This window comes from Streptosporangium sp. NPDC001559, from assembly GCF_042893955.1.
In the GTDB taxonomy this organism is placed as follows: Bacteria; Actinomycetota; Actinomycetes; order Streptosporangiales; family Streptosporangiaceae; genus Streptosporangium.
This window is the reverse complement of the sequence record NZ_JBIAVG010000015.1, coordinates 1-228044: the sequence shown is the minus strand read 5'-3', so window position 1 is coordinate 228044 and position 228044 is coordinate 1. Positions and strand designations below refer to the sequence as shown.

The 228044-nt window shown below is 70.1% G+C and carries 208 protein-coding genes, 4 tRNA genes and 3 pseudogenes (1 of these 215 running past the window's edge); 113 read left to right on the top strand and 102 right to left on the bottom strand.

What is annotated here, in order from left to right:
- The 6 genes from ACFYY8_RS30545 to ACFYY8_RS30520 form a co-directional block, all read left to right on the top strand.
- A protein-coding gene (locus ACFYY8_RS30545) for an amino acid ABC transporter permease (protein WP_390046853.1) crosses the window boundary here: on the top strand, positions 1-80 show its end. Its footprint begins 748 nt before the window's first position; only the last 80 of its 828 coding nucleotides appear in the window; its start codon lies beyond the left edge, outside the window; the stop codon is at positions 78-80.
- Positions 77-838, top strand: a complete 762-nt coding sequence (locus ACFYY8_RS30540; protein WP_390046851.1) for an amino acid ABC transporter ATP-binding protein — start codon at positions 77-79, stop codon at positions 836-838. The genes ACFYY8_RS30545 and ACFYY8_RS30540 overlap by 4 nt, the downstream gene beginning before the upstream one ends.
- A gap of 134 nt (positions 839-972) precedes the next feature.
- Entirely contained in the window at positions 973-1872 is a 900-nt protein-coding gene (locus ACFYY8_RS30535; protein ID WP_390046849.1) for a transporter substrate-binding domain-containing protein, read from the top strand.
- Positions 1873-1905: 33 nt separating this feature from the next.
- Positions 1906-2766 carry a helix-turn-helix domain-containing protein gene (locus ACFYY8_RS30530; protein ID WP_390046847.1) on the top strand — a complete coding sequence of 287 codons (861 nt, stop codon included), beginning with the start codon at positions 1906-1908 and terminating at the stop codon, positions 2764-2766.
- Between the two features lie 138 nt (positions 2767-2904).
- On the top strand, positions 2905-3396 hold the full coding sequence (locus tag ACFYY8_RS30525) for a helix-turn-helix domain-containing protein (RefSeq protein ID WP_390046845.1): 492 nt from the start codon (positions 2905-2907) through the stop codon (positions 3394-3396).
- Between the two features lie 115 nt (positions 3397-3511).
- Positions 3512-4975 carry an FAD-binding protein gene (locus ACFYY8_RS30520; RefSeq protein WP_390046843.1) on the top strand — a complete coding sequence of 488 codons (1464 nt, stop codon included), beginning with the start codon at positions 3512-3514 and terminating at the stop codon, positions 4973-4975.
- Positions 4976-5461: 486 nt separating this feature from the next.
- Here ACFYY8_RS30520 and ACFYY8_RS30515 read toward each other — a convergent pair whose 3' ends face one another.
- The 3 genes from ACFYY8_RS30515 to ACFYY8_RS30505 all read right to left on the bottom strand — a co-directional run bounded on the left by ACFYY8_RS30515 (position 5462) and on the right by ACFYY8_RS30505 (position 8820).
- Entirely contained in the window at positions 5462-5749 is a 288-nt protein-coding gene (locus ACFYY8_RS30515; RefSeq protein ID WP_352014484.1) for a carbohydrate-binding protein, read from the bottom strand.
- Between the two features lie 1162 nt (positions 5750-6911).
- Complete coding sequence (locus tag ACFYY8_RS30510; protein ID WP_390046840.1) at positions 6912-7586, bottom strand: response regulator; 675 nt, start codon at positions 7584-7586, stop codon at positions 6912-6914.
- 31 nt (positions 7587-7617) lie between these two features.
- Positions 7618-8820: a sensor histidine kinase gene (locus ACFYY8_RS30505; RefSeq protein WP_390046838.1), complete on the bottom strand. Its 1203-nt coding sequence runs from the start codon at positions 8818-8820 to the stop codon at positions 7618-7620.
- Positions 8821-9026: 206 nt separating this feature from the next.
- On the opposite strand from ACFYY8_RS30505, the gene ACFYY8_RS30500 reads away from it, so the two are divergent.
- Positions 9027-9713, top strand: coding sequence for a hypothetical protein (locus ACFYY8_RS30500; RefSeq protein WP_390046836.1), 687 nt, complete (start codon positions 9027-9029; stop codon positions 9711-9713).
- A gap of 101 nt (positions 9714-9814) precedes the next feature.
- Here the strand turns inward: ACFYY8_RS30500 and ACFYY8_RS30495 are convergent, their stop codons facing one another.
- Entirely contained in the window at positions 9815-10231 is a 417-nt protein-coding gene (locus tag ACFYY8_RS30495) for an SRPBCC domain-containing protein (protein WP_390046834.1), read from the bottom strand.
- A 103-nt stretch (positions 10232-10334) separates the two neighbouring features.
- Here ACFYY8_RS30495 and ACFYY8_RS30490 point away from each other — a divergent pair, with 103 nt between their 5' ends.
- From ACFYY8_RS30490 to ACFYY8_RS30475, 4 genes are all read left to right on the top strand, one after another.
- Positions 10335-10796 (top strand): MarR family winged helix-turn-helix transcriptional regulator, encoded by a 462-nt coding sequence (locus ACFYY8_RS30490; RefSeq protein ID WP_390046832.1) that lies wholly within the window; start codon positions 10335-10337, stop codon positions 10794-10796.
- Positions 10797-10857: 61 nt separating this feature from the next.
- Complete coding sequence (locus ACFYY8_RS30485) at positions 10858-11358, top strand: SigE family RNA polymerase sigma factor (protein ID WP_390046830.1); 501 nt, start codon at positions 10858-10860, stop codon at positions 11356-11358.
- A complete protein-coding gene (locus tag ACFYY8_RS30480) occupies positions 11355-12509 on the top strand; it encodes a hypothetical protein (RefSeq protein ID WP_390046828.1) in 1155 nt (384 codons plus the stop codon). Before ACFYY8_RS30485 ends, ACFYY8_RS30480 begins: the two co-directional genes overlap by 4 nt.
- A gap of 432 nt (positions 12510-12941) precedes the next feature.
- Positions 12942-14144, top strand: a complete 1203-nt coding sequence (locus tag ACFYY8_RS30475; RefSeq protein ID WP_390046826.1) for a methyltransferase domain-containing protein — start codon at positions 12942-12944, stop codon at positions 14142-14144.
- A gap of 38 nt (positions 14145-14182) precedes the next feature.
- On the opposite strand, the gene trpS is transcribed toward ACFYY8_RS30475, so the two are convergent.
- Positions 14183-15298, bottom strand: coding sequence for a tryptophan--tRNA ligase (gene trpS, locus ACFYY8_RS30470; protein ID WP_390046825.1), 1116 nt, complete (start codon positions 15296-15298; stop codon positions 14183-14185).
- A 212-nt stretch (positions 15299-15510) separates the two neighbouring features.
- Entirely contained in the window at positions 15511-16464 is a 954-nt protein-coding gene (locus ACFYY8_RS30465; protein WP_390046823.1) for an acyl-CoA desaturase, read from the bottom strand.
- Positions 16465-16738: 274 nt separating this feature from the next.
- Here ACFYY8_RS30465 and ACFYY8_RS30460 point away from each other — a divergent pair, with 274 nt between their 5' ends.
- The 4 genes from ACFYY8_RS30460 (at position 16739) to ACFYY8_RS30445 (ending at position 22072) form a co-directional block, all read left to right on the top strand.
- Positions 16739-18037: a cytochrome P450 gene (locus ACFYY8_RS30460; RefSeq protein WP_390046821.1), complete on the top strand. Its 1299-nt coding sequence runs from the start codon at positions 16739-16741 to the stop codon at positions 18035-18037.
- On the top strand, positions 18034-19605 hold the full coding sequence (locus ACFYY8_RS30455; protein ID WP_390046819.1) for a peroxidase family protein: 1572 nt from the start codon (positions 18034-18036) through the stop codon (positions 19603-19605). The genes ACFYY8_RS30460 and ACFYY8_RS30455 overlap by 4 nt, the downstream gene beginning before the upstream one ends.
- Positions 19602-21746 carry a hypothetical protein gene (locus tag ACFYY8_RS30450; RefSeq protein ID WP_390046817.1) on the top strand — a complete coding sequence of 715 codons (2145 nt, stop codon included), beginning with the start codon at positions 19602-19604 and terminating at the stop codon, positions 21744-21746. Before ACFYY8_RS30455 ends, ACFYY8_RS30450 begins: the two co-directional genes overlap by 4 nt.
- 65 nt (positions 21747-21811) lie before the next feature.
- On the top strand, positions 21812-22072 hold the full coding sequence (locus ACFYY8_RS30445; protein WP_352014471.1) for a hypothetical protein: 261 nt from the start codon (positions 21812-21814) through the stop codon (positions 22070-22072).
- Positions 22073-22217: 145 nt separating this feature from the next.
- Here the strand turns inward: ACFYY8_RS30445 and ACFYY8_RS30440 are convergent, their stop codons facing one another.
- On the bottom strand, positions 22218-23804 hold the full coding sequence (locus ACFYY8_RS30440) for an FAD-dependent oxidoreductase (RefSeq protein WP_390046814.1): 1587 nt from the start codon (positions 23802-23804) through the stop codon (positions 22218-22220).
- Positions 23805-23944: 140 nt separating this feature from the next.
- On the opposite strand from ACFYY8_RS30440, the gene ACFYY8_RS30435 reads away from it, so the two are divergent.
- Positions 23945-24787, top strand: coding sequence for a M55 family metallopeptidase (locus tag ACFYY8_RS30435; RefSeq protein ID WP_390046812.1), 843 nt, complete (start codon positions 23945-23947; stop codon positions 24785-24787).
- 247 nt (positions 24788-25034) lie between these two features.
- Here ACFYY8_RS30435 and ACFYY8_RS30430 read toward each other — a convergent pair whose 3' ends face one another.
- From ACFYY8_RS30430 to ACFYY8_RS30395, 8 genes are all read right to left on the bottom strand, one after another.
- Positions 25035-25571 (bottom strand): NUDIX hydrolase family protein, encoded by a 537-nt coding sequence (locus ACFYY8_RS30430; protein WP_390046810.1) that lies wholly within the window; start codon positions 25569-25571, stop codon positions 25035-25037.
- Positions 25572-25737: 166 nt separating this feature from the next.
- Complete coding sequence (locus ACFYY8_RS30425; protein ID WP_390046808.1) at positions 25738-26499, bottom strand: maleylpyruvate isomerase family mycothiol-dependent enzyme; 762 nt, start codon at positions 26497-26499, stop codon at positions 25738-25740.
- A gap of 200 nt (positions 26500-26699) precedes the next feature.
- The gene (locus ACFYY8_RS30420) at positions 26700-28181 is read right to left on the bottom strand and encodes a multicopper oxidase family protein (RefSeq protein ID WP_390046806.1); all 1482 of its coding nucleotides are present in this window, start codon (positions 28179-28181) and stop codon (positions 26700-26702) included.
- A 40-nt stretch (positions 28182-28221) separates the two neighbouring features.
- A complete protein-coding gene (locus ACFYY8_RS30415; RefSeq protein WP_390046804.1) occupies positions 28222-29583 on the bottom strand; it encodes an FAD-binding oxidoreductase in 1362 nt (453 codons plus the stop codon).
- Entirely contained in the window at positions 29580-30818 is a 1239-nt protein-coding gene (locus ACFYY8_RS30410; RefSeq protein ID WP_390046802.1) for an acyl-CoA dehydrogenase family protein, read from the bottom strand. The genes ACFYY8_RS30415 and ACFYY8_RS30410 overlap by 4 nt, the downstream gene beginning before the upstream one ends.
- An 86-nt stretch (positions 30819-30904) precedes the next feature.
- Positions 30905-32305 carry a condensation domain-containing protein gene (locus ACFYY8_RS30405; protein ID WP_390046800.1) on the bottom strand — a complete coding sequence of 467 codons (1401 nt, stop codon included), beginning with the start codon at positions 32303-32305 and terminating at the stop codon, positions 30905-30907.
- 7 nt (positions 32306-32312) lie between these two features.
- The gene (locus ACFYY8_RS30400) at positions 32313-33470 is read right to left on the bottom strand and encodes an epoxide hydrolase family protein (protein ID WP_390046798.1); all 1158 of its coding nucleotides are present in this window, start codon (positions 33468-33470) and stop codon (positions 32313-32315) included.
- A gap of 29 nt (positions 33471-33499) precedes the next feature.
- On the bottom strand, positions 33500-34879 hold the full coding sequence (locus ACFYY8_RS30395) for an FAD-dependent oxidoreductase (protein ID WP_390046795.1): 1380 nt from the start codon (positions 34877-34879) through the stop codon (positions 33500-33502).
- Between the two features lie 322 nt (positions 34880-35201).
- On the opposite strand from ACFYY8_RS30395, the gene ACFYY8_RS30390 reads away from it, so the two are divergent.
- On the top strand, positions 35202-35906 hold the full coding sequence (locus ACFYY8_RS30390) for a DUF2306 domain-containing protein (RefSeq protein ID WP_390046794.1): 705 nt from the start codon (positions 35202-35204) through the stop codon (positions 35904-35906).
- Positions 35907-35963: 57 nt separating this feature from the next.
- Here ACFYY8_RS30390 and ACFYY8_RS30385 read toward each other — a convergent pair whose 3' ends face one another.
- Positions 35964-37145: an acyl-CoA dehydrogenase family protein gene (locus tag ACFYY8_RS30385; protein WP_352014449.1), complete on the bottom strand. Its 1182-nt coding sequence runs from the start codon at positions 37143-37145 to the stop codon at positions 35964-35966.
- Between the two features lie 290 nt (positions 37146-37435).
- Between ACFYY8_RS30385 and ACFYY8_RS30380 the strand changes: the two genes are divergently transcribed.
- From ACFYY8_RS30380 to ACFYY8_RS30370, 3 genes are all read left to right on the top strand, one after another.
- Entirely contained in the window at positions 37436-38752 is a 1317-nt protein-coding gene (locus ACFYY8_RS30380) for an extracellular solute-binding protein (protein WP_390046792.1), read from the top strand.
- A 26-nt stretch (positions 38753-38778) separates the two neighbouring features.
- On the top strand, positions 38779-39699 hold the full coding sequence (locus tag ACFYY8_RS30375; protein ID WP_390046790.1) for a TIGR03619 family F420-dependent LLM class oxidoreductase: 921 nt from the start codon (positions 38779-38781) through the stop codon (positions 39697-39699).
- 132 nt (positions 39700-39831) lie between these two features.
- Positions 39832-40173, top strand: coding sequence for a VOC family protein (locus tag ACFYY8_RS30370; protein WP_390046789.1), 342 nt, complete (start codon positions 39832-39834; stop codon positions 40171-40173).
- 98 nt (positions 40174-40271) lie between these two features.
- Here the strand turns inward: ACFYY8_RS30370 and ACFYY8_RS30365 are convergent, their stop codons facing one another.
- On the bottom strand, positions 40272-41048 hold the full coding sequence (locus tag ACFYY8_RS30365) for a DUF2306 domain-containing protein (protein WP_390046787.1): 777 nt from the start codon (positions 41046-41048) through the stop codon (positions 40272-40274).
- 223 nt (positions 41049-41271) lie between these two features.
- Positions 41272-42822 carry an MFS transporter gene (locus ACFYY8_RS30360; protein WP_390046785.1) on the bottom strand — a complete coding sequence of 517 codons (1551 nt, stop codon included), beginning with the start codon at positions 42820-42822 and terminating at the stop codon, positions 41272-41274.
- Between the two features lie 202 nt (positions 42823-43024).
- Between ACFYY8_RS30360 and ACFYY8_RS30355 the strand changes: the two genes are divergently transcribed.
- The 3 genes from ACFYY8_RS30355 (at position 43025) to ACFYY8_RS30345 (ending at position 44837) form a co-directional block, all read left to right on the top strand.
- Positions 43025-43393 (top strand): YciI family protein, encoded by a 369-nt coding sequence (locus ACFYY8_RS30355; RefSeq protein ID WP_390046783.1) that lies wholly within the window; start codon positions 43025-43027, stop codon positions 43391-43393.
- A gap of 185 nt (positions 43394-43578) precedes the next feature.
- The gene (locus ACFYY8_RS30350) at positions 43579-44367 is read left to right on the top strand and encodes an SDR family oxidoreductase (RefSeq protein ID WP_390046781.1); all 789 of its coding nucleotides are present in this window, start codon (positions 43579-43581) and stop codon (positions 44365-44367) included.
- 98 nt (positions 44368-44465) lie between these two features.
- A complete protein-coding gene (locus ACFYY8_RS30345) occupies positions 44466-44837 on the top strand; it encodes a YciI family protein (protein WP_390046779.1) in 372 nt (123 codons plus the stop codon).
- A gap of 51 nt (positions 44838-44888) precedes the next feature.
- Here the strand turns inward: ACFYY8_RS30345 and ACFYY8_RS30340 are convergent, their stop codons facing one another.
- Positions 44889-45545, bottom strand: a complete 657-nt coding sequence (locus ACFYY8_RS30340; RefSeq protein WP_390046777.1) for a response regulator — start codon at positions 45543-45545, stop codon at positions 44889-44891.
- The gene (locus ACFYY8_RS30335) at positions 45542-46693 is read right to left on the bottom strand and encodes a sensor histidine kinase (RefSeq protein ID WP_390046775.1); all 1152 of its coding nucleotides are present in this window, start codon (positions 46691-46693) and stop codon (positions 45542-45544) included. Before ACFYY8_RS30335 ends, ACFYY8_RS30340 begins: the two co-directional genes overlap by 4 nt.
- 164 nt (positions 46694-46857) lie before the next feature.
- Between ACFYY8_RS30335 and ACFYY8_RS30330 the strand changes: the two genes are divergently transcribed.
- Complete coding sequence (locus ACFYY8_RS30330; RefSeq protein WP_390046773.1) at positions 46858-47625, top strand: DUF2306 domain-containing protein; 768 nt, start codon at positions 46858-46860, stop codon at positions 47623-47625.
- Here ACFYY8_RS30330 and ACFYY8_RS30325 read toward each other — a convergent pair.
- The 3 genes from ACFYY8_RS30325 to ACFYY8_RS30315 form a co-directional block, all read right to left on the bottom strand.
- Positions 47511-48773, bottom strand: coding sequence for a M28 family metallopeptidase (locus tag ACFYY8_RS30325; RefSeq protein WP_390046771.1), 1263 nt, complete (start codon positions 48771-48773; stop codon positions 47511-47513). The two genes, ACFYY8_RS30330 and ACFYY8_RS30325, sit on opposite strands and share 115 nt — an antisense overlap.
- 18 nt (positions 48774-48791) lie before the next feature.
- Positions 48792-51020 carry an NACHT domain-containing protein gene (locus ACFYY8_RS30320; protein WP_390046769.1) on the bottom strand — a complete coding sequence of 743 codons (2229 nt, stop codon included), beginning with the start codon at positions 51018-51020 and terminating at the stop codon, positions 48792-48794.
- Positions 51021-51385: 365 nt separating this feature from the next.
- Positions 51386-51967: a TetR/AcrR family transcriptional regulator C-terminal domain-containing protein gene (locus ACFYY8_RS30315; RefSeq protein WP_390046767.1), complete on the bottom strand. Its 582-nt coding sequence runs from the start codon at positions 51965-51967 to the stop codon at positions 51386-51388.
- 59 nt (positions 51968-52026) lie between these two features.
- Between ACFYY8_RS30315 and ACFYY8_RS30310 the strand changes: the two genes are divergently transcribed.
- Positions 52027-53262: a beta-ketoacyl-[acyl-carrier-protein] synthase family protein gene (locus ACFYY8_RS30310; RefSeq protein WP_390046765.1), complete on the top strand. Its 1236-nt coding sequence runs from the start codon at positions 52027-52029 to the stop codon at positions 53260-53262.
- A gap of 14 nt (positions 53263-53276) precedes the next feature.
- Here the strand turns inward: ACFYY8_RS30310 and ACFYY8_RS30305 are convergent, their stop codons facing one another.
- Positions 53277-54152, bottom strand: coding sequence for a class II glutamine amidotransferase (locus tag ACFYY8_RS30305; protein ID WP_390046763.1), 876 nt, complete (start codon positions 54150-54152; stop codon positions 53277-53279).
- Between the two features lie 143 nt (positions 54153-54295).
- Here ACFYY8_RS30305 and ACFYY8_RS30300 point away from each other — a divergent pair, with 143 nt between their 5' ends.
- From ACFYY8_RS30300 to ACFYY8_RS30275, 6 genes are read left to right on the top strand one after another with little or no spacing between them, the layout of a single operon-like run.
- Entirely contained in the window at positions 54296-55072 is a 777-nt protein-coding gene (locus ACFYY8_RS30300) for a GntR family transcriptional regulator (protein ID WP_390046761.1), read from the top strand.
- Positions 55063-55290: a 4Fe-4S dicluster domain-containing protein gene (locus ACFYY8_RS30295; protein ID WP_352014431.1), complete on the top strand. Its 228-nt coding sequence runs from the start codon at positions 55063-55065 to the stop codon at positions 55288-55290. The genes ACFYY8_RS30300 and ACFYY8_RS30295 overlap by 10 nt, the downstream gene beginning before the upstream one ends.
- A gap of 16 nt (positions 55291-55306) precedes the next feature.
- On the top strand, positions 55307-56743 hold the full coding sequence (locus ACFYY8_RS30290) for an ABC transporter substrate-binding protein (protein ID WP_390046759.1): 1437 nt from the start codon (positions 55307-55309) through the stop codon (positions 56741-56743).
- Positions 56740-57597, top strand: coding sequence for an ABC transporter permease (locus ACFYY8_RS30285; RefSeq protein ID WP_390046757.1), 858 nt, complete (start codon positions 56740-56742; stop codon positions 57595-57597). Before ACFYY8_RS30290 ends, ACFYY8_RS30285 begins: the two co-directional genes overlap by 4 nt.
- On the top strand, positions 57594-58331 hold the full coding sequence (locus ACFYY8_RS30280) for an ABC transporter ATP-binding protein (protein WP_390046756.1): 738 nt from the start codon (positions 57594-57596) through the stop codon (positions 58329-58331). The genes ACFYY8_RS30285 and ACFYY8_RS30280 overlap by 4 nt, the downstream gene beginning before the upstream one ends.
- A complete protein-coding gene (locus tag ACFYY8_RS30275) occupies positions 58331-60988 on the top strand; it encodes a fumarate reductase/succinate dehydrogenase flavoprotein subunit (protein ID WP_390046754.1) in 2658 nt (885 codons plus the stop codon). The genes ACFYY8_RS30280 and ACFYY8_RS30275 overlap by 1 nt, the downstream gene beginning before the upstream one ends.
- A 56-nt stretch (positions 60989-61044) precedes the next feature.
- Here the strand turns inward: ACFYY8_RS30275 and ACFYY8_RS30270 are convergent, their stop codons facing one another.
- From ACFYY8_RS30270 to ACFYY8_RS30260, 3 genes are all read right to left on the bottom strand, one after another.
- Positions 61045-61254, bottom strand: coding sequence for a DUF397 domain-containing protein (locus ACFYY8_RS30270; protein WP_390046752.1), 210 nt, complete (start codon positions 61252-61254; stop codon positions 61045-61047).
- Positions 61247-62083 carry a helix-turn-helix domain-containing protein gene (locus tag ACFYY8_RS30265; protein WP_390046750.1) on the bottom strand — a complete coding sequence of 279 codons (837 nt, stop codon included), beginning with the start codon at positions 62081-62083 and terminating at the stop codon, positions 61247-61249. Before ACFYY8_RS30265 ends, ACFYY8_RS30270 begins: the two co-directional genes overlap by 8 nt.
- 126 nt (positions 62084-62209) lie before the next feature.
- Positions 62210-62485: a GntR family transcriptional regulator gene (locus tag ACFYY8_RS30260; protein WP_390046748.1), complete on the bottom strand. Its 276-nt coding sequence runs from the start codon at positions 62483-62485 to the stop codon at positions 62210-62212.
- 907 nt (positions 62486-63392) lie between these two features.
- On the opposite strand from ACFYY8_RS30260, the gene ACFYY8_RS30255 reads away from it, so the two are divergent.
- From ACFYY8_RS30255 to ACFYY8_RS30230, 6 genes are all read left to right on the top strand, one after another.
- Complete coding sequence (locus tag ACFYY8_RS30255) at positions 63393-63614, top strand: hypothetical protein (RefSeq protein ID WP_390046613.1); 222 nt, start codon at positions 63393-63395, stop codon at positions 63612-63614.
- Positions 63611-64102, top strand: a complete 492-nt coding sequence (locus tag ACFYY8_RS30250) for a hypothetical protein (RefSeq protein ID WP_390046746.1) — start codon at positions 63611-63613, stop codon at positions 64100-64102. Before ACFYY8_RS30255 ends, ACFYY8_RS30250 begins: the two co-directional genes overlap by 4 nt.
- 798 nt (positions 64103-64900) lie before the next feature.
- Complete coding sequence (locus ACFYY8_RS30245) at positions 64901-65134, top strand: hypothetical protein (RefSeq protein WP_390046744.1); 234 nt, start codon at positions 64901-64903, stop codon at positions 65132-65134.
- A 12-nt stretch (positions 65135-65146) separates the two neighbouring features.
- On the top strand, positions 65147-65371 hold the full coding sequence (locus tag ACFYY8_RS30240; protein ID WP_386195493.1) for a BldC family transcriptional regulator: 225 nt from the start codon (positions 65147-65149) through the stop codon (positions 65369-65371).
- 30 nt (positions 65372-65401) lie between these two features.
- Positions 65402-65593: a hypothetical protein gene (locus ACFYY8_RS30235; RefSeq protein ID WP_390046742.1), complete on the top strand. Its 192-nt coding sequence runs from the start codon at positions 65402-65404 to the stop codon at positions 65591-65593.
- Between the two features lie 905 nt (positions 65594-66498).
- Entirely contained in the window at positions 66499-67521 is a 1023-nt protein-coding gene (locus ACFYY8_RS30230; RefSeq protein WP_390046740.1) for a ParB N-terminal domain-containing protein, read from the top strand.
- 30 nt (positions 67522-67551) lie between these two features.
- Here the strand turns inward: ACFYY8_RS30230 and ACFYY8_RS30225 are convergent, their stop codons facing one another.
- A complete protein-coding gene (locus ACFYY8_RS30225; RefSeq protein ID WP_390046738.1) occupies positions 67552-68160 on the bottom strand; it encodes a CGNR zinc finger domain-containing protein in 609 nt (202 codons plus the stop codon).
- Positions 68161-68186: 26 nt separating this feature from the next.
- On the opposite strand from ACFYY8_RS30225, the gene ACFYY8_RS30220 reads away from it, so the two are divergent.
- Together ACFYY8_RS30220 and ACFYY8_RS30215 are read left to right on the top strand one after the other, a co-directional pair.
- Complete coding sequence (locus tag ACFYY8_RS30220; RefSeq protein WP_390046736.1) at positions 68187-68666, top strand: GNAT family N-acetyltransferase; 480 nt, start codon at positions 68187-68189, stop codon at positions 68664-68666.
- Positions 68663-69940: an MFS transporter gene (locus ACFYY8_RS30215; RefSeq protein WP_390046734.1), complete on the top strand. Its 1278-nt coding sequence runs from the start codon at positions 68663-68665 to the stop codon at positions 69938-69940. Before ACFYY8_RS30220 ends, ACFYY8_RS30215 begins: the two co-directional genes overlap by 4 nt.
- Positions 69941-70044: 104 nt before the next feature.
- Here the strand turns inward: ACFYY8_RS30215 and ACFYY8_RS30210 are convergent, their stop codons facing one another.
- Positions 70045-72918, bottom strand: a complete 2874-nt coding sequence (locus tag ACFYY8_RS30210; RefSeq protein ID WP_390046732.1) for a DUF6493 family protein — start codon at positions 72916-72918, stop codon at positions 70045-70047.
- Between the two features lie 512 nt (positions 72919-73430).
- Positions 73431-75545 carry an elongation factor G gene (locus ACFYY8_RS30205; protein WP_390046729.1) on the bottom strand — a complete coding sequence of 705 codons (2115 nt, stop codon included), beginning with the start codon at positions 75543-75545 and terminating at the stop codon, positions 73431-73433.
- A 726-nt stretch (positions 75546-76271) separates the two neighbouring features.
- Between ACFYY8_RS30205 and ACFYY8_RS30200 the strand changes: the two genes are divergently transcribed.
- The 3 genes and pseudogenes from ACFYY8_RS30200 to ACFYY8_RS30190 all read left to right on the top strand — a co-directional run bounded on the left by ACFYY8_RS30200 (position 76272) and on the right by ACFYY8_RS30190 (position 78430).
- Positions 76272-77006: a nuclease-related domain-containing protein gene (locus tag ACFYY8_RS30200; protein WP_390046726.1), complete on the top strand. Its 735-nt coding sequence runs from the start codon at positions 76272-76274 to the stop codon at positions 77004-77006.
- Positions 77007-77064: 58 nt separating this feature from the next.
- Positions 77065-77966 (top strand): annotated as a pseudogene (locus ACFYY8_RS30195) (carbamoyltransferase C-terminal domain-containing protein).
- The gene (locus tag ACFYY8_RS30190) at positions 77963-78430 is read left to right on the top strand and encodes an NUDIX hydrolase (protein ID WP_390046724.1); all 468 of its coding nucleotides are present in this window, start codon (positions 77963-77965) and stop codon (positions 78428-78430) included. The pseudogene ACFYY8_RS30195 and the gene ACFYY8_RS30190 overlap by 4 nt, the downstream one beginning before the upstream one ends.
- 511 nt (positions 78431-78941) lie before the next feature.
- Here ACFYY8_RS30190 and ACFYY8_RS30185 read toward each other — a convergent pair.
- Positions 78942-81938 (bottom strand): tetratricopeptide repeat protein, encoded by a 2997-nt coding sequence (locus tag ACFYY8_RS30185; protein ID WP_390046722.1) that lies wholly within the window; start codon positions 81936-81938, stop codon positions 78942-78944.
- Positions 81939-82179: 241 nt separating this feature from the next.
- Here ACFYY8_RS30185 and ACFYY8_RS30180 point away from each other — a divergent pair, with 241 nt between their 5' ends.
- From ACFYY8_RS30180 to ACFYY8_RS30170, 3 genes are read left to right on the top strand one after another with little or no spacing between them, the layout of a single operon-like run.
- Positions 82180-83391 (top strand): hypothetical protein, encoded by a 1212-nt coding sequence (locus tag ACFYY8_RS30180; RefSeq protein WP_390046720.1) that lies wholly within the window; start codon positions 82180-82182, stop codon positions 83389-83391.
- 11 nt (positions 83392-83402) lie between these two features.
- The gene (locus tag ACFYY8_RS30175; protein WP_390046718.1) at positions 83403-83963 is read left to right on the top strand and encodes a hypothetical protein; all 561 of its coding nucleotides are present in this window, start codon (positions 83403-83405) and stop codon (positions 83961-83963) included.
- Positions 83960-84892, top strand: coding sequence for a carbohydrate kinase family protein (locus ACFYY8_RS30170; protein WP_390046716.1), 933 nt, complete (start codon positions 83960-83962; stop codon positions 84890-84892). The genes ACFYY8_RS30175 and ACFYY8_RS30170 overlap by 4 nt, the downstream gene beginning before the upstream one ends.
- Positions 84893-84968: 76 nt before the next feature.
- Here the strand turns inward: ACFYY8_RS30170 and ACFYY8_RS30165 are convergent, their stop codons facing one another.
- Positions 84969-87095, bottom strand: a complete 2127-nt coding sequence (locus tag ACFYY8_RS30165) for an ATP-binding protein (RefSeq protein WP_390046714.1) — start codon at positions 87093-87095, stop codon at positions 84969-84971.
- A gap of 844 nt (positions 87096-87939) precedes the next feature.
- Between ACFYY8_RS30165 and ACFYY8_RS30160 the strand changes: the two genes are divergently transcribed.
- Both ACFYY8_RS30160 and ACFYY8_RS30155 read left to right on the top strand, forming a co-directional pair.
- Positions 87940-88461: a SigE family RNA polymerase sigma factor gene (locus ACFYY8_RS30160; RefSeq protein ID WP_390046712.1), complete on the top strand. Its 522-nt coding sequence runs from the start codon at positions 87940-87942 to the stop codon at positions 88459-88461.
- The gene (locus tag ACFYY8_RS30155; protein WP_390046710.1) at positions 88461-89657 is read left to right on the top strand and encodes a hypothetical protein; all 1197 of its coding nucleotides are present in this window, start codon (positions 88461-88463) and stop codon (positions 89655-89657) included. Before ACFYY8_RS30160 ends, ACFYY8_RS30155 begins: the two co-directional genes overlap by 1 nt.
- 4 nt (positions 89658-89661) lie before the next feature.
- On the opposite strand, the gene ACFYY8_RS30150 is transcribed toward ACFYY8_RS30155, so the two are convergent.
- Entirely contained in the window at positions 89662-90507 is an 846-nt protein-coding gene (locus ACFYY8_RS30150) for a LysR family transcriptional regulator (RefSeq protein ID WP_390046889.1), read from the bottom strand.
- A gap of 69 nt (positions 90508-90576) precedes the next feature.
- Between ACFYY8_RS30150 and ACFYY8_RS30145 the strand changes: the two genes are divergently transcribed.
- The 5 genes from ACFYY8_RS30145 to ACFYY8_RS30125 all read left to right on the top strand — a co-directional run bounded on the left by ACFYY8_RS30145 (position 90577) and on the right by ACFYY8_RS30125 (position 94571).
- A complete protein-coding gene (locus ACFYY8_RS30145; RefSeq protein WP_390046709.1) occupies positions 90577-91230 on the top strand; it encodes a type 1 glutamine amidotransferase domain-containing protein in 654 nt (217 codons plus the stop codon).
- Between the two features lie 186 nt (positions 91231-91416).
- Positions 91417-91620 (top strand): hypothetical protein, encoded by a 204-nt coding sequence (locus ACFYY8_RS30140; RefSeq protein WP_390046707.1) that lies wholly within the window; start codon positions 91417-91419, stop codon positions 91618-91620.
- Between the two features lie 55 nt (positions 91621-91675).
- The gene (locus ACFYY8_RS30135; RefSeq protein ID WP_390046705.1) at positions 91676-92134 is read left to right on the top strand and encodes a GNAT family N-acetyltransferase; all 459 of its coding nucleotides are present in this window, start codon (positions 91676-91678) and stop codon (positions 92132-92134) included.
- Positions 92135-92374: 240 nt separating this feature from the next.
- Entirely contained in the window at positions 92375-92752 is a 378-nt protein-coding gene (locus ACFYY8_RS30130) for a hypothetical protein (RefSeq protein ID WP_390046703.1), read from the top strand.
- Entirely contained in the window at positions 92742-94571 is a 1830-nt protein-coding gene (locus tag ACFYY8_RS30125) for a caspase family protein (RefSeq protein ID WP_390046701.1), read from the top strand. The genes ACFYY8_RS30130 and ACFYY8_RS30125 overlap by 11 nt, the downstream gene beginning before the upstream one ends.
- Before the next feature lie 186 nt (positions 94572-94757).
- Here ACFYY8_RS30125 and ACFYY8_RS30120 read toward each other — a convergent pair whose 3' ends face one another.
- The 5 genes from ACFYY8_RS30120 to ACFYY8_RS30100 form a co-directional block, all read right to left on the bottom strand.
- A complete protein-coding gene (locus ACFYY8_RS30120) occupies positions 94758-95528 on the bottom strand; it encodes an ABC transporter ATP-binding protein (RefSeq protein WP_390046699.1) in 771 nt (256 codons plus the stop codon).
- On the bottom strand, positions 95518-96603 hold the full coding sequence (locus ACFYY8_RS30115; RefSeq protein WP_390046697.1) for a FecCD family ABC transporter permease: 1086 nt from the start codon (positions 96601-96603) through the stop codon (positions 95518-95520). The genes ACFYY8_RS30120 and ACFYY8_RS30115 overlap by 11 nt, the downstream gene beginning before the upstream one ends.
- Positions 96596-97675 (bottom strand): ABC transporter substrate-binding protein, encoded by a 1080-nt coding sequence (locus ACFYY8_RS30110; protein ID WP_390046695.1) that lies wholly within the window; start codon positions 97673-97675, stop codon positions 96596-96598. Before ACFYY8_RS30110 ends, ACFYY8_RS30115 begins: the two co-directional genes overlap by 8 nt.
- Positions 97676-97913: 238 nt before the next feature.
- The gene (locus ACFYY8_RS30105) at positions 97914-98510 is read right to left on the bottom strand and encodes a hypothetical protein (RefSeq protein ID WP_390046693.1); all 597 of its coding nucleotides are present in this window, start codon (positions 98508-98510) and stop codon (positions 97914-97916) included.
- Positions 98511-98592: 82 nt separating this feature from the next.
- On the bottom strand, positions 98593-99978 hold the full coding sequence (locus tag ACFYY8_RS30100) for an MFS transporter (protein ID WP_390046691.1): 1386 nt from the start codon (positions 99976-99978) through the stop codon (positions 98593-98595).
- Between the two features lie 103 nt (positions 99979-100081).
- On the opposite strand from ACFYY8_RS30100, the gene ACFYY8_RS30095 reads away from it, so the two are divergent.
- Complete coding sequence (locus tag ACFYY8_RS30095; RefSeq protein ID WP_362913613.1) at positions 100082-101005, top strand: helix-turn-helix transcriptional regulator; 924 nt, start codon at positions 100082-100084, stop codon at positions 101003-101005.
- 20 nt (positions 101006-101025) lie between these two features.
- Here ACFYY8_RS30095 and ACFYY8_RS30090 read toward each other — a convergent pair whose 3' ends face one another.
- The 7 genes from ACFYY8_RS30090 to ACFYY8_RS30060 all read right to left on the bottom strand — a co-directional run bounded on the left by ACFYY8_RS30090 (position 101026) and on the right by ACFYY8_RS30060 (position 107851).
- On the bottom strand, positions 101026-102258 hold the full coding sequence (locus tag ACFYY8_RS30090; protein WP_390046689.1) for an MFS transporter: 1233 nt from the start codon (positions 102256-102258) through the stop codon (positions 101026-101028).
- Positions 102255-102659, bottom strand: a complete 405-nt coding sequence (locus ACFYY8_RS30085; RefSeq protein ID WP_390046687.1) for a DUF2237 family protein — start codon at positions 102657-102659, stop codon at positions 102255-102257. The genes ACFYY8_RS30090 and ACFYY8_RS30085 overlap by 4 nt, the downstream gene beginning before the upstream one ends.
- Positions 102656-104182, bottom strand: a complete 1527-nt coding sequence (locus tag ACFYY8_RS30080) for an amidase family protein (RefSeq protein WP_390046685.1) — start codon at positions 104180-104182, stop codon at positions 102656-102658. The genes ACFYY8_RS30085 and ACFYY8_RS30080 overlap by 4 nt, the downstream gene beginning before the upstream one ends.
- Positions 104179-105417 (bottom strand): DUF1116 domain-containing protein, encoded by a 1239-nt coding sequence (locus ACFYY8_RS30075; protein WP_390046683.1) that lies wholly within the window; start codon positions 105415-105417, stop codon positions 104179-104181. The genes ACFYY8_RS30080 and ACFYY8_RS30075 overlap by 4 nt, the downstream gene beginning before the upstream one ends.
- An 87-nt stretch (positions 105418-105504) precedes the next feature.
- Entirely contained in the window at positions 105505-106197 is a 693-nt protein-coding gene (locus tag ACFYY8_RS30070) for a GntR family transcriptional regulator (RefSeq protein WP_390046681.1), read from the bottom strand.
- Positions 106194-107141: a polysaccharide deacetylase gene (locus tag ACFYY8_RS30065; protein WP_390046679.1), complete on the bottom strand. Its 948-nt coding sequence runs from the start codon at positions 107139-107141 to the stop codon at positions 106194-106196. The genes ACFYY8_RS30070 and ACFYY8_RS30065 overlap by 4 nt, the downstream gene beginning before the upstream one ends.
- 8 nt (positions 107142-107149) lie before the next feature.
- Positions 107150-107851: an aspartate/glutamate racemase family protein gene (locus tag ACFYY8_RS30060; RefSeq protein ID WP_390046676.1), complete on the bottom strand. Its 702-nt coding sequence runs from the start codon at positions 107849-107851 to the stop codon at positions 107150-107152.
- Between the two features lie 316 nt (positions 107852-108167).
- Here ACFYY8_RS30060 and ACFYY8_RS30055 point away from each other — a divergent pair, with 316 nt between their 5' ends.
- From ACFYY8_RS30055 to ACFYY8_RS30030, 6 genes are read left to right on the top strand one after another with little or no spacing between them, the layout of a single operon-like run.
- On the top strand, positions 108168-109568 hold the full coding sequence (locus ACFYY8_RS30055; protein ID WP_390046674.1) for a nucleobase:cation symporter-2 family protein: 1401 nt from the start codon (positions 108168-108170) through the stop codon (positions 109566-109568).
- A gap of 48 nt (positions 109569-109616) precedes the next feature.
- Complete coding sequence (locus ACFYY8_RS30050; RefSeq protein ID WP_352014383.1) at positions 109617-110834, top strand: aromatic ring-hydroxylating dioxygenase subunit alpha; 1218 nt, start codon at positions 109617-109619, stop codon at positions 110832-110834.
- 21 nt (positions 110835-110855) lie between these two features.
- On the top strand, positions 110856-111050 hold the full coding sequence (locus ACFYY8_RS30045; protein ID WP_390046672.1) for a ferredoxin: 195 nt from the start codon (positions 110856-110858) through the stop codon (positions 111048-111050).
- 9 nt (positions 111051-111059) lie between these two features.
- The gene (locus ACFYY8_RS30040) at positions 111060-112385 is read left to right on the top strand and encodes an NAD(P)/FAD-dependent oxidoreductase (RefSeq protein WP_390046670.1); all 1326 of its coding nucleotides are present in this window, start codon (positions 111060-111062) and stop codon (positions 112383-112385) included.
- Positions 112382-112876 (top strand): hypothetical protein, encoded by a 495-nt coding sequence (locus ACFYY8_RS30035; RefSeq protein ID WP_390046668.1) that lies wholly within the window; start codon positions 112382-112384, stop codon positions 112874-112876. The genes ACFYY8_RS30040 and ACFYY8_RS30035 overlap by 4 nt, the downstream gene beginning before the upstream one ends.
- A 37-nt stretch (positions 112877-112913) precedes the next feature.
- Positions 112914-113672, top strand: coding sequence for an enoyl-CoA hydratase-related protein (locus ACFYY8_RS30030; RefSeq protein WP_390046666.1), 759 nt, complete (start codon positions 112914-112916; stop codon positions 113670-113672).
- A 78-nt stretch (positions 113673-113750) separates the two neighbouring features.
- Here ACFYY8_RS30030 and ACFYY8_RS30025 read toward each other — a convergent pair whose 3' ends face one another.
- From ACFYY8_RS30025 to ACFYY8_RS29935, 19 genes are all read right to left on the bottom strand, one after another.
- Positions 113751-114053, bottom strand: coding sequence for a type I-E CRISPR-associated protein Cas6/Cse3/CasE (locus ACFYY8_RS30025; protein WP_390046887.1), 303 nt, complete (start codon positions 114051-114053; stop codon positions 113751-113753).
- Complete coding sequence (gene pqqE, locus ACFYY8_RS30020; RefSeq protein WP_390046664.1) at positions 114050-115123, bottom strand: pyrroloquinoline quinone biosynthesis protein PqqE; 1074 nt, start codon at positions 115121-115123, stop codon at positions 114050-114052. The genes ACFYY8_RS30025 and pqqE overlap by 4 nt, the downstream gene beginning before the upstream one ends.
- Positions 115111-115350, bottom strand: coding sequence for a pyrroloquinoline quinone biosynthesis peptide chaperone PqqD (gene pqqD, locus ACFYY8_RS30015; RefSeq protein ID WP_390046662.1), 240 nt, complete (start codon positions 115348-115350; stop codon positions 115111-115113). The genes pqqE and pqqD overlap by 13 nt, the downstream gene beginning before the upstream one ends.
- Entirely contained in the window at positions 115347-116018 is a 672-nt protein-coding gene (gene pqqC, locus ACFYY8_RS30010; RefSeq protein ID WP_390046660.1) for a pyrroloquinoline-quinone synthase PqqC, read from the bottom strand. Before pqqC ends, pqqD begins: the two co-directional genes overlap by 4 nt.
- A gap of 35 nt (positions 116019-116053) precedes the next feature.
- The gene (locus tag ACFYY8_RS30005) at positions 116054-116194 is read right to left on the bottom strand and encodes a hypothetical protein (RefSeq protein ID WP_390046658.1); all 141 of its coding nucleotides are present in this window, start codon (positions 116192-116194) and stop codon (positions 116054-116056) included.
- A 57-nt stretch (positions 116195-116251) separates the two neighbouring features.
- Positions 116252-117601 (bottom strand): glucose/sorbosone family PQQ-dependent dehydrogenase, encoded by a 1350-nt coding sequence (locus ACFYY8_RS30000; RefSeq protein ID WP_390046656.1) that lies wholly within the window; start codon positions 117599-117601, stop codon positions 116252-116254.
- A gap of 193 nt (positions 117602-117794) precedes the next feature.
- Entirely contained in the window at positions 117795-118811 is a 1017-nt protein-coding gene (locus ACFYY8_RS29995; RefSeq protein ID WP_390046654.1) for an NAD-dependent epimerase/dehydratase family protein, read from the bottom strand.
- A 4-nt stretch (positions 118812-118815) separates the two neighbouring features.
- Entirely contained in the window at positions 118816-120072 is a 1257-nt protein-coding gene (locus tag ACFYY8_RS29990; protein ID WP_390046652.1) for a hypothetical protein, read from the bottom strand.
- Positions 120069-121346, bottom strand: a complete 1278-nt coding sequence (locus ACFYY8_RS29985) for a phenylacetate--CoA ligase family protein (RefSeq protein ID WP_390046650.1) — start codon at positions 121344-121346, stop codon at positions 120069-120071. The genes ACFYY8_RS29990 and ACFYY8_RS29985 overlap by 4 nt, the downstream gene beginning before the upstream one ends.
- A gap of 2 nt (positions 121347-121348) precedes the next feature.
- Positions 121349-122035 (bottom strand): hypothetical protein, encoded by a 687-nt coding sequence (locus tag ACFYY8_RS29980; protein ID WP_390046648.1) that lies wholly within the window; start codon positions 122033-122035, stop codon positions 121349-121351.
- Complete coding sequence (locus ACFYY8_RS29975; RefSeq protein ID WP_390046646.1) at positions 122005-123240, bottom strand: ATP-grasp domain-containing protein; 1236 nt, start codon at positions 123238-123240, stop codon at positions 122005-122007. The genes ACFYY8_RS29980 and ACFYY8_RS29975 overlap by 31 nt, the downstream gene beginning before the upstream one ends.
- A complete protein-coding gene (locus ACFYY8_RS29970; RefSeq protein ID WP_390046644.1) occupies positions 123237-124286 on the bottom strand; it encodes a glycosyltransferase family 2 protein in 1050 nt (349 codons plus the stop codon). Before ACFYY8_RS29970 ends, ACFYY8_RS29975 begins: the two co-directional genes overlap by 4 nt.
- 3 nt (positions 124287-124289) lie before the next feature.
- Entirely contained in the window at positions 124290-125033 is a 744-nt protein-coding gene (locus ACFYY8_RS29965) for a hypothetical protein (RefSeq protein WP_390046642.1), read from the bottom strand.
- Positions 125011-126390, bottom strand: a complete 1380-nt coding sequence (locus ACFYY8_RS29960) for a phenylacetate--CoA ligase family protein (RefSeq protein ID WP_390046640.1) — start codon at positions 126388-126390, stop codon at positions 125011-125013. Before ACFYY8_RS29960 ends, ACFYY8_RS29965 begins: the two co-directional genes overlap by 23 nt.
- Positions 126387-127172, bottom strand: coding sequence for a hypothetical protein (locus ACFYY8_RS29955; protein ID WP_390046638.1), 786 nt, complete (start codon positions 127170-127172; stop codon positions 126387-126389). Before ACFYY8_RS29955 ends, ACFYY8_RS29960 begins: the two co-directional genes overlap by 4 nt.
- Position 127173: 1 nt before the next feature.
- Positions 127174-127536 (bottom strand): YybH family protein, encoded by a 363-nt coding sequence (locus ACFYY8_RS29950; RefSeq protein WP_390046636.1) that lies wholly within the window; start codon positions 127534-127536, stop codon positions 127174-127176.
- A gap of 27 nt (positions 127537-127563) precedes the next feature.
- Positions 127564-128550: a hypothetical protein gene (locus tag ACFYY8_RS29945; protein ID WP_390046634.1), complete on the bottom strand. Its 987-nt coding sequence runs from the start codon at positions 128548-128550 to the stop codon at positions 127564-127566.
- On the bottom strand, positions 128540-130069 hold the full coding sequence (locus ACFYY8_RS29940; RefSeq protein ID WP_390046632.1) for a hypothetical protein: 1530 nt from the start codon (positions 130067-130069) through the stop codon (positions 128540-128542). The genes ACFYY8_RS29945 and ACFYY8_RS29940 overlap by 11 nt, the downstream gene beginning before the upstream one ends.
- 9 nt (positions 130070-130078) lie before the next feature.
- Positions 130079-131056: a UDP-glucuronic acid decarboxylase family protein gene (locus tag ACFYY8_RS29935; protein ID WP_352014354.1), complete on the bottom strand. Its 978-nt coding sequence runs from the start codon at positions 131054-131056 to the stop codon at positions 130079-130081.
- A 767-nt stretch (positions 131057-131823) separates the two neighbouring features.
- Here ACFYY8_RS29935 and ACFYY8_RS29930 point away from each other — a divergent pair.
- Together ACFYY8_RS29930 and ACFYY8_RS29925 are read left to right on the top strand one after the other, a co-directional pair.
- Positions 131824-132618 carry a class I SAM-dependent methyltransferase gene (locus tag ACFYY8_RS29930; protein WP_390046629.1) on the top strand — a complete coding sequence of 265 codons (795 nt, stop codon included), beginning with the start codon at positions 131824-131826 and terminating at the stop codon, positions 132616-132618.
- Between the two features lie 333 nt (positions 132619-132951).
- Complete coding sequence (locus ACFYY8_RS29925) at positions 132952-133764, top strand: hypothetical protein (protein WP_390046627.1); 813 nt, start codon at positions 132952-132954, stop codon at positions 133762-133764.
- 250 nt (positions 133765-134014) lie between these two features.
- Here ACFYY8_RS29925 and ACFYY8_RS29920 read toward each other — a convergent pair whose 3' ends face one another.
- From ACFYY8_RS29920 to ACFYY8_RS29905, 4 genes and pseudogenes are all read right to left on the bottom strand, one after another.
- Positions 134015-134737 carry a PP2C family protein-serine/threonine phosphatase gene (locus tag ACFYY8_RS29920; protein ID WP_390046625.1) on the bottom strand — a complete coding sequence of 241 codons (723 nt, stop codon included), beginning with the start codon at positions 134735-134737 and terminating at the stop codon, positions 134015-134017.
- The gene (locus tag ACFYY8_RS29915) at positions 134734-134955 is read right to left on the bottom strand and encodes a hypothetical protein (RefSeq protein WP_390046623.1); all 222 of its coding nucleotides are present in this window, start codon (positions 134953-134955) and stop codon (positions 134734-134736) included. The genes ACFYY8_RS29920 and ACFYY8_RS29915 overlap by 4 nt, the downstream gene beginning before the upstream one ends.
- A gap of 452 nt (positions 134956-135407) precedes the next feature.
- A pseudogene (locus ACFYY8_RS29910) lies at positions 135408-135554 on the bottom strand (GntR family transcriptional regulator); the annotation flags it as partial.
- A 21-nt stretch (positions 135555-135575) separates the two neighbouring features.
- Positions 135576-136064, bottom strand: coding sequence for a DUF5919 domain-containing protein (locus ACFYY8_RS29905; RefSeq protein ID WP_390046621.1), 489 nt, complete (start codon positions 136062-136064; stop codon positions 135576-135578).
- A gap of 397 nt (positions 136065-136461) precedes the next feature.
- On the opposite strand from ACFYY8_RS29905, the gene ACFYY8_RS29900 reads away from it, so the two are divergent.
- The 8 genes from ACFYY8_RS29900 to ACFYY8_RS29865 all read left to right on the top strand — a co-directional run bounded on the left by ACFYY8_RS29900 (position 136462) and on the right by ACFYY8_RS29865 (position 142076).
- Positions 136462-137118, top strand: coding sequence for an HAD family hydrolase (locus ACFYY8_RS29900; RefSeq protein ID WP_390046619.1), 657 nt, complete (start codon positions 136462-136464; stop codon positions 137116-137118).
- Positions 137027-138304 carry a helix-turn-helix domain-containing protein gene (locus tag ACFYY8_RS29895; protein ID WP_390046616.1) on the top strand — a complete coding sequence of 426 codons (1278 nt, stop codon included), beginning with the start codon at positions 137027-137029 and terminating at the stop codon, positions 138302-138304. Before ACFYY8_RS29900 ends, ACFYY8_RS29895 begins: the two co-directional genes overlap by 92 nt.
- 895 nt (positions 138305-139199) lie before the next feature.
- On the top strand, positions 139200-139421 hold the full coding sequence (locus tag ACFYY8_RS29890; protein ID WP_390046613.1) for a hypothetical protein: 222 nt from the start codon (positions 139200-139202) through the stop codon (positions 139419-139421).
- Entirely contained in the window at positions 139418-139921 is a 504-nt protein-coding gene (locus ACFYY8_RS29885; protein ID WP_390046611.1) for a hypothetical protein, read from the top strand. Before ACFYY8_RS29890 ends, ACFYY8_RS29885 begins: the two co-directional genes overlap by 4 nt.
- Positions 139922-140004: 83 nt before the next feature.
- A complete protein-coding gene (locus ACFYY8_RS29880; protein ID WP_390046609.1) occupies positions 140005-140310 on the top strand; it encodes a hypothetical protein in 306 nt (101 codons plus the stop codon).
- Positions 140311-140699: 389 nt separating this feature from the next.
- Positions 140700-140933: a hypothetical protein gene (locus tag ACFYY8_RS29875; protein ID WP_390046607.1), complete on the top strand. Its 234-nt coding sequence runs from the start codon at positions 140700-140702 to the stop codon at positions 140931-140933.
- Positions 140934-140945: 12 nt separating this feature from the next.
- Positions 140946-141173, top strand: a complete 228-nt coding sequence (locus tag ACFYY8_RS29870; RefSeq protein WP_352015947.1) for a BldC family transcriptional regulator — start codon at positions 140946-140948, stop codon at positions 141171-141173.
- A 66-nt stretch (positions 141174-141239) separates the two neighbouring features.
- A complete protein-coding gene (locus tag ACFYY8_RS29865) occupies positions 141240-142076 on the top strand; it encodes an SAM-dependent methyltransferase (protein WP_390046605.1) in 837 nt (278 codons plus the stop codon).
- Between the two features lie 82 nt (positions 142077-142158).
- Here ACFYY8_RS29865 and ACFYY8_RS29860 read toward each other — a convergent pair whose 3' ends face one another.
- Both ACFYY8_RS29860 and ACFYY8_RS29855 read right to left on the bottom strand, forming a co-directional pair.
- Positions 142159-142602, bottom strand: a complete 444-nt coding sequence (locus ACFYY8_RS29860) for a hypothetical protein (RefSeq protein WP_390046603.1) — start codon at positions 142600-142602, stop codon at positions 142159-142161.
- Positions 142603-142683: 81 nt separating this feature from the next.
- A complete protein-coding gene (locus ACFYY8_RS29855; RefSeq protein WP_390046601.1) occupies positions 142684-143238 on the bottom strand; it encodes a cysteine hydrolase family protein in 555 nt (184 codons plus the stop codon).
- A gap of 462 nt (positions 143239-143700) precedes the next feature.
- Here ACFYY8_RS29855 and ACFYY8_RS29850 point away from each other — a divergent pair, with 462 nt between their 5' ends.
- Genes ACFYY8_RS29850 through ACFYY8_RS29835 form a run of 4 tightly spaced genes read left to right on the top strand, consistent with a single transcriptional unit; the run spans position 143701 to position 146826 of the window.
- Positions 143701-144222, top strand: coding sequence for an EF-hand domain-containing protein (locus ACFYY8_RS29850; protein ID WP_390046599.1), 522 nt, complete (start codon positions 143701-143703; stop codon positions 144220-144222).
- 47 nt (positions 144223-144269) lie between these two features.
- Positions 144270-145325, top strand: a complete 1056-nt coding sequence (locus ACFYY8_RS29845) for an isocitrate/isopropylmalate family dehydrogenase (protein WP_352015952.1) — start codon at positions 144270-144272, stop codon at positions 145323-145325.
- Entirely contained in the window at positions 145322-145945 is a 624-nt protein-coding gene (locus tag ACFYY8_RS29840) for a cysteine hydrolase family protein (protein ID WP_390046597.1), read from the top strand. Before ACFYY8_RS29845 ends, ACFYY8_RS29840 begins: the two co-directional genes overlap by 4 nt.
- Positions 145918-146826, top strand: a complete 909-nt coding sequence (locus tag ACFYY8_RS29835; protein ID WP_390046595.1) for a class I SAM-dependent methyltransferase — start codon at positions 145918-145920, stop codon at positions 146824-146826. Before ACFYY8_RS29840 ends, ACFYY8_RS29835 begins: the two co-directional genes overlap by 28 nt.
- 105 nt (positions 146827-146931) lie before the next feature.
- Here the strand turns inward: ACFYY8_RS29835 and ACFYY8_RS29830 are convergent, their stop codons facing one another.
- The 4 genes from ACFYY8_RS29830 to ACFYY8_RS29815 form a co-directional block, all read right to left on the bottom strand.
- Positions 146932-150060, bottom strand: coding sequence for a DEAD/DEAH box helicase (locus ACFYY8_RS29830; protein WP_390046593.1), 3129 nt, complete (start codon positions 150058-150060; stop codon positions 146932-146934).
- A 127-nt stretch (positions 150061-150187) separates the two neighbouring features.
- Positions 150188-150535 (bottom strand): Imm8 family immunity protein, encoded by a 348-nt coding sequence (locus ACFYY8_RS29825; protein ID WP_390046591.1) that lies wholly within the window; start codon positions 150533-150535, stop codon positions 150188-150190.
- Between the two features lie 69 nt (positions 150536-150604).
- On the bottom strand, positions 150605-152122 hold the full coding sequence (locus tag ACFYY8_RS29820; protein WP_390046589.1) for a hypothetical protein: 1518 nt from the start codon (positions 152120-152122) through the stop codon (positions 150605-150607).
- Positions 152123-152124: 2 nt separating this feature from the next.
- Positions 152125-156492 carry a LamG-like jellyroll fold domain-containing protein gene (locus tag ACFYY8_RS29815; RefSeq protein WP_390046587.1) on the bottom strand — a complete coding sequence of 1456 codons (4368 nt, stop codon included), beginning with the start codon at positions 156490-156492 and terminating at the stop codon, positions 152125-152127.
- A 295-nt stretch (positions 156493-156787) separates the two neighbouring features.
- Here ACFYY8_RS29815 and ACFYY8_RS29810 point away from each other — a divergent pair, with 295 nt between their 5' ends.
- The 3 genes from ACFYY8_RS29810 (at position 156788) to ACFYY8_RS29800 (ending at position 164270) form a co-directional block, all read left to right on the top strand.
- On the top strand, positions 156788-163174 hold the full coding sequence (locus ACFYY8_RS29810) for an RHS repeat domain-containing protein (protein WP_390046585.1): 6387 nt from the start codon (positions 156788-156790) through the stop codon (positions 163172-163174).
- A gap of 263 nt (positions 163175-163437) precedes the next feature.
- Positions 163438-163923: a hypothetical protein gene (locus ACFYY8_RS29805; protein WP_390046583.1), complete on the top strand. Its 486-nt coding sequence runs from the start codon at positions 163438-163440 to the stop codon at positions 163921-163923.
- Complete coding sequence (locus ACFYY8_RS29800) at positions 163914-164270, top strand: hypothetical protein (RefSeq protein WP_390046581.1); 357 nt, start codon at positions 163914-163916, stop codon at positions 164268-164270. Before ACFYY8_RS29805 ends, ACFYY8_RS29800 begins: the two co-directional genes overlap by 10 nt.
- Here ACFYY8_RS29800 and sigJ read toward each other — a convergent pair.
- The gene (sigJ, locus tag ACFYY8_RS29795; protein WP_390046579.1) at positions 164251-165186 is read right to left on the bottom strand and encodes an RNA polymerase sigma factor SigJ; all 936 of its coding nucleotides are present in this window, start codon (positions 165184-165186) and stop codon (positions 164251-164253) included. The two genes, ACFYY8_RS29800 and sigJ, sit on opposite strands and share 20 nt — an antisense overlap.
- A 138-nt stretch (positions 165187-165324) precedes the next feature.
- Between sigJ and ACFYY8_RS29790 the strand changes: the two genes are divergently transcribed.
- Positions 165325-166482 carry an NAD(P)/FAD-dependent oxidoreductase gene (locus ACFYY8_RS29790; RefSeq protein ID WP_390046577.1) on the top strand — a complete coding sequence of 386 codons (1158 nt, stop codon included), beginning with the start codon at positions 165325-165327 and terminating at the stop codon, positions 166480-166482.
- On the opposite strand, the gene ACFYY8_RS29785 is transcribed toward ACFYY8_RS29790, so the two are convergent.
- A complete protein-coding gene (locus ACFYY8_RS29785; RefSeq protein WP_390046575.1) occupies positions 166475-167128 on the bottom strand; it encodes a response regulator in 654 nt (217 codons plus the stop codon). The genes ACFYY8_RS29790 and ACFYY8_RS29785 overlap by 8 nt on opposite strands.
- Complete coding sequence (locus ACFYY8_RS29780) at positions 167116-168264, bottom strand: sensor histidine kinase (RefSeq protein ID WP_390046573.1); 1149 nt, start codon at positions 168262-168264, stop codon at positions 167116-167118. The genes ACFYY8_RS29785 and ACFYY8_RS29780 overlap by 13 nt, the downstream gene beginning before the upstream one ends.
- A 131-nt stretch (positions 168265-168395) precedes the next feature.
- Between ACFYY8_RS29780 and ACFYY8_RS29775 the strand changes: the two genes are divergently transcribed.
- The 4 genes from ACFYY8_RS29775 (at position 168396) to ACFYY8_RS29760 (ending at position 170615) form a co-directional block, all read left to right on the top strand.
- Positions 168396-168782, top strand: coding sequence for a DUF6069 family protein (locus tag ACFYY8_RS29775; RefSeq protein WP_390046570.1), 387 nt, complete (start codon positions 168396-168398; stop codon positions 168780-168782).
- Between the two features lie 152 nt (positions 168783-168934).
- Positions 168935-169570 carry a hypothetical protein gene (locus tag ACFYY8_RS29770; RefSeq protein WP_390046568.1) on the top strand — a complete coding sequence of 212 codons (636 nt, stop codon included), beginning with the start codon at positions 168935-168937 and terminating at the stop codon, positions 169568-169570.
- A gap of 109 nt (positions 169571-169679) precedes the next feature.
- Positions 169680-169967, top strand: coding sequence for a hypothetical protein (locus tag ACFYY8_RS29765; protein ID WP_390046566.1), 288 nt, complete (start codon positions 169680-169682; stop codon positions 169965-169967).
- A 363-nt stretch (positions 169968-170330) separates the two neighbouring features.
- A complete protein-coding gene (locus ACFYY8_RS29760) occupies positions 170331-170615 on the top strand; it encodes a hypothetical protein (RefSeq protein ID WP_390046564.1) in 285 nt (94 codons plus the stop codon).
- A 344-nt stretch (positions 170616-170959) separates the two neighbouring features.
- On the opposite strand, the gene ACFYY8_RS29755 is transcribed toward ACFYY8_RS29760, so the two are convergent.
- On the bottom strand, positions 170960-171475 hold the full coding sequence (locus ACFYY8_RS29755) for a GNAT family N-acetyltransferase (protein ID WP_390046562.1): 516 nt from the start codon (positions 171473-171475) through the stop codon (positions 170960-170962).
- A 457-nt stretch (positions 171476-171932) separates the two neighbouring features.
- On the opposite strand from ACFYY8_RS29755, the gene ACFYY8_RS29750 reads away from it, so the two are divergent.
- A complete protein-coding gene (locus tag ACFYY8_RS29750; RefSeq protein ID WP_390046560.1) occupies positions 171933-174806 on the top strand; it encodes a BTAD domain-containing putative transcriptional regulator in 2874 nt (957 codons plus the stop codon).
- A gap of 49 nt (positions 174807-174855) precedes the next feature.
- Here ACFYY8_RS29750 and ACFYY8_RS29745 read toward each other — a convergent pair whose 3' ends face one another.
- A complete protein-coding gene (locus ACFYY8_RS29745) occupies positions 174856-175308 on the bottom strand; it encodes a winged helix-turn-helix transcriptional regulator (RefSeq protein ID WP_390046558.1) in 453 nt (150 codons plus the stop codon).
- Between the two features lie 84 nt (positions 175309-175392).
- Between ACFYY8_RS29745 and ACFYY8_RS29740 the strand changes: the two genes are divergently transcribed.
- A complete protein-coding gene (locus ACFYY8_RS29740; RefSeq protein ID WP_390046556.1) occupies positions 175393-176583 on the top strand; it encodes an MFS transporter in 1191 nt (396 codons plus the stop codon).
- On the opposite strand, the gene ACFYY8_RS29735 is transcribed toward ACFYY8_RS29740, so the two are convergent.
- Genes ACFYY8_RS29735 through ACFYY8_RS29720 form a run of 4 tightly spaced genes read right to left on the bottom strand, consistent with a single transcriptional unit; the run spans position 176572 to position 178599 of the window.
- A complete protein-coding gene (locus ACFYY8_RS29735) occupies positions 176572-177018 on the bottom strand; it encodes a nuclear transport factor 2 family protein (protein ID WP_390046553.1) in 447 nt (148 codons plus the stop codon). The two genes, ACFYY8_RS29740 and ACFYY8_RS29735, sit on opposite strands and share 12 nt — an antisense overlap.
- A gap of 13 nt (positions 177019-177031) precedes the next feature.
- Complete coding sequence (locus tag ACFYY8_RS29730) at positions 177032-177214, bottom strand: ferredoxin (RefSeq protein WP_352015979.1); 183 nt, start codon at positions 177212-177214, stop codon at positions 177032-177034.
- A 25-nt stretch (positions 177215-177239) separates the two neighbouring features.
- Positions 177240-178136 (bottom strand): pyridoxamine 5'-phosphate oxidase family protein, encoded by an 897-nt coding sequence (locus ACFYY8_RS29725; RefSeq protein ID WP_390046551.1) that lies wholly within the window; start codon positions 178134-178136, stop codon positions 177240-177242.
- Between the two features lie 10 nt (positions 178137-178146).
- A complete protein-coding gene (locus ACFYY8_RS29720) occupies positions 178147-178599 on the bottom strand; it encodes a VOC family protein (RefSeq protein ID WP_390046549.1) in 453 nt (150 codons plus the stop codon).
- Positions 178600-178701: 102 nt separating this feature from the next.
- Between ACFYY8_RS29720 and ACFYY8_RS29715 the strand changes: the two genes are divergently transcribed.
- Positions 178702-179304: a CGNR zinc finger domain-containing protein gene (locus ACFYY8_RS29715; protein WP_390046548.1), complete on the top strand. Its 603-nt coding sequence runs from the start codon at positions 178702-178704 to the stop codon at positions 179302-179304.
- Positions 179305-179432: 128 nt separating this feature from the next.
- A complete protein-coding gene (locus ACFYY8_RS29710) occupies positions 179433-180095 on the top strand; it encodes a DUF2306 domain-containing protein (RefSeq protein WP_390046546.1) in 663 nt (220 codons plus the stop codon).
- Here the strand turns inward: ACFYY8_RS29710 and ACFYY8_RS29705 are convergent.
- The gene (locus ACFYY8_RS29705) at positions 180092-180706 is read right to left on the bottom strand and encodes a hypothetical protein (protein ID WP_390046544.1); all 615 of its coding nucleotides are present in this window, start codon (positions 180704-180706) and stop codon (positions 180092-180094) included. The two genes, ACFYY8_RS29710 and ACFYY8_RS29705, sit on opposite strands and share 4 nt — an antisense overlap.
- A gap of 193 nt (positions 180707-180899) precedes the next feature.
- Here ACFYY8_RS29705 and ACFYY8_RS29700 point away from each other — a divergent pair, with 193 nt between their 5' ends.
- Positions 180900-182966: a histidine kinase gene (locus ACFYY8_RS29700; protein ID WP_390046542.1), complete on the top strand. Its 2067-nt coding sequence runs from the start codon at positions 180900-180902 to the stop codon at positions 182964-182966.
- Entirely contained in the window at positions 182956-183609 is a 654-nt protein-coding gene (locus tag ACFYY8_RS29695; RefSeq protein WP_390046540.1) for a response regulator, read from the top strand. Before ACFYY8_RS29700 ends, ACFYY8_RS29695 begins: the two co-directional genes overlap by 11 nt.
- A 31-nt stretch (positions 183610-183640) precedes the next feature.
- Here ACFYY8_RS29695 and ACFYY8_RS29690 read toward each other — a convergent pair whose 3' ends face one another.
- Positions 183641-184297 carry a response regulator gene (locus tag ACFYY8_RS29690; protein ID WP_390046538.1) on the bottom strand — a complete coding sequence of 219 codons (657 nt, stop codon included), beginning with the start codon at positions 184295-184297 and terminating at the stop codon, positions 183641-183643.
- Positions 184294-185406: a sensor histidine kinase gene (locus ACFYY8_RS29685; protein ID WP_390046536.1), complete on the bottom strand. Its 1113-nt coding sequence runs from the start codon at positions 185404-185406 to the stop codon at positions 184294-184296. The genes ACFYY8_RS29690 and ACFYY8_RS29685 overlap by 4 nt, the downstream gene beginning before the upstream one ends.
- Positions 185407-185641: 235 nt before the next feature.
- Here ACFYY8_RS29685 and ACFYY8_RS29680 point away from each other — a divergent pair, with 235 nt between their 5' ends.
- Positions 185642-186325, top strand: a complete 684-nt coding sequence (locus ACFYY8_RS29680; RefSeq protein WP_390046534.1) for a response regulator — start codon at positions 185642-185644, stop codon at positions 186323-186325.
- Entirely contained in the window at positions 186319-187518 is a 1200-nt protein-coding gene (locus ACFYY8_RS29675; RefSeq protein WP_390046532.1) for a sensor histidine kinase, read from the top strand. Before ACFYY8_RS29680 ends, ACFYY8_RS29675 begins: the two co-directional genes overlap by 7 nt.
- Here the strand turns inward: ACFYY8_RS29675 and ACFYY8_RS29670 are convergent.
- Positions 187467-188165, bottom strand: a complete 699-nt coding sequence (locus ACFYY8_RS29670) for a hypothetical protein (protein WP_390046530.1) — start codon at positions 188163-188165, stop codon at positions 187467-187469. The genes ACFYY8_RS29675 and ACFYY8_RS29670 overlap by 52 nt on opposite strands.
- A gap of 256 nt (positions 188166-188421) precedes the next feature.
- Here ACFYY8_RS29670 and ACFYY8_RS29665 point away from each other — a divergent pair, with 256 nt between their 5' ends.
- Together ACFYY8_RS29665 and ACFYY8_RS29660 are read left to right on the top strand one after the other, a co-directional pair.
- Positions 188422-189246 carry a HEAT repeat domain-containing protein gene (locus ACFYY8_RS29665; protein ID WP_390046528.1) on the top strand — a complete coding sequence of 275 codons (825 nt, stop codon included), beginning with the start codon at positions 188422-188424 and terminating at the stop codon, positions 189244-189246.
- 269 nt (positions 189247-189515) lie between these two features.
- Positions 189516-189818 (top strand): hypothetical protein, encoded by a 303-nt coding sequence (locus ACFYY8_RS29660; RefSeq protein WP_390046526.1) that lies wholly within the window; start codon positions 189516-189518, stop codon positions 189816-189818.
- Between the two features lie 95 nt (positions 189819-189913).
- Here the strand turns inward: ACFYY8_RS29660 and ACFYY8_RS29655 are convergent, their stop codons facing one another.
- Entirely contained in the window at positions 189914-190510 is a 597-nt protein-coding gene (locus ACFYY8_RS29655; protein WP_390046524.1) for a CGNR zinc finger domain-containing protein, read from the bottom strand.
- Between the two features lie 100 nt (positions 190511-190610).
- Between ACFYY8_RS29655 and ACFYY8_RS29650 the strand changes: the two genes are divergently transcribed.
- Both ACFYY8_RS29650 and ACFYY8_RS29645 read left to right on the top strand, forming a co-directional pair.
- Entirely contained in the window at positions 190611-191381 is a 771-nt protein-coding gene (locus tag ACFYY8_RS29650) for an SDR family NAD(P)-dependent oxidoreductase (RefSeq protein WP_390046522.1), read from the top strand.
- A gap of 41 nt (positions 191382-191422) precedes the next feature.
- Complete coding sequence (locus ACFYY8_RS29645) at positions 191423-192214, top strand: glycoside hydrolase family 16 protein (protein WP_390046885.1); 792 nt, start codon at positions 191423-191425, stop codon at positions 192212-192214.
- Positions 192215-192321: 107 nt separating this feature from the next.
- On the opposite strand, the gene ACFYY8_RS29640 is transcribed toward ACFYY8_RS29645, so the two are convergent.
- Positions 192322-192771 carry a hypothetical protein gene (locus tag ACFYY8_RS29640; protein ID WP_390046520.1) on the bottom strand — a complete coding sequence of 150 codons (450 nt, stop codon included), beginning with the start codon at positions 192769-192771 and terminating at the stop codon, positions 192322-192324.
- 329 nt (positions 192772-193100) lie between these two features.
- Positions 193101-193859 (bottom strand): hypothetical protein, encoded by a 759-nt coding sequence (locus ACFYY8_RS29635; RefSeq protein WP_390046518.1) that lies wholly within the window; start codon positions 193857-193859, stop codon positions 193101-193103.
- 330 nt (positions 193860-194189) lie between these two features.
- Here ACFYY8_RS29635 and ACFYY8_RS29630 point away from each other — a divergent pair, with 330 nt between their 5' ends.
- Positions 194190-194840 carry an SRPBCC family protein gene (locus ACFYY8_RS29630; RefSeq protein WP_390046516.1) on the top strand — a complete coding sequence of 217 codons (651 nt, stop codon included), beginning with the start codon at positions 194190-194192 and terminating at the stop codon, positions 194838-194840.
- A 667-nt stretch (positions 194841-195507) separates the two neighbouring features.
- On the opposite strand, the gene ACFYY8_RS29625 is transcribed toward ACFYY8_RS29630, so the two are convergent.
- Complete coding sequence (locus tag ACFYY8_RS29625) at positions 195508-195840, bottom strand: hypothetical protein (protein ID WP_390046514.1); 333 nt, start codon at positions 195838-195840, stop codon at positions 195508-195510.
- A gap of 363 nt (positions 195841-196203) precedes the next feature.
- On the opposite strand from ACFYY8_RS29625, the gene ACFYY8_RS29620 reads away from it, so the two are divergent.
- The 10 genes and pseudogenes from ACFYY8_RS29620 (at position 196204) to ACFYY8_RS29575 (ending at position 203421) form a co-directional block, all read left to right on the top strand.
- Positions 196204-196371 carry a hypothetical protein gene (locus ACFYY8_RS29620; protein ID WP_390046512.1) on the top strand — a complete coding sequence of 56 codons (168 nt, stop codon included), beginning with the start codon at positions 196204-196206 and terminating at the stop codon, positions 196369-196371.
- Between the two features lie 130 nt (positions 196372-196501).
- A complete protein-coding gene (locus tag ACFYY8_RS29615; RefSeq protein WP_390046510.1) occupies positions 196502-196819 on the top strand; it encodes a hypothetical protein in 318 nt (105 codons plus the stop codon).
- 184 nt (positions 196820-197003) lie between these two features.
- Positions 197004-197315, top strand: a complete 312-nt coding sequence (locus tag ACFYY8_RS29610) for a hypothetical protein (RefSeq protein ID WP_390046508.1) — start codon at positions 197004-197006, stop codon at positions 197313-197315.
- Between the two features lie 87 nt (positions 197316-197402).
- Positions 197403-198200: a DUF6461 domain-containing protein gene (locus tag ACFYY8_RS29605; RefSeq protein ID WP_390046505.1), complete on the top strand. Its 798-nt coding sequence runs from the start codon at positions 197403-197405 to the stop codon at positions 198198-198200.
- A gap of 617 nt (positions 198201-198817) precedes the next feature.
- Positions 198818-198985, top strand: a pseudogene (locus ACFYY8_RS29600) (IS5/IS1182 family transposase); the annotation flags it as partial.
- 198 nt (positions 198986-199183) lie between these two features.
- A complete protein-coding gene (locus tag ACFYY8_RS29595) occupies positions 199184-199960 on the top strand; it encodes a CPBP family intramembrane glutamic endopeptidase (protein WP_390046502.1) in 777 nt (258 codons plus the stop codon).
- Positions 199957-201213, top strand: coding sequence for a sensor histidine kinase (locus tag ACFYY8_RS29590; RefSeq protein ID WP_390046500.1), 1257 nt, complete (start codon positions 199957-199959; stop codon positions 201211-201213). The genes ACFYY8_RS29595 and ACFYY8_RS29590 overlap by 4 nt, the downstream gene beginning before the upstream one ends.
- The gene (locus ACFYY8_RS29585; protein WP_390046498.1) at positions 201177-201821 is read left to right on the top strand and encodes a response regulator; all 645 of its coding nucleotides are present in this window, start codon (positions 201177-201179) and stop codon (positions 201819-201821) included. The genes ACFYY8_RS29590 and ACFYY8_RS29585 overlap by 37 nt, the downstream gene beginning before the upstream one ends.
- Positions 201822-201838: 17 nt before the next feature.
- A complete protein-coding gene (locus ACFYY8_RS29580; RefSeq protein WP_390046497.1) occupies positions 201839-202240 on the top strand; it encodes a hypothetical protein in 402 nt (133 codons plus the stop codon).
- Between the two features lie 110 nt (positions 202241-202350).
- The gene (locus ACFYY8_RS29575) at positions 202351-203421 is read left to right on the top strand and encodes a Fic family protein (RefSeq protein ID WP_390046495.1); all 1071 of its coding nucleotides are present in this window, start codon (positions 202351-202353) and stop codon (positions 203419-203421) included.
- Between the two features lie 737 nt (positions 203422-204158).
- Here ACFYY8_RS29575 and ACFYY8_RS29570 read toward each other — a convergent pair.
- Positions 204159-204234, bottom strand: a tRNA-Lys gene (locus ACFYY8_RS29570).
- 116 nt (positions 204235-204350) lie between these two features.
- Between ACFYY8_RS29570 and ACFYY8_RS29565 the strand changes: the two genes are divergently transcribed.
- Complete coding sequence (locus tag ACFYY8_RS29565) at positions 204351-204992, top strand: exonuclease domain-containing protein (protein ID WP_390046493.1); 642 nt, start codon at positions 204351-204353, stop codon at positions 204990-204992.
- On the opposite strand, the gene ACFYY8_RS29560 is transcribed toward ACFYY8_RS29565, so the two are convergent.
- Complete coding sequence (locus tag ACFYY8_RS29560) at positions 204983-206140, bottom strand: acyl-CoA dehydrogenase family protein (protein ID WP_390046491.1); 1158 nt, start codon at positions 206138-206140, stop codon at positions 204983-204985. The genes ACFYY8_RS29565 and ACFYY8_RS29560 overlap by 10 nt on opposite strands.
- Positions 206141-206260: 120 nt before the next feature.
- Between ACFYY8_RS29560 and ACFYY8_RS29555 the strand changes: the two genes are divergently transcribed.
- A complete protein-coding gene (locus ACFYY8_RS29555; RefSeq protein ID WP_390046489.1) occupies positions 206261-206731 on the top strand; it encodes a PspC domain-containing protein in 471 nt (156 codons plus the stop codon).
- A gap of 1 nt (position 206732) precedes the next feature.
- On the opposite strand, the gene ACFYY8_RS29550 is transcribed toward ACFYY8_RS29555, so the two are convergent.
- Both ACFYY8_RS29550 and ACFYY8_RS29545 read right to left on the bottom strand, forming a co-directional pair.
- Entirely contained in the window at positions 206733-208028 is a 1296-nt protein-coding gene (locus ACFYY8_RS29550; protein WP_390046487.1) for an MFS transporter, read from the bottom strand.
- Positions 208029-208187: 159 nt separating this feature from the next.
- Positions 208188-208538, bottom strand: a complete 351-nt coding sequence (locus ACFYY8_RS29545) for a metallopeptidase family protein (RefSeq protein ID WP_386191984.1) — start codon at positions 208536-208538, stop codon at positions 208188-208190.
- 34 nt (positions 208539-208572) lie between these two features.
- Here ACFYY8_RS29545 and ACFYY8_RS29540 point away from each other — a divergent pair, with 34 nt between their 5' ends.
- The 4 genes from ACFYY8_RS29540 (at position 208573) to ACFYY8_RS29525 (ending at position 210543) form a co-directional block, all read left to right on the top strand.
- Entirely contained in the window at positions 208573-210093 is a 1521-nt protein-coding gene (locus ACFYY8_RS29540; RefSeq protein ID WP_390046485.1) for a metallophosphoesterase, read from the top strand.
- A gap of 92 nt (positions 210094-210185) precedes the next feature.
- Positions 210186-210258: transfer RNA gene (locus ACFYY8_RS29535), tRNA-Glu, on the top strand.
- A 108-nt stretch (positions 210259-210366) separates the two neighbouring features.
- Positions 210367-210441, top strand: a tRNA-Asp gene (locus ACFYY8_RS29530).
- A gap of 28 nt (positions 210442-210469) precedes the next feature.
- A tRNA-Phe gene (locus tag ACFYY8_RS29525) sits at positions 210470-210543 on the top strand.
- A gap of 437 nt (positions 210544-210980) precedes the next feature.
- Here ACFYY8_RS29525 and ACFYY8_RS29520 read toward each other — a convergent pair.
- The 4 genes from ACFYY8_RS29520 to ACFYY8_RS29505 form a co-directional block, all read right to left on the bottom strand.
- Positions 210981-211997, bottom strand: a complete 1017-nt coding sequence (locus ACFYY8_RS29520; protein WP_390046483.1) for an SDR family NAD(P)-dependent oxidoreductase — start codon at positions 211995-211997, stop codon at positions 210981-210983.
- A 35-nt stretch (positions 211998-212032) separates the two neighbouring features.
- Positions 212033-212371, bottom strand: a complete 339-nt coding sequence (locus ACFYY8_RS29515) for an ArsR/SmtB family transcription factor (protein ID WP_390046481.1) — start codon at positions 212369-212371, stop codon at positions 212033-212035.
- Entirely contained in the window at positions 212368-212817 is a 450-nt protein-coding gene (locus ACFYY8_RS29510) for an SRPBCC domain-containing protein (protein ID WP_390046479.1), read from the bottom strand. Before ACFYY8_RS29510 ends, ACFYY8_RS29515 begins: the two co-directional genes overlap by 4 nt.
- A 267-nt stretch (positions 212818-213084) precedes the next feature.
- On the bottom strand, positions 213085-219606 hold the full coding sequence (locus ACFYY8_RS29505; protein WP_390046477.1) for a metallophosphoesterase: 6522 nt from the start codon (positions 219604-219606) through the stop codon (positions 213085-213087).
- 453 nt (positions 219607-220059) lie between these two features.
- On the opposite strand from ACFYY8_RS29505, the gene ACFYY8_RS29500 reads away from it, so the two are divergent.
- Together ACFYY8_RS29500 and ACFYY8_RS29495 are read left to right on the top strand one after the other, a co-directional pair.
- On the top strand, positions 220060-222306 hold the full coding sequence (locus ACFYY8_RS29500; RefSeq protein WP_390046475.1) for a tetratricopeptide repeat protein: 2247 nt from the start codon (positions 220060-220062) through the stop codon (positions 222304-222306).
- A 77-nt stretch (positions 222307-222383) separates the two neighbouring features.
- Complete coding sequence (locus tag ACFYY8_RS29495) at positions 222384-222989, top strand: DUF1707 domain-containing protein (RefSeq protein ID WP_390046473.1); 606 nt, start codon at positions 222384-222386, stop codon at positions 222987-222989.
- 654 nt (positions 222990-223643) lie between these two features.
- On the opposite strand, the gene ACFYY8_RS29490 is transcribed toward ACFYY8_RS29495, so the two are convergent.
- Positions 223644-224846, bottom strand: a complete 1203-nt coding sequence (locus tag ACFYY8_RS29490) for an IS701 family transposase (protein ID WP_390046471.1) — start codon at positions 224844-224846, stop codon at positions 223644-223646.
- Positions 224847-225547: 701 nt separating this feature from the next.
- Here ACFYY8_RS29490 and ACFYY8_RS29485 point away from each other — a divergent pair.
- Positions 225548-226228 (top strand): SDR family oxidoreductase, encoded by a 681-nt coding sequence (locus ACFYY8_RS29485; protein ID WP_390046469.1) that lies wholly within the window; start codon positions 225548-225550, stop codon positions 226226-226228.
- A gap of 13 nt (positions 226229-226241) precedes the next feature.
- Here the strand turns inward: ACFYY8_RS29485 and ACFYY8_RS29480 are convergent, their stop codons facing one another.
- Positions 226242-227663: an aminoglycoside phosphotransferase gene (locus tag ACFYY8_RS29480; protein ID WP_390046467.1), complete on the bottom strand. Its 1422-nt coding sequence runs from the start codon at positions 227661-227663 to the stop codon at positions 226242-226244.
- Positions 227660-228044, bottom strand: a 385-nt coding sequence (locus ACFYY8_RS29475) for an alpha-glucosidase C-terminal domain-containing protein (RefSeq protein WP_390046465.1), incomplete at its 5' end; no start/stop codon positions are given. The genes ACFYY8_RS29480 and ACFYY8_RS29475, both read right to left, overlap by 4 nt.

Genomic DNA, 228044 nt, shown 5'->3' with positions numbered 1-228044 from the left:
TGGTCGCCTCCCTGTGGTATCTGGCGCTGGTCAGCCTGGCCTCGATCGGCCAGCACTACCTTGAGCGGGGGCTGCGGTGAAGGGCGCGGTGAGTGTCAGGGGTCTGCGCAAGTCGTACGGCGCGACCCCGGTGCTGCGGGGCATCGACCTGGATGTGGCGCCTGGCGAGGTGGTCTGCTTCCTCGGCCCGTCGGGCGGCGGCAAGAGCACGTTGCTGCGCTGCATCGCCCACCTGGAGACCGTGGACGCCGGACTGGTCGCCGTGGACGGGGAAGTGGTCGGCTACGAGCCGAAGGACGGCAGGCTGGTCGAGTCGTCGCCGAAGCGGCTGGCCATGACGCGCCGCAAGATGGGCATGGTCTTCCAGCAGTTCAACCTGTTCGCGCACCTCACGGCGCTGGAGAACGTCATGCTCGGGCCGGTGAAAGTCCTGCGGCGGGACCGGCCCGAGGTCGAGAGGCGGGCACGGGACCTGCTGGGGCGGGTCGGGCTGGCGGCGCACGCGGACAAGCGCCCGGCACAGCTGTCCGGCGGCCAGCAGCAGCGGGTGGCGATCGCCCGCGCGCTGGCCATGGACCCGTCGGTGCTGCTGTTCGACGAGCCGACGAGCGCGCTCGACCCCGAACTGGTCGGCGAGGTCCTCGGCGTCATGCGCGACCTGGCCGGTCAGGGCATGACCATGCTCGTCGTCACCCACGAGGTGGGGTTCGCGCAGGAGGTGGGGGACACCGTGGTGTTCCTCCACGGCGGTGTCGTCGAGGAGCAGGGCCCGGCACAGCAGGTACTGCGTTCGCCCACGTCGGAGCGGACGGCGTCGTTCCTGGCCCGCGTCCTGTAGGGCCCCGAGAGGCACCCCGAAGCGCACAGCCCCGGAACCCGAGGTTCCAAGGCACCCCGAGGCAAGGCCCCGAGCCACCCCCCCCACGGGCTGCGAAGTACAGCCCGGCATGAGTTCGCAGAGCAAGGAGTGACATGTCAGTCATCACCCGTGGTTGTGTCCTGGTCGCGGCCGTGGCCGTACTCGCCGGGTGCGGCACCTCGACACCGGAGGCGTCCCCGTCCTCGGCCGCGCCCGCCCCGGGAGCCTCAGAGGCGCCGGCGGCGTCCGGCGCGGCGGCGCTGGTGCCCGACCGGATCAAGCAGGCGGGGGTCATCAACGTCGGCACGACCCTGCCGAACCTGCCCTACCTGCTGACCGACTCGGCCAACAACATCACCGGGGGCATCACCCCGGAGGTCGGCAAGGCGGTCGCCGCCAAGCTCGGCCTGGAGTACAAGATCCAGAACGTGGCCTGGGAGGCGCTGCTGCCGGGCGTCGCGGGCGGGCGGTACGACATGGCCGACGACGGCATCTCCGACACGCTCGAACGCCAGCAGATCGGCTACTTCGTCGACTACATGCAGTCCTCGCAGGTCCTGGTGACCAGCAAGGACAAGGCGGCGACGATCAAGTCGCTGGACGACGTCTGCGGCAAGAAGGTCGCCGCGATCCGTGGCACGACCGACGTGCAGGTGGTCAAGGACGCCTCGAAGAAGTGCGCCGACGGTGGCAAGCCCGCCGCGGAGGCGGTCGAGTTCCCCACGGCCCAGGACGCCGACCTGGCGCTGCGCTCGGGCCGGGTTGACGTGGAGGTGCTGGTCGCCGAGACCGCCAAGTACGCCATCAGCCAGGGCTCGCCGGTGGCGATCGTGGCCGAGGGCTTCGCGCCGACCTACGTCGGCATGTTCGTCGCGAAGAAGGACAAGGCCTTCGCCGACGCCCTGCTGGCCGCGCTGAAGGAACTCAAGGCGGACGGCACGCTCGACAAGATCCTCGACGGGTACGGTCTCAAGCCCATCGACGAGCCCGGAATCAACCTCGCCACCTCCTAGGGCCGGGTTCCACACGCAGAGGGGGTGAGCCGGATGTTGCCGATGCATGAGATCGAGGTGCCGGTACCGATGGGGCTCTCGCCCTTCGCCGTCGGTACCTTCGACGAGATGGGGTCGTGGTCGCGGGCCGCCTTCCCGCACCGTCACGTGTTCTACGAGATTCTCTACGTGAGCGCGGGAAGCGGCACCCACACCGTCGACTTCAGGTCGTCCCCGATCCGGCCCGACACGATGTACTTCATCGCGCCGGGTCAGGTTCACCACTGGACGTACGAGGTGCCCATGCAGGGCACGCTGGTGCTGTTCACCGAGGAGTTCCTGCTGTGGCAGGAGGAGCCGCCCTTCTTCCACGGTCTCAGCGAGCGTGCCGAACTGCGCCTGTCCGGGGTGGAGGCGGAGCGCATGGCGCGGTTGCTGGGGCTGATGTGCGAGGAGTACCGGGGGCGGGGCGCCGGGTTCGCCTCGATGCTCCAGTCGTACCTGCAGATCCTGCTGGTCACCAGCGGACGTCTGCTTGAGGCGGGCAACGGCGGCGGGGCCGTCACACGCTCCTCGGTGCTGGCGCGGGCCTTCACCCGGCTGGTCGCCAAGCACGTGATCGACGTCCGTTCCGTCCGGGCCTACGCGGAACGGCTCGGCGTCACCTCGGGGCACCTGGCGGAGACGGTCAAGGAGGCGACGGGACGCAGTCCGGGTGAGGTGATCAGGGACGCGCTCACGCTTGAGGCCAAGCGGCTGCTGGTGCAGAGCGACCTGTCGGTCGCGCAGATCGCCCGCGCGCTCGCCTTCGACGACGCCTCCTACTTCGGCCGGTTCTTCAAACGGGAGGCCGGGGTGACGCCGGGGGACTTCCGTCGGGAAATCCGGGAAAAGTACCAGCCTGGCCGTACCTAGTGCCTGTTCCCGCAGGTGAACACCTCCTTAATGTGGGAGAAATCCCAGTGTTGAGGAGGTCCGTGTGACTCGTGAGGTGACGACCGGCGGACACATCGGCGAGACGGACAGGGGCGTCGGTTCCTGATGGGAGAGACGATGTCGGTGACGTACGTCTCCGCCGAGGACACGGGGATGCTGGTGCTCAGACTGCCCGGGCACCTGGCGGCGGACTCCGCGACCGTCGAGCGGTTGAAGGACGCCGTACGGCACACCGCCGCCGGCTTCGTCGAAGCCGGTCCCGACGAGGATCCCCGTGGTGGCCTGCTGCCCAGGATCCGTGCCTACATCGACGACAACCTGGGCGATCCGGGCCTGTCACCGGAGTCGGTGGCCTCGGCGCACCACATCTCCACCAGCTACCTCTACAAGCTGTTCGCCCGGCAGGGCGTCTCGGTCGCCCGCTGGATCAGGCAGCGCCGCCTGGAACGTTGCAGGAAGGACCTGTCCGACCCCCGGCTCGGCGGCAGAGCCGTCGGCGAGGTGGGCGCGCAGTGGGGGTTCGCCGACTCCTCCTACTTCAGCAGGGTCTTCAGGCAGACGTACGGCTGCTCGCCCCGGGCCTACCGGCACGGCCTCAAGGCCTCCTGAGGCCGGTTTCGAGGCGTCCCGATCCCCGGAAAACGGTTGTGCACGTGGATGCGAGATGCGCAATGTCACGAAAGGCGCGTTGTCCACATATAGCTTGATCACTAGCGTCTCAGGCGTGGTTACACGACGACGATTCCTCGGCACGCTCGGTGCGAGCGCCCTCATTGTCGGCTTCGATCCTGTGGAGCGGGCGTGGGCGACCGGCCCCGGCTCCGGTGGACTCCAGCGCATCCCTCACCTGGACGGCGTCCTGCTCACCGATCTCGCCACCCGTCAGGCCGACGGCCGTGACCTCGGCAGGATCGTGAAGCGCCTACCCCGCGCGGTGCTTCGGCCCGGGTCCGTCCGCGACATCCAGAAAATGGTCCGCTTCTGCCGCGAGCACCGCATCCCGGTCTCCACCCGCGGCCAGGGGCACTCGACCCACGGGCAGGGGCTCACCGACGGTCTCATCATCGAGAACCGGTCGCTGTCCGCCATCCACTCGATCGGCCCCGACTCCATCACCGTGGGCTCCGGCGCGCTGTGGCGGGAGGCGGCCGACGCCGCCGCGCCCCGCGGTCTCACGCCCCCGCTGTTCACCACCTACGTCGGGCTCTCGGTCGGTGGAACGCTCTCGGTCGGCGGTGTCCCCGCGCAGAACAACTTCGGCGTGCAGATCGACCACGTCCGCGAGCTTGAGGTCGTCACCGGCGACGGCCGCCTGCACCGGTGCTCGATGGACCGCGAGCGGGACCTGTTCGAGGTGATGCTCGGCGGTCTCGGTCAGTGCGGCGTGATCACCCGCGCCACGCTCGACCTGGTGCCCTCCCGCTCGCTGGCGCGCAACTACATGATCCGCTACCCGGTCGCCGAGGTGGCGAGGGCCTGGGACGACCTGCACATCCTGCTGGACAGGAACGAGGTCGACGGGTCCTACCTGCTGATGTCCGTACCCGACGGCACGAACATCACCTGCCAGCTCAACGTGGTCGTCTTCCACGACGCCGACACCCCGCCCAACGACCAGCGCCTGCTGCGTGACCTGAGCGTCTCCCCGGCCTCCGCGGAGATCGAGAACAGCACCTACCTGGGGTGGGTGAAGCGCTACGACCCGGTCATCGAGCAGTGGCAGCGGCTGTGCGCCTGGGACGACCTGATCAAGCCGTGGTTCGACGTCATGCTCCCCGGGGAGTCGGCCGAGGCCTACGTCTCGGAGGTCATGCCGTCGCTCACCGCCCGCGACTACGGCCCCCCGACCGGCATCGGCTTCCTGTTCCCGCAGCGGCGGGCCAAGCTGACCAGGCCGTTCTTCCGGGTTCCGCCGGGCGACAGCGAGTACGTCTACCTGTTCGACATCCTCACCTCCTCTCCCGCGCCCGGCCCCGACGCGGCCTTCACCGCCGAGATGCTGGAGCGCAACCGCCGTCTGCACGCCAAGGCGCGGGCGATCGGCGGTACCCGCTACCCCATCGGCTCCCAAGACTTCACCAGGGCCGACTGGCGCGCCCAGTACGGCGACCGGTGGAACGACCTGGTGCGCCGCAAGGCGAAGTACGACCCCGACCACATCCTGACCCCCGGCCCGGGGATCTTCTGACCACGTCCGCGTCCCGCTCCGTGAAGAGCGGGACCCGGGCGGGTCCAGGGCCTCAACGGACAGGCCGACGCACGGCCCACGGCTGCTCCGGCACCCAGCGCGGGCCCCTGACCCCTCCGGCCTCCAGGAGGCCCGTGAACCCGGTCGGGAGCGAACGGCCGACGGTCGCGGGGCCGTACGGTCCCGGCCGTGGAGGTCCCGTGGACGAGGTCGATCTGGGCCGGGGCCTGTGTGAGGAACGGGTCTCCGGCATCGTCACCCGCCCCTCCGGTCTGACGCCGGCGAGTACCGCGGTCATACCTGGACGCTCACCGGGGAGGGCACCCCGGTGAGCGTCTTCGGCGAACCAGCGGAGTCGGTCCGTTGGCCGCCCGGACGGGAGGGGTGGAGGCGGCGGCAGGGTCGGGAAGCCCGGTCATCCGCCTTCACCCCATGGCTGTGACGCTCATCCACGAGCCGCCCGTGCTGAGGTCGGGCGGGGCGTCATCAGGTGATGAGCCGCCACAGAGCGGGGGTGGTCGACGGATCACCACCGTCCGCCGACGAATGGGCCTGGACGCACTTGTAGGTGCAGCCGTCGCAGGTGACCAGATCGCCGGCCGTGTAGTTGCGTGAGGCCGACCATAACGGCCACACGACACCCGGATTGGTGATGCGCGCCGGGCGTGAACCCCCGACGGGAGCGGCCAGGGCAGCGGCCACGCCGTACAGGATGACGCCCACGGAGACCATCGCGAATGTCGCGACGGCGGAGGGCACGCGGTCTGGTTTCATGTGACTCCTCGGGAGAGGGGAGAGCGAGCGTCCCCACACTGCCCTGGGCCCCGGGGGTATGAGGAGCCATCGCTTTTGCATATCCCCGTTGTATGGTTCGCGCATCGTCACGATCGCCTGTCCCGTGCGACGCACGGCCGACGGCGCCCGACCGGTTCCCGCCCGGCGGGATACGCCGTTCACGCTGGTCACAGCGGTCGCGTCAACCCTCACCGCCTCACGGGTCCCGCACCGCCCCGGCCGCGCCGAGCGTTCCGGCGGCCCTCGAACACTCACGTTCGCGGCCATACCGTTTGCCCACTCTCACGCGCGCATTACCCCCCTCACACCAACGCCGGCCACCGCCGTCCCATGGGGTACGGTGACCGGCTTACCAGGCCTTCTACACGACGGCCGCGTTAGGCGAGGGTCCACTGGGTGCCGATGGGTCTCCTTCCGAAGCGGTTCCCGGAGGGGGAGAGCCTCCGTGCGCCGGGAGCGCTCGCTTTCCCGCTGTTTCTGCGGGCTCCGACGGTGAGTTGTTCGGCCCTGGTGCCGCACCGTGCGGTGATAGAACCTTCTCCGCCATTGTTTCTGAGGATTTCGGCGCGGTTTTCATGCTTTTCTGAAAACGCTCCACATATCGCGGACGGCGTGGGGGCCGGTGTGCTCTCGGTGGCCGGATCGACTGCTTTCCTCATGTCGCTCTCCTGGTGGAAGGCCCGTGACATGCGCGACATGCCACGGGAGGGGTAAAGGGGATGCAGGTGAAGAATGGCAGTACATAGATATACACCATGGTGTACGAAACGGCCAAGATCGCGATCGAAATGGATTTTTATCCGCATCGGGAGTCGTTTGAATCCATTCGAATTCGATTTCAGAGAAGCTGAAACGCCTCCATTGCCGCGTCCAAAACCGGGCCACTCCGTCGGCCCGGGCGTTCCCCTCGCGCACGCCCTGCCCGGCGTCCTCGCCCCGAGCCCCGGGTTATGCCCCCTCACGGACGCGAACCTCGTTCGAGCGGGCGCTCGACGTCCTCGTTTCCAACGATCGATCAGAGCGGTTCGGGAGCCACCGCGGTCCAGGACACGGTGGCGAGGACCCCGGCGGCCCGGTGGGGAGTCGCCGGTCACGGGCCGCGCGTGCGCGTGCCGTGCGTGACCGAACGTGGGCGGCCCCGTCAGCCGTGCTGTTCGCCGGGGCGAACCAGTCCGCTCTCATAGGCGTAGACCGCCGCCTGGACGCGCGTGGTCAGGCCGAGCTTCATCAGGATCCGGGACAGGTGGGTCTTGACGGTGGCCTCGCCCAGGTGGAGCCGACCGGCGATCTGGATGTTGGTCAGCCCTCGCGCGAGCAGCTTCAGCACGTCCGTCTCGCGGCCGGTGAGCGTGTCGAGCCCGCTCGACCGGTCCGCGCTCCTCGCGGGGGCCGGCCAGTCGGCGAACGCGGCGATCACCCGCAGTGTGACGGCCGGATCGAGCAGCCCGTCTCCGGCCGCGACCGTCCTCAGCGCGGTGACCAGTTGTTCGGGCGGCGCGACCTTCAGCAGGAAACCGCTCACCCCGGCACGCAGCGCCGCGGTGACGTACTCGTCCTCGTCGAAGGTCGTCAGCACGATGACCTTGCTGTCCGGGTGGTCGCGGACGAGCCGGTGGGACGCCTCCAGCCCGTTCATGCGCGGCATGCGCACGTCGATGAGCACGACGTCCGGACGGGTGCGCGCGACGAGTTCGAGGGCCTCGGCCCCGTCGGACGCCTCGCCGACGACCTCGATGTCGGGCTCGCCGCTGAGCACCAGCCGCAGGCCGGTACGGATCATGGCCTCGTCGTCGACGAGGGCTACGGTGATCGGCATCGTGCCGTCCTTGTCAGGCGCGGGGGACTTGTCAGGTTCGGGGGAGAGGGAACCGGGCACGTACGGCGAAGCCGCCGTCCGGTTCCGGGCCGGTGTGCAGACTGCCCTGGACCATCGCCAGCCGTTCCCGCATGCCGACCAGGCCGTGGCCGGTCCGCCTCCCGTTGGGCGGGGTGGCGGGAGGGAGGCCGGTGCGGGCCTTCGCTGTCCTGGTCCGCGTCCCGTTCGCCGAAGGGGTGGGAGCGGGGGCGTTGTGCACTTCCATGGTGAGCGCCCGGTCGGTGTAGTCGATGGCGACCGAGGCCGGCGCTCCGCCCGCGTGCTGCAACACGTTGGTCAACGCCTCCTGAAGCACCCGGTACGCGGTGACGTCCAGCACCGGAGGCAACCGGGGCAGGTCGGAGGGAGCGTCCAGGGTGACGGCCAGCCCCGCGGCGCGTACGTCGGCGATCAACTCGTCGAGCCTGGCCAGCGACGGCATGAGGGCGAGCGGCTCGCCGTCGACGCGTTCGCGCAGGATGCCCACCAGGCCGCGCATCTCCTCGACGGTCTGCCGCCCGAGGCGCTCCAGCCCGGCCACGACCTCCTGCTCGGCCGGGCGGTCGGCGAGCAGCCTGCGCAGCGCGCCGAGCTGCAGGGTCATCACGCTGACCGAGTGCGCGACCGCGTCGTGCACCTCCCGGGCGATGTGCGTACGCTCCTGCACGACGGCGGCCTTGGCGACGACCTCGTTCTGGGCGTCGAGGGCGGCCGCGAGTTCGGCCAGCTTGACGGCCCGCTCGCCGTTGCGCCGCGCCAGCAGCCCCATGGACCAGCCCGGCAGCAGGATCAAGGGTACGAACAGCAGCTCCCACGGTGAAGCCGTGACGGCGGCGGTACCGGCGAAGGACGCGCCCGCGACGCACAGCGCCACGACCGAACGCCACCGTGGCTCGCGCCAGCCCGCCCAGGCGACCGCCCCGAGCAACCCGAGCATCGTCGCGCCGCCGACCCCGGGCGCTCCGAACACCACCATGCCCACCGGCAGGCAGACGGCTGCGACGATCGTGCCCGCCAGCGGCCACCAGGCCGCCGGTACCAGGCCGACGCCCATCACCACGCCCGAGACCCAGACGGCCGTGGAGGTCGCGTCGAAGAAGTCGTCCAGCCGGACCTCCACCACGGCCAGTACGGCGACCAGAGGTCCGAACACCATCGGGATGAGGCGTACGTTCCTCAGCCGGCTCATCGTCATGACCACCGATGGTAATCACGCCCGCCGCCCGCCGACTCCGCCGAACGACGGACCCTGGCAGCTCGGGGCATCCGTCGAACAGCGGACCCGGCCGCGGGCGGGTCCGCCCCGAAGGGGATTCATCACGGTGCGCGATGGCTGACCCGCCCGCCCCCGTCCCGGAGAGAGGGTGAAGCCCGCCAAGAAAAAGCACCAGGAGGTAAGAAATGACTCCCCTCACCCCATCCCCGGAGACCGAAGCCCGCGTCGCGGAGCCGGCGGCCCGGTTCCTGCGGCCGGCCGGTGGCGTCGCGCTGGTCGCCGGGCCCGTGCTGGTGTTCGCCGGGATGATGGCCTGCCCGCCGCAGAGCTCCGACTCGACCGCCGACTACGTCACCGCACTGGCCCGCGACTTCTTCCTGACCGAGCTGTCGGCGATCCTGCTGCACTACGGGCTGGTCGTGGGCGCGCTGGGCGCGCTGGCCGTGCCCGGGCTGGTGCGCGGGCGCAAGGGCCGCCTGCTCACGGTGGCCGGGGCGCTGGCCGCCGCGGTGAGCATGCTGAACGTGTCCGGCGCCGTGCGGGACGACTGGTGGCGCATGATCCTGGGCCGGCAGCTTGAGATGGACGCCGCGGTGCGCCTGTCCGACGCCGTGGACAAGGCCGCGTTCATGCCGCTGTGGAGTGGCACGGAGATCTTCGCCTTCCTCGGCCTGCTGGCCCTCAGCGTGGGGCTCGCCCGAGCGGGCGTGGCCGGATGGTGGCTCACCGCGGTCTACGTCGCGGCCTTCGCCGGAATGATGTTCATCCCGATCCACCTGACATATGTGGCGGGCACGGTCTTCACCCTGATGTTCCTGCCGCTCGCGGTCGCCGGCGTGCGCGTGCTGCGGCGCGAGCGGGCCGGTGCGTGACCACGATCCGCTCGCGCCGCGTACCTTGACGGTCTCGGAGCAGGGCGGGAAGCCACCGGCCCGATCGCCTTTCTGCCGTCGGTTCCCGCGTGCCCGTTCGGTCAGGCCGCGGCGAGATAGGTGGTCAGGCTGTCGAGCAGGAAGTTGCTGCCCTGCTCGGCCTGGTCGCGGTCTTCCGCGGCGTCGAAGGTCTGGAAGAGGCTGATCCGGGTGCGCTCGCCGTCGGCGGCCAGGTCGAGGGTCATCAGGACGGGCTCGTCGCGGCCGGGCACGTTCATGCCCATCACCAGGCGCTTGTTCTCCACGACCTCGACGTAGCCGCCCGTCAGCGGGACGCGGGCGCCGCCGGGGATGACCATGACCGAGCTCCAGGCGCCGCCGGGCCGGACGTCCAGGACGACTTCCTCGGCACTGGCCCACACGGCGTATTCGTCGGCGACGGTCCATGCGGCCCACACCTTGTCGGCAGGGGCGTCGAGGGTCCGGGTGATGGTGTAGTCGAAGCCGGCGGTGCTCATGGTGGGTCTCCTTCGTCTGTGCCGGAGGTTGGGGATCAACTGATCTCAAGGTATAGTAATGATCAGTGATAGTCAATGATCGTGAATAAACTTGGGAGTCGAGATGGATGCCGCCGCAGAGGAGCCGGACTTGGGGATGCTGGTCGGGCAGCTGGGCCGGGCGCTGCAGGAGGAGCTGTTCGCTCGACTCGCCGAGCAGGGCCACCCCCAGGTGCGGCCACGGCACGGCACGGTGCTGGCGGTACTGCCCGCCTCGGGTGTGCGGGCGACCGAGCTCGCGCAGCGGTCCGGGCAGCACAAGCAGATCGTCGGGGTCATCGTCGACGAGCTGGAGCGACTCGGCTACGTGCGCAGGGAGGCCGACCCGGCCGATCGGCGCGCGAAGCTCGTCGTCCCCACCGAGACCGGTCTGGACGAGATCGACAAGGCCCGCGCCATCCTGGCCAGGATCGAACGGCGGCACCGCCAGGAGCTGGGAGACGACGACTACCGGATCTTCAAGGCCGCCCTCGGGCACATCGCCCGTTCCCAGCGGGCTTGGCAGGCCCACGACCGGAAGGGCTGATTCAACAGTTCGGCCTCCTCGGCCGTCTATCCCGTGACGGGACGAGGAAAGGCAGGGGCCGGTGGAAGACGATTCCCGCTTCGAGGAGTTCGCGGCGGAACGCGCTGATGCCCTGCTGCGCTACGGCTACCTGCTCAGCGGCAATCCGCACGACGCCGCCGACCTCACGCAGGAGGCGTTGATCCGGCTGCACCAGGCCTGGCCACGGGTACGGCGGAAACAGGCTCCCGAGCCGTACGCCAAGATGATCATGGCCAGGCTGCACGTCAGCATCTGGCGGGTGCGCAGACGCGAGGCGCCGGACTGGGCGCTGCCCGAGACGGCGCGTTTCGACAGCCCGCCGTCCGACAGCGACGAGGGGCTGTGGCAGGCGCTCGCCACCCTGCCGCGCAAGCAGCGGGCCGTCCTGGTGCTGCGTTACTACGAGGACCTGTCCGACACGGAGATCGCCGACGTGCTCGGCGTCTCCCGGGGGACGGTACGCAGCCACGCCTCACTCGGCCTGGCCAGACTCCGTTCCGTCCTGCCCAGTCCCTCAGCGATCAACGGGAGCCCCGCATGACCGACCGGTTGGAATCCCGTCTGCGCTCGGCACTGGGAACCGCCGCCACCCGCGCGCCGCAGGCCCCGGCGAGGTTCTCCGCCGAGGTGGTGCTCCGGTCGCGGCGCCGTCGTACGCGCAGGAACGCGCTGGTGGCGGGCGTCTGCGTCGTCGCGGTCGCCGTGCCGGTCGCGGTGACGGTCGCCCGCGACACCGGGGGAGGCGGCATCGCCGCCGTCGTCGCTGCGACCCCCGTGACCCCCGTGACCCCCACTGCCTTCGAGGCCCCGCTCAGGAACCCGGACCCCATCGGGAAGCGCCTGACGATCGACAACCCCTCGGAGGGCCGTCCCCTCTCGCTCTGGTACGCCAGGGCGAAGGACGGCGCCACCGTCTTCTGCCGGAAGCACACCTCCAGGGCCGGAGGAGGAACCGAGTTCTGCGGCGAGGGGCCGGCGATCGACGGCGCGGAGGCGACGGACCAGGGGTCGACGGAGTCGTTCCCGCCCCCCGTCACGGGGAAGGTCCTGCACTACGGCACCGCCCAGGCCGGGATCACCCGGGTCGTGGCCGTGCTCAAGGGAGGCGGGCGGGTCACCGGCACGCTACGGATACCGCAGGACGCTCCCCAGGCCGTCTGGACCGTGACCGTTTCCGCGAAAGAACCGGTTACCGCGTTCGAGTTCCTGGACGGCCGGGGCAAGACGGTCAAAAGGATCGAGCGGCAGCCCCCGACGTTCCCCGAGACCGACGCGAAGCCGGTCGGCTCGACCGTGGAGACGTCCGGCGGCCTCGTCGTGGGCCTCTACGAGACGCCTGACAGGTCGCTGATCTGGAAGCTGGAGGGGCGGGCCGTCGCCATGAACACCCTCTCACCGGGAGGGCCGCTGACCGACATGGGCGGCAGGCCCATGAAGGTGGAGCTGAGGGAGCACGAAGACCGCTGGTTCGGCATCACCGGCGCCGGGACCGCCCGCGTCGCGCTGGTCTTCCGGGACGGCACGACGGTGACCGCCGACACCAGGCCGGAACCGTGGCAGGCGGGCGGCTTCCGGATGTTCGCCGGGATGCAACGGCACACCGACGACATCTACGCCGAGGGCTTCGAGCTCATCGGCTACGACAGGAGCGGTGCGGAGCTCTGGCGCGAGGACCACGGCCCCACACGCTAGAGGCACGAGGCAGCCGTACGGCAGGGCGGTCAACGGGGGCGGCCGTCCTGCCGTACCCGGTGTGAACCCGGCGAGATCCGGCAGCCGGGAAGTCGTGCCGACGCCCGCCGGAGAGGTCGAGGAACGGCACCAAAAAGAACCATAAGCCACCATGATTTCCGGGTTGCCGTGGAAAACAAGGTGAATTCCATCCTCAATGGACTTCCTGTGTCCAGGGCCCGGAAACGGCGGGAAGAAAAGCGACGTAAACCTTTCCTGGGAATCCATGTGTCACCGTCGTGACCTGTCCCTACGCTGGGTGCGAGTGCTCTGTTTCGGGGGCGGGACACGGGAAGAGGAGTAAATGGGAGACCGTAAGGAAAGGTGCGAGCCTCGCATTTCCGGGGTGACGCCGTCACGGCCGGACGGTGACGCTCATCGGGGCCAGAGGAAATGACGACCTCGCACCAGGACCGGCGGGCACTGCGTGACATGTTGCGGAAGTCGGGCGTGTTGACCCCCGACTGGGGGGCCGCCTTCGAGGTGGTTCCCCGGCATCTCTTCCTGCCCGAGGTGATGTGGCCCTCTACCGAGGAGGGGCACACGGCCGTCTCCAGGATCCACGACCCCGACGGGTGGTGGCACTGGGCCAACGCCGACGTGCCCATCGTCACCCAGTGGGACGACGGCACCCACCTCGGTCTTCGTCACGGCGTGCTGGCCACCAGCTCCAGCTCGATGCCGACCGCGGTGTTCTCCATGTTCGCCGAACTCCTGGTGTTCGAGGGCGCGAAGGTCCTGGAGATCGGCACCGGCACCGGCTGGTGCGCCGCCCTGCTGTCGGCCCGGCTGGGTGAGAGGAACGTGGTGTCGGTCGAGATCGACGAGGAGGTGGCCGACACCGCGCGCAGGTCACTGGCCGCCGCGGGCTGGCACCCCGAGATCGTCGTCGGGGACGGCCTGCTCGGCAGCCCGGAGCACGCGCCGTACGACCGGGTGCTTGTGACGGCGGGGGTGCGTGAGGTTCCGCGCGCGTGGATCGAGCAGACGAGACCGGGTGGGGTGCTGGTGATGCCGTGGGGCACCCACTACACCGGGCAGAACCCGCTGGTGCGGCTGGTCGTCAACGACGACGGCAGCGCGGGAGGGCGTTTCTCCAGCGCCGCGCGGTTCATGCATCTGCGGTCCCAGCGTGACCGCCGGGTCGCACGGGCCGACTACGTCCCCGGCGACGAGTGGCCGGGGGACACCCGCCGGTCGTTCACCGATCTGCCGGTGGACGAGGTCATGGACGACTCCGGCTACGCGGTCTTCGACTTCGTGGCCGGTCTGCTGGTGCCCGGGTGCGTCCACGCCCACGGCCGCACCCGGTCCGGCAACCGGACCATGTGGCTGTACGGCCTGGACGACCTGTCCTGGGCCGCGGTGTTCTTCGACGAGGAGTACTCCTTGGAGTCGCGGGTCTTCCAGGGCGGGCCGCGCGACCTGTGGGACGAGGTCGAGGCCGCCCACCGGTGGTGGACGGAGCAGGGACGGCCTCGGCACGAGGAGTTCGGGCTGACGGTCACCGCGGACGGCCGCCAGGAGGTGTGGTTCCGGGAGCCCGCCGTCCTCCTGCCCCGATCCGAGACCGCGCCGGCTGAGGCGGGCGGCTGACGGGACACCGATCCCGGTGTCCCGTCAGGTCGGGGCAGTCAGTAGTGGCTGTTCATGGCGGCGCGTACCTCGGCGAGGGTGGCGTCGGCCACGGCCCTGGTCCGCTCGTTGCCCTCGCGCAGCACCCCGCGGAGGTGGGCGCGGTCCCGGGCGTACTCGGCCCGGCGGGCCCTGATCGGCGCCAGATACTCGTTGACCGCCTCGGTCACGGTCCTCTTCAGCGCGGCGGCCCCCGCGGAACCGATCTCCTCGGCCACCCGCAGCGGAGAGCGGTCCAGGCACAGGGCCGCCAGCAGGACGAGGGAGGACACCTCGGGGCGGGCGACCGGGTCGTAGGTGATGTGCCGCTCGGCGTCGGTCTTGGCCCCCCTGATCAGGCGGGCGGTCGCGTCGGCGTCGGCGGACAGGGCGATGGCGTTGCCCCGGCTCTTGCTCATCTTGGTGCCGTCCGTCCCCAGCAGGAGCGGGGCGTTCGACAGCAGCGCCTCGGGCTGGGGGAACACCGCGGTGCCGTCGCCGTACCGGTCGTTGAAACGGCGGGCGACGGTCCGGGTGAGCTCCAGGTGGGGAAGCTGGTCCTGGCCGACCGGGACCAGGTTGGCCTTGCAGGAGAGGATGTCGGCGGCCTGGTGGACGGGATAGGTGAACATCAGGCCGTTGACGGACGACTGGCGCGAGTGGGCGATCTCGTCCTTGACCGTGGGGTTGCGGTTGAGCTCGGAGACGGAGACGAGGCTCAGGAAGGGCAGCATCAACTGGTTGAGCGCGGGGACGGCGCTGTGGGTGAAGATCGTGCTGCGCGCCGGGTCGATGCCGATGGCGAGATAGTCCAGCACCAGTTCCTCGACGTACTCGGTCAGGTTGTCCGCCACGTCACGGTCGGTCAGGACCTGGTAGTCGGGGATGATCACGAACATCTCCACCCCGAGGTTCTGCAGCCGCACCCGGTTGTGCAGCGTGCCGAAGTAGTGCCCGAGGTGCAGCCGCCCGGTCGGACGGTCGCCCGTCAGCACCCGGAAACGTCCGGGGTCCTTGAGGATCAACTCCTCCAGGACGGCGCTGCGGGCCTGCGCGGCGGACGTGCCGAGGGTGTCGGGAGCTTCCTGCGCTTCCGGTGTTTCCGTGGAGGGGGCCGTGGTCTGGACGGTGCTCATGAGGTCTCCTGGTGGGTCGGTCGAGCCGTCGGGATGACACGAGCCCTGGTCCAGGAACACGAAAGGGCCGTTCATCCGAACGGCCCGGTCATGCGCGAGAGGTGCCGCTCCTACGAGGAGCGCCACCAGCTCAGACATGATGAGAAGTACACACCCCCATGATAACCACCGGCCCACCATGCCTTCGGCCGCCGGTGCCGTACGCCCGGAACCTAGAGGTCGGGCCTGTGGGGCAGGCGGTGGGCGGTGAGGCGGTGGGGGTTGGGCCAGTGGACGTCGTCGGCCCAGTCGGCCAGTTCGAACCAGCGGATCAGGCGGGCGCTCGGGTCGAGTTGCCCCCTGAGGACCCCGTGCCTGGCGCAGGTGGGTTCGGCGTGGTGCCAGTTGTGCCAGCCCTCGCCGAGGGTCAGCATCGCCACCCAGCGGACGTTCGACGAGCGGTCCCTGGTCGCGAACGGGCGGTCCCCGAAGGTGTGGGAGACGGAGTTCACCGACCACGTGACGTGGTGCACCACGGCGTAGCGGACCAGGCCGCCCCAGAACAGCGCGCTCAACGCCCCCTGCCACGACATCGACCACAGCCCGCCGACGACCGTGGGCAGTGCGAAGGACAGCGCCACGACGGCCGGGTAGGCGGCGTCGAAACGCCGGACGTCGGGGTCGGCCAGCAGGTCGGGCACCCAGTGCGACCGGCTCGACCGGCGGCGGGCGGTGTAGAACCAGCCGACGTGGGCGTGGGCCATGCCGCGCAGCAACGCCAGGCCGCTCTCGCCGTACCGCCACGGGGAGTGCGGGTCGCCCTCGCGGTCGGCGTACTTGTGGTGGCGGCGGTGCTCGGCGGCCCACAGCGTGACCGGTCCCTCGACGGCCATGCCGCCGGCCAGCATCAGCGCGATCCGCAGCGGCCTGCGGCACCGGAAGGAGCGGTGGGTGAACAGCCGGTGGTAGCCGATGGCGATGCCGAAGATGTTGACGAAGTACATCACGACCGCGATGACCAGGTCGCGCGGCCCGACCCCCCACCCCCACGCGACCGGTACGGCCAGCGCCAGGAGCGCCGCGGGAAGCACCACGAGGACGACGAGGTAGGCGGCCCTGCGGCCGGTGGGGACCGTGACCGTCTCCGCCGTCCGCTGGTCGGGGCGTGAGTCGGGCGACGGGGCCACGTTTTCTCCCTGCGGTCGGTCGGGGCGGTTTCGGACCCCTTATTGAACGTCCGTATTCCGGCGCCGTGGCAGTCGCCCGAAAGTGACATGATAATCACTTAGAGGCAGCAAAACACTCCATAGAGTAGCCATCGGTGAATCCCTCGCGACCCTCCTAAATTGTTGTGGCCACCCGATGTGACGACCCGTGTTCGCTCCGGCTTTCCAGGGGTCCGGAGAGACTCCGGAAAGCCCCGGAGAAATCCGGGGAGACCGGGGGAGAAGGGGCCAGGACATGGGCGCTGTCGACCAGACGACCACCGGTGACCACCTGAGGAGATACGACGAGACCCTGGCCGACGATCCGGTGTCCGCGCTCGCCCTCGTCCTGCGGTGGCTGCGCGCCGACTGGCGTGACTTCCTCGCGGAGCTGCGCGAGCACAGGCCGGTCTTCGTCACCCCGGCCTTCACGGTGGTGACGAGATACGCCGACGTCGTGGAGGTGCTCTCCCGCGAGGAGGTCTTCACGGTGCGCTCCTTCGGGCCGCGCCTTGAGGCCGCGCTCGGCGCGCCCTTCATGCTCTCCAGGGACGCCACCCCGATGAACTGGCGTGACAAGGGGCTGATGCGGGTCATGCTCCCCCAGGAGGACGCCGCCCGGGTGCGCGACACGGCCGGACGGCTGGCCGACGAGGCGCTGGACGCCGCCTGGCCAGGAGGCCGGGTCGAGGCGGTCCACGAGCTGTTCCGGCACGTCGCCCTCGGGGTCTGCGCCGAGTACTTCGGCCTGCCCGGCCCCGACCCGGCGACCCTGTCACGCTGGACGAGGGCCGTCATCGTGGACGGCTTCGCCAACTTCCAGGGCGACCCGGAGATCCAGGCGGCGGCCGTCGCGGCGGGCTCCGAGCTGATCGCCCACCTGCACGGCGGGCTCGCCGAGCGCAGGGCCGCGCTGCGAGCCGGGCTCGACCTGCCCGACGACGTCTTCACCAGGCTCATCGGAACCGTGCTGCCCCCGGGCACCGGGTTCGACGACGAGCGGGTCGTGATCAACATGGCCGGGCTGCCCCTGGGGTTCGTCGAGAGCGGCCCCGGAGCCATGGTCGAGGCGGTCGAGCAGCTCATGCTGCGCCCCGAGGTGTACGGCCAGGCGGTCGAGGCGGCGGCGGAGCCGGACCCGGCGCGGTTCGACTCCTACGTCTGGGAGGCGCTGCGGTTCAACCCGTTCTTCAAGCTGCTGGCCCGGGTGTGCGTGCGCGACCACGTCCTGGCCGCGGGCACGCCGCGCCGTACGGTGATCCCGGCGGGGACGTTCGTGCTGGCCGCGCCCGCCTCGGCGATGTTCGACGCCGACGTGGTCGAGGCGCCCGGGGAGTTCCGTACCGACCGGCCCGCCCACCACCGGCTGTTCTTCGGCCACGGCCACCACGCCTGCCTTGGCACGTCCCCCGCGAAGGTGATCATCTGCGAGGCCGTACGGCGGCTGCTGCTGCGGCCGGGGGTGCGGCGGTCGCCGGGGCCGGAGGGCGAGATCGTCCGCGCGCACGGCATCTTCCCGGACAGGTTCGTGCTGACCCTGGGAGACGCCGGATGAGAGCGCGTGGCATCGCCACCGACGGGGCCTCGAACCGGTTACGCTTCCTCGCCCTGACCAGGGGGCGCGCCCTGTGGGAGGCGGCCCAGGCCATGCCCCCCGTGCAGCGCCGCCTCAACGCCACGCTGATCGACCACGCGATCCGCGAGATGCCGCCACGGCCGGAGCCGCTCAGCGCCATGGCCGACTACACCTCGTGGGTCTCGCTGACCGACCGCACCTACAGCGGCAGGCACCTGCCGCCGGTCGTGGCCGACGACAGCCGCAGGCCGTCCCCCGAGCGGGCCGCCGACCTGTTCGCCCGGGGTGACGCCATGATCCCCTGCCCCCGTTCGACCGTGCTGTTCGCCTACTTCGCCCAGTGGTTCACCGACGGCTTCCTGCGCGGCGACGGCAACGTGCCGCGTGACCCGCGCAGGAACACCTCCAACCACCACATCGACCTCAACCAGCTCTACGGCCTGACCCCGGCGGCGACGGCGGTGTTACGGTCCTTCGAGGGCGGGCGGCTGAAGAGCCAGATCATCGAGGACGGGGAGTTCCCGCCGTACCTGTGCGAGGACGGCGAGATCAAGCCGGAGTTCGCCCCGCTGAAGGTGGTCCGCTTCGCGGAGGTCGACGCCGCACGACGTGACACCCTGTTCGCCGTCGGCAGCGACCGGGGCAACATCCAGGTCGGGTTCACGATGCTCACGGTGCTGTTCCTGCGCGAGCACAACAGGGTGGCCGCCCTGCTGGCCGAGCAGAACCCGCGCTGGGACGACGAACGGCTGTTCCAGACGACCAGGAACATCCTCATCGTGCTGCTCATCAAGCTGGTCGTCGAGGAGTACGTCAACCACATCACGCCCTACCACTTCCGCTTCACCCTCGACTCCCGACTGTCGGCGAGGCTGGCCCACGCGCCCTGGCAGCGGGAGAACTGGGCGTCGGTCGAGTTCAACCTCGTCTACCGCTGGCACGGGCTCATCCCCTCCCGGCTCTCGGTCGGCAACGCCGACCTCCCGCTGGCGCGGACCCTGTTCGGCGCCGAGCTGATCCCCGGCCCCGGGATCGGCAGGCTCTTCGAGGACGCCTCCCGGCAGCGCGCAGGCCGGATCGGCCTGTTCAACACCGACCCCGGCCTGCGGGAGGTGGACGTGGCCAGCGTCGCCGAGTCACGCGCCCTCGACCTGGCCCCCTACAACGCCTACCGAGAACACTGCCGGTTCCCCAGGGTGCGGCGGTTCGAGCAGATCACCGGCGACAGCAGGGTCGTCGAGGCGCTGCGCGAACTGTACGGCGGTGTCGACGACGTCGACCTGTACGTCGGGTTGTTCGCCGAGGAGCACGCCTCCTCGGAGGCCATCCTGCCGCCGCTGCTGACGAAGATCATCGCCATCGACGCCTTCTCCCAGGCGCTCACCAATCCGCTGCTGGCGCCGAGGGTGTTCAACGCCGCGACCTTCTCCCCACTCGGCCTGCGGATCATCGCGACCACCGGGACGCTGTCCGACGTGCTCAACCGCAACATCCCGGAGGAGCCACGACCCCGCTACGTCAGCATGGGCCGTGAGGTGGGGAGATGAGCGGGCGGAGCCGTGACCACGCCGCGCTGCTGCGGGCCGCGGCCTGCGAACTCGTGGACATCGGCGTCACGATCCACGAGGTGTCGACGCACGCCACGACCACGCTCACCGAGAGCGCCGCGCCGGGAGCCGTGGTTCGCGCGCCCGCCGTCGCCTACCGGGCGGAACGCGCGCTGCTGCGCGCCGTCACCAACGTTCAGGGGCTCGGCTACGCCTTCACGGGCGGGCCGCTCGGGAGCCTGGCCGCCAGGCTCGGTGTGCTGGGCGGCGCGGAGAGCCTCACCGTCCGCGTCCTGGCCACCTCACTGCGGCTACGCATCGCGGCCGCCGCCGTCGAGCATCCCGAACTGGGCGACGACCCCATGCTGACCAGGCTCGTCGAGGCCGCGGCGGCCGACCGCGACCTTGAGGCGGTACGCGCGCTGCGGGTCCTGTTCAAGGACCGCGGCGCGGTGCGCACGCTCAGCACGCTCGCGCCGATCTTCGGTGAGGTGCTCGCCCTGCGGGCCCTGCTGGACGAGAACCCGTTCAACGACGAGGCCGCCTGGCTGATCGCGACAGGCCGGGGCTTCGCGTCCGCCGATCCGATCACCGGCCTCGGCAACAGGGCCGTCGCGGCCCTCGACACCGGCGAGGGAGCCGCCCGCCGCGTCGACCTGGCCACCGTCGAGTCCGTACGGCTGAGCCAGCGGGGCTCACTGCTCGGCTTCCTGCGCAACATCGGCCTGCTCGGCACGACGGGCCGGGTGCTCATCCAGAGCGTCGAGGACGACGAGGGGGCGGTGCGTCACGTCGTCCAGGCGCCCGGCATGCGGGTCGGGCTGCCGGACGACGACTCGCCGCAGGACCTGCTCGGCGCCTTCAGCAGCGCCGTACTCGACAGCAGTCCCTACAGCCGGGCCCTGATCAGGGCCGTGGAGGACTACGGCGTGCCGCGCGGTGAGGAGCTGGCGCTCATCGGGCACAGCGCGGGCGGCGCGGCCGTGATGAACCTCGTCCAGGACGCCGCGTTCTGCGCCCGCCACACCGTCACCCACGTCGTGTCCGTCGGCGCGCCCATCGACTTCAAACGGCCCGCCGACCCGCGTGTCCGGGTCGCCAGCGTCACCAACCAGCACGACATCATCCCCACCCTCGACGGGCAGGGCTCGGGCACGTGCTTCGACCTGCACCCCGACTGGTACGTCGTCGACTACTTCGACCCGACCCACCTCTTCCCGCGCTGCCACAGCATGGAGCACTACATCGCGAACCTGGCCGACGACCTGCCCGAGGCGCGGGAGCGGATCGACACCGAACTGGCCCGCTACCGGGGGCGGGTCGTGCGTTCGCAGGCCTACCAGCTGTTCGACCGGGCTCCCCGCCCTGAAGGGTTCCCGTTCCTGACGGTGCCCACCTACCTGGCCGAGACGCAGGAGGGGGCGGTCGAACTGCCGGTCAGGTGCCAGGACGGCGGTTCTCTGACCGCCTACTTCGCCGCGGACCCGGCCGCCACGGCCGCCCTGCTCGTGGGCACCGGGCTCGGGCCCGCCGTACGGGTCGGGGGGCGTGCCCTGATCGCGGTGCACGCCTCGTGGAACCGGCGGACCAGTCTGGGCGAGTACCACGAGGCCCATCTGGGGGTCGTGGTGCCCGACCCGTGGCGTTCGCGGTCGATCCGGGTCTGGCCCGACCTGCCGCGTGGCGCCGACCGGCGGCGTTCGGGCACCTTCCTGGCCGGTTCCGTGGTGGACACCGACGTCGTCCGCGCGGTCGCGCCCCGGCTGTGGGGCGGCGAGCCGTACGTCATGCCGGTCGAGTTCGACCTGACCGGCGGGGCGGTGCGGGTCACGGTCGGAGAGCTCACCGACCGGGTCCTCACCCTGACCGGCTCCCTCGGCCCGTGGGTGCCCGCGAGCGACCGCGACCTGGTCGCCTACGCGCGTCACGAGGGGGCGACGTTGCGCTCGTGCGTGCGGACCCGGGGTTTCGGCCGGGTGCACCTGGCCCCCCGGGTGCGGCTGGTCGTCGGGCGCTCGGCCAATCCGCTGACGGGGCGGCTGCGTGAGCTGGGGCTCGACGGCGCCCGCCCGTTGCTGTGCCTGTCCACGATCGCCAGGCGGACGCTCCAGGAGGCGTGCGTCCCGGTGCGGACGGTCTGACCGCCCTGAAACCGGAGAACCGGAGGCGGCCCGACTGCCCCGGGACCGGAGAACCGGAGGAACGAATGCCTTCTTCCCCCGACAAGCCGGACGCGCCGCAGCGGATCGCCGCGCGGGTCGAGCTGCTGCGCTCCGACGTCCGAAGGCTCGCCGACTGTGCCGAGCGTCTGCGCAGGATCGAGGCGGAGCTTGAGGAGGGCGGTGCGGCGCCGCCGTGGCTGCGCGAGTCGGTACGGGCCCACCTCGACGCGTGCGCGGTGGCCGCGGCCGACCTGACGGAGGCCGAGGCCAGACTGAGCCGCTACGCCGAACGACTCGGCGGCTGACCGCCCGAGGCGGCGGTGGGGGCTCGGTACGGCGGTGAAGGCCGGGCGAGGGGCGAGGCGTTCGGTACGGCGGTGACGGTTCCTGGCGGTGGGAAGCACCCGGGTACGGCGCCCGGCGCCGGGGGAGAGACGCCGGGCGCCGGGGTCAGGACGCCTCGTGGATGGCCTGGGCCGCCTTGAGCCCGGACTCCAGGGCTCCTTCGATCCAGGCGTGCCACAGCGAGCAGTGCTCACCGGCGAAGTGCACGCGACCCTCTGGGGCGATGATCGCGTCGTGCAGACTCGTCTGCTGGTGCGGCTCGAACAGGGCGAAGGCCCCCGCCGCGTAGGGGTCGTCGTACCAGGCGTGCGTCACGCCGAACTCGATGTGGTCGTGGATCTCGGGGTGGATCTTGGCGACGTCCTCAAGCGCCTGCTCGACCCGCTTCTGCGGCGACATCGCGCCCCACCTCAGGGCGTCCTGCCCCCAGGTGTAGCTGGCCAGCAGGACCGAACGCTCCTCGTCGCGGGCGTTGTGCGAGGGGTAGCAGATGCGGCGGATCGGCAGGTCGGTGACCGTGGTGCCGCCGACGATGCCGTCCGTCCGCTCCCAGAACGGCCGCCGCACCTGGAAGAGGATCTTGGTGGAGGCGTTGTAGTTCAGCTCGCGGATGGCGCGCTGCTTGCGGCGGGAGAAGGCGGGCCTGGTCTCCACGTCACGCAGCACCGAGAACGGGATCGTGCAGATGGCGTAGTCGCCGGTCAGCGTCGTCCTGCCGGAGGCCGTCCTGACGTGCAGGGTGACCGAGTGGTCGTCCTGCTCGATGGCGGTGACCTCGTGGCCGAACCGGATGTGGTTCCTCAGCTCCCGGTAGAAGGCGGTCGGCAGCAGGTCCGTGCCGCCCTCGATCTCCTGCATGTCCTCGAACGCCCGGCCGATGATCTCGCGGAACTGCTCGATGATCGCCGCGTTCAGGTTGGACTCCCTGAAGCTCATGACGCCGTACAGCTCGATGGCGCCCTCGGAGAAGCCGCGCTCGCGCAGGAACCCGCGGATGGAGTAACGGTCGTACTCGGCGCAGATGCGGTCGAGCGCGGCCTCGCCCTCCTGGGCGTACAGGTCGTGGATCTCCTGGGTTGCGGTGCGCCACAGGTCCTCGTAGGTGCGGCCACGCTCGTGTTCGGCGAGCTCGAAGTCGATGACGCCGGGGTTCTCGTTCAGCTCCCTGACGGTGGTCCTGACGCCCTGGATGTAGGCGAGAGTGTTTGGATTTCCCATCACGAAGGGCCGCAGGGTGAGCCCGAAGCGCTCGCAGTAGGCCAGGGTGAGGTCGTGCACGCGCGGGATGCGCATCGCTCCGGCCTCGGCGTACAGGCCGGGGGCGAAGTCCCGCAGGGTGAGGACCCGTCCGCCGACCCGCTGCTGGGCCTCCAGGACGACGGGCTCGTGTCCCTGGCGCATCAGCTCGTAGGCGGCGACGAGGCCGGCCATCCCGCCGCCGATGACCAGCACCCGCTTGCGCGGGGTGCCGCCGGAGGTCAGGCCGTGCTCGGCGGTCGCTACCAGGGCGGCGGGGACTCGCAGCTCGTGACTCGGTCTCGGGGCTCCCGCCTCGATCAGCTCTTCGGGCGTCGCCGTACCCAGAACCGGCGGTTTGTTGGTGTTCAGAGCTTCACACCCCCTATGTTCACGTAAAGCGACAGTAATATCGCTGTCAGTAATCTCACCTACTGGGGAGAACGTCAAGACCATCCGGAACATCCATCACGCGAAGGAGCAACGGAGTCATCTCCAAATGAGAGCCGTACGGCTTGGCGGGCGGAACGTATCCCTCGGGACCGTTCGCGGTGAGGCTGGACGGTGTCGTCCGTGGAGCGTGAGGAGTCCTGAACATGAGGGTCTATGTGTCCATCGACATGGAGGGCGTCGCCGGGATCGCGACCATGGACCAGGTGGTCAGAGGCGGACACGGCTACCCCGCCGCACAGCGCCTGATGACCGCCGAGGCCAACGCCGCCATCGCGGGCGCCTTCGACGCGGGCGCGGAGAGTGTCCTGGTCAACGACAGTCACGGCACCATGGACAACCTCATCCACGAGGACCTCGACCCCAGGGCCAGGCTCATCTTCGGCTCCCCCAAGCTCGACTGCATGGCCGAGGGGATCAGCGAGGAACACGACGTGGCGCTCTTCCTCGGCTACCACGCGGCGGCCGGTGAGCCGGGCGTGCTCGCGCACACCTACTCCTCGCACTTCACCGAGGTCCGCCTCAACGGCCTCGTCGTCTCCGAGGCCGAGGTCAACGCGCTGCGGGCCGCCGCGGTCGGCGTGCCGGTCGGGCTCGTCACCGGTGACGACGTCATCTGCGCCACCATCAGGGACCGGCTGCCCGGCGCGCGGACCGTCGAGGTGAAGACCGCGCACGGCTACTTCGCCGCCGACAGCCTCTCGCCGACCGTGGCGCGCGAGCGCATCAGGGCGGCCGCGGCCGAGACAGTCGAGAAGGCCGGGGAACTGCCGACCATCCAGGTGCCCGACGAACTACACCTGGAGATCGACATGCCGAGCGCGGCGGCGGCGGAACAGGGCGCGATGATCCCCGGGATGACCCGCACCGGCGACCGTACGGTCGGGGGCGGCCTGTCCAGCCCCCGGGAGGTGCTGGGGGTCGTCAACGTCTGCTACCAACTCGCCGCGGCCACGGCCAAAGCCCGCTCGATCTTGTTTGATCGGTGACTTTTGCGCCGCCTGCGGCGTCGCGGGCTTGGGTGCCGTGCCTCTTTGCGCCGCCTGACGGCGGCGCGGGCTTGGGCGCCTCAGGTCGGTGTCTTCCCTCGTCGTTCGTCCGCTGCGCTCCCTCACTCCTCAGTCCAGACACCGACGCGCCCAAGCCGACACTCCTCACGCATGGCATCGGTAAAGCACAAGCCGGACACCCCTCACACACGGCACCGGGAAAGCTCTGGCGCCGGGCGTCTGAGACTTAGGACAGGCAGCCTACGTGGGCCAGGGCCTGCTTGAGGAGGGTGCCGTGGCCGCCCTGCATCTCCTGCTGGACCAGGGGGGAGGCCGCCTCCTCGGGGGTGAACCAGACCAGGTCCAGGGCGTCCTGCCTGGGGCGGCAGTCTCCGGCGACCGGGACGACGTAGGCGAGGGAGACCGCGTGCTGCCGGGGGTCGTGGTAGGGCGTGACCCCCGGCGTCGGGAAGTACTCGGCGATCGTGAAGGGCTGCGGTGAGGCGGGCACGCGCGGCAGCGCCACCGGGCCGAGGTCCTTCTCCAGGTGGCGCATGAGCGCGTCGCGGACCCGTTCGTGCAGGAGCACGCGACCGGAGACGAGGGCACGGCTGACCGTGCCGTCGGCTCCGATGCGCAGCAACAGGCCGACGTGCGTGACCACCCCCGTGTCGTCCACCCGGACGGGGACGGCGTCGACGTAGAGGATCGGCATCCGGGCGCGGGCGGCCTCAAGCTCGTTGGGAGAGAGCCATCCGGGCGCGGTATCGGTCATTTCGGTCATTGATCGATCGTACTTCGCGGTTGGCACATGGACACGCAGGCACCCTGGGGCGTGGCGAACCGGATATGCCCAGGTCATGTGGGACATGTCAGGGGTTGGTAAAGGCACACGGGTCATACGGGATGTGTCCAAGGGGGCACGGAGTGCCGCAGGGGGCTTTCGTGAGTCACGGTGTCTCGGCGGATCGCCCCTGGGCGTCGGCCAGCCATCGCCTTGCCTCGGGGCCGCTGGCGAGGAGGTCGACCGCCTGTGCTCCGTGTCCGGTCACCAGCAGGCAGAAGTCCTCGGCGGCGCCGACGATCTTCTGCGGGGACTCGGTGGGGCCGTGGTCCCACAGGGCTCCCGAGGGGGCGGTGAGGAAGACGTGCAGGCCGGGACCGGGTGGGGTCCAGCCGGTGGGGCGGTAGCGGGCGCTGTCGGGCAGCAGCCCGAACTCGATCGCGTGCCTGACCCGGTCCGTCCGTTTCCTGCTCAGCCCGAGCGCGTCCGCGATGTCCTGGTCGTGGCGGAACAGCTCGGTCATCGCGGCGCCGGCGAGCGCCGAGGCCTCCAGCGGGCCGCCCAGCCACGGCACCGTACGGTCCGGCGGGAGGGCGGCCAGGACGGCGGCGGTGTTCTCGCGTTCGGTGTGCCAGCGGGGGAACAGCGCCCCCGGCGGTTCGAGCAGGTAGCCGGAGAGCGACGCGCGCAGCCTCGCCTCCAGGTCGAACCTGGGCTGCGTGGTCAGCGCGGTGAACGCCACCGGGTCCGAGGCCGCCAGGCCGATCAGCCGGTAGAGGGCGGCGAGGTGGGCGATCTGGTGTCCGACCGTCCAGCCGGGTACGGCGGTCGGCGTCGCCCACCCGTCGGCGTCGAGATCGACGACCGTCCGGTCGAGCTCCTCGGCCTCGGAGCGCAGGTCGTCGGTCACGTCCCTCAGGTCGCTCATGGCGGATTCCTCATCAGTTCTGGGAGTCGGGGAAGGTCGTCGCGGTGACCCAGAGCCCTCATCGGTTCCGGGAGCGGGCATCCGGCAGGCTCCCGGTGGCCGCCGACGGGCCTTCGGCATGGCTTTCGGTGGGGTTTCCGGCGGGCTTTCGGCATGGTTTTCAGCGGGGCTCACGGCATGGCTTTCGGCGGGAAACGGGGTCAGGGGACGATCTCCATCTGCGCCATCATTCCGCCGACCGAGTGTTCGAGCATGTGGCAGTGGTAGAGGTAACGGCCGAGGAATTCGCCGAAGGTGACCTGGATTCTGACCGAGGCGCCCGCGGGCACCAGCACGGTGTCCTTCAGCCCCGACTCGCCGGGCAGCGGAGGGGCGCCGTCGCGGTCCAGGATCCTGAACTGCACCAGGTGCAGGTGGAGGTTGTGGTCGAGGGACACGTCGGTGTCGAGGTTGGTGACGCGCCAGATCTCCGTGCTTCCCCGTCTGACGCGGGCGTCCACCCGGTCGGGGTCGAAGACCTGGCCGTTGATGTAGGCGGCGCCGCGGATCATGTCCACCTTGAGGGTGATCTCCCGGTCTGTCCGCCCGCTGCCGAGGGCGGGCAGCGGCGGCAGCGGGCGCAGCACGTCGGGTACCCGACTGTCGTCGGCCGCCCTGGTGACCACGTCGAAGCGCAGGACCGGGCCGCTGACGTCGTTCAGCACGACCTGGTCGCCGACCCTGCGGGGGCCGAAGTCGACGACCACCTCGGCCCGTTCGCCGGGGGAGAGCACCACGACCTCCCGCCGCACCGGGGCGGGCAGCAGGCCGCCGTCCGAGCCGATCTGCGTCATCGTCATGTCACGGTCGAGGCTCAGGTGGAAGGTCCGGAAGTTGGACACGTTGAGCAGCCGGAACCGGTATTTGCGCGCAGCCACCGGGAAGTACGGCCGCGGCCGTCCGTTGGCCAGCAGCGTCGTGCGGTTCGGGGTGTCCTCCGGCGCGTAGATCAGGGAGCCGTCGGAGGCGAAGTGGGCGTCGGTGAGCATGATCGGCACGTCGTGGTCCCCGGCGGGCAGCCGCAGGCGCCTCTCGTCCCGGCCCTCGACCAGGTAGAAGCCGTGCATGCCCCGGTAGACGTGTTCGGCCTCCATGTGGTGGGTGTGGTCGTGGTACCAGAGCGTCGCCCCCGGCTGGGCGTTCGGGTACTCGTAGAACCGTGACCGGCCGGGCTCGATGAGGTCCATCGGATAACCGTCGCTGTCGGCCGCGACGTGCCCACCGTGCAGGTGGGTGTTGACGGCCCGGTCGAGACTGTTGCGGTAGCGCACGACGACCCGCCGCCCCTGCCTGACGCGCAGGGTCGGGCCGACGAAGGCGCCGCCGTACCCGAGGACCTCGGTGCGCACGCCGGGCAGCATCTCCACCCGGGAGGCGCGGATGTCCTGGTGGTAGACGTCCACGTCGCGGTAGGAGGCGACCGGGGCGAGCACGCGGGGCACGGGCATCCGCACCCGGAACGGGGCCGGGCCCGAGCCTCCGGCGGGCGTCGCGCCGTGGGTCATGTGCGTCCGCCGGTGGGAGCCGAGGCCCGCGTCGGCCATGGCGGGGGAGGCCTCCTGCCTGGGCAGCAGCAGCGTCCCGCCGACCATGCCGCCGAGCGTGAGGCCTCCGGCCGTCAGCAGGCGTCGTCTGTTCAGCATCTTCTCCCCAATCGGGTCATACCGGTTCCACCTGGGCGTCTCACGGATTGCGGTGGGCCGTCGCACCGGGGGCGATGTCGTCGCGGAACAGCCCGGCGGGATCGACCCTGGCCCTGACGCGGTCGACGGCCGCGACCCGCTCGGGACTCAGATGGCGCTGGGGCTGGGAGACGCTCTCCACGAACGAGGGCGCGGTCAGGCCGGTGTCCCACGGCCGCAGTACGGCCCGCGTCCGCGCGCAGTGGCCGACGAGGGCCTCCGGGGTGAGGCCGCCGAACGGCACGCCCCCGCCCATGTAGGCGAAGCTCGCGTCGAGGCGGTCGAGCGCCCCGCCCTCCCGTTCCGGTACGGCCAGCGCCCCGCCGAGCTGGCGCAGTTCGGCGTTGGTCAGCGGCGACCCCGGCCCGGAGACCCGCAGGAACTCCCCGGCCGCCTCCTCAGGCAGGTCGTCCAGCAGCATGTGGTCGCCGAAGATGGGGAACGGCTCGGTCGGGTCCATGTGGGTCAGCGTCACCTGGCGGGGCGGTGCCGTACCCCAGGTGTCGAGGATCGGCGGGGCGAGCGCGCGCAGCGGGCCGAGGAGGTCCTCGGCGACCGCCTCGTCCCCGGGGCCGCCGAGGACGACGCCGTCGACGCAGAGCACGCTCCGCCCGCGCAACGGCTCCGGGACCTCGGGCAGCGGCGGCAGGTTCATCAGCCGCAGCGTCGTGGTCGCCTCGCGCGGTGCCTTGCGGGTCCAGTCCAGCCACAGCGGCAGCAGCCGTCCGGCGTGTACGGCGGGCCAGTACGCGGCGCCGGTGACCACCCGTTCCACGGGGAACAGGTCGAACTCGACGGCGGTGACGACGCCGAACCCGCCCCCGCCGCCGCGCAGCGCCCACAGCAGCTCGGGATCGGAGGAGGCGTCGGCCCTGCGCGGTTCGCCGTCCGCGGTGACCAGTTCGACCGCCCTGACGGAGTTGGCGGCCAGCCCGGTGTGCCGCCCGTAGAGGCTCACCCCGCCGCGCAGCAGGTAGCCGACGACGCCGACGAGTGGGGAGGAGCCGTGCGGGGCGGCCAGGCCGTACGGTTCGGCGGCCTCGACGACCTGGCCCCAGCGCGTCCCCGCGGACACCCGGGCGACGCGGGCCGCCGAGTCGATCTCGACGCCGCCGGACAGTTCGGTCCTGAGCAGCAGCGCGTCGCCCATCGGGCGGGCGGTGGCCGAGCCGTGGCCGGTCGAGTGCACACGGACCCGCAGGTTCTCCGAAACGGCGTGGGCGAGCGCGGCCCTGATCCCCCCGACGTCGCGCACCGTCGCCGCGACGGCGGGTTCCGCGGGCGCGGCCAGGTTGAAGACCCGCGTCGCCTCCGCGTAGCCCGCCTCGCCCCGGCGAGCGAGGCGGGCCTCAGGAGCGGTCATGGCGCGGTGAAGTGGACGCGGGTGAACTCGCGGTTCGCCACGGTCGGCAGGAAGACCGCGAATCCGGCGTGGCTGTGCAGCATGGACATGTCCCGCCACACCCGTTCGAGGCGTTCGCCCTGGCGGACGGAGCTGGACCCGGCCGTCGGGAACAGGTAACTCTCCACCGCCGTCCAGCACAGCCGGATCGTGTGGCGGCAGATCGTGGTGATCCGCAGGTCCTGTTCCCTGGTGAACGCCTCGGGGCCGAGCGCGCACAGCTCCTGCCACTGCCTGATCGCGCCCTGCACCCCGGCCTCGGCCGCGGCGATCATGCCGGCGGCCTCGGCGTACCAGAACTGGTAGTCGGGGTCCTCGGCGCGGCCGACGATGGGCGGCAGCAGCGTGTTCCTCGACCGCATCAGCTCGCCGTAGACGTCGAGGGCGCCCTGGGCGATGCCGACGGCCAGCGACGCGATCTCCAGGACCATGTAGCTGAGCGGACCGCCGCCGTACTGAGGGTTGCCGTGCAGCTCACGGCCCGGGGTCCCGCCGGCGACGGTCGCCTCGCTCAGGTGCGTGCCGGGCAGCGCGAAGGAGGCCGGGATGCGGCCGTTCTCCATGGTGACGCTGTGCGACCCGCTGCCCTTGAGGCCGAGCTGCCGTCCCCAGTCGTCGACGAGGCGCCACTGGTCACGGGGGGCGATGAACAGCATGGGCGCGGGCGGCCCGTCGCCGGTCTGGGCCAGGGCGTGGCCGATGAAGTGCGTCGCGTACGGCGCGCCCGAGCAGTAGTTCCAGGTGCCGTTGAGCACCCACCCCCCGTCGGCCGCCGGTACGGCGGAGCCGCTGGGCACGATCGTCGCCGGGCAGACGAAGTCGCCGTCCCGGAAGATCTCGGCCTGCGCCTCCTCGCCGAAGAGCGTGGCGGCGGCGATGGCGTGGGTGGCGCCCAGGCAGTACATCCAGGCCGTCGAGGGGCAGCCACGGGCGAGCGTCGTCACCACCCGCATGAAGGTGTCGATCCCGAACTCGTAGCCGCCGTAGCGGCGGGGCACCAGGATGCGGTGGAAACCGGCCCTGGCGAACTCCTCGTGCGTCCGCCGGGAGTAGTGGGTGCGCTGCTCGGTCTCCGCCTGGAGACCGACCAGCGTGGGCGCGATCGCCTCGGCCCTGGCCAGCACCTCGTTCGGGGTGAGGCCGGGCTCGGGCGGAGCCGGGAAGCCCTGTCCCGGGGCGTTCGTGACGGCCGTCATCGCTGATCGGCTCCTTCCGTTCTGAGGTCTCGGTCCTGGGGCAGTGGGTTCCGCAGGGGGTTCCGGGGCGGTGGGTTCCTTCCGGTTCAGTCCCGGGGGAGCGGGGCGCCGGGGGCGGCGACGGCCTCGGTGAGCAGGCGGCCGTACTCGGCGACCAGGCCCGCGATCGTGTCGTGGTCGTACAGGGCGTTCTTGTACTGGACGCTGCCCACGATCTCGCCGGTCGGGTGGAGGTTCAGGGTCCACAGCGCGCCGTCGGGCACGTCGGAGCCGACGGACTGGTCGAGCAGGCGCAGCCGTACCTCCGTGTACTCCAGGTCGCCGATCACCTCGCCGTCGAGCACGAACGGGAACGGGAAGACCTGGAAGACCCAGGGCGCCCGGTCGGCCTCCATGGCGGGCCGCATCAGTTCGGGCGCCTGCCCGAAGATCCGCAGGGTCGGGATGTCGTGTGAGTACCCCTCAAGGCAGGTCGTCCTGGTCCGTTCGACGACCTGGCGGAAGGTACGGCAGGCCGCCAGGTCGGTCCGCAGCGGCAGGAAGTTGAAGCAGGAGCCGACCATGTCCCCGAACCCGTCCCGCTCCCGGCCCCGGCCGGGGGTGAAGGTCGGCACGGTGATGTCCGTACGGCCGGTCTCCCGGTGTTCGAGCAGGTAGAAGGCGGAGAGCAGCACCATGAAGAGCGTGCCGCGCACCGTCTTGGCCAGGGCCGTCGCCCGGGAGATCGTCTCGGCGCCGATCAGGAAACGATGCACCGACGTCTCCTGCCCGGCCTCGGCCGACCGGGGCCGGTCGGTGCGCACCGTGAAGATCTCCGCGCCGCGCAGGTTCTCCCGCCAGTAGGCGTGGTCGGCCTCCGCGCCCCCCTCCTGCGCGGAGGCCAGCTGCCACTGCGCGTACTCCCGGTAGGGGCGCGTCTCCGGCAGTGCGGCGGGGACGCCCTCGCGCCGCGCCGCGTAGTACCGGGCGACGTCCCTGATGATCAGCCGCATGGACCACCCGTCGGTCGCCGTGTGGTGTGTGATGATCACCAGGATCGCGTCCTGGTCGTCGAACCGGCCCAGTACGGCCCGCAGGTGCGGCAGCGTCCCCGACTCGATGGTGGACGCCTCGACCTCGTCGAGCAGGTCGTCGACCACCGCGTCCCGCCGTTCGGGGGCGGTTCCCGACAGGTCCCTGACCTCCAGTTCGACCGGGCAGGGCGGCAGGATCTCCTGATGGCGGGAGCCGTCCCGCCTGACGATCAGGGTGCGCAGCGCCTCGTGCCTGACGACGACGTCGGCGAGGGCGCCCCGCAGGGTCTCCTCGTCCACGCCGCCGCGTACCCGCCAGCCGTGGACGAGGTGGTAGCGCGGGCCGAACGGGCCGCCGTCGTCCCCCTGGTCGAAGACGCAGACGAACTCCTGGTTGAGGGAGAGCGGCGCGCTTGTCGTGGCGGTCGCCCCAGCTGCTCCGGTGGCCCCGGTGACGGTGTCCGAAGTGGTCATGGCGTCCTCACCGCAGCGGGCGGGCGAAGGCCCGCACGTCCTCGACGAACAGTCCCGGCTGCTCCATGGCCGCGAAGTGCCCGCCCCGGTCGAACTCCGACCAGTGCGACAGCGTCGGCAGCACCCGTTCGGCGAACGAGCGGACCGGAAGCACCACGTCGGAGGGGAAGACCGCGACCCCGACGGGGGCCCGCAACGGCCAGGGGCCGCCCCAGGTCCGCAGGAAGTCGGCGGTCAGGTGGTTGGACTCGTAGTAGAGCTGGGCGCTCGACCCGGCGGAGGCGGTCAGCCAGTAGATCGAGGCGACGGTCAGCAGGTGGTCGCGTTCGACGGCGTCCTCAGGCGACTTCGCCGAGTCGGTCCACTCCTTGTACTTCTCCACGATCCAGGCGAGCTGCCCGGCGGGGGAGTCGGTCAGCGCGTACGCCAGCGTCTGCGGCCTGGTGGACTGGATGAACCGCCAGCCCGCCCCGTCCTGCTCGAAACGCGCCGCGAAATCGAGGCGCGCCAGGTCGGACTCGCTCAGCTCGCCCCACTCGGCCGGGTCCTGCGGCGGGAACGCGGCGAACATGTTGACGTGGACGCCCAGCACGTGGTCCGGGTCGGCCAGCCCGACCTCCAGCGAGATCGGCATGCCCCAGTCGCCGCCCTGCGTGAGGTAGCGGTCGTAACCCAGGCGCCGCATCAGCTCCACCCACGCCCGCGCGACCCTGCGGGTCGACCACCCCGGCTCGCCCGGGTGGCCGGAGAAGCCGTACCCCGGGATGGAGGGGACCACGACGTGGAAGGCGTCGGCCGGGTCGCCGCCGTGGCTCACCGGGTCGGTCAGCGGCCCGACCACGTCGAGGAACTCGGCGTAGGAGCCGGGCCAGCCGTGCGTGATGACCAGCGGTACGGCCGTGCTCTCCGGGGAGCGGGCGTGCAGGAAGTGCACGTCGACGCCGTCGATCTCGGTGACGAACTGGGGGAAGCGGTTCAGGCGCTCCTGCGCCGCCCGCCAGTCGAAGCCGGTGCGCCAGTACTCGGCCAGCTCCCTGAGGTAGTCCGGGGGGACGCCGCGCTCCCACCCGGCGCTCGGCGGTTCGCCGGGCCAGCGGGTCCCGGCCAGTCTCCGGTTCAGGTCGTCGATGTCCGCCTGGGGGAACTCGACTCGGAAGGGACGCATCGAAGTGCCTCTCGGTCGGTGCGGAGTGGTCAGCGCCGTGATTCCTGCAGGCCGGCGGGGACGGCCGGGGCCGGGGGCCGCCGTGACCCGCGCAGCACCCGGACGACGTGGCGGGGCAGCATGAGGGAGGTGGGCGGGTCGACGAGCCCGGCGACCCTGATGAAGGCGTTGGCGAGCGTGGGGTCGTTGACGGCGGCGTCCTGGAGCCTGGCCACGTACGCGTTGACGAGCCTGACCTTCGCCGAGCGCTTTCCCCGCACCCCGGCGTAGCCCAGGTCCGACCCGGCGGCCAGTTCCCACGGGGAGTCGATCTCCCGGGAGAGGTCCCTGAAGTACGCCTTGGCGTCCGGTTCCGTCCCCCGCTCCAGGTGGCGCCGCAGGACGAGGGACCCGAGCGCGGAGACCGTCATGCCCTGGGCGTAGACCGGGTTGAACGTGCACACCGCGTCGCCCATGACGAGCAGGCCCGAGGGGAAGTCGGTCAGCCGTTCGTAGTGCCGCCGCACGCTGGCCGGATACTTGAACGTCACCGGGTCGTCGAGCGGTTCGGCGTCCTTGATCGACTCGTGGATGTCCGGGATGGGCAGGGATCTGGCGAAGTCGAGGAAGCCGTCGGGGTCGGTCGGCGGATGGTCGCCGAGGATGCCGGTGAGCGAGAGTTCGACCAGGCCCTCGCCTCCGGAGATGGGGAAGAAGAACGCCCCGCGCGGGGTCCGCGGGGTGGCGGCCGGGATGATCGCCAGGTCGCCGCCGAACGGGTCGGCGCGCAGCCGGTAGTGCCTGGTCGTGTAGGCCAGGTCTATCTTGATGCGCTCCTCCTCGGGACGTCCGTAGCCCAGCTCCTCAAGCCACAGCGGGGTGCGTGACCCCCGGCCCGTGGTGTCGAGCACCAGGTCGGCGTCGAGGGTCTCCGCCGGGGCGCCGCCGTCGTGCCGCTGCACCCGCGCGCCGGTCACCCGGCTCCGGTCGGCCGTCGTCTCAAGGCCGAGGACGTCGTGGCCCTCGACGAACCGCACGTTGGGGATGGCCTGGACCCGCAGGCGCACCTGGTTCTCCAGCACCGGCCTGGTCGCGGGGACGCACCCCAGCCCCGAGTGGGACGGGGCGATCCGCCGGCCGTTGAACAGCCAGCGGATGTCGCCGTTGAAGTCGCCGGGCCGTACGCCCGCCGCGACCAGGTTCCCGGTGAGGCCGGGGAAGTGCTCCTCCAGGATCTGGTGACCCCTGGCGACCAGGCCGTGGGCGTGCCTCCCGTGCGGGACACCCGGCCGGTAGGCGGTCACCCCGGCCAGCCGGTCACGATCGACGAGCAGCACCTCGGTGAACCGTTCGGAGAGCACCCGGGCGGCCAGCAGGCCCGCCATGCTCCCGCCGAGCACCACCGCGCGGGTTCCCGCTCCATCGGCCATCAGGGGTTCACCTCACAAGTTCGACTCCGTGGCCTGGGTACGGCCGGGCACGCGGAAGGGACAACCGAAATGGATTTCCCCATGGATTCCCGTGCGCCCTCTCCGCCACTGCATGGTCGCACCGGGGACCCGGGTGAGACATCTTCTGAATTGCTCCGGACCATCGCTTTCCAGGTGCCGCCGACGAACATGGCAATACGGGAGATGCGTTTTCCGGGAAGCGGACGTGAAACTCCCATTGGCGCCTTCAGCCGCGATCTTTCTCTCCCCGGACGACGTTTTCGGCCCTGGGCGGGGCCGCCTAGGAAAAGGTGGAAAAGCAGTGACGAAGAAATCCGAAGGGACCCTGGTCGACGGGCTGGAGGACAGGGAGGGGGGCGTCGCGCGACGTTCCCCGTGGCCGTGGTGGCGCAGCCCGTGGCTGTACGGGCTCGGCGCGCTCGTCGTGTTCAACCTGATCTACGCGCTGCCGCGCTACCTGAGCTTCGACCCGGTCCTGTCGCGCACCCGCATCGACCCGGGCTTCGCCCTGCACTACCCGGTGGTCGTGGCACACGTCGTCGCGGGCAACGTGGCGCTGGTGACGGTCTTCGTCCAGCTGCTGCCGTGGGTACGGCGCCACCGTCCCGGCCTGCACCGGATCTCCGGGCGGGTCTACGTCTTCGCCGGGGCGCTGCCCGCCTCGCTGCTGTCGCTGGTGCTGCTGCCGTACTCGACCGCGCCGATGGGCAAGCTGGGGCTGGCCACGATGGCGGTGCTGTGGATCGCGACGTCACTGGCCGGGCTGCGGGCCGCGCGGCAGCGCCGCTACGTGGACCACCGGCGCTGGATGGTCTACAGCTTCGCGCTGGCCATGGGCACCTCGTGGGGCCGGGTGATCAGCCAGTTCGCCATCCCGGGCAACGGCATCGACGTGGCGGTCTTCTTCGACATCTCCTCGTGGATGGGCTGGGTGGTCAGCCTCGTCGCGGCCTACCTGTGGCTTGAGCGGACCACCCCCAGGAGGCGTGTCCCCGCCGGACGGTAGGGCCGTTCGCGTCAGGGGTCCTCACGGGAGATCTCCCGTGAGGACCCCTTCGGCGGTTCAGAGGTAGACCGTGTTGGGCTCAAGGCCGCACAGGACCCGGCCGTACAGTTCGAGGTTGGTGTTGGGGTGCATGATGGCGTGCAGGTTGAGGGTCTGCACGTCACGCTCGATGCGCTGGATCGGGACCGAGGTGTAGACGGACGAGCCGCCGCTGGCGGTGTTGAGGATGTCGACCGCCTCCTTGGCCCGCCGGCAGACCGCCCCCAGGTCGAGCCGGACACGGGCCCGCTCCTCAAGCGTCCACGGCTCGCCGGTCGGCCCCTTGGTGTCCACCAGGCGGGCCGCGCGGAAGGCGTGGAACTCGGCTTCGTCGATCTTCGTGACGGCCTCGGCGACCTGGAGGTGGGTGAGCGGGGCGTCCTTCTGGCTGTCGTAGTTCGTGTAGCTGATCTTCCGGCCGGGCAGGCGCTCGAAGAAGGCGTCCCTGGCGGCCCTGGCCAGGCCCAGCGCCGTGGCGCCGACGGTGGTGCAGGCGGTCGGCATGAACGGCGCGCGGAAGATCGGGGAGTCGGCGTTGAGCTTCGAGGAGATCCGGCCCTGGAGCACCGGCCCCATGGCCAGCACCCGCTCTTGGGGGATGAACAGGTCATGGGCGACGGTGGTCACGCTGCCCGAGCCGCGCAGCCCCGAGGTGTGCCAGTCGTCGATGATCCGCAGGTCGGGCAGCGGGATCGCGACCATGATCGGTTCGTAGCCGCCGTCGGCGGTGGCCAGGACCGCGGCGTTGGTGTTCCAGTGGCTCTGCTGCGAGCCGGTGTTGAACGACCACTTGCCGTTGAGCACCACACCGTCCTCGACGGGTACGGCGACCGCCGTCGGGCTCAGGATGCCGCTGACCCGGACATCGGGGGTCGAGAAGACCTCGTCCTGTACCTCGTCGGGGAACAGCCCGACCATCCAGGTGCTGATCGCCCAGACCGCGACGGTCCAGGAGTGCGAGCCGTCCCCCCTGGCCAGTTCGGCGAGCACCTCGACCACGGTGCCCATGTCGGACTCGTAGCCGCCGTACCTGGTGGGGACGCGCATCTTCAGGATGCCCGCCTCGGTCAGCGCCTCGATCGACTCCTCGGGCAGGCGCCTGTTCTCCTCCGCCCACAGGGCGTTCTTCTGGAGCAGGGGCACCAGTTCGGACGCCCGGCGGACGAGCTCCTCCCTCGACGGCGCCTCGGTGATTTCCATCGGTCCTCCTCGGGAAAACTGCGGCAGGTTTCGGTGCACGTTGACCCTGACAGTCGCATTCACCGTGACGCATCTCCCTGATTGCCCACCTCCCCCACCGTTCGCATGAGAGAACAAACGCCGCAACCAGGAAGATGCCTTTTCCCGGAACGGCCCGCATCATTGGCTTCGAGTTTGTTTTCCCCGCGATTCCGGCCATCCCGGGAAAACCTCTGCCACGGGGTCGCGCGCGGAATCATCCGCCAAGGGACCGTCCCCGAGGACCACCCAGAGATGAGGGAGCACGCCGGATGAGGATCGTCATCGACGCGTGGCTGCACTACTACAAGACCCCGCGTTTCCTGGACAGCACCAGGGACGCGATCAGAGGCTTCAACGAGGCGCACCCCGGCTACGAGGTCAGGCTGCACGAGCACGACTACGTGCGGATGCCCCTGGAGATCGCCCGCGCGGTCGAACGGGGCGTCATCCCCGCCCTCGGCCAGTACTACTCGACGTCGAGCCAGGTCGCCTTCGACATGGTGCGGAACGACGGCTCACCGCTGTACACCTCGATCGCCGACGCCATCGGAGGCCGTACGGAGATCCTCGGGGAGCCGGTCGTCGACCACGACGTGCTCTCACACGCCCGCCACTACTTCACCGCCTCCGACGGGCGCACCGGCCTGTCCCCGCTGTCCTCGACGACCCTGCTGTACGCCAACATGACGCTCCTTGAGGCGGCGGGCATCACCGAGGTGCCGCGGACCTGGGCGGGGATCGACGCCGCCTGCCGGGCCCTGGCCAAACTGCCCGACCCGCCCGCGCACGCGATCACCTGGTGCAACCACGGCTGGATGTTCATGCAGGCCGTCGCCGCGCAGGGCGGCCACCTCGTCAACCGGGACAACGGCAGGGCGGGCGTCGCCGACACCGCCACCCTCGACTCCGACGAGATGATGGCCTTCGTCGACTGGTGGCGGCGTCTGCACCGGGACGGCCACTACCACTACACCGGCACCCGGATGGACTGGGTCGGCAGCTTCGGAGTGTTCGCAGAACAGCAGGTGGCCTTCATGTTCACCTCCTCGGTCGACGCGCCCCGGCTGGTGCAGGTCGGTAAGGACCGGGGGTTCGTCGTCAGGGCGAGCCGCCTGCCGTACAACGACGACGTGCCCTATGTGGGCAACGTGCTCGGCGGGGACGGGATCTTCCTGGCCGACGGCCTCGACGAGGAGGTCAGGGACGGCGCGCTGGCCTTCCTGCAGTACCTCAACAACCCGGCCAACGCGATCGACAGGCACCGGCGCACCAACTACATGCCGATCACCTACTCCGCGGTCGAACTCCTCCAGGAGCAGGGCTGGTTCGAGGAGAACCCGCACCGGAGAGTGGCCATCGACCAGCTCGAAGGCTCAGACGACTCGCCCGCGGCGCTGGGCGCGCTGGTGGGAGAGCTGCCCAGGCTCCAGGACGTGATGACCTACGCCATGCACGACGTGCTGCTGTCCGGCGCCGACCCGGTCGCCCGGTTCGCCCAGGCGAACGCCGAGGGGCAGCGGCTCATCGACGACTACAACGCGCACCGGGGACCGGGCAGGGACCCCGGCAGCTACCGGGTGCACTGACTTCTGACGACCGGAGGGGAAACACCGTGAGGTTCGGCTTGGGACTGCCGCAGAGCAGCGGCTTCGACCTGCGCTTCGACGTCGCGAGGATCGCGAGGGGAGCAGAGAGCGCCGGTTACTCCAGCCTCTGGGTCTACGAGCGGGTGCTCTTCCCGCTCGAACCGGCCGAGGGCATGAACGGCGTGCCGGGGCTGCCGTGGATCGACCACTACCGGGAGTGCGCGGACGCGCTGACCGTCCTCACCCTCGCCGCCGCGGTGACCGACACCGTACGGCTCGGCACCGGCATCCTGGTCGCGCCGCTGTACCGTTCGCTGCACCTGGCGCGGGCGTTGGCGACGCTGGACCGGGCCAGCGGGGGCCGGGTGGTCGCCGGGTTCGGCAGCGGCTGGTCCTCCGACGAGTACCGGGGGATGGAGGCCGACTTCGCGGCGCGGGGCCGTACCCTCGACGAGACCCTCGACGCCTGCCGTGCCTTCTGGGGGCGCGACCCGGTCTCGCACCGGGACTCACGGCTCAGCGTCGAGGGCGCCCTGGTCAGCCCGAAACCGGTCGCGCGGATCCCGGTGCTGCTGGGCGGCCGTTCCGTCAGGGCCATAGAGCGGGCCGCCCGCAAGGCCGACGGGTGGCTGCCCTCGGGGCTGCCCGCGCCCGTGGTCGCCGAGCTGTGGGACAGGATCAGGCAGCGGGCCGTGGAACACGGCAGGGACGCCGACGCGCTGGAGCTCATTCCCCGGGCCGCCGTCGTGCTGTCCGAGACGCCCGCCCCCGCCGGGCGCAGGCCGTTCCAGGGGTCGATCGGGCAGGTGGTCGAGGACGTGGCGGCGCTGGTGGAGGCCGGGGCGACCGAGATCCTGCTCGACCTGGTGCCCTCGGCGAAGGGCGGCGAGGAGCTGCTCGAACGGGCCCTTGAGGTGTTCGAGGCGGTGACGGACGCCGGCTTCTGAGCCGTTCTCCTGACCGGGTTCCGGGGCGTTCTTCCCGGGGCCCGGTTTTTTCCGCGCCGGATGTCAAAGAACGGTCCACGGCTCCGACCCACAGGTAGAGGGGCCCACAGGGGGCCGCACTGAGGAGGAGACATGTCCGCACAGAGCTTCGCCGGCATTCTGCTGGGTACGGCTGACGCCGAGCGGCTGCGCGAATGGTACGTCCAGGCGTTCAACCCGAAGACCGAGGGCCCCGCCCTGTTCTTCGGCGACGTCGCCCTGTTCTGCGACCAGCGTGACGACGTCGCGGAGAAGAACTCAGAACCCGGCAGGCACATTCTCAACTTCAACGTCGAGAACGCCGCGGAGACCGCGGAGCGGCTCAACGGGCTGGGGGTGACGTGGCTGTCCGAGCTGAGCGAGAACGACCACGGGTGGATCGGCACGGTGGTCGACCCGGACGGCAACTACGTCCAGATCATGCAGCAGAAGTAACGCGGCGGACGTGGACCTCGGGCAGGGCGGGCCATGCGCGCCCGGCCCGAGGTCCCGTCGGCGGAGGCCCACCTCCGTGACGGCGGCTTTACGGCGGCTCAGCTCTGTGACGGTACGGCGCGCCTGGGCCTGCGGCGGCCTCCCCACGGCAGCCCGGAGGTCCGGTCGAGCCACCACTGGGCGACGCCGAGGTGCACGATGAAGGGCAGCCAGCCGATCAGCTCGAAGCACAGGTTCATGTCGGCGCCGGGGATGCTCGACACGTAGATCGCGATGGGCCTGCTGTAGATGTTCGTCAGCGACAGCGCGAAGCTGTAGGTCATCCAGCGGCGGTGCTCGGCCCACCGGTGCTTGCGCCCCATCCGGTAGCCGACGAGCGTGATGACCAGCCACAGGGCGGCCGTGATGTACAGACCCGTGCTGCCGGGCTGTACGCCGCCGTCGCGGACGTTGCGGATGCGCATCAGGACGATGGCGACGATCGAGGTGGGGACCGCGCCCGCGAAGACGAACAGCCGCCCGCTGATCCGGTGCACGGCCGGGTACCGTCTGCGGACCAACGGCCACACCTGCAGGCAGGCCGTCGCCATCGCGATGCTGGCGGTCACGATGTGGGTGACGACCAGCGCGTAGTGCAGGGGGATGCTCTGGACGAGGTGCACGGTCGCGGTGCGCGGGTCCAGCCTGATGTAGGGGCCCCAGATGTAGGTCAGGAACACCCCGACGAGGATGACCAGCGGGATCATCCACGGCCTTCGCCACCACCGGGGCCTGGGCGAGATCCGCCTCGCCCGTTCGGTCAGCCTCCGGTCGAGCTCGGCCATCTCGTCCGGCGCGTCGCGGACGTCGAATGCCTTCTCCGGTGATTGCGTCACAGTCGACTCCCTCTCTGGAAGATCTCGGCGGGGGACGCGGACGGCTTTTTTCGGCCGGGGCGTGAATCCCTCCGAGGCCGTTCACGAATGCGCGCCGAAAAACGCCTTATCGGCGTTCGAACACGGCGTGGGAATGTCGCGCCTCGATGGTCCCACCGGGATCGTGGCGGCGTTTCTCTGAAAATGCGGAGTTGTGTTCTCCGGAAACAGGCCGATTTCCGGGTCAGGGGCGGCGCAGGGTGGCCGCCGTCAGGGCCGCCAGGCAGACGAAGACGACGACGCCGATGACGCCGACGGTGTTGAGTCCGGCGGTGAAGGACTCCCGCGCGACGGCCAGCAACCGGGCCGCGGGTTCGGCGGGCAGCCCCGAGGCCACCGAGACGGCCCCGGCGAGGGTCTCCCCGGCCTGTCCCGCCTGGTCACCGAGCCCGGTGGGCAGCGCGTCCGCGATGTGCGAGCGGTAGACGGCGGCGCCGACCGTGCCCATGAGGGCCATGCCGAGCGTCCCACCGAAGTGCAGGCTCGTCTCGGAGATCGAGGCGGCGGAACCCGCCCGCCCTGGAGGCACGGAGCCGACGACCAGGCCCGTCCCCAGCGAGACCAGTGGGCCGTCGCCGAGCGCGATGACCGCGATGCCGAGGACGGCCAGGGCCAGCCCGCCGGGGCCGTCTGAGCCGCCGGGGCCGCCGGGGCCGCCGACCAGGGCGACGAGCGCGAACCCGGCGGCGGACAGCGCCAGGCCGCCCGCGATGGCCGTCCCCGGCCGCATCCCGCGGACCAGGGCGGGCGAGAGCACGGCGCCCACGGCCAGCGCCAGGCCCATGGGCGCGTACCACAGGGCCGCCGTCGCCGGGGACAGGCCGAGCACCGACTGGAGGTACTGGCTGACCAGCAGCCCCGTCCCGGCGATCATCGCGCCGCCGAGCAGCATCGTCACCAGGACGACGCCGAAGGAGCGTTCGGTGAACAGCCGCAGGTCGAGCAGGGGACGCTCAAGGCTGAGCTGGCGCCGGACGAAGGCGAACCCGAGGAGCAGGCCGGCGGCGAGCGCGGCGAGGGGTACGGCAGGCGCGGTGTCGTCGCCGACGGCCAGCTCCTTGACCCCGTAGACCAGGGGCAGCACGGTCGCCAGCGACAGGGCGACGCTGACGAGGTCGAGGCGCCCGGCGTCCGGGTTGCGGTACTCGGGCAGCAGGAGCGGCGCCAGCACCAGCAGCAGCGCCATGACGGGGACGCCGAGCAGGAAGACCGAACCCCACCAGAAGTGTTCGAGCAGGACACCGCCGATGACGGGGCCGAGCGCGGCGCCGCCGAACTGGCAGGCGGCCCACAGCGAGATGGCCAGGCCACGCTGTCCGGCGTCGGCGAACATGTTGCTGATCAGGGCCAGGGTCGAGGGCATGAGGGTCGCGCCCGCGACGCCCAGCAGGGCACGGGCGGCGATGAGCATGCCGGGGCTGCCGGAGTAGGCGGCCAGTACGGAGGCCAGGCCGAAGGCGGCCCCGCCGATGAGCAGCAGCCTCCTGCGGCCGATCCGGTCGCCGAGGGTGCCCATGGTGATGAGGAACCCGGCCAGGAGGAAGCCGTACACGTCGGCGATCCACAGCTGTTCGACACTGCTGGTCCCCAGGTCGGCGCTGAGGTGGGGCACCGCGAGGAACAGGACACCGATGTCCAGCGCGACCAGCAGGGTGGGCAGGGCCAGCACCGCGAGCCCGGTCCACTCCCTGCGCCCGGCCCTGGGCGGTGCCTCCTTCGTCGTCTCGTCATGCATGGGGGCTTGTCACTCCTCGTCCGGTCGGATGGCGGTTGATGAGGACGGTGCCGAAGGCACCCCTCATGGACAGATCGGAGCCGGATCGAGGATCTCGACGTCCTCCTTCGAGAGATTTGCCGGGTTTCGCGGCTGGATGACAAGAACGGGACGTCCGCTCCGACATGTCTACGGAACCGGCGCGAACGCTAGGAGCGAAGACGTGAAGTACCTGCTGGCGATCTACGAGAACCCCGGAGTCTGGAACGGCCTGCCGGAACGGGTCCGCGCCGACGTGCACGAGGGCCGTCACCGGTTCGTCGAGGAGATCGGCGCCAGCGGGGAACTCCTCGGCAGGATCACGCTCGGGGACCTCTCGCACGGCGCCGTCGTCCAGGTACGTGACGGACTGACCTGGGTCACCGGCGGCCTCCACGCCGGGCGCGCCGACCACCTCGTCGGCTGCTACGTCGTGGAGTGCGAGAGCAGGGAACGCGCGCACGCCATCGCCGCGATGATCCCGGACACCGGGATCGAGGGACTGGGCATAGAGGTCCGGCCGATCGCCTTCTCGGTGGGCGCGGGTGTCTGAGAAACGCCTTTCCGCACCGCGCCTGAGCATCGGGAAACGCGTGTTTCCGCTTCGGCGGGAGGTCTTTTCACGGGGGTCGGAAATCTTGGGCGCGAGGCCGGGAAAACCCGGCTCCGTGGCCGGGAAAGGAATCGCGAACATCGAGGAAGGGCCCGTTTCCCGGGTCCTCGACCGGAGGTGGAACCGTGAACGTCCCTGAACTGCTGTCGGGAAAGGTGGTCCTGGTCGCCGGAGTCGGCCCCGGCCTCGGGCGGGAGCTGGCCGTACGGTGTGCCCGCGCGGGAGCGGACCTGGTGCTGGCCGCGCGCACCGCGTCCCTCCTTGAGGTGGTGGCCGACGAGGTCAAGCAACTCGGCCGCCGGGCACTGGCCGTACCGGCCGACCTGACCGACGAGGCGGAGACCGAGAGCGTGGTGCTGGCGGCGCTTGAGACCTACGGGCGGGTGGACACGCTCATCCACAACGCCTTCGCCGCGCCGCGGCACCTGACGATGGTCGAGGTCGGCCTCGACGAGGTCCGCGAGGGATTCGAGATCAACGTCTACGCGGCGTTGCGCCTGGTCAGGCTGCTCGCGCCGACTCTGGTCGAGAACCGGGGCTCCGTCGTGATGGTCAACTCCTCGGTCCTGCGGCACTCCATCGAGCGCTGCGGCTCCTACAAGATGGCCAAGGCCGGGCTGCTCGCGCTCGCCCAGATGCTCTCCACCGAACTCGGCCCGCAGGGGGTGCGCGTCAACAGCGTCGCCCCGGGGCCGATCCTGATCGACACGGTGAAGGCGTTCGTCGAGGAGATCGCCACCGCCCGCGGCGTCCCCGCGACGACGGTCTACGACGAGATGACGAGCTCGATCGACCGGCGCAGGCTCCAGGAGCCCGAGGAGGTGGCCGACGCGGTGATCTTCCTGGCCTCCGACATGGCCCGTGCGATCACCGGGCACTGCCTCGACGTCAACGGTGGCGAGTACCACAGCTGACCCTCCCGAACTCGTCGGCGCCGGGATGTCAAAACCCCGGCCCCGGCTCCGACCTCTCCATGGAAGACATCGAAAGACCAATCGGAGGAGCGAGTCATATGTCGAAGTTCATGCTGATCATGCACACCAGCCCCGCGGTCATGGAGAAGCTGTCCGAGGCCGAACTCAACGAGATCATGAGCGGTCACGGCACCTTCCAGGAGACGATCAAGGAGACCGGGGAGTTCGTCTCGACGCACGCGCTCGGCGACACGTCCAACAGCGCGGTGGTCAGCGTCGCCGACGGCACCACCGTCGTCAAGGACGGCCCGGCCGTGGTGAGTGAGCTGGGCATCGGCGGTTACTACATCGTCGAGTGCGAGAACAAGGACCGCGCCTACGAGGTCGCCGCGCTGATCCCGGACGCGAAGATCGACGGCCTGGCCGTCGAGGTCCGCCCGATCCTGTTCTCCGCAGGCGCCAACCTCTGAGCACCTTTCCGTGACGCGTTCCCACCCGGCTCGGGGCGGGTGGGAACGAACTCACCTTCTGTCGGCGAAGCCGGTGCGGTAGGCCCATACGACCGCCTGGGTGCGGTCGCGTACGCGTAGTTTGTACAGGATGTGTTTGATGTGGGTCTTCACGGTCTCCAGGGAGACGTGCATCGACCGGGCGATCTCGATGTTCGACAGGCCCTCGGCGAGGGCGCGCAGCACGTCGGCCTCGCGTTCGGTCAGCTGAGCCGCGAGAGCGGCGTCCCGGCCGTCGGCGCCGCGCCGGGCGGCGAGCGTCTCAAGCAGCCTGCGGGTCACCGAGGGCGCGACGAGCGCGTCCCCGCCCGCGACCGTGCGGATGCCCTCGACCACCTGCTCCGGGGTCGCCCGTTTGAGCAGGAAGCCGTCCGCCCCCGCCGCGATGGCGTCGTCCACGATCTCGTCGAGGTCGAAGGTGGTGAGCACCAGCACCCGGGGCCTCGGCTGGGGCCAGGAGGTGATCTCCCGGGTGGCGCGGACACCGTCGTGGCCGGGCATCCGCACGTCCATCAGCACGACGTCCGGCCTGCTCGCCCTGACCCCGTGTACGGCCTGCGTCCCGTTGGCCGCCTCTCCCACGACGACGATGTCCCTCTCGGCGCGGAGCAGGGCTCGTAGACCCCCTCTGACCAGCGCGTCGTCGTCGGCGAGGAACACCTTGATCATGGCCGTGCCACCGGCAGGACCACCCGGACGCCGAAGCCGCCCTCGACGGGGCCCGCCTCCAGGTCGCCGCCCTCAAGCCGGGCCCGTTCCCGCATGTTGACCAGGCCGCGCCCCGGCACCGGCTCGGGGAAGCCGTCCCCCTCGTTGGTCACCTTGAGCAGCACCCGGTCCCCGGTCTGCGTCAGGTCGATCCGGATGCGTCCACGGGAGGTGTGCCGCAGCGCGTTGGTCACCGCCTCCTGGGTGATCCGGTAGACCGCCCGCGCTCCGCTGGCCGGGAGCTCGACCTCGCCGGTGTTGAGTTCGACCTCCCGCCCGGCGGCGCGCACCCGCCCGGCGAGGTCGGCGAGGTCGGCCGTCGTGGGGTCGACGTTCGTGTGCCCCGAACCGTCGGCGGCCGGGTCGAGGACGCGTAACAGACGGTCGAGTTCGTCGAGCGCGCCCCGGCCGAGGGTCTCGATGTGCCCGAGCGCCTCATGGCCGAAGTCCGGGTTCTCCGCGAAGACCCGCCTGCCGACCCCGGCCTGCATGACCATCACGTTGACCGCGTGGCCGAGGGCGTCGTGCAGTTCCCCGGCCAGCCGGGCGCGTTCCTGGAGCAGGACCCGTTCGGCGAGCGCCACCCGCTCCCGCGCCTCGCTCACGGCCCGCGCCTCGGCCGCCGCGGCGTACGCGCGGCGGCTCAGCGCGGCGTCACCCCCGATGGTCGAGATCAGGAAGCACATGGTGATCCCCGACAGTTCGAGCAGGCTCACCTGGCCACGGTCGAACACCACGTACCCGAGGACCGCCAGCCCGCCGGACAGGGCGGCCACCAGCCTGCGCGGCCAGTCGCGGTACAGGGAGAAGCAGGTGAACAGGGCGATCCAGGCGGGCCACTGCACGACGGTCACCGCGTATCCCGCCGCCTCGTTGACGATCAGCAGCGCCGAGACGACGGCGACCACCGGCAGCGGGAAGACCTGCCGCCACAGCAGGGCCAGCGAGGCGGCCGTGACCAGGACGAGCCCGGGGAGGTCGGCCTCCCGGTAGGGCGGCCCCGCGGCGGCCAGCAGGCTCGCGACGGCGGACCCGGCGGTCAGGGCTCCCGCCAGCCAGCGGTCGGCCCCGGCGGGCCGGGTACGGCGGAAGCCGCCGGTCAAACGCATGGCCCCATCTTTCCCCGAACCCGGGCAGGTGGGTCAACCATTCTCCCTCGGATGAGGGAGGCGCCCTCACCAGGAAGAGGGGCGACCGCCGCGCCCCGGGGACCCTACGTTGTGGACGGCCTTGGAGGGCCGTTACGGACGGTCGATCGACGATGGGGGCGTTCATGAGAAGGACAGTCGGACTGTGGTGGGTCGTCCTCACCGCGGTGGGAATCGCGGTGTACGCGCCGCTGCCGTACCTGACGGACACGCTGCGGCACCTCGCGCGGAGCGACGTCGGGATCGCGGCCACCTACGTCGATCAGCCGGGCTGGGCGCAGGCGGTCCTGTACGTGCACATCTGCTTCGGCGGCCTGGCGCTGCTGGTCTCACCCACCCAGTTCGTCGTACGGCTGCGCACCCGCTTTCCCGGGTTCCACCGGCTCTGCGGGCGGGTCGTGATCGTCGCCATGATCGTGGCCGGGGTGGCGGGGCTGGTGATGGCTCCGGCCAACATGGCCGGTCCGGTGGGAACGGCGGGCTTCGGGACGCTGGCCGTACTGTGGACGACCTTCGCCGTCGCGGCCTACCGGGCGATCAGGCGCGGTGACGTCGCCGCGCACCGCCGCTGGGCGACACGGGCGTTCGCGCTGACGTACGCCGCGGTGATGCTCAGGGCGTGGCCGCTCGTCCTCGTTCCGCTCCAGACCGCGTTCGGCGTGGACGAGGTCACCGCCTTCGACCGCTCCTACCTGGCCGACTCCTTCCTGAGCTGGGTGCCGAACCTGCTGTTCGCCGAGGTCCTGCTGCGGCGGAGCCGCGGACGCCGGGACGTTCGTCAGGAGGACGGGTCCTCGCGGGCCAGCCTGCGGATGACGGCCTCGGCCAGTTCGGCGGCGGAGACCACGCTGTCCAGGTCGACGTTGTCGGGGACGTCGGAGTCGAGGTGGTAGTGGGTGATGAGCTTGTCGTGGTCGAGCGAGACGATCGTGGCGACGGGGTACCCGTGCCGCCGGGGGACCTCGCTGTCGGTGCTGTTGCGCGAACGCAGTCCCCGTAGGAGCGGCACCCCGATGTCGCGCGCGCACTCCGCGACGAACCGGCGGAACGGCTCGGGATAGTCGCGCATCAGCACGGGTCCCTCACCTTCGAGGAGGGCGAGCCTTCCCGAGCCGACGCTTTCGAGGTTGACGAAGCAGGTGCCGGAGCCGAGATCGGGGAAGTGCCTGCGGGCGAACCCGCGGATGCCCTCCTGCAGGGCCTCCTCGGCGCCGGCGGACAGCAGGACGACCCGCAGCCCGGAGACCGGGTCCCGCTGGAGCGCCCGCGCGACGCAGACCAGCGCGGCCACCCCGGAGAGGTTGTCGTTGGCCCCCGGTACGGCGGGCCTGCGGCCGATGTCGGCCAGGAACGCCAGATTGACCGCCGTGATCACCGTTCCCAGGCCCCCGAGCCTGCGGTCGCCGCTCGCGGCGCCCACGGCGACCAGGGCCGGGCCCAGGATGACCGGCCACCAAGTCGGCGGGTTCTCCTTGGCGGCGGCGATGACGGCGGGGAAGTGGCGGGCGACCCAGCGGAGCACCCGCTGGTCGAAGATCACTCCCGACGGGGCGGCGTCGTGGTGGGCGAGGACGACCACCGTCCGGTTCGCCGTCGGGTCGCCGCCGTGCGCCACGACGTTGTGGGCGCGCCGGTGGGGGAGCGCCACCCGGCGGAACCAGCGGGCGCCTCCCGCGACGTCGTCGGCGATGGCCGCCGACGCCGCCGCCGCGACCACCGCGGCGCCCCAGCGGGCCGCGGCCCTCCGCGCGCCGCCGTACGGGCCGCCGCCGTGCGGGGAGGGCCGCGTGCCGTACCGGGAGAGGAGCCCCGCGGCGAGTCCGGCGGCGCTGAGCAGGCCGATCGGCAGCGCGTAGGAACTCGTCGCGCGCACCGGCTCGACACCGGCCCGGTAGCCGAGGCCGCGCAGCCGTTCCGCGAGCGCGGCGGCCACCCGCTTCTCCCCGGGCGAGGTGGGAAGCCGGGCGATTCCTGCGTAGGCGCGGATCACCTCGTCACAGGTCCGCCGCCGCCACCCGTCCGGTAACCGGTCAGTCGTCATGGCCCGCCTCACCCGTCTCTAGTTGTGCCACGTCAGGAGGTACTCCTGGAACCTCACATGGCGGAACTGGTAGACGGCGCCCACCCGGCGCAGGAGACCACGCCGGTGGGTGTCGTCCAGGAAGTCCATGAACCGCCACGGCAGCCTGCCCAGCAGGGCGAGCCACGCCTTCGCCACCGCGTAACGGCCCCACACCGACGTCGTCAGCCCCATGAGGTGGTCGGCGAGCGCGTACCCGAGCCCGAAGACCGTCGCCGGGAGCACGGCCGCCCGGACGCCGTACGCGAACGTGTAGGCGATGCCCGTGGTGACGGAGATCGTGGTGAACAGCGTGAGACTGCGGGCGAGGGCCGCGAGCCGTTCGGCGCGCCGGGTCGAGCGCGGGCTCAGCGCGAGGGTGACGTCGGTCGACACGTCCAGCCAGATGTTCAGCCCGTCGATCACCCCGAACGCGAGGCCGACCAGGATGCCGACGAGCACGCCGAACCACGACGCCGAGATCGCCCAGGCCGTCACCCCGACCCCGACGCCGGTGACACACCCGATGGCGACGTGGCGGACGAACGCCACGGCGCCCCGGCGGGAGGCGAACCTGACCTCGCTCGGCTCGGACCGGGTCGAGATGGTCAGGTATCCGTCGGCGAGGCCGACCGCGAGGCCGAGGCCGACCCCTTCGGCGACCGCCCGGTACAGGCCGCCCGTCTGGTAGACCACGAATCCCTGGATCAGCCCCGTCACCATGCCCAGGACGCGGCCCGCGCCCAGCGCCAGCCTCCGTTCGAGGGGCGTCTTCTCGTTCAGGCCGATGAGGGGCGTGAGGAGCCCGCCCCGCGTCCCGGACTCCCGCAGCCCGCGCAGCCAGGCGTTCATCGGCCCCTTCAGGATCCCCTCAAGGCTCCACCGTTCGGTACGGCGGTCGCCCGCCAGGAGGAGTACGGCGACGGCGAAGACGACGGCGGCGACGGGGCCGAAGACGAAGCCCACGACACACGCTCCGGCGACGGCGGCCGGGGCGTGCACGACGGCCGCCGGGGCCGCGGTCTCCAGGTGCCACCACGCGATGTCCGGCCGGTCCCGGCCGCTCAGGTTGCGGGCGAGGAAGGTCAGCCAGACCTGGACGTCGTCGGCCTGCGGGCCACGTCGTTCGTCGGGGTAGGCGGCCCGGATGAGCTCGCCGAGCAGGTGCTCCTCGACCAGTCCGGCCGTGGCGAGACGCGGCTGGAGCAGGATCGCCGCGTCCCCCGGCCGGTCACCGTAGATCGCACGTGCCAGCGTCACCATGAGCGGCGTGCGCAGCGCCGTGGCGACCGGCCCGTCGGGGTTGTCCCGCATCTCGGCGAACACCGGGTCCCAGCGGCGCACGCGGGGCCTCGCCGTGGCCCCCCGGAGATACTCCTCGACCCTCGCGCAGCCGAGGGGCTGCAGCACGACGGCCGCCCCACGGGTGACGGCGTCGCCGGCCAGTACGGCGGCGCGGTACTCGTTCGTCCTGCTCGTCAAGACGATCTGGCGGTCCCGTCCCAGCCAGCCGTTGACGTCGGTGATCGCCTGGGGCCGGGTGGGTTCGGCGAGTTCGTCCAGGCCGTCCAGGATCGGAAGGATCAGGTTGTCGTGCAACAGGCGCCTGGCGAGCTCCCGCGCGTCCCGGTGCCGGGGCGAGCCGAGCTGGTAGTTCGTCGCCAGCTGGTCGGCCAGCCACTCCTCCAGCGGGATCTCGGCCGGGTTCCACCTGTTCAGCGGGATCAGGACCGGGACGGGCCGTCCGGGCACGCGGCGTTCCAGCAGCTCCAGCAGGAGGGTCAGGGCGAGGACCGACTTGCCGGAGCCGAGCGGTCCCAGGATCACCAGCCGTCCGCCGGGCAGGCCCTCGAAGAAGTCGGCGACCTGGGCGAGGTCGCCGTCCAGAGGCACGTCGGCACGGGCGGCCCGCGCGTCCCCGGCTCTGGCGGCGGGCAGCGCGTAGATGGGGTCGGTGAGCTCCTCCTCCTTGGTCCAGCTGACGTTCAGCGGCCAGGGGTCGTTGAGCCTGCGCAGGGCCGCCTCCGCCTCCCACTGCTCACGCACCGCCCCGGCCAGCTGGTCGGCGACCTTGAGCAGCGCGTCCGCCTCGGACGCCGGGGAGGGGCCACCCGCCCGGTGCCCGGAGAAGCGTTCCAGCTGGGACAGGAGCAGGCCGGCCGCCGCCGTGAGCACTCCCAGGACGGCGCCCCACCCGGCCGCCTGGTCCTGTCTGACGAAGAAGATCAACACTGAGATGAGGACGGCGGACCCGCACACCAGGGAGAAGACCGTTATGAAGATCCTTCTGGCCCACGATCGCCTTTTGGGGACCATTCCCACTCCTTGGCCGGCCCCGTACGGAATCTGCGGACAATGCAATCAGGTGGCCCACCCTGATTCAAGGAGTTTTTCCCGTTCTGTCCTGGCGGATCGTGGATTTGTGTCGGCCTCGCGGGCCATGGCGGGGGTTCCGCCTGGTCAGCGGGTTGAGCGGGAGCCTTTCCGCGGTGCCACCGGGCCTGTACGGGATTCCGTACCCGGGCGCCCTCTCCGGCGAGCGCCATTTTCCCGATAATCCGGAAATATCGGGTTTTGTGGGAAAGGTGGGGCTTCTACTTCTCGCGGACCGTCAGAACCCCGGCGAGGTCGATGTCGCTTGAGCGGCCGCCGAAACCGGACTCGGAGATCAGCCGGGCCCCGAGGACGGCGCTCCAGAAGGTCCGCGCCTCGACGGCGGCGGGACGGTCGACGACCCAGCCGTGGCGGTCGAGCACCACGGTGAGATAGCGCTCCGCCAGCCGGAACAGCAGGGTGAGGTTGTGCTGCGCCACCGGCCGCAGCTCGGGCCTGAGCCGTGTCGTCGACATCGCCTGGACGGCGACCGGTACGGCGGGCAGCGCCAGCGCGGTGCGGGCCATCGCCTCACGGAACGCCCTGGGCGTGCGTTGCCGGTGCCCGACCGGCTCCAGCCGTTCGGCGTCGCGGAGCAGCATCAGGAACGCCGCGTGGACGAACAGGGCGTCCTTGGACCCGAAGTAGTAGGTGATCTGGTTCGGGTGGGCGCCGGCCGCCGCCGCGATCTCGGCCACGCTCACCGAGCCGAAGGGATGCTCGGCGAAGAGCGCCACGGCCTGGTCGAGAAGCTGCGCGCGGGTGCGTCGGCCCCGGCTCCGGGGAGGGTCGCTCGTGGGCATGCTGTATTTGTATGCGATACAACTATGCGGGAGCAAGCCGGAACACCGAGGGGATCAGCATGAGCGTTCAGGACGTCGTCGTCACCGGTCTGGGGGCGACCACGCCTCTCGGCGGGGACGTCGCCTCACTGTGGGAAGGGCTCCTCGCCGGGCGCTCCGGCGTCCGCCGGATCGACGACCTCGTGGCGCCCTTCGCCCACGCCGGCGAACTGCCGGTGCGGATCGCCGCCCCGATGGCGGTCTCCCCCGACGAGGTGCTGCCCCGTGTCACGGCCCGGCGGATGGACCGCTGCCAGCAGGCCGTACTCGTCGCCGCGCGGCAGGCCTGGGCCGACGCCGCCATGCCCGAGGTCGATCCCGACCGTCTCGCGGTGGTGGTCGGCACCGGCATCGCCGGCATCGGCACCCTCCTGGAGCAGGACGACCTGATAGAGGAGAAGGGGCCCCGGCGGATCGCCCCGCTCGCCGTCCCCATGCTGATGCCGAACGGCCCGGCCGCCTGGATCAGCCTGGAGTACGGCGCCAGAGCCGGCGTGTACACACCCGTCTCCGCGTGCGCGTCGGGTGCCGAGGCCCTCGCGTTCGCCGCCAGGCTCATCCGGTCCGGCGAGGCCGACGTCGTCATCGCCGGTGGCACGGAGGCCGCCATCACGCCGTTGACCATCGCCGGGTTCGCCCAGGCGCGCACGCTGTCGAAGCGCAACGACGCCCCCGAGCGCGCCTCACGGCCGTTCGACGTCGACCGCGACGGCTTCGTGCTCGGCGAGGGCGCCGGTGTCATGGTCCTGGAGCGGGCGGACTTCGCGGCCGCGCGGGGCGCCCGCCCGATCGGCCGGTTGGCGGGCTTCGGCATCACCTCGGACGCCCACCACATCACCGGCCCCGACCCGACGGGCGCGGGCCAGGCCCAGGCGATCCTCAGGGCCGTCTCCTCCGCCGGACTCCGGCCGGAGGACGTCGACCACGTCAACTGCCACGCGACGTCCACCGTCGTGGGAGACGTGGGCGAGGCGGCCGCGATCCAGCGGGCGCTCGGGAACGACGTCGTCCTCACCGCGCCCAAGTCCAGCCTCGGCCACCTCGTCGGCGCGGCCGGTGCGGTCGAGGCCATCGTCACCCTGCTGTCGGTCGCCAACAGCGTCATCCCGCACACCCTCAACCTCGACAGGAAGGCCCCCGAGGTCGAGCTTGAGGTCGTCAGCGGTGAGCCCCGCAAGCAGCATCTCGGCGCGGCGGTGTGCAACTCCTTCGGGTTCGGCGGTCAGAACGTCTCCCTGCTCTTCACCGCCCCCTGACCGTTCCCGACCGGTCAGCGGACCCCGGCTCGCTGGGAGGCGGCGGCGCCGGGGCGCAGGTCGGCCAGGGTCAGCGGACGCGCCGGGGGGTCGGTCAGCAGCGCCGTACGGACGAGGCCCAGATCGGGGCCGTTGTGCAGGAGTTCGCCGGGCTCCATCAGCCGCCAGCCGGGATTGTCGTCCATCCGCTCGCTGGCCACGACGAGCGCGGGCGCCCGCGACAGGTCGCCGGAGTGCACCCGGATGCGCCCGCCGGTTCCCGTGTGGTCGAGGTGCCGGTCACCGTGCCTGCCGCCGGGGGCGCGTTCGAGCACGTACAGCTCGTGGGTGTCCGGGTAGCGCAACGCCCACAGTTCGCCGGGGGTGGCGAGGATGAGGTTGAGCGCGTACAGCGGCAGGTGTTCGGCGATCCACCGTACGGCCCGGCCGAGCCCGGCGGCCACGTCCCCGCCGTTCGCCCGGATCTCCTTGGTGACCAGGGCGAACACCCGTTCCGAATCGGTCTCCCCCTTGACCAGTGAGCGCGCGTCGCCGAGGTGTTCGTCGAGCAGGTCGAGGCCCTCGACGACCCCGTTGTGCGCGAACAGCCGTCCGTCCTGCTCGAAGGGGTGGGTGTTGCGGACGTCGAGGCCGCCGGTCGAGGCGAATCTGATGTGGGCCACGAAGGCGGCCGAGCGCACGGTCCTGGCCTCCTCGGCGAAGCGCCGGTCGGCGTAGGCGGCGACGGGCTCCTTGCGCACCTGCGGCTCGCCGTCCTCCTCGAAGTAGCCGAGACCGGTGCCGTCGGGGTCGCGGTGCCCCTGGACGCTGAGGCTGTCGGGGGCGTCGAGCAACCAGAACGTGGCGCGGGTCCGTCGTGGCGCGCTGGTCATCCCGAACAGACGGCACATTCCGCCCCCCTTCTCTTAGGAGACCTTCCCCCGGCGTGGCAGATCTTGCCCGGTCGGCGGTGAAAGTCCAGGTGGGGAAGTGCCCTGGGTGGCGCAATCCGACCGTTATGCCATTTTCCCTACTCATTTAATAGGCTTTTCCTGTGAGACAGTCCGACGGCCGCGCGAGAGCGGCAACGGTGGCGTCCCGGAGCAGGGCCGACCGCGCCAGACAGGTGGCCGACCTGCTGCGGCGGGAGATCGTGCACGGCGGGTACGGCGCCGGGCGGCTCCCGCTCGAAGCCGCGCTCGCCCGCGAGTTCGGGACCTCGCGCAACGCCATCCGCGAGGCCCTGGACCTGCTGCGCGGCGAGGGGCTCGTCGAACGCTGCCCCGGCGTCGGCACCACGGTAGCCGTCGAGAAGTACCCCCACGACCTGCACCGGCTCCTCGGCCTCGCCGAGACCCTCCACGAGCACGGCCGGGTCACCAACGAGGTCCGCACGATGAGCCTCATCGCCCCGCCCGCCGCCGTTGGACGCAGGCTCGGCCTCGCCGCCGGGGAGCAGGTCGTCTACCTCGAACGGCTGCGCAGCCTCAACGGCCTGCCGCTCTCCCTCGACCTGACCTACCTCGTCCGTGACGTCGGCGAACCGCTGTTCGACGCCGACCTCGAAGGCAACGACATCTTCGTGCTGCTCGAACGCGTCGCCGGCCAGCCCCTCGGTACGGCGGAGCTGACCATGGAGGCCGTCAACGCCGACGCCCACACCGCCGCCGTGCTCGACGCCCCACGCGGAGCCGCCCTGCTCATGATCGAGCGGCTCACCCACCTGTCGGACGGACGCCCCGTCGACCTGGAGTACGTCCGCTTCCGCGGGGACCGCCTGACCATGCGCGGCCACCTGCACCGCGGCCGGGAGGAGGACACATGCCCCTGATCAACCAGCGCGTCGAGGTCCCGGTGACCATCGACGAATCCCTGTGCATCGACGGCTGCACGCTCTGCGTCGAGGCCTGCCCGCTGGACTCCCTCGCCATCAGCGACGAGACCGGCAAGGCCTACATGTACGTCGACGAGTGCTGGTACTGCGGCCCCTGCGCCGCCCGCTGTCCCGTGGACGCGGTCACCATCAACATCCCCTACCTGCTGCGCTGAAGGACCTGACCGTCAGATGAGACCTCTCCGTACGGCGGCGCTGGCCGCCCTGACGCTCCTGCTCTCCGGCTGCTCGGTCGCCGGTGCCGGCGGCTCCGGCGGCTCCGGCTCCTCCGGGGACGGGAAGATCCACCTCGTCGTCGGCTACCAGTCGAAGACGATCAACACCGTGACCGCCGGGACGCTGCTGCGCTCACTCGGCTACCTGGAGAAGCGGCTCGGCGACCGCTACAGCGTCGAGTGGCAGGACCACGACACCGGCGCCCCCATCACCGCCAAGATGGTGGCCGGGAAGATCGACATCGGCTCGATGGGCGACTACCCACTGCTGATCAACGCCTCCCGCACCCAGCAGACCCCCTCGGCCCGCACCGAACTGGTCTCCATCACCGGCTACAACCTGCGCGGCGCGCTCAACATGGTCGTCGTCGCCAAGGACTCGCCCGCCAGGACGCTGGCCGACCTCAAGGGGAGGAAGATCTCCGCGAGCGTCGGCTCCGCCGGGCACGGCACCCTGGTCCAGGCGCTGGAGAAGGCGGGCATCGACCCGGCGACCGGCGTGGAGACCGTCAACCAGCAACCCCCGGTCGGCGCCTCGGCGCTGGAGTCCGGCGGAGTCCAGGGCTACGCCCAGTTCGTCGCCTGGCCCGGCCTGCTGGTCTTCCAGGACAAGGCGCGCCTGCTCTACGACGGCGCCGCCCTGGACGTGCCGACCTTCCACGGCGTCGTGCTGCGCCAGGCCTACGCCAAGGAGCACCCCGAGGTGGTCGACGCCTTCCTCAAGGCGCAGCTCGACGCCACCCGCTACCTGCACGAACACCCGCTCCAGGCCGCGCTGGCCGTGGCGGGCCAGACGGGACTGCCCCCCGAGGTCGTCTACCTCTACAACGGCCCCAACGGCATCTCCACCTTCGACGTCACCCTGAAGCCGCGACTCAAGGCCGCCCACGAGCACGACGTGCCCTACCTCAGACGCATCGGCGACGGCTTCTCCGGGGTGGACGTCACGACGTTCGTCAACGACACCTACCTCCGCAAGGCGTACGGCCCGGCCTACGAGACCGACCTCGCCTCGACCGTCAACCCCGCCGCGATCACCGGCACCGACCCCGTCTGCGACGTCCCCGTCAAGGACCCGGCGACCGCCTCCGAGCTGTGGCTGTCCGGCCAGGAAACCACCCGGCCCGCCGCGACGCCCACCTGCCTGCTGCGGCAGATCGCCGAAGCGGGCACCGCGAAGGTCCGCGCCGCCTACGTCCCCGACACGGCCACCGGGACCCGCTGGTTCGCCGACCGGGCCGTCTGGGTCAGGGACCCCGACGGCGGGAGGAACGCCGAGTTCCTGCCCTTCACCACCGAGGACGGCGCCAGGGCCTACCGCGACGCCCACCCCGGCACCGAGGCCGTCACCTACGACGACGCTCTCAAGGCCGTCCTCAGGGCGTCCCGGTGACCGGCCCCGCGCGCCAGAGCGTCCAGGACCGCCCGGTGGCCCGCCCCGCCGTACGGCGCGGGCGTCCCCAGGGTCACCCGGCCGTGCGGTGGGCGACCAGGATCGGCTGCCTGCTGGTGGCGGCCGGGCTCTGGCAGGCGCTCACCGCGACCGACGCCCGGCTGTGGCTGAGGTTCGACCGGCTGCCGGGGCCCGGTGAGGTCGCCGCGCGCTTCGCCGCCCAGCTCACGACCCGGCTGTACTACCTCGACCTGCTGCAGAGCCTCATCCGCATCCTCACCGGCTTCGCGCTGGCCGCCGTCGCCGGGATCACCGTCGGCGTGCTGATCGCCCGCTCCCGCCGCGCGGGCGACGTGCTGCTGCCGCTCCTTGAGGCCGTACGGCCCATCCCCGCCATCGCCCTGGTGCCTATCGCGATCCTGCTGTTCCCCACCGACGAGCAGGGCATCGTGTTCATCACCTTCACCGCCGCCTTCTTCCCCGTCATGGTCAGCACCCGGCACGCCGTACGGGCGCTGCCCACGCTGTGGGAGGACGCGGTCAGGACGCTCGGCGGGAGCCGTCGCCACGTGCTGTGGAACGTCGTGCTGCCCGGCACCCTGCCCGGCGTCTTCGGCGGCCTCTCGGTCGGCATGGGGGTGGCGTGGATCTGCGTGATCTCCGCGGAGATGATCTCCGGCGAGTTCGGGGTCGGCTACCGGACCTGGCACGCCTACACGATCGTCGACTACCCCGGGGTGATCGTCGGGATGGTCACCATCGGCGCCCTGGGCTGGCTGACCTCCTCCGTCGTCGAACTGGTCGGCAGACGCGTCACCCGCTGGCTGCCGCGTGGGGAAGGGAGCGGGACGTGACACTCACCAGCGGGATCACCGTGGACGCGGGCCGTACCGGGCTGTCGTTCCGGCTCGACGGGGCCGGGTTCGGCTACGGCGGGACGGCCGTGCTGCGCGACGTCGCCCTCGACGTCGCGCCCGGCGAGGTCATGGTGGTCGTCGGAGCCTCGGGCTCGGGCAAGTCCACGCTGCTGCGCGCCCTGGCGGGACTGCTGCCCGCCTGGGAGGGGCGTGTCCTGGCCGGGGACGAACCGGTCACCGGCCCCGGCGCCGAGCGCGCCATGGTCTTCCAGGACGACGGCCTGCTGCCGTGGCGCACCGTGCGGCGCAACGTCGAACTGCCGCTCGCCATCAGGGGGGTCTCCCGGCGCGAGCGCGCGCTGGCCGCCACCGAGTGGATCGAACGGGTCGGCCTGGCCGAGGCCGCGGAGCGGCTGCCCAGGGAACTGTCCGGCGGCATGCGCCAGCGGGTGCAGCTGGCCCGCGCCCTGGTCGGCGCGCCGCGCGCGGTGCTGATGGACGAACCCTTCGGCGCCCTGGACGCCCAGACCAGGGCCGACATGCAACGCCTGCTGCTGGACGTGCTGCGCGACACCTCGGCGACGGTCGTCTTCGTCACCCACGATGTGGACGAGGCGCTGCTGCTGGCCGACCGCGTCGCGGTGCTCGGCCGTACCGGGGTCAAGGCCGTCCTGGAGACGCGGGGCGGGCCCAGGGCGGCCCTGCGCGAACGCATCCTGAAGGAGCTGTAGTGGAGATTCCCCCGGTCACGGACCGTCTCGAACTGGTGTGCGAGGTGCTCGTCGTCGGCGGCGGCACCGCGGGCACGATGGCCGCGATCACCGCGGCCGAGCGCGGCGCCCGGGTGCTGCTGCTGGAGAAGGCCCACGTACGGCACAGCGGCGCCCTGGCCATGGGCATGGACGGGGTCAACAACGCCGTCATCCCCGGCAAGGCCACCCCCGAGGACTACGTCGCCGAGATCACCAGGGCCAACGACGGCATCGTCAACCAGCGGACCATCCACCAGACCGCGACCCGTGGCCACGACATGGTCCGCAGGCTCGAAGGCTACGGCGTGAAGTTCGAGAAGGACGAGTACGGCGACTACGCCGTCCGCCGGGTGCACCGCTCGGGCAGCTACGTGCTGCCCATGCCCGAGGGCAAGGACGTCAAGAAGGTCCTCTACCGGGTGCTGCGCCGCCGCGACATCAGGGAGAGGGTCAGGATCGAGAACCGGGTCATGCCGGTGCGCGTCCTGACCGAGGGCGGCAGGGCGGTCGGCGTCGCCGGGTTCGACACCCGAAGCGGGAGGTTCGTCGTCGTGCGGGCCGGGGCGGTCATCCTGGCCACCGGCGCCTGCGGACGGCTCGGCCTGCCCGCCAGCGGCTACCTCTACGGCACCTACGAGAACCCGGCCAACGCCGGGGACGGCTACGCCATGGCCTACCACGCCGGTGCCGAGCTGAGCGGCATCGAGTGCTTCCAGATCAACCCGTTGATCAAGGACTACAACGGCCCCGCCTGCGCGTATGTGGCCAACCCTTTTGGGGGGTATCAGGTCAACGGTAACGGCGACCGATTCGTCGACTCCGACTACTGGTCGGGGCAGATGATGGCCGAGGTCGCCTCCGAGATCGACTCCGCCCGTGGCCCCATCTACCTCAAGCTCACCCACCTGCCGGAGGAGAGCGTCTCGGCCCTTGAGACCATCCTGCACTCGACGGAACGGCCGACCCGGGGCACCTTCCACGCCGGGCGCGGCCACGACTACCGCACCCACGACGTGGAGATGCACATCTCCGAGATCGGCCTGTGCGGCGGCCACTCCGCCTCCGGCGTCTGGGTGGACAAGAACGGCGCCACCACCGTCCCCGGCCTGTACGCCGCCGGAGACCTGGCGTGCGTCCCGCACAACTACATGATCGGCGCCTTCGTCTTCGGCGACCTCGCCGGGGCGCACGCCGCCGCCGGCCACCGGGTCCCCACGACGCTCCCCGAGGACCAGGTCGCCGCCGCGCACGAACTCGTCTACCGGCCGCTGCGCAACCCCGAGGGGCCGCCGCAGCCGCAGGTGGAGTACAAGCTGCGCCGCTTCGTCAACGACTACGTCGCCCCGCCCAAGACCGGCGCCAAGCTGGAGATCGCGCTTGAGTCCTTCGAGCGGATGCGCCAGGAGATCGCCGCGATGGGCGCGCACACCCCGCACGAGCTGATGCGCTGCGTCGAGGTGGACTTCATCCGCGACTGCGCCGAGATGGCCGCCCGTTCCTCCCTGGTGCGCACCGAGAGCCGCTGGGGCCTCTACCACGACCGCGCCGACCTGCCGGAACGCGACGACGAGGGCTGGCTGTTCCACCTGAACCTGCGCCGCCGGTCCGATGGCGCCATGGAGTTCGTCAAGCGTCCCGTCGAGCCGTACATCGTGCCCGTCGAGGAGTTCCAGCCGGTCCAGGCCGAGCCCGTGCTCATCGGCGCCCACACCAGCGCCCCGGTGCGCACGGCCGTGGAGACCCGCTCGACCGGGACCGCCGTCGGCCGCTCGCCCCGCATCCTGGAACTGCACCGGCTCGCCGAGGAGCAGCCGCCGGTCGAACGGCTCACTCCCTACCTCGCCGATCCCGACCCCAAGGTGCGCCGGGCGGCCATCGCGGTGCTCACCGAGACCGTGCCCGACGGCGCCGGTCAGGCGCTGGTCGCCGCCCTGGCCGACGACCACGGCATGGTACGGCGGGCCGCCGCCAACGGCCTGCGGGAACTCGTCGAGGTGCTGCCCGCCGACGCCGCGCTCGGCGCGGGCCTGACCACCCGGACGGACAGCCCGGACGCCGTGGTCAGGGCGAGCGCGCTGGACGTGCTGCGCGCCCTGCGGCTGGGAGACGCCGAGGTCTTCGCGGCGGGCATCGGGGACGCCGACCACCGGGTGCGCATCGAGGCGATCCGCGGTCTGGTCTCCCTCGACGAGTCCGGCCTGGTGGCCGAGGCGGCCGGAGACACCTCCCGGGAGGTCCGTGTCCGGGTGGCCGTCGGCCTGGGCACCGTCGGCAAACCGTCCGCCGCCCTGGAGACGCTCGCCGACGACCCCGACCCGCTCGTCAGGGCCGCCGCCCTCGAATCGTCCGGCGCCACCGGCTCCCCGCTGACGGCGGCGGCCGTACGGGGGCTGGGGGACCCGGCCTGGCAGGTGCGGGTCGGGGCGGCCCGCTGCCTGGGCGCGTCCGACCCCGAGGTCGCGGTGCCCCTCCTCACCGAGGCCGCGACCGACCCCAACCTCGACGTGCGCAAGGCCGTCGTCCTCGCGCTGACCCCCTGGAGCGCGAGGCCGGAGGTGGCCGAGGTGCTGCGGGCCGTACTGTCCGACCCGGACGCCGACGTCCGCGCCTACGCCCGCCGGGCCCTGCCCGCCTGACACGCGCGAGGCCCCGGCGCCGTACGGTGCCGGGGCCTCGAAGGAAGGGCGAGCGGTCAGGCGTCGAAGGTGCCGGTGTTCACGTGGCCGATGAACGAGCGCCACTGGGTGGGGGTGAACGCCAGGGCGGGTCCGGAGGGGTCCTTGCTGTCACGGACGGCGACCAGGTTGGGGAGGTTGGTGGCGACCTCTACGCAGTTGTCGTGGGTGCCGCTGAGGCTACTCTTGCGGAACTCAGCACCGGATAGATCGGTGATCTTATGCATGATCGCTCCTTACCGTGGTGATGAGCGCCACGGACTCCTCGGGGGTCAACGCCTTTTGGAGAAGGCGCTCGAAAGCCAGCGTAAGGTCACGAACTTGGGCAGGGTCTTCCAGGTATGCTTCGCCTGCGGGGCCTCCGGCGTAGGCAACGTCTGGATCTTCTTCGTCGAAGGAGAAGATGGAGAAGGAGCCGTTCAGCCCGGAATGCGGGCCTGCTGCCATCGGCAGAACCTGGATTGTGACGGTGGGCCAGCCAGAGATCTGGACAAGATCGTCGAGTTGGGCGGCCATGGCGCTGGCGGCTCCAATTGGTCGACGGAGCGCTGTTTCGTCTATCAATACGTGAACGGTGGGTTTGGAGCTCAGTAGCGCTACTTTGCGCTGCATTCGTGCCGCTACGCGACGTTGCAGCTCGTCTTCGTCCAGGTCGGGGCGCTCGCTGATGATCGCGCGTGCGTAGTCTTCGGTCTGGAATAGCCCTGGGATCAGCAGGGGTTCCCATGTCCGGATGTGGGCTGCGTCCGCTTCAAGGCTGACATATGCCCCAGCGAGCACGTCGCTATAAGCGGCCCACCATCCTCGTTGATTTGCCTCGCGGCCCAGTTGGGCCAGGGTTGCCTTGGCTTCTGCGGTGACGCCGTACAGATCGCAGGCTTTGGCGATGTCGGGGACGGTTACCTTGATCCGTGCGATCTCGATCCGGTTGAGTTTGGATCGGCTCCAGCCAAGGTGTTGTGCCGCCTGTTCTGGGGTGAAGCCCGCCTCTTCCCGGAGTCGTCGCAGCTCACGGCCAAGACGGCGATGGCGGACGGTTGGACTCTTCAGGACCATGGCGTAAGTGTGACGTCCTTTCTCAAGGAAATCTTAGAGTAGTGCTTGCGTGCGTGCGCAGGGCACGATCATTATGTGAGGTGTCCCGGAGGAAGGATGGCCATGGCGGCGAGGTTGACCATCGCGTCACTCCTCGCCCGTCTCGGGTGTCCACTTCTCCTGGGGCTGCACGACGGTTCCCACGCCTTGCTCGGGGCGCACGTACCCTTCCTGGGTAAGTCTGGCGAGCGCTTTGCGGACGGTGTTGCGCGCCAAGCCGAACTCCTCTTCCAACTGGATCAGGCTTGGTATCAACCGCCGGGTCGGGTAGGTGCCAGCTTCGATGCGGGCTCTGAGGATGACGTAGAGCTGCCTCCATCGGGCTGTCCCCTCCTCCCAGACCCACTCCCCCTGAACGATCATAAGGAAGACCGTAGACATGGAGGCTCTGGTTTGAAGAGTCACGACCGTCCATGCTCTGGAGTGATAGACCGTGAACGTTCAGGTAAGAGTAAGTCTCTGAACTGCATAAACACATAAGAAGATCATCTAACGTCAGACGGAAACGGCCTGCCGAACGCTGCACACGTCCGACAGGCCCTTGATCAGGAAGGTGTCTCCTGACGTGAGTAAGAGTAGTGCCCGGGACTCCAGACCGGACACGTCGATCCGGGACGGTTGTGCCTGCTTCGCCGGTGCCGTTCCCTTGCCGATGGGGTGTGCCCGGTGTGGGCATGCCCCCTATGCCCACGGGTGTTCGCAGCAGGACGGGCACGAGTACGTGCAGCCGTCCGGGCTGTTGATGAACGCCCGTCTGCAGGCTCGTCGCGAGTACGGCCCGCAGGTCCTTCCCGCTCCCCGGCTTCCGGTGGAGGTGGCGCCCGCTGAGGTGGTTCCGCTGGTACCCGCTCAGCGTCGGCCCGACCCCGATCCTGAGCCGGAGGTGCCCGCGATGGTTCCGGCTGCGAAGGCCGTACCGGACGACGGCGTGGAGCCGGTTCCTGTGGATGCCCCGGGGGCGGCTCCGGAGGCGGTGCCTGTCACGCCGATACGGCCTGCTCGGCTGCCGCTGCCTCGGCGGGTTCGGCGTCCGTTCCCCAGGGTTCCTCGGTCGGGGGTCATCTGGACGCGGGTGCACCAGGCCCACCACCACGGCGTACGGCCCGCGAGCGGCGGGCCGTACCGGCGCGGAGACCGATGTCGCGTTCCCCATGCTCGTACGGCCTGTCGGCCGGTTCGGGTTTCGGCTGTTCCTTGTCCCGCAGGGCAGGCCCGTCTGGCGAGCACCCTGGCCAGACATGCCTCTGATCGGATCACGGAGGTCCAGATCATGCAGCACATCCCCAGCCGCCCGGTGATCCCGGGCTGGCGGTTGATCGTCAGTGACGCGGGCCGGTTCTGGGCCTTCCGCAACCACCTCTTTCCCCGCGCCGCCGTACGGGCCGGGGCGCAGTCGGCGGTGGACGCCGACACCTTCGACGAGGTCCAGGCCGTCATCGCCGAGCAGGAGGAGAAGGCCCGCGTCGCTCTGGTCGAGGAGGTCACCTCGTGACCGGACGGCACCGTGACGGCCTGCCGTACGCCCCCGTCTATCGGCGGGTGTGGGACGGTCCCGCACGGGCCGAGGCCGAGCGGATCGACCAGGCCTGGGTGGACTGGACGGTGCTCTACAGCCTGGGACGACGCGCCTTCTACGCGGTGGCCGCCTGGGACGGTCCCCGGCCGGTGATCGTCGAGGACCCCACCGGAAACGGGTTGGAGGAGCGGATGCGGGAGGCGGAGATGATCCGAGCCATCCGGCTCTCGTCGCAGTCCTCCCCGGCGCCGGTTCGGCGTAGGAGGGGTGGGGCCGGTCGTCCGTCTTCCGGGGCGCGGAACGGGGAGGTCGGCGGGGAGCGGGGTTCGCCGGGTGAGGAGACGGCATCGGCTGGGGGACGGTCTTCGCCGGGTGAGGGAATGGTGTTCGCCGGTGGACGGCCTTCGCCGGGTGGGGAGACGGTGTCCGCCGGAGGGCGTTCGCCGGGTGGGAGGGCGGCATGATGCCGTTCGTCGAACTGACGTGTCCAGTGGGTGGTGTCGCATATCCCAGTTGCGACAGCTTGCGGCGGGCTCATCCTGACTGGCTGGTTTTCCACAGCTCACGGTCCGGACTGTGGAGCGCCTATCGGAGTGTCCTGTCCGGCAGGCCGTGTCCCGGGGACGTGCTGCTGGTGCGGGCCGGGTCGGTCGGGGAGTTGGAGCGCAAGCTGACCGCCCAGGCACCTCCGGTGGTGCCGCCGAGCATCCAGGCCGTGGCCGTCGCCCGCGCGCTTCGGACTCGGACCGCTCGGGTTGTTCAGGCCGTATGCCCTGGTCAGGCCATCGCGCCTGGTCGGTCTACGGCGTTGCGCAGGTTGCTGCGCTCCCCATAGCCGGTACGGCGGCTCGCCGTGCCCCTTGAGCGTGCGGTCCAGGGATGAGGGACCTGGACCGCACCCCTCCGCACCCCATGAGCGTGCGGTCCAGGCGGGAGGGGTCTGGGCCGCACACCCTCGCAGACGGCTCCCACGCACGCCGGGACAGATGGGCGTGCCGGGGAAGAGGGAGTCGTCTGGCGCACCGGCCCCGAGCACGTGGGGCCGGTTCTCCTCCAGGGTGCCCGGCCAAGTGCTCCCCGGCTCGGGGCCGGGCACCTGCCCCACGAAAAGGCCCCGAACTCCGGGCTTCGTGGCCAGAACGAAGGCCCTCGAAAGGTCGGCTCGAACGAAGGTCCCGGACCTCACGACCCGGGTCGAAAGACCTCGGAAACCCCGGCCCGAGCGAAGCGTGTTCCTGTCCGCCCTCCGAACCGGGAAGACCATGACCGACGACGAACGACGGTTGATCGACCTGCTCATCAGCACCCACCCCGGCTGGCGGTACGAACAACACGATCTGCCCGGCCTGCCCCGTTGGTGGGCCATCCGGTACGAACCGCTACGCCCCGACCAGCGCAGAGCCGGAGCCCGGGACGCCCTCGGCCGTACGACCCTGCGCCGGCTCGCCCGCGCGCTGGCCCGGCACGACCAGATCCTGCACATGCTCCGCTACTGAAGGAGAACCCCTATGTCCCCCCTCAAAGCCGTCGCCCCGGACGGCACCTTCTCCACCGGGCCCGACACCACCGAACGCCTCCTCACCCCCGGCGAAGTGGCCCGCATCTTCGGAGTCGATCCCAAGACGGTGAATCGGTGGGCGCTGACCGGGCGCATCCCCTCGGTCAGGACCCCCAGCAGGCAACGCCGCTACCGCCAGAGCGATATCAACGCCCTTCTCAACGCCTCACCTTGACCGTCACCTTTCGGCGGTCTCCTGGCGGACGTGCGCCTGTCGGCGGAGCGGTGGCCGTCGGCCTGGGTGCCGTCGGCAAACCGTCCGCCGCCCTGGAGACGCTCGCCGACGACCCCGGTTTCGACACGCGCGAGGCCGGAGGTGACCGAGGCGCTGCGGGCCGTACTGTCCGACCCGGACGCCGACGTCCGCGCCTACGCCCGCCGGGCCCTGCCGGCCTGACCGCTCCCCGGGTCCTCGGCGAAGGGCCCGGACGGGGTGCTCCGGCTGTCTCACGGACGGAGCGGGGATCTGAGACCCGGGGCCCACGCGGGGAATTCACCGGGTTTCGACGACGGTCGGACCGGTGAAATGTGAGGCGTTCTCAGCGCATAGAACTTCTCGGCCTTTCCGGAGGTGGTGGGTGCCGTGCGACCACGGTCTCTTCGGGTCGTGAGGCATTGTTCAGGTGTCAACGGGGAGGGGAGTGGGCGGTATTTTCCCGGCCAGGCGTCGTGTCGATTCGCGAACGGGACAGAAGTCCCTTTCACGGAGTGGGCGGGAGCATCGTCGCTGCCGTCCGTGTGAATAAGCGGTTGACGCGGGGATCGAAGCGGCCAAGGCCGTGATTACCTGTCTGATAATAGTTGACAGTCACTCTTGAGGGTGACATATTGTTTTGCGATATCAACAGGGTGAATGTTTTACCAGGTCGATCTGTTCCGGTCGGTTCGCGTGGTCTTCATGTCTCGGGGAGTGAGGGGTCGTCTTTCGCCGCCCTGGGGCACTGAAAGAGGGAACGGTCCGTGTTGGGCTGAAACGGGCTCCGGGTGGGGCGATAACGGTCGTGCTGATATTCGTTCAGAACGTGTTCTGCCTCCGCCTGCCGTGCCGGAGGTTTTTGGGGTGTGCCGCTGACGGAGTCGGGGCTCCGTCGACCGGTCGGCACCTCTGTGACGGTATTCCGTGATAAGAGTGCGGCCGTCGACGATTTATCGGCCATGACGCCCGCTGAAACGAGATATCGGTAAAGCGGTGGTGAGGCATTCCTTCTTTCGGAGCGCGCGGCGCCGGAACGCGTGATCGGCGTGTCGGACGACCTGGTCCAGGAACGGAGAAAGGGCACCCTTCGCCGAGGGAGAAGAGAATTGGCTGTTCAGGCCGGAGAGACGACGCCGTCAGGCGGCACCCACACGAGAGAGGGCTATCAGCCCGAGCTTTCCGCGGTTGAGACGGTCCCCGTCGGTTCGCTGCTTCCCGCTGACTCCCCACGGCGCCTCGGGGAGAACGCCCAGCACATACGCATGCTCTCCGGCACGGAGGACACGTTGCCTCCGGTGATCGTGCACCGGGAGACCATGCGGGTCATCGACGGGATGCACCGATTACAGGCGGCGGTCGTACGCGGTGAGGAGACCATTCGGGTGCGGTTCTTCGAAGGCGACGAACACGACGCCTTCGTGGTGGCCGTCAAGGAGAACACGGCGCACGGCCTTCCGCTCTCCACGGGGGACCGCGTCGCGGCGGCGGCCCGTATCCTCCGCTCGCACCCGCACTGGTCGGACAGGGCGATAGCCAGGATCTCAGGCCTGTCCGCGCGGAAGGTGGCGGACATCCGCCGCACCGTACTCCCGCAGGACGCGCAGCCGAAGGCCCGGCTGGGGCGTGACGGCCGGACACGCCCGCTGGACGGCTCCGCCGGCCGGATGCGCGCCGCCGAACTGATCGTCAAGGAGCCGCAGGCCTCCCTGCGGAGGATCGCGCAGCAGGTGGGGATCTCACCGGGCACGGTGCGGGACGTCCGCGACCGGTTGCGACGAGGGGAGGACCCCCTGCCGAGGGCACTGCGTCCGCAGACGCCGGAGAAGACGCCGCCCGGGTCGCGCCGGCCTTTGGCGCCCGAACCCGAGCGCGACCAGCGCCGGAGGTCGCCCCTGAACATCCTGATGAAGGACCCCTCCCTCCGATCCGCGGAACGCGGGCGGCACCTTCTCCGTCTGCTCAGCGTCAACGCCGCGCTCGCCGAGTCCTCGGACTGGCTGGTCGGCGTCGTCCCGGAGTACTGCGTCGGCCTGGTCTGCCAGGTGGCCATGGAGAACGCCGCCGTGTGGGAGAGGTTCGCCGAGAACCTTCAGCGGCGAACGGTGCGGCCCAGCCCCCGGGAAGGCTGACCGGGCTCCCGCCGGTCCTGGGCGCGCCGGTCACAGGGGGGCGCGTACGGGCTCCCGTAGGACGGCGCCCTCGGTGGCGCTCTCAACGGCGCCCTCGGTGGCGTCCCCGGTGGTGCTCTCCGCGGCGCGGCCCGCGCGGTGCCGGCGAACCGCGTCACGGTTGGCGCACCGCTGGGAGCAGTAACGCTGCCGCCCGGTACGGGAGGTGTCGGCGAAGATCGTGACGCACTCGACCACGGCGCACCGCCGGAGCCGGTGCATTCCCCGCCCGACCAGATGCAGCGCGGTGCCCACGGAGACGAGCGCGAACAGCACGGCGCCGAGTGACCGCTGGTCGTCGCGGTAGTGCAGGTGCCAGCCGCTGCCCGCGTGGTCGGTCAGCCGTGGATAGGCGGCGGACCCGGCCAGCATGCGGTTGACCAGTTCGGCGCGTTCGTGCTCGTCGGCGGCGTCGACGACCTTCTCCCACGCGTCGAGTACGGCGTGGACGCGGTCCACGTCCTGCGGCGTGACCGGGTGTTCCAGCACGAGTCCGGCGGCCTCGCAGCGGTCCGCGAGCTCCTCTGCGGTCGCCGGGCGCCGGTTGGCCAGATCCGCGGCGAGGTTCACGGCGTCTCCGCCGTAAGGGTTGAGGTGCATAAGACCATTACATCACCCTTGTCCGTATGACACATCACACCGGCGTGCGCCAGGCGTCCCAGGACGACATCGCTGAACTCGTCCGCCTGCGGGCGCTGCTGTTCGGGGACCTCGGCGGAGACTTCTTCAACCCCTCGTCGGCGGGCGACGAATGGCGGACGGCCCTCGCCGCGGTCCTGAAGGAGAAACTGACGCGGGACGACACGCGAATCCTCGTCGTGGACGGCCACGAAGGCCTCGCCGCCTGCGGCATCGGCACCGTCGAGCAGTGGTTTCCCGGCCCGCACTCGCGCAACGGCCGCATCGGACACGTGATCGGCGTGGTCACCGATCCGGCGTATCGCCGACGTGGCCACAGCCGCGCGATCATGCGGGGCCTGCTCGACTGGTTCAGGGAGAGCGACGCCGTCCGGGTCGACCTGTACGGCTCCCGCGAGGGCGAGCCGCTCTACCGGGAACTCGGCTTCTTCGACCATCCCGACCCCGCGCTGTGCTGGCGCCCGTGAGGAACGCCCAGCCGTACGGGCGATATCGGTGGGTCATCCTCGTCGTCGCCACCTTCACCCAGGCCGCCTCCGGATTCTTCGTGCAGGGCATCGGGGCGATGGGCATCCACCTGCAACGTGATCTCAGCCTGAGCACGGCCCAGCTCGGCCTGCTGCTCTCGGCGGCCCAGCTGGCCCCCCTGGTCGGGTTGCTGGTCGCCGGAGAGCTGCTGGACCGCCACGACGAGCGCTGGGTCGTCGGGGCGGGCGCCTGCGTCGTCGCCGTGAGCCTGGGGGTGGGCGGCACGACGCGGACGTATGAGTCCCTGCTCCTCGTCCTGCTGGTCGTCGGCGCCGGATACAGCACCGTCCAGCCCGGTGGCGGCAAGTCGGTGGCGTCCTGGTTCGACACGTCCCAGCGGGGGCTGGCGATGGGAATCCGCCAGGCGGGCCTGCCGCTGGGCGGCGTGCTCGCCGCGGCCACGCTGCCCGCCCTCGCCGCCGAACTCGGCCTGCGGGCGGCGCTCACGGCCGGTGCGCTCGTCGCGCTGCTGGGCGCCGTCGCCTTCGTGGCCCTCTACCGCAGGCCGCCCGTGCGGCCCCTCCCCGGTCCTCCGGGCGGCTCGCTCGGATCGCGGTCACGGGCGCTCCGCGAACCGGCCATGGTGAGGACCGTTGTTTCCGGGATGAGCCTGGTCTCGGTGCACAGCGGGATCGGCGTCCTGACCGCGCTGTACCTCCACGAGGTGACGGCCCTCGAAGCGGGCCCGGCGGCCCTGGTCCTGGTGGCGGTCCAGGGGGCGGGGGTCGCCGGTCGCGTCTGTCTGGCGGCCTGGAGCGACCGAGGCCGATCCGGACGTCACACCTGCGTCCTGACCTGCGTGGCCGCCGTGACCGTGGGGATGTCGGCGCTGGCCACCCCGTTGGGGTGTTCGCCCGTGGCGGCCTGCCTGGTGTTCGTCTGGCTCGGCTTCTTCGGAATCGGCTGGTACGGCCCATGGGTCGCCCACGTGGCCGAATCGGCGCCCCCGGGCAGGACGGGCTTCGCCCTCGGCGCGGCCATGGCCGCCAACCAGATCGCCGTCGTCCTGGCGCCGCCCGCCCTCGGCCTGGTCAAGGACCTGACCGGCGGCTTCACGGCGCCCTGGACACTGCTGGCCGCGATGACCGCCATCACCCTGCTGGCCACGGCCCGTGGAGAACGCCGACCCGGAGGTACGGCCCGGCGCCAGCCGTACGAGGACAGGGTCCGGGTGAGGCCGGCGGTCACCGACGACCCTCCGGGAGGTCGGTGACCGAGACCGCGGCGGCCGGACGCGTGGGGTCAGCCGTCTGTCGGCGCCACCGCCGACGGCCCTCCGGGTGACCGGAAGCGGCGGGGTCGTCTCGCCGCCGTACGTCAGCCGACTCCTTTCCCGGTCTTCCCGGGGGCCAGCAGGTCGCGCAGTCGGGTGCATTCACGGACGAAACGGCTCCTGCCGCCCCGCGCCGCGTGGGACGAGACCGCCGGGATCTCACCCTTGGCCCCGGTCCAGGACGCCACGTCGGCGGTGAGGGCCACCAGCTCTGAGTGGACGACGGTCGGCCGTTCCCCCTCGTCCGGCAACAGCATCGGCGTCATGGTCCTGAGGATCTCCCAGACCTGCTCGTGCGCGCCCTGGTGGACGGCCTCGGTGAGGGCGGCCAGCACCGGACGGGTCTCGAACCAGGCGCGGCGGATCAGGTACGCCAGCTGACGGCCGACCGCCGCACCGGGCAGGTCCCCCCTGGCCGCCATCCGCAGCAACGCCTGTACGGCCTCCGGGCGTTCCGCGGCCAGGAAGTAGGCCAGGACGAGCGCGGTCGCCTCCCCGGCGGGGCCGTCCGCCTGGGTCAGGGCCACGAGATGCGGCGGGTACACCCCCGGACGGTCCCACTGGTAGAGCAGGTGGGGCAGGTAGTTGACGGCGACGACCTCCCGGTGCGACGGCAGGATCGCGGGCCACCACTCCATGGCCTGGCCGTGCCCCTCCCGGTACCACCGCGACGGCTCGCCGAGCAGTTCGTCGATGAGGTCGTGCCCGGTCGGCTCGGCGCGCAGCACCGGTATCAGCCGGATGCTTGAGGCGGGTCCCAGCTCGTCGTCGCCGAAGACGCGATCACGCGCGTTCTTGACGTATCCCCACCGCACGGCCGCCTCGGGGTCGGGCAGACCGCCCCCGGCCAACCAGGCGGCGACGGCCTCCGCCGCCCGCGACCCGACCCGCGCGGCACGCTCCGCCGCCTCGGCGTGGCGCCCCCTCGGCAGCCGCAACAACGCCTGCCGCAGGTCGGCGGGCAGCGGCTCGACCCCCGCCGCCGCGCAGACCTCCAGCCGTTCCACCAGCACGTCGGGTGCGAGATGCCCGGTCATCGACGTGGGCGTCGCCAGCAGGACGGGCGGCAGCGCGCCCTTCCGCAGCGCGCCGTACAGCTCGGCGAACCGGCGCAGCAGGAACATGTGCGGCCCCGAGACGTCCCGGGGGTCGGGCAACCGGTTCCGCGTGCGGTACTTCGCAGCGAGGAGGCCCAGGCCGAAGCGCGGCTCGGTCCGGTCCTGCGAGGGCGTGAGCAACCTCTGCGCGAAGACCCCGAGATCCGCGACCCGGCGGAAGATCTCCTCCCGCCAGTCCTTGGGCAGGGACACGTCCTCGTCGGCGGCGGCGTGCGTCATCGAGAAGCCCGTACCGGCCAGGGGATCGACCGGTGCGGCCTCCGGCACCCCGGGGTCGCCCCCGGAGGCGACGACCTCCCGGGCGAGGGCGGTGATCCAGGAGGAGGCGTCGAGCCACGGTCCCGTCCCGTCGTCCAGATGGGAGAAGGCCGCCAGCCGCTCGCGCAGGGCCGTACGGTCACCCCCGGCCTGCTCGACGAAGGCGGCCAGCCACCGCTCGCACTCCACCCAGCCGCCGTGGGGGTCGCCCAGCGAGGGGGCGGGGAAGGGGCCGGCCTCCTCGACGGTGGGCAACGCCGTGGGGGAGAACGCCTCGGACGTCTCCGGCCCCGCGACCTCGCCACCGAACACCGCCGCCACCCGCGCGCCGAGGTCGGCGGGCAGCAGCGGAACGGCGTCGGTGATCGTCGCGGCCCCGGCCCCGAAGGCGGCGGCGTGCTTGACGGCGATCCGGGCCGCGCGCCGCCGCACCTCGTAGGAGGTGTGCGCGAACGCCGTGGCCAGCGCCGGCGCCGTCTCCCCGGCCAGCTCGGGCGCCCGCCGTACCTCCTCGTCGAGCCAGCGCAGGCCCGCGTCGGCCAGCTTCGCCTCGGGCCGGAAGACCAGCGCGTCGATCGCCTCGGCGACGTCGGCCGCGTCGTGCGGGCCGGTACGGCGGACCTGGGCGAGCGCCAGCGTGGCGACCGCGCTGGGAGCGGTGGGCAACAGCCGCAGGTAGTCACGCGCCCGGGCGGCGGCCTCGTGCGGCTCCGGCGCGAGGAGTTCGTGCAACCGTACGAAGAACCGCAGGTCAACGGCGTCGCCACCCCGCAGGAAACGGCTCAGACAGCCGTCGAGGAACTCCTCACGTGAGACCTTCCCGGCCTTGAGGAGCCACTGGATCCGGGCGAGCCACAGGGTGGGGGCGGGGGTCAGCCGCTCCTCTCGCAGGGCGCGGCCCACCCCCTCCGCCTCGAAGATCCGGGGAAGCAGCGTGTCCGTCAGCGGATCGTCCTCAATCGTCCCGGCGGAGAGCCAGGCGAGCACGAGCGGGTCGTGCCTGGGCGGCTCGACGCCACACGTCCGCAGCAGCGCCAGCGCCAGCGGGATGACGTGGTCGTCCGCCGTACGGATCTTCCTGGCGAGCCGGACCGCCACGTCGGCCTGCCAGGCAGCGGGACGGGTGGCCAGCGTGCGGACCAGCTCTGCCGGGGGCGGCGCCGCCGCCCATCGGGGGGCGAACTCGCGGCGGGCCAGCCAGGCGACCGCCGCGGCGGGGCCCGGGATCGTGCCCGCGCCGACGATCCGCAGCGGCGTCCCGAACTCGGCGAGCCCGTCGCGCCCCGCCGAACGGGCGGCCGTCTGCCCGGAGGACCGCAACCAGGAGGGCCAGTCCTCCTCCGCGCCGTAGTCGGCCCCGAGGCGGGCCCGCCAGTCCTCACGGGCTTTCCGCTCGGCTTTCTCCCGCATCTCCGCCAGGAGCTCCGGCAGCCGACGAGCCACTTCGGCCCGCTCGGCCTCGGTCAGTACGGCGACGCGGCCGGTCAGCGCCTTGACCTTGCGCGCGGTGACGAGGTCGCGTATCTCCTGCCAGGCGGTCACCGGACCACCTCCGCGAAGGCTCCGGGGGCCCACCCGTGCTCCCTGTCACAGGGCGGCACGGGCATCATGTTCTCCCCGAAGAAACCGCGTCGGTGAGCCGACGTGTGGCGCGTTCCCGGCGGTTCGGCCTCCCACGCGCTCGACGCGGCGCAGCCGGAGGCCGACCGTTCCGGACGACCCTCAACCGGGTTGGGAGGCGCGGCGTAACCGTACGCCCACGTCGCACTTGTCATGCGCGGGACATTAGGGATCGTCACTGACAAAACACATGCGCACGTGGGAGCCGTCGCCCCAAGGGCCCTCAGCGCGCACGCGGGGGTGAGGCGCGATGTCAGAGTTCTTGGCCGACTCGGAAGGCCCTCCCACGCGCGGGTGAGGCATCCTTCGTGCGGCCCGCACTCGCGACCCTGAAGGCCCTCCCGCGCGCACGTGGGTGAGGCCCGGCTGTAGGACGCCGAACGGGGCCACCTGGGCCCCGCCCGCGCGCACGCGGGCGGGGCCGTCGTCAGGTCCTACCGGGACGGTTCCCCGGCGGAGGTCACGCCCGGCACCGGGGCGTAACCCGCGGCCCGGGTGGTGAAGATCCCCCGCCCCCGGGTCCGGCCGCGCAGCCGGGTCGCGTATCCGAACACCTCGGCCAGTGGAACAGTCGCGGTGATCACCACCGTGTCCGTCCTCGCGCTCGTGTCCAGGATCCGGCCACGCCGTGCCGCCAGGTCGCCCAGCACCCCACCCGCGGTGTCACCGGGCACGACGACCGTGACCTCGACCACCGGTTCCAGCAGCACCATCCGGCAGGCGCGCAGGGCCTCCCGCAGCGCGAACCGACCGGCCGCCCGGAACGCGAGCTCGGAGGAGTCCTTGGGGTGGGTGGCCCCGTCGGTCAGCGTGACCCGCAGACCCGTCACCGGATGACCGCCGAGCGGACCCTCGGCCAGGGCGTCCCGGCAACCGGCCTCCACCGCCCGGACGTACTCCCGGGGAACCCGTCCACCGGTGACGGTCGAGCGGAACTCGAACCCGGCCTCCACCGCTTGGACGTACTCCTGCGGGACCCGTCCGCCGGTGACGGACGAGCGGAACTCGAACCCGGCCTCCAAGGGGTCCACGTCAAGGACGACGTGGGCGAACTGACCGGCGCCCCCGTCCTGCTTGACGTGCCGGTACAGCAGCCCGGACACCCCCGAGGCGACCGTCTCCCGGTGGGCGACCTGCGGCCGGCCCACGCGGACCTCCAGCCCGTTGGCGCGCCGGATCTTCTCGACCGCGACCTCCAGGTGCAGCTCGCCCATGCCGGAAAGCACCGTCTGACCGGTCTCGGCGTCGGTCCTGACGGCCAGCGAGGGATCCTCCTCGACCAGCCGCGCCAGAGCCGTCGCCAACCGGTCGGCGTCGCCGCCCCCGCGCGCCTCGACCGCGACGGAGACCACCGGGTCGGTCGCGGCCGGCGGTTCGAGGAGCAACGGCGCCGAGGGCGCGCACAGGGTGGTCCCGGTGCGGGACGTCTTCAGCCCGACCACCGCGACGATGTCCCCGGCCACCGCCCGGTCCACCTCGGTGTGCCGGTCGGCCCGCACCCGCAGGATCCGGCCGATCCGCTCGGTGCGTCCCGTTCCGGCGTCCAGCACCGTGTCCCCCTTCCGTACCGTTCCCGAGTACACCCGCACGTACGTCAGCCGCCCGGTGGCGGTCGCGTTCACCTTGAACACCAGGGCGGAGAACGGTGCCGCCGGGTCGGCGGCGCGCTCCTGCGGCGAGCCGTCCTGGACGCCGCGCACCGCGGGCACGTCCAGCGGGGAGGGCAGGTAGGACACGGCGGCGTCCAGCAGCGGCTCGATCCCCCGGTCGCGGTAGGCCGATCCGCACACCACCACCACGCCCTCACCGGTACGGGTCAGGTCGCGCAGCACGGTGGCGAAGGTCCGCGCGGAGATCGCCGACTCCGCGCAGAACTCCTCCAGCGCGACGGGATGCAGTTCGGCCACCGTCTCCTCCAGCAGCCGGCGACGCCGGAGCGCCTCCTCCAGCAGGGGGTCCGGCACCGGGCCCTCCGTGAACACGCCGTCGTCGGTCCAGAGCAGCGCCCGCATCCGCGGCAGGTCCACCACCCCGGTGAACGTGTCCTCCCGCCCGATCGGCAGCTGGACCACCAGCGGGGTCCCGTGCAACCGGGTGCGGATCGATTCGACGGCCGTGTCGAGGTCGGCTCCGGCGCGGTCCAGCTTGTTGACGAAGGCGATCCGCGGCACCCCGTGCCGGTCGGCCCGCCGCCACACCGCCTCGCTCTGCGGCTCGACTCCCGCGACGCCGTCGAAGACCGCGATCGCGCCGTCGAGCACCCGCAGCGAGCGCTCCACCTCGTCGGAGAAGTCGACGTGGCCCGGGGTGTCGAGCAGGTTGATCCGGTGACCGTCCCAGACGCAGCTCACCGCCGCGGCGAAGATGGTGATCCCACGATCACGCTCCTGGGGGTCGAAGTCGGTGACGGTCGTCCCGTCGTGCACCTCGCCACGCTTGTGGGTGGTGCCGGTGACGTACAGGATCCGTTCGGTGACGGTGGTCTTCCCGGCGTCGACGTGGGCGAGGATGCCCAGGTTGCGGACGTTGTTCAACTGGTCGGTACGCACGGCCTACGGCCCTTCTCGGGGATCCGGACAGGACAGCGCGATTGCCTGACGAGACGGCCCGGGACCGGGCCGTGGGGAGTCCTCGTGCGGGGTGACCGCATCGGGAAGGACCCGTCCGGCGACTTCGGCGCCGGACAGGGATCAGATGGTCGTCAGGAGGTCGTCCGGTGTCAGCCGCGCAGCGGACACCGGGACGACGAAGACACCAGGATCACCTCGTGCCGTGACGGGGGGACGATCGCAGCGGTGCTGTGTCGCACGACTGGCCCCTCTCTCGTCACAACGCCCGATGCGCCGTTCGTGGCGAGTGTATTGAAACCGGTATGGGCGGGAAACCGGTTTTCTCCCCGGAACCACCGGGCCCGGTCACGGACGGCGCTTTCGCGGCCGGCCTCTTCGCGGGGCGCGGCGGGTTCGGTGAGCGGCGGGGCCCGGCGAGGTGCGGCGGGGGTCGGCGTCCCACCGAATAGCCACATCGGCGGCTGTCCGGCGCTCGACGGAACTGTCATCGGTTCCGTCATGTGGCTGCGTGCGAGCGGGTACGGCGTGCAACGATCACCTCGTTCGGGCCGTTCTTCTTCCGAGAGACGGCGCAGACGTCAATCGTTGGGATTTGATTTTCGGATATATGAATATGGGTGTGCCGAAAACCGTATTCTTCTATTGTTGATGATCGTTATACATTTCTGGGGTATGCATTGATGTTCTTCCCCCGGAGGTTGTTTCATGTTCTTTCGCCCATCCGGTACGGCTGGTGCGGGCGCCTCGGCGTATGCGCAGTATCGGGCGAAGCTCGCCGAGGGGAGGACTCGGCGGCTGGCGCTGCGGGCGGGGCTCGTGCTGGTGAGCGCGATCGCGGTGTGGTGGCTGTGGAACTGGCCGACGGCCCTGCTGGTCGCCGTTGTGGTCGGGACCGCCGACACGGTGTACCGCTGGCGTCGGCACGAGGCCGTACGAACCTGGCGCAAAGGGGCGATCGGCGAACGGCGTACCGCCAGGATGCTGCGTCCTCTGGGGCGGCACGGATACACCGTGCTCCACGACCGGGCCCTGCCCAGCGGCCGGGCCAACGTCGACCATCTGGTGATCGGGAAGACGGGCGTCTTCGTGGTGGACACCAAGAACTGGCACCGGGGAAAGCGGCTGGTCCGGCGCGGACGGTCGGTCAGGGTCGGCGGCGCCTCCGGCGGGCAGATCGTCAGGCCCGTGCTCTACGAGGCGGGGCGGGTGGCCGACACCCTTACCCGGGAACTTGGGCGTCGCGTCATCGTCGTCCCCGTAGTGGCCGTCCACGGAGCCGACATGCCGTTGCTGCGGGTGGCGAAGGCGTCCGGCGTGCCGCTGCTGCGCGCCTCTCAGGTGCGTGGCTGGATCACCAGGCAACCGGCGACACTGAGCGCGGCGGAAATCGCCGAAGTGAGCGCGACCGCCAAACGCCTGCTCCCGCCGTACATCACCTGACCTCCGCCCACAGCGACCAGTTGGGTGCACTCCGTCATCCGGTTCGGATGAAACCGTCATGGTCAGACACGTGTGCACCATGGTGACCGACCTACTTTTCTGGTCGCCCCTGGGGGTGAGTGCGGTGTGCATGGCCGGTGGGGTCGCGCTCAACTGCGTCGCCAACGACAGGATTCGCCGCCTGCCCGAGGTGAGTGGTCTGTTCGTCCCGCCTCCGGCCTCCGACCGTGGCCAAGCTCTTGGCAACGCCCTGTACGGCCTGCACCAGCTCACCGGTGAACTACCTCGCCGCCCTCTGACCGTGGACTCCTTCGGCCGCTCCTACTCCGACGAGGAAATCGAACTGGCGTTGAACCGCGACCCCCGCTCAGGGCTTGTCGAACGTCGCTTCGCCCCCTTCACTTGGCGCCGGGAGAGCGACATCGCCACCTGCGCCGCGCAGATGCTCGCCGACGGGTGTCTGGTCGGCTGGTTCCAGGGCGGTAGCGAACTCGGTCCTCGGGCGCTGGGCAACCGCTCGATCCTGGCCGACCCACGCGGCACCGCGGGCAGGGACGCGCTGAACGACCGGATCAAGCACCGCGAACCCTTCCGGCCGTTCGCCCCCGCCGTTCTCACCGCCGACGCCTCCCGCTGGTTCGACCTGGACGGCCCGTCCCCGTTCATGCTGCTCGCACCCGCCGTCCGCTACGGCGCCAGATTCCCGGTGTGGTCCACGTTGATGGAACCGCCCGCGTCCAGACCGTCGACCCCACGGTCTCACCACGTTTCGCCACACTCATCGAACGCTTCGGGGCGCTCACTGGCGTGCCCGTCGTGCTCAACACCAGCTTCAACGACCGCGAACCGATCGTGGAGACCCCGGCGGATGCGCTCGCGACGTTCCAGGCGAGCGATCTGGATGCCTTGTGCCTGGGCGAATACCTGGTGGAGAAGCTCGGAGGGAGGATGGAGAAATGAGCACTCCGAGAATCCGAGAGGCCGCCCGCGCCGTCGTCCTGGACGAGAACGACCGTGTCCTACTGCTCCGCTACGACGAGGGCGGCAAGGTTTTCTGGGCGACCCCCGGAGGAGCGCTCGACCCGGGAGAAGACTATCGGGCTGCCGTTCGCAGGGAACTCGGTGAGGAACTCGGCGTCGCGGATGTGGAGATCGGCCCACAGATCGCCACCCGCACCAAGGAACACCTGGTCCAGGGGGAGACCGTCCGGCAGGTCGAGCGCTACTTCGTCGTCCGCCTCTCAGTCGGTCATGCCGACCCTGCCCGCGCCACGCAGACCGACGGCATCCTGGCTTGGAAATGGTGGACGCTGGAGGATCTGAATGCCACCGACCAGACGGTCTACCCGGTAGAACTTACAAGGTTGATCGGCCATTTCCTTGCTGACGGTCCCTCGGCCGGTTCTTCCAGGATGAGGCTCTGACGCTTGCATAGTCCTGTGCGCGTCCGTGACCGCGGGCCACGCCCATTGCTCTATCTGTGGATCGCGCTTTCCGCTATTTAAGAAAGGCTCTGTATAATGAGAGCGGCAAAGTCTAAATTATTCATGATGTAGGTCATGAAGACGTCTTTGACGGCCATCAACAAAGTGACAGAAAAGGGCATGGTGAACCCGGTGTCCTTTACATCGAGGGATAGCTGTCGGCTTCTGATGCCGTGTTCCTATCGTACTCGATGCTTTCTGTGGAGAGTGTTATCTGCACAAGGCGAAGGGTTCATGTCCAACTGACCGATTTTGGGTCTGCTATGGCTCAACTGGAACGATACAGGGGAGGCCTGCTTGCTTCAAGGCTGATCTGGTCTGCCCGGTGGGTCTGAGTGCCGGTTACGGCTGGTGCGGCTGAGTGGGTCTCTATGATTGTCAAATGGGGTTCCAGGTGGCCCGCTTCGATGAATCTAGATACCTTTTTAGAGGTGGGGATATGTTGCTGGCGTCACTCTGCCTGTTTCGTCTCTCTCGCGCGGGTGAGTGTGGATCCCATCTCATCGAGGATTCCTGCTTCCTGATGAATGTCGCCGATGCTACGCGCTAGATCGAGGGCTTTCTTGAAGAAGCTTAGGGCGATTTCCTGATTTTTTGCGTTCCGGTGTATTGTGCCGATGCTGCGAAGGGAAACAATTTCCTGATAGTGGTCTGATATCTCGATCGATATGTTCGCGGCCTTCTGATGATGGATGAGTGCCTCCCGGCTTCTTCCCATCCGCATATAACAACTTCCGATGTCGTTTAGGACGCCGGCTTCGTGCCCCCGGTCGCCAATTCTCTGGTACCCTTTGAAGGATTTTCGGTAGAATTCAAGGGCGTCTGTGTAGCGCCCCATGCCCTGGTAGGCGTTGGCCACGTTGTTGAGCCAGATTGCCTCGCTCTGCGGGCCCATGCGCGGGTCGAAGGAAGCCGCCTGCTGGTAGTGGCGTAGCGCTCTATCGTAGTGACCGAGACTTATCTCGACGTCGCCAATGTTGTTCATCGTGACCTGCTGGCCACGCAGGTCAGCATCCTCCTGACACATGCCGAACGCTTCCCACAGACATTCGGCGGCCCAGAGATGGTTTCCTCGGTGACTGTGGATGAAAGCGATGTGGTTGAGGCTGTCTGCCTGGCCATGACGGTCCCCAATCGCTCTACGCAGCGATAAAGCCTGATTGAAGTAGCCGAAGGCGACGTCGAACTCGGAGCGACGCCAGTGCACTAGGCCAATGTGGTCGAGTAAGTAGCTGACCGCCTTCTGGTCTGCTGCAGCTCGTTGGATCTCCAATGCCTCGGTTGCCAGATGAAGCGCCTCGTCGTATTGGCCAGTCTGCCACCTGGCCACGCTGAGGTCGGTCATGGCACGAGCCAGGCCTGGACGGTCATCCAGTTCGTGCCAGGTCACCATCGCCCGCTCGTGGAGGGCGGCCCCTTCGGTCCAGTGTCCCCACAAGTCCAGGTGACGGCTGAGTACGTGTGCGAGTAGGGCGGCGTGTTTGGCCCACCCGTGGCCGGTGGCATGGTGGGCGACAAGGACCAGGTTGTTCAGTTCGGCTTCCAGCCAGGAGCGAGCCTGGTCGGTGTCGCTGAATTCGACCACCCTGGGCGACGGACCGGGAATCTCGATCGGGGTGCGGGCGCGGTAGGGGTAGAGGAGGCGGTCCGCCGCGTCCGCCGTGAGGAGGTAGTGGTCGAAGGCCCGCTCCAGGACCTCGGTGCGGGACGCCTCCGGCTCGCGGTCCGACAGCAGGAGGGCGTACTCACGGATGAGATCGTGGAAGCGGTAACGGCCCTTGCGGGGTTCTTCGATCAGATGGTGATCGACGAACTCGTCGAGGATCTCCTCGGTCTCGGCGCGGTTCGTGTCCAACAGTGCCGACGCGCTCTCAGGAGTGAGGTCCGCACCGGGGTGCAGGCCGATCCGCCAGAACGCCTGCTTCAGACGTTCGTCAAGAGCGTGAAAGGACAGTTCGAAGGCAGCGGTGATCTCGCGGTTCCCAGCCTTGATGGCGGGCAGTCTTCGTCGAGTCCTGCTGAGCAGTTCCGCGATGTCGGCCGCGTTCCAGGCGGGCCTGTTCTTGAGCCGACTGCCGACCAGTCGAATCGCCAGGGGAAGGTGACCGCAGAGCCGTACGACGGAGGCGACGTCCTCCTCCGGGAGGATTCGCTGAACGCCGGCGACGCGACGTAGGAGCATGGCGCCGTCCTCGGGCGACAGGACGTTCAGCGAGAGGGAGTGGACGTCGTCGAGTCCGGCCAGCCGCCGTCTGCTGGTGATCACGACGAGACTGCCGGGCGTCCCAGGAAGAAGGTCGCTGATCTGGTCGTGCCGAGCGGCGTTGTCGAGGAGGATGAGCACCTTGCGGCGGGCCAACTCGGCCCGCCACATCGCGGCGCGCTCGTCCAGGCCGTTCGGCACGAGTTTGCCGGGGATGCCGAGTTCTCGCAGGAGCCTGTCCAGAGCGGTCGCCGGGTCCATCGCGTCTTGCCGGGCGTCGTGGCCGTGCAGGTCGAGGTAGAGCTGTCCGTCCGGATAGTCACCAGTGAGCCGGTGCGCCAGATGTACGGCCAGCGCCGTCTTGCCGACCCCGGCCATGCCGTCGATCGCCAGTACGGTGACCGTGTCCCGCCGTGCCTGGAAACCGACCAGCCGGTCCAGCTCCTCGGTGCGGCCGGTGAAGGTCTGCTTGTCCCGGGGCAGGGTGTTCGGAGCGGTGTCTTTCCTGGGGGCGGGCAGCAACGTGGGGTCGCCCTTGAGAATGCGCAGGTGCAGTTCCTGGAGCGCGGGGCCGGGCTCCGTGCCGAGTTCGTTGACGAGTTTCTGCCGCGCCCGTGCGTAGGCGTTGAGCGCCTCCGTCGGTCGCCCTTCGTGGCAGAGTTTCCGCATGTGAAGCTCGACGAGCTTCTCACGGAACGGAAATTTGTTGACCAGCTCAACGAGTTCCGCGCTGTCGTCGGATTTTTGGCCGTGCTGAATTTCGAGTTCGATGCGTTCGATCCTGCTGTCGAGCACTTCTCCTTCGATTTTCTCCCGGGTTTGTTCGGCCCATGATCCCGTCAGGCCTGTCAGTGCCTCTCCCCGGTGCAGCGCGTCCGCCTCGCGATAGAGACGTATGGCCCGTTCGGCCGTGTCGCTTTCCCTGGCCTGTGCACGAAGCCTCAAGAACCGGTGGTAGTCGACGTTCTCCGGGTCGGTATCGAGAAGATAGGCCCCGGCATGTCGTCGCAGGTGAGCGGTGCCGTTGAGGAAGCCTCTCAGCCGGGCGACATGGCTGTACAGGCTGTCCCTGGCCTTGGGGGGCGCATCGTCGCCCCAGACCTTGTGGACGAGCGACTCCACGGTTACCGGTCTTCCCGGAGTCATGAGGAGGATGGCCAAAATGAGACGTGCTTTGGCCTGTCCCAGGTCGTGGCGTTGTCCACTGGACCATAACTCGACTGGACCGAGAATACGGAATTCCATTCGAGCCCCTTTACCTAGGGCGTCAGCATCTACGTGAGATTTTTTCATTGAAATTTGGGCGGATCCAGGGCCGTCATGTCACTTCTGCATCTCACGTTATTGACGCCCATCTCGTATGGGGCCGTACGAGATGGCACAGGGTTTCCGCAAGGGTTTCCGCAAGGTCGAGGGGTGACGCTCCGGTTGGTGGGCTTCGCCCACTGCCGAAGACCGGATGAATCCAAGAGGGTGGGGCAGGAAAATGTCCGATCGCGAATGGAACAGGGTCACCGTCGGGCGCGACTCCCGTCGATGGGTGACGCGCGGAGACTGCAAGACGGTCCTGGTGGCCGTCCACACCGTGACCGCGGGGCAACGACTGCTGGACACGGTCCGTCTGCTGGAGTCGAACCTGGGGATCCAGGTCGTCTTCACCAAGGCTCCGGACGTCTTCAACGACGGGGTCGACGAGTTCGTCAGCGGCCTGAGCGCCGTGATGATTCCTTGGGAGCAGGCAAAGCACGAAAGGTTCGATCTCGCCCTGGCCGCGAGCCTTGGATCGATCCACGAGATCCACGCGCCGCTGGCCGTCATGCCGCACGGTGCGGGTTTCAACAAGCTGGTGCCCGCCAGGGACGGGGCCAGAGCGGAGGACCGCGCGCCGTACGGGCTCGACGCCCAGCGGTTGATGCGCGACGGCGCCGTGCTGCCCGCGGCGATCATCCTGCCGCACGAGATCGAGCTCGGGCGGCTGGCCCGTACGTGTCCGCAGGCGCTTCCCGTCGCGGCGGTCGTCGGCGACTCCTCCCACGACCTGCTGGTGGCCAGCCTGCCGCACCGCGACCTCTACCGGCGGGCGCTGAAGGTCGGTCCGGGTCAGAAGCTGGTCGTGGTCACCTCGACCTGGGGGCAGCAGTCGCTGTTCGGCAGGCACTCCGACCTGCTGCCGCGCCTGCTGGCCGAACTGCCGCGCGAGGAGTTCCGCGTCGCGGTGCTCTTCCACCCCAACGTCTGGTTCGGGCACGGCATCTGGCAGGTGCGGGCCTGGCTCGCCGACGAGCTGAGGAACGGGCTGAGCCTGATCCCGCCCGACGTCGACTGGCGCGCGGTCCTCGCCGCCGCCGACTGGATCATCGGCGACCACGGCTCGGTCACCCTGTACGGCGCCGTCACCGGTAAGCCCGTCATGCTGGCCGGGTTCCCGAACGCGGACGTCGACCCGGCCTCCGGTCTCGCCAAGCTGGCGGCCGTCGCCCCCCGGGTCTCCCGGCGTGGTTCGCTGCGTGCCCAGCTCGACCGGGCGGCCAAGGAGATGCGGCCCGACCGCTACCAGGCGGTCACCGAGCTGATCACCTCGGAGCCGGGCCGTTTCGACCAGAACATGCGCCGTCTCATCTACCGCTTACTGGGCTTACGACGGCCCGAGCACGTCCACGTGACCCCGGCGGTGCCGGCTCCCCGGCTCGCCGCGTGAGGAGAACGGCCATGACCAACAGGTTCGTCACAGCCCAGCTGTTCAGGGTGGGGCACCTGCCCACGGTCGAACGGCGCGGCGTTGCCATACCGCGCCAGGGGACATCGGCACTCATGGTGACGTCGGTCCGTGAGACCCACGTCATGCTCCTCACCCCCGGCCGAGGAACCCTCAGGCGCGGCACGCCCCGAGGCACCAGGATCTTCGACGGCACGCACGTTGTGGCCCGTCTCGACGAGCGGGCGGACCGGGACTGGTACGAGGTGGCCGACGTGCTCGTGACCCCGCAGCCGGGAGGCGAGATCCTCGGCCGCTACCCGGGTTGCGAGGTCGCGGTCGGCGCGCGTCCGCCCGGCTGCCTGGCCGCGCTGCGCGACGGACGGCTCGTCACGATCGCAGGAAGCGCGCGTCCCGCGCTCTGCGGCTCCTTCCTGTACGGCTGGCGCGCCGCCGGGATGCCGCTCGACGCCCTGACCACGGACTCGGTGTTCTTCGGCCGGTACGTGGGACGGATCGAAGCACTTGAGACGACCGGACGGGCGTGTGTCCGTACGGGAGAGGAGGCGGCGTGACACGCCGGATCGTGGTCGCGGGCGCGGTCAGTCTCTACATGTCGGTGGGGGTGACGGAGTTCCCGGTACGGTACGCCTCCACCTCGTCTCCCCGGTGGATCGCCACCGGGGTCTCCGGGGCGGCCGGGCACATCGCGCAGATCCTCAGAACCCTGGGGGACGACGTCCGCCTGTGCACCGTCCTTGGCCGTGACCTGCCCGGCCTCGGCATAGCGGCCGAACTCGGCAGGAACGGCCTGCTCGGCCCCGGGATCGTCGAGGGGGCCGAGTCGTCGGTGGGTGTGGCGCTCGTCGGCCCCGACGGCCGCCGGATGGGACTGCCTCACCTGACACCGGTGAACACCGCCCTCTACCCCGTGAACCTGCTTGAGGAGAGCGCCCACGACGCCGATCTGCTGGTTCTGACGAACACCAAGTTCGTCCGTGACCTGGTCGGCCCCGCCGCCAGGCTCGGCGTCCCCATCGCCGTGGACGTCCATCTCGTCTCCGACCTCGACGGGGAGTACAACCGGCCGTGGCTCGACGCGGCGACGATCGTCTTCTGCAGTGACGAACGGCTGCCCGACCCGCCCGAGGTGTGGGTGCGGCGGTTGTTCGCCCGCTACCCGCGCTGCCGGTTGGCGGGGGTCGGTCTGGGCGCCCGGGGGGCGCTGCTGGCCACCAGGGAGGGAACGCTCGTCCGGGTGGAGGCGGTCGCGCCTCGTGGAGTCGTCAACACCACCGGGGCGGGCGACGCACTGTTCGCCACGTTCCTGCACTTCTGGTGTGAGGCGGAGGATCCGGTTCGGGCATTACGGCTGGCGGTGGTGCACGCGGGCTGGAAGGTCGGTGCTCCAGCGTCGGTCACCGCGTCACTGACCCTCGACGAACTGTCAGCCCTTGACGCCGCCCACACGCCCAACACTGTCGTCGGACGCTGGGACAGCTGAACTCGTCGCGCGCCGTAGCGTTGCCTGTCTGGGCATCGGTACGGCGCGCTCTGTCTGGGCGGTTGATGTGGCGTGGTCACCTGGCCAGCCGGGACAGACGTTCCTGTAACTGTCTGCTCCGGCTGCCGCTCTGTGCCAGGACGCGCTGGGCCTCCTCGTAGAGGGTCCGCGCGTCCTGTTCACGGTGCTCCCGCAGGGCGAGGTCACCCAACGCCTGAAGGGCCTGCGCCTGGCCGATCGCCGAACCGATCCTCTTCATCTCCTCCAACTCCCGCTCGACCAGGGCCGTCCCAATCTCTCCTCCCCTGGCACTGCCGAGAAGAATGCGTGCCCTGGCCCGGTTGTGTGGGTCGTCCACCTCGGCAAGCAGGCCCTCGGCCTCCGCGAGGTGGTCAACGGCCTCGGCTGTCTTCCCCAGTTCGATCAGTGCCTCACTGAGGTCGCAGAGGAGAAGCGCGACCTTGCGCGACTCCTTCGCCGCTCGGTACTGGCTCAGTGACTCCTGGAGCAGTACGACGGCCTCCTCGATATGGCCTCGGTCCAGCTCGATCAGTCCCAGCCTGCGTGTACTGCCGGATATGCGATACCGGTTCTCCTCCCGGCGCCAGATCTCCAGCGCCGCATGGAAGTCGGCCGCGGCTTCGTCGAGTTCACCGAGGGCGCGGTGTGCCAGCCCGGTCCGGTTCAGCATCTTGGCCTCGGCCTCGGCGTCCGCGCAGGCCCGCGCCGCCTCAAGGCCCATCCTGTCGATCTCAAGGCGTTCGTCATGGCGGCCGCGGTAGAGGAACAGCGGCCACAGCGCGTCCACCAACTGCCATGCCGTGGGGAAAAGCCGCTGCTCCATGGCGACCTGGATAGCCGCCCTGAGGTTGGGGAGTTCGTCGTCGAGCCAGTCGAGCGCCTGTGCTCGATCAGCGAAGGTGAGAGGTTCGGCGGGCTCGTTGACGACCGCGTCGAAGTTGACCTTGCGGTAGGGCATGACCAGTCGGTTCACGGTCGTGGCGGTGGACAGGAACCAGTCGACCGCCCGGTGCACGGTCCGCGCGCGGACCTCCTCGGACTCGTCCCGTTCGGCCATCTCCCGGGCGTGCAGCCGAATCAGGTCGTGGAAGCGGTAGTGGCCGCCGGGCGCGTCGTCGAGCAGGTTGGCATCGATCAGGATCTCCAGCAGTTCCCGCACGTGGGCACGCGGCATCGCGACCGTCGCGGCGGCCGACCAGCTGTCGAAGGTGGTGCCGGGGAAGAGGCCGAGCCGCCGGTAGATCCGCCTGATGTCGTCGGAGGAGAGCCCGTCGTAGGAAAGCGCCAATGCCGCCTGGACCTTCGTCTCGTCCTCGTCGCCGATCGACAACTCCGCCAACCTCCGTCGTTCGTGGGTAAGGGCCTGCACCATCTCGGACAGGGGCCAGCGAGGCCTGGTGGCAAGCCGGGCGGCGGCGACGCACAGGGCGAGCGGCAGCCGGGCGCACAACTCGACCAGCCGTTCGGCGGACTCCTGCTCGGCGCGTATCCGCTCGCCGCCGATGGTGCGTCCGAGAAGTTCGATCGAGGACCTCGGGCTGAGCTGCTCAAGCTGTACGGCTCGGGCACCGCGCATCAGCAACCCCGCCAGGCGCCAACGGCTGGTGACGATCGTGACGCTCTCCGCCGAGGCGGGCAGCAGGGGGGTCACCTGTGCGACCGATATGGCGTTGTCCAGCATGACCACCAGGCGGCGTCCGCTCACCAGCGACTGGTAGAGCGCGGAACGTTCCGCCAGTCCGGCGGGGACGCGCTTGGGTTCGACGCCGAACGCGCGGATGAACCACCCCAGCACCTCGGTCGGCTGGATGGGTTTGTCGGTCGCGTGTCCCCGCAGGTCGGCGAAGAGCCCGCCGTCGGGGAAGGAGTCGTGTTCCCGGTGCGACCAGTGCAACGCCATCGCTGTCTTGCCAACGCCTGCCGGGCCGCTGACCACCGCGACCTTGGGAGCCCCTGTTCCGCCGGAGCCGGAACGGATGTCGTCCAGCAGGGCGAGCTCGTCATGGCGATTCACGATGGGATGCCCGGCCGGGAGCTGGTTGGGCTTGAGCAGCGGGGCCTCAGGGGAGGCGGTCTGGTGCAGATGGATTCCGCCGTGAACGTCACGGGCCTGGAGGGCCGGCCCGAACACGGTCCCGCCCAGCTCGTTGGAGTGTCCCTGGTCTCTGAGGTCCTCACCCATCGCCCTACTCGCGTCGTGAGCGATAATTCATGCTCCTGGGATTTTTGACTGCGGTTATATCTCTTTGCGGTTGGGGAAATCTGGCCGGAACTTCCATTTTTATCGTTGCTCTTGAATTCGTCAAGCGGTCGAGATGGTTATTTCATCGGCCTATCCAGGATTATTATGGTGATGGCTTGCCGGGTGATGCTGAGTGTGGTGGTTGTTCCGGGCCTTCCGTGTACACAGGGTCACGGTATGGCCAATGTGGAACACGCCGTAAATCCACTGGCCATGACCTTCCCGCTCTCTGAAGGGGTGCCCCGGCCCGCCCCGGTTGGAGCTCTGACCCTGCCGTTTCCTGGAGCTTCGACCTCGGTGGCCGGCTTGGGGGTGGAGTTGCATCGATCGTCTTGGCGGCTTGGGAAACTCCAGGGAAAAGGGAAGTGAGCAAATGCGGTCACCTTGTTTGCGGACGGTTCGTTCGACGTGAAAGGGTCAACGCCCCCGAGTTCTCGCAAGGCGGGAAACGCCGGAGGGCGGCCGCTCCCGGTACGAACTGTGAGAGACGCACCATAAAATCGTGAGGATTCACACTCGAACGTAGGTCCGAAGATTCGGATCGCGGCCCTCGACGGTGAAACCGCCGTGTTGGCTGCGGACGGTGAAGAACACGGAAATGGCGGCTCCACGGCTCGGTCTGTGAGCCACGGGACACCGACCAGCCAGGACAGGCGGCCTGTCGTGCGGATCCCTGCCGGCTCGGACAGGTCATGCTCGATCCGCGCGAATTTCGCCGTGGATGCAACAGTTCGGGGGGCGTTCTCATCTGGGTGGTGATGAGGACGGCGGGAGGCGAAGGTAGTTGGAAGCAGATCCACGGTTCGCGGAGTTCGTCGCCGAGCGGGGGGACGCGCTGTTGCGCTACGGCTACGTGCTGGCCGGGAACCCACACGACGCGGCGGACCTGGTGCAGGAGGCGTTGCTGAAGCTCCGCGCCGCCTGGCCGCGACTCCTGACGAAGGAGAATCCGGAGAGTTACGTGCGCACCATCATGGCCAGGCTGCACGTCGCCATCTGGCGGCTGCGGCGCGGTGAGGTGCTCAGCTGGGAGCCTCCCGAGCACGGGTACCACGACAAGCTGCCCGACGGTGGGGAGCAGACGATGTGGGAGGCGCTGGCCGTACTGCCGCGCAGGCAGCGGGTGGTGCTGGTGCTGCGGTACTACGAGGGGCTCGATGACGCGGAGATCGCGGCGGCCCTGGGGATCTCCCGGGGGACCGTACGGAGCCAGGCGTCACGGGCGTTGGACAAGCTTCGCTCCGCCATGCGGGCGGAAAGCCATGAAATTTCGGGAAATATCGGCGCAGTGCAGGGGGAGTGGTGATGAACGATTTTGAAAGGAGCCTGCAGGAGACCCTGGGGCACGCGGCGGGAAACGCACCCCGGCTGGCCGGTACGGCGGCGGCCCGGCTGGAGACCGGATACCGGCGGCGCAGGCGGCGGCTGCAGGCGGCACTCGCGACGGCGGCCGTGGTCGCGGTCGCGGGAGGAGGCGTGGTCGGGCTGCGCGTGAGCGGTGACACGGGGGCCTCGTCGGCCGGCGCCACGGGCGGGAGGTCGTCCCAGGTGATGACCTCCACGAAGATCGAGGCCAAGCCGATCGAGCAGGTGTGGCCGCAGGCCGTGGTGAAGCTGCCGCTGAAGGCGCCGAACGGCCGGGACCTGCGGCCGATCACCCTGATCGACGACCAGACGCTGCTGGCCGCGGCGGACCGCGGCTTCGATCGGCCGGAGGCGATCTACGCCTACCCCCTGGCCGGCGGGGAGCCGCGGAAGATCGCGGACGTGCCCGAGCCTCAGAAGGCGGTGCGGTTCGCCTCCGATTTCAGCGTCGGCGACGGTCAGGTGGCCTGGTGGAACACGACGAAGGGCAAGACCCACATCTGGGCCGCCTCGTTGGACGGTGCGGGGGCCCGTCCCGTGGCCGACCAGGACATGGAGGGATTCGACGGCTTCGGCGTGGCGAACGGCAAGGTCGTGTTCTCCCCGGTGAACGGCGGGGTGTTCACCGTTCCCCTGACCGGGGGGAAGGCGACGCGGATTCCGGCCGGTGACAGGCAGCACCTGCTGTCGTGGCCGTGGGCGGGTTCGCCGGGCATCGGCGGCGGGCGCGACAAGCCCCTCTTCACCCGGCTGGTGAACCTGGAGACCGGGAAGGTCGACTCGGCCGCCGTCGACGGGAACGACCGGGTGTACGCCTGCGGGGTGCGCTCCTGCATCGGCATGACGGCCGACGAACGGGCCTTCGTCCGGTTGCGTGACGGCTCACAGCAGAAGGACGTGCCCGTCGGTTACCAGATCCCCGAGCCGCCGAGGCAGGACCGGTTCCACCTGTGCAACGTCAAGGAGGGAGAGCAGGCGCTCGGGCTCTTCGACGTGAACACCGGCACGACCGTCGACCTGGGCCTGAGGGAGGAGGTGGCGAACGGTGGGGTCCCCGTCACCGACCCGACGGGCCGGATCATGTTCTACAGGCTCAAGAACGAGCTCCACGTGATCGTCCTGTCCAGGATTCCGTGACCGGTCACCAGGAACGTCCTCGCCGCAGCAGGTGGTCGCGGACCGCGACGGCCATGGGGTGAAGCCTTCCCGCCCGGGACACCAGGAACAGCGTGTTGATCGGCGGCAGCTCGGGCTCCAGCAGAGGGACGAGCAGCCCGCCGGTCAGCTCCGCCGTACACAGGTAACGGGGCAGGACGGTCACCCCCGCGCCCGCGACCACCGCGGCGAGGACCCCGCGCAGGTCCGGGACGACCAGGGCGGGCCCGCGCGTCAGGCGGGTCCCGAAGACGACCCGCCAGTAACGGCGCAGGATCGGCAGGTTCTCCGCGTAGGCGACCAGGGGAGCCGCCTCAAGCCGGTCGAGGTCCCAGCCGGGGGCGCCGACCAGCACGAACTCCTCGTCGCACAGCGCCTCGGCCGTCAGGGCGGTACCCCTTCGGGGCCGTACGGTGGAGACCACCAGGTCGAGCGTGCCCCCGGCGAGCGTGGTGAGCAGGTCGTCGGCGAGGCCGAGCGTCACCCGCAGCCGCAGCCCCCCGGCGACCATGGGGGCCAGCGCGGGCAGTGCCAGGACGGACATCAGCTCCGCGGGCCCACCGAGATGTACGGCTCGCTCCGGCACCTCGGTGACGTCGAGTTCCTCAAGCGCGTCGAGCGGCGCCGCGACGCGTCCGGCCAGTTCCTCGGCGGCGGGGGTCGGGGCCATGCCCCGGGGCAGCCGTTCGAACAACGGCTGTCCGAGTGCCCGTTCAAGCGCCCTGACCTGCGCGGTCACGGCGGGTTGCGACAGGCCGAGGTGCTCGGCGGCACGGGTGACCGACCCTGACCGGTGGACGGCCAGAAAGGTGCGCAGCAGGTCGAGTGAGATCAGATTTCTGATGGTAGTACCCGGAACGCGTTATTGGTCGTCCGCGGGGAGATGGGTGACGATCATGGCATGCGTATCGCGATTGTTCTCACCAGCCATGGCGAGCTGGGTGAAACCGGCAGGAGCACCGGTTTCTACGTGTCGGAGGCGGCGGAGCCGTGGGAGATCTTCACCGAGGCCGGGCACGAGGTCGAGGTGGTCAGCGTGGCCGGGGGCGTGCCGCCGCGTGACGGCGAGAACGCCGACGACCCGGTGCAGCGTCGTTTCCTCGACGCGCTCGGAGAGACCGCGCGGGTGGCGGACCTGGAGCCGGAGAGGTACGACGCCGTGTTCTTCGCCGGTGGCCACGGGGCCATGTGGGACTTCCCCGGTGACCCCGGGATCGGCCGGTTGACCCGGGACGTCTACGAGCGGGGTGGTGTCGTCGCGGCCGTCTGCCACGGTCCGGCCGCGCTGGTCGACCTCGAACTGTCCGACGGGAAGCCGCTGGTCGCGGGCAGGCGGGTCGCGGCCTTCACCGGCAGCGAGGAGGAGGCGGTCGGGCTGACCGCGGTGGTTCCGTTCCCGCTGGCCGAGCGGCTGCGCGAGCAGGGGGCCGAGCACGTGCCCGCCGCCGACTTCGCCGCCCAGGTCGTCACGGACGGTCGTCTGGTCACCGGCCAGAACCCGGCCTCGGCGCGTGGTGTGGCCGAGGAGGTCGTACGGGCCCTGGCCGGGGAGTGAGGGGGCCGGCCGGGGAGTGAGCACCTGAGCGGGGGCCGGGTGAAGGCTGGGCGCGGGGCCGGCCGTGACGTGAACCGGGCGGGGATGGTGGGGGCAGCCCTACCATCCGGCCCTCCTGCCAGCCCCAATCCAGGTCGGTGGAGAGCCGGATTACCCAGGTCACGAGATGTTCCTAGGGTTTTCGGCATGAACGATTTCCCGGCTCCCCGCAGGCGCTCGCACCCCGCTCGTGCTCTGTTGTGGGCACTCCTCGCGGTGACCGCGACGGTCAACGTGGTCTCCAACACGGTCAACGGTGGTGAGGGCACCACACTGGGGCTCACCGCGGGGGCGGTCACCGTTGCCTGTGCCATGGCCCTGACCGCGCGTCACTTCACGTCACGCGCGTAGCCGCGCTCACCGTTCCTGAGGGAAAAATGTCGGTGGCCGGTGTGAGGATCACGGCGTGAGCGAAAACGTGCGGCTGCGGCCCGTTGTGGAGTCCGACCTGGAGCTGTTCCTTGAGCACGAACACGACCCCGAAAACGTCAGGCGCTCGACGTTCACCCCCAGGGAGCGTGAGGTCTTCATGCGCCACTGGCGGACACGGGTCCTGGGGGATCCGACCGCCCTGGTGCGGGCGGTCACCGTGGACGGCGAGGTGGCGGGAAACATCGGCTCCTGGTGGGACAAGGACCGGCGTTTCGTCGGTTATGTCCTCGGCAGGCCGTTCTGGGGCCGGGGCGTCGGCACCGAGGCGCTGACCCTCTTCCTGGCCCTTGAGCAGGTCCGCCCGCTCTACGCCGACCCGTTCGGCGGCAACACGGCCTCGGTGCGCCTGCTGGAGAGGTGCGGGTTCCGGCGTGTCGACACGGTCCGGTACGGCGAGCACGAACACGTGCTGCTCGCACTGAGCGCGGGGTGAGCGGAGGGCGATCGATGGCTGAGCAACCAGGTGATACTCACCGAAGAGGGTGATATCAGGATATTTCATATCAATAAAAACCGATGAAAATGGCAAATATGGAGATCTGCATAAAAGCGATCTCTTTTTCCTCTGCGAGGAACCAACCTCACGGCCGGGGCGTTTCCTGAAATAATTCAGCGCGTTGTCGAGCGTCCCTCCGCCCGGCCGGGCCGGAGGGCCGACGAGTCAGAGGTGCCGATGGATGCCCTGGTCCAGGTCTCAGGTGGCGACGAGGTCACCGAGTTCACCGAGCTACGCGGTTGGCTGTCCGCCGAACGCGCCCTGACAGGCGGGGTGCGCGTGGTGCGGCGTCCTCCGGCCGAGGGCGAGCTGGGCGGGGTGCTCGACACGCTCGCCGTCGCGCTCGGGTCGAGCGGCGCCGGGATGGCCCTGGTCAGGGCCCTGACCACGTGGCTGCGGACCCGTCGCGCCGATGTGACCATCACGGTCACCTCCCCCTCGGGGACCGTGGAGCTCAACGCGCAGCGGGTCAAGGACACCGCCGTGCTGTCGCTGCTTGAGGAGATCCTGCGGGACGGCGACAAGGAGATCCTGCGGGACGGCGATGAGGGGTGACATCCACGACCGCTCAGGGTCGCGGGCCGTTCTCATCGGCACCTCCGAATACTCCGACCGGCGCTTTCCCCAGCTTCCCGCGGTGGCCAACAGCCTGCGCGGAATGGCGGAGATCCTGACCGATCCCGAACTGTGCGGCTGGCCCGAGGAACAGGTCGAGGTCTGGCGGGACCCCAGCGACATGCGCAGGCTCGTGCAGAACCTGCGGCGTGTGGCCGAGGAGACCACCGGCGTGCTGCTGGTCTACTTCGCCGGGCACGGCACCATCACCCGGCGCGGGCAGCTGTGCATGATCCTCAAGGACACCGACTTCACCGACACCGACGTCACCGGTCTGGAGTTCGAGCGGCTCAGGGAGGTCCTGCTGGACAGCCCCGCCCGGACGAAGATCGTGATCCTGGACTGCTGCTACTCGGGCCGGGCCATCGAGGCTCTCTCCAGCACCGTCGTGGACAGCACCGACATCCACGGCGCCTACACCCTCACGGCCAGCGACCACACCGCCCACGTCGTCTCCCTCGACCAGCAGGCGGACACTCCGACCTCCTTCACCGCCGAGCTTCTCGACCTGGTCCGCACCGGAGTCTCCGGCGGGCCCGAGTGGCTGACGATGAACGACATCTACTCCCATCTGAGACAACGGCTGCGCGGACGCGGGCTGCCCGCCCCCAACCAGCGCGGCACCGACACCGCGATCCACCATCCCTTCGTGCACAACCGGGCCGCCGACAGGTCATCGTCCGTCCGGCCGGTCCCTCCCTCCAGGAAGGTCCCGCCTCCCAGGATCAGGCGCCGTGCCATCCTGGCCACGGGCGTCGGCGTGGCCGCGACCGCCACGGCCTTCGGCGTCGCCGAGGTCGTCAGACGCTCCTACGGCGGTACGGCGGGCACACCGGGTCCCACGAGCACACCGGGTCCGAGCGTGACCCCGACGGTCGACAGGAGCGTCCTGGCGGGTCACACGGGTGCGGTGAACTCCGTGGCGTTCAGCCCGGACGGGAGGACGCTGGCCAGCGGAGGCGCCGACGGCGGCGTCCGGCTGTGGAACCCGGAGAACGGAAGGGCCGTCGCAGTGCTGACAGGGCACGCGGGCGCGGTGAACTCGGTGGTGTTCAGCCCCGACTGGAGGACCCTGGCCAGCGGGGGCGCCGACGGCACCGTCCGGATGTGGGACGTGGCCAACGGGATCACGACCACCGTACTGACCGGCCACACCGGCGCGGTGAACTCGGTGGCGTTCAACGTCAACGGGAGTCGCCTGGCCAGCGGGGGAGCCGACCGTTCCGCCCGGTTGTGGACCGTGGCGAGCAGGAGCACCGCCGCGGTCCTCACCGACCGTCCGGCGGTCGTGAACGCCGTGCGTTTCGGCGTCGACGGGACCGTGCTGCTCACCGCCTACGGCGACAACCACGTGCGTTTCTGGAACGTGGAGACCCACAAGAAGATGGGTCTGCTGACGGTGAACGGGATCAGCTCGGTCAACGCCCTCTCCGTGAACAGCCGGGGGATCATCGCCCTCGGCAACAGCCCCGGTGGCGTCACACTGTGGAACGGGAACGGCGGAGGCCGTCCGGAGGACCCTCCCCTGCGCACCGGCAACCCCGTCAACGCGGTGGCCTACCACCCCAAGGCGAGGACCCTGGCGGTCGGCACCGGCGACGGCAGGATTCAGCTGTGGGACACCAAGACCCACAAGCCCAAGGGGGCGCCGCTCACCGGCCACACCGGTGGCGTCACCTCACTGGCGTTCAGCCCGGACGGCGACATCCTCGCCAGCGGCGGCATCGACAGAACCATCCGGCTCTGGCGAACCGGCTGACGAACCACCCCGAACCCGCCACCAGACCCACCCGGGCCGCGACCGAAGCCATGGCCGAGGCCACCGGACCGCTCTGAGCCGTGACCGAAGCCATGGTCGAGGCCGCGACCGTCCCGAACCTGACGAAACCACTGTGGGAACCCGTGGGGCCACGGCCGGACGACCACCCCACGGGCTCCCGTCGGCCTACCCCTGCCGGGAGGCCACGGCGATGTGCGGGCGGCCGGTCAGCGGGTGGGGGCCGACGTGCGCCCGCACGCCGAACACCTCCTCGATGAAGGCCGGGGTCAACACGTCGAGCGGTCGGCCGTGTCCCACGACGCGGCCCCGCCTGAGCACCACGACCCGGTCGGCGTAGGCCGCCGCCTGGTCGAGGTCGTGCAGGGCGGCGAGCAGCGTCAGGCCGAGGGAACGGACCAGGTCCAGCAGGAGCAGCTGGGAGCCGACGTCCAGGTGGTTGGTCGGTTCGTCGAGGACCAGCAGCGGCGCCTCCTGGGCCAGCGCGCGGGCCAGGAAGACCCGCTGACGCTCACCTCCGGACAGCGTGGTCATCAGCCGGTCGGCGGCCCAGTCCATGCCGACCCGCCGCAACGCGGTCGTGACCGCCTCGCGGTCGGCCGCCGTCTCCCTGCCGAGCGGTTTCCTGCGGCTGTGCCTGCCGACGGCGACGACCTCCTCGGCCGAGAACCCGTCGGCCGCCTGGCCGTGCTGGGGCAGTACCGCACGGCGCCGGGCCGCCTGCCGGGGCCGCATCCCCCACAGGTCCTCGCCGTCCAGCCGTACCACCCCGCCGGAGGGGCGCAGCGACCGGTAGACGGTGCGCAGCAGGGTCGACTTGCCGCTGCCGTTCGGGCCGACCAGCGCGACGAACTCGCCGGGCTCGGCGGTCAGGTCGACCTCGCTGACGATGGGGCGCGCGTCGATGCGCGCGCTGACCCCGGCCAGGTCAAGACGCATCGGAGCCTCCGTTCGTACGGCGGCGCAGCAACCACAGGAAGAACGGCACGCCGAACCCGGTGGTGAACACGCCGACGGGCAGTTCGTTGGGGCGGTCGACGATCCTGGCCGCCAGATCGACCAGCACCAGGAACAACGCCCCCGACAGCAGGGACGTCGGCAGCACACGGCGGTGGTCGGCCCCCACGACGAACCTGGTGCCGTGCGGGATCATCAGCCCGACGAATCCGATGCCGCCGACCACGCTGACCACGGTCGCCGTGAGCAGCGACCCGACCAGCAGCAGTCCGACGCGCTGCGCGGCCACCGGAACGCCGACGGCGATGGCCGCGTCCTCCCCGGCCAGCAGGGCGTTGAGCGCGCGGGCCTGGGCCAGCAGCCACGCCACGCAGGCCACGATGACCAGGGCGGGCACCCCGAGGTCGTCCCAGGAGGCCCCGGCGACGCTGCCCATCAGCCAGAACATCATCCCCTGCAGCTCCGTCGGGTTGAGCTGGAGCTGGACGAAGGTGGTGGCCGCGGTGCAGAGGTATCCGACGGCGACCCCGCTCAGCACCAGCCAGGAGTCGAGCAGCCGCCCGGAGCGCTGGGCCAGCACGTAGACCACCAGCGCCGAGGCCATCGCGGCGAAGAAGGCGGCGCCGGTGACGCCGAGCGAGCCGGCCAGCCCGGCCAGTGCCGTACCACCGAGGGCGGGCACCAGCACGGCGCCGAGGGAGGCCGCGGACGAGACACCGAGCACGTAGGGGTCGGCGAGCGGGTTGCGGACCAACGCCTGCAGCGCCACCCCGGCCACCGCCAGGCCCGCCCCGGCGAGCGCGGCCAGCAGGGCCCGTGGCGTACGGATCTCCCAGACGACCTGTCCGAGCGCCGGGTCGGCCTGGTCGCCGTGGCCGGACAGGTGCGCCCAGACCACCTGCCAGACCTGGCCGAAGGGCAGCGTGACGGAGCCGACGGAGACCCCGAGCACCAGGGCCGTGACCAGGGCCGTCGCCAGTACGGCCAGCAGCACCCCGGTCGCCGGTCCTGAGATCAGGTGCGGACGGCTCTTCGCGGGGGTTCCGAGATCAGCCACCGGGGTGCACCACCCGGGAGATCTTCTCCACGGCCCAGGCGTTGAGCGGGCCGAGGTAGGCGCCGTCGGAGACCACGGCGTAGCTCCTCGACCGGGACGCGGGCCACTGCGGGTAGGCGGCGAACAGCCTGGCCGCCTCCCGCTCGCCGTCCTCCCGGGGGCCGAACAGGCCGACGACCAGGACGTCGACCGGGGCGACGGCCAGTTGCTCCTTGTTGAGCGTGCGCGTCATGTCGGCGGTCTGACCGGCGAAGACGTTGACGCCCCCGGCCGCCTTGATCACGTCGTCGTAGATGCCCCCGGTCATCACGGCGGGCAGGCCGTTGGCGTTCATCATGGACATCCCGGGGTAGGCGATGAGCACCCTCCTGGCGGGGCGGCCGGAGACCCGCGCCCGTACGGCCTCGACCCGGGAGCGCAGCCGTCCGACCAGGTCCCGCGCCCGTTCCTGGACGTCGAAGATCCTGCCGAGCAGGCCGACGAACTCGAAGGTGGAGCCGATGGACTGGCCCCGGTAGGCGAGTTTCTCCTCCGGTGTCGCGTCGGGTTTGCCCATGGCGCAGTTGACCGGGTTGACGAGTGAGGTGATCCCGGCGGCGGCGAGCTGCTCGCGGGTGGCGAAGCCGTTCCTGGCCTCGAACCCGCCGGACCAGGTGGAGACGACCAGGTCCGGCTTGAGATTGAGCACCTGCTCGGCGGGTACGTCGAAGTTCTTGTTCATGGTCAGCCCGCCGGTCGGCAGCGCCCCGACCCTGCCGGCCATCGACGGGTCGTCGGAGACGCCGTAGCTCTGCGCGTTGGCCAGGACGTTCCGCTCCAGGCCGAGCAGGACGAAGCTCTCCGCCTCGCCGACGCTCGTCCCGTTGAGGATCAGCACGCGCCGTGGCGGAGCCTGGAAGGTGATCCGCATGCCGCAGTTGTCGAGGGTCAACGGGTATTTCGTGGGGCCGGGAGCCTCGGTGACCTGGGGTCCCGCGGCGGCCGGGTCTTCGCCCTGGGCGCCGCAGCCCGTGAGGGTCAGGGCCGTCGCGAGTACGGCGGCCAGTGGTCTGGTGAGACGGTCGAAGGACATGGGTGTTCGCGCTTTCTGCCGAGGGGAGAACGCGCGCCGGGGCACCTTGAGGAAGCACGGAGGCCGTACGGAATAAGCACGGAGGAGGCACAGAGGAGGCACAGAGGAAGTACGGCAGCCGTACGGGAAGCCGCGGATACACCGCAGGCGGGAGCCGTACGGGGAGGAAAAGGTGCGCACCGGCGCGCGGGACCGTGCCGGGCGGCCGTGACGGGCCGTCCGGTGCGGTCGCCGGATGTCAGAGGGCCGCGACGGACGCGGCGCGCGCTCCCGGGGGCCCTCTGCGCACGAGGGCATGTCTCAGCAGGGTGCGGGCTCGGGGAGCCCCGATCTCCTCGGCCACCGGGACGGTGACCGGGCCGTACGGTTCCGGGGGCGTCAGGATCAGCAGGACCAGCAGGCGCCGCAGCACGTGCCCGGCCAGCTGCCCGGCGAGGGCGCACAGGTTCTCCTCGGCCCAGCGCAGCCACACCGAGGTCGCCACCACGCTCGCCAGGTGCATCAGCGGCATGCCCAGGGCCGAGGTGGCCATGTGGCCCATCTGCCCGGGGGGTGTGCCCGTCGTGTGGTGCGGCACCGCCGCCTGCGGCTCGCCGTAGGAGAGCAGGGCGTGCAGGACGACCTGCGACAGGCCGGTCGCGGGAAGGATGGCGCCGAAGGTCCGCTCACGTCCGGTGAGCGCCAGCGCGACCGGCACCAGCAGCAGGACGCCGCCGACGGCCGCCGCCGGGTCGAAGGATCCGCCGCCGAGCAGGTGACCGAGCACGGCCAGGGCGGCGCAGGTGGCGGCGAACCCCGTCGCGCGTACCCACCTCACCGCCGAGAACGGCCCCATGGCGACAGATCATCTCAGACCACCACGGAGACCACCGCACCGGCCGAGCGAAGCCGGCCTGGACACACCTGTGGAAGGTCCGTCACCGGCGGGGCAGGAAGGCGGCGAACATCGCGGACAGCAGCACCAGTGCGGCGACACCGAGGTTCGCGGCGGTCGCGGCGGTCGCGACAGATCTGGACGAAAGGGACAGGAACACGGTTCCCAGCCCCGAGACCCCGACGACCTGGCCGAGCTGGGTGACCGTCGACATGATTCCGCTCGCGTTCGCCGCGTCCGCGGGCGCGACATGACGCAGCGCCGCGTTGAGGGTGGGGCTGAAGGCCAGGCCCATACCGATGCCGGACACCACGACGGCGACCTGGTAGAGAGGGCCGGGCGAACCCAGGTGCGCGACGATGACGGCCACCGCGAGGTAACCCGCGGCCGACAGCGTCAGCCCGACCGGGACCATGCGGTGGTGGAACCGGGCGGGGACGCGCCGCCAGTTCAGGCTGGCCGTACCGAAGCCCACCGAGGACAGCACGAAGGCGAGACTCGATCGCAGCGGGGACAGGCCGAGGCCGTCGTGGAGGTACAGCGCCATGGTGAACAGGAAACCGGCGTAGCCGGCCATCATCGAGAAGATCGAGGCGGCGGAGAGGGCCAGACCGGGGGCCCGAAGCACGCGGGCGGGCACCAGCGGGGCCGCCGCGCGGCGCTGGGTGGCGACGAAGGCGACGGCCAGGACGGCGCTACCGGCGAGCATCGCCCAACCCCACCCGGGCTGGCCGAGTTCGTGGCCGAGCACCAGCGGGGCCACCAGCAGCAGTACGGCGGGAGAGAGCGTCAGCAGGCCGGGAAGATCGAGCCCGGTGGTGGCGTCAGGATGGTCGGCAGGCAGCAGCCGTGCCCCCGCCGCCAGCAACACGAGCCCGATGGGCACGTTCACCAGGAAGATCGGACGCCACCCGGTGCCCGCGATGTCGGCACTGGTCAGGACTCCTCCGAGGACCTGGCCGGCGACCGCCGCGCCGGAGAGCACCGTGGAGTAGACGCTGAAGGCCCTGACACGGGCGGCGCCGCCGATGGTGAGCTGGATCAGGCTGAGCACCTGCGGCACGAGCAGTGCCGCTCCCGCTCCCTGGAAGAGACGGAAGGCGATCAGTTGGGCGGTGGTCGCCGCCAGCCCGCAGGCGAGTGAGGCGACGGTGAAGAGGACGAGTCCGGCCTGGAACAGCCGCCGATGGCCGAACCTACGGCCCAGCCGTGCCCCGGTGATGAGCAGCATGGCGTACACGATCGTGTGACCGGCCACGACGAGTTGCAGCTCGGCGCCCGAGCTTCCCAGGCCGGCGCGGATGGCCGGGGCCGCGACGGTCACGATGGTGGCGTCCAGAATGGCCATGAACTGGCCGAGGAGGATTACGGCGAGCAGCCCGCCGGTCCTGCCCGCCCTGGCCGAGGACGGTGAGGTGGAGGTGGTCATGGACTCCGAGCGTGGGCGGGCTCCGGGTGCCGCGGCAGAGCGTGCCCATCCTGGTAGCGGGACCACCTGGCAACGAGGATCGGGGCCGGGGCAGGATGGAGAGGTGTCGTCGAAGAGCAACCGGGCCCGGCGCCGCAGTGAGCTGGCGACGTTCCTGCGCAGCCGGCGCGATCGCATCACTCCTGATGACGTGGGTCTCGCCCCGGGGATACGGCGTCGCACGCCCGGTCTGCGCCGGGAGGAGGTGGCCCTGCTGGCCGGGGTGGGGGTGACCTGGTACACATGGCTGGAACAAGGTCGGCCGATCAACCCCAGCGTCGCCGTGCTCGACGCGATCGCCCGCACGCTCCGCCTGGACCACGCCGAGCGGGATCACCTGTACCGGCTCGCCGGTGTGCCCGCGCTGCCTCCCTTGGAGGAACACGGCACACTCGACCCTCAGGTTCAGCTCATCCTCGACACGCTCGATCCGCTGGCCGCGGCGGTGTACTCCAGCCGCTTCGACCTCCTCGCATGGAACACCACGTTCAGAGGGCTGTTCCCCGCCTTCACGACCGCGGCGCCCGAGTCGCGCAACGCCATCTGGGAGCACTTCACCAGCCCGCCCTGCTGTAACCCGTTCGTCGACCCCGTCGCCGAGGTCAGGCCCATGGTGGCCATGCTGCGTGCCGCCTTCGGCCGCCATCTGACCGAACCCGCCTGGACGGGGTTCGTCCACCGGTTGTCGGTGGAAAGCCCCGCGTTCGCCCGCATGTGGAGCACACACGACGTCGCCGAACCAGGCCCGCATGTCAAGGTGCTCCACTACGAGGAGGTCGGTGAGATACGACTGACCACCACCACGCTCATGGTGGTGGGCGCGCCCGAGGCCCGGCTGGTCGTCTACACGCCGGTGGGGGAGCGGTCACGGTGCCGGCTGGCCCATCTGGCCGCCCACCCGTCCGTGCACTGTTCGCTTCCCGCCCACCGGCACGCGCGTTCCGGCGTCCTGATCGAATCCGGCCTCGCCACGGCCGAGCCTCGCTGACCTTGAGGCGGGGGCCGTCACTACCCAGGGCGCAGGGCCGCCAGGCGTCGTCGGCCGAAGCCGCTGGCCGCGACGCCGACGCAGGCCGCGCCCAGCGCGACCAGGAAGGCCGCCAGCGGGCCGTACCGGTCGGCGAGGGTGCCGGACAGGAAGGCGCCGATCGCGTAACCGATGACGACGGAGGAGGTCAGCACGGTCATGACCCACGAGATCCGCTGCACCGGGACCGTCATCTCGGCCTGGGTGTAGGCGGTGACGAGGATCGGGGCGATGGTGACGCCGGGCAGCACGATCAGCAGGCCCAGCGGCCACAGCCCGCCGATGTTCAGCCCGCCGACGATCGCCAGCGGCAGACTGAGTACGGCCAGCAGCGCGAAACCCGCCTGGAGTCTGCGGGCGAGCGGGAAGGAGGCGGGCAGCATCGGGACGAACACCCCGGCCAGGGCGCTGCTCAGCCCGAGGATCGCGTAGATCAGCCCGGCGGCCCCCTCCGAGCCCGCGTCGACCGCGCGCCAGGTGACACCGGCCTGCACCGAGCCGAAGTAGCACCCGAGACCGGTCAGTCCGGCGGCGAGCAGGAACACCGGGACACGCCGCACCGGGGCCGTGGCGGCCCCGTCTCGATCCTCGTGCCGGGTGACCACGGTCGCCGTCGGGTGCAGGGCGAAGGCCACACAGGCCGTGGCGGTGAGCGCCGCCGCCATGAGCACCGCCGTACGGGGGGAGGTGACCGTCGCGATGATGCCGACCAGGGCGGGGCCGAGGACGAAGGCGAACTCGTCGCTCGTCCCCTCGAAGCTCATCGCGGTGGGGAAGCGGTTCAGGGACAGCCTCCCGCGATGGACCAGCGCGGTCCAGCGGGCCCTGGACAGCGGCCCCACCTGCGGTACGGCGGAGCCCGCGACCACCGCGGAGGCCAGCGCGGCCCAGGTGGGCGCGTCCTGTTCGACGCACACCACCAGCAGGACGAGGGCGGCGGCGTGCAGCAGCGCGGCGACCAGCCCGGTCGGCCGGTGGCCGTACCGGTCGGCGGACTTGCCGATGAGCGGCCCACCGGCGGCCTGCCCGATCGCGAAGGCCGAGGCCGTGGCGCCGCCCAGCGCCAGCGACCCGGTCGCCCCGCTGACCAGCAGCAGCGAGCCGAGCTGGCCCATGGAGGCGGGGATGCGGCCGAGCAGGGTGATCGCCAGGTACCACGGGCCGGTGGTCGCGGGCAGGGCGGCGTAGGCGCGCAGCGCGTTCCAGCGGCTCACGGCGTGTCCGGGGTTCGTCCGTCCGAGGCGCGGAGGTCCACGCCGTACTCCATCAGGACCTCGCGGGGGATCACCTCCATGGCCCTGACGTTGGTCGCCGCGAGGTTCACCGGGCAGGCGTGGCCCGCCAGGTAGGCCTCGTACCACTTGGCGGCGATCACGCACCAGTGGTCACCCGGCTTCAGCCCGGGGAAGGCCAGGTCGGGCCGGGGGGTCGCGATGTCGTTGTCCACCGTGGACTGGAAGGCGATGAAGCCCTCGTCGACGATCGCGCAGACGGTGTGCCCCTTGGGGTTGTCGGGGCCGGTGTGGCAGTAGCCGTCGCGGCGGTAGCCGGTGATCGGGTCGAAGCCGCAGGCCTCCAGCGGCTCGCCGAAGACGTTCAGTGCCTGCTCGGTCATCGTTGGCTCCCGACGGTTTCGTGGTGCGGCGGCATGGGACAGCGGAAGACGCGTTCGGCGAACTCGGCCGCGACCCGGGCCAGGCGGGCGTCCGCGCCGGGCCGTCCGACCAGCAGCATGCCGACCGGCAGCCCGTCGACGAATCCGCACGGGACGCTGAGCGCCGGGTGCCCGGTGAGGTTGAAGACGCAGTTGTTGTCGTGCATCTCGAAGGGGAGGTCGGTCTCGATCACCGCCTCGCGCGGGTCGGCGGGCAGCGGGTGCGGCGGCATCGGGACACTCGGCAGGACGAGGAGGTCGACCTCCCGCAGCGCGCGGTCCACCTGCTCGCGCAGCGTCCGGCGCAGCTGCTGGGCGTAGGCCATGATCTTGCCGTGGGTGGCGTCCCGCAGCAGGGTGGCGCCGACGAGCGCCAGCACCCCGCCGACCGGGATGTCCTCAGGACGGTTGGCGACGGCCTCGCCGAAGGTCTCCCCGAAGTTCGGGTGGTAGGGCCCCTGGTGGTTGTTGCCCTGCAGCCGTGACTCGAAGACGGTGGTCAGGCCGCCCTCGATCGAGATGGGCAGGTGGATGTCCCTGCCGTACCGGTGCAGCGGCACCGAGACATCTGACACGGTCAGCCCCAGTTTCTCCAGCGCCCGCGCGGCCCCGCGGACCACGTCGTCCAGGCGCGGGTCGGAACGGCCCGGCCAGCCGAACCCCTCGGTGAGGACCCCGGCCCGCAGCCCGGCCACCTCTTCGGCATACCCCTCGGCGTACGGCCCCGGCACGGCCGCGGCCTCAAGGAAGGCGACGAGGCCGGCGGCGTCCCTGGTCAGCACGCCGATGTGGTCGAGCGTGCGCTCGGTCGGCATGGCGCCGTCGTAGTCGACGATCCCATAGGTCGGCTTGAGTCCGAGGACGCCGCACCAGGCGGCGGGGTTGCGGACCGAGCCGCCGTGGTCGGTGCCGACGCCGTAGTCGGCCTGCCCGGTGGCGACCAGGACCGCGGCGCCGCTCGACGAGCCGCCCGCCGAGCGGCGCGGGTCCCAGGGGTTGCCCACCGGGCCGTGCGCGCTGGTGAAGCTCGACCCGGAGTAGCACAGGTCCTCGCAGACCGACGTGCCGACGACGACCGCCCCGGCGTCGCGCATCCGGCCGACGACCACCGAGTCGGAGCCGGGGACGAAACCGGCCATGAGGCGGCTGCCCAGGGTCATCGGCACCCCGCGCACCGCGATGGACTCCTTGACGGTCACCGTCCGCCCGGCCAGCGGCCCGGTTCCCGGCGCTCCGGGGTCGTCGATCCGGTACAGCCAGGCACCGTGCGGGTTGTCCGGGCCGCGCGGCACCCGGGTGACCGCGACGGGCGGCGGTTCAGGGGCCCTGGAGGCACGATCCTCGGTCGCCAGGTCCCGTACGCGGCCGTAGGCGTCGCGCATCCGGTCGATCGCCGGGCCGAGCCTGCCGACCAGTCCGGGGTCGAGGTTCCACCGGCCCGCGACGGTCTCCAGGTCCGCGGGGGTGAAGGAAGGGAGGCTCACCTGCGCCGCTCCGTTTCTTCCGTGAGCGCCTCGCTGGCCGCGACGAACGGTTCGATGGGGATCGAGGTGATCCCGGCGCCGACCCGGCCGCGTCCCGGCTCCCGGTGGGCGAGGCCGTTGTTGATGACGGGTTCGACGCCGAGGGCGCGCACCCGGTGCACGTCGATGCCGAGCGGGGTGCCCAGGAAGTCCTCGGCCGGGATGAGGAGCCGCCTGCTCGTCCCGGCGCACAGGGTCCGCATGCGCCGGGTGATCCCCTGGGCCAGGGCCATGTCGCCGCCGACGAAGGACATGATCGCGGGGGCGGCGGTCATCGCGAGGGCGCCGAAGCCCGCGGTCTCGGCGATCATCGAGTCGCCCATGGTCGGGGTGACGTCGTCGAGGGTCGCCCCTTCGACGAGGACCGGGTCGCCGACCGGCGAGGGCACGGTGAACCAGCGGTCGCCGAGGCCGCTGACGCGGATGCCGAACTCCCGCCCGTTGCCCGCCATGGTCGTGACGATCGGGCTGCCCGTGACGCCGCTCGCGGTCAGCGTGACCGCCTTGGCCGCCGAGATAGCGAAGGGCAGCGCGAAGTGCCCGTTGCCCGCGACGAACGCCACGACCTCCGCCAGGTCCTCCCGGTCGAGGCGGGAGCGCAGCAGGCCGGGGGTGAGCGTGACCAGCAGGGCCGCGCTGGTGGCCACCAGCCGGTTGTGGCAGTCGTCGCCCCGGCGCAGCCCCTCGGCGACCAGGGCGAGGAGGTCGAGCGGCTCGGAGTTCGCCACGGCCTCGTCGAGGGCGGGGGCGAGCACGTCGCCGAGCCAGCGCAGCCGCGCCAGCGTCACCTCGTCGTACGACCCGTAGCGCATGGCCCCGCCGATGCCCTCGTTCAGGGGGGAGAACGTCCGCAGCCCCTCGGCGGTCTCGGCGACCACGACGGGGGTGTCGGGGGTGACGATCCCGGCCATGGCCCCCACGGCGCCGGCGTCGTGGCAGGGGCTGATGCTCACCTCGCCGTGGTCGATGATCGCCTCGGCCTCGGCGACGGACCCGGCCTCCTTCTCCAGGAGCAGACCCGCGATGATCCCGCCCCGCATGGGGCCGGGGATGTCGGCCAGGGCGATCGGCGGTCCCGCGTGCAGGAAGTGCCGTGGCCCGACCTGGTCGGTGGCGTCGCGGGCCTTGCAGACGCGACGCAGGCGGACGTCGGTGTCGTTCAGGGCGTCGAGTGTCGCCCGGGTCGGATCGGACATGGCGGTGCTCCTGATATGTGGGAAGGCGAAGGCACGGCGGGGTCGCTCGCCGTGGGGGAAACGCTGTGCGGGTTTCTCGGAACAGGCCTAGACGGAGGGGGCGTGGTGCCGCTCGGCCAGGAGCCTCCGTACGATCTCCCGGTTCAGCCGGGCGTGCCTGCGCGCGTGCTCGGCGGCCAGGTCGGGGGAGCCGGAGGCGATCGCCTCGAACCAGGCGGAGTGCTCCTCGAACAGGTCGTGCGGGTCGCCGGTCTGGCGCAGCAGCCAGTGCAGACGTCCCTGGAGGGGTTCGAGCACGGTCTGCAGGAGGACGTTGTGGGACAGCTTCAGGATCTCGTCGTGGAAGGCCTCGTTGGCCTCGCCGAGGGCCACCCGGTCTCCGGCGTCGAGTGCCTTGCGGCCCCTGGCCAGGGCGTTGCGGACCCGCCGCAGCTCGGCCTTGGTCGCCCGGGTCGCCGCCTGCTGACTGGCCAGGACCTCAAGGGCCTCCCTGACGTCGAACAGCTCCTCGACGTCCTGCTCGGACAGCTCGACGACGACCGCGCCCCTGCGGGGGACCGTCCTGACGAACCCTTCGGTCTCCAGCGCCCGGATCGCCTCGCGCACCGGAAGCCTGGAGACGCCGAGCTGGGCCGCGATCTCGGTCTCGACGAGCCGGGTGCCCGCGGGGTAGACGTCGTCGATGATCCGCTGACGCAGCTCGTCGCGGACGCGGTCCCTGAGCGGCTTGTAGTCGGCGTCGATGTCGAAGGAACCCGGCACGTCCGGCTGCCTGCTCACAGGGTCGTCTCCCCGGTGTTCCGTCTCGGCCCGGGACCGTCGCCGACGGGCGCCGGACGCTCGGTCTCCTCGAAAGGATAACGCCGCCGGAAGTCGTCGGCCGCCGCGTCGAAGGTGGTGAACTCGACCCCGGGAAGGTCGAGCCAGTCGTCGAAGAGCCGTTCCAGCATCATCAGCACCTGGGGCCGTCCGGAGACGTCGGGGTGGAGCGTCATGGGGAACACCGCGTAGTCCAGCTCACGGTAGACCCAGTCGAACTGGTCGCGCCACAGCTGCTCGACGTCGCGGGGGCTGACGAAACCGTGGCTGTTGGCGGACTTCTTGACGAACATCATCGGCGGCAGGTCGTCGACGTACCAGTTGCCGCAGAACTCGACGAGGTCCACCTCGGTGCCGTGTTTGAGGGGTCTCATCCAGTCGGCGGCCCGTCCGGTGTAGTCGATCTTCGTCCATTCGTCGCCGACCCGGGCGTAGAAGGGGTGGAAGTCGTTGTAGTTCTGCGAGTGGTCGTAGGAGAAGCCGAACTCCTTGAGCAGGCCCGCGGTGTTGGGGCTCATCTCCCACCAGGGGGCGACGTAACCGCGCGGCGGCCGTCCCCACAGGCGTTCGACCAGCTCGACGCAGCGGCCGAGCACGTCCCGCTCCTGGTCGGGGGTCATGTCGATGGGGTTCTCGTGGGAGTAGCCGTGCGCCCCGATCTCGTGCCCCGCCTCGGCGACGGCCGCCATCTCGGTGGGGAAGGTCTCGATGGAGTGGCCCGGGATGAACCAGGTCGTCCGCAGGCCGTACCGCTCGAAGAGCTGGAGCAGGCGCGGGGTGCCGACCTCACCGGCGAACACGCCGCGCTGGATGTCGTTGGGGGAGTCCTCGCCGCCGTAGGAGCCGAGCCAGCCGGCGACCGCGTCGACGTCGACCCCCACGAGGATCTTTATGTCCTTGGCCATACCTTTCCTCATCTCTGCGCGGCGAGCAGCTCGCCGTACCCGGTGATCGGAGTGGTGTCCCCGGCCAGGGCGAGGGCCCGCCACAGGGTCGCCGCGACGCTGTCCACCACCGGGACGCCGTGCCCGGCCTCCCAGCGGGCGGCCAGGTGCGCGGCGCGCACGTTGGTGCACACCACCGCGACCGCGTCGCAGCCCGCGGCGGCGAGCGCGTCGAAGGCCGCGTCGAGTTCGGCGTCGCCGATCAGCGCGAAGTCGTAGTTGGTGGTGCGGCCGAGGTGGCGGGCCGCCCGCACGGGGAGGCCCTGCTCGGCGTAGTTCACGGCGATGGCCTCCCCGACGTCCGGTGTGTACGGCGTGAGCAGGCCGGGACGTTCGGACCCGAAGGCCCGCAGCGCCGCGAGCATGGCCAGGGTCGAGGTGGTCGCGGGGACGCCGGCGACCTCCTCCATGGCGCGGCACAGGCGTTCGTCACGGCCGGGGCCGAGCCACGAGCCCGAGGTGCCGTTCCAGGCGACGACGTCCACGCGGGCGTCACCGAGGAGTCCGGCGGCGTCGGTGAAGGTGTCCTGGTCGAACTGGCGGGTGTCGGCCGGATCGAGGCTGATGCTCGTCACCCTGATCCGGGTGAAGTGGACCGAGACGTCGTTCCTCGCGGCCAGCAGGGCGCCGGTGACGGGTTCGACGACGGTGTTGGAAGACGGGGCGATCATGCCTATCCGCCGGGCGGTCGGCTGCACTGTGCCTCCGCTCAGAGGGGTCGATTAGGGATACGGTATACAGAATCCTAAGAAGTGGTCCGCAGGAAAACAAGTCGTTGACACTGGTATAGGTCGCGCTTAATCTCCATATACCGCTAACCGGATACCCACTGTAACGGCGCTCTGACGGACCACCCCGGCCGTCGGACCAGCGAGGATTCCCGCTCAGGCGGGCATCGAACACGTCTGCCCATAGCTCCGGATCATGGCCACGTCGACGCCGCCGGAGGGACCAGGGCGCGTTCCACTCAGTGCCCAGGAGACCGTCGTGTCACCTACCGTCCGCGCACCCCAGTCAACGGCTTCGGACCGCCATCCGGTAGACGAAGTCCTGCCCATCCCCCAGTTGTTCTTCTTCGGCCTGCAGCACATGTTGATCATGTACGCGGGCTGCGTGGCCGTCCCGCTCGTGCTCGGAGCGGTGCTCAAACTCGACACCCACACCATCGCGCTGATCGTCAACGCCGACCTTCTGGTGGCCGGAATCGCGACCATCATCCAGAGCGTCGGCCTGACCCGCTTCTTCGGCATCCGGATGCCGGTGGTCGCGGGAGCCTCGTTCACCTTCCTCACCCCGATGATCCTGATCGGCTCCGAGTACGGCCTGCCGACCATGTACGGCTCGATGATCGCCGCGGGCGTCTTCGGCATCCTGGTCGCCAGACCGTTCTCCAAGGTGCTGCGGTACTTCCCGTCCCTGGTCACCGGCTGTGTGATCACGATCATCGGGTTGTCGCTGATCAAGGTGAGCGCGGACCTCATCATCGGCTCCGACCCGGCCGCGGCGGACTACGCGAGCGTGCGGTACATCCTGCTGGCCTTCGGCGTCGTGGCGATCATCATCCTGGTGAACCGGATCTTCGGCGGGTTCGTCCGCAACGTCTCCGTCCTCTTCGGACTCGCCATCGGCGCGGTGATCTCCTGGTTCATGGGCCTGGCGGACTTCTCCTCCGTCGCCGGGGCCAAGTGGTTCGGCTTCTCCACCCCGCTGCAGTTCGGCGCGCCGGAGTTCCGGATCGTTCCAATCATCGCGATGTGCGTGGCCATGCTGGTCGTCTTCAGCGAGATGACCGCCTGCGTCCTGGCCATCGGGGACGCAGTCGGCAAGAAGGTCACCGACAAGGACATGGCCAGGGGCCTGGCCACCGACGGCCTGTCCTCCCTGCTGGCCGGGTTCATGAACTCCGTACCGGACTCCACCTTCGGTCAGAACGTGGGCCTGATCAGCCTCACCAAGATCAAGAGCCGCTACGTCATCACGGTCACCGGAATCCTGCTGGTGATCATGGGAGCCATTCCCAAGCTCGGCGAACTCGTCGCCAGCCTGCCCGGACCCGTGATCGGCGGCGCCGGCCTGGTGATGTTCGCGATGACGGCGGCCGTGGGCATCCAGATGCTCCAGAAGGTCGAGTACGAGGGCAACCAGAACCTGCTCATCGTCGCCGTGGCACTCGGCGTCGGCATGCTGCCGGTCGTGGTGCCCACGATCTACCAGAAGTTCAGCCAGGACACCCAGTTCATCCTCGGCAGCGCGATCACGGCCACCGTGTTGGTGGCGCTGCTGCTCAACCTGCTCTTCAACCACCTGTTCGTCCGCGGGGAGACCCGCGGGGAAGAACCGCCCGCCGAGGCACCGGAACTCGCCGAAGCCCAGGAGGGCACGGCCTGAGTCCCGCACCCCGGCGTCAGCACACACGTATCTAAGGAGCACCACGTCATGGGTCAGGCGCCCGTCTCAGCGAACCTCCGGCGAATCCTCAAGGTCATCGAGGACGGCTCCCACGACATGGCCACCGGGTGGAACCTCCCCCGGGAGTGCTACGTCGATCCGGAGTTCTACGCCTTCGAGCAGGAGGCCATCTTCATGCGGCAGTGGCTGTGCCTCGGCCGCGTCGACGAGATCCCGAAGCCCGGCGACTTCGTCCGCGTCGACATGGGCGACGAGCCCCTGATGATGGTCCGTGGCAAGGACATGGAGATCCGGGTCCTCAGCCCCATCTGCGCGCACCGGGCCCACCTGGTGTGCGAGGGGTCGGGGAACACCGGCAGGCTCTTCCGCTGTCCCTTCCACGCCTGGACCTACGGGCTGGACGGCAACCTCATCGCGGCGCCCTCCATGAACGACACCGTCGGCCTCAAGAACCTCAAGGGAGAGGCCTACCTCCCCTCGCACCGGGTCGAGATCTGGAACGGCTTCGTCTTCACCAATCTCGACCCGAACGCGAAACCCCTCGCGCCCACCCTCACCAAGCTGACCGCCGAGCTGGAGAACTACCACATCGGCGACATGGTGAGCATGCCGGTGGCCGAACTGCGCGACAACCCCTGGAACTGGAAGTCCCAGCTGGAGAACGGCATCGAGCCGTACCACAGCGCCTATCTCCACGGCATGCTGCACGACTTCGCGCACGTCAGGCTGACCAGCTTCGTGGAGATCAGCCCCGACGAGGGCGCGATCTACCACCCGACCGGCTTCTACCACGCGGACGCCGGGTTCAACCCGACCACCAAGGCGCTGCTGCCGATCATCCCGACCCTCGGTGAGAAGGAGCGCAACCAGGTCATCTTCGCCTCGATCCCGCCGAACCTCGGCTTCGGGGCGGTGCCGGAGGGCCTGTTCTACTACCTCGTCCTGCCCGCCGGGCCCGAGCACATGAACCTGCGCATCGGCCACCTCTACCCGGAGGAGTCCACCAAGCACCCGCGGTTCGAACAGCTCTACAAGATCGCCCAGGACGGCCTCGTCCTCTTCCACCAGCAGGACGCCAGCTCGGACGCCTCCCTGCAGAAGGGCATGCGTTCCCGCTTCCGCCGTCCCGGCCGCTACTCCTTCCAGGAGGAGTCGCTCCTGCAGTTCAACCAGTGGCTGCTGAAGCGCTACCAGGACTACGTGGACCTGGTCGAAGGCGCCCCAGAACCCTCGGCCACCCGCTGAACTCCTGAGTGAGGAAACACCGTGAAACTCTCTGTCGACCGCACCCTGTGCGACGGTAACGGCGTGTGCATGGGCATCGCCCCCGAGGTCTTCGACATCGACGACGACCTGAACCTGCACATCGTGGACGAGATCCCCAACGACCCGGCCATCCAGGCCCAGGTCCGGCAGTCGGTCACCTCCTGCCCGGTCCTCGCCCTGTCCCTGGAGGAGTGATCGACCGTGGTGGGCGACACCTCACAGACCATCGTGGTGGCCGGCGGCTCCCTCGCCGGTCACACCGTGGTCACCGAACTCGAACGGCGCGGCTTCGCCGGGCGGATCGTCTGGGTACGGGGCCAGGAGGGCACGGCCCCCTACTCCCGGCCCGCGCTGTCCAAGGAACTCATCCAGGGCAAGGTCACCGCGGAGACGATCCGGCTGCCCGTGCAACGGCCGTACGGTCCGCGAACGCGGATCATGGACGGCGCGGTCTGCGCGCGGCTCGACCCGCACGCCGACCGGGTCCTGGTCACCTCTTCGGCTCCGGCGGAGGAGTGGGTCTCCTTCGACGCCCTGTTCGTCTGCACCGGGACCAACGCCAGGGTGCCCAGGGCGTTCGCCGGGCTGCCCGGCGTGCACAGCCTGCGCACCCTCGCCGACGCCGAACGGATCAAGGAACGGCTGGCCGTACGGCCCCGCACCGTGGTCGTCGGCGCGGGGCTGGTCGGCAGCGAGATGGCCGCCTCCCTGCGCTCCTGCGAACTGCCGGTCGAACTGATCGTGCAGGGACAACTGCCCATGGAGGCCGTCTTCGGCGCCGAACTCGGCCGGTTCTGCCTGGAGCAGCACCACGCCAACGGCGTCACCACCCGCCTCGGCACGACCGTCACCGGTCTGTCGGCGGCCGGGCCGCGGGGACCGGTCACGCTGACCTACGACGACGGGCGGGAGAGCACGGCCGACATGGTCGTCCTGGGGCTCGGCGCGGTGACCTCCTGCGACTGGCTGGACGGCTGCGGCCTCGACCTGTCCGACGGCCTCGGCTGTGACGAGACGCTGCGCACCGCGCGGCCCAACGTCCTCGCCGCGGGGGACGTCGCCAACTGGCGGCACCCCCTGTTCGGGCACCGGATGCGGGTCGAGCACTGGAGCAACGCCTCGGCCCAGGCACGGCACGCCGTGGAGAGCTGGCTGGCCGACCAGGAGGACAGGCGGCCGCCCGCCTTCGCGGACGTGCCCTACTTCTGGTCCGACCAGTACGGCCTCAAGTACCAGATGGTCGGCCACGCCCGTGGTCACGACGAGGTCCACGTCGAGGAGGCCGGGACGGGCGGGTACCCGTTCGTGACCTACCTCCGTGCGGGCCGGATCGTCGCCGCGGCGGGCGTCAACGCGCCCCGCGCGGTGATGCGGATGAAGGCCCGCATCCAGGCCGAACTGGCCGAAGCCCCTTCAGCGGGGGGTTCACCGACCGGGGACTCACCGACCGGGGACTCACCGGCCGGGGGTTCTCCGGCAGGGGGTTCTCCCGAAGGGGAGACGACGAGTGAGGAGGTGTACGCACGGTGAACGGCGAATCCACCGGTGACCGGGCGTTGCCCGAGGTGATCCGGGACAACATGTGGTCGCTGCTGAGCGACCGCTACCGTACCAACCGCCGCGCCCCCCACACGCCGACCGAGGACGAGTACCTCCACGACCGTCCCTTCTGGCCCGCCTTCACCTTCGAGGAGGTACGGCACACGGTCGAGGACGGCAGGGACCGGATCCTGGTGACCTTCCACGACACCGACGTCCCCGAGGACACCCTCGGCTTCCGGATCGACCTGGACACGGCCATGGCCGAGTGGTCCCGGAGGGTCGGCGGACGCGATCCACAGGAACACCCGGAGATGTTCGCCGCCGAACTGATCTGGTTCATGGTCTGCTTCATCGGCGTCGCCGACCTCGACGGAGAGGCCGGAACGCCCGAGGCGCCGCACTGGATCAACACCGGCTCCGAGATCTTCGGAAAGCTCAGGAACAACCCGAACATGGACACCTTCGAGTCCCATCACTGACGCCCTCGCCGGGCGTAGGAAAGGCCAGGAGTCACCCATGGCAGTTGTCGAGATCGAAAGGCCTCGCGACGGCGTCGCGATCATCCGGCTCAACCGGCCGGAGGTGCGCAACGCGCTCAACACCGAGGTACGTGAACTGCTCGCCGCGGCCGTCGAGGAGCTCAACAAGGACGACGACGTCGGCGCCATCGTCCTGACCGGCGGCGACACCGTCTTCGCCGTCGGCGCCGACCTGGGCGAACAGGCCGGACGCGACGTGGTCGGCGCGATCCGCGCCTACACCCACCAGGCGTTCTGGTACAGCGGCAAGCCGGTGATCGCCGCCGTGAACGGCGACGCCTTCGGCGGCGGCAACGAGTTCATCCTCCAGTGCGACTTCGTCATCGCCTCGGAGAACGCGCGCTTCGCCCAGACCGAGGTCACCATCGGCCTGGTCCCCGGTGGCGGCGCCACCCAGCGCCTGCCCAGGGCCATCGGACGGCAGAACGCGATGTACGCCCTGCTCACCGGCGCCCCGATGAGCGCCGACGACGCCCACCGGCTCGGCTACGTCTCCGAGGTGGTCGCGGGAAACGCCGTCGACCGGGCCGTGGAACTGGCCGCCCTGATCGCCTCCCGTCCCAGGCTGGCCGTACGGCAGATCAAGGAGGTCGTCCGCCTCGGCCTGGACACCTCCTTCGAGGCGGGAATAGCCCTGGAACGCCGCGGCTACCAACTGATGTTCGGCACCCAGGACCTGAGGGAGGGCTTCGCCTCCATCCAGGAGGGCAGAACCCCAAAATTCACCGGCGACTGACCCCAGCCGGTCGCTCCGGTACGGCCTTCCAGATCCGAGCCGGCCTGGATCACCTGCGCGGCAGCCTCAGGAGAGGCCTCAGGAGGGGATGGAACGCGCGGGAGCCAGGCTGAGCGGGCCACAGCCGTACGCCCTGGCACGCCCGACACCGTCGACCGGCGCGGCGGTGAAGGCATCGAGATCGGTGACCACCGGATGACCGTCGTAACGGACGGGATCGATGACGACGCGCCGCGCCTTCCGCTTCTTCCTGACCAGCCTGGGAGCGGGGGTGGGGGCCACGTCGGGCGTGCCCTGACGGCTCACGGGAACGACGAACCCGTGCCGCCGTGTCGATCGGCCGCCTCGCGGGTTCGGCGGTCGGCGAGGCCGCCGTTTCAGTGGACGCGGCGGGAGTGGGAGCGGTAGACGAACGTGTCGTCCTGGTCCGTGGTGAGGTCGGTGACGATGTGGTGATCAGGCGACAGGGAGCAGGCCGGGTCGGTACGGCCCGCGTCGCCGGTCAGGGCGAACGCCTGGCAGCGGCAGCCTCCGAAATCCCGGTGCCTGAGAGGGCAGCCGGAGCACGGTTCGGACATCCAGGAGGTGCCGCGGTAGGCGTTGAACGCCTCCGACTCCCGCCAGATCCACTCCAGGCTGTGCTCGCGCACGTTGGGCGAACGCAGGGGGAGGGTGTAGGCGGCCGGGCACGGCAGCGCGCGCCCATCCGGTGCGACGGTCAGGGAGAGCGTCCCCCAGCCGCCCATGCAGGGTTTGGCGGTGCCGTCGAAGTAGTCGGGTACCACCCAGATCAGCTTGAGGTCACTGCGGCGGCGCCATCGCTCCACCTTCTCCCTCGCCGCGGCGAGCTGGGCTCGCGTGGGCATCAGGGCGCGCCGGTTGACCAGGCCCCAGCCGTAGAACTGGACGTTGGCCAGTTCGATGCGCTGCGCCCCCCAGGCGATGCCCAGCTCCACGATCTGATCGACGGCGTCCAGGTTGTGCCGGTGCAGCACGACGTTGAGGCCCAGCGGCAGACCGGCCTCCACGATCAGCGCCGCCGCCCGCCGCTTGTCGGCGAAGGACGGACGGCCGGCGACGCGGTCGGAGGCCGCCGCGTCGGCGGCCTGCGTGGACAGCTGGACGCCGCGCACCCCGGCCCGCACGAGTTCGGCCAGCCGCTCCCGGGTGAGGCCGACGCCGCTGGTGACGAGCTGGGTGTAGACACCCGCCGAGGCCGCCGCCGCGGCGATCTCGGCCAGGTCGCCGCGGAGCAGCGGTTCCCCTCCGGACAGGTGGGCGTGGACCACGCCCAGCGCGGCGGCCTCCTCGAAGACCCGAATCCAGGTGGCGGTGTCCAGCTCCGCCGACCTCGTCACCAGGGAGGTGGGGTTGGAGCAGTACGGGCAGCGCAGCGGGCAGCCGTGGGTCACCTCGGCCAGCATGGCCCATGGCCCGTTCAACGGATCCATCCCTGGGCGCGCACGTCCTGGAGGAACTCCGTGACGTCGGCGAAGGCCTCACAGGGGAATCGTGCGGTGATCTCCTCGACGGTGTTGTGCCCGTCGCACAGTCCCACGATGGCGGCCGCCTCGGCGTTGAGCACCACGATCCGTTCGGGCACGATCAGCAGGTCCGCCTGCCGTACCGGGCAGTGCCGTAGCAGCGCGCCCGGGCTCAGCGACGGGCGCCAGGTCATCGGTAGGCCCGCTCGACCGCGTTCAGAAGCGTCCACAGCACCTCACACTTGTATTCCAGCGCCCTGATCGCCGCCTGCCGTTCGGTGGGGCCGCGGGCCCAGGACAACACCAGCGGCAGCGCCTGTTCGCCGTCCTCACGCCCCTGGTCGACGCGGACCTGGAAGTACCGCAACCCGTCGGAGCCAATCCATGGGTAGTGTTCCTCGAACGCGGCGATCCGGGTTTTCATCAGGTCCGGGGCGAGGAGCTCCGTGAGGGAGGCCGCCACGGCCTCCAGCGCGCTGCCGTGCCGGCAGAGGTTCACGTATCCGTCCACGGCCAGCCGGACCCCCGGCAGGACCGCCCGGCCGGACCACATCTCCTCCCGGCCGCACCCGGCCGCCTCACCCAGGCGGAGCCAGCGCTCAAGGCCGCCCTCCCCGCCGGAGGCGCCGTCCTGGTCGACGACGCGGCGGATCCACAGGCGGCGCAGGTCAGGGTGGTCCAGCTTGGCCAGGATGAGCGCGTCCTTGATCGGCAGGTGCCGCTGGTAGTGGAAGCGGTTGAGTATCCACCCGCGTAGCTCCTGTTCGGACAGCAGCCCCGCGTGCATGCGCTGGTTGAAGGGGTGCAGGTCGTGGTAGCGGCTCCTGACCACGGCCCGCAACTCGGCCTCGAAGTCCCGCACAGCTCGATCACCGTTCCCTCGACGCCCGGCCCGGCTTATCGGTCGGCCAGGAAGTAGGCCGACACCTCCATGGACGCCTCGATGACGTGGTAGGAGGGCCTGTGCCAGGCGGCCCGCCCGTCGTGGTCGTGTGCCGGTTCCCGGCGAGCCTCGGCGGGCTCGTTCCGCTCGTTCATGATCTCCTCCTTGTCGTGTTCCGGCCGGTGTCCGTGGTGACCACGGCCCGGCGCCGGTCAGGGCTGGTACGGCACCGCCAGGATCGCGCCGGGGTCCGCCAGGCGGGTGGTGGGCGCTCCGCGCTGGTCCCTGGTCACGCCGGCGGAGTCGACGGCGATGTAGAGGGTTCTGCCATCGGGACTGATGGCCGTGTCGCGGTAGCGATTGATGGTCCGGTACAGCTTGCCCTTGATCGTGTCGCCCTCCCCGGAGACCCGGTGGACGATGCCTTCCTTGAGCATGGTGACCGCCAGGTCGTCGCCCGCGACCTCCACGCTTGAGGGCGCCAGGGTGGGCCAGCACATGTAGGCGAGTTTCTCCTCGGTGCACGGCGGTGTGAGGCCGAAGTCGTGGCCGTTCCCGACGGTCGTGCCGTACGTCGTCAGCGGGCTCTGGACGGCCTGGGTGAAGGCGCTCTCCTTGGTCTGCGGCACCTGCGGAGGGATCTTGTTGGGGTCGTAGGGCAGTTTGGCGCAGTCGGGCGCCTTGGCCCAGTCACCGTAGACGTAGGCCTGGTCGTCCTTGTATCCGGCGATGTGGGGCCAGCCGTAGTTCTTTCCCGCCTTGATCTCGTTGAGCTCGTCGTCGGTGCTCGGCCCCTGATCGGCCACGAACAGCCGTCCGCCTTTGAAGACCATCCCGTCGGGATTGCGGAAGCCGTAGGCGTAGACGTGACTGCGCACCCCGTCGAGCACGGGGTTGTCGCCGGGGATCGAGCCGTCGGGCGTCATCCGCAGCACCTTGCCCTGGTAGGCCGTCCAGTTCCTGCCGGCGACCTGATCGCTGGTGGGCAGGGTCTGCGCGTGGTTGGGCAGGCAGTGACGCGTGTCGTAATTGTTGCCCTGGTCGCCGATCGTGTAGTAGAGCATGCCGTCCGGCCCGTACCGCAGGCGGGCGGACTGGTGGTCGACGCTGGAAGGCAGCCCGGTGAGGATGTCGTGGGCGCCGGTCAGTCTGCCGTCGGCCCAGGTGTATCGGGTGAGTTTGGTGTTGTTCCCGTCTTTGCCCCTGTAGGTGTAGGACAGGTACACGTAGTCGGTGCCCTTCCCCTTATCGAAGTCGGGGTGCAGGGCCAGCCCGAGCAGTCCGTCCTTGCTCGTCGGGGTGTGGACCGCCTGGCCGGACAGATCCAGCACGGTGCTCACCGCGCCGGTGTCCGGTTTGACCCGCTTGACCTTCAGCCCGCTCTTCTCCGTGAGCCACAGGTGACCGTCGGGGCCCACGATCAGCTCGTACGGATCCTTCAGGCCCGTGGCGACGATCTTCGCCTCGGGCGTGGGGGCGGCCCCGGAGCCGGGTGCCGCCGGGCCGGTCAGCACGGACGCCGCGGTCGCCGCCACGGCGAAAACCTGCAGCTTTCTTTCCATGCGGGCCATGGTGCCCACGGCAGGCATAAACCAACGCATAAGTGGATATTGCGGATAATTTTTGAGGCGTGTTTACCGCACGCATGGAGGAGCCGGTGACGAGGAGGGGATTTCCCCGAAGCATCACCCGGTACGCCACCGGAGAAGCGCCGAAGCGCCACGCGGAGGTGGCGCTTCGGGGGAGGAACGAGGGTCAGTCGGAGGTGACGACGGACTGCCAGGACGGAGGCATGTTCTTGGACACCTCTATGCCGGAGAAGATCGAGGGCTCCTGGGGGCCGTGCTTCTTGGCCCAGGCGGCCATCTGGGTGAGGCCTTCCGACAGGGGGACGGAGCCGGCGCCGACGCCGAGGATCTCGCGGGCCCTGTCGTGCGAGGAGAAGGCGTGCACGACCTCGTGCCTGGCCTCGACGTGCCGCACGCGCGCCTCGACGCCCATCGCCGCGGCGACCGCCTCGGCCAGCTCGTTGACGGTGTACGGCGTGTCGCCCCCGATGTTGAAGGTCTGCCCGTAGGCCCGGGGGTTCTCGATCGAACGGGCGATGGGCGGCGCCACGTCGTCGATGTGGCTGAAGGCCCTGGTCTGCTCGCCGTCGCCGAAGATGACGCACTCCTCGCCGCGCAGGATCTGGTTCATGAAGATGCCGATGACGTTGCGGTAGCGGTCGCCGATGTTCTGCCGCTCGCCGTACACGTTGTGCGGGCGGAAGATGATGTACGGCAGGCCGAACATCTCGTGGCTGACCTTCAGTTCCTGCTCGACGGCGTACTTGGCGATGCCGTACGGGTCGACCGGGGAGGGGATCAGGTCCTCGGTCATCGGCGGTTCGGCGTGGCCGTACACGGCGATGGAGGAGGTGAAGACGAAGCAGCGGACGTTGCCGGAGTTGACGGCCGCGTTGATGAGGTTGACGCTGCCGACCACGTTGTTGGTGTAGTTGTAGCGCTTGATGAAGTGGCTGAGTCCCTCGGCGGCGTAGGCCGCCAGGTGGAACACGTGGTCGAACCTCCACTCGGCGAACAGGGCGTCGACCACGCCCGGGTCGCAGATGTCGCCCTGGTGGAAGTGGGCACCGGCCGGGACGTTCCCGGCGGTCCCGCCGGACAGGTCGTCGAGCACCACGACCCGGTGACCGGCGCGGAGCAGGTCGGCCGCGACGTGGGAGCCGATGAACCCGGCACCCCCGGTGACGAGCGAGGTGTAGGTCATGGGACTACTTCCTTTCACCGATGAGGATGTGAGACGCGGGTTTTTCCAGGCGGCCCCGAGCGGTGCGCAGCCAGCGCAGGATCACCAGGGCGTGGACGAGTTCGCCGAAGGCCAGCACGGTCACCGCGCCGAGCGCGCCCGCCCACGGCACGATCGAGAAGGCCAGCGCCCCGACCGCGACCAGCGAGACGGCCGCCCCCGCCGAGGTCGCGGCCAGGGCCCCGGCGCTGGCGTTCTCCATCACGTAGTTGGCGCTGCCGACCGCGAAGATGACCGGCACGCACGCCGCGTAGACGATGACGACCCCGGCCCCGCCGTACGGCCGCAGCACCGCCAGCGCCAGCGCCAGTACGGCCGGCACGTACACCACCCCGGCCAGCACCAGCAGCCGCAGCCAGCGGGACAGCCGGTCGTAGGTCGCGGTCAGGTCGCGCTGGTTCAGGGAGCGTGAGACGTCGGGCTGCAGGACGCGCAGCAGGTAGGAGAAGGCGTTCAGCAACAGGGCCGAGGCGACGGAGGCCATGTAGAGGCCGGTGCTCTCGGCCCGCGCGCCGGTCACCGAGAGCGCCACGAACAGCAGGCTCATCGACAGGCCGCCGACCAGGTCGGGAATCGCCATCAGTAGCGACGTCCGCATCGCGGCCCGCACGAGCGTACGGCGCCGCAGCCCGTCGAACCGGGGCCGCAGCATGACCAGCAGCACCACGTTGACCGTGGCCATCGTGGCCACGGTCAACGTCAGGAACGTCACCGGGGAGACCTTGAGGACGACCACCACGGCCGTCCAGCAGGCCAGCGCCGCGCAGAGCGTCAGATGGGCGGCCACGTCCCGTTTCGGCTTGCCGAGGGCCCTGGACAGGCCGACCATCACCTGGGTGAGGCCGACGCAGATCGCGTACAGCCCGGCCAGCCCGGCGGTCTCCCAGTGGCCGGAGTGGCCGAGGGCGACCGTGGTCGCCAGCACGGTGAGCGCCACGGTCAGCAGCAGCGCGCAGAGCGTGACGAAGACACCGACCAGCAGTGAGGCGACGGTGGACCGCAGCCTCGGGATCAGCTTCAGCGCGCACTTCTCGATGCCGATCGAGGCCAGCGGTGCCAGGAACATCATGCTGCCCATGGCCTGGGCGTAGTCGGCGTACCCGTTCGCCCCCCAGGCGGCCAGCAACGCCAGGTTGGACAGCAGCACGGTGCCCCGGAACGCCGCCCGTCCGCCGAGCAGCATCACCAGGGCCCGTGTCTTCGGAGTGCCCGGCAGCCTCATGTGAGGGGGGCGGCGTAGTCGGAGGTGACGAACCTTCCCTTTCCTCCGACGGTGATCCGTACGGTCTCGGCGGGCACGACCTCAAGCGGGAACTCCCCTCCGGCCAGGGTGAACAGCTTCTGCCGTACGGTCGTGTACACCTCCTCGCCCGTCTCGTCCGCCGGGACCACGTGCACCCGCACCAGGCCCGTCGCGTCCTGGTGCACGAAGCACTCGCTGACCCCGGGATGGGTGGCGGCCAGGTGCAGGAACGCGTCCGGGTAGAGCTTCTCCCCCGAGGGGAGCGTGACGTAGTCGTTGCTCCGCCCCGTGGTCAGCCGCAGGGTGCGGAAACGACGGCCGCAGGGGCACCGCTCCGGGGAGATGAACCCGATGTCGCCCAGCTTGTAGCGGACCAGCGGCATGGCGCGTTCGAGGAAGGCCGTCACGACGACGTTGCCCGGCTCCCCGTCGGGCAGCACGGCGCCGTCGTCGCCCACGATCTCGCAGTACACCCGGTCCTCACCCAGGTGGGCGCGGCCGTGACGGCAGTCGTAGGTGACGTTGAGCACCTCGAACGCCGAGTACTCGTCGAAGACCGGGGCGCCGAACTGCTCCTGGAACAGCTTCCGGTGTTCGGGCAGCAGCAGTTCGGACTCGGTCATGACGATCCGCAGCGTACGGCGCAGCCGGGCCATCTCCTCCGGGGTGAGAGCCCGCAGCAGCGCCCGCAGGTGGACCGGGTAGCCGATCAGCACCTTGGGCCGGTTGGCCAGCAGCTCCGCCTTGATCTCCCGCATCGGCCGGTTGGAGAGGATCACGTGCCTGCGGAACAGGTTGAACCTCTCGAACATGCGGGCCGGCGGCGCGAACGGGCGGATGTGACTGAGCCGGTCGGTCGGCAGGTAGCGGCCGGTCGCCAGGAACCGGCGCACGCAGGCGGCCATGTGGTAGTCGTGGCTGTCCTGGTCGTGCACGATCCTGACCCGGCGCCCGGTGCTCCCGCTGGTCTGGAAGGACAGGCAGTCGTCCAGGTCGACGCCGTCGGCGAGCATGCGTTCGAGCGGCTCGTCGCGGAGCACCTGCTTGTCCAGCACCGGAAGGCGCGCCAGGTCGGCCAGGCTCCGCAGCGGGCCCCCGGCGTAGCGGGGGTCGTCGCGGTAGTAGGGCACCCGGGTACGGGCCACGTCGAGCATCCGGTTGAGCCCGTTGAGCTGACGGCGGCGCAGCCCGGCCGCGCCGCCGTACTGCCGGGCGATGGTGAGCGGTATGTATGCCGCCTCCCGGACCAGCATCGTTACGCGCTCTCCGACCGCGTCCCGCGCGGCCTGACCCGGTTGGCCAGCGCGTCCCACCAGCGCTGGGGGCTGAAGAACACCAGCAGCGCCAGGATGACGTGCACGATGATGAAGGCGTAGGCCTCGTTCCTGGTCGGCGGGTGGCCGATGAACACGGTCATGTGCGAGGCCCAGTCCCACACGGCGGGGATGGTGGCGTAGGCCGGGTCGGTGTGGTCGTTGACCGTGAGGAAGGCGAAGTCCTCAAGGCCGGACAGCATCAGCAGCAGCATGCCGTAGGAGAGCCTGCGGGTGAGGCCCGGGGTGCCGCCGCCGAGCCGGTTGGCCAGCGCGATCGTCAGGATGATCAGCGGGGTCAGCGTGAGCACGTGGTAGTACAGCGCGTAGAAGGACTCCCTGGTCCCGGTCTCCACACCGCCGTAGAAGAAGATCTTCGGCACGAAGTAGAGGAAGAACACCAGGAACGCCACCGGCAGCGTGATCAGCGGGAGCTTGAGCCGCTTGGCCCAGTCCACGTCGAGCCTGGCCAGGGCCTCGGTGGCGAAGACGAACGGCAGCAGCTTCACCAGGAACAGCCCGAGTGACTTCACCTCCCGGTCGTGCGGCAGGCCGAACCAGACGAAGGCGGCGGCGGCGACGGCCAGCGCGACGAATATCAGGAAGCCGAGGGGCTTGCGGGGGAGCATCGTTGACCTCTCGTGTCAGGCTCGATCTCGAATCGGAGGGTGCGCAGAGCCCGGTCGACGGCCTCGTCGAGCGCCTCGCGCGTGTCGGCCACCATCACCAGGTAGCCAAGTTTGTGTCCCGCCTGCGTGTAGGCGTTCACGTGGTCACCGGGTGCCTTGAACACCTGCACCTCGACGACCTCGGGCATCCGCCGCAGGGCGTCGAGTCCCTCGACGGCGGTGAGCGTCCCGTCGGTCTCTGCCGCCAGGATCCGCAGCGTCGCCGTACGGTGCTCGGTGACGTCGATCGTCAGCGGCTCGCCGAGGGCCAGCCGGATGGCGGCCTCGACGGTGTTCAGCCCGAAGGCGTGCCTGACCATCAGCGGCATGCCGTTGCCGCCGAGCCTGGCGCCCATCTCGATGAGGTGGATGTCGCCGCCCGGGGTGAGCACGAAGTCGAGGTTGACCGGCCCCTGCCGGTGCCCGACCTCGGCGCAGATCGCGACGACCGCCTCACGCAGCCGCGTGTGGACGTCCTCGTCGAGGTCGGCCGGGACGGTGTGCGCCACGCTGATCATCGCGGGCGGCCCGGTGATGACCCGGTCGGTCACCGCCATGAACGCCAGCTCGCCCCCGGCCAGGAAGCACTCGACGGCGCCGTGCCTGCCCTCGATGAGCTCCTCCAGGATCACCTGCCGGGAGAAGGAGTACTTGCGGGCGTAGTCGAGAGCGCCCGGCAGGTCGGCGGGGTCGTCGAGGACGGTGATCCCCTTGCTGCCGGAGGAGTCGGCGGGTTTGACGATCAGCGGGTAGCCCAGCTCGGCCGCCGCCGTCATGAGGCTGTCCACGTCGTCGTGCTGGACGTGCCGGTAGGTGGGCAGCCCGACCCGGGCGACCACCTCACGGAAGAAGCCCTTGTCGACCGAGCAGCGCAGCGCGTCCGGCGCGACCTGGTGCGCGGTCCGGTAGATGCGGCTCAGCTCGGCGACCGACTCCTGGGCGGCGTCGCTGGCGGGGGAGATGACGGCCGCGACCTCGATCGGCCCCAGGGCGCGGGCGATGCCCTCGGGGTCCCTGCTGGTCATGCAGAGGAAGTGGTCGGCCTCGGCGGCGCCGAGCGCGTCGGGGCGCTGGTCGACGCCGATCACCCGGTAGCCGAGCCTGCGGCCCTCCCGGTACGCGGGGATCTGGTCCTCGCCCCCGCCGAGCACGATGAGGTTTCTCAACTGGCGTCCTCCCAGACCTCTGGTTCTCTGAAGTGACCGCTGACGTCGGGTGTCTCGTAGCCGTAGAGGGCTTCCTGCGCGCGGATCGGGATGTTGGCCTCCCGGATCTGGTAGCGGGGCACGCCGATGGCCTGCACCCGCATCACCCGCACGAGGTAACGCGCGATCACCATCAGCAGGGCGAGGGTGACCAGTACGGCCACCAGCCCGGCCAGTTCGACCGCGACGGCCCCGAGCCCCCCGGCGAGCACCAGCGCGAGCACCGCCGTACCGATGGCCATCACCGCCGCGGACAGGCCGATCAGCCAGGTCAGCGGCCGGAACGAGAACCCGAAGAACAGTTCGACGGCGTGCGAGAACAGTTTGCGCAGATTCCACTTGCCCTGGCCGTCGAGGCGGGGCTGGTGCGCGGTGGGCAACGTGGTGTAACGGGCGCCGAGCAACGGCGCGGTGGCGATGAAGTACGGCGTGGACAGCCTGCTGTCCACCACCTTGTGCGCCACGCTCGTGCGGACGATCCGGAAGACCGACGCCCCCTGGGGCAGCTCGATGCCCAGCCACTTCCTGGCGATCGTCTGGTGCGCCCAGGTGCCGAGCCGCCGGTGCCACGGGTCCTGCCGGTTCTCGCGTACGGCGAAGACCACGTCGTACCCTTCGAGCGCCTTCTCCACCAGACGGTGCATCTCGTGCGGCGGCGACTGCAGGTCGGCGTCGAACTGGACCGTCCACGGTTTCGAGGCGTACTTGAACCCCGCGGAGAAGGCCGCCTCAAGACCGAAGTTCCTGGCGAAGGAGATGTACTTCACCTGGGGGTCCTCGGCGGCGAACCCCTTGATCGCCTCAAGCGTGCCGTCGGTGCTGCCGTCGTCGACGAACAGCAGCTCGGCGTCGTCGTACCTCGACAGTTCGGCCCGGATCTCCCGGTAGGCACGATCGACGCAGGCGATCTCGTTGTAGCAGGGGACCATCGCGGTGATGCCGGGGGGCGGGACACGGCCCGCCCCCCGCTTCACCCGTGTGTCCATCGAACGCACGGAGTCAGCCATCGGTCAGTCGAACATCGCGTGCATGGTCTCGTGGGTGGCTTCCTTCTTGCTGTCGGACTCACTGCCCCAGCAGGTGTTGAGGATGATGCGGGTCTTGTCCGCGTTCAGCGGGATGGTGCGGTGCAACGTGGTGTCGGACCGCAGGAAGTACAGGTCACCGGTGACGTGTCCCCAGGTCCTGATCGGGTGGGCCTGGAGGTACTCCTCGACGCGCGGGTCCTGCTTGTTCCAGTCGGTGTGCGGGACACACTGGAGCTGACCGCCGTACTTGGCCTCGGGGGCCTCGATGATCCAGATCACGGTGAAGCTGAAGTCACCCCAGTGCCAGCCGTGTGTGTCACCCTGCTTGTGCTGGCGGATGGCGATGTACTTCTCCTCCTCCCACGGGCACTGCATGACCGGCTGGGCCGCGATCCTGGACAGGAAGCCCATCAGCGCCTGCGACTCGTAGACGGCGGGGATGAGCTCGCTGTCCTTGGCGATGGCCTGCTGGCTGATCGTGCTCATGTAACGGGGGGAGTTACCCGTCTCGGCGAGCTGGATGTCGATCCGCTTCTCGTGCAGGTCGAGCAGCCGGTGGACCTCCGTGCTGACCTCCTGGAACAGGTCCTTGGAGACCAGCTCGGGCAGCTTCACGTAACCCTCGCGGCGGAAGTGCTGCGAGAGTTTACGCACGGCGTGCTCGTCGGTGTAGGTGGTCTCCAGGTGCTCGGCGAGACGCTGGTCAATCGTTTCCTTCAGCGACATCTGACATCCGACCTTTCTGTGGTAACGGTCCGCCCTCCGCTGAGGCAGGACCCCCGGAAGGCGCACGTTCCCCGGTGGGGGTGAGCACCTTCACAAGCTTGATCTTTCCGTTGGCTTCTGGAGTGATCCGATGTGTGCGCCGTACGGTGACGTCCAGGCCGGGCGCTCTGCGCCGGACCTCCCGCTCGATGTCGGCGGTCGCCTCGTCGGGCGCGTCCTCGGACAGGATCACGAGCACCTCGACCGCCCCCGGTCGCGGCTGGAGTATCTGCAGCCGGACGACCTGGGAGAAGTCCTGGATGACGGTGGAGATGAAGTCGCCGTAGTAACGCCTGCCGTCGGCGGCGACGATGCGGTCCTGACTGCGGCCGACGACCTCCCGCACGATCGGGGTGGTCGCGACCCCGCAGGGGCAGTCGTTGGGGGAGATCCGCACCCGGTCACCGAGCCGGTAGCGGATCAGCGGCATCGCCTCGCTGCGCAGCCTGGTCACCAGGATCTCCCCGACGCCGTCCTCGACGGAGACGGTCCCGTCGTCGTGCTCGACCTCGACGACCAGGTCGGAGGTGCGCAGGTGCATGCTGCCCGCCGGGCAGGTACGGGCGATCGTGAAGACCTCGACCGAGGCGTACACCTCCCGGTGGGAGGCGCCGAAGTAGTCGAGAACGTGGGCGCGGGCGGTCGGGGTGAGCCGCTCCCCGCCGAACAGCACGGTCCTGACGCCCTCGTGGGTGACACCGCGCCGCTTCAGCTCGTCCACGATGCTGGCGATGACGTTGGGGAAGCCGATCAGGAACGTCGGCCTGGCCGCGAGGAACGCCTCGACCTGCTCGTCCAGCGGCCGGTCGGTGCGAATGTGATGGTTGCGCAGGATGCCGAACCGCTCCAGCGGGTGCCGCAGGAACGACATGACCCGGAAGTAGGCGATGCGGTCGGTCGGGCGCAGCCCGTTGGCCAGCATGTCCTGCAGGTAGGTCGCCCGCAGGTACCCCAGGTCGCGTTCCGAGTTGCGGATCGTGATCGGGATGCCGGAGGAACCGCTGGTCGTGGCGGCCCGGGTGTTCTCCGTGGTGAAACCGGCCGCGAGCATGTCCCGCGCGGGGGCGTCGTGCAGGGTGATCCGGTCGAGCGTCGGCAGGCCGGCCAGGTCGTGGGCGGTGCGCACCCCCTCGACCTGGGCGGCGGTGAGCGTCCTGCGGTAGTGCGGGACGTCGGCGTAGGCGTGCCGTACCAGCTCGCGCAGCAGCCGGGACTGGATCCGCAGCTGCTCGGCGTGGGGCAGGCGCTCCTGCCTGCGGATCATGGCCAGGTTGTAGGCGACGGGCGCGAGACTGATCGTCGAGCGCAGCCTGCTCATCGCGACCCCCCGTCCAGGATCGGCGTGCCGTGCTCGGCGCAGCGGCCGACGGTGAGGTGGGCGGTGCCGGGCAGGGTGACGTTCGCCAGCGTCGGCCTGCGCCGCCGCGTCATCGTGAACAGCGGCCCCGACCCGCCGGTCCGCGCGTGGACCCGCCGCCAGTTCAGGTGCGTACGGCCACAGCCCCGGTGCCGTGCGCCCAGGTAGCCGAGCCGTTCGTCGTGCACGACCTCGGCGGTTTCCGGGGTCTCGGTGAGTTCGGCGGGGGAGCGGCGCAGGAAGACCCGGGCCCCGGCCATCCCGCCGTCCAGTTCGGTGAGTTGCGCGGCGTCGGCGAGCAGCCCGGGATCACGGGCCTCCCGCAGCGCCCGCAACTGCCCCTGCCGGAGCTCTGGGTCGGCGACCTCGGCGGACGCGCTGAGCACGACGTGGTAGCGCCCCCCGCCGGGACCGATCCGCTCCCAGTCCAGCAGGGACGTCCGTACCTCGAACAGCGGCAGGTCACGCCGGTGGCCGCCGGTCAGTTCGAGCGCCTCGAACAGCTCGGCGGGCTCCCCGACCCACAGCGGCTCCTCCCGCCGCCGCACGTACGGCGCGTCCAGCGGATACAGCCGGTCGAGCACCGTGTCGAGCCGCGTCACCGGCGTCGCCTCGGGCTCGTCGAGCCGCGCGCCCGCCACGGCCCACATCTCCCGGTAGTACGGCACGGCCGCGAACGCCCGCGCCACCGTCTCCCGGTACCCCCGCTCCCAGGCCCTTTCCGAGAACCCCCGAGTCCACATGTCAGCAGAAGGTGTTCTGGTCGTGCAGAAGCAGCCACCGGCCCTCGACCAGCGTGAAGTACAGCGTCAGGTAGTACTCCTTCTGGTACGGCTTGCCCTCGGGGTCCAGGTCGTCGTAGACCACGGAGAGCAGCGCGAACGCCGACTCACCCGCCGTCGAGACCCGGACGGTCTCGGTCCGCAGCGACCAGTCGGGGTCGCCGAACCACGAGGTGTGGAACTCGGCGACGGCGTCCTTACCCCGCAGAAACGTCCCGTTCGGCAGGATCAACGTCGCGTCCGGGTGCACGGTCTCCAGGTATCCGTCCAGGTCACGGGAGCGGATCGCCGTCAGGTGCGCGTCAAGCGCCTGGGGGAACTCCATGGTTCTTCCTCTCTGAAACGCTCTGGGTCACCAGGCGGCGATCACCAGGGACTGGGGGACGAGCTCGCTGCCGAACCGCTGTTTCAGCTCGGCCATGCCCTTGCCGAACTCGCAGCCCTCGCGGCCGTGCGAGATCATGTAGTCGATCTCCCGCAGGTACAGGTCGAAGTAGAGATCGCGCCGTCCGCCGTCCCGCACGTCGAGCGAGCCGTTCACCGTGGTGACCAGCCGCCTGCCGTCGTCGAAGGTCAGGTCGAAGGACAGCAGCCGGTCTCCGTCGAGGTGCCCGAAGTAACGCACCCCCTCCTCCCCGCTGAGCGCCTCGAAGTAGCGCACGGGCAGGGGCGGGGCGTACGGGCTGTGCTTGCGCACGGTGGCGCAGGCCAGCGCGCTGGCCCGTGCGGCGTCGATGCCGCAGGTTCCCCGCAGCACCCGGGTTCGCTCGGACGCCTCGGTGTGGACCCGCAGCAGCCTGCGCCGCCGGTCACGTGGCAGGTCGGCGAAGTAGTCGTCCAGGCTCGCCCAGCGGTTGCGCAGCAACGTGTTGGGCGCCGTGGTGATCCTGGGCCGGAACCGGCGGCCGAACACGGGCAGCGTCTCGGCGGTGATCTGCCGGTACAGCACGCCCAGGCAGCGCCTGCCCAGCCTGCGGCGCACCGCCTTCTCGAACGCGGCCGTCGCCTCGGCCCGCTCCGCGACGGGCAGGTCGGCGGCGAAGGCGAACCCGCCGGTGAACCCGACCGGCAGGTGGCAGTCGAACCACCCGACCGGCGGCATGGAGCCGGGCTCGGCGTACCCGCGCCGCCGTGACGGCCCGCCGATCGAACCGGTGAACAGGCAGACCACCTGGCCGCCCTGCCGTACGACGCCCAGGTAGACCGGGCTGGTCGAGCACCAGGCGATCGCGGTGAGCGCCCGCGCCTGCCAGGCCGCGATCAGGCCCTCCTGCTTGCGGAAGATCTCCCAGTCGGCGGGTACCGGATCGGTCGTGGGATCGATGATCTCAGCGCGCACCGGGATCACCTGGCCTGAGCCGGCCCAGCACCCGCTCACGCAGCGGGCGCTCGGCACGGTCACGGTAGGCGTGGACGGCGGCGACGATCGCGTCCCGGCCGAACGTCCTGTCGAGCCGACGCAGCGGCGGACCGGACTCGGTGCCGAACAACGTCAGGTAGAGGTCCCGGTAGGAGGCGCGGTCCCAGCGTTCCGGCAGCGCGTCCCCGGCCGGCAGCGGGCCGGGCTCCGCGTCGGAGACCTCGTCGATCCAGCACCGCCCGTACCCGGCCAGCCAGGCCAGGGCGTGCCCGACCCGTTCGGCCACCTCCGGGGTTCCCCCGGTCAGGGCGACGACCCGCTCGGCGTCGTAGCTGTGCGAGTGCAGCAGCCCGAGTACGGCCCGCATCCGGGGCAGTGGGGCGGTGTCGCCGTCCCCGGCGATGAGCTCGTGGAGCGCGACGGCCTTCGGGTCGCCCTCGCGCACCTCGGCCAGGAACCGGTCGTAGGCGTCGTAGGCGCCGAGGAAGGAGGCCCGGTCGAGACCGAGCCGCATGTCGGACAGGCAGTTCGGCCTGCCGTACAGGAACAGGATGAGCCGGGGCGGCATCACCCGCAGCAGGTCGCCGACCGTCATGCCGCCGCCCCGGGAGCCGGAGACCTTGCCCCGGTCGCCGAGCTGGCGGACGAGGCCGTACGGCACGATCACCGGCTGGTGCGCGCGCAGGTAACCGCGGTAGATCGGCTGGGTGCGGTCCATCGTGCTGCCCGCGCTGCAGTGGTCCTGGCCGGCGGGTTCGCAGTCGATGCGCTCGTGGGTCACCCGCAGCGTCCAGTCCAGCGCCCAGGAGGGCTTGACCAGCTCGACGCGCCTGGTGGTGGCGAGCGCGCCGCAGGACTCGCAGACGTACCGCACCCGGTCGTGGCCGAGCCGCAGGTTACGGGTGCTGCCCCGGCCGCACTGCTCGCAGTAGACCGTGAACAGGTGCTCGGGGGCCTGGTCCAGCAGCTTGGCGAGCTTCCTGGCACCGCGCAGGTAGCGGCGCTGCAGGGGCACGTAGGTGCCGGACAGGTAACGTTCGTACTGGTAGTGGGTCTGCCAGGGAGAACCGGCCGGGGTACGGCCGTCGGCGTCGGCCTCGGCGGGACAGATGCCCATCCGCTTCAGCTCGTCGATGTAGCGACGGCAGATCCGCCTGCTGCGCTCGGTCACCGCGCCCAGCGGACGCGTCCCGTACCCGGCCAGCTCGGACTGGGCCGCGGCCTGGGTCGGTCGCACCGGGTCGTAGTCGTCGAAGCTGAGCAGGATCGACGACCTGCGCCCGAGCCGTTCCAGCGCACGGTGCACCAGGTAGGCGCAGGCGGTGTCGCGGAAGTTGCCGACGTGGAACCAGCCCGTCGGCGACATGCTGGTCTGGATCACCACCCGCCGCTCGGGGCCGTGCCGTTCGATCAGGCGTCGCGCGTAGTGGTAGGCCCAGTGCGGTTGGGTGTGATCCTGCTGGAACAGGTCGGCGTAGCCGGTCCTCGTGGTGCTCATGCCTTCGTCCTAGGAGACCGCTCCGGCCAGGTTCTCGACGCTCCACAGCCGCGGATGCTCCTGGAACCAGGCGATGGTCTGCCGCAGCCCCTGCTCGACCGGCGTCCTCGGCGCCCAGCCGAGCCGGGTCGTGGCGAGCGTGATGTCAGGACGGCGGATCTCGGGGTCGTCCTGCGGCCGGGGTACGAACGTGACCTGCGAGGCGGTGCCGGTGAGCTCCCTGATCCACTCGGCGAGGTCGAGCATGGAGATCTCGTGCGGGTTGCCGATGTTGACCGGGCCGGGCATGTCCGAGTTGAGCACCCGGAAGACTCCCTCGACCAGATCGTCCACGTAGCAGATCGACCTGGTCTGGCTGCCGTCCCCGGCGACCGTGATCGGCTCACCGAGCAGCGCCTGCCTGACGAACGTCGGGATCGCGCGGCCGTCGAAGGGCCGCATCCTCGGACCGAACGTGTTGAAGATCCGCAGGATCGCGGTGTCCACACCGTGCGCCCTGTGGAAGGCCATGGTCATGGCCTCGGCGAAGCGCTTGGCCTCGTCGTAGACACCACGCGGACCGACCGGGTTCACGTTGCCCCAGTAGGTCTCCGGCTGCGGGTGGACCTGCGGGTCGCCGTACGCCTCGGAGGTCGAGGCGAGGACGAACCGCGCGCCCTTCTCCCTGGCCAGTTCGAGGGCGTTGTACGTGCCGTTCGAGCCGACCCGCAGCGTGTCGATGGGAAGCCGGAGATAGTCGATGGGCGAGGCGGGGGAGGCGAAGTGGAGGACGGCGTCCACCCTTCCCACAACGGCCAGATGCTCGGAGACGTCCGCGCGTACCAGGCGGAAGTGTCCGTCGGTCATGAGGTGTTCGACGTTGGCGACGGCCCCGGTGAGGAAGTTGTCAATGCAGATGACCTGGTACCCCTCGGCCAGAAATCGCTCGCAGAGATGCGAGCCGAGAAATCCGGCACCTCCGGTAATGGCCACGACGGGCCTTATCATGAGATCTTCTGACTTTCCTCTGTGGCCCCGAAGACGGTTATGGGAAACACCTTGGCATTCCTTATTCGCATGTTTTCTGGGTGCGGAAAACTAATTCTGCGCAACCGAAGACGTCGCTGGGTGATGAACGCTTCGTTGAGGGACGGTTAAGAGCGCTCTTGACGTTCCGGAGAGTATTCCGACGGCGGTGTCACCGTCAACACCTTCGTCGCCGAAAGCTGTAAACAAGGTGATATATGCATATATGTCGGACATCTCGGGTGCGGCGGGCGGGCTTTCGCCCGCTGGGCGGAGCGTCGAAAAATGGCCTCTGACCTGGGGTTTTATGGCCCTTCGGGTACGCCTTGATCATTAACGATCACTGTACGTGTGTTTAACGGCGCCCCCGTCAATCATTTGGGTCCGTTGTCATCTGACCCTGACTGTGCATGTGGCGACAACTTTTATCCTCGGACGCCGATTGGCATGTGGAGGACGCTCGCCCCCTCCCCTGACCTCCCCAAACGTCGGTAATCTGCTGCAACGCCCTCGGGTGATGACCTGTCCGGTTTCCGGACAGGAACGTTCCATGAGGAGGTGGCCCCACTTCTCCCCGGCACGCGGAGCGGCGCGTGCCTAAGCCAGGCCGAGGAGCTCTTTTCCCCGGCGCCGCGTCCCCCTTCCCCGCGCCCCCGGAAAATCACCCGGCCGGCCATTTCCTTTAGCTTTCACGCTTTCTTCGTGGAAGAGCGCTCTCCCGCCCTCGGTGCGCCCGGCAGAATGAGGGGATGTCCAGGGAACACCTGAGAACCACCTTCGACACCGTGGCCGTCGACTATCAGAGGGCGCGTCCCGACTATCCGGCCGGTCTGTACGCCGACCTGCTCACGATGACGGGGATCGAACCGCCCGCGAACCTGCTCGAAGTCGGCTGCGGCCCGGGAAAGGCCACCATCCCCCTGGCGAGGCTGGGCTTCCGGATCACGGCGGTCGAGCTCGGCGCGGCCCTCGCCGAGGAGGCAAGGCGCGAACTACGCGACTTCCCCGCCGTCTCGGTGGTCACCGCCCCGTTCGAGACCTGGCGGCCGCGGGACGTCGCCCCCTTCGACCTTCTCTACGCGGCCACCGCGTGGAAGTGGGTCGACCCCCGGCTGAAGTACGACAGGGCCGCCGCCCTGCTGCCCTCCGGCGGCCACCTGGCCGTGTGGGACGCCCAGCACGCCTTCCCCGAGGACTTCGACCCCTTCTTCACCGAGATCCAGCGGGTCTACGACGAGATGGGGGAGGGTGACGGCGCGGCCTGGCCACCACCGACGCCCGAGGAACAGCCCGACCCGACCGCGGCCGAGTTCGAGGACTCCGGACTGTTCACGGTCGTCGGGACGCGACGCCACGTGTGGGCGCGGGAGTACACCGCCGAGGAGTACATCGCGCTGCTGGACACCTTCTCCGGCCACATCGCCATGCAGGCGTCCAAGCGCGAACACCTCTACGGGGAGGTGCGCCGCCTGCTGGCCGTACGCCCGGACGGCCGGCTGACCCGCCACTGGCTGGCCATTCTCACCGTCGGCCGCCGCCTGTGACGGTGATGGGCGACCCACCGTCTGCGGTCTCGGACCGCGCACCCTTCAGGGTGAGGAGCAGCCGAGAGTTGAAGCCGCAGTTCGGTTGGGGTGGTGAGTGGGCCTGAGCCCGCGCATGGCGAGCCTGACCAACGGGCCCACGCCCCGGCCCCGGCCCCGTCCGGCGGCGACCAGCAGGCCCGGCAACGGACCAACCCCCTGCCGCTCATACCGGACGGCAGGGGAAAATCCCTCCTTCGCCACCACCCATTTCAATTACTCTGCGTGTTTGATTTGTGCGTATGAGGCATGACAACCTTGGCATTCTCGTCTCACTGATCACCTGGAGTAACCGTGGGCCGTCCTCGCTTGGCCGCGCTCGGCGCCCTGTTCGCCACCATCCTTTGCGCCGGGGAGACCTCGGCCGACACGGAACCCGTCCCCGCCCAGGCTCCGCACACGATCACCGTGGGCATCCCTCATACCGTGGGCCCGCACTCGGCGGGCACGAGTAACGTCCCCTGCCAGGGAGGACGGTTCCCCTCGGGAGGAGGCGTGCTCACCACGAGCAACGGGGTGTTCCTGACCGCCACATGGCCCAGCGGAATCGGCTGGGACGGTGACGTCTACAACGAGACCGACACGCCGCAGACCTTCACCCCCGTGGCGATCTGCACTCTCCAGCGCCACACGACCCGGTTCGGCACCTCCGTCAACGTGCCGCCGGGGCAGACGGCGACCGTCCGCGCGACCTGCGACCCGGGACAGGTGGCCACCGGCGGCGGGCCGAACGCGGGCGCCCGCGGTACGGGGTCCGACAGCGGACAGGCCTACATCAGCCAGTCGTCCGACATCGGCCAGCAGTGGGTCGGCCGGGTCACCAACCACGGCCCCCGCTTCATGATTCTGCAGACCTACGTGCGGTGCGCCGACACGCCCCACACCGCCTACGCCAGCGGTCCGACCCGGCTGGCACAGGGCGCCACGGGCACCGCCCACGTCGAGTGCGGACCCGGTGAGGTGCCGACCGGGGGCGGCGGACTGGGCAATCCGGCGGTCGATTTCAACGAGTCGTTCCCGACGACCACCGGATGGACCGTGCGCGCCACCAACCACGGCTCCGTTCCGCTGGACCTGTTCGCCCGGGTGACCTGTACTCGACCCTGACCCAAGGACGCCCACACCGGCCTGACCGTCCAGAGGAACGAAGCGTCGGCTCTCAGGCGATCAGGAGGAAACAGAGGCCACTCGATCATCAGCCCTGTCTTTGGAGTCATAAGACCGTGTCCTGTGTGGTGAGTCGGCGGGCGACGAAGGATGCGAGCGGTCTACTCGGCGTTCGTAGCGGCGGCAGCCGGACAGCCGAGAGACGGTTCGTTCGACGGCCCGGCGTCGTACGGGCTGGTACGGCCTGCGGTCAGGAGGCGGGTTTCATGTCGATGACGATCACGGTGACGTTGTCGGGGCCGCCGTGGTCGAGGGCCAGGGTGATGAGGTGGTCGGCGATCTGGGGTGGGTCAGCGGGTGCGCGCAGAGCCTCGGTGAGGAGTTTGCCGGGTACGGCCTCGGTGAGGCCGTCCGAGCACAGCAGGAACCGGTCGCCGGGATAGAGGGTGTGGGTGGTCAGGTCGGGGGAGCGTCCTTCGGGGCGGCCGTCGAGGAAGCGGGCGATGCGGGCGGGCAGGTTCGGTACGGCGTCGGCGTCGGCGATGAGGTTCCGGTAGGTGTGGTCCTCGGTGAGGCGCCGTAGCGGCGTGCCGGGGGTGGCGTGGGCGGGCAGCAGGTAGGCGCGCGAGTCGCCGACATTGGCCACGACGGCGGTGGCGCCCGACCACATCAGGGCCACGAGGGTGGTGCCCATTCCGGTCAGGGTGGGGTCGGCGGTGATGGCCTCACGCAGGGTCCCGCCGGCGGTGTGGATGGCGCCGCCGAGCAGGTGGGGCAGATCGGCGGCGTCGGCCGGGCGGTCGCAGGGGCGTAGGACGTCGATCACGGTCTGGGCGGCGACGTCGCCTGCGGGGTGGCCGCCCAGGCCGTCGGCGACGGCGAACAGGTGGGTTCCGGCGTAGGCGGCGTCCTCGTTGCGGCGGCGGACGTGGCCGACGTGGGTCCGGGTGGCGGCGTGGGCGGTGAGGGTCATGGCTGCTCACCGTCACCGTCTGTGGGGTTGGGCCAGGGGGGCTGGGCGGATTCGTCGCGGTGCAGGACGTGTACGGTCTCCACCCGGTCGCTGGCCACGACGTATTCGGTGACCTCGATGGGCTGGTCGTCACCTCCGGAGACGCCTTGGCGGACGATCTCCAGGACGGGCAGGCTGGTGGGGATCTCCAGCAGGGCGGCCTCGTCCTTGGTGGGCATGCGGGCGCGATGAAATTCGATCCAGCTGATGGGCCAGTGTCCGGCCTGTTCCAGCGGTACAGCCAGTCGCCCGGTCCGGTGGCCTGGCCGGTCACCTCAGGGGCGTCGGTCAGGCCGCGGGGGTGGATCCAGGAGACGGCGATCTGGAACGGCGGCTCCGACTGCGGGCCGGTGACACGGAAGCGACGGGTCACCGTCGTGCCGGGCGGGACACCGAGCAGTTTGGCGATACGCGGATCGGTCAGGGGCTCGGCGGACACCGTGGGAGGGACGTGGTGTTTCCAGACCTCCTGCCCGGATGCTGAGGGGAAGGAGTAGCCGGGGCCGTCGGTGGCGACGTTGCGTTTGACAAGGTTGCCGCGTGGCCTGCGCAACCGCATCATGCCGTGCCGGACGATGATCCCTCGCCCCTGGACCGCCCAGACATACCCCTCGGATTCCAGGACGCCGATGGCCCGGCCGATGGTGTCGCGGTTGGCGCCGTACTGCGCGGCGAAGTCATCCAGGCGCGGCAGCCTGGCCCCGGGTTCCCACTCACCTGCTTCGATCCGTGTCCGGATTTGCGTGGCAAGGTCCCGGTAGCGCGAATGTAGGGCCATCGTGCGGCTCTCCTGCTGGGTTCAGGGGGCGGCGGGTTCGTTGGTCCAGATGTCGCGGCCGTGTTGCCACAGTTCGTTGACGTGGTAGGCGAAGCGGTCGTAGAGGCCGTCGTCCTGGTGGCGTTTGAGGTGCAGCATCGGGGAGTCGTGGCCGACGAGGTTGGCCAGGTGCGGGGTGACGAGCATCTCGTCGTCGAACTGGAAGACCGACAGGGCGATGTGTTCGTCGCCGAAGCGGGCCTCGATGCCGGAGAGGTTCTTGAGGGGGTCGAGTTCGGCCAGGGTGATGCGGATGCGGGTGGAGACGGTCAGCGGTACGGCTTCGGCCTGTTCGCGGCGGCGGGTGACGTCGCTGTCGGGGTCGCCGATGAGGAAGCGGACGCGGCAGCCCTGTTCGGCCTTACGTTTGAGGACTTTGGCGAAGTTGGGGTGTTCCAGCCAGAGGAAGTAGTTGGTGTATCCGGCCAGGATGATGGTTGAGGTGGCGTTGGTGATCAGGGAACGCCACACGCTTTTGGGGCAGGCGGATCGGTAGGGGTAGACAGACAGGACCTCGCGGTCCGGGCCGGTTTTGACCGTGTTACGTATCGCATCGGGCCACAGCACGGACTCATCCACTTTCAACGCTTCAGAGGCGGCCCACCGGTGGCGTGGGTGGGGCACGCGCCCCTCGTCCGTCAGCCAGGGTTTCCGATTCCTCCGGTGCGAGCAACCCCCCTGACATGGACAAGGCCCTGGCGCCGTACGGTGCCAGGGCCTCGCGGGGAGGGTGAGGGGATCAGGCGTCGAAAGCGCCGGTGTTCACGTAGCCGATGAACGATCGCCATTGGGCAGGGGTGAAGGTCAGGGCAGGAGGGGTTCGACGCCTTCCGGGCCGTTCTTGGAGGGGTGGCTTACCCTGCCAGGTGTGATCAGGGTTGTGGTGTTCGACATCGGTGAGACGCTTGTTCGGGATGATCGTTATTGGGCGTCCTGGGCTGATTGGCTGGGGGTTTCCCGGCACACTCTGTCGGCTCTGGTCGGTGCGGTGACGGCGATGGGGCTGGACAACGCGGAGGCGATCCGGCTGTTGCGTCCCGGGGTGGATCTGTATGCCGAGCGGCGGGCCCGGGAGGAGGCCGGACGCGGGGAGTTCCTTGACGAGAGCGATCTGTATCCCGATGTGCGGCCGGGGTTTCGGGCGTTGCGGGAGGCAGGGGTGCGGGTGTGTGTGGCCGGTAACCAGACGGCCAGGGCCGGGGATCTCGTGCGTGGCCTTGGCCTGCCCGCCGATGAGATCGCCGTCTCGGAGGAGTGGGGGGTGGCGAAGCCGGACCCGGAGTTCTTCCGACGTGTCGTCGAGCTGGGGCGGGCGGCACCGGAGGAGACGGTTTACGTGGGGGACCATCCGGCCAACGACATCGTTCCGGCCAGGGCGGCGGGTTTGCGGACGTGCCTGATCAGGCGAGGCCCATGGGGGCACCTGTGGGGAAATGATTCGACCATTCTGGAGTCGGTTGATTGGCGAATCGATAACATTCTGGAACTGCCTTCTCTTCTCCATGGAAGTTCCGAATGGAGCTGAAATGTCCCCCGCAACGCCTGGTGACGGTTTGGGGAAACGTATAGCCGCGATTCGCGGTGCGCGACGTATGACCCAGGCCGACCTTGCGCACGCGTCCAATGTCTCTCTGAGCATGATCCGTAAACTTGAGCAAGGCGTTCGCGACCCCAGCGACGGTGTACTGGAATCCATAGCGGCGGCCCTGGGGGTCGAACCCTCACGCTTGCTCGGCAACACCACACGTTTCGACGGGCGTGTTCATGACGCCATCCCACTCCTGCGCACGGTCATAGCCTCCTACGACCTTCCGGAAGACGGCCAGGTACGCCCTGCCCACCAGCTACAGGCAGCCGTGAGCGAAGCGGTCCAGCGTCGTCTGAACTCGCAGTATGTCCGCCTGTCCGCAACGCTTCCCGACCTGGTCTCAGAACTTATCCGCGGACTTCACACAGCAGTCGATCCGGCGCGTTCCGGCATCGCCGCATTGCTTGTCGCCACCTATCGGTCCGCTGACGCGATAGCGTACAAATACGGCTATCACGATTTGTCGGCGCGTCTGATCGAGCTGATGCGAAGCGCTTCCGGTATCGCTGACGATCCGCTGCTTGTGGCGTCAACGGCCTACGTGCGGACGGAGATCTTCTTCGCCGCCCAGGCGTACAGCGCCGGATTGCGTGCCATTGAATCAGAGATCGATCGTCTTCCGGCGACACAACAGCGTCAGCGGCTGGGAGTTCTGGGGTCTCTTCATATGCGTGCAGCCGTTGTCGCGGCCCGCGCTCGAAACCCTGAAAGCGCGATGGAGCATCTGGCCGAGGCCAGGCACTTCGGCGATCTCATTCCTGAGGGGATCTACTACGGCACGGCCTTCGGCCCAAGCTCGGTCCGTATCCACGAAGTCTCCGTCGCCGTCAGTCTCGGAGATCGCTACCTGCGATCCGCTCTTGAGATCGGCGACACCTGGGCACCTCCACCTGAGATTCCCGCCGAACGCCGAAGCGGCTACTACGTAGAACTGGCCCGTGCGCAGTTGTGGGCCGGTCACAAAGAGGCGTCTTTCGAGTCGCTGAGGATGGCCCGGCGTCTCGCGCCTCAGCACACACGCGAGCATCAATGGGTCCAGGAAGACGTTGAGACCCTGCTTCGCCTGTACCGGATGAGCAATGAGAGCTTGATCGGTTTCGCCGAATGGGTGGGCGTGGCCTGAAGATGATCAAGGTGACACAGGATGTGTCACTTCCCGGGGGTTGACTGAAACACCATGGGGCCGTCCGAAACCCCGTGCGACCAGCGGCGACCTTATCGACGCAGGCGCGCAAAGACCGACCCGCCCGGTGCTCGTCACGTCCGGACGGGGCCTTGACCAGGAGGGTCCCCGACCCGTGACCAACCCCAGCACGTCAGCTCTCGATCGAACCCGACCACCCCGAAGCAACTGCGGCTGCTTCGCCGACACTGTCCCCCTGCCCATGGGGTGCGCTCGTTGCGGCCACTCCCCGTACGCCCACGGGTGTTCACACCAGGACGAACACGACTACGTGCAGCCGTCCGGGGTGTTGATGAACGCCCGTCTCCAGGCCCGTCGCGAGTACGGTCCGCAGCTCCTCCCGGCACCTCGGCCTCCGGTGGAGGTCGCGCCCGCCGAGGTGATTCCGCTGGTGCCCGCCCAGCGTCGGCCCGATCCTGACCCTGAGCCGGAGGCGCCCGCGATGGTCCCGGCTGCGAACGCCGTACCGGATGGTGCCGACGAGACGCCGGAGTTCGTGGACGAGGCGGCCGTCTCTCCGGAGCGGGTTCCAGAGTCTGCGCCCGTTGTGCGGGCACGGCCTGTTCGGACGCCGCTGCCTCGGCGAACCCGGCGCCCCGTTCCCGGTGCTCCCCGGTCTGGGATCTCCTGGGCAAGGCTGCGTCAGCCCGGCCACTTCGGTGTACGGCCCGCGAGCGGCGGGCCGTACCGGCGCGGAGACCGATGTCGCGTTCCCCATGCTCGTACGGCCTGTCGGCCGGTTCGGGTTTCGGCTGTTCCTTGTCCCGCAGGGCAGGCCCGTCTGGCGAGCACCCTGGCCAGACATGCCTCTGATCGGATCACGGAGGTCCAGATCATGCAGCACATCCCCAGCCGCCCGGTGATCCCGGGCTGGCGGTTGATCGTCAGTGACGCGGGCCGGTTCTGGGCCTTCCGCAACCACCTCTTTCCCCGCGCCGCCGTACGGGCCGGGGCGCAGTCGGCGGTGGACGCCGACACCTTCGACGAGGTCCAGGCCGTCATCGCCGAGCAGGAGGAGAAGGCCCGCGTCGCTCTGGTCGAGGAGGTCACCTCGTGACCGGACGGCACCGTGACGGCCTGCCGTACGCGCCGGTGTATCGGCGGGTGTGGGACGGTCCGGCGCGGGCGGAGGCCGAGCGGATCGACCAGGCCTGGGTGGACTGGACGGTGCTCTACAGCCTGGGACGACGCGCCTTCTACGCGGTGGCCTCCTGGGACGGTCCCCGGCCGGTGATCGTCGAGGACCCCACCTCCGAGGGGTTGGAGGAGCGGATGCGGGAGGCCGAGATGATCAAGGCGATGCGGCTCGCGGTTCCCACGCCGAAGGCTTCTCCGGCGCCGGTTCGGCGTAGGAGGGGCGGGGTCGGCCGTCCGCCCTCTGGGACGCGGAACGAGGTGGTCGGTGGGGAGCGGGGCTCGCCGGGCGGAGAGACGGTATCTGCCAGGGGACGGCCTTCGTCAGGTGAGGCAATGGTGTCCGCCGGGGCACGGCGTTCACCGAGTGAAGGAACGGTGTCCGCTGGGGATCGGCGTTCGCCGGGTGGGAGGGCGGCATGATGCTGTCGGCCTGGGCTCCGCGTCAAGTTACTGAATTTTCAGATCGAACCTGTAACTCCGTGCAGGCGGCGCACCCCGGTTGGTTGGTTTTCCACAGCTCGCGGTCCGGGTTGTGGAGCGCCTACCGGAACGCCCTGTCCGGCAAGCCGTACCCCGGCGACGTGTTGTTGGTGCGGGCCGGGTCGGCCGAGGAGTTGGACCGCAAGTTGGCCGCTCAGGTGTCCCCAGTGGTGCCGCCCAGCATCAAGGCCGTCGCCGTCGCCCGCGCTCTGCAGACCGTTCGGGCCAGGCAGATGGCCCGGGTCTCCCGGGTTGTTCAGGCCGTATGCCCTGGTCAGGCCGCTCAGCCGGGTCAGGCTACGGCGTTGCGCAGACTCCTGCGCTCCTGAAGCCGGTACGGCGGGCGGTGGAACGTCATCCCACCCGCTGCTCGCCGTACCTCCTAAGCGTGCGGCTCAGGTAGGAGGGACCTGGGCCGCACACCTCCGCGAGACGGCTCCCATGCACGCTCTGAGCGTGTTGGGGAAGAGGGAGCCGTCTGGCGCACCGGCTTTCCCTGCGGAAGGCCGGTCCTCCTCCAGGGTGCCCGGCCAAGTGCTCCCCGGCTCGGGGCCGGGCACCCGCTCCCTCCCCGTCTTCACCAGGGCTTTCCCTCGTCTGCCCAAGGACCACCGCACGGTTCGAATGACCAGGAGACCCGGCTGGGTGAGGCCCGGACGAAGGACCTCCCGGCCTGAACGACGTGTGTTCCCTGTCCGCCCTCCGAACCAGGACGACCATGACCGACGACGAGCGACGCCTGATCGACCTGCTCATCAGCACCCACCCCGCCTGGCGGTACGAACAGCACGACCTGCCCGGGCTGCCCCGCTGGTGGGCCGTCCGCTACGAACCCCTGCGCCTCGACCAGCGCGGAGCCGGAGCCCGGGACGTGCTCGGCCGTACGACCTTGCACCGGCTGGCCAGGGCGTTGGCCCGGCACGACCAGATCCTGCACACCCTCCGCTACTGAAAGAGAGTTCCCATGTCTCCGCTCAAGGCCGTAGCCCCCGACGGCACCTTCTCCACCGGGCCGGACACCACCGAACGACTTCTCACCCCCGGCGAGGTCGCCAGGATCTTCGGCGTGGACCCGAAGACCGTCAACCGCTGGGCGCTGACCGGGAAGATCCCCTCGGTCAGGACCCCCAGTCGCCAACGCCGCTACCGGGAAACCGACATCAAGGCCCTTCTCGACGCTTCGGCTTGTTGAGAGGGGCGGCAAATGTGGTTGTGACGCTAGTTGTGGCCGGTTGGGGACACGGGGTGAGGTTGGTGTGTGGACGGTGAGGACTTACCGGGGCATCCCGGGCCGCCTGACTCCCGCAGGCGGGACACAACAGCTGACGGACCGACCGTGGCACGGCTGTACAACGCCTACCTGGACAGCGAGGGCACCGACGCGGTCGATCACGAAGCCGCCGACGACCTGCTGCGCCGTGCGCCTGATCTCAAGCCGGTCGCGCGCGCCAACCGCGAGTTCTTGGCGCGCGCGGTTGGCTACCTGGCCGGTGAGGCCGGGATCGACCAGTTCGTCGACCTGGGCACGGGGCTGCCCACCCACCCCAACGTTCACCAGGTGGCTCGCGAGAGGCGACCGCAGGCGCGGGTGGTGTACGTCGACAACGACCCGGCCGTGTTCGAGCGTGGCCGTACGGTGCTGGATGACGGTGAGCGCACGGCGATGATCCAGGCGGACATCCGTCGGCCATGGACGGTCATCGACGACCCCCGGACCCGGTTGTTGATCGACTGGAGTCGGCCGGTCGCCGTACTGATGTCGTCGGTGCTGCATTTCCTCACCTCGCCCGAACCGATCGTGGCGGCCTTCCGCGAGGTCATGACGCCGGGAAGCCACCTGGTGATCTCGCACGCCACCGACACCACCAGCCGGGCCGACGGAGTGATGGAGATCCAGCGGCTGTACCGGTCGGCCGGACTGACCGTCGAGATCCGCCCCCGCCGACGCATCGAAGAGCTGTTCAGCGGCTTGGCACTCGTCGCGCCCGGGCTGGTCCCGGCGTCGTACTGGCGGCCGGAGGCTGAGATCCCGCTCGAGCAGCAGGGTGATCGGGTCTGGATGCTGGCCGGAGTCGCGCGAGTACGGGACGGGTAGGGCCTACCCGCTCGCGGTCTTGACGGCGAAGGCGTTCGATGGGTTCCAGCCCTCTCCGGCGCGCCCCGGCGGACGTTCGCCGTCAGGCGCGGTGCCGTCGCCTTCTGAGCAGCAGGGTCACGCAGATGCCCAGGCACGCCAGCCCTGCCACGGTCGTGATCACCGTGCCGGCCAGCGCGTACTCCTGCACGGCTTTCTGGTGTGCGGCCATCTCGGCGAAGGTCGAGGGCACGCAGTCCGCGCCGACGGGACAGCGTGGCGGATCGTCGGCGTCGAGCTTGCCGAAGCTTTCGTCCGCCTGGACGAAGACGCCCGCACCGGTCGCGGCCAGCAGGAACGCCGCGACGCAGGCTCGGCCCCACCACGCCGGCGTCCGCCAGGCGGCGGGCTGCCCGGCTCGGCGGCGGCGTACGGCGGACACCCGCAGGCCGACCACCATCGCGGCGGCGACCACGGCCAGCAGGGGCCAGGCGATCGCCGCCACCAGCAGGGCGATGAACAGGGCCGCCCCGAGCCAGTCGAACATGGCGGACAAAGTAGCACTTCATGCCCTGGTCTTCGGGCGGCCCTCGTTCCACTCCGCCAGGCCCAGGTAGCCGGGGGCAGGTCAGGTGGCGTCGAAGGTGACCTTCGCGGTCTCCACGGTCGACGCGTGGCGGCCGGGGGCGCTCTGCCAGTGCCAGTAGAGGTTGGTGTGGGCGATGACCTGCGCGGCGGAGGGCATGCCCTCTCCGGCGTCGTCCGTCGTGTGCGCGTCGCTGACGAGTGTCACGTCGTAGCCACGGGTGAAGGCGCCGTGCATGGTCGAGCGGATGCACGCGTCGGTCTGCGCGCCGGTGACGACGAGATGACCGACTCCGTGTTCGGCCAGGAGCTCCTCAAGGTCGGTGGCCTCGAAGGAGTCGCCGTAGTTCTTGTGGACCACGGGCTCGGCGTCGCGACGGGTGAGTTCGGGGACGTACCGCCACTCGTCGCTGTCACGCTGGAGGTGCTCGTCGGAGTGCTGCACCCAGACCACGGGCACGTCCTGCGCGCGGGCCCTGTCGACCAGGTCGTTGATGTTCGCGATGACGCCGTCACGGTTGTGCGCGTCCGCGACCACGCCGTTCTGGACATCGATCACCAGCAGGGCGGTGTTCGGGCGATTGGGCAGGGTTGTCACGTGAGCCTCCTTTTCGTGCTCCCCCCACGCTAGACCACCCCACCGACGGTTTCGGCGCCCCCGTCCGGCCGACGATTTCATCGCCGCCTCTCGAACCTCTGTGAAACATGAAAAAATTTCAGCGTTGAATCACAGCAGCAAGTCCTGATAAATCATGGAAAAGATGGTTTTTTAAGGCGCTTACGGGGTCCTCCGGGAGAGGGTCTCGGTGTTCTCGTCGCTGAACGACCGGCCGTTACCGGTAGGGCTCTGAGCTGGGTGAACGATGCCCATTGGCCGAGGGGTGCGCAGGAGGAGCCGCATAGTAGTTCATGATATTCGCTATTTGGGGGATTTGTTCCTTCGGTCCTCTTGGTTATCGGTCGGATGGTAAACGCGTGGTCACGGTGTGGCATAATCGCGTGCGGTCCGGCCTCCGGCTTGGCCTTTTCACGAATGGCGCTGAAAGAAAGGTGGCAGAGCATGCAGAAAGCGGCCCTTGACCGGGTGAGGCTCGTCTTCACCCTGCTCGACGCCGACGGCACCGGCTACCTGGAGGCCGGTGACTTCGAGCTCATGGCGAGCCGGGTCATCGCGGCCTCCCCCGACTCGGGCGACGTCGCCAAGGCCGCCGTCCTGGCCGCCTTCCGGCGCTACTGGACGACCCTGGCCGCCGAGCTGGACGCCAACCGCGACGGTCGCATCAGCTTCGACGAGTACGTCGCGTGCGTGCTCTCCCCGGAGCGCTTCGACGAGGCCATCGGCGACTTCGCCGAGGCGCTGGCCAGGCTGGGCGACCCGGACGGCGACGGGTTCATCGGGCGGGACGACTTCGTGGCGCTCATGACGGCCATCGGGTTCGCGCCCACGAACATCCACGCGCTCTTCGACGCCTTCGGCCCCTCGGACGCCGACCAGATCCCCGTCCCGGTCTGGGCCACCGGCATCAAGGACTACTACAGCCCGGAGAAGACCGACATCCCAGGTGACCACCTGGTCGGCTGACCAGCCGAACCCCCACGTCCGGCCTTCGTCGACACCAGGAGCAACAGGTGGAACCAGTCATCGGACTCGCCGTGGGCCAGGGGACGGGCCCCGAACTCGCGGCCGTCTTCGAACGGGTGCTGACCGGCATCGCCGACACGCACTCCGTCGGCATCGACCTCACCCGGTCGGAAAGGCTCTACCACTCGTACTCGTCGCTGAGGGCCGGCGCCGGGGTCGAGCAGATCCGCGAACTCACGCGGCAGGACGCCGACCACTACGCGGAGTTCTGCCGCACGCGGGCCGCCCTCGGCGTCCCGGCCGTCTTCCGTACGGCGATCAACGCCCAGTCGCTCTACCTCGTCCGCCAGCGCCTGCGCGCGGTCAAGGTCGACGCCATCACCACCCCGGAGACGTCGTTGCTGCTGGTCAGGGACGAGGCCCAGGGCTTCTACACCGGGGAGAACACCCACGCCCCCGGCTTCCTCGTGCGCACCATGGCGTTCAGCCGGGACATCACCGAGCAGGTCATCGCCTTCGCCGTACGGCGCGCGCGGCAGGAGTGGCCGGACGGCGGAGCCGAGCGGATCATCATGGCCTACAAGTTCCACCTGCTCGACGGCGCCCTCGACGAGTGGGTGGCCGAGAGCGCCGCGCGGCACGGCGTCGAGATCGACCTGTTCCAGCCGGACACGGTGAACCGCAACCTGATCGAGTACGGCCCACGCCCCCGCACGATGATCATCGCGGGCAACGAGTGGGCCGACATCATGCACGTGGTCCTGCTCGACCGCTTCGGCTCGGAGCGCCAGGAGAACCGCTGCACGGAGAACGTCTACCTGCACCCCGAGGCGGCCGGGCTGGTCGAGTACCAGACCGTGCACGGCTCCGCCGACGACCTGGCCGGGAAGGACACGGTCAACCCGGTGGCGACCGTACGGGCCGCGGCGGCGATCGCCGAACGGCACGCGGGCTGCGCCGGAGCGGTGCGGATGGTCGAGCGCGGCCTCGAATCCCTCGCCCGACAGGGCGTCGGCACCCCTGACCTCGGCGGACGTCACTCCACGACGGCCGTGGTCGAGGCGCTGCTGGAGACGTTCGAGGCCCCGCCGGTGGAGTCGTGACGGCCACGGCCCTGGTCGTCGTGGACCTGCAGAACGACTTCTGCGCCGGTCCCAGGGCGCTGGCCCGTTACCCGGGCGACCCCACCAGGCTGGAGGTCGTCGCGGCGAACACCGCGCTGGCCGTCAGCCGGGCGCGGGCCCACGGCACCGAGGTGGTCTTCGTCCGCTTCGTCGGTGACGTCGAGCACCAGGGGCCCAGCTGGCGGCGCCGCGACCGCGCGCTGGGCAAACAGCCCAAATGCCTGGAGGGCTCGTGGGGTGCGGAGTTCCGTATGGTCTCACCGGAGCCGGGGGAGCGGGTCTTCACCAAGCGGGCGTGCTTCGACGCCTTCCTCAGCGAGGGGTTCGAGCGGCACCTCGTCAGCCGTGGGGTAGAACGGCTCGTCCTCGCCGGGCTGTACGCCGACGTCTGCGTCGACTCCACCGCCAGGACCGCCTTCCAGAAGGGGTTCCACATCACGGTGCTGACCGACTGCACCACCGGCCTGCACCTGCAGGACGTGGACATCCTGCGCTTCATGCGCGTTCTGTACGGCGCCTACCTCGCCACCCACGACCATCCGTGGACGCCTTCCGGGGAAGAGGTGAGAGCATGCCGTACACCCGGGACGAAGGCCTGACCTCGGCCGTAGGCGTCGGCGTCGAGGAGGGGGTCGGCCTGACCGCCCTCATGGTGGCCGCCGCGCGGGCGATCGAGACCCACCGGCCTGACTCCCTGGCGGGCGACCCCTACGCCGAGCACTTCGTGCGGGCCGCCACCGTCTCGGCCGGTTGGCCGGTGCGCCCCGAGCAGGTTCCCGACGGGGACGCCGACCCCCTGTGGGGCAGACTGGGACGTTACTTCGGCCTGCGCACCCGGGTCATCGACGACTTCCTCGTCAACACGGCCCGCGCGGGCGTGCGGCAGGTCGTCCTGTTCGGGGCGGGTCTCGACACGCGGGCCTTCCGGCTCGACTGGCCGCCGGGCCTGGTCGTCCACGAGATCGACCGGGACGGCGTCCTGGCGTTCAAGCACCGGGTGCTGGACGGCCTCTCCGCCGCCCCGAAGGCCACGCGCCGCGTGATCGCGGCCGACCTGCGGGACGACTGGGTCCGGCCACTGGCCGAGGCGGGGTTCGACCCGGCCGTGCCGACCGCCTGGCTGGCCGAGGGGCTGCTGCTCTATCTTCCGCCGTGGGCCGAGCGGGGACTCGTCGAGAGCGTGAACCGGCTGAGCGCCCCGGGAAGCGTCCTGGCCTGTGAGGTCAAGCTCGGGTTGGAGTCGCCGCAGGTCCGGGCCAGTCCCGTCTACACCGTGGCCAGACAGCGGATCGGCGTCGATCTCCTCGCCCTGTTCGACGGGGAGCCCCGCCCCGACTCCGTCGGCCACCTGAAGGAACTCGGCTGGGCGACCACGGTCCGCACCCCCTTCGACTTCGCCTACCACTACGGCCGGGGCCCGCTCCCCGTGCCGAACGACTCCCTGGCGAGCAACCGTTGGATATTCGCCGGAAAGTCCTGACACGGCACCTGATCACGGGAGAGAGCCGCCGGGATCGCCGACGGTGATGACCGGTGGAAGCGTGGGAGGCCCCGGACCGTCCGCCCGACGGCCCGGGAACGCCGTCTACCGGTCGGGGGCGGCGGGCGGCGGCAGCGTGACGCGCTGGAGATCGCGGGCCAGGACGTCGAAGTGGCGCTGTTTCGACCACTGCGTATGGTCCCCGATCACATACAGGCGTCGCTTGGCGCGGCTGACCGCGACGTTGAGCAGGTTGGGGCGCTGGGCGGCCCAGCGCTTCGCGCCGGGGCTGCTCGGGTCGCCGCCAAGGACGAGGACGACCACGTCGGCCTCTCTGCCCTGCGCCGTATGGACCGTGCCCGCCTCCACGCCCTTGAAGGCACGCACCACGCCCTTGACCCCCCGCACGACGTCACGGAAGGGGCTGATCACGAAGACGCTCTCGGGAGAGATGCCCTCGCGCGTCAGGCGGCGGAGGATCCGCTCCAGCACCTCACCCTCCTCACGGACCCAGTGGCCGTCGGAGGCGGTGCCGGTCACGTCGATCCACATGCTGTCCGGCAGGGAGACCGGAGGTTGTTCCGGCTTGCCGTACACCATGAGTCCGTCGTAGGCGATGGCGTTGGAGATGCCGAACATGGGCTGGTCGCAGCGGCGGTGAACCCGCAGCGGCGCGCCGACCCAGACGGGGGCGTCCTCGCCGGGAAGGGAGGTGCCGTAGGCGTTGACGTGGTCGGCCAGTTGCTGCACCGAGGTACGTCCGGGCAGCCATCTCTCCTCCCGCACACCGAAGGTACGGCTCAGCGCCCGCTGGGCGGAGAACGGCAGCGTCACGACGGGTTCGAGCTGGAGAGGGTCGCCCACGGCGACCACACGCCGCGAGCGCCAGATCGCCCCCGCGGCGAGTTGCGGGGCGGCCTGCCCGGCTTCGTCGATGAAGAGCCAGCCCAGCGCCTCCTGGGTGAGGTGGGAGAACACCCGGTGGAAGGAGGCGAACGTGGTCGAGACCACCGGGACGAGGAAGAACAGGCTCTGCCAGGCGGCCCGGACGGCCTCTTCGGGAACGTCCGCGGGCGTCTCACCGCCCAGGACGTCCATGGCGGCCTGCAGGCTCTTGCGCATCCGGGACGCCTCGGCGCGCAGGAAGGCCTGATGGAGGCGGAGCGCCTCGACGAACAGCTCACTGCGTGCGGCGTTCCACACCGCGTCGGTCCACAGGGTCTGGTGTTCGCGCCGTTCGGCGTCGGCCCACCACTGCTCGCCGGGGAAGAAGGCACCCAGCGCGTCCTGTTGTTCGGCCAGCCGGGACCGGGCCCTGGCGAGGCGGGAGTTCGCCGTGTCCAGGGCCGTTCTCCGGTTGACGAGATCGGAGGTGGCCTCGATGACGGGCAACCTCGAAGCCGTCAGGCGGGCGGAGACGTCGCCGAGCGCGTGTTGCGCGGCCTGTACCCGCCCGGCCAGGTCCCGGTCCTGCGCGAGCCACTCGCGAGAGGCCTTTCCGAGGGTGAAGATCGCGGTGACCAGCGTCGGCTGGAACCGCTGGTGCTCCTGACGTCGCCCTTCCCACTCGGCCACGTCCTGCCGGGCCGAGGTCTCCTGCCGCCGCAGCCGGTCCTGTTCGTCGCGAAGCCGACCGAGGTGGGCTTCGGCGGCGGAGACGTCGCGGGTGGCGTTTTCGACCGCGTGGTGCAGATCCGACAGGTCGCGTAGCGCGGCGTGGGTGACGGAGTGCTCTCGCTGGAGCTCGCGGACCTTCTCGTAGGCGTGATTGAAGGACCTGACGGCGGTGGACCATGAGGAACCGCTGTTGGTCTGCCACGCCTCGAAGGCCGCGCGGAGGCCGGGTTCGTCGGCGGTGCCGTACCAGGCCCTGCCGGCGAACTCCACACGGTTGGACTTCCTGCCCAGCTTGGCGGCCACCAGCCCCCACGCGGGCTCGCCGAGGACACGGCTCGCGATGTCGTCGAAGTAGGTCACCTCCTCCCGCCACGGCGCGTCGATCGCTCCTCGCGCGGGGATCTCGGTCGTGACGTTCTCCACGGCCCCGTTGTTGGCCGAGGTGACCACCATCTCGAACCCGGTGAGATCCTCCCGCCACAGGCTCACCACCCGCCGGTAGTGACCCGTCTGCCAGCGCATCTCCCCGGTGAACGCCAACGAGGTGTGCGCCAGCCTCGACAGTCGCAGCGCGCGCTCCACCACGTTGGCGGCGATCAGGTCTCTGAGCATCGTGGTCTTGCCGGTGCCGGGTGGGCCGTTGACCGCGAACAGCCCGGCTTTCGGGGCCAGCTCGGTCATGATCGTGTTGACGGCGAACTGCTGGCTGAGCGCGAGCGGTTTTTCCGGTCCCTGCGGCCAGCGGCCGGCGGGCACGAGGTCGGGGGCCACGTGCTCCAGGACCACGTGCGGATTCTGCCGCAGGTCGGTGCGCTCCGGTTCACGGGACTGGAGGTAGGCGTCCAGGGCGGAGCCGTACGCGCCGGTCCGGACGGCGGCGGCCACCCGTTTCAGGTCGTCGGCGATGAAGCTGTTGAGGAAGTCGGCCCCCTCGTCCGAGGAATGCTCTCGCCTGCGCGAGACCTGAACGGATTTGACGACGAGTCCCTCGGGGCGCAGGGCACTCTCCACTCCGAAATCCTCGGCGGTCAGTTTCACCAGGGAGGCAAGGTCCTCATATCCGAGTGGGCGTCCGACGGACGCGCCCTTCTCCCGGAGTTCGGCGGCCCGCTCGTCGTGTTCGAAGGCGGCGACAAGGTCCTCGACCGCCACACCCAAGGAGCCGCACGCGGTCTCGAACCCCTCCAGCCAGTCGGCCTGGTCCGGGCCGGGGTGGACCGTACGGCCCGCGGCCCAGGCTCCACTGGAGAACTCCCAGGTGCCGAGCAACGGCCTGCCCTCCTCGGTGAGGATCAGGGCGAACAGGGCGCTGGAGCCTCGCGGGGCGGCGTCGAAGCTCTCCGAGTCGGTGCCGAAGACGTGCTCCAGCAGGACGCGCATCCGGTCAAGGGGGAAGACGCCTCCGTAGAGGATGTGCCGCCAGGCCATCGTGGGCTTGATACGTCTGCGCCGGAGAGGATGGTCCGGATGCCAGGGGAGCGGTTCACCCGGCTTGATGTGGAACACGGGTTCACGCTCGTCCCGCGGGTTGACTTTCGGAATGCTCTGCGGGCTGAACAGCTCACAGGCCCGCCAGAACTCCATGATTCGGGAACGGCCGTCGTTCAGGTGACTCACGGCACTCCTTGCGGGGGACGGCAAGAAAAGGCCCGGGAGTGAATTCCCAGGGCCCGACGGTGCGAGTGTGATCACACATTAGACGAGTGAGACGCGAGCGATTACGCGCCTTTTGAAGATAAGAGGTCTAGTGGGTGTAGTCCTCGAACTCCCAGTGTCCGATGCGGCCGATCTTCGCGGCGAGTTCGCTCCAGGTCGGGGCCTCCAGCACGGCGATGCGGTCGGCGAGCCACGCGGTCACCCGGTCGGGATGAAGCTCGGCGACGAGGAGCCAGTGCCTGCCGATGAGGTAGGGGTGGCTCTGGAGCTGTTCGGCGAGGGCGGACGGCGTGCAGACCGTGAGGGAGAACTGTTCGTCACCCGGCCCGTCCTGCGGGCCGACGTACATCTCCAGGAGTTCGCAGGCGTGGGTCCGGTCGACGCGCCGCCCGTCTTCGAGATCGACCCAGTGGAAGGAGTTCACCCGTGCTCGCATCGCCACATCATTCCGCGAACCATGACGAGACGTCCTCCCGTATACGGGCGGGAGGACGTCTCGCGAGGGTTACCGGCCTCCGGTGCGGGTGTTCCAGAGAGGGGTGCCGACGGGGGTGTAGACGACGACGTTGCCGTCGTCCTGTACGGCCAGGCGGGCGCCGGGGGAGCCGCCGGTCCTGGCCGACCACAGGGCGACTCCGGCCGCGTCGTAGATGACGAAGTTGCCGTCCTGCTGCATCAACGCGACCGCGCCGGGGCTGCCCGCCGTACCCGAGGACCACAGGGGGGCGGTGACGTTCACCTGGGTGAGGACCAGGTCGCCGTCCCGGCGGTAGGTCAGTTTGAAACGCCCGTCGCAGGAGGTCTGGGACGCCCCGGGGAACAGGGCCTCGTCGGGTTCGAACCAGATACAGGCCGTGGGGGCGGTGCCGACCTTGAGGATCGCGGGCTCGGTGACGTCCAGCACGTGGTGGACCTGCCCGGAGACGAACTCCGGCTGCAGGGTCGAGGCCGAGGCCGCCTGCACCTGGTAGCCGCCCGGCCGCGACAGCGCTGTGCCGCCGCAGCCCGTGGTCGGGACGCCGACGTGCCGGGACTCGTCCACGTTGCCGGTGACGGTCCAGTCGCGGACGCCGTTGACCGCGTAGCCGTACCCCATGTGCAGGCCGCGCAGGGTGTTGCCGGTCACGGTCGCGCCGTGGACGGTGCCGGTTCCGCACGTCCACACCTGCCAGCCCATGGCCATGCCGACCTTGATGAAGGCGCTCTTGGCGTCGACCACGTTGCCGCGGACCGTCGTGCCGGTGTAGTCGCCGTCGACCGGGGCGATGTCGACCAGGTTGATGCCGCCGAGCAGTTCGCTGTGTTCGGCCCGCACGGTGTTGTTCTCGATGGTCGAGCCGGGGGCGCCGAAGACGACGATGCCGCCGTCGGTGGCGTCCACGACCGTGTTGCCGCTCACGACGGAGGTGCCGCAGGCCAGCGAGATCCCGTCGGCCCACTGGCCGCTCGGCCGGTCGACGCCCGCGGGGCCGACGCGGTTGCCGGTGATCCGGGCGCCCTGGCACTGCGGCGTCCCCGAGGTGACGGCGCCTTCGTAGTAGTGCAGCGCCGACCAGCTTCGCGGGTTCCTGATGGCGCTGTTCTCCACGATCTGCCCGGTGGCGGCGCCGCCCATCTGGACCAGGGCTGACCCGGTCTTCTGCCCGAGGGTGGGGCGGTCGCCGTCGATCTGGACATTGCGTACGGCCACCCGGCTCCGGCCGACTCCGTCGACGGCGGTGGTGACGGTCGCGGAGGCGAGGCGTAGGGTGGCGCGTGTCGTGCCCTCGGGCAGGCCCTCGGTGAACAGTTCCTGGTCGGGGGCGGTGAAGCGGACCGGCGCGGACAGGGTGAACACCGCGCCCTGGCAGAGCACCGCCTGGGCGCCGGGTCCCGTCAGGGCGGCGTTGATCGCGGTCTCGGTGCCCGACGGGATGCAGCCGGCCGACGGGCCGGTCTCGGCCCGCGCGGCCCCCGGTACGGCGGCCGCGACGAGCAGCGCGAACAGGGCCGTCCCGAGTCTTGTCGTTGGTCGTGTGCTCATGGTCAGTTCACGAGTCCCCAGTCGAGGGTTCCTGAGTAGAAGGAGGTGCCGAAGCCGGTGCCGGTCGCCAGCGTGCAGCCGACCTTCTGGTCGGTGGCGATGCCGGTGCGGCGGCAGTAGTCGATCTTCCCGTCGCCGTTGGCGTCGGACCAGTTGCGTCCCTCCGGGTAGCCCTGGTCGATCGTGTCCGAGGTGATTTCGGCGCCGAAGCCGGTGCCGGTCGAGGTCAGGCAGCCGACGTGCGTGTCGACGTGGTTCTGGGTGCCGAGCACCCGGCAGAAGTCGGCCTTTCCGTCGCCGGTCGCGTCCACCCAGGCCCGGCCGGTCGCCTGGCCCCAGTCGAGCGCGCCCGAGAGGAACAGCGGGCCGAAGCCGGTGCCGGTCGAGGTGTTGCAGGCGATGGTCCGGGCGGAGGTGGCGCCCACACTGCGGCAGTAGTCGGCGTTGCCGTCCCCGTTGACGTCGGTCCAGGACCGGTCCTCGGTGTAACCCCAGTCGGTGTTGCCGGAGTTGACGTCCCTGCCGAAGCCGGTGCCGGTCGAGGGGGCGCAGCTGAGGTAGCCGTCGGTGTGGTTCTGGGTGCCGCGGATCCGGCAGTAGTCGGCCTTGCCGTCGGAGTTCACGTCGACCCAGGCCCGGCCGGTGGTCTGGCCCCAGTCGAGCACGTCGGAGATGAAGGTCTCACCGAACCCGCCGGACGTGAACGGCGTGCAGGCCAGGCGCGACTCGGGGACACCGCCGACCCGGCGGCAGTAGTCGATCTTTCCGTCGCCGGTCGCGTCGACCCAGGCCCGGTCCTCGGGGAAGCCCCGGTCGAAGTTGCGGGAGTTGACCTCCATGCCGAAGGCGCTGCCGGTGGAGAGGGTGCAGCTGGCGTAGGCGTCGATGTGGTTCTGGGTACCGCGCAGCCGGCAGAAGTCCGTCTTGCCGTCGCCGTTGACGTCCACCCAGGCCCGGCCCGCGTCCTGACCCCAGTCGAGTACGCCGGAGGTGATGGTGATGCCGTACCCGCTGCCGGTGGACAGCGTGCACGCCACCTTGCCGTTGGGCGCCGTACCGACCCGGCGGCAGAAGTCGGCCTTGCCGTCGCCGTTGAAGTCGACGAGGCCCCGCACGACCCCGGTGGGACCGGCGACGTCGGGGACGACGCCCTGGAAGATCTGGATCTCGTCGAGGTCGCCCTTGACGAAGCCGCCCGAGGCGCCCTTGCCGATCAGCAGGGGCTGCTGGGAGCGCCACGGCTGCCACTGCGGGCGCATCCCCACGGTGACCTTGAGCGCCCCGTCGACGTAGAGCCGCAGGTGACGCTGCTGGGCGTCGAAGATGCCGACCAGGTGGTGGTACTCGGTGGGGTTGGCCACGGAGGTGATCGCGAAGGTGGAGTTGGCGGTGTCGGTCGCCGAGGCGGGCATCGAGAAGACCCACTTACCGTCGCCGCCCGGCTCGTAGTACAGGGTGAACCCGCCGGAGACGAACGTCTGGGCGCGGGTCAGGTCCGAGGGCCGTACCCAGGTGGAGACGGTGAACGACTGGTCGGTGAGGACGACCGGGTCGTCCGGTGCCACGTAGTCGTCGACGCCGTCGAGACGGAGACCGGTCGCGCCGCCGTGCCCCGCGCCGGAGGGCGGGATCTGCACGCCGCCGTAGAAGGTCAGGTCGCGGAACATGCCGGAGGAGTCGTGGGCCGGCCCCGGCCCGACCTCCTCGAAGTGCCACTCGGCCACCTTGCTGTTCAGCGTGGGGTCGGCGATGGCCGCCGCCTCGGTGTTGGCGATGGCCCGGTTCCACGCCCTGACCTCGGCGACCGCGCCGTCGAGGGGGGAGCCGCCCCAGCCGCCGCCGACCTGGAAGGCGCCGGAGGCGTCCCAGGCGGTGACGTCGCCGACGGTGGCCTCCAGGGTGCCGTTGACGTACAGCTGCACGGACCTGGTCCCCGCGTCGTACACGCCGGTGAGGTGGGTCCAGACGCCGGTCCTCGGCACGGTGGTCGACAGGGCGGACGACGCGGTGGCCCCCGCGGTGTCCTGCGACGGGACGGTCATCGCCCACCGGTCCTGGGCCGCGAGGTAGGAGAGGAAGAAGGCGCGGTTGCCGGTGCCCCGTTGCGAGACCACGGTGCTGTCGGCGCTCTTGCCCGCCAGTTTGACCCAGGCGGAGACCGTGAAGCTGGTCGCGGTGTTGAGGAAGTCGGCCCGGCTGGCGTAGTCGTCGGCGCTGTCGACGCGCAGCGCGCTGCGCGACCTGCCGTCGGGGCCGGGCGCCAGTCGTCCGGGCTCGCCCAGGGTGGCGCCGCCGTTGATCGTCAGGGCGCGTCCCTTGTCGGTGTCGTCGAAGGCCGTGGCCGATCCCGGGGCGTCGTCGAGCAGCCACCGGGCCAGTTCGGGCTCCGGTGAGCCGACGACGAAGGAGTGGGTCCTACGCGGCGACTGGTTGCCCGCGCGGTCCACCGCCACCACGTACAGGGTGTGGGCGCCGCCCTCGGTGGGGGTCCAGCCGACGGTCACGGGGGCGCCGACCGAGGTGGGGATGGCGACCGTGGAGGGCGGGTCGGAGAAGCCCCACTTGTAGGAGGCCACGTCGGGGGAGCTCTGGAAGGTGAACTTGCCGGTCTGGCCGACGCCGCCCGCGACGTTGTCGCTCTCGGGGTAGATGTCGGAGGTCACGGTCGCCGTCTGCGGCCTGACGGTGTCGGTGACGAACTCGCACTTGACCGAGTCGCCGCTGGTGGCGTTGGCGTCGGACGCCCTGACCCAGAAGCGGTAGGCGGTGTTGTCGGCGATGCCGGAGGTCGGGGTGACCACGGCCGTCGTCCCGGAACCCACACTGGACTGCGTCAACGGTCCCTGCTGCGCTCCGGCCGGGTCGATGGCCTGCCAGTAGAAGGAGGCGGTCATCGCCTCGCCGTCGCCGTCGGCCAGGTAGGCGCGCCAGCTCGGCGTCAGCGTGCTCACGTACGGCCGTTCGCCGCCGGTGGCGCACGCCTTGCCGTCGACGGTCAGCGAGCCGGGCGGGCTGGGGACGGTGTTGGTGTTGACGATGAGCCTGGCGGTGGTGGCGTCGAACTTCTTCCAGCCCGACGAGCTGTCCTCGTCGTCGGCCCGCAGGCCGAGGGTGAGCCAGCCGCCGTACTGCCGGTCGGACACCTCCCACGAGTCCAGCGGGAACTCGGTGAACTTCCTGGCGTACTGGCAGCTGTTGTTGGCGACGCTGGAGACCTCGGTGCCGCTCCACTTCCAGGCGTCGGCGTTCCAGGTCGTGCCCGGGCCCAGGGTCGTGCCGACCGTGTGCAGCCAGGTGGTGCTGTCGGAGCAGGAGGTCGAGCTGAGCAGGTCGATGGTGAACCTGGAGCCGGCGAGGATCTGCTTGTCGGAGAAGGGGGCGGCGGAGAACTGGAACATCGACCGGTAGCGCGAGTAGGCGGCGCCGTCGTTGCCGCTGGGGTAGTAGCCGACCTTCGCGCAGTCGGTGTCCCAGCCGCCGGAGCAGTTGCGCCGGTCGTAGTCCCAGTACGACTGGTTCTGGGCCGCCTCGTTGATCATCGTCCAGTACGTGTAACCGACCGTGGGGTCGATGAACAGCGGGAACGTCGTTCTGGGGTCGGTCAGCAGGGCGGTGTCAGGCTTGAGGGTGAGCCCGCGGCCCGCCGCGACGCCCAGTTCGACGGGCGCGCTCCTGGCGTCCTCGGCCGGGGCGGCCGTGGTCGAGGGCCGTTTTCCCGAGGAGTCCCACATCGCGGGGGCGTCGGCGGCGAACACCGTCCTGCCCTGCTTGTCCACGGCGCGTGGCCCGTCCCACTTCAGGCCGGTCAGGGCGGTGGGCAGGGTGATCTCCCGCAGGGCCGGGTTCTTCGCGGCCTCGCGGGTCTTGACCACCAGGACGAAGGAGAAACCGGTGTCGAGCGCGGTCACCACGAGGTCGACGCCGTCGAGCACGTCGGGGTAGGTCGCGCGGGCGTCGCTCACCGTGGGCCGCGGCAGGCCGGAGGGCCAGGAGAGGGCCAGTTCGGCCTTGCCCTGTACGGCCCGCACGAGGGGGCCGGTGCCGCCGCCCGACAGGCGGACGTCGACCGTCGAGGCCTTGGGCCGCAGGAGGCCGTCGGCTCCGGGCACCAGGGTGGGGTCCGGCTTCGTCCAGGTGCCGTCGGCCTGCCGTACCCGGCGGGGGTGGGCGTACTGCTCGATGGTGCTGCTGCCGTCGGGGTTGACGAAGACCTGGGTGGTCGGGGTGCGTTCGCTCTCCACCTCGACCCTTGTCTCGCACGCCCTGGACATCTTGATCGCCGCGTCGGTCCGAGGCGCCGATTCGGCGCAGTCGGGGGCGGCGGTTGGAGGTGACTGCGCCGCCGCCGGGCCGCCGGTCACGGACACCATGCCGATGATCATCAATAACGACGCTGCGAGTACGGCCGACCGCCGAAGTGCCGCCACCGTTTTCCCCTATCCGAGTAGATCTTGCCGGGCTGGACTGTAGCCGTCGGCATCTCGTCAAGGTCGCCGCGCTGCCAAAGATGGCAGCAAACCATCTAAAAATGGCAGATTTCCGGCGATGCGGAGATAGGAGAAGTGAAATTATTTTTCACCTGGTTAGGCGGCTTTTCGCGCATAAAGCCCATTGGGCGTAGCCAGCGGAAAAGCGCCACTTTCTCCCATGACGAGGAACGTCCTTATGCGGAAACGAAGTCGAAAACTGGTCGGTGCGGTGGTGACGACGACGGTGATGACGACCATGCTGGCCGCGTCCCTTGTCGCCGGTGAGGCCGGAGGAGTCGCCACGGCCGCCACCACCGGGCCCCCAGGGGAACGCGTGGTGAAGGTGAAACGGTTCGAGCCACCGGCACCGGGCAAGGCGCCCAAGGCCAAGGCGTGGCGACCCGAGCGGCCCGTGTGGCCCGGGCGGGAGAGCGCCGATGTCGTCCTGCCCGCCGTACCGGACGGCGCGGCGGGCAGGAGCGCCGACGGCGGTACGGCGGTGCGCGCGGGCGGGCTGCCGGTGTGGCTCGCGGCCACGGCCGGACACGGCCCGGCGACCGTACGGGTGGAGAACCTCTCGGACGGGCGGAACAGTGACGCCCTGACGCTGCGCCTGACCCGTACCGACAAGGCCCAGGGTGCCGGAGACCAGGTACGGCTCACCGTGGACTACCGGGGCATGGCCTCGGCCGTCGGCGGCGACTGGGCCTCCCGGCTGCGGCTGTGGAGCGTCTCCACGTGCGTTCTCACCCCCGCGCACACGGCCTCCCCCGCCCCCGAGCGCACCGCCGCCTCCACTCCCACACCGCCCGGGACCCCCGTCCCCGCGGTCACAGGGTCCCCGACCCCTGACGCGGCTCCCACCGGGGAGGCTCCCGGGTGCCGTCCCGTCGAGCTGCCCTCCACCGTGGACAGGGACAAGGGCACGGTCAGCGCCCAGGTGAACGCCACCGGGCTGGTCATGCTCGCCGCCGACTCCTCCGGTCCCACCGGGGACTACGCCGCCACCTCGCTCACCCCGTCGTCGACGTGGAACACCGGCGGCAACAGCGGCGACTTCACCTGGTCCTACCCGATGCGGGTGCCGCCCGGCCTCGGCGGCCCCGAGCCGCAGGTCGCGCTGTCGTACTCCTCGGCACGCGTGGACGGCCTCATGGCCGCGGCCAACACCCAGCCCTCCTGGGCCGGGGAGGGCTTCGACTGGAGCCCCGGCTTCATCGAGCGCCGCTACGGCGCCTGCTCCAAGGACATGGAGAACGGCGCGAACAACCAGACCGAGACCGGTGACCTGTGCTGGGTCACCGACAACGCGACGCTGTCCCTGCCCGGCCACTCCGGTGAGCTGATCAGGAACGGCGACCGCTGGCACCTGCGCGACGACGACGGCCTGAAGGTCGAGCGGCGCACCGGCGCGACCAACGGGGACGACAACGGGGAGTGGTGGGTCGCCACCGACACCGGCGGCACCCAGTACTGGTTCGGCGGACGCGCGGGCTCGGAGTCCACGCTGAGCGTGCCGGTCTTCGGCAACCACGACGGGGAGGCGTGCCACCAGAGCGCCTTCGCCGCGTCGAGCTGCCGCCAGGCCTTCCGTTGGCAGCTCGACTACGTGGTCGACACCCACGGCAACACGATGCGCGTCTCCTACGCCAAGGAGACCAACCGCTACAGCCGCAACTCCACCACGACGGACGCCGCCGACTACGACCGGGCGGGCTATCCGGAGAAGATCGAGTACGGCACGCGCGGCCTGGACGACGCCCCGCAGATGCGGGTGGTGCTCGGCACGGCCGACCGCTGCCTGGCCGACTGCGGGACCAAGGACGCCGCCCACTGGCCGGATGTGCCCTTCGACCAGGAGTGCACCGCCTCGCCGTGCAAGCCGCAGCAGATCTCCCCGACCTTCTGGACGACCAAGCGGCTCTCGACCGTCACGACCCAGGTGTGGAACACCGCCGGGTCCGCCTGGCGTGACGTGGAGTCGTGGACCTTCGACCACACCTTCCCCGACCCCGACGACCGGGGCGCGGGCACCTCGGTCACCCCCGTGCTGTGGCTGAACACGATCACCCACACCGGCCGGGCGAGCACCGAGACCGGCTCGGCGGTGACGCTGCCCAAGGTGCGGTTCACCCCCAAGCTGCTGCCCAACCGCGTCGACACCGCGGGGGACCAGTACCCGGCGATGAACAGGTACCGGATCGGCGCGATCAAGACGGAGACCGGGAGCACGATCGACGTCACCTACGCCGGCGCCGACTGCGTCGCGGGCACCAGGATGCCCGCCCTGGACAACCTGCACGACCACGGCCTGCGCTGCTACCCGGTCAAGTGGACGCCGTCCGGTCACACCGAACCCATCACCGACTTCTTCCACAAGTACGTGGTGTCCCAGGTCACCCAGGCCGAGTCGACCGGCTCCTCCCCCCGGACGATCACCGGCTTCACGTACGGCGGCGCCCCCGCCTGGCACTACACCGACGAGGACGGCCTGCTCCAGGACGACGACAAGACCTGGTCGGTGTGGCGTGGCTACGGCCTGGTCACCAGGACCACCGGTGAGGGACCAACCCGCATCCTGGAGGAGACCCGCTACTTCCGGGGGATGAACGGCGACCGGCTGCCCTCGGGAACCCGGTCGGTGACGATGCCCGCCGCGGGCGGCGCCCCCGCGACGGCCGACGAGGACGCCTTCGCCGGCATGGCCCGCGAGGTCGTCTCCCGCGACGTCAACGGCGTGGAGATCGGGGCCACGGTCTACCGGCCCTGGCAGTCGGACCCGACCGCCAGCCGTACGATCGACGGCTCGACGGTTCACGCCCGCCTCGTCGGCAACGGGGCCGGCTACACCCGCACCACCAGGGACGGCGGCAGGGCACCCCGTACGACCACCTCCTCCACCGAGTTCGACGCCTACGGCATGCCGGTGTGGGCCGAGGACAAGGGGGACGACGCGGTCACCGGCGACGAGACGTGCTCCACCACCGAGTACACCCGCGACACCGGCATCTGGCTGGTCGACCGGGTCTCGCGCGTGCGCAGCTTCGCGCTGGACTGCGCCACGGCCAAGGCCAAGGTGACCGCGGGCACGGTGACCGAGACGGACCTGATCAGCGACGTGCGCACCGCCTACGACGGCGCCACGGCCTGGGAGGGCGCGCCCGCTCCGACCAAGGGCGACGTCACCCTGGTCGAGTCGGTCAAGGCCCACACCGGCTCAACCTGGTCGTACGTGACCGACAGGAAGGTCACCTACGACGCCTACGGACGGGTGCTGACCGAGACCGACGCGCGCGGCGCCACCGTCACGACCGTGTACACGCCCGCCTCGGGCGCGCCGCTCACCGGGAAGACGGTCACCGGCCCGCTCGGCTGGACGACCGTCACCGTCGTCGACCCCGCCCTCGGCCTTCCCCGGACCACGACCGACGCCAACGGCCGGGTGACCGCCCTGGCCCACGACGGCCTCGGCCGGTTGACCGCGGCGTGGCTGCCGGGCAACGACAGGTCCTCCAACGAGGGCAAGCCGTCGATCGGTCACACCTACCAGGTGAGCGACACCGGGCCGATCGTGGTGACCAGCAGGCGGCTCAACCACGCGGGCGACTACATCACCTCCTACGCCTTCTACGACAGCCTGATGCGTCAGCGGCAGACACAGAGCGCCGACGCGGCGGGTACGGCCGACCACGTGGTCGTGACCGACACCTTCTACGACTCGGCCGGACGCGTCCTCAAGACGCACAACCCCTACCTCGCCGACGCCGCGCCCGGCCCGACGCTCGTCGTGCCCGCGCAGGACATCCCCTCGGCCGAGTACACCCTCTTCGACGCCGCGGGCCGTACGAGCGCCCAGGTGCACCTGGTGGACGAGGCGCCCGCCAGCCCGGGAGGGGTCGACGAGCGCTGGCGCACGGTGTTCGGCTACGGCGGCGACCGTGAGGACGTCACCCCGCCTGCGGGCGGCGTCGTCACCTCGTCGGTGAAGGACGCGGCAGGACGGGTCGTCGAGACGCGTCAGTACCGCACCGGGAACGTCGCGGGCAGCGCGGCCGGATTCGTCAGGACGTCGTACACCTTCGACAACAAGGGCAAACTCGCCAAGACGACCGACGCCGAGGGCAACGAGTGGCTCTACACCTACGACCTGCGCGGCCGCCTGGTCAGCAGCACCGACCCCGACATCGGGACGGTCACCAAGACCTACGACGACGCCGGTGACCTGGTCACCGCGACCAACGCGAGCGGTCAGGTCACCGCCTTCACCTACGACGACCTTGGACGTAGGACAACCGTCCGGGACGACTCGGTCACCGGCGACAAGCGTGCCGAATGGGTCTATGACACGGTCGCCAAGGGACAGCTCTCGAAGTCGACCAGGTACGACGGCACCGACCAGTACACCAGGACGATCACCGGGTACACCGTCGGCTACCAGCCGACCCAGGTGGTCTACGGCATCCCGGCCGCGCAGGCGGGCCTGAACAACACCTACACCTACGTCAACACCTACTGGCCCAACGGCCTGCCCAGGACCACCCGCCTGCCCGCCGTCGGCACCCTCGGCCAGGAGGAACTGAGCCACGGCTACGACGCGCTGGACCTGCCGACCACGCTCGGCACCACCATGGGCGGCAGCTACGTGACGGGAACCGACCACACCAGCTTCGCCGAGGTCTCCAAGATCAAACTGAGGAACAACGCGGGCAGGACCGCCGACGTCTCCCGCGTCTACGAGGGCGACACCCGGCGCCTGGAGACGATCAAGACCGTGAAGGAGAGCTCTCCCGCCGTCGTCTCCGAGCTGAGCCTCGCCTACGACGCCGGGGGCAACGTCACCCGGATGTCGGACCTGGCCGGCGGTGACACCCAGTGCTTCAGCGTCGACTTCCTGCGCAGGCTCGAACAGGCGTGGACGCAGACGTCCACGACGTGCGCGCAGACGGTCAGCGCCGGGGTGGTCGGTGGTACCAGCCCGTACTGGCAGTCCTACACCTATGACGACATCGGCAACCGGACACAGATGGTCAAGCACGGCACCACCTCCGGCGACGCCGTCACCACCTACACCGTGCCGGACGGCGCGCACCGGCTGAGCGCCTCCTCGACCACCGACGGCGTGGGCACGAGCTCGACCGCCCACACCTACGACGCCTCGGGCAACATGAAGACCCGTTCGTCGGCCGCCGGAACCCAGACGATGACCTGGGACAGGGAGGGCCGCCTGAGCTCCGTACAGGACGGCACCGGCACGACCGGCTACGTCTACGACGCCGACGGCGGCCGGTTGATCCAGCGTGATCCGACCGGGGCGACGCTGTACCTGCCGGGTCAGGAACTGCGCTACACGACCTCGGGCGGGGTCAAGACCGGCACCCGCTACTACTCCCACGGCGGGCAGGTCGTCGCCACCCGTTCGGGGAACACCTCGACGACCGTCAGCTGGCTCAGCGGCGACCAGCACGGCACCGCGGGCAACGTCATCGCCAACACCGACACCCAGGCGGTCGCCGTACGCCGCATGACCCCGTTCGGCGAGGCGCGCGGCCTCACCGGGACGTGGCCGACCTCCATGAACAAGGGGTTCGTCGGCGGGACCATGGACGGGACCGGGCTGACCCACCTCGGCGCCCGGGAGTACGACCCGGCCATGGGCCGGTTCATCTCGGTGGACCCGCTCATCGACATCAAGGACTCCCAGCAGGTCAACGGCTACACCTACGCCAACAACAACCCGCTCTCCTTCACCGACCCCGACGGGCTGATCCAGCGTTCGTGTCCCGACGGCGAGTGCAGCGACGGAAAGGGAGGCGCCCACCAGAACCGCGCCCACAACCCGGCGCACGACTACAACCCGCCCTACAACCCCGGCTTCGCGGGCGGTCCGTGCGGCGCCAGGCCGTGTCCCACCGCGGACAACGCGGACTGGGGGCCGCAGGGCGCCCGCCCGCGCGGCGACAACATGTCGCCTCTGAACGGTGGCCCGTGCGGTGCCCGGCCCTGCCAGGAGTACGAGGTCGCCCCGATGGGCTGGGACCGGAAGATCGACAATTCGGAGCCGGCGCCCTTCTGCGTCGACGGCCTCTTCAACTGCGCATGGGAGGGCGCCTGGGCCAACATACTTCCCCCCTCGAACCACATCCTGAAGCAGATGGGGCACGACCTCACTCCCGACTACATCTCGGTCGACTACACGGTGATCTTGCCCACCGGCCGTATGGGCGGAGCCGGGGGAACGGCGGGGCTCACGCTCACCAGGTACGGCCAGGTGACCGTCAACGAACCACGTGGCGGCCTGGGCACTCCCGGCGTCGGCGGGAGCGCACGGCTGGGCTGGACGAACGGCGGCAACGACCCCGCGTCGGTCAACGGCTTCGTCCAGGGCGAGGCCGTGAGCGCCGGGATCGCGGTGCCCGCCCACCGCCTGTTCGGGATCGCCGCCGCCGGGGTCGCCTCCGTGGCCGACCCGAGTCAGCATGCCTTCGAGCTCGGCGTCGTGAGTCTGCCCCCGCCGACGGGGGTGGGCGTCGTGACGTCGGCGACCTTCGGAAGGTACTGGTTCACGCTGCCCGGCGGCCGATGACCGGTCGCCTCTGACGTCCCTCCCGGTCCCACGGGGCCGGGAGGGACCCGTCACTGTGGCCGTACGGTCCGCGCGGGCCCGCCGTCCTCGCCTGAGCCGTACGGCCCGCCACGGTTGGAAGGCGTTCCGATCACGGTTCGGGAGGAGATCTTCGATCTTCACCCAGGGCGATCTACGGTGCGGTTATGCGGCGCTTATGTGGAATCGTCCTGCTGATCATCGGGGTCATGAGCGTTACGGGCTGCACGCCCCGCGTGGTCGGGATGGCTGGAATCAGTGTCGACGAGCAGAGGCGTCCCTTCATCGTCCTGGTCTGGTGCGGTGACGAGGCCCCCGAGGGGGTGAGGATCTCCCACCATGAGGAAGTCCCCGGCTCGCCGGGAGCCGCGCCAGACCCTTCACCGGCTCTGACGTCCGTGGACGACGTGGACTTCGTCGCGCCGTCTCTGGAGGGGAACATCGCGTCCGTCCGGCTGGACGCCCCCGGTGAGGGCTGGACGGTCGAGCCGGAGCCGTTCGTGCTGCGCCCCGGGGTGGTCTACAGCGCGTTCGGCCATCGGGGGTACGGCTCAAGCCAGGTCAACATCGGCGGTTTCACCTTCTCCGCCGAGAGCGTGGCGAAGCTCAAGCCGGGATCGGTACTGCTCCAGGCATACGACGAGAGATGGCCCTCCCCCGATCGGGGCGACGTCGTGGTCTCCTCGGAGGAGTTCAAGCGCCAGGGCCAGGACCCGGCCCAATGCGAGTGATCATCAGTCTGCCCGCCAGGCGGGTTCCGGCCGCCCCTCTCCGCCGCGTGGTCGTCCTGGACCGGGAGCTGCCCGAGCCGCCGGCCACCCCGCGTGTCGAGATCCGGCGGATCACCGTCGCCCCCGGTTACGCCGCCGGGCTCCACGTCCACAACGGTCCGGTCTTCGGCAGCGTCGAGACGGGCTCGGTGGCCTACCGGATCGAGGGCGAACCCGGCGACGTGTTCCACGAACCCGAGGGGGCGCGTATCGCCCGCTTCGACCCCCAGGAGAACGGCGTGACCTTCCTCGGATACTTCCTGCTCCCCGAGAACACGAACGCCGAGATCACCTTCCCCCCTGAGTGACGTCCACGCCCCACGGCCGGAGCTTGTCGGGGTTGCGGACCGCCCAGATGCGGGTGATCCGGTGGTCCGTGATCTCGAACGCGAAGACCGTCATGGTGACACCGTCCTCCTGGGCGACCAGGCCCGGCTGGCCGTTGACCGTGCGTTCGAGAAGCGTCTGGCCGTGGAACCTGTCCCGGAGGCGGAGCAGGGAGCGCACGATCCGCTCGGCGCCCTCGACCGGGTGGAGCGCGGCCCTGACCAGGCCGCCGCCGTCGCTGGTCACCGTGGCGCCGGGGTCGAGAAGGCCGATGAGGGCGGTGACGTCCCCGGCCTCCAGGGCGTGCTTGAAGTCCTTGACGATCCGGGCCTGCCGGGAGACCGGGGTCGCGGGGGTGTGCGCGTCGCGGATGCGGCGGCGGGCCGACGAGGCGAGCTGGCGGCAGGCCGCCGGAGTACGGCCGACGATCTCGGCCACCTCGGTGAAGGCGTAGCGGAAGACGTCGTGCAGGATGAACGCCACCCGTTCGGCCGGGGTCATCGACTCAAGCACGACGAGGAAGGCCATGTTGACCGACTCGTCCAGGGTGACCCGGTCCGCAGGATCGACGCCGCCCGGCCGGCCACCGATCCACTCCGTGGGTTCGGGCAGCGGCTCGGGAACCCACTCACCCACGTAGGTCTCCCGACGGACCCGCGCCGAGGAGAGCACGTTGAGGCAGATCCGGCTGGCGACCCTGGTCAGCCAGGCCCCCGGCGACACGATGGCGTCCTGCTCCGGCCGGGACATGGCGTACCAGCGGGCGTAGGTCTCCTGGACGACGTCCTCCGCGTCGGCCAGGGAACCCAGCATCCGGTACGCCAGATTGATCAGCTGACGCCGTTCACCCATGATCACGCTCAGGCCGGGATCAGCCGGTTCCGACGGAATGGTCATGGTGTCGCCGCACCCCCTTCGTTCGTTTCCGTCCTCACCGGTCCGACAGGACAGCGTGGCGAACTGTGAGGTCCTCACACACCGGGCCCCCACGCTGTCGAACGGGGCAGGTCAGGAATCGAGAAGGGAAACCTCCCCATGTCCACACCTTCCCACCGGGTCGTCGTCATCGGAGGCGGCTACGCGGGCACGCTCGCGGCCAACCGTCTGCGCGTCCACCCCGGCATCGACATCACGCTGGTCAACCCCCGCCCGGAGTTCGTCGAGCGGATCCGGCTGCACCAGCTCGTGGCCGGTACCGGCGAGGCCACGGCCGGCTACGACACGCTGCTCGGCGAGGGCGTCCGGCTGGTCGTCGACAGCGCCACCCGCATCGAAACGGCCACCCGCACGGTACGGCTGGCCTCGGGCGGGTCGCTGGACTACGACCACGTCGTCTACGCGGTCGGCAGCACCGGGGCGATCCCGGCCTCGGTGCCCGGCGCGGCCGAGTACGCCTTCGACGTCGCCGAACTGGAGTCCGCACGACGGCTGCGCGCCGGCCTGGAGGAGCTGACCCCGGACGCCCCGATCACCGTGGTCGGCGGCGGCCTGACCGGCGTCGAGACGGCCGCCGAACTCGCCGAACAGGGACGGAAGGTCACGCTGGTGTGCGGCAGGACGCTGGCGCCCTCACTGAGCGAGCCAGGCCGCAGGTCAACGGCCAAATGGCTGGCGCGGCACGGCGTGGCGGTGATCGAGGGGGCCACGGTGAGCGAGGTACGGCGGGACGCGGTCGTCTTCGACGACGGCGGGGTGCGCGCGAGCGCGCTGACCATCTGGGCGGCCGGTTTCGGCGTGCCGGGGCTGGCCGCCGCGAGCGGACTGCGCACCGACGCGCTCGGCCGGTTGCTCACCGACGAGACGCTGACCAGCCTCGACGACGAACGCGTCGTCGCCGCCGGGGACGCCGCGGCCCCATCGGGACAGCCGCTGCGGATGAGCTGCCAGGCCGCCGGGCCGCTCGGGGCGCAGGCCGCCGACACGGTGCTGAGCCGCGTCGAGGGGGCCGCCCCGGCGTTGATCGACCTGGCCCTCGTCGGGTCGTGCGTCAGCCTCGGCCGCCACGCGGGCGTCCGGCAGTTCTCCCGCAAGGACGACACCGCGACGAACCTCTACTTCGACGGCCGCATGGCGGCGATGTACAAGGAGTTCACCTGCAGGTTCGCGATGTCGAGGATCCGCAGGGAGGCCCGCAGGCCGGGTTCCGCGACCTGGTTCAAGGGCGGCCCACGGCCCGGCGCCTCCCTCAGATGAGACCCGCGTCGTGGGCGAGAAGCGCGATCTGGGTGCGGTTGTCCAGGCCGAGCTTGGTGAGGATGCTGGAGACGTGGCTCTTCACCGTCGTGACGCCCATGGCGAGTTCGGCGGCGATGTCGGCGTTCGACCGGCCATGCGCGATCGCGAGGGCCACCTCGTGCTCGCGCGGGGTCAGGCCGGCCAGCGTGGCACGGGCCCGCTCGTAGGAGTCGGCGTGGGTGAGCGTGCGCTCCACCAGCCGCCGGGTGACGCCCGGCGACAGGATCGGATCGCCCGCCGCGACCCGGGTGACCGCCTCGACGATCAGTGGCGGCGGGGTGTCCTTGAGCAGGAACCCGCCGGCGCCCGCGCGCAGCGCGTGCAGGATGTTCTCGTCGGTGTCGAAGGTCGTCAGCACGATCACCTCCGGCGGGCGCGACCTGGCGCGCAACCGGCGGGTGGCGGTGATGCCGTCCACCCGGGGCATCCGCAGGTCCATCAGGACGACGTCGGGGGCGTGGGCGTCGGTCTCGGTGATCGCCTGCATGCCGTCGGCCGCCTCACCGACGACGGTTATGCCCGCGGCGCCGTCCAGCATCATGGACAGCCCGGCGCGGACCAAAGCGTCGTCGTCGACCAGAAGCACACGAATCACGCGGGCCATGGTAACCACGCCCGGAGCAGAAACCGCCCGTCGCTCTCGTGGTGGTCGAGCCGCCCGCCCGCCAGCCGTACCCGCTCGGTGAGCCCGACCAGGCCGACACCGCCACCGGGAGGGGCCGGGGGCGCGTCGGTGGAGGGCAGCGGGTTGGTGACGGTGATCGTCAGGCGGCTTCCCGGGGAACCGTCCAGCGACACCTCGACCGGCCGGCCGGGGGCGTGCTTGCGGGCGTTGGTCAGCCCCTCCTGGACGACGCGGTAGCCGGTCCTCCCGACGGCGGGCGGCACGTCACCGGCGGTCTCGTCGCTGAGGTACACACTCTGGCCCGCCTGCCGCGCCTCGTCGGCCAGCCGCGGCAGGTCGGCCAGCGTGGGCCAGGGCTCCCGCCGGTCCGAGAGCCCGCCCAGGAGTTCGTCCGAGGAGTCGTCCTCCTCACGCAGCAGGCCGATGACCTGACGCAACTCCTCAAGCGCCTGGTGCACCCCGGAGCGGACCACCCCGGCGGCCCGGGAGAGCTGCTCAGGGGAGGAATCGGGGCGATACTCCAACGCCCCGGCGTGGGTGGCCACCAGCGAGAGGCGGTGGGCCAGCACGTCGTGCATCTCCCTGGCGAGCTTGCGGCGCTCGGCCGTCCGCGCCTCGGCGACCTTCCTGCCCTGCTCGGCCTCGGCGCGGTGGGCGCGTTCGCGCAACGAGGCGAGCAGGGCGCGGTGAGAGCGGGCCAGCGTCCCCCAGCCGAGGAGCGCGCCGTACGAGGAACAGATCAGCAGCAGCCACCAGCCCAGGGAGATGCCGGAACTGGGCCGCCACAGGCCCTGGACCAGATGGGCCGCGGCACCCGTGACCGCCACCCCGGCGGCGAGGGGGAAACGCCCGCGCTGGGCCACCTGCAGCGCGCCCATCGTCGCCGCGGGCGTCCCGGCGGGGGAGACCGCGGCCAGGAGCGTGGCGGCGAGCGCCCCGGGGACCGGCCACCGCAGCTGGGCGAGCGCCGCGACCAGGCTCGCCACCGCGACCGCGACGTCCAGCCACATCAGGGCCCCGCCGCTCAGCCCCCACAACGTCGCGCCGGTGAGTGCGCCGATCCCGAGGACCACACCGGCGACCGCCGCCGACCATGGGGACAACATCTCGCTCATCGGCTCAGGCTAACCACGGGTACGGCGGCGCCGTCACCTACCAAAGGAGGACCCCGGCCCTGCCGGGGGAGGGCCGGGAGCGACCACGCGCCGGATGTGGCGGACCACCCGGCCGGGCCATCCTCCTCGGCATGAACATCTCCGGTGGAAGACACCTCAGCACCGTGCTCGTCGCCCCCGTCGCCGCCCTGGCCGTCTGGATCCTGGCGGTTCCCGTGAGCGGGACGAGGGTGACCGTACGGATGGGCGAGGGAACACAGATTCTGGGCCCGGTGCCGGTGGTCGTGGCCGGTCTGGTGGCCGGGCTCGCCGGCTGGGCGCTCCTGGCCGTCCTACGGGGCCGGGTCTCCCGGCCGCGCCGTACCTGGACGATCGTCGCGGTGACCGTGTGGCTGCTGTCGTTCCTCGGCCCGCTGGGCAGCTCCGTCGGCGCCGGGACCATGCCCGTGCTGCTCCTGATGCACCTGGTCGTCGGCGCCGTCATCGTCGTGGGCCTGGGCCGGGCTCCCGGGGAGTGAACCCCGGTGGCCCGGCACGGTCACCGGGCGCCGCTCGCCGTACGGCGGGCCATGGGGGCGCCCGCCGTACGACCGCTGAACGCCGTGGGCGCCTACGACCGGTTCGGCCGTATATCCGTTGCCGCGATCATCGGGGCGGGGGACACTGCGGCATGGATCCCGACGAGTTACGTCAGACCTTCGAAGAGCTGGGTGCCCGCGTCTACACGGCGTTGCGTGACGGTGGCCTCGAAGCCGGTCTTCTCGTCGAGCTGGCTTGCCTGGTCGAGGACCAGACCGTGTCCACTCCCGCCACCCGGGAACTCCTCGAACGCCGCACCGCCGAGCTGACGGCCGCCGACGTGCTCCGGCTGGGCGGGGCCCTTCTCGACGAGACCCGCTTCGTGCCGACCTACGCGCTGGAACCGGCCCTGTTCGCGGAGTTGGAGGAGGACCTGAAGGTCGTGGAACGCGACCTTCGCGCCACGGGGGTCACCGGGACGATCCGGATGGTCGTCCCCGACTGGGACTTCATGGGCATGGCGTGGGTGGAGTTCGACGGCGCCTTCCAGGGCAACGGCCTCCCGCCAGGAGCCGGGGGAGTCCTGAACGTGGCCGACGCCGCCCAGGAGGCGGTCATGGAGGTGATCTGGAGGGCGTGGCCGGTCTGTCCGGTGCACGACCGGGGCCTGTACGCCGACGTGGAGGACGAGACCGCCGTATGGCGCTGCACGGCGGAGGAAGGACACACGGTGGCCCCGATAGGCGAACTTCCTCCTCTGCCACGGCGCCGTGGCCGGGTCAGATGAGCCTCCGACCTTCGTGGGGCGGTCGCCGTTCCACGCCGCGCGCCTCTGCCGGAGGCGCCGTGCCCGCCGTCCGTGACGGACGGCTGATCGCCTGGCGTACGCTCGCGCCGTGTTCACCATGCGCTGGCCGGACTACTTCGACGAGGACGCGCCTGTGATCGAGGCCAAGGGACGGTTCGGGGACGTCCTGGTGGAGTGGAACGGGCGGGCCTACCGGCCGGTGTTCTACGACCCGGTCAGGCTCGCGCAGGAGATCGCCGACGAACTGGCACACGGCTCCGCCTTCAGGGAGTCCAACCTCATCGTGATCGACCAGGTCACCCGTGCCCACATGGAAGCCGCGATCACGGCACTCGTCGACGGCCGCTTCGACCTGGTCCCCGAGGAAGCCCCATGATCGAGGTCGGCGGCCCTTTCCACCGGGTCGGCGAACCCGGTTTCGCGTCGAGTTACCGCCGGGATACGGGAACCTCGACCGAGTGGCCGCCCGGAAGGTGGGCCTTCGTGAGCTCCTGGACAAGGTCCGCGCCCTGGTTTTCGTCCTCACTCCAGTAAGCGTGAAAGCGTTTCCTGTCCACCGTGGTGATCTCGATTTTCGTGGCAGGAAACCCGCTGATGTTGGCAGTTCACCGGCTCACGGCCCGGCGTGGGTTCCGTGAAAGTCTTTGGTTCATCGCACCTGCCGTCAGGGAGGATTCACCTCGCGTTTCACGGTGCGCCGCGACTTCTCCCCGTACGGCTTTCAGAGAAAGGTGGCAACATGATTCGCGTCGCACGAAAGGTCTCCACGATCGGTGTGGTCGCGGCCGCGGCGATCACCCTGTGGGGAACGGCCGCCCAGGCGGCCCAGGTGAACAGCGGTTCGGCGCCGGTCAACGCCGCGACGGCGAATGTCAGTGAAGAGGGTCACTGGGAGCGTTACTGGTACAACAGCTGGGACCAGTGCAACGAGGACAAGCGGGGATACCAGTTGATCAATTACTGGGTGGACGGATGCTACGGCGGGATCGGCACCTACTACCTGGACGTGCACCTCCCCTATTGACCCTGAGCTTTTTCCGCTGAGCCTTTTCTCGGCCTGAGGCCGCAGGGTATGGACGCGGTGTGGTGAGTCGCGTCCGATCGTCGATCAAGATCATCCTGTGCCGGACGCCTCGGGCCGCTTTCATATCGTGCCGGGCCTCGTCGTCACATCGGACGTCGTCCGGCCTGGCCGGTCGCCACCGCCCGGCGATCGGTTCTCTCCCGCACCGCATCGACCCCGGCCGCAAGTCCCGCTCGTTCTCGTGCATCTCCGTGAAGGAGAGACCCTTGCCGAGGTCGCAGCCGGGTTCGGGGTCGGTGCGGTCGCCCACGCCGGCTCGGCCGACCCGTCGGTCGCACGCGACCTCACCGGCCTCCGGCTTTCTCAGGCGCCTGGTTCAGGACCTGGTAGAGAATGTGTTCCTGCCATTCTCCGGCGATTTTGAGATACTGCGGAGCGATTCCGTAGGGGATGAATCCGTTGCGTTTCAGGACGCGCTGGGATGCCGTGTTGTGGATGAGCGTCTCGGCCTGGAGGCGGTGCAGCCCCAGTTCTGTGAAGGCGATCTCCTTGGTCTCGGCCACGGCCCTGGTGGCGATTCCCCGGCCGTTGTGGGTTCTGTCGACCCAGTAACCGACGCTGCCCGACTGGAAGGCGCCCCGGGTGATGCCGCTGATGGTGAGCCTGCCGACGAGTGTTCCGGCGTCGTCGAGGATCGCGAGCGGAAGCATCGTGCCGTCGGAGTACGCCTTGAGCGCCGTTTCGAGGAGGTCGCGCTGTGTGGCGACGGTGAAGAAGTCGTCATCACGGGCGGGTTCCCACGGGGCCAGGAAATCACGGTTCTCTCTGAGCCGTTCCACCAGCGAGGGTGCGTCGTCCACTGAGACAAGCCGTGTGTTGCCCATATGAGGCCCCTGCCTTGGTCGTGGTCTTCCACGTATGAACAGCATACTTTGTAATGATTTTTCCGGCGCTGTAGCGATGGACGCCCCGGACCCGGCGGCACCGTCCGTACCTCCCCGCCGCCGCGCGGGTCCAGGAGGCGCGTCCGCCAGGCCGCCCGGCAGGGAGATCCGCCCCCGGGAACCCGGACAGGTCGGTTCGGCGGATGTGGGACGACCCCCGGCGCGCGCCTTCTTTTCGGTCTTGGGCCGTGGGCACGGAAGGGCACGCGGCGGCCGCCCTCGTCCCCCCTCGTCACGCCGTTCAGCTGGGAAGATCCATGCGCCGACCTCCGCCGGGGACGTGGGCCACCCGTGCGCACGGCAGGGAAGCGAGGTATAAATGCCAATATTCTGCGTAATTAAGGGACAGCGCATGGGAACGGTCGGTGTAGACGTGACGAGCCCCGATATTCGGTTCTCCGTTCTCGGTCCGCTGACCGTGACGCGGAAAGGCGTCGAACTGGATCTCGCCCCCCGGCTGAAGACCCTGCTCGCCACACTGCTCGTCGCCCAGGGCAAGGTCGTCTCCGTCGACCGCATCATCGACGCCCTGTGGAACAAGGACGTCCCCAAAACCGCCGTCTCCACCATGCACTCCTACGTGACCAACCTCCGCCGGGCGATCGAGCCGGACCGGCTCCCCAGGGCGGTACACGGGATCGTGGACCGGCAGGGCCCCGGGTACGTGCTCCGCGCACGTCCGGAGTCGGTGGACGCCGAATGGTTCGTCTCACTCGCCGAACGCGGCGCCCGAGCGCTGGGCAGCGATCCCGCGGACGCGGTGGACGACCTGTCGGCCGCCCTCTCCCTCTGGCGGGGCCCCGCCTATCTCGACCTGCGGGACAGCGAGGTGGTGGCGGCCGAGATCGCCCGGCTGGAGAGCGCCCGGCTGGAGGCCCGCCAGAACCACGCCTCCGCTCTGATCGCCGCGGGTGCGGCGCCCTCGGCCGTCGTCGAGCTTGAGGCGCTGGTCCGTGAGGACTCCCTGGCCGAACGCGCCTGGGAACTGCTCGCGCTCGCCCTCTACCGGACCGGACGGCAGAGCGACGCGCTGGGCGCGCTGCGCACCGCCCGCGACCATCTGCTGGAGGAACTGGGAGTCGATCCCGGCCCCGCGCTGCGTGCCATGGAGGCCGCGATCCTGAACCAGGATTCGGCGCTGGACGGGAGCGTTCCACCGTCGGACTCGCGTTCCGTCATGGCACGGCCGCTTCCGGACTCGACACCGGGCATCCGGGTTCCCACACCGCTGACCAGGCTGATCGGCCGGGACGACGACGTGGCGGCCGTCGGGGACCTGCTCGGGACCCATCGGCTGGTGACGATCACCGGGCCCGGCGGGGCCGGCAAGACACGCACCGCGTTCGAGGCGGCCGGGCGGTACGGCTCGGGCGATGGGCCATGGGCGGTGCTCCTCGCAGACCTGACCGACCTGGCACTCCTGCCCAGCCTCGTCGGCGCCGCGATGGGGGCGCCGTTCGTCAGGGGCGCCGAGGAACTGATCACGATCATCGGCGACCGGGAGGTCCTGCTCGTCCTCGACAACTGCGAGCACCTGGTGGAGGGTGTCGCCGCCCTGGCCGAGACGTTGCTGTCGCGCTGCCCGCACCTGCGGCTCCTGGCCACGAGCCGGGAGGCGCTGGCGATCACGGGGGAGGTCACCTGGGAGATCCCGCCGCTGGACCCCGAAGGCCCCGGCGTCGAACTGTTCGTCGAACGGGCCCTCGCCCTGCGGCCGGGCTGGCGGCCCAGCCGCTCCGACCGGGAGCTCATGGCGGAGATCTGCCGCGACCTCGACGGACTGCCACTGGCGATCGAACTGGCCGCCGCGCAGACGCGCGTCCTGTCACTGGAGCAGATCACCGACGGTCTCGCCGACCGGTTCGGCCTGCTCTCCACGGGATCCCGTACGGCCCCGGCACGACACCGCGACCTGGAGGCGGTGATCGAGTGGAGCGTCCGTCTCCTCACCGAGGAGGAAAGGGAACTCCTGGGCCGCCTCGCCCTCTTCGAGGGGGGCTTCGACCTGGAGGCGGCCCAGTGGCTGACCGACCGGTCCCGGATACTGCCGAACCTGAGCGCCCTGATCTCCAAGTCGCTGGTCAGGACCGAGAGCGGGGACACCCCTCGGCGCTACCGGATCCTGGAGACGATCAGGCAGTACGCGGGACGTCTGCTGACCGGCGAGGAGGGGGGTCGCTGGGCGGATCGGCACCTCGCCTGGGCGACCGAGCTGGCCGAGACGGCGAGCCGGCGGCTGAGGTCGTTCGACGCCGACACCTGGATGCGCAGACTCCAGCACGAGCAGGCCAACATGCGGGCGGCGCTGGGCCACGCCATGGTCACGGGCGACGTCGACCGCGCTCTGCGGCTCGCCTGCGCCCTGTCGTGGTACTGGTATCGCACCGGGTACGCGCACGAGGGAATCAGCTGGTTGACCAGGGCGCTCGACGCCGCCGGGCCCGGCCACCCGGGGCGCGGGCAGGCACTGCTGGGCCGGGCGGTGCTGCGCTACCTCGTGGGTGACGCCGTGGGCGGTAACGACGACGCCTCCCGCGCCTCGGAGGAGGCGGAGCGGTCCGGCGAGATCGAGGTCCTCGCCCGCAGCCTGCCGTACCGTGCCTACTTCCAGCAGCTCACCGGCGACCCGGCGCTGTCGCAGGAGCTGATCCAGGAGGCGGCCCGGCTCGTCCAGGCCGTCGGCCTGCCGTGGATCGAGGCGGAGATGATGATGATCCGCGGCCAGATCACCAGGGCGACGGGGAACTTCCCGCTCGCCGCCGCGCAGCTCATCCAGGCCGTGGACATCAGCGACCTGTGCGGGCACGACTGGGCGTCCATCTCGGCGTGGTGGATCGCCGCGAAGGTGTCCATGGACCTGGGCGACACGGAGCGGGCGATCCGGCAGGCCGCGCACGCCGTCGTCCAACTCGACCGGAGTCTCGACGTCACCGGCTGGCTGGCCGTCGTGCACGTGCTGGGCGGCGCGCTCGGCATGGCGGGGAAGGCGAAGGAGGGCGCCATGCTGCTCGGCGCGGTGGAGGCCATCGGCGGGCGGGTCGGTTACTCCCCCGAGATCATGGACCCGGTGGACGGCCGCCGCAACGTCGCCGCCGTACGCTCGGCGCTTCCTGAGGACGACTTCCGCCGGGCCCTCGCCGCCGGTCAGGGCCTGAGCAGGGACGATGTGACCGCGATGGCCCGCGAACTGGTCGGAGACGCCCAGGGAGACCGCGGAACGCGGGTGACGCTCCCGGGCCACCGGTGAGCCGGTGACCGAGCCGCGCGCCGGGAGGGAACCGTTCGGGGTGGCCGGTTCAGCCGGTCTTCCTGACGTGTGACGTTCCCGCGGAGAGCGGTGCGCCGTCCTGGCTGAGCGGATGGAGACGGGCGAGCTCCCGCCCACGGTCGTCGACGAGGACGGAGCGCGGCTCGTCCGGGGCGAAGGTGTGACGCTCACCCCACTGGCGAAGGGCGACGACGGTCGTGAAGAGGTCCTGCCCGGCCTCGGTGAGCCGGTAGGTGTGCCGTCTGCCGTCGGTCGTGGCGCTCCGGTCGAGGATGCCGTACTCGACGAGCCTGCGGAGCCGGTCGGTGAGGATGTTGCGGGCGATCCCGAGCCGTTGGCGGAACTCGGTGAAGGTCGTCGCCCCGTCCATCGCGTCGCGGACGATCAGCAGGCTCCACCGGTCGCCCACCAGGTCGACGGTCCGTGCGACCGGGCAGGCCGGATCCGTCCAGGCGCTTCCCGCAGCGGGTGTGACGTCCACCGGCCCCTCCATGATGAGTTGCAATCTGAAACCATTATGCCCCAATCTGAATAGGTTGCATTTTGAAACCTTTTGGAGGGTGGCATGTCGCCAGGACTGACCGGAAGGCAGCGGGCCGTGCTCGCGCTGGTGTGCGCGGTGGCGGTGTCGGCCGTCTACGGCATCCAGCCCGTCCTTGAGGCCGCGGGCGAGGACCTCGGGCTCGGGGAAGGGGAGCTGGGCCGGCTGGTCGCCGCCGGGCAGATCGGCTATCTCGCGGGACTGGTGCTGCTGGTCCCGCTCGGTGACCTGTTCGACCGCCGCGGACTCATCACCGCGCACCTGCTGCTCACGGCGGTGGGCGCCGGGGTGGCCGCGATCGCGCCCAACGGCGGCGTCGCGATCGCGGGCCTGGCCCTGGCCGGGCTGTTCGCCGTGGTCGTCCAGACCACGGTGGCCTACGTCGCCGCCGTCTCACCGGCCGGTGAACGTGGCCGCGACATCGGGACGGTCACCTCGGGCGTGGTCGTCGGAATCCTCGGCGTGCGCGTGCTCTCGGGCACGCTGGGAGAGCTGGCCGACTGGCGTACGGCCTACCTCGTGATCGCGGTGCTCTGCGTGGCGCTCGCGTTCGCCGCCCGCTTCACCCTCGGGGCCGAGACCCGGCGCCCCAGGGCCCGGTACGGCCCGCTGCTGGTGTCGCTGGGGCGTCTGGTCGTCGGCGACCGGCTTCTTCTCAGCCGGGGACTGGTCGCGTTCTTCCTGTTCGCCTCCTTCGGCACGCTGTGGAGCGGACTGGCGCTCCCGCTCGGCGACGCGCCGTGGCACCTCGGCACCACCGAGATCGGCCTGTTCGGGCTCGCGGGCCTCGCCGGGGCGCTGGGCGCGGTCAGGACCGGCCGATGGGCCGACCGGGGCCTGGCGTCCTCGGTCACCGGCTGGTCGCTGGCCCTGCTCACCGCCTCCTGGCTGCTGATCGCCCAGGCGGGGACGTCGCTGTGGCTGCTGATCGTCGGCGTCGTCGTCCTGGACTTCGCCGTACAGGCCGTGCACGTCAGCAGCCAGCACCTGCTCACCACCGCCCACCCCGACCGGGGCAGCGGCGTCATCGGCGCCTACATGGTCTTCTACTCCCTCGGCTCCGCGCTCGGCGCGATCACCACGACCTGGGCCCACAGCGTCGCGGGGTGGCCGGCCGCGAGCCTGCTCGGCGCAGGCTACGCCGCGCTCGGACTCCTCACCGCCCTCTCGACCCGGCGTCTCACCACCCCGGCGCGAGCGCGGTCAACGCCATAGGTCCTGTTCGCCGGCCTGGCGCGGACCGAGGATACGTCGCTGGTCGGCGGTGATCCGAAGGTCGTTGATGCTCGCCTCGCGTCGTCGCATCAGTCCTTCGGCGTCGAACTCCCAGAGCTCGTTGCCGTGGCTGCGCCACCACAGCCCGTCGGCGTCGTGCCATTCGTACTGGAACCGTACGGCGATCCGGTCGCCGGTGAACGCCCAGAGCTCCTTGCGGAGCGCGTAGCCGAGTTCTCTCGCCCACTTGCGGGTCAGGAAGGCGATGATCTCATCCCGGCCGGTGACGAACTCGTCGCGGTTACGCCAGACCGAGTCGGGTGTGTAGGCGAGTGCCACGCGCCGCGGGTCGCGGGTGTTCCAGGCGTCCTCCGCGGCCCGGACCTTGGCGCGGGCGGTCTCGGCGGTGAAGGGCGGGACGGGTGGACGGGTCATGAGTACTCCTTGATCAGAGGATTATGGCCTGCACGGGGCAGGCGCGGGCCGCCTGCTCCACGGCGGGCCACGACGCGTCGGCGGGCGCGGCGTCGTACACCAGTTCGTCGTTGTCGTCGAGGGTGAACACCTCCGGGGCGGCGAACACGCACTGGGCGTGGGTCTGGCACAGGGTCATGTCGACACGGACGCGCATGGTTCTCCTCCAGCTGTGAGACGTCTCAGGCGGGGTTGAAACGGGAGAGCCCGCCGAAGGACCACCGCTGGGGGAGACCACCGGCGATCTCGACGGCTCGCTCGACGTCGAAATCGATCAGCCGCTGCGCGCCCGGTACGGCGGTCGCACGGTCGGGGTCCCAGTCGACACGGGCCCGGCCCGTCAGGTGCAGGGTCCTGCCGTTCTCCCAGTCGGGGAACAGCAGCCCGCAGCGCGGTTCGAGTTCGAGGTTGCCCAACGTCATGTACATCGAGTTGCCGGCATAGTCGGGCCAGGTCAGCCGGCGGCCGCCGGTCACCGTGACGAAGCCGGGGTTGCCGCCGCGATGCGACGCGTCGGCCCCCAGCCCCGCCGCGTACGTGCCGACGAAGAACGTGTCGGCCGCGGCGATCCACCGCTGCTGCCCGGCGGTGAGCTCCTCGGTGACGAGCGCTGTCCCGCGCGCCGGAAGCGAGTCTTCGACGTAGGTGCGGGTTTGTAGGTATTTCGGGCAGTTGGAGTACACCTGCTCGGTGTGTATCAGGAGCCGGTCTCCGTGCCGGCGGCCCCGGCCGTTGACACGCATCCGTCTCCGGGTGGCGGGCTCGATCGCGAGCATCCCCACCTGCCGCTCGGTGCCGGGAAGCCCGTCGAAGAGGCCTTCGAGGGGATCGCCGGTCCCGGGCAACCGGTCGACCGCGACGGTGCGGTCGTCGGCGGCGGTGGTGAATCCGGGCGGGCCGGTGAGCATCGTGACCCATGCCGCGCCTGTCTCGTCGGGGGCCGCGAGCACCACCAGACGCTGCAGACCGAGGAACTCCGCGGCCACCGGCGGGATGCCCGTCCCCACACCGGCGGATCCCCAGCCGTCGGCGGTCACCCCGGCGTGGCGCTGCACCACGTGTTCGCCTTGGTGGAACATGACGATCCCTCTAGAAGAAACCGCAGGTCGGTGCGCCCTGGGTAGGCGCCGGCGCGGTGTCGGCGCCGCTCGGCGCGTAGATCTCCAGGCGGATGCCGTCCGGATCGGTGAAGAACACACCGCCGGAGGACGCCCCCTCGCCGTGCGGGACGATCCCGTCGTGGACCGGCCGCACGCCGAGCGCGCGCAGGGTGGCCTCGGCACGACGGACCGCCTCGATGTCGGGCACCTGGAACGACAGGTGGTGCAGGCCGGGCCGGTCGACGGGGAAGACGCCGCCGCTCTGCTGCCACAACGTGACCAGCAGGGTTCCCTCGCGGCCGAGAAAGGCGAATCTGCGCTCGCCGTCGTTCCGCTCGTCCAGGACCTCGAAGTCGAAGACCTGACGGTAGAAGGCGATGGAGCGCGTCAGGTCGGTCACGTTCAGGCCGACGTGCCCGGTTCGCAGGGCAGGTGTGCTCATGGGATGCCTCCAAGGCGCTGTTCTAACGGTTAAATTCCTCTTACGCCATTAGAATATGCCTGGCGTCTCTAACGCTGTCAACCGGGATGTACCGTTAGAAGGGTGAAAGTGGCAGACCTCGCGAGCGGTGGCGCTCCGCTCCTCGGCGAACCGCCGCCCGTCGAGCTGGGCAACACCGCGTACGCCGTGAGAGGCCGTCCCAAGGACGGTCTGCGAAGCGTCGAGCACCTGGGCGCGTGGCTGCGCGACATGCGCCCGCGCCTCGCGGTCGACCTCACCGACGCCGACATCCACGGCGTGACCGACCGTGACCTGTGCCTGGCCAGGGAGCTGAGGGACGTCATCGGGGCACTCTCCGCCGCGACCGTGGACGGCCGCGACCTTGATCCGGACGCGGTCGCGACCCTCAACCGGCACGCGGGCCGGACCCCCCGCTGGCGTGAGCTGCGCACCGCTCCCGAGCCGTACACGGTGGTGCGCTTCGAGGGCCGTCCCGTCGCCGCCGTGTTCGCCGCGCTGGCCGAGGAGGCCGCCGACCTGTTCGCCGGGCCGTCGCGCCGTCAACTTCGCGCCTGCCACGGTCCGGGCTGTGTGCTGCACTTCGTCCGCGACACCCCCCGGCGCGAGTGGTGCTCACCCGGCTGCGGCAACCGGGCGCGAGCGGCCCGGCATTACGCCAGGGTCCGGAAGGGGGACGACGACTGAGCGGCGCGCGAAGGCCCTCCACGCCGCCGGTTCAGCCGAAAGTACGCCCGATCCCCGGACGATCGGCCGACTCGGATCGGGCCTTTCTTGCGATGAGTTGACATAGGCGAAGAAGTCACGATCCCCTCATGACCGAGAGCAGCGTGAGGGGCCCCGGGCCCCAGAAGGTCCGGCGGGACTCCAGGGTCCCCGGATGGGTGGGGCCGACCGGCCTGATCATGCTCAGCGTGATCCCGGTGGTCGCCGGTGCGCTCCGGCTGGGAGAGGTGGCGGGAGGCGCGGCGGTCACCCCCGCCAACGCGCGGTTCCTCGCGACACCGCTCCCCGTGGTGCTGCACATCATCGGAGCGTCCGTCTACGGCATCGTGGGCGCCTTCCAGTTCGCGGGAAGGTTCCGGCGCCGCAGGCCGGGCTGGCACCGTACGGCAGGGCGGGTCCTCGTCGTGTGCGGACTCGTCGCCGCGCTCTCCGGCCTGTGGATGACCGTGTTCTACCCTCGCCCCCCAGGCGACGGCGACCTCCTCGCGCTGTTCCGGCTCGTGTTCGGCACGGCGATGACGGTCTCCCTGGTGCTCGGCCTCGCCGCAGTCCTGCGGAGGGACCTCCGCCGCCACCGCGCCTGGATGGTCCGCGGCTACGCGATCGGCGTGGCCGCGGGCACCCAGGCCTTCACCCAGCTCCCCTGGATGCTCCTCGTCGGCCCCCTCGACGAGATCCCCAGGGCCCTGCTCGTGGGCGCCGGATGGGTCATCAACCTCGCCGTGGCCGAGTGGATCATCCGCAGGCCCTAACCCCGCTCACGCGGGGCGACGGTCAGCTCCGGACTCCGGGCGAGCAGCAGTCCCAGGGTGGCGTACCCGACGACCAGGTGACCGGCGCCGATCCATCGTCCGACGGGCTCGCCGAGCAGCCAGAGCGACGGGATGGCCACGAACGCCCAGCTCTCCGCGACCAGAGGCCACCACCGCAGCACCCCCCGCCACCGGCCGGCGAACGCGAGCTTCACCCCGATCGTGAACATGCCCAGCATCGACAGCGGCCAGAAGACGTCGAGCACGGCGAGCCATGTGGCGCCGCGCGCCTCGACGGGCAGGATCCCGTGCAGCAGCGACCACAGGCAGGCCGGGACGAGCAGTACCGTCTCGACCCTGAGCAGGGTCACGGAGGCGCGCGAGGTCCCGGTCGCCCGGGTTCGCAGTTGCGCCGTGACCAGCGCGAACAGGCCGATCTGGAAGAGCAGCGCGGTCAGGTCGTTGATCCGCGAGCCCGGCCCGTCACCGTGGGGGCCGAACAGGACGTTGCTCACCACCCAGGGCAGCGTGCAGGCCGTCAGCCCGAGCCCGAGGTTGCGGATCGTGTCGAGGTGCCCGGCGGGCGGGGTGCCGACGGCCCTCGTATCCATACGCCCCTGCGCATCCATCGTCGGTCGGCTCCTTTCCACGAGGGCCGCCGGTGCGCCGCCCGGCCTCCACGATCGGCGTCCTCGGACCCGGCTGAGCAGGGCCGGCCGTCCCGATCCAGGCCCTCGAAGTTCCCGATCCCGGCGGGACGGCAGTCTCGCGACAATCGGGACACTCTTGGTGAGAATGCATTTCGTGAAGAACGTGACCCCACGTGGTCCGACGGCGACACGCAGATCCCTCCTGGTCGGCGTACCGGCCGTCGCCGTCGCGCTGGCCGTCGGCGCGGTGGTTCTGGACGTCCTGAACCGAGGGGTGAAGGTACCGAGCGGCCTCGACCCCGGCTGGACGTTGGCACTGACCGGCCTCGCGCAGGTGCTCCCCGGTGTTCTCCTGCTCCGGCGGCTGCCACGGCACTCGGTCGCCTGGGTGCTGACCGTCTCCGGCCTCGTCTGGGTCCTGGACGGCTTCGCCGCGGCCTGGACCACGTACGCGGTCCACGTGTCGCCGGGCACACCGGGCGCGTCGGCCGCCCACTGGTTCTACGCCCGGTTCGGCGCGACGCTGCTGCTCGGCCTGCCGCTGCTGATCCTGGTGTTCCCCGACGGGCGCCTGCCGAAGGACGGGCTGTGGCGCAGGCTGTCCGTCGTCAGCCTCGCGCTGACCGCGCTGCTGCCGACGGTGATGATGGTGGTGCCGCAGGCCGTCCTGACGCGCTACCTCGCCACGCCGCTGCCTCCCGAGATCGCGCGGATCGCGTCCGACCCGTTCGGCGTCGACCTGCCGTACGGCTTCTGGCACCCGGCCCTGAAGATCGCCTACACCGGGATCGTGGTGAGCCTGGTGGTGCCGTTCGCGGTCATGGTGCGCCGTTACCGTGCCGCCGACCCCGACCGGCGGGCGCAGATCCGCTGGCTGATGTGGGCCGCGCTGGTGGACATGTTCGTTCTGCTGCTGGGGTACATGCTGCCGCCGGAGCTCTCCGGGGCCACGCTCGGCCTCGCGATCGCGCTCACCTCCTCCGCCGTGGTGGTCGCGGTGACCAAGTACCGGCTGTACGGCATCGACCGGTTGCTCTCGGCGACGGCCCTGTACGGCATGCTCGCCGCACTGGTGATCCTGGTCGACATCGCCGTGTTCACCGTCGTCGGCACCGTGATCGACGAGCGGAACGCCGCGCTCGCCGCCCTCGTGATCGTCGCGGCGGTCTACGTGCCGCTGCGGGCCTGGCTGATGCGGGTGGTCCGCGTGCTGGTGCGCGGGTCGCGGGAGGACCCGTACGCGACGGTCTCGACGCTGGCGAAGCGGCTCGAACTGGCCACCGACCCGGAGGAGCAGCTGGTCGCGGTGGCACGGACGCTGGCCGAGGCGTTCCGGCTGTCCTACGTGCGGGTGGAGATCGAACGCCCGGGGGGAGAGCGCTCCGTGGTGGAGTACGGATCACCGCGAGGGCCGTCGCTCTCCCTGCCGGTCGCGTACCGCTCCGAGCTGGTCGGGCGGCTGGTGCTGTGCCGGACCGACCTGACCGAACGAGACCAGCGGCTCCTGGGCGACCTGGTACGGCAGGCGGCCGCCGCGGCACGCGCCTCGGAACTCAGCACCGACCTGCAGCGCATCCGCGCCCAGCTCGTGGTCGCCCGTGAGGAGGAACGCCGCAGGCTGCGGCGCGACCTGCACGACGGGCTGGGACCGAACCTCGGCGCGGTGGCGTTGCGGATCGAGACCGCCAGGAACCTGACCCGCACGTCACCCGGCGAGGCAGAGCGGATCCTCGACCGGACGGCCGCCGAGGTCGCCACGGTCATGGCGGACATCCGGCGCATAGTGCACGACCTGCGTCCACCGGCACTCGACGAGCTGGGCCTGGTCCAGGCGGTTCGGCAGCAGGCGGACCGTTTCCGCCCGAGTGGCCTTGAGGTCGTCGTCACCGGCGGCGGGGCGCTCGGCGCGCTGCCCGCCGCGGTGGAGGTGGCGGCGTACCGGATCGTGTCGGAGGCGCTGACGAACGTCGTCCGGCACGCGGGCGCCTCGCGCTGCGACATCGCCCTGAGCGTGCACGAGGGGGTCCTCGACGTCCTGGTGCGCGACGACGGCGCGGGAATCGGAGCGGACGTCACAGCCGGTGTGGGGATGTCCTCGCTGCGGGAACGGGCGGCCGAACTCGGCGGTGACTGCGAGATCACCCGCATGGCCGACGGCGGAACGCTGGTCCGTGCGAGACTTCCGCTGGAACAGGCGGTGGAGGTGGAAGGTGTCCCATGAACCGATCCGGGTGCTCCTCGCCGACGACCACCCGGTGTACCGCGAAGGCCTGGCGGCGCTGCTGAGCTCGATGTCCGGCATCGAGGTGGTGGGCACGGCCGGTACCGGGCTGGAGGCGGTCGAACTGGCCGCGGAGACACAGCCGGACGTGGTGGTCATGGACGTCCGGATGCCGGGACTGGACGGGATCGAGGCGACCCGGCGGATCTCCGCGCACAGCCCGCACATCGCGGTGGTCGTGCTGACGATGTCGGAGGAGGACGCCACCCTGTTCGCCGCGATGCGGGCCGGGGCACGCGGCTACCTGCTGAAGGGCGCCAACCAGGCCGAGATCGGGCGCGCGATCACCGCGGTCGCCAACGGGGAGGCCATCTTCGGTCCCGCGGTCGCGCGCCGCGTGGCGGAGTTCCTCACCAACGGACCGGCGGCATCCGGCGGTCATGTGTTCCCGCAGCTCACGCCGCGCGAACGGGAGATCCTGTCGCTGCTCGCGGCGGGAAGGTCGAACGCGCAGATCGCCTCGACGCTGTTCCTGTCGCAGAAGACCGTGCGTAACAACGTCTCGAACATCTTCGCCAAGCTGCACGTCGCCGACCGGGCCGAGGCGATCATCCGAGCCCGCGACGCCGGCCTCGGCCACTGACCTCCTCTGACCTCCGGTCACGCCAGTCGGGTCAGGGCCTGACCCGGTGCGTCTCGTACGCCCAGATGGCGATCTCCACCCGGTTCCTGGCGCCGAGCTTGGCCATCAGGCTGGCGATGTGGGTCTTGACGGTGCTGAGCGAGATGTGAAGCTCGTCGGCGATCTCGTTGTTGGTACGTCCCCGGGCCACCGTGACGAGGATCTGCTCCTCACGCTCGGTGAGCGCCTCGACGGGAAGCGCGGGCGGCGCGGCGGGCCCGGCGTGCGCGAAGGCGTTGAGCAGACGGGCGGTGACGCTCGGAGCGATGAGGGCGTCACCGGCCGCCGCGGTGTGAACGGCCTGGGAGAGCAGTTCGGCGCCGGCGTTCTTCAGCAGGAACCCCCTGGCCCCCGCGCGCAACGCCGCGTAGACGTACTCGTCGAGGTCGAAGGTGGTGATGACCACGACGGGGATCGGGTCGTCCACGGCGGGCCCGGCGAGCATCCGGGTGGCCTCGATGCCGTTGAGCACGGGCATCCGGATGTCGAGAAGGCACACGTCAGGCCGGAGCCGCCGGGCGAGGTCGACCGCCCGCCGCCCGTCCGGGGCCTCGCCGACCACCTCGATCCCCGGCTGCGCGTTGAGGATCATCGCCAGTCCGGTACGGACGATCTCCTGGTCGTCGGCGACCAGCACCCGGACGCTCACCCGGCCACCCCGGTGCGCGGCAGTACGGCGGTGACGCTCCACCCCCGGTCGGGATTGGGGCCCGCGACACAGGTCCCCCCGAGGAGGTCGGCCCGTTCGACCATGCCGGTGATCCCGTAACCGGGTGTCCCGGCGGGGCGGACGGGATCGCCGTCGTCGCTCACGTGCAGCCGGACCGACCTGTCGCCCGCGCTGATCCGGACCAGGACCCGGGTGGCGTGCCGCGCGTGCCGCCGGGCGTTGGTGACCGACTCCTGGGAGAGCCGGTAGATCGCGGCCTCGACGGAAGGGGGAAGGCCGGTGACGTCTCCCTCGACCTCCACCCTGACGGACGGCCCGGACCGCCCCGGACCCTCGAGCTGGGAGAGATCGGCGATGCCGCGCCCCGGCTCCAGGTCGGCGGGCGTGTTCCTGCGCAGGACGTGAACCATGGCGCGCATCTCGGTGAGCGCCTGGGCCGCCTCGGCCTCGATCACCCGCAACGCCTCGGTGGCGGCGTCCGGCTGCGACGCCGCCATCGCCAGTCCCGCCTGCGCCCGGATCGCCATCGCCGAGACGTGATGGGCGACGGTGTCGTGCAGATCCCGGGCCAGTTGCTCGCGTTCGAGCAGTTTGACCTGGTCGAGTTCCCGCGTCCGCGCCCTCGTCCGGTACCGGAACGCCGCTCCCACGGCGACCACCGAGAACACGACGGCGAACGAGGCGGCCGTGTTGGCGGGACCTCGGTAGTCCACGACCGCGGAGAACGCGGCCTTGACGAGGATGACCGCCAACCCGACGATCGCCTCCCGCCCGGACCCCCACCGGAACAGCGCGTAGGGCAGGAGGAGCAGGTAGACCATGGTGTTCGACTCGGGTGAGACGCCACCCGTCAGCACCTGGGCCACACCCGACAGACCGAACGCGATCACGACCATCGGCAAAGGCCGGGTGCGGCGCCACAACAGGGTGGGCACCAGCCCGACCGCGAGGCCGACCGAGACGACCCGCGAGGGCATGTCCGGCCGTACCACTCCTTCGAGCAGCGTGACCGGCAGCAACACCCCCACGAGCACCCAGTCTCGCCACACCCGTCGTGGCGCGTCGGGGGAACGGGGCTCATGCCACACGGAGCGAATAAGGCCGTACACGAAGTCATGGTACGAGAGCCCCCACCCTCCACAATCAGCCCAAAGTACGAGACATTTCGCTCACCGGATTGGTAGGGGCCGAAAGGCGTGCGGGGTTCTGGCGGGGACCGGGTCGTGCACGTGGTGGAGGCGGGGTCCGCCACGTGGAGGAGGCGCCCCGCCCTCGCCTCCCGTACCTTCTACCTGTTGTCCTGCTGAAAGACCGGAGAATCCAGTGGCGATCAGGTTGGTCATCGCGGACGACCAGGCGATGATCCGTACCGGGCTGCGGCTCGTCATCGAGACGGCGCCAGGCATCGAGGTCGTGGGGGAGGCGGCCGACGGCCGTCAGGTTCTCACCGCGGCCCGTCAGCTGCGGCCGGACGTCCTGCTGATGGACATCGCCATGCCGGGACTGGACGGGCTGAGCGCCGCCAGGCAACTCCTCGAAGACCCGGAACCGCCCAAGATCATCATGTTGACCACCTTCAACACGGACGACAACCTGCACGCCTCGTTGCGTGCGCGGGTCCACGGCTTCCTTCTCAAGAGTTCACCGGCCGAGCAGCTCATCGAGGCCGTGCGCGTGGCGGCGGCCGGAGGCGCGGTCATCGACCCCGCGGTCACCCCGCGGGTGATCGACTCGTTCGCGACGCAGTCCCAGCCGGTCCCGGCGCCCGAACTGGCCACGCTCACCCCACGTGAGCTGGAGGTGCTGCGGCTGCTCGCGGACGGGATGTCCAACCCCGAGATAGCGCGGGACCTGCGCATCGGCGAGGTGACCGTACGAACCCACGTCGGGCACATCCTGCGCAAGCTCAGCCTGCGCGACCGCATCCACGCGGTCGTGTTCGCCTACGAGGCCGGGGTCGTACGGCCAGGGCGGGGGCGGGACGACGTGAGGGACGGGACGTGCTGACGCGACTGCTCCACGGCCGACGGCCCACCTGGCCCGACCTGCTGCTCTCCCTCGCCGTGACCGTGGCCGGGCTGGTGGAGTCCTACGGCCGTCAGGGGGCCGGATACGGCCAGATCGAAAACCCGCTGCCGATGGCCGTGGGGGCGATCGTCTCCGGGGTGCTGCTGCTCTTCCGGCGCGCGTTTCCGATGACGGCTCTCCTGATGCTGACCGTGCTCGGTTTCACCATGCAGAGGACGACGAATCCGGAGTACTACGCCGCGTGGCACTTCTACTCGACCCTGATCCTTCTGCACAGCGTGGCGAGCGCCGCCGAGCTGCGCAGCCGCCGGGGGATCGCCGGGCTGGTCTGCCTGCTGATCGCCTACGGCCACCTGCAGACCCTGAGACTGGTCGACATCCCGGAAGTCCTGATCAGCGCCATCTTCGTGGGGGTGGCGTACACCAGCGGCATCCTGCTGCGCAGGCAGATGGACCGGACGGCACGGCTGGCCCAGCACACCACCCGTCTGGAGATGGAACGTGAGGAGCGGGCCCGCTGGGCGGTGGCCGAGGAACGCGCGCGGATCGCCCGCGAACTGCACGACATCGTCTCCCACAACGTGAGCCTGATGACCCTGCACGTGGGCGGGGTACGCAGGATGCTCGGCGACGACCGGGAAAGGGAACGCGAACGCACCCTGCTGCTCGGCGTCGAACAGGCGGGCCGGGAGGCCGTCGCCGAACTCACGCTCATGCTGGGAATGCTGCGGTCCCTGGGCGACGGCGACGCCCCCGCCCCCCAGCCCGGCCTGGACCGTCTGGACGAGCTGATCACCCAGGTCAGGGAGGCGGGACCGCGGATCGAGCCGCGGATCATCGGCACCCCGACGCCCCTGTCGTCCGGGTTGGACCTGTCCGCGTACCGCCTGATCCAGGAGGCCCTGACGAACGTGCTGAAACACGCGCGCGCCTCCAACGTCGACATCACCATCGCGTACGGCCCCGCCGAGCTGAGCATCCTCGTGATCAACGACGGGGCGGGCCCCGCCGACGACACGGCCCGCCGCCCGCCCGACGGCGGACACGGTCTGATCGGGATGCGGGAGCGGATCGAGATGCACGGTGGCGAGCTGTCCGTCGGCCCCATCCCGGGCGGGCACTACCGGGTGTTCGCGAGGTTCCCGCTCGGCGACCCGGTGGGGGTCGGCTGAACCGCCTCTCCCGACCACTCCTCGTCGCTCATGCGCAGCATCCTGAGCCCGATGACCCCGGCACCGGCGATGTAGAGCGCCCCGCCCGCGATCGTGCCGAACGGGAAGATCGGCCCCGTCAGGATGCCGGCCAGCATCGCGAAGGGAGCCCACCACGGCCCCCGCCGGGCGTAGGCCAGGGCCAGCCCGAGCAGGAGCAGGCCGACGAGCCCGACGAACCCCGGGATCTGGAACGCGTACCGGGCACCGGGGTCGGTGATCGCCTGGTCCGCGAGCGCGGCGCCCTGCGCGGCGGGCAGGGCCCTTTCGAGGTATGAGTAGAAGAAGTCGCCGAGCATCAGCCCGGAGAAGTTCACGACGCCGAAGAACGCGAGCCCTCCGGCGATGTGCCCGAAGACGACGCCACGCCCCCGAATCAGGTGGACCATCCCGACGATGCCCGGGAGCAGCAGAACCCAGCTCCAGTGGAGCAGCGAGGCGCTGACCGAGACCTGCTCCGGATATCGGCCGTAGACGCCGACGGTGTCGCCGCCCTGTCTGAGCGCCGGGTCGGCGACGACGGCCACCACATAGAGGAGCGGCGCGACGACCAGGCTGAGCCCGGCCACCGTTCTGCGAAAGGCGCGGGGATCCGCGAGCACCGACATTGACCTTCCCCTTCCATGAAGACCGCGACGAACAGGGCGGTCAGGTTGGGAAGGTAGGCGCCGGAACCACCGGGCGTCGTCCTTCTGAGGACCGACCGAAGCTCCTCGTCCAAGCGGAGCCGTACCCACGCCCACCTCCACACGACGGTGTTCGGCTCAGTTCACGGCCGTCCACATGGGGCTCCGGAAACGCGATCGACCTCGCAGGTGCCGCCTCGACATACTTACTTCTCGTGACCGGTGGAGAAGGGAGAACATGACCTCCAGCAGCCGGCTCGCCAAGCTGTTCGACCGTGGTGAGACACCTCCCCAAGAGCATTTCGACGCCATGGACAGGTTGTTCGAATCGATCTCCGATCCTGAGGAGGTCCTGGCCCTGGCCCGGGCCTGGTGGGCCGATCCCGACGAGAAGGTGCGGGCGCTCGGATTCGACCTGCTCGCGGTTCAGGCGCTCGATTTCCGCTGGCACGTTCCGCCCCTGATCGAGGCGGCGAACGCCCTGCCGCTGGACACGACATCCGAACACGTACGCGAAGCCGCCGCGCAGGCGCTCGCCACCGTCTGCGACGACGAACGTGTCCTGTATCCGCTCCTGCGCTTCGCCGCCGACCCGGACGCGTTCGTCCGCCGGCAGGTGGCTCGTGGGATTCCCGTCGGCGTCGATCCGTTGCCCGAGGACGTGGTGCGGGCCCTGCTGGCGTTGATGCGCGACCCGGACGCCATGGTGCGTGACTGGGCCACCATGACTCTGGGTGCTCGCGCCGAGAACGACACCGAGGAGATCCGGGACGCCTTCGCCGAACGTCTGGACGACCCGGGCGAGGACACGGCCGGTGAGGCCGCGGTGGCGCTGGCGATACGGCGTGACCCCCGGATCCTGCCCGTCTTGAAACGTGTGCTCGCCACCCCGGACGTGGGCAACCTCTACGTCGAGGCCGCGGCGGAGCTGGGTGACCCGGAGCTTCTGCCGCTCCTGGAAAAGCTCAGGACCGACGGCTGGCAGGGCGACGGCGAACCACGCCCCCAGGTCCTTGACCAGGCCCTACAGGCATGCACGTCGCCCCCGGCCTCGCTCACCTGACCACCCGGTCACCTCACGGCCGACGCGGCGGCCGTACGGCCTGAGCACGCGGTGAACGCCGATTCCCCCTTGAACACCCGGCGGGCACATACGAGGGACCTTACCCTCAGGCTGTCACCGAAAGTCTCAATTCGATTCCCGAAGGTGACGGCCCCTTTCCTTGTGATGAAACGATCGGTAATCGTACCTTCACTCTTGGTGGCGAATGGGAATGTCCACGGTTTCCCTTCGCGTGCGGTCGGCGGCGTCCCGAAACCAAGGAGAACATCATGAACGTGTCCCTGAGCATCGCTGTGGCGGTGGGCTCGGCTGTGGCGGTCCTCACCGCACTCCCGGTCACCGCGACCACCTCGGTTGCCGGCTCGGCGGCCCACAACTTCATCATCACCTGCAACGAGGTGTCCGTTGACGGAACCAGCGTCGTCGGAACCCGCTGTGACACCAAGCGGCAGGGATACATCATCGACTTCAACATCAGCGATGGTCGCACCGGCGAGACCTGGCACTGCGCGACCGGCGAAGCCGACGGTAACGGGCAGGTGATCGGCGGAAGCTGCCGGAGGCACTTCTGACGGCCGGCCTTCGCGCGGAGGAAAGCCGCCGCGGCATCGTGGTACGGGCTCAGCCGGCGCCTGGACAGCCGGCCTTCAGGGCCTTCGGCCTCAACCTACGGATCGGAGTTCGCCCTGGCTCTGGCCCGGTACGCCCGAGTCGCCATCTGGGCGCCGCAGGTGCGGGCGTCGCAGTAAACCGCGGCCTGGTTGCGGGAGCGGTCGTAGTAGCCGAGTTCGCAGGGCGGGTTGCGGCACGCCTTCACCCGGCTCCACGTCCCGCGCAGGGCCAGCTCGGCGGCGGACGCGAGCACCCGGGCGAAGGCGCCCGCCGCGCCTCCGGCGACCGGGCACAGCGCGGCGTCGAGGACGCCGACGACGGGGCGGACCGGATGCAGCTCCCCGAAGCGCCGCAGGCGGTCGACGTCCTCGTCGCGGACCGGGGCGCCGGCGTGTGAGAGCAGGACACCGATCAGAGCCTGGCGCAGTTCGCGTGCCGCGGCCAGGTCGGTCGCGGTGACGCGGACGTCGGAGTCCGCCAGCCCGGCGGCGACCAGCCAGTCGCGGAAGGACCCGGTGTCCGCCAGGTGCTCCCGCTCACCGCGCAGCGCCCGGGTGTTGACGAAGGCCAGCACCAGCTCGGCGGCAGGGGAGGGCGTCAGCGGGCTGCCGCCCGTCGTCGCGGCGGGCGCAGCGGGCACAACGGTGGACACAGTGGCAGCCTACGGGCTCGTCGGCAGCGGTGTAATGTCATGAGCTAAACCATTACGGTAATGACGAACGTGCGGGCTTCCGCCGTCGACAGGAGGCTCCGTGACATCGTTTCCCGACTTCGGCGTGGCTGGGCGGGTCGCCCTCGTCACCGGTGCGGCGCGTGGCCTCGGCCGGGCGATCGCGCTGGCACTGGCCAACGCAGGCGCCGACGTCGCTCTGGGACTGCGCGACGTCGGCGCGGACTCCGGTCTGGCCGCCGAGATCCGGGCGCTGGGCCGTACGGCGCTGCCCCTGCAGATGGACCTGGCCGACCCCGGCCAGATCGCCAGGGCCGTGGAGGCCGTGACGGACCGGTTCGGCCGGATCGACATCCTGGTCAACAACGCGGGTGTGGCGCCGGGCAACCCGGCCGAGGACGTCACCGAGACCGACTTCGACCGGACGCTCGCGATCAACCTCAAGGGCGTCTTCCTCACCAGCCAGGCCGCGGGCCGGGTCATGATCCGCCAGGGATACGGACGGATCGTCAACCTGGGGTCGCAGGCCGGCGAGGTGGCCCTGCCCGGCGAGTCCGTGTACTGCATGACCAAGGCCGCTGTCGCCCACCTCACCCGTTGTCTCGCGGTGGAGTGGGGCCCGTACGGGATCACGGTCAACAACGTCGCCCCGACCTTCGTCCGTACTCCCGGGACGGCCGCGGCACTGGCCGACCCGGAGTTCGAAGCCGACGTGATCGAGCGCATCGCGGCCTTGCACCGCATCGGAGAGCCCATGGAGGTCGCCGGGGCGGTGCTGTTCCTCGCCTCGCCGGCCGCTTCGCTGGTCACCGGGCACACGCTCGTCGTGGACGGTGGCTGGACCGTCCGCTGAACCCCGTCCTGTTCCCTCGGAAGGAGAGACCCGTGGAGGGCATGCCCGACCCGGTCACCAAGAACGGTTACGAGTTGGAGTTCGAGGACGTCTTCGACGGCGATCGCCTCGACGAGAACCGATGGGTGCCCCGTTACCTACCCCAGTGGACCACCGGCACGGCGTCCCTTGCCCGGTACCGGGTCGGCGGCGGTCTGCTGCGGCTCCTGATCGAGGAGGACCAGCCGCCGTGGTGCCCCGAGGTCGAGGGGGAACTCCGTGTCTCCTCCCTGCAGACCGGCCTCTTCGCCGGACCCGTGGGCAGCGGCGTCGGGCAGCACGGCCGCGGGCCCGGCATGGTCGTCCGCGAGGCGCAGGCCAACGTCAGGCTCTACACCCCCCGGTACGGCCTCGTCGAGATGCGGGCCAAGGCGACCGACGACCCCCGTGCCATGGTCGCGCTGTGGATGATCGGCTACGAGGACGAGCCAGAACGTTCGGCCGAGATCTGCGTCTGTGAGATCTTCGGCCGGGACGTCCGGCCGGACGGCGCACGGATCGGCATGGGTCTGCACCCCTTCGGCGACCCGGACATCACCGACGATTTCACCGTGAAGTCCGTACCCATCGACGTCCGCGACTTCCACGTGTACGCGGCCGAGTGGACACCCGACCGGGTGACCTTCCTCATCGACGGTGAGCGCGTCAGAACCGTGCCCCAGTCGCCGCGCTACCCGATGCAGCTCATGCTCGGCATCTACGAGTTCCCTCGTACGGGCCCGGAGCCGGCACGGCCGTATCCACGGGAGTTCACGATCGACTACGTCCGCGGCTACCGTTCCATGGCCGGTTGAGACGGCCGACACATCGACTCAGACGCTTACCCGCCGGTCATGAGAGCGACCGGACGGAGCGCCGGTCGAGTCGGCCGACGGCCGGCACAGTAGACCGGTACGGCCGCTCAGCTGGCGACCATCGCGAAGAGGCCGACCAGGAACCCGGCCGCCGCCACCAGGCAGACCCGGCCCGCCACCCGCCCCACCAGTTCGTCCAGGTACCAGATCCAGAGCCCGCCACTGCAGAGGGCCAGCAGAAACCAGAAGAACGGCAACGACGACGCCACCCCCAGCACACCCCGAAGGGTGGCCCGGGCCCCACCGGCGTTGATCTGGGCGGGATAGATCGCGCTGCTCTCGGCCCACGAGAAGGCCTTGACCATCACACGTTCACCGGTGGAGGCGTAGGTGAAGACCCCCGTACAGTTCCGCAGGCTCCTGCGGCCGCTGCCCGAGCGGCACTCGGTGACCAGCAGCGTCCCGGGCTCCCCGACCAGACCGGCTGACAGCGCGGCGTCCATCAGACCCGTCACCGCCTGGTACCCCAGATACCCGACCGCGAGGGTCGCGGACACGGTGACGCACGCCGTCCAGAGATGAGAACCCAGAGAATCGCGCTTGCCGTACTTCGAACGCCGTGACGACAGCCGCCTACCGGGTGTCGGTCAGCCGGAACGCCGGTACTGGCCGTGCGAACGAGGTTTCCGCATGAGAGCACCATGTCGCCCCGTGCTTGCGCCCGGGTTGGAGTTCGCTGGTGCGCACGTTCGGCACAGCGGGGACGCATACGGGAGACACAGCGGAGACACAGTGGAGACACAGTGGAGACGCATACGGAGGCACAGCGGAGACAGGGACAAGCGGTCGTGACCGGCGGTAGGGGTCTCGAACCCGGCCCGACCGGTCAGCCGAGAGTGACCCGATCCCGATCCCGGTCCCGTGCCCCCGCATGCGGTACACGCTGGGCGGCGGCGTACACCGGTCCGCGTACCCACTGCATCACACCCGCAGGAGGCAGGCCGGGAATCGGATGCCGGGCCGGGTCGAACCGTACCGGCGCCGCGGAGTCCGGTAGCGGCGGGCCGGTCAGTTCCAGCAGGCCGAAGCGCCGCCAGGGCGTCAACGGGTAGGCGACCACCAGGTCCAGCGCCAGCGGTTCACGCTCGACCGCCAGCGCGAGCTCGTCAAGGTCGGCCCACGAGGACCATGACGGCCGCGCGACAGCGCCGAGTAACACCTTCCGGTTCCGGCCGCCGACGGCGAACGACAGCAGCGAACCGTACATGCCCGGCGCCCACCGCCTCGTGGGCCGCAGCGCGCGCCGGCCGAGAACGGTGTGTCCCGTGGTGGCGAGCAGCAGGTCGCAGACACCCTCGCCTGCGTCACGTGGCGGTCCGGCCGTGGACCAGCGGACGGCGAGGCCGAGGATGTCCGGCAGCGGCGGCGGCAGACCGGCCGCGCGAGACAGGCGAGCCACCCCGGTCAGGGTCATGGGCTCGTCCAGGAAGGCGGCGCCCATCTGTGGAGACACGCCCCGCAAACGCAGGGCGGCGTGGAGGACGAGCCCGTCAGGGTGCAACGGCCTCCCATGTCGCAGTCGCGCGGCCTTCTCCGAGACGGCCGCCAACCCAGCGCCGACGGCGCGGACAACCCGGTCCTTCACGCGTCCCGCCACCTTCCGTCACCTGACCGCGCGCCGGTCACGATCGGTGTGACAGCGGCCTCCGCGGCCCCTCTGACCCGTGCCTACCCCTCACGGCCCCCTCGAAGCCGCCTCGGGTGGTGCCCACGTACGCGGCCCGGCCCAGCAGCGGCTTCGGCGGCGCTCGACGGAGTGCACGGCCGCCACGTACGCGGTTCCGATAAGGCCGCTCACGGCAGTTATAGCCTCTCGCCTTCTCTATTGCCGCTCACAATGCTTCGTTATATGGTCTAACTGCCGCTAGTGCCGATAATTCGACCGCTTGGGCCGGTCGATGAACAGAGGAGAAGGATGTTCCGCACCCGCTCGACCACCTCGCGAACCTCTCGCCGTCGGATCGGCACGTGTGCCGCCCTGCTCGCGGTTCCGCTGGCTGTCGCCGGTGTCCTCGGCACCACTGCCGTGCCCGTCCAGGCCGTCACCCACGGTCCCGGCACCGGTCCGGCCCCGCTGACCTGCCAAGGCAGAGGTGTCGACCCGGCCGCCAAGGCCCGCTACCGGACCGAAATCCTCATCCAGGCCCCGCTCCGCACGATCTGGGATCTGCAGACCGACGTGGAAGACTGGCCCTCCTGGCAGAAGCCCGTCGCACCCATGACCATAAAGCGCCTCGACCCGGGTCCACTGCGCGAGCGCTCACGATTCCAGGCGACCGTTCACCTACCCCCCAACCCCCCGTCCCCGCCCTCCACGGTGGTCATCACCTCCACTGTCCGGCAACTCCGGTACGGCAAGTGCGTCCGCTGGACCGGACCCGCCGACGGCGCCGGATTCCACATCGACGGCATCCACGTCTGGAATTTCGTCAAGGTCCCCGGCGGCGTTCTCGTCCGCACCGAAGAAAGTCACACCGGCCCTCAAGCCGACCCCACCTCAGATATGGGCCTGGAAACGTGGCTCAACGACCTCAAAACCGCCGCCGAATCCGGCTCCCGTAACTGACCGGACAACAGCCGGCCCGGTCTCATCGGCTCAGTTCACCTCCGGACGCGCGCTTCGCCTCATGGCCGGCAACGTCTCCTTCGTGACGCCCCGATGGGGTGAGAACCGGCGTCGTCCGCCTCGCCCGACTTCTCGAAAGACATGACCAATGACCATCGCGAAGCCTGACCACGATGGATCGCGCGACTATTCCCTCTGGCGCCCTGCGCGATATTCTCGGACCGCGAGGACACTGAAAAGGATGAAAATCACAATGCTGGCAGCGGAGGATGCGAGCATATTCCACCCGCTCTTGCCCTCGGAGATGTCGAGCGCGAAGCGGGAGGCCAGCAGGGTCGCAGCTATCAGGGCGGCCCTGCGCCAGATCAGTTCTCTGTGAATTTTCATAGTCGTATCAGATTCGCCTCCATCGGGTAGACGTAATGTTTCTCGACCCGGCAGGGATCGGCAAGGCTCCCGCACAAGACGTGAGTTCCGTACGCAGGCCGGACGACGCCGGTCTGTCGGTATAGGGCGACCACGTCCCCGGCCTGACGAACGAGCGGCGCCCCGCCGCCTCAGGAGGCGTTTTCACCCGTCGTCGACAGGAGCGTCTCCTGGCCGCCCGGACGCGGCCCGGGTGGCCAGGGAGACGGCGATCATCCTGCCCGCCGTGAACGGGCCGACGTCACCAGTTGCAGTAGCTGTCAGGTACCTGCGACACGTACTGGCTGTCGGCGGTCACCCAGCCGGCGGCCGCGTAGGGGGAGACGATCTGCGCGCTGTACCGGCCGTTGGATACGCCGAAGCTCTTGAACAAGTGGCCGTTGTACAGGACGTGCGGGGGGTTGGTCGTGGTCCCGGTGGAGGAGGCGAACCACCGCACGTCCTGTGCGGTGACGACCCGGCAGTTCCAGTTGGCGGCGCCGGCCGGCGGGGTGGCGGCTAACAGCCCTCCCACCAGCGTCGTCCCCAGCAGTGCGAACCCGACCTTCCGGCCGGCGGATATGGGCACCCTCACGATGAATCCTCCCCTTTGCGTTGCTTCCTGGTCTGCACCGTCGTCGGCTGGGCACCGGCCCAGCGTGGGCGGCCTAGACGCCTTGCCCAGTGGAGGACCGGATGGCACGGATGTGTCCCAATATGGACACTCGCTCTCTTCCCGCACGGCCAACCTTGGCGGGCGTCGCCGGGCGCGGTTTCCAGGAGCTACGGCCGAGGGTTCTCGCACTCATCGGAGATCGGCCTCGCCAAGGACCCGCGTTCACTCGGTCGGCACCGTGCCCGGCCGACGCCTCCGTCCTCCGTGTGGAGACGGGGCGTCTTACCGTCGGGGCCGGGTGACCGCCGACCCGTACCCCGACCACGACCCCGGGAGGACGTCGTGAGCGAAGCCGGCGATGACCAGGCCCTCGTGCGGGTGCGGTGCACCCTCACCGGCTCGCCCGTCCCGATCAAAGACCGGACCGCCGAGCAGGCGCGCCAGGCGGTGCTGAAAGCCGCAACGGCCGGACACGAGGGCGGCGTGACAGCCGACCAGGTGAGCAGCTGATTCGGGTCCGATCCAGCAGGCGCTGAAGCGGGACCATGCGGCCGAAATATGAAGAAATGCGAGTTCCCCGCCCACACAGATCGATGGTCACCTTGGGATGTCCTCCTTCCCAGTCGTAAGGAGCCACCCCATGAGAATCCGCCGATTATCCGCAGCCCTGCTCGCGACGGCACTGGGTGCCGCCACGGTCGTCACCGGGGCGACACCGGCACAGGCCGAACCCTCCGACTGCGTCATCGGCCGCCTCTACGATCCGCCCGCGTACACCAGCTACTGCGCGAGCGGCACCGGCTACCACATGATCGGTGTGGGCTGGAAGCACCCCAACCCGCAAATGCCCGAGTCTGGAGAGTGGCACGGAGAGTGGGCGCCCGTCGGTGGCACGTCCATCGCGTACATCCCCTTCAGCAGGCAGATCACCGGCGTGAACATCCTGAAGAAGGACTAGTAAGAGCGCCCCGCTCGCCCTCCTGCACGGAGGACGACGGGGCGTCCTGTTGTTCAGGCCAGGCGAAACGCCTCTCGGACGGCACGCCATGCAGCCGAAATATGGAAAACCGAGAGCTCCCCACCCTGGCCGATCGGTGCTCATCTGAAGGTGTTCTCCCACCCGACCACTGAGGAGAGTCACCGTGAGGTTCCGCCGATTATCAGCCGCAGCACTGCTCGCGGCGGCACTGGGCACCGCCGCTCTGGCGGGCGCCACATCCGCCGCCCTGGCCAGCGCCGCACCCGCCACCCCGTCCGGTGCCGAACCCGCCGTCGCCCCGACGCTGCCGCCGGACTGGTACGAGAGAGGCCCCTTCGCCACCCTGGAGATCTGTAAGGCACGCCTGCAGAGAGAAGCCGAGAACGGCGGAATCAACGGGGCACGTGCCTGCCACTACGAGGACCGGCCGTACCAGTGGCAGGACGGCTACTACTACGCCGTCTACATCCCCTGAGCCTGACAGGCGTGCCCTGGCCACCAGTGCGGGGCACGTCGCCTTGACGGCCATGCAGGGCACCTACCCCGTCGGTAGTTTCTGATCATGTCCGATGCCGGCTTCACGCCCCTCCGCGTCACCCACCGTGCGGGGCTCCCCCGCGAAACCTCCCTCCGCATGCGCGCGTGGGCGAAGGCGAAGGGTTACGCCGTCAGTGAGCGTGGCCGGGTCGTGCCGGAGATCATCGAGGCCTTCCTCACCGCCCATCCCGAGGTCGACGAGCAGGTGGGAACGTTCGAGATGGTCCACGCCACCGCGAGAACCCCCGGCCCGTCGCCGGAGGACTACGTGTGGGAGGGGAACAGCCAACTCGGGGACATCTACACGATCGTCTTCGTCCGTGGGCTCGACGAGCACGAGGCGCTGCGCCGGCTCGGCGCCGCGGACGAGGACATCCGGCTGATCGAAGATTGGGACCACACCTGTCCAGAGGGACCTCAGATCATCACCGTGAGGCGAATCGGGGACTGGACCGTCGCGATCGAGGACTGCGGCTGGCGCGGCGCACGACGAGAGGTTCTGAGCGCCCTGTCACGCGACGGAGGAGAGGCCGTGACGGTGCATCGGCATGACTACGCCCAGCACCACGTCACCCATGCCGTCGACGGCCGACTCGTCACCGACATCAACCCGGGGTTTCCCATCGACAGGCGGGGCGTAGATCCCGACCGGCTCAATCGTCACCTCCGCGAGCTGGGCATCGATCCGGCCGCCGACGACAGCGTCGACAACCCCATCCCGGCTGCCCTGGCCCTCGCCGGCCGCATCACCGGCGTCACGATCGGCCCCCAACACCTGCGCCGCCCCATCCTCGGCGCCGCCATCCCCGGCGCCTCTTTCTGACCCGTGACGGTGTCGGGCCGGAAGCGGCGGCGATGCAGTCGGGACGGGCACCGTTCGACGGCTGAACGTGCCCGGGCTGCGCCTCCGGGCAGGTTCCCCGACCGCGAAGACCGGGGCCCTGCCCAGTTCGTTGAGGGAGGGCACCCGGGAACGCGAACCCTAAAAAATCGCCCTCGGGCTGTTCCGGATGGTTCAGTGCAGATCAGAGGGTATGAGCGGTCCATCCTGAACAGCGCCGAATATCCCTGTACGCAACCCCGGCGCCTGGTGGTCAAGGCCGAGAAACGAAGCCCTAGACCGTCGATCGCCCCCAGCTCTGCACGGCGATCATCCACCGCAGGGGTGGTTATGCCTCGGCGGCGGTTTTCAAGGCGACTGCGCTCCGAGGGGCGATAGGGCTCTGACAAGTGGCGAAGGGCTTTTCCTGGCCAGGCCGTCGAAGATCACCCCGTATATGTCCCCCACCTGTCCCGCTACCTTGGTGATGTGTCAGACGGCGAACGTCATCTATCGACCGATGAGCAGGCCGTCATTCTGGCATTGCTCACGCAGGACTTCCCCGGCGTGCAAGAGTTTCGGGCTCAGGTCGCTTCAGCGGTCGTCGTCGGACGCTGCGGATCAGCGCCGCCAACACCCACGACAGCCTGGCCCTGCGACCGCTGATCCGCAGCGTCCCGCCGATCCGCTCCCGGCGCGGGCCACGACGCCGCAAACCCGCCAAACTCCACGGCGACAAGGGCTACGACTACCCTCACCTGCGGGCCTTCCTACGCAGCCGCGTAATCGATGTCGCGATCTGGTCGACGTGCTGACAAGGCCGACACCCGATACACGTGATGACGCCAGCTCTGGTCAGCAGGCTTCGGCAGCTCCCGGTGGCCGCGGGCGCGGCGAACTCAGGATCGAGGGGGTGTACCTGGATCCACCCCCGTCCGGTTGTCAGGTGCAGTGATCGCAGCCCGGCCAGACGGGATCGTCGACCCATGCTGAAGACAGAGACACCAACGACCCCTCGCGTCCTGGCACCCGCAGGGGTGTTCGTCGCCGTCGCCCTGGTGGCGTCCGGCATGCTGGGCGCGGCGCAGGCTTTCACGCCGATCCCCGGCGAGGTCATCCAGCTGACCCAGTTCGGGCCGGCCCTGGCGGTAGGGGCGGTCGCGCTGTTGTGGCCGAGGATCGCCCGGTCGGCGCTGTCCGGAGCGGTGAGTCGTGACGGCGGGGTGGACGGTCATGGGTGGCTGTTGCTCGCCACGGCCCCGTTGATCGTCGCGCTCTGCGTCGGCGGTCACGGCCTGCTCGCCGGCGATGTCAGGTTCACCGGGCCGGGGACGCTGGGCAGCCCGTTCGCACTGATCGTGGTCGCGCAGCTGATCGGCGCGTGCGCTGAGGAGATCGGCTGGCGCTGCCTGCTGCAGCCGCTGCTGCGCCGCCGGTTCGGCCCGCTGACGGTGTCGATCGTGGTTGGGGTGCTGTGGGGGGCGTGGCACGTGCCGGTGTTCGGCAGGCCGCCGGCGCACGCGGCGGCGTTCCTGCTGGCGACGGTGTCGATGTCGGTCGTGATGGGACTGGCGCTGGAGCGGGTGCGCGCCTACCGGCTGCTGCTGGCGGGCGGCTTCCACACGCTGATCAACCTCGGCCTGCTGTTGTTCATGGACGAGGAGAGCGGGGCGGTCGCGCCGATGGCGCTGTTCGGCATGTCGTGCCTGCTGGCGGCGCTGTTCTGGGCGTGGAGGGTACCCGTTAAACTCCACCTCCGATGAGGTCGAACGGGGCGCTGGCAGCGGTGGGGCGCTGCCAGCTGGCGGGGCTGCTCGCGGTGGCGGTGTCCGCGGTCGGCTCGCTCGTCGTCCTGGCTCTCCTGCTCCTGCCGGTCGGCGCGGGCTTCCGGCTGCTGGTGTTCGCGGCGACGGCGCTGCGGACGCTGTCGGAGCGCTCGCGCGAGCGTGCCGCGCGGTGGACGGGGACGCGGATCAGCCCGCCCGAGCCGCTCGCCGATGACCCCTCCTGGAGCAGGCGCAGGAGGGCGGGTGCGATCCTCGCCGACGAGGGTTTCTGGCGGGATCTGGCCTGGGCCTGGCTGGAGCCGTGGGCCGGGGGGTTCCTCGTCGCGATCCCACTCATGTTCCTCTGGTACGGCGCGTTCGGCGTGCTGGTGCAGCCCTTCGTATGGCGGTATCTCGGCGACGGCAACTGGTACGCGTTCGTCCCGGTGCGGAGCACGCCGACCATGCTGGCCGCCCTCGCGCTGGGCGTGGGCTTCATGGCCGCCGGGGTCCTGATGGCCCCGCGGATCCTGCGCCTGCACGGCCGCTGGACCAGGCTGCTGCTGTCGGCGCGGCGCCGTACGGAGCTGACCCGGCGGATCGAGCACCTGACCGACACGCGGGCTCAGGTGCTCGACGTGCAGGCGGCCGAACTGCGACGCATCGAGCGCGACCTGCACGACGGCGCCCAGGCCAGGCTCGTCTCCCTCGGCATGATTCTGGACAGCGCCACCCGGCTGCTGGACAGCGACCCGGTGGCGGCCCGCAGGCTGCTGGCGGAGGTGGGTGAGACCTCCGCTCGGGCGCTGGAGGACCTGCGCAGCCTGGTGCACGGCATCCACCCGCCGATCCTGGCCGACCGGGGTCTCGGCGACGCCGTCAGGTCGCTGGCGCTCGACAGCTTCCTCGACGTCCACGTCGACGTACGGCTGGCCGGCCGCCTGCCCGCACCGGTCGAGTCGGCTGTCTACTTCGCGGTCAGCGAGACCCTCACCAACGCCGCCAAACACTCCGGCGCGCGCGAGGTGGGTATCATCCTCGACCACGACGGCCGGACGCTGCGCGTCAGCGTCACCGACGACGGTCACGGCGGCGCAGACCCCGCGCGAGGGACCGGGCTGCGCGGCCTCCGGCACCGGCTGGAGTCCTTCGACGGCGTTCTCACCCTGCACAGCCCGCCGGGCGGGCCGACCACTGCGACCATGGAGATTCCGTGCGTGTTGTCCTCGCCGAAGACCTCTTCCTGCTGAGGGACGGGCTGACCAGGACCCTGCGCGAACACGGCTGCGAGGTGGTGGCCTCGGTCGACAACGGCCCGTCCTTACTGCGCGCGCTGCTGGAGGAGAAGCCGGACGTCGCCGTGGTCGACGTCCGGCTGCCACCCACCTTCACCGACGAGGGTCTGCAGGCCGCGCTCGAAGCCCGCCGCCGGCGTCCAGGGCTGCCTGTCCTGGTGCTCTCGCAGTACGTCGAGCAGCTCTACGCCAACGAGCTGCTGGCAGGCGGTGACGGCGCCGTCGGTTACCTGCTCAAGGATCGGGTCACCAACACCGAGCAGTTCATCGACGCCGTTCGCCGGGTCGCGGCGGGCGGCACGGTGATGGACCCGCAGGTCATCACCAAGCTGCTGTCCCGCAGCCAGGCCCGCGGGATGATCGGCAGCTTGACGCCGCGTGAGCTGGACGTGCTGGAGATGATGGCCGAGGGCAGGTCCAACGTGGCCATCGCCGCGGCCCTGCACTTCAGCGAGAGCGCGGTCGCCAAGCACACCGCGAGCATCTTCGGCAAGCTCAGGATCGCCCCCTCCGCCGACGACAACCGCCGCGTCCTGGCCGTCCTGGCCTACCTCAAGCGCTGACGGCGCCGAACGAGCGCGTGGGCAGCGGGGGCGCCGGGTTCGCAGGGCTGGGCGAGGTCTACGCCGACGCTGTCTGGGACGCCGACCCCAACGACTTGGCCCAGGCCGAGCCGGCGATGGCGTTGTGTTACGCCAACCATGCTCACAAGGCGCCGTACGACCGTGCCTGGGTGACGAACGAGCGGCTCATGCAGCAGTGCAAAATCCGTTCCATGAGCACGATCGGGCGGGTGAGGGACTCTCTCGTCGAGAAGAGGTGGCTCATCCCGCTGCACCCCAAGGCGTTCGCGCTGTCCGACGCGCGCGGCCTGGTGGGCTACAGCGCACCCAAGGCCCGGCTGGCCGCATCCGAGTGGGCCGAGCCTGCGGAAGTCGTCGAAGCCCGCGTCGTGGCACGTCTTGAAGACGTCCAGCCGTAGAGCGCGGCATCCCAGGACACTACGGGTGTAGCGACGCTAGTTTGATTAGTTCAATTAGCTCTTAAGATGGCCTATCAAACTTCGTCGTTGGCGTCTACGTAGGGGAACCGGTGGCAGGAAGAGGTCGCCCAACCCGGGCCACGGTCTACGAACGACTTCACCGCGCCCTGAAAGAGCTCAACGACCGCCTCGGAGGACTGCCCAGCCCAACCGAGGCTGAGGAGATCTGGTCTGACATCTGGCACCTCGAGGCGCACCACTCCACCGCCCTCGAAGGCAACACGCTGGTGCTCAAGGAAGTTCAGGCGTTGCTCGACCAGGGCCGTGCGGTGGGCGCTAAGCCTCTCCGCGAGTACAACGAGGTCAAGGGGTATGGAGACGCCGCCAAGTGGGTCTACGGCCAAGCGCTGGAACCCGACGCCTGGAACGACGGCCGCCTGCTCAACCTGACCGAACTACGCCGCATCCACCAGACCGCCATGACCCCTGTCTGGGACGTCGACCCCCACCCGGACGCCACTGAGCGAGAAGGGCCCGGCCACTTCCGGGAACACGACATTCATCCCTTCGCCGAAGGGATGACACCGCCATCCTGGACACTCGTCCCCAGCGAAATCCAACGGTGGGTCGACGACGTCTGCGAAATCGGCAGAAAAGTCGAGGCCAAGGAGGAGTTCGGACATCCGTTGCCCGAAGCACTCGCGAGGATCCACAACGCCTTCGAGCGCATCCATCCCTTCATCGACGGGAACGGCCGCACTGGCAGGCTAGTCCTGAACCTCATCCTGGTGCGTCTCGGCTATCCGCCGATCATCGTCCTCAAGAAACAGCGCGACACCTACCTGCAGGCCCTCCGGCGGGCCGACGCGGGCGACTATGGGGCGCTTGGGGAACTCATCGCCAGGGCGATGGAAGAGAACCTCAACCGCTTCATCGTCCCCAACATCGCCGGTCCCGCACGGCTTGTTCCGCTTGCCGCGCTGGTCGATGAGGAATTCAGCATCAACGCCCTCCGCCAGGCGGCCCAACGGGGACGCCTCAACGCCGTTCAGGGCACAGACGGTGTGTGGAGGTCTTCCCGTAAGTCGATCAACGCCTATCGAGCGTCGAAGCATAAGTCCGCCAAGCCGAGAGCGAAGCGTACGATCGAGCCTCCTTCGGAATCTCCGGGGCTCTTCTAGGGCTTCCTAGGGCAAACCGCGGCCAGCCCGGCGCGTCCCTCTCCATTGCGAGGCGAAGGTCCGCTCCCTGTCCCTCCTTCTAGTGGTCGTCGCAACACCCCAGATGAGGGGGCGCGATGGACTTCGAGATCCGGGAGGACCGGGAACGCCCTGGAGGGTGCAGGGCTCTTTCCCGTGAGCGAGCGGCATACTTGCGGCTCGGGCGGGACCAGGGTGGTTACCCGCCGCGACGGCACGCGGCAGGGTGAAGGGCACACGGAAGTCCTGGTACTGACAAGCGCGCAAGAGTACAAGCGCTTATGGTCACTTACACAGGCGCTGACCTGCATCTATATCCTCAAGTCGTGTCCATGGATCGCGATTCCCTCACGCCGGCCTTTCATCAGCCGGCGGACATCCTGCGCGCTCGAATCGACAAGCCTCCCGCGGGGGAGAAGCTGCCGAGCGAGACGGAGCCGATGGCGGAGTTCGATCTCGCCCGGATCGCGGTGCGGGCGGCGCTGCGGGAGCTCCGGGCAGGGCCTGGTGACGACGAAGCGCCGCGGAGGGTCCTACGTCCGGAAGGAACGTCGGGTGCCGATGGACATCGAGGGGCCGGCGGACAAGGTCGTTCTGAAGATCAACCAGCCGAGGCGGTCCAGGGGCCGCGTACTTCCGCGACCTCTCAAGCTGTCAACTCATGCTGTCACGGGCCCCCACCTGGCGATCTCCGGGAGGGAGTTTCGCCAGGTGGGGAGTGGTAGGGCGCCTGGGACTCGAACCCAGAACCTACGGATTAAAAGTCCGCAGCTCTAACCATTGAGCTAACGCCCCGCTTGAGACAGCGTACCGAGGATAGTGTCCACCAACGTCCGTTGCCAGGCCCGGAAGGGGCGGTGGTTGGACGAACCGTGTGTGGACGGGGGTAGATGGATCATACAGTGGCACTCATGACGAGCTCGGGGCTTGAGCCCGCCGGAGGGGTCCGCGTGTCCTCCCGGCAAGGGTATGTCGTGGTTGATGTGGAGACCACGGGGTTTTCCCCGGCGAAGGGCGACCAGATCTGTGAGATCGCCCTCGTCTCCCTGAGCACTGAGGGCGAGATCCTCGACGAGTGGCACTCGCTGGTCAACCCACGACGGACGACCGGGGCCGTGCACGTGCACGGGATCACCGAGGCGATGGTCGCGCGGGCGCCGGTGATCGAGGAGGTGCTCGACGACGTCTGGCAGCGGGTCGCCGGGCGTGTCCTGGTGGCCCACAACACCTCCTTCGACCTCCGGTTCCTCCGGGTTCTTCCGGAAAGCCACTGGCTGACCGAGACCCTGTGCACGCAGAAACTCGCCCCGGACTTCCTCTCCGCGGGGAAGTGGACCCTGGCCGCCTGCTGTGAACGGGCGGGCATACCGCTCTCCGGAGCCCACGCCGCGCTGGCCGACGCCAGGGCCACCGCCGAACTGCTCCGCTTCTACATGCGTCAGGGCGTCTCCTGGCAGGAGAAACTGGCCAGGGCCTCGCGGACTCCCCTCTGGAGCCCCAGCGGCAGGCCACAACGCCCCGCGCTCGGCCGACGACTCCAAGGTCAGCGGTAGGCGGGAATCCCGGTCAGGGCCTCGCCGAGGACGAGGGTGTGGATCTCCTGGGTGCCCTCGTAGGTCAGCACGCTCTCCAGGTTGTTCATGTGCCTGATCACGGGATACTCCAGCGTGATGCCGTTGCCGCCCAGGACCGAGCGCGCCTGACGGGCGATGTCCAGCGCGGCGCGGACGTTGGCGAGCTTGCCGAAGCTGACCTGCCGGGGGGTGAGGGTGCCCGCGTCCTTCAGCCGGCCCAGGTGGAGCGCGGTGAGCTGCGCCTGGCCGAGACCGACGTACATCCAGGCGAGCTTCTCCTGGGTCATCTGGAAGGCCCCGATGGGCTTGCCGAACTGGACACGGGTCTTCGAGTAGTCGACGGCGGCCTCCAGGCAGGCGCGGGCCGCGCCCACGACGCCCCACAGGATGCCGAAACGCGCCTCCGACAGGCACGACAGCGGCCCCTTCAACCCCCGCACCCCGGGCAGTACGGCTGACGCGGGAAGACGGACGTCGTCGAGATACAGGGAGGAGGTCACCGAGGCCCTCAGGGACATCTTCCTGTGGATCTCAGGGGCGGAGAACCCGGGAGTGCCGGTGGGGACGACGAAGCCGCGGACGCCGTCCTCCGTCTGGGCCCAGACCACCGCGACGTCGGCGACGGAGCCGTTGGTGATCCACATCTTGGAGCCGTTGAGGATCCAGTCGCCCGATGGGTCCTGTTTGGCGTGGGTGCGCATCCCGGCGGGGTCGGAGCCGTGGTCGGGCTCGGTGAGGCCGAAGCAGCCGATCGCCTCGCCGGAGGCCATCCCGGGCAGCCACTCCTCCTTCTGCTCCGCGGAGCCGTACTTCCAGATGGGGAACATGGCCAGTGAGCCCTGCACGGAGACGAAGGATCGCAGCCCCGAGTCTCCCGCCTCCAGCTCCCGGCAGGCGATGCCGTAGGAGACGGCGTCCAGGCCCGCGCAGCCGTACCCGTCCAGGTGCATGCCGAGCAGGCCGAGCGAGCCGAGGAGCGGTGCCAGTTCGCGGGCGGGGAAGACCGCCTCCTCGAACCACTCGCCCACGTGGGGGAGCACCTTGTCCGCGACGAACTCACCGGTGGTGTCGCGGATGAGCCGCTGTTCCTCGGAGAACGCGTCGTCGACGCGCAGGAGATCGTCCATGGGGTGTTCCTCTCTCGTCGGCCCCTGTCAGGGTATTGCTGGCGTCTCAGGAAGGATGTCAGGGTCCTCCCAGGGGGAATCCCGATGTGAGCGATGTCCCTTCAGGGGCATTCTGAAGACATGAACGAAAACGAGTTCTCAAGCGTCAAGAAGCTCCGCAGGACCAGGAACGGGCGCGTCATCGCGGGTGTTGCCTCCGGGCTCGGACACTACGTCGGAGTCGACCCCAACATCATCCGCGCGGCCCTGGCCGTCGCCTCCTTCTTCGGTGGTCTCGGCGTCGGGATCTACGCGGTCGGCTGGCTGCTGCTGCCCGAGGAGGGCAAGGACTCCTCGATCCTGCAGGACCTGGTCGCCAAGAACAAGGACAACCCGGTGTGGCTGGACGCCAAGGCCAAGGCCGAGCAGGGTTGGGCGAAGGCCGAGAACTGGAGCAGGAACGCCGGTCACAACGGCTCCTACCAGGCTCCGCACCAGCAGGCCCCCTACCAGCAGGCCCCGCAGTACCCCACCCACCAGGACCCGGTCGCTCCCTACCCCGCCCCCGGTACGGCCCAGCGAGACAACGGCGGCCCCGCCCCTCAGGCGTGAGTCAGGCGGACGTCTCCGTGCGAGCCATCTCGATGATCTCCTGGCGGGATCGGACCCAGAGCACGGCCAGCGCGGCCGCCAGAAGGAGACCGGCCGCGCCGGCCAGTGCCACCACGATCTCAGGGCCGAGTCTGTCGGCGGCGGCGCCGCCCACCAGGATGCCGACGCCCTGCGACGCGAGCAGGCCCGAGTGCACGAGCCCGAAGGCCAGGGCTCGCCGTTCGGCGGGGACACACTGCACGAACGCGGCGTTCGCCGCGAGCTGGTAGGCCCCGCCGACCCCCGACAGGAACCACAGGACCAGCACCACGACCAGCGGCGGCCGTACGGCACAGGCGATCAGTGGCGCGCAGGTCAGCATCGCCAGCCAGCCCATCAGACGCAGCCGGCTCGACGGGGTGACGTATCGGCCGAAGAGGAAGGCGCCGACGACCGTCCCGGTGGGCATCGCGGCCATCAGCAGGCCCGCGACGAAGGAGATCCGTTCCGGATCGTCGGTCAGCGTCGCGGCGTAGGGGGTGGCGATCCCCTCAGGAAGCACGTAGAAGCCGCACAACCAGGCGAACATGACGAGCGTACGCAGCCGTCCGTCGCCGAAGACGAGCCTTGTGCCCGCACGGGTCATGGTCCACATCGAGGGTGAGGCCGTGTCGTCGCGGACGGGAGGGGGGCGGCGCCGTATGCCGGAGACCAGGATGAGCGCCGAGGCCAGATAGGTCGCCGCGTCGAGAGCCAGCGCCCGGTACGGTCCCATGCCCATGATCAGGGCGCCGCCGAGGGCGAAGCCCAGCATCTGGGCCCCCTGGTTGGTCATGTTCTGCAGGGCGGAACCCACGACGTAGCGGTCGCCCTCAAGGATCTCGGGTAACAGCGCGGCCCTGGCGGCGGAGAACGGGGCGCTGAGCAGCACCACGCAGAAGACCAGGGCGCACAGCGCCACGAACGGTGTGCCGGGGATCGCCATGAGCGCGACCAGGAGTGCCCTGATCAGATCGCATATGATCATGATGTGTCGCCGGGCGTGCCGGTCGGCGAGCGCTGAGAGCAGCGGCCCGCCGATGATCGGGGGAAGGTAGGTCAGGGCATAGACCGAAGCCGTCGCCAGAGGCGACTCCGTGCGCTGGAAGACCAGCACGGACAACGCGACTCGGGAGAGCTGGTCACCCAGGAGGGAAAGCCCTTGGGCCATCCAGAGCGCGCGAAACTCTCCGATGGCGATTATCTCGCCATATGTCACTTGGGCTTCGGTGGGGCGGCGGTGCCGCCCGGGTAGCCGACCGGGCCGGGTGGCCGCCATATGACTCCGCTGGGCTGCAAGCACATTGACTGTGGGTGGTCAGTATGTAACCTACGGTGCCCGTTGGAGCGCCGTTGCGCAACCGAAAGCGACGAAGCCCATGCATAGCGTGGCGAAATATTGCGATATTTCCCTGTATGGGAGGTTGTGTCGTTTCGGTCACCAGCCGAGGTCGTGCAGCCTGTCGTCGTCGATGCCGAAGTGATGGCCCACCTCGTGGAGAACCGTGATGCGGACCTCGTTCACCACGTCACTTTCGGACTTACATATAGAAAGTATGGAGTTACGGTAGATCTCAATGCGGTCGGGTAGTACTCCTGCGTACCAGTCCCCGCGCTCGGTGAGTGGAATCCCGGTGTACAGCCCAAGAAGATCGGGTTCGGGCGGGTCGTCCACAACCACCACGACCACGTTGTTCATCACTCTCGTCAGTTCGGGAGGAATCGTGTCCAGAGCCTCGGCCACGAGTTCCTCGAACCTTTCTCGCGAGACTTCGATCACACCCGCCATTGTGCCCCCGGTTTCCGGGTAGAGGGCGGAGCGGATGGATCTCAGCAAGCTCAGAAGTCTCACAAAGCGGGCCCGGAGAGGGCTTCGCAGCCTCGCCGTAGGGCGCGTCGCGCGCGGCGTGGCGGTCGTCGCGGTGGCCATAGCCTCGGCCTGGCTCGGCATCATGCTCGGTGGCCCCGTGCGCGCCAATGTCGGCCCCGTGGAACTCGGTATGACCGCCGAGCCGTCCTGGACGGGGGAGACCGTCCTCGACGCGCATCCGTTCGGCACGCTGCTGTTCGACACCCACGACGCGCCGGTCGGCCTGCGCGTCACCCTGGAGAACATCAACACCAGCAGGGTCGCCATGATCCTGGACAACCCACGGATGTCCTCCCACCTGCCCAGCATGATGGAGAAGGAGCTGCGCGAGGGGGTCAAGACCCTGGTCATCAGGGCTCTGGTGTGCGGCCTCGCGGGCGGGCTGCTCGGCTCGCTGATCGTCTTCCGCAGGCCGGGCCCCGCGCTGGCGGGCCTGCTGAGCGCCGCGGTCGCCATCGCGGGTACGGGCGCGGCCGTCGCGCTGACCTTCCACCCGAGGTCGGTGGTCGAGCCGAAGTACACCGGCCTGCTCGCCGGGGCGCCCTCGCTGGTCGGCGACGCCGAGTCGATCGTGACACGGTTCGAGTCGTACCGGACGCAGCTCGCCAAGCTGGTCAACAACGTCTCCCAGCTCTACGACACGGTCTCGGCCCTGCCGCTTTACGACTCCGATCCGGCCTCGATCAGGATCCTCCACGTCTCGGACATCCACCTCAATCCGATCGCCTGGAACGTCATCCGCTCGCTCACCGAGCAGTTCAAGATCGACGCGGTCGTGGACACCGGTGACCTGACCGACCACGGGACGGGCCCCGAGGACAAGTTCGCCGAGGAGATCGGCCGGCTGGGCCTGCCGTACGTGTTCGTCAGGGGCAACCACGACTCCGGTTCGACCCAGAAGGCGGTCGCGAAGCAGAAGGGCGCCGTCGTCCTCGACGACAAGGTCAAGACCGTGGCCGGGCTGCGCATCTACGGGCTCGGCGACCCCCGGTTCACCCCGGACAAGTCCGTTTCCGTCGACTCGGACCTGGAGGCGCTGGCGGCCGCCGGGCGCGAGCACGCCGCCAGACTCGCCCTGGAGGGCAAGCCCGTCGACCTGGTGGCCGTGCACGACCCGACGATCGCCAGGCAGTTCTCCGGCCGGACGCCCATGATCCTCGCGGGGCACTCCCACGAGAGATCGACCGAACTGCTGCCCTCTGGCACCCGGCTGCTCGTCCAGGGCTCCACGGGTGGGGCGGGCCTGCGGGCCCTGGAACACGACGAACCGACCCCCGTCGCGGCCTCGGTGCTGTACTTCGATCGCAAGTCACACCGCCTGCGGGCCTGGGACGACATCACCCTGGGAGGGCTGGGAGAACAATCCGTCCAGATCGAACGTCACGTCGAGAGCGCCCCTGGCCGTACAATTTCTCCTGGGCCGACTGTTTCCCCGTCTCCAACGGGGGCGACCGTCGGCGCCACGCCGCCTTAGCCGGAACGCCGCTTTGGCATCGGGGTCAAAAGTCCCCTATGCTTCAGAGGTCTCCAGCGGAAGACGGCAACGGAGCGGGACGCCAGTTCCGAGCCCCCATCGTCTAGTGGCCTAGGACACCGCCCTTTCAAGGCGGCGACACGGGTTCGAATCCCGTTGGGGGCACCTGCTGAGCGAAAGCTCACCGGGGAAACGGCAGGTCGAAGACCTCCGAAGAACTGGTAAGCTAAGCAAGGCAAGAAAGACGGAAGCGAAAACTTCCGACAAAAGCAAGGTCCTGTAGAGCAGTTTGGAGTGCTCGCCACCCTGTCAAGGTGGAGGTCGCGGGTTCAAGTCCCGTCAGGACCGCTCTGGTAGGTGTTCGATCCACCACCGAGGTCAGGTAGCTCAGTTGGTACGAGCGTCCGCCTGAAAAGCGGAAGGTCGGCAGTTCGACCCTGCCCCTGACCACAGCAGCTGAGCAGTAGGGAAGCCCCGAACGATCATCGTTCGGGGCTTTTTTGATCTCCGATACAGCAACGTCACCGGTCCGTAGAGGGCAGCCAGGGAACACCAGGACGTGCCTTGGACTCGGGACGGTTTGATGCGTGAGGCGAACCATCCCGAGGCCGAATCAAGGGTGCCACCGGCGGATCGGTTCTCCAGATACCTCGTGGCTCGATCTCCTGAAGGTATCTCTGTGAGAGGTCTCCAAACGATGTCGAAGTAGCACATGGGATAAGTCAGTCCCTTTTGGCGGACGATCGCCAATGCCCGCTGCCGCCTGCTGCGGTTCCGCGCAAGGAGCAGGCCTTGCATGACTCGCCCCTGCGGATCGGCATCCCGCACCCCTTTGGAGGTGCTGCCACGGAACGCCCAGGATACGCAGGGAGCGAAGCCGTAGGGTCTCAGTCGACAAGCGCGCCGGCGGTCAGGTTGGCGATCGTTCCGGTCATGGAGCCGGCTCGATCCGAGGCCAGGAACGCGGCCGTCTCCGCGATCTCGGAGAGCATGGGCAGCCTCTTCAGAAGCGTTCCCTGCACCATTGCTCCGCTTTCGAGTAGCTCCTGGACCGACTGCCCGGCCGCCGCCGCGGCTTGCTCGAAGAGGCCCTTGGTGTAGGAACCCGCCGCGGGCGCGTCGACGGCGGCGTGCGGACGGATGCCGATCACCCGGATGTTGCCGGGCGCCAGCTCCGCGGCCAGAACCCGCGAGAAGGCCTCCTTACCGGCGGCGCTCACGGCGTGCCCCAGGATGCCGCCCACAGCCAGCTTGGAACCCGGCTCGGACAGCGTCAGGATGACGCCGGGGCGCTCGCGACCCATGTGCCGTGCCACAGCCTTGCTCGTGATGAACAGCGCCCGCAGGTAGCCGTCGATCGGCCGCATGAACTCCTCCAGCGAGAGGTCGGCCAGCGAGGTGCCCTGGTCGTGCATGACACTCACGGCGTTGACGGCGATGTCGATGCCGCCGGCCGTCGCCGCGACCGTGTCGGCGTGTTTTTCGACCGACTGCTGGTCGAGAACGTCGACTTGCGCGGTCTCGACTGTTCCGCCTGCGGCGGTGATGTCACGTGCCACGGCGTCGAGTTTCTCCTGCGTACGCCCGGCGATGAACACTCTCGCGCCTTCCCGGGCGAACACCCGGGCGATCGCGCCGCCTATGGCGCCCCCGCCTCCATAGATGACAGCGTTCCTGTCGCCGAGCAGCGATCCACTCATGTTTGTCCCCCAAGGGTGGTTGGTTCTTCCGAAATGGCACACCGTCGCCGTCGGCTCAGGGGCCCAGGATGGAGAGCACCGTGCCACCGGCATACGAGCACGTCGATCGGTGCCGTCACCGTGGGCCCAGGTGTCCGGGATGGAGAGCACCGTGGTGGTCAGGCCGGTGATCACCGCGGGTGAGGTGGCGAAGGCGCCGATCACCGCGCCACCGGCATACGAGCACGTTGAACCGTTGGTCAGTCGTGCTTCTGACGCTGGATCTGTTCCGCGATGCGCTTGATGCGGTTCAGCCGCGCGTCCCAGGTTCTGCCGACTTCGTTCAGTTGCCGGACGGCGCGGGCGAGCTGTGCCTCGTCGACTTCGTAGCGTCGCTCGCGGCCCATCGGTGTCGCGCGTACGAGGCCCGCGCGATCGAGGACGCCCAGGTGTTTGGTGACCGCCTGGCGAGAGATCGGGAGACGATCGCTCAGGCTGGTCGGCGTACCGACTCCTTCCGCGAGCAGCAGGTCGAGCAGGCGGCGCCTGATCGGGTCGCCGATCGCCGACCAGAGTTCGTCGTCGACGGCGACGGTCATCGCGCCACCACGGAAGGGGCGTAGCTCCGCAGCAGGGGAAGGAACGTGTCCCAGCCGTGCTCGTGCTCGTGGAAGGCCTTCTCGAGCACGGCGGCCTCCCAGCCCTTCTCCCGCCAGCCGCTCTCGGTCAGGTGCAGGATCGTGCCGTCTCCGGAGGGTTCGAGCTCGAAGGTGATCAGGAGAGAGTTGTCCGCGTCGGGCAGCTGACCGTCCGGGGCGATCCAGCGGATCGCGAACCTGCGGGGCGGATCCACGTCGACCACCGTGATCGACTCGACCACGTCGGGGACGTCCCACACCAGTTCGCCGACGGCACCTGGCTCGGGCTCGAACGACGCGTCGTCGGACCACCACATCTTGATGTGCTCAGGACGACTCACCACATCGAACACGACCTCCGGCGCCGCGTCGATGTGGATCTCACGCTCCAGCTTTCCGAACTCCACCACGGACCTCCAACATGCAACCATCGGTTGCGCATCAACCTAGTGGCCGTGTCGACGATCCGCAACCTTTTGTTGCGTGACGGCTGCGAGGTGGGGTGGGGGATCGGCGTCACCACGTGAGATCTGCCGATGTAGGCGGGCCGGAGCGCGGCCCATGCCCGGACGGAGGGCGAGGCCGTACGGGGAAGCCTGGTCGTGGCGTCGCCCGATGCGCCATGGCGCCCGCGGTTGTGAAGACCGCGGGCGCCATGGGTTTTCGGGGCCTCCTTACGGGTTGACCTTCACCTGGACCGCCGGGGCCGTGCCGATTCGGACGTCAAGGACGATCGACTTGCCGGCGCGGAGGGCGGCGCGGGCCTCGTCGCGGAGGTTGAGCTTCAGGTCCCGGGTCTTGCCGGGCTGGAGCGTGACCTTCTTTTCGTCGACGGGACGGCCGCCGTGGGAGACGGTGACATCCTCCTGGCACTTTCCCTTGCCCGTGCAGATCAGGGTGATCGTCACCTGGGCGGGGGCGTTCCCCTGCGTCTTGACCGTGGCGGTGACGGTGTCGTGGAGCACCCTCATCCCCGTGGGCTCGGGTACCCGGGACAGGAGCGGGGCGACGTAGCGCTTCGTGTCACCGGAGGTGTTGAGCGCGAGGGTCGTCCCGTCCGGCTGGTTCAGGAGCACGGTCAGCGTCGCGTTGCCCTGCTCGTCGAGGCGGGCCTCCCCGAGGTAGGCGATGTCGCCTCCGGCCGGAGCCGACGCGGAGGCGCCGGCCTTCAGCAGGAGGAACGACAGCTGCTTGGCCGCAGTGGCGGCCCCCGCCGAAACCGTCACCGTGACGGTGCCGTTGTCGTTCACGACCGCCTGGTGGCGGATGCCGTCGGTCTCGGTGGCCTTGGCCGCCGCCGCTGGGACCACGGTGGTGAACGCGACGGTCTGCGCCGGGGCCGCCGAAGCCGCCGCGGCAGGCGTCGCGGCCTCCTCAGTGGCGGGGTTCTCGGCGGCAGGGCTCGCGGGTTCCGGCGCGGTGGTGGGTGCCGCAGACGGCGCGGTGGTGGGTGCCGCCGTCTCCTCAGTGGTGGGCGCGGTGGTGGGTGCGGTGGCGGGTGTCGTCAGGGCGGCGCGCAGGACCGGCCGGCCGAGGCCGGTGTCCCACCGCCAGACCTTCTCCAGGTCCCACCCGATCGACGCGTAGGTGGCCGGGTCGGCGGCCTGCGCGACGGTGACGGTGGTGCCGTTGAAGCTCTCCGGCGCGGTTGAGCCGATGCTCTGCACCGACGCGACCAGGGTTTCGACGGCGAGGTTGTGCTCGACGGTCGGCGCGCCCCCGCTCAGGGTGCGGGCGACGATTCGGTGGGCCCATCCGGTCGCGGTCACCGTCGGGTTGAGCGCGACGTTGTTCCGGATGGTGGTGCCGGTGTAGGCGTAGCCGCTGATGCCGGCCGCGGACTCGCTCTTCGGTACGGTCACCGCGCCGGTGGCGTAGTTCCGCTCGATGAGGCTGCCGCCGGCGGAGCACTGGGCGGCGCCGCCGGCGATGCCGACGAGTCCGCCCGCGTACTTGCCGCCGGTCGTCGAGACGGTCGTCGCCGACCACGAGTCGCGCAGCACGCCGCAGCTGTAGCCGACGATGCCGCCGACCGTGGTGGCGCCGACGATCGAACCGCTGGTGGCGACCCGCTCAACGGTGCCGTCGAGACGGTCGGCCAGCGGGCCCACGTTCCCCGTGGTGGTGTTCACCGAGGCTCCGGCGAGGGTCAGGTCGTGCACCTTGCCGGTGACGGAGGTGAACAGGCCGCCGACGGAGGAGGCGTAGCCGCTCAGGGTGTGGCCCGCTCCGTCCAGTTCGCCGGTGAACGCGGGGGTGATCGGGGCGACGCCGGTCAGGTCGAGGTCCGCGGCGAGCCGGAACCTCTCCGCCGGGTAGGCGGTGATCTGACCCAGGTCGGCCGTCTTCCGCACGAGGTAGAAGCCGTCGGCGTCCCGCGTCAGAGCCGGGCCCGTGGGCTCGGGCTCGGAGACGGCGGGGACGTCCTCGGGTACGGCGCGCAGTACGGGCCGCCTGCCGTCCTCGTCCCACTTCCAGACCGTGGTGAGGTCGAAGCCGAGCTTGCCGGTCCAGAAGTCCTGGCTGTGGGCCTCGGCCTTGGTCGCGGTGGCGCCGTTGAGCGTCGCCGGACCGATCGTGGTCTCCTGCTGCGTGGTGGCCTGGAGGGTCTCCACCGCCCAGTTCCCCTCAAGCGTGGCGACGTTGTTCGCCAGCACCCGGCCCAGGAAGCGGTGCGCCCAGGACGGCGCGGTGACCGTCGGGTTGAGCGCGATCGAGTTCCGGATCGTGGTGCCGGTGTAGCCGTACCCGGCCACGCCTCCGTCGTTGCGGCCGTCCGCGAGGACGGCGCCCGTGGCGAAGGCCCGCTCGGTGAGCGATCCCGCCAGCGCGACGCCGATGACCCCGCCCGCCTCGGTGGACAGCGCGTGCACGTCCGCCGTGGAGTAGACGTCACGGACGACGCCCTGGGAGTCGCCGAGCAGACCGCCGACCCGCGAGGACCCGGTCACCGAGCCGGAGACCCACACGCGCTCTACGGTGCCGGTGCTCGCGCCCGCCAGGATGCCCGCGCGCGCGGTGGTTCCGGTCACCTTGGCGCCGACGATCGCGAGGTCGTGGACGTTCCCGGACACCTGCGTGAACAGACCGCCTGTCGAGGTCAGGCCCTTGATCGTGTGGCCCGCGCCGTCCAGTTCACCGGTGAACGCGCCCGGCAGGGTGGTGAACGGCTTTCCGCTCAGGTCGATGTCGGCGCCGAGCACATAGTCATACGAGAGGTGCGTACCGATCTGGGCAAGATCGTCGGCGCTCTTGACGATGTGGAAGCCCCTGTCGTCCTTCGGCAGCTGGGGAGCCTCACCGGCCTGCAGCGTCTCGGGCGCCACCTTCAGGGTCGGCCGCGCGCCGATCTCGTTCCACTGCCAGACGTTGGTGAAGTCCCAGCCGCGCGCCTCGTAGAAGGACTGCTTGCGGAGCTCCGCAGGGGGGACGACGTTGCCCCTCTGGTTGCCCGCCGCGGGCGGGTCGGTCAGCGTCTGCCCGCTGATCGGTACGGCCCGGCTGACGTGGTTGTCCTCCAGCGAGGCCGCCTGCCCGGCGAGCACACGGCCGAGGATGGCGTGCGCGTAGCTGGTGCCGGAGACGTTCGAGTTCAGCGCGACCGAGTGGCCGATCTCGGTCGCGTCGTACCCGTAGGCCGCGATGCCGCCCGCCGACGCCCCGGCCGAGGTGACCGAGCCGGTGGCCAGCACGTTCTGGGTGACGGAGCCGCCCATGGCGACGCCGACGACGCCGCCGACGTACTGGGCCGTGGCCTTGACGTTCACCGTCGAGACGCTGTCGCGGACGATGCCGAACTGGTGGCCGGTGATGCCGCCGACATAGCTCGCGGCGGTCAGCGACCCGTCGGCGCGGACCCGCTCGATCGTGCCGTGGTTGATGTCGGCGACGAGGCCTGCCGGGGTGCGGTCGGTGGTGGCGTCGCCGTTGACGACCAGGTTCACGATCGTGCCGTAGTTGTCGGCGAACAGGCCGGGCCCCTGGCCGGGGATCGCGGACAGGCCGGAGACGGTGTGCCCGGCGCCGTCGAACACGCCGGTGAAGGCGATCGTGCGGCCGATCTGGGAACGGCCGAGGCCGCTCAGGTTCAGGTCGCCTGCGAGCCTGTAGTGCCCGGCCGGGTCGTTGTCGATCTTCGCCAGGTCGTCGGCGGAGTCGATCAGGTAGGGAGTCTGGGCGGTGCCGTCACCGGCCAGGCCCTCGCGCAGGGTCACGGCGGGCCGTAGCGGTTTGCCGGACTTCAGCGAGTCCCAGACGAACAGCCTGACGGTCGAGCTCGGCGCGACCGTGAGCGGCTTTTCGAAACGGATGTACTGCTCACGGCCGGTGTGGTTGAGCGTGACGTCGGCCGAGCGCACGTCGATCATCTTCTGCTGCGAGGCGTCGTATGTCGCGGCCATGACGGTCAGCCTGTCGAGGCTGCCCGGGGACGAGATGAGCCCGACGCCGTCCAGCTCGCGGTTCTTGATCTCGGCGGAGGAGACCTTCCAGGTGCCCTGCGGCTTGGTGACGGTGAAGTCGTCGACCACCCGGCCGTCGATCTTGTACGCCGTCAGTCGCAGGCCCGCGTCGGTGGCCGTCAGGACACCGCCCATCTGGACGTCCTCGTCGTCGACCTTGTCGTCCCACCAGTGCTTCGCGTTCTCGTAGAACTTGGGCCCGGACGAGCCCATCGTCACGAACGTGGTGCCCTCGGCCGTCTCCGCCGGCGTCTGGGCCAGCCGGCCCTCGTAGATCGTGGAGCGCTTGTAGACGTGGTCGTGAGCGCCGATGTACATGTCGACGCCGAGCTGGTCGAGGACGCGCGTGACCTTCTCACGGTCGATGTCCATGCCCGCGTCGGCCCCGTGGCGGCCGCCGTAGTAGGAGAAGTGCCCGAGGGCGACGTTCCACTTCTTGTCCGAGGCCCGGACGTCCTTCACCAGCCAGGCGAGCTGGTCGTCGAGACGGGAGGTGGAGCTGAGGACGGAGAAGTGGATCTGCCCGCGGTCGAACGAGTAGTTGGCCTCGCCCACGGCGCCGTTCTTGGGCAGCGCGAACATGTTGGTGAAGACCGAGGCGGGCTCGACGGCGACCGAGTTGTAGTCGGGGTCCTCGTAGGTCTCGTGGTTACCCTTGACGGCCGCGTACTGCGTGTCGAAGCCGGACAGGAGCGCGTCGTTGATCTCGCCCCACATCCTGGTGCGGCCGCCGTCCTCGACGAGGTCACCGAGCTGCATGACGGTGCCGCCGCCGGGAGCCTTGGACTTCAGCTGGTCGAGGACCTTGCCCGGCAGCTTGAGGCTGTCGGCGTTGCTGTCGGGGACCTGGACGTCGCCGAGGATGTAGACGGGCTCGCTGTCGGTCCCGCCCGCGCGGAACCGGCCCTTGACGTCCGTCCAGGCGGCCGGGTCGGCGGCCTTCGGGGCGGCGCCGTTCCTGGTGACGCCGAGGCGGTACCGGTAGGACGTGCCGACCTTCAGGCCGGTCAGCCGGAACTCGTGGGAGCGCAGCGTCTGGCCTGTGACGGAGTGCTGGAACTTGGGCTCGTCGTTGCCGACGGTCGACGTCTCGTACGGGCTGTCGCCGGTCGAGGTGAGGACCTGGGCCCTGGACCAGTCGTCGCCGCCCTCCGGCAGGATCTGCGCGTAGACGTGCTGGATGTCCCGGTCGGTCGTGACGGCGATGCCCGCTGTGCCGGGCTTGGCGCCCACGGCCACGTTGTTGGTGAAGCGGAACACGCCCGCCGGGTCCTGCGTCCTCTGGTCGATCTGGATCCGGCGCAGCTCGGCGTTGGTGTTGCCCTTGTCGTCGGTCGCCTTCGCGACGACGAACGTGTCGTCGTAGGAGCGGATCTGGAAGGCGCCGTCCTTGACCGGGACCTGGCCCGCGGAGTCCCACACCTCAAGGGCGGTGGTCGGCTGCCTGCCGGAGTCGTCGGTGGCGCTCACCTGCGGCAGCGTGACCGCCTGGCCGTACCGGGCGGTGGCGGGCACGTCGGCGACGGTGATCTGCGGGGCGTAGTTCGCGCCGCTCGTCGTCTCGCCGATCCAGATCGGGGCGGAGACGAGGAAGTTGCCGTCGGCCTGGTCGGCGCGGACGTAGTAGAAGTCGCCGTCCTTGACGTCCAGCTTCTTCTTCAGCGTCAGGTCGTTGCCGCTGAGCCTGCCGAAGTCGTGGGCGACCTTCCCGCCGTTGGTGATCAGCTGCGCGCCGGTGAAGGAGTCCTTGGCGTCGGGGTCCCTCAGCTGGAGCTCGGCGTCCAGGGTGGTGGTGCCCGCGGGCAGGATCGAGCCCATCAGCCTGCCGTTGCCGCCGAAGGCGAGGACGGCGTTGACGTCTCCTGTGGAGTACGTGCTGCGGTCGCGCATCGCCGCGTAGAGGTCGTCCAGGCTCCTGCCCTTGGCCCAGATGCCGGTGATCGACGGGTTGCTCGTGACCCAGGTCGCGGAGTGCTCGTCGCCGTTCCAGACCGGGGACAGGTGCCAGCCCGCGTCCAGCGCCTTCTGGAACTCCCTGGCCTGGTCCGGGGACTTGACCTCGATCAGCTCCATGCGGTCGTCGGCGGTCCTGTCCAGGCCCTTGAAGCCGAAGAACTCGCCCTTGCCCGTGGGTGAGGGGTGGTTGAACTGGCCGATCGCGTTCGGGTCCTGCTTGAGGCGGGCGAGGTAGGTGAAGTAGTCGTACTTCATGTCGCCGACGCCGAAGCCGTTGGCGAACCCGTCGACGGTGCCCTTCTCCGTGGCCCTGGCCGTCGCGTGCCAGCCGGTGTTGAAGAGGTTGATGTGGCCGGTGCCGTCGTACCAGGTGTTCTCGATGGCGGGGGCCACGGTGAGGTCGGTCTGGGACGCGTTGAACTTGTCCGCCAGTTCGTGCAGGGCACGCCACTCGTCCGAGTCGGCGTCCCGCCAGTCCTTGATGAAGTCGTCGCCGTTGCGGATGTCCCACATCACGTCGTGCTCGGTGAGGGCGAAGAAGTCCGCGTCCGTCTTGTCGCGCACGTAGGCGAACGCCGCGCTCGGGTTCTCGGCTCCGTCGCTCATTCCGGTGTGCGCGTGGAACTCACCGGTGTACAGGGACTTGCCGAGGTAGGTCGGCCGATTCTCGGCCGCCGAGGCCGGGGAGGCCGGCGCGACGACGAGTGCGCCGGCCGTGAGTGCGATCGCGGTGATCGCACCGGGCCAGGCAGGGGGTCGTGGTGCGCTGCTGCGCGTCATGTTTCTGCCGTTCCAGGTGATTCCAGTGTGCTGATCACAGAAATCACGGCGGGTGGAACGGCTCGCTGCGCGTGCGTGTAGTGAAGGTGAACGATCAACAAATCCCGACAATGATCACATTTTGGATCTATCAGACAAGCCGCCCAACGGGCTTGTTCGGTGATCAGATGGGCGCCGCGGTCACGTTTGATCGACGGTCATTCGTGAAGACCGGCCCGGCCCTTGGCGATCGGACCTGCGCAGGTCGGCGCTGCCCCCGTGGCGAGCGCCGACCGCGCGGGCGGAACCTCCCGGTTCCTCCGGAGGCAGGACCGGTAAGGTCCCTCCAGCGAACCAGCTCTGACGGACCGGCGGCAGGCGCGTGACCGGCGGTTGACCGGCGGTTTGGCCGGTGGTTCTGCCATGGGCGGCGCGAACATGATCGAGAACCGTGAACCGGAGGGAAGGGAATCGATGTTCGGCAGCGTGCTGCGCGACTTCCGGGTTCGGGCACTGCTCACGCAGGAGGAGCTGGCCGAGCTGTCCGGCGTCAGTGAGCGGCAGATCCGGGAGATCGAGTCCGGCCGTGTCGCGGTGCCCCGTTCCAGTACGGTCCGGGTGCTCGCCGACACGCTGAAGCTGTCCTCCGCGGACCGGGCCGCCTTCCAGCTCGCCGCGCAGCCGGAGGCCGGACCCCCACCGGTACCCGCGCAACTCCCCGCCGACGTCGACGGATTCACCGGTCGTGCCGACGCGCTGCGCGCCCTCGACGCGGCCACGGCCGCGGTGGTCACCGTCTCGGGTGCCGCCGGGGTCGGCAAGACCTCACTCGTCGTGCACTGGTCCCACCTGGCCGCGCCCGGCTTTCCCGACGGCCAGCTGTACGTCGACCTGCGCGGGTTCTCCCAGCACGCCACGGTCGATCCCGCCGAGGTGATCCGCGGGTTCCTGGACGCCCTCGGGGTGCCGTTCGACCGCATCCCGTCCGGGGTCGCGGCGCAGGCGGCGCTCTACCGCAGCTGGACGGCCGGCCGCCGCCTGCTGGTCGTGCTCGACAACGCCCGCGACGCCGAGCAGGTCCGGCCGCTGCTGCCGGCCGGGCCCGCCGCCCGTACGGTCGTCACCAGCCGCAGGCAGCTCACCGCCCTGGTCGCCGAGACCGGCGCCGCCGCGCTGACGCTGGACGTCCTGGACATCGAGGAGGCGGTCGAGCTGCTCGACCACCGCCTCGGCATCACCGCCTCCCCGCCCAAGGCCGAGACCGGGCAAGGCTCTTCGGTCGGCCCGGGGCCAGGGAGCGCGGGCGGCGACGCCGTGGCCGCGATCGCGGCCGCGTGCGGACGGCTCCCGCTGGCGTTGGCGCTGGTCGGCGCGCGAGCGCAGCTGACCGGTTTCCCGCCCGCGGTGATCGCCGCGGAGCTGCGCCACCCGGGCAGTCGGCTCGCGGCCCTTGAGATCGACGTCGTGTTCTCCTGGTCCTACGACGCGCTGAGCCGGGAGGCGGCCCGGCTGTTCCGGCTGCTCGGGCTCGCCGCGGGAGCCGACATCTCGGTGGCGGCCGCGGCGGCGCTGGCCGGCAGGGCGCTGCCCGAGATACGGCGGACGCTGGCCGAACTGACCCACTCCAGCCTGGTCACCGAGCACGCGCCGGGCCGCTACCGGATGCATGACCTGCTGCATGTCTACGCCGCCGAGCGGGCCAGGGCCGAGGAGGCCGACGCCGTACGGCAGGCCGCGCTGACCCGGTTGCTCGACCACTACACGCACACCGCCTACCACGCCGACCTGGTGCTGAACCCGGTGCGCGCGCCCATCCCGATGACCATCGGCACGCCGGCCGAGGGGGCCGAGCCGAAGCACACGATCGACCTCCCCGCCGCCCTGGAATGGCTGCGGACCGAGCACGCGGTGCTGCTGACCGCGCTGCGGCAGGCCGAGGAGGAGGGCATGCACCGGCACGCGTGGCAGCTGAGCTGGGCGTTGGACACCTTCCTGAACGACGAGCGGCGCTGGCACGACGAAGGGGCGGCGTGGGCGGTCGCGTTGCGCGCGGCCACCGCCATGACCGACCGGCCCGCGGCGGCGCACGCGCACCGCTTCCTGAGCGCCGTGAACGGCAGGCTGGACCGGTTCGACGACGCGCACACCCACATGCGGGAGGCGCTTGAGCTGAGCCTCGCCGCCGGAGACCGGGCGGGAGAGGCGGAGAACCGCTTCGTGCTGAGCTACGTCTACTGGCTGCAGGGCGACGGCGAGCACGCGCTCGACCAGGCGGAGCGGTCGTTGTCGCTCTTCGCCGAGCTCGACGTTCCGCTCTGGGAGGGCAAGGCGAGCCTCGCGGTCGGCTGGTACCACTCCGAGCTCGGCGCCTACCAGGAGGCGTTGCCGTTCCAGTTGCGGGCGCTGGAGCTGCAGCGACGGGCGGGGGACCGGGCCAACGAGGTGGTCACCCTGGACACGCTCGGCCTGCTGTACCAGCGGCTGGGCGACCCGGAGGCCGCGATCCCGCACTACCAGGCCGGTCTCCGGCTGGTCGGCGCGACGGAGAGCCCCGAGTTACGGGCCCAGCTCCTCGGGCACCTCGGCGACGCGAGCGAGGCCGTCGGCGACCTCCAGACAGCCCGTGAGCACTGGCTGGAGGCGTACCGGATCTTCAGTGAACTCGGCCGCCCCCAGGCCGGTGACCTGCGCCGTAAGCTTCAGCCGCCGGGCTCAGGGTGACGGGGTTCAGGCCGGTACGGAGACTCGGCCCTTTTACGCGCTCTCTGTCGTGATAAATGAGAACTATCGTGACTTTCATGGAAAACTTCCCTCAGCGCAGGGACCCCCAGACGTCGAACCTGCGCGCCTCGGACAGCAACAGGGAGCAGGTCTCCGCCCTGCTCGGTGAGGCCCTGAGCACCGGCCAGCTGGCCTACGAGGAGTACTCCGAACGCCTGGACAGGCTCTACCAGGCCAAGACGGTTGGGGAACTTGAGGTTCTCACCAGCGATCTGCAGGTCGAGCGGCACCGTCCGGCCACGAGCCCGGTGTCCTACGTCCCGGGCACGAACTCCGAACCCGAGAACGTCATCGCCATCTTCGGCGGCACCGACCGCAAGGGTCGCTGGCGGGTACGGCGGCGCATCAGGGGTCTGGCCCTTTTCGGCGGGATGCGGTTCGACATGACCGACGCCGAGTTCGAGGCCAAGGAGATCGAGATCACGATCAACGCCGTCTTCGGCGGGGCCGAGATCATCGTGCCCGAGGGGGTGGAGGTGCGCTGCCAGGGGGTGGGCATCTTCGGCGGCTTCGACGTGCACGGCGGCCCGGACATCGACCCGTCGGCGCCGGTGATCGTGGTCAAGGGTCTGGCGCTGTTCGGCGGTGTGAGCGGCAAGGCCAAGCGCAGGCGTGAACGCTGACCGGCCGGTGACCTGCCGGCCACGGGTGTCGCCTGCCGTTCCGGCGCGGCGGGTTCAGGCGATGGGCCGACGAGAACGGCCTACTTGGCGGCCTTTGAGCCCATCTGAATGGGTTCACGCCTTGGCAGGGGACGGCCTTTCCGCGGGGCTGGTGGGTGGAATGGCGTGGGATCTAACGTAGTAGGCCCGCTGATGATGGCGCCTGATCCGTTGTGGAGACAGGGCTTGTAACGTGTGTTCTGGCGCAGTGCGCTTTCCGTTTCTGCTTTTCGAGCCCGGGTGGTGGGGACCTTCGCACGGACCGGGGAGACGGCTGACGGTATGGAGCGATCGGGGGAGGCGCGTGAACAGGTGGCAGACGGACTACCCTCGCCGTCCTCGCGGTCGTGCCGTCGGCCGTACGGCTGTGCGAGGACGGGCTGGGGTGGCTCGGTGTGGATGTCCGGCTGCCGGGAGTTCATGGGTGCCGGGCCGGTGTCCATGCCCGGCACCGTCCTGACGACCGCGTTCGCCGACCTCGGCGGCGTGCCGCGGCGGCCGTTCAGGGGTGGAGGTCGCCCGGCGGTGGGGATGCCAGACCGTCGTACGTGTGGAACGGCAGACCACGCGGTTCCGGCGCACCGACCGGCGACGGGGTTCGCCGAGGCGGGTCCATCACGCCGACTGGCGGGCGGACTCTCCAAGGGCGGAGAAGAGCGCGGCGGCCGAGACGAGCGTGAGGTGATGGTGCCACCCGGGGAAGGACCGTCCCTCGAAGTCCCGCAGCCCGAAGCGGTCCTCGAACTGCCGGATGGCGGATCGGGTGTAGTGACGCATTCGCTGGATCGTGGTCATGTCCCGGATGGCGGAGGCCGGCAGGTTGGTGAGCCAGGAGCGGTCTGTTCGCCGGCCCACGGTCTGTTCCCTGATGAGTCTGATGGAGGCCTCTTCAAGGTTCCGGTTCGCCCTGGACTGCGGGCGCAACAGTGCCGTGGTGACGTGGTGGACCTGCGGCTGCCTCCGCGTGTTCGCCGTCGAGCCGATCACCACCAGCGATCGCTGCGGCCGGTCCTGGCAGGTCCTGTCGGGTCTTCGCAGCGAGTCCGTACGGATGGGGGGAAAGGAACACGCCGTCTGCACGGCCAGCGACGGGCTGCCGAGAAGGGTGTCGACGTTGCCCTCGACCTGGATCAGGAAACTCCTGGAACGGCGCAGCAGTCCCTCGGCCAGGGTCAGTGCGTCGTCGGGTTTGGCCCCGGTGACGATCGGTGGCACCGGGGAGATTCCCCACTCCGTCGTCAGCTCGTCGACCATCTCCAGCGCCAGTTCCATCTCCGAACACGCCTCGACGCTGTCCGGGATGCGGGTACGGGCGCGTTTGTTTTGGTCCGCCAGCCAGCGGTTGGAGAGGTGGAGCCGCCAGTTCAGCGGGAAACAGCCGAAGTCGTCCGCGGCGACGATACTGATGCCCAACTGACTGTTGACGGTCCTGCCCTGGTACTGCACGAAGCGGGGTTCGACACCGACGGAGTGCTCTCCTCTCTTGGGGATCACCGAGTTCTCGATGACCCAGGCCGTCGGGCGTATCAGCCGGTGGGCGCTCGATGCCAGCCGGGCGCGTACGGGGCCCCAGTCCCAGGGGCTCTGGTTGACGAACTGCTGCAGGGATTGTGTGGCCGACGTGTCGGCGAGAACGGCGTCCGCGATATTCCGAATTGATTTCCTCCCTTGCACCTTGAGAAGGCCGCGAAGGTACACCTCGGCCCAGCGACGCTGGTCGGCTCGTGGGAGTGAGCCGAACACCGTCCGGGTGAATTGGGTGAGGCCGTCACAGCCTACTGACGAGTAGGTTTCCTCCGACTTTTCTTCCCCCGGCATGTCACTCCTAAATGTCCTGGACGAACGAGTGATCCTGGCAATCATCATCAGCCGTCTGACCGCTGGCAAGCCCTAATCTCACGAAGTGGTGACAAAATCTGCCGGACCACGTGTGAATCGCCGATGCGGGCCGAGTTTCACTGCGGAGTGTCGGTGGATAAAAGCGCACAGTGTCGAAGGTTCGGGAAATGGCCTTCACGGATCGTTCAAATATTCGTGTGATCTGCATCACATCGATGCTTTTCACTCTCCGGAAAAGACGGGGGAGGCGGTCGGCGCGCCGGAGAAGTCCCTGGTGGCCGGGTGGCTTGGCGGAAGAAAGGGGTTGAAAGTGCTGTTTCCCTGTGTTCTGGGCCGATGTGTGAAGGCGGGTTCGCCGATGGGGGCCGCTGCGTGCCGTGCCGTACGGGCCTGGATGGGGTGATTGTGTCGTTTGGCTCCGGCTAATGGCCGTCACGAAAGCCGGGCCGGGTGGTCGTGATCGCAGGATCCGGGGAAAAGGAATCTGTGAATATCGGATAAACGGCCCAATCGGCACTCGGGGATTCGATCCCGAACCCCGTGCTTGGTAATGGCGTTACCAGCAAGAACATTACCGGTCTACGGGATGCCTGTTTCCGCATGTCGTTTCCTGGGAGGATGGCGGACATGTCCCATGGATTCACTGTTTCCCGGGCCGCCGAGACGACGGGGAGCGCACGATGATCGCGCTGGTCACCGGCGGAAACCGAGGCATCGGCAAGGAGGTCTGCCGGCAGCTCGCCTCGCGCGATTACACGGTTCTCCTCACGGCCCGTTCCCGCGAGCGGGCCGAGGGCGCCGCCGGGAGGATGGGGGAGAACGTCCTTCCGCTCCGCCTGGACGTGACGAGTCCCGAGGACATCGAGGCCGTGGCACGGGAGGTCGAGGATCGGTACGGGCGGCTGGACGTCCTGGTGAACAACGCCGCCATCACCTACGACACGTGGCAGTCGGCGGTCGAGGCCGATCTGGACGTCGTGCGGGAGGCGCTGGAGACCAACCTCTACGGGGCGTGGCGGCTGACCCAGGCCCTCGTGCCGTCGCTGCGCGAGGGGAAGCGGCCCAGGGTGGTCAACGTGTCGAGCGGGGCCGGTTCCCTGACCGAGATGGGCGGCGGGACCCCCGCCTACACGATCTCCAAGGTCGCGCTCAACGCGTTGACGCGGATGCTCGCCTCGGAGCTGCGGGGCAGCCGGATCCTCGTTAACGCGGTCTGCCCCGGCTGGGTCGCGACCGACATGGGAGGCCCCGGCGGCAGGCCCGTCGCCGAGGGGGCGGCCGGAATCGTCTGGGCCGCGACCCTGCCCGGCGACGGGCCGACCGGGGGCTTCTTCCGCGACCGCCGGCGGGTTCCCTGGTGAGTCTCACGCCCCCTCAGCAGAGCCGGTCAAGGGCGCCGAGCGGGATCACCGCCCAGGGGGGACGGAACCGGCTCTCGTAGACGGTCTCGTAGACGGCCTTCTCCATCTCGAAGGCCCGTAGCAGGTCCCGGTGCCCGGCGGTCGGGCCGCCGGTGCGCTCGCCGTACCCGCTGAGGAACGCCTCGCGGGTGAGCGCGGTCCACCTCTCGGCGAGGCGCGTCGCCGTCTCGTCGCCGTCCGGCGAGCCGTACGTTGTGAGGAGGTGGTGCCGGGCGGCGTAGTCGAAGGACCGGAGCATCCCGGCGACGTCCCGCAACGGAGACTGCGGCACGGTCCTCTCCCGTAGCGGGGCCGTCGGCTCCCCCTCGAAGTCGATGAGGAGCCACCGGTCCGCGGCACGCAGCGTCTGTCCCAGGTGAAGGTCGCCGTGGATCCGGTGCGTCGGCGCCCCGGGCGGCAGGTCGGCCACCGCGGAGAACGCCGCGCGCACCGCGCGTTCGTGACGGCGCAGCGCGGGTACGGCGGCCAGCGCGTTCCTGAGCCTGTCCCGCAGCCCCGCCGAGAGCCGTTCCAAGGCGGCGGTGTCCATCGGCTCACCGCCCAGGCACCGGGACAGGTCGGCGTGGACCGCCGCGACGGCGCGTCCGAGTCGGCGTGCCTGCGCGGCGAAGGGAGGCGGCCCGTCGCCCCGGTGGAGGCCCTGAAGATCGTCGAGGGCGGCCGACCAGCCGTCACGACCGTGCGGCACGAACCGGTGCAGTACGGCCAGCGTGGTGAGCCGCCCCCGCACGGGACCCTCGACCGCCCCCAGGAGCGGGGCGACGTGCCGGGAGCCCATGCCTGTCAGGGCACGGTGTATCTCCAGCTCGGGATTGAGGCCGGGGGTCAGCCGCCGGAACACCTTCATGATGACCCGCTCGCCGAGCACGACCGAGGAGTTGGACTGCTCGGCGTCCACGAGCCTGGCCACCGGGGGACGGACAGGATCGGCCACCGGGAGGCGGGACGGGTCCACGGCCGTGAGCCGCAGGCCGTGCCGTAGCCCTCCGTTCCCCCCGGCACGCCCTCCGGAGAGGACTCCGGCGAGCAGCCCGCCGACCAGCTCGGGATCGCGCAGGCCGTCGTGGGCCACCGGCCCGCCGGGCCCCGTGGCACCGATCGGGCCCATGTCCTCCCGCGCGTGCCCGCGCAGGCTCAACGGGAGCTGGTACAGCTCGGCCGGGCCCCCGTCGGCGAAGGTCACCTCAACGACGAGCAGCAGGCGACCGGGGCCGTCCCGGCCGGCGGCCCCGGGCAGCGCCGTACTCCACACGGTGCTCACCCCGCGTACGGCGCGTCCCTTCGACGCGAACCACCGCTGCGTGGGAAGCCACGCGGCGAGTGGGCCGGCGAGGCGGGACCCGAGATCCGGGTGCGGGCCGGCCCAGGTCGTCACCGTCCTTCCTCCACGAGATCCCCGGGGGGAAGGACGGAGAACCAGAAGAAACCATGCCCGGACAGGGTGAGACGGTAGAAGTCCGCGGTGGCCGGGGGGAACGTGACGCCTCCGGTCAGCTCCCGCAGGACCGACCCGGGCGGCGCGGGGACGCGCAGCTGTACGGCCTGCGGGAAACGGGACAGGTTGTTGACGCAGATGACCAGGTCCTCCGGCTCCCCGGGGGCGTCCAGGCGGCGGGCGAACGCCAGGACACCGGGGTTGTCCCCTTCGAGCGGGACGTACTCGCCCAGGCCGAAGACCGGGTGGCGCTTGCGGATGTCGATCATGCGCTTGGTCCAGTGCAGGAGGGAGCCGGAGCTCTTCTGCTGGGCCTCGACG

Coding starts and splice junctions, on each gene's coding strand:
- ACFYY8_RS29920 (WP_390046625.1), bottom strand. CDS start 134,737: ATGACCCTCACCGCCCACGCCGCCACCCGGACCCACGTCGGCCACGTC.
- ACFYY8_RS30510 (WP_390046840.1), bottom strand. CDS start 7,586: ATGCCGATCACCGTAGCCCTCGTCGACGACGAGGCCATGATCCGTACC.
- ACFYY8_RS30535 (WP_390046849.1), top strand. CDS start 973: ATGTCAGTCATCACCCGTGGTTGTGTCCTGGTCGCGGCCGTGGCCGTA.
- pqqE (WP_390046664.1), bottom strand. CDS start 115,123: ATGGATCCGTTGAACGGGCCATGGGCCATGCTGGCCGAGGTGACCCAC.
- ACFYY8_RS30130 (WP_390046703.1), top strand. CDS start 92,375: ATGGATGCCCTGGTCCAGGTCTCAGGTGGCGACGAGGTCACCGAGTTC.
- ACFYY8_RS30385 (WP_352014449.1), bottom strand. CDS start 37,145: ATGGAAATCACCGAGGCGCCGTCGAGGGAGGAGCTCGTCCGCCGGGCG.
- ACFYY8_RS30200 (WP_390046726.1), top strand. CDS start 76,272: ATGTTCTTTCGCCCATCCGGTACGGCTGGTGCGGGCGCCTCGGCGTAT.
- ACFYY8_RS29710 (WP_390046546.1), top strand. CDS start 179,433: ATGACCGAGAGCAGCGTGAGGGGCCCCGGGCCCCAGAAGGTCCGGCGG.
- ACFYY8_RS29545 (WP_386191984.1), bottom strand. CDS start 208,538: ATGGCGGGTGTGATCGAAGTCTCGCGAGAAAGGTTCGAGGAACTCGTG.
- ACFYY8_RS29785 (WP_390046575.1), bottom strand. CDS start 167,128: ATGGCCCGCGTGATTCGTGTGCTTCTGGTCGACGACGACGCTTTGGTC.
- ACFYY8_RS29720 (WP_390046549.1), bottom strand. CDS start 178,599: ATGAGCACACCTGCCCTGCGAACCGGGCACGTCGGCCTGAACGTGACC.
- ACFYY8_RS30085 (WP_390046687.1), bottom strand. CDS start 102,659: ATGACCGAGCAGGCACTGAACGTCTTCGGCGAGCCGCTGGAGGCCTGC.
- ACFYY8_RS29705 (WP_390046544.1), bottom strand. CDS start 180,706: ATGGATACGAGGGCCGTCGGCACCCCGCCCGCCGGGCACCTCGACACG.
- ACFYY8_RS29760 (WP_390046564.1), top strand. CDS start 170,331: ATGATTCGCGTCGCACGAAAGGTCTCCACGATCGGTGTGGTCGCGGCC.
- ACFYY8_RS30370 (WP_390046789.1), top strand. CDS start 39,832: ATGTCCGCACAGAGCTTCGCCGGCATTCTGCTGGGTACGGCTGACGCC.
- ACFYY8_RS30505 (WP_390046838.1), bottom strand. CDS start 8,820: ATGACGATGAGCCGGCTGAGGAACGTACGCCTCATCCCGATGGTGTTC.
- ACFYY8_RS29820 (WP_390046589.1), bottom strand. CDS start 152,122: ATGAGCACACGACCAACGACAAGACTCGGGACGGCCCTGTTCGCGCTG.
- ACFYY8_RS30425 (WP_390046808.1), bottom strand. CDS start 26,499: ATGAGCGACCTGAGGGACGTGACCGACGACCTGCGCTCCGAGGCCGAG.
- ACFYY8_RS29550 (WP_390046487.1), bottom strand. CDS start 208,028: ATGGCGGCCACCCGGCCCGGTCGGCTACCCGGGCGGCACCGCCGCCCC.
- ACFYY8_RS30310 (WP_390046765.1), top strand. CDS start 52,027: ATGAGCGTTCAGGACGTCGTCGTCACCGGTCTGGGGGCGACCACGCCT.
- ACFYY8_RS30180 (WP_390046720.1), top strand. CDS start 82,180: ATGTCCGATCGCGAATGGAACAGGGTCACCGTCGGGCGCGACTCCCGT.
- ACFYY8_RS30400 (WP_390046798.1), bottom strand. CDS start 33,470: ATGCGTCCCTTCCGAGTCGAGTTCCCCCAGGCGGACATCGACGACCTG.
- ACFYY8_RS29860 (WP_390046603.1), bottom strand. CDS start 142,602: ATGTTCGACTGGCTCGGGGCGGCCCTGTTCATCGCCCTGCTGGTGGCG.
- ACFYY8_RS29540 (WP_390046485.1), top strand. CDS start 208,573: ATGGATCTCAGCAAGCTCAGAAGTCTCACAAAGCGGGCCCGGAGAGGG.
- ACFYY8_RS30490 (WP_390046832.1), top strand. CDS start 10,335: ATGGATGCCGCCGCAGAGGAGCCGGACTTGGGGATGCTGGTCGGGCAG.
- ACFYY8_RS30255 (WP_390046613.1), top strand. CDS start 63,393: ATGCAGCACATCCCCAGCCGCCCGGTGATCCCGGGCTGGCGGTTGATC.
- ACFYY8_RS29790 (WP_390046577.1), top strand. CDS start 165,325: ATGTCCACACCTTCCCACCGGGTCGTCGTCATCGGAGGCGGCTACGCG.
- ACFYY8_RS29505 (WP_390046477.1), bottom strand. CDS start 219,606: ATGACGCGCAGCAGCGCACCACGACCCCCTGCCTGGCCCGGTGCGATC.
- ACFYY8_RS29515 (WP_390046481.1), bottom strand. CDS start 212,371: ATGACCGTCGCCGTCGACGACGAACTCTGGTCGGCGATCGGCGACCCG.
- ACFYY8_RS30060 (WP_390046676.1), bottom strand. CDS start 107,851: ATGATCGCCCCGTCTTCCAACACCGTCGTCGAACCCGTCACCGGCGCC.
- ACFYY8_RS29800 (WP_390046581.1), top strand. CDS start 163,914: ATGCGAGTGATCATCAGTCTGCCCGCCAGGCGGGTTCCGGCCGCCCCT.
- ACFYY8_RS29875 (WP_390046607.1), top strand. CDS start 140,700: ATGACCGACGACGAGCGACGCCTGATCGACCTGCTCATCAGCACCCAC.
- ACFYY8_RS29915 (WP_390046623.1), bottom strand. CDS start 134,955: ATGCCCACCAAGGACGAGGCCGCCCTGCTGGAGATCCCCACCAGCCTG.
- ACFYY8_RS30065 (WP_390046679.1), bottom strand. CDS start 107,141: ATGGCCAAGGACATAAAGATCCTCGTGGGGGTCGACGTCGACGCGGTC.
- ACFYY8_RS30325 (WP_390046771.1), bottom strand. CDS start 48,773: ATGACGACTGACCGGTTACCGGACGGGTGGCGGCGGCGGACCTGTGAC.
- ACFYY8_RS30360 (WP_390046785.1), bottom strand. CDS start 42,822: ATGCATGACGAGACGACGAAGGAGGCACCGCCCAGGGCCGGGCGCAGG.
- trpS (WP_390046825.1), bottom strand. CDS start 15,298: ATGAGCACCGTCCAGACCACGGCCCCCTCCACGGAAACACCGGAAGCG.
- ACFYY8_RS29930 (WP_390046629.1), top strand. CDS start 131,824: ATGTCCAGGGAACACCTGAGAACCACCTTCGACACCGTGGCCGTCGAC.
- ACFYY8_RS30405 (WP_390046800.1), bottom strand. CDS start 32,305: ATGACCACTTCGGACACCGTCACCGGGGCCACCGGAGCAGCTGGGGCG.
- ACFYY8_RS29965 (WP_390046642.1), bottom strand. CDS start 125,033: ATGTCGCTGAAGGAAACGATTGACCAGCGTCTCGCCGAGCACCTGGAG.
- ACFYY8_RS29555 (WP_390046489.1), top strand. CDS start 206,261: ATGAACGAAAACGAGTTCTCAAGCGTCAAGAAGCTCCGCAGGACCAGG.
- ACFYY8_RS30005 (WP_390046658.1), bottom strand. CDS start 116,194: ATGAACGAGCGGAACGAGCCCGCCGAGGCTCGCCGGGAACCGGCACAC.
- ACFYY8_RS30140 (WP_390046707.1), top strand. CDS start 91,417: ATGAACGATTTCCCGGCTCCCCGCAGGCGCTCGCACCCCGCTCGTGCT.
- ACFYY8_RS30050 (WP_352014383.1), top strand. CDS start 109,617: ATGGGTCAGGCGCCCGTCTCAGCGAACCTCCGGCGAATCCTCAAGGTC.
- ACFYY8_RS29605 (WP_390046505.1), top strand. CDS start 197,403: ATGTCCGATGCCGGCTTCACGCCCCTCCGCGTCACCCACCGTGCGGGG.
- ACFYY8_RS30460 (WP_390046821.1), top strand. CDS start 16,739: ATGGGCGCTGTCGACCAGACGACCACCGGTGACCACCTGAGGAGATAC.
- ACFYY8_RS29870 (WP_352015947.1), top strand. CDS start 140,946: ATGTCTCCGCTCAAGGCCGTAGCCCCCGACGGCACCTTCTCCACCGGG.
- ACFYY8_RS30075 (WP_390046683.1), bottom strand. CDS start 105,417: ATGTCCGATCCGACCCGGGCGACACTCGACGCCCTGAACGACACCGAC.
- ACFYY8_RS29970 (WP_390046644.1), bottom strand. CDS start 124,286: ATGGCTGACTCCGTGCGTTCGATGGACACACGGGTGAAGCGGGGGGCG.
- ACFYY8_RS29985 (WP_390046650.1), bottom strand. CDS start 121,346: ATGCTGGTCCGGGAGGCGGCATACATACCGCTCACCATCGCCCGGCAG.
- ACFYY8_RS30155 (WP_390046710.1), top strand. CDS start 88,461: ATGAACGATTTTGAAAGGAGCCTGCAGGAGACCCTGGGGCACGCGGCG.
- ACFYY8_RS29990 (WP_390046652.1), bottom strand. CDS start 120,072: ATGAGGCTGCCGGGCACTCCGAAGACACGGGCCCTGGTGATGCTGCTC.
- ACFYY8_RS30445 (WP_352014471.1), top strand. CDS start 21,812: ATGCCTTCTTCCCCCGACAAGCCGGACGCGCCGCAGCGGATCGCCGCG.
- ACFYY8_RS30530 (WP_390046847.1), top strand. CDS start 1,906: ATGTTGCCGATGCATGAGATCGAGGTGCCGGTACCGATGGGGCTCTCG.
- ACFYY8_RS29950 (WP_390046636.1), bottom strand. CDS start 127,536: ATGGAGTTCCCCCAGGCGCTTGACGCGCACCTGACGGCGATCCGCTCC.
- ACFYY8_RS30165 (WP_390046714.1), bottom strand. CDS start 87,095: ATGGGTGAGGACCTCAGAGACCAGGGACACTCCAACGAGCTGGGCGGG.
- ACFYY8_RS30380 (WP_390046792.1), top strand. CDS start 37,436: ATGAGGATCGTCATCGACGCGTGGCTGCACTACTACAAGACCCCGCGT.
- ACFYY8_RS29780 (WP_390046573.1), bottom strand. CDS start 168,264: ATGAGCGAGATGTTGTCCCCATGGTCGGCGGCGGTCGCCGGTGTGGTC.
- ACFYY8_RS30440 (WP_390046814.1), bottom strand. CDS start 23,804: ATGGTCTTGACGTTCTCCCCAGTAGGTGAGATTACTGACAGCGATATT.
- ACFYY8_RS30415 (WP_390046804.1), bottom strand. CDS start 29,583: ATGACCGCTCCTGAGGCCCGCCTCGCTCGCCGGGGCGAGGCGGGCTAC.
- ACFYY8_RS30340 (WP_390046777.1), bottom strand. CDS start 45,545: ATGATCAAGGTGTTCCTCGCCGACGACGACGCGCTGGTCAGAGGGGGT.
- ACFYY8_RS29890 (WP_390046613.1), top strand. CDS start 139,200: ATGCAGCACATCCCCAGCCGCCCGGTGATCCCGGGCTGGCGGTTGATC.
- ACFYY8_RS29725 (WP_390046551.1), bottom strand. CDS start 178,136: ATGTTCCACCAAGGCGAACACGTGGTGCAGCGCCACGCCGGGGTGACC.
- ACFYY8_RS30105 (WP_390046693.1), bottom strand. CDS start 98,510: ATGGGGCCGTTCTCGGCGGTGAGGTGGGTACGCGCGACGGGGTTCGCC.
- ACFYY8_RS30420 (WP_390046806.1), bottom strand. CDS start 28,181: ATGCTGAACAGACGACGCCTGCTGACGGCCGGAGGCCTCACGCTCGGC.
- ACFYY8_RS29850 (WP_390046599.1), top strand. CDS start 143,701: ATGCAGAAAGCGGCCCTTGACCGGGTGAGGCTCGTCTTCACCCTGCTC.
- ACFYY8_RS30500 (WP_390046836.1), top strand. CDS start 9,027: ATGACTCCCCTCACCCCATCCCCGGAGACCGAAGCCCGCGTCGCGGAG.
- ACFYY8_RS30245 (WP_390046744.1), top strand. CDS start 64,901: ATGACCGACGACGAACGACGGTTGATCGACCTGCTCATCAGCACCCAC.
- ACFYY8_RS30270 (WP_390046752.1), bottom strand. CDS start 61,254: ATGCATAAGATCACCGATCTATCCGGTGCTGAGTTCCGCAAGAGTAGC.
- ACFYY8_RS29895 (WP_390046616.1), top strand. CDS start 137,027: ATGATTCGACCATTCTGGAGTCGGTTGATTGGCGAATCGATAACATTC.
- ACFYY8_RS29940 (WP_390046632.1), bottom strand. CDS start 130,069: ATGAGCACCACGAGGACCGGCTACGCCGACCTGTTCCAGCAGGATCAC.
- ACFYY8_RS30345 (WP_390046779.1), top strand. CDS start 44,466: ATGTCGAAGTTCATGCTGATCATGCACACCAGCCCCGCGGTCATGGAG.
- ACFYY8_RS30450 (WP_390046817.1), top strand. CDS start 19,602: ATGAGCGGGCGGAGCCGTGACCACGCCGCGCTGCTGCGGGCCGCGGCC.
- sigJ (WP_390046579.1), bottom strand. CDS start 165,186: ATGACCATTCCGTCGGAACCGGCTGATCCCGGCCTGAGCGTGATCATG.
- ACFYY8_RS30430 (WP_390046810.1), bottom strand. CDS start 25,571: ATGACCGAAATGACCGATACCGCGCCCGGATGGCTCTCTCCCAACGAG.
- ACFYY8_RS29560 (WP_390046491.1), bottom strand. CDS start 206,140: ATGGACGATCTCCTGCGCGTCGACGACGCGTTCTCCGAGGAACAGCGG.
- ACFYY8_RS30185 (WP_390046722.1), bottom strand. CDS start 81,938: ATGGAATTCCGTATTCTCGGTCCAGTCGAGTTATGGTCCAGTGGACAA.
- ACFYY8_RS29770 (WP_390046568.1), top strand. CDS start 168,935: ATGGATCCCGACGAGTTACGTCAGACCTTCGAAGAGCTGGGTGCCCGC.
- ACFYY8_RS30175 (WP_390046718.1), top strand. CDS start 83,403: ATGACCAACAGGTTCGTCACAGCCCAGCTGTTCAGGGTGGGGCACCTG.
- ACFYY8_RS30265 (WP_390046750.1), bottom strand. CDS start 62,083: ATGGTCCTGAAGAGTCCAACCGTCCGCCATCGCCGTCTTGGCCGTGAG.
- ACFYY8_RS30000 (WP_390046656.1), bottom strand. CDS start 117,601: ATGGAAAGAAAGCTGCAGGTTTTCGCCGTGGCGGCGACCGCGGCGTCC.
- ACFYY8_RS30480 (WP_390046828.1), top strand. CDS start 11,355: ATGACCGACCGGTTGGAATCCCGTCTGCGCTCGGCACTGGGAACCGCC.
- ACFYY8_RS30455 (WP_390046819.1), top strand. CDS start 18,034: ATGAGAGCGCGTGGCATCGCCACCGACGGGGCCTCGAACCGGTTACGC.
- ACFYY8_RS30100 (WP_390046691.1), bottom strand. CDS start 99,978: ATGACCACCTCCACCTCACCGTCCTCGGCCAGGGCGGGCAGGACCGGC.
- ACFYY8_RS30120 (WP_390046699.1), bottom strand. CDS start 95,528: ATGCGTCTTGACCTGGCCGGGGTCAGCGCGCGCATCGACGCGCGCCCC.
- ACFYY8_RS29615 (WP_390046510.1), top strand. CDS start 196,502: ATGAGAATCCGCCGATTATCCGCAGCCCTGCTCGCGACGGCACTGGGT.
- ACFYY8_RS30110 (WP_390046695.1), bottom strand. CDS start 97,675: ATGTCCTTCGACCGTCTCACCAGACCACTGGCCGCCGTACTCGCGACG.
- ACFYY8_RS29815 (WP_390046587.1), bottom strand. CDS start 156,492: ATGGTGTCCGTGACCGGCGGCCCGGCGGCGGCGCAGTCACCTCCAACC.
- ACFYY8_RS30145 (WP_390046709.1), top strand. CDS start 90,577: ATGCGTATCGCGATTGTTCTCACCAGCCATGGCGAGCTGGGTGAAACC.
- ACFYY8_RS29670 (WP_390046530.1), bottom strand. CDS start 188,165: ATGTCGGTGCTCGCGGATCCCCGCGCCTTTCGCAGAACGGTGGCCGGG.
- ACFYY8_RS29835 (WP_390046595.1), top strand. CDS start 145,918: ATGCCGTACACCCGGGACGAAGGCCTGACCTCGGCCGTAGGCGTCGGC.
- ACFYY8_RS30335 (WP_390046775.1), bottom strand. CDS start 46,693: ATGCGTTTGACCGGCGGCTTCCGCCGTACCCGGCCCGCCGGGGCCGAC.
- ACFYY8_RS30125 (WP_390046701.1), top strand. CDS start 92,742: ATGAGGGGTGACATCCACGACCGCTCAGGGTCGCGGGCCGTTCTCATC.
- ACFYY8_RS30395 (WP_390046795.1), bottom strand. CDS start 34,879: ATGGCCGATGGAGCGGGAACCCGCGCGGTGGTGCTCGGCGGGAGCATG.
- ACFYY8_RS30225 (WP_390046738.1), bottom strand. CDS start 68,160: ATGCACCTCAACCCTTACGGCGGAGACGCCGTGAACCTCGCCGCGGAT.
- ACFYY8_RS30330 (WP_390046773.1), top strand. CDS start 46,858: ATGAGAAGGACAGTCGGACTGTGGTGGGTCGTCCTCACCGCGGTGGGA.
- ACFYY8_RS29995 (WP_390046654.1), bottom strand. CDS start 118,811: ATGACCTACACCTCGCTCGTCACCGGGGGTGCCGGGTTCATCGGCTCC.
- ACFYY8_RS29730 (WP_352015979.1), bottom strand. CDS start 177,214: ATGCGCGTCCGTGTCGACATGACCCTGTGCCAGACCCACGCCCAGTGC.
- ACFYY8_RS30475 (WP_390046826.1), top strand. CDS start 12,942: ATGACGACCTCGCACCAGGACCGGCGGGCACTGCGTGACATGTTGCGG.
- ACFYY8_RS29665 (WP_390046528.1), top strand. CDS start 188,422: ATGACCTCCAGCAGCCGGCTCGCCAAGCTGTTCGACCGTGGTGAGACA.
- ACFYY8_RS30435 (WP_390046812.1), top strand. CDS start 23,945: ATGAGGGTCTATGTGTCCATCGACATGGAGGGCGTCGCCGGGATCGCG.
- ACFYY8_RS30295 (WP_352014431.1), top strand. CDS start 55,063: ATGCCCCTGATCAACCAGCGCGTCGAGGTCCCGGTGACCATCGACGAA.
- ACFYY8_RS30495 (WP_390046834.1), bottom strand. CDS start 10,231: ATGAGCACCGCCGGCTTCGACTACACCATCACCCGGACCCTCGACGCC.
- ACFYY8_RS29825 (WP_390046591.1), bottom strand. CDS start 150,535: ATGCGAGCACGGGTGAACTCCTTCCACTGGGTCGATCTCGAAGACGGG.
- ACFYY8_RS30190 (WP_390046724.1), top strand. CDS start 77,963: ATGAGCACTCCGAGAATCCGAGAGGCCGCCCGCGCCGTCGTCCTGGAC.
- ACFYY8_RS29590 (WP_390046500.1), top strand. CDS start 199,957: ATGAGGTCGAACGGGGCGCTGGCAGCGGTGGGGCGCTGCCAGCTGGCG.
- ACFYY8_RS29660 (WP_390046526.1), top strand. CDS start 189,516: ATGAACGTGTCCCTGAGCATCGCTGTGGCGGTGGGCTCGGCTGTGGCG.
- ACFYY8_RS30220 (WP_390046736.1), top strand. CDS start 68,187: ATGACACATCACACCGGCGTGCGCCAGGCGTCCCAGGACGACATCGCT.
- ACFYY8_RS30315 (WP_390046767.1), bottom strand. CDS start 51,967: ATGCCCACGAGCGACCCTCCCCGGAGCCGGGGCCGACGCACCCGCGCG.
- ACFYY8_RS29735 (WP_390046553.1), bottom strand. CDS start 177,018: ATGACCCGTCCACCCGTCCCGCCCTTCACCGCCGAGACCGCCCGCGCC.
- ACFYY8_RS30240 (WP_386195493.1), top strand. CDS start 65,147: ATGTCCCCCCTCAAAGCCGTCGCCCCGGACGGCACCTTCTCCACCGGG.
- ACFYY8_RS29495 (WP_390046473.1), top strand. CDS start 222,384: ATGGAAAACTTCCCTCAGCGCAGGGACCCCCAGACGTCGAACCTGCGC.
- ACFYY8_RS29980 (WP_390046648.1), bottom strand. CDS start 122,035: ATGCTCCCCCGCAAGCCCCTCGGCTTCCTGATATTCGTCGCGCTGGCC.
- ACFYY8_RS29935 (WP_352014354.1), bottom strand. CDS start 131,056: ATGATAAGGCCCGTCGTGGCCATTACCGGAGGTGCCGGATTTCTCGGC.
- ACFYY8_RS29740 (WP_390046556.1), top strand. CDS start 175,393: ATGTCGCCAGGACTGACCGGAAGGCAGCGGGCCGTGCTCGCGCTGGTG.
- ACFYY8_RS30030 (WP_390046666.1), top strand. CDS start 112,914: ATGGCAGTTGTCGAGATCGAAAGGCCTCGCGACGGCGTCGCGATCATC.
- ACFYY8_RS30515 (WP_352014484.1), bottom strand. CDS start 5,749: ATGAAACCAGACCGCGTGCCCTCCGCCGTCGCGACATTCGCGATGGTC.
- ACFYY8_RS30260 (WP_390046748.1), bottom strand. CDS start 62,485: ATGATCGTTCAGGGGGAGTGGGTCTGGGAGGAGGGGACAGCCCGATGG.
- ACFYY8_RS29500 (WP_390046475.1), top strand. CDS start 220,060: ATGTTCGGCAGCGTGCTGCGCGACTTCCGGGTTCGGGCACTGCTCACG.
- ACFYY8_RS29490 (WP_390046471.1), bottom strand. CDS start 224,846: ATGCCGGGGGAAGAAAAGTCGGAGGAAACCTACTCGTCAGTAGGCTGT.
- ACFYY8_RS29565 (WP_390046493.1), top strand. CDS start 204,351: ATGACGAGCTCGGGGCTTGAGCCCGCCGGAGGGGTCCGCGTGTCCTCC.
- ACFYY8_RS29810 (WP_390046585.1), top strand. CDS start 156,788: ATGCGGAAACGAAGTCGAAAACTGGTCGGTGCGGTGGTGACGACGACG.
- ACFYY8_RS29595 (WP_390046502.1), top strand. CDS start 199,184: ATGCTGAAGACAGAGACACCAACGACCCCTCGCGTCCTGGCACCCGCA.
- ACFYY8_RS30410 (WP_390046802.1), bottom strand. CDS start 30,818: ATGACGGCCGTCACGAACGCCCCGGGACAGGGCTTCCCGGCTCCGCCC.
- ACFYY8_RS30525 (WP_390046845.1), top strand. CDS start 2,905: ATGTCGGTGACGTACGTCTCCGCCGAGGACACGGGGATGCTGGTGCTC.
- ACFYY8_RS29645 (WP_390046885.1), top strand. CDS start 191,423: ATGCCCGACCCGGTCACCAAGAACGGTTACGAGTTGGAGTTCGAGGAC.
- ACFYY8_RS29955 (WP_390046638.1), bottom strand. CDS start 127,172: ATGTGGACTCGGGGGTTCTCGGAAAGGGCCTGGGAGCGGGGGTACCGG.
- ACFYY8_RS29960 (WP_390046640.1), bottom strand. CDS start 126,390: ATGAGCAGGCTGCGCTCGACGATCAGTCTCGCGCCCGTCGCCTACAAC.
- ACFYY8_RS30305 (WP_390046763.1), bottom strand. CDS start 54,152: ATGTGCCGTCTGTTCGGGATGACCAGCGCGCCACGACGGACCCGCGCC.
- ACFYY8_RS29630 (WP_390046516.1), top strand. CDS start 194,190: ATGTTCCGCACCCGCTCGACCACCTCGCGAACCTCTCGCCGTCGGATC.
- ACFYY8_RS29775 (WP_390046570.1), top strand. CDS start 168,396: ATGAACATCTCCGGTGGAAGACACCTCAGCACCGTGCTCGTCGCCCCC.
- ACFYY8_RS29805 (WP_390046583.1), top strand. CDS start 163,438: ATGGCTGGAATCAGTGTCGACGAGCAGAGGCGTCCCTTCATCGTCCTG.
- ACFYY8_RS29485 (WP_390046469.1), top strand. CDS start 225,548: ATGATCGCGCTGGTCACCGGCGGAAACCGAGGCATCGGCAAGGAGGTC.
- ACFYY8_RS30290 (WP_390046759.1), top strand. CDS start 55,307: ATGAGACCTCTCCGTACGGCGGCGCTGGCCGCCCTGACGCTCCTGCTC.
- pqqD (WP_390046662.1), bottom strand. CDS start 115,350: ATGACCTGGCGCCCGTCGCTGAGCCCGGGCGCGCTGCTACGGCACTGC.